At 71.0% G+C, this 164,468-nt stretch carries 146 protein-coding genes, 1 tRNA gene and 5 pseudogenes; 84 read left to right on the plus strand and 68 right to left on the minus strand.

The window, feature by feature from the left end:
* Positions 1–103: 103 nt before the first annotated feature.
* A complete protein-coding gene (gene nagB / locus ACZ5Y0_RS05925; RefSeq protein WP_469127368.1) occupies positions 104–889 on the minus strand; it encodes a glucosamine-6-phosphate deaminase in 786 nt (261 codons plus the stop codon).
* A 986-nt stretch (positions 890–1,875) separates the two neighbouring features.
* On the opposite strand from nagB, the gene ACZ5Y0_RS05930 reads away from it, so the two are divergent.
* Positions 1,876–3,342 carry a sensor histidine kinase gene (locus ACZ5Y0_RS05930; protein WP_469127520.1) on the plus strand — a complete coding sequence of 489 codons (1,467 nt, stop codon included), beginning with the start codon at positions 1,876–1,878 and terminating at the stop codon, positions 3,340–3,342.
* A gap of 169 nt (positions 3,343–3,511) precedes the next feature.
* Here the strand turns inward: ACZ5Y0_RS05930 and ACZ5Y0_RS05935 are convergent, their stop codons facing one another.
* Together ACZ5Y0_RS05935 and ACZ5Y0_RS05940 are read right to left on the minus strand one after the other, a co-directional pair.
* Complete coding sequence (locus ACZ5Y0_RS05935; RefSeq protein ID WP_006142322.1) at positions 3,512–3,769, minus strand: WhiB family transcriptional regulator; 258 nt, start codon at positions 3,767–3,769, stop codon at positions 3,512–3,514.
* Positions 3,770–4,088: 319 nt separating this feature from the next.
* Positions 4,089–5,057, minus strand: coding sequence for a diacylglycerol/lipid kinase family protein (locus ACZ5Y0_RS05940; RefSeq protein WP_469127369.1), 969 nt, complete (start codon positions 5,055–5,057; stop codon positions 4,089–4,091).
* Positions 5,058–5,204: 147 nt separating this feature from the next.
* Here ACZ5Y0_RS05940 and ACZ5Y0_RS05945 point away from each other — a divergent pair, with 147 nt between their 5' ends.
* A complete protein-coding gene (locus ACZ5Y0_RS05945) occupies positions 5,205–5,687 on the plus strand; it encodes a hypothetical protein (protein ID WP_469127370.1) in 483 nt (160 codons plus the stop codon).
* Between the two features lie 40 nt (positions 5,688–5,727).
* Here ACZ5Y0_RS05945 and ACZ5Y0_RS05950 read toward each other — a convergent pair whose 3' ends face one another.
* The 3 genes from ACZ5Y0_RS05950 to ACZ5Y0_RS05960 all read right to left on the minus strand — a co-directional run bounded on the left by ACZ5Y0_RS05950 (position 5,728) and on the right by ACZ5Y0_RS05960 (position 7,802).
* Positions 5,728–6,864, minus strand: a complete 1,137-nt coding sequence (locus tag ACZ5Y0_RS05950; protein ID WP_469127371.1) for an RNA polymerase sigma factor SigF — start codon at positions 6,862–6,864, stop codon at positions 5,728–5,730.
* Entirely contained in the window at positions 6,861–7,274 is a 414-nt protein-coding gene (locus ACZ5Y0_RS05955; RefSeq protein ID WP_073491347.1) for an ATP-binding protein, read from the minus strand. The genes ACZ5Y0_RS05950 and ACZ5Y0_RS05955 overlap by 4 nt, the downstream gene beginning before the upstream one ends.
* Positions 7,275–7,541: 267 nt before the next feature.
* Positions 7,542–7,802: a UBP-type zinc finger domain-containing protein gene (locus tag ACZ5Y0_RS05960; protein WP_469127372.1), complete on the minus strand. Its 261-nt coding sequence runs from the start codon at positions 7,800–7,802 to the stop codon at positions 7,542–7,544.
* Between the two features lie 60 nt (positions 7,803–7,862).
* Between ACZ5Y0_RS05960 and ACZ5Y0_RS05965 the strand changes: the two genes are divergently transcribed.
* Positions 7,863–9,461 (plus strand): Na+/H+ antiporter, encoded by a 1,599-nt coding sequence (locus tag ACZ5Y0_RS05965; protein ID WP_469127373.1) that lies wholly within the window; start codon positions 7,863–7,865, stop codon positions 9,459–9,461.
* Between the two features lie 44 nt (positions 9,462–9,505).
* On the opposite strand, the gene ACZ5Y0_RS05970 is transcribed toward ACZ5Y0_RS05965, so the two are convergent.
* Positions 9,506–10,417, minus strand: a complete 912-nt coding sequence (locus ACZ5Y0_RS05970; RefSeq protein WP_469127374.1) for a 1-aminocyclopropane-1-carboxylate deaminase/D-cysteine desulfhydrase — start codon at positions 10,415–10,417, stop codon at positions 9,506–9,508.
* Between the two features lie 174 nt (positions 10,418–10,591).
* Between ACZ5Y0_RS05970 and ACZ5Y0_RS05975 the strand changes: the two genes are divergently transcribed.
* From ACZ5Y0_RS05975 to ACZ5Y0_RS05990, 4 genes are all read left to right on the plus strand, one after another.
* Positions 10,592–11,998: a family 2B encapsulin nanocompartment shell protein gene (locus tag ACZ5Y0_RS05975; protein WP_469127375.1), complete on the plus strand. Its 1,407-nt coding sequence runs from the start codon at positions 10,592–10,594 to the stop codon at positions 11,996–11,998.
* 112 nt (positions 11,999–12,110) lie between these two features.
* Complete coding sequence (locus ACZ5Y0_RS05980; RefSeq protein WP_469127376.1) at positions 12,111–13,235, plus strand: family 2 encapsulin nanocompartment cargo protein polyprenyl transferase; 1,125 nt, start codon at positions 12,111–12,113, stop codon at positions 13,233–13,235.
* 427 nt (positions 13,236–13,662) lie between these two features.
* Positions 13,663–14,247: a dihydrofolate reductase family protein gene (locus ACZ5Y0_RS05985; protein WP_469127377.1), complete on the plus strand. Its 585-nt coding sequence runs from the start codon at positions 13,663–13,665 to the stop codon at positions 14,245–14,247.
* Between the two features lie 18 nt (positions 14,248–14,265).
* Positions 14,266–14,523, plus strand: a complete 258-nt coding sequence (locus tag ACZ5Y0_RS05990) for a hypothetical protein (RefSeq protein WP_469127378.1) — start codon at positions 14,266–14,268, stop codon at positions 14,521–14,523.
* Between the two features lie 391 nt (positions 14,524–14,914).
* Here the strand turns inward: ACZ5Y0_RS05990 and ACZ5Y0_RS05995 are convergent, their stop codons facing one another.
* The 4 genes from ACZ5Y0_RS05995 to sodN all read right to left on the minus strand — a co-directional run bounded on the left by ACZ5Y0_RS05995 (position 14,915) and on the right by sodN (position 17,120).
* Positions 14,915–15,679, minus strand: a complete 765-nt coding sequence (locus ACZ5Y0_RS05995) for a VOC family protein (RefSeq protein WP_469127379.1) — start codon at positions 15,677–15,679, stop codon at positions 14,915–14,917.
* 43 nt (positions 15,680–15,722) lie between these two features.
* Entirely contained in the window at positions 15,723–16,151 is a 429-nt protein-coding gene (locus ACZ5Y0_RS06000; protein WP_469127380.1) for a VOC family protein, read from the minus strand.
* 10 nt (positions 16,152–16,161) lie between these two features.
* Positions 16,162–16,554, minus strand: a complete 393-nt coding sequence (locus ACZ5Y0_RS06005; protein WP_469127381.1) for a helix-turn-helix transcriptional regulator — start codon at positions 16,552–16,554, stop codon at positions 16,162–16,164.
* A 170-nt stretch (positions 16,555–16,724) separates the two neighbouring features.
* Positions 16,725–17,120: a superoxide dismutase, Ni gene (sodN, locus tag ACZ5Y0_RS06010; RefSeq protein WP_469127382.1), complete on the minus strand. Its 396-nt coding sequence runs from the start codon at positions 17,118–17,120 to the stop codon at positions 16,725–16,727.
* Positions 17,121–17,267: 147 nt separating this feature from the next.
* Between sodN and sodX the strand changes: the two genes are divergently transcribed.
* Positions 17,268–17,699, plus strand: coding sequence for a nickel-type superoxide dismutase maturation protease (sodX, locus tag ACZ5Y0_RS06015; RefSeq protein ID WP_469127383.1), 432 nt, complete (start codon positions 17,268–17,270; stop codon positions 17,697–17,699).
* On the opposite strand, the gene ACZ5Y0_RS06020 is transcribed toward sodX, so the two are convergent.
* Positions 17,582–18,232 (minus strand): CGNR zinc finger domain-containing protein, encoded by a 651-nt coding sequence (locus ACZ5Y0_RS06020; protein ID WP_469127384.1) that lies wholly within the window; start codon positions 18,230–18,232, stop codon positions 17,582–17,584. The two genes, sodX and ACZ5Y0_RS06020, sit on opposite strands and share 118 nt — an antisense overlap.
* A gap of 99 nt (positions 18,233–18,331) precedes the next feature.
* Between ACZ5Y0_RS06020 and ACZ5Y0_RS06025 the strand changes: the two genes are divergently transcribed.
* Entirely contained in the window at positions 18,332–19,093 is a 762-nt protein-coding gene (locus ACZ5Y0_RS06025) for a class I SAM-dependent methyltransferase (protein ID WP_469127385.1), read from the plus strand.
* 57 nt (positions 19,094–19,150) lie between these two features.
* On the opposite strand, the gene ACZ5Y0_RS06030 is transcribed toward ACZ5Y0_RS06025, so the two are convergent.
* Genes ACZ5Y0_RS06030 through ACZ5Y0_RS06040 form a run of 3 tightly spaced genes read right to left on the minus strand, consistent with a single transcriptional unit; the run spans position 19,151 to position 21,866 of the window.
* The gene (locus ACZ5Y0_RS06030) at positions 19,151–19,903 is read right to left on the minus strand and encodes an amino acid ABC transporter ATP-binding protein (RefSeq protein WP_469127521.1); all 753 of its coding nucleotides are present in this window, start codon (positions 19,901–19,903) and stop codon (positions 19,151–19,153) included.
* A 17-nt stretch (positions 19,904–19,920) separates the two neighbouring features.
* Entirely contained in the window at positions 19,921–20,859 is a 939-nt protein-coding gene (locus tag ACZ5Y0_RS06035) for an amino acid ABC transporter permease (protein WP_469127386.1), read from the minus strand.
* Between the two features lie 38 nt (positions 20,860–20,897).
* Positions 20,898–21,866, minus strand: a complete 969-nt coding sequence (locus tag ACZ5Y0_RS06040) for an ABC transporter substrate-binding protein (protein ID WP_469127387.1) — start codon at positions 21,864–21,866, stop codon at positions 20,898–20,900.
* A 604-nt stretch (positions 21,867–22,470) separates the two neighbouring features.
* Here ACZ5Y0_RS06040 and ACZ5Y0_RS06045 point away from each other — a divergent pair.
* The 4 genes from ACZ5Y0_RS06045 (at position 22,471) to ACZ5Y0_RS06060 (ending at position 25,865) form a co-directional block, all read left to right on the plus strand.
* The gene (locus ACZ5Y0_RS06045; protein ID WP_469127388.1) at positions 22,471–23,703 is read left to right on the plus strand and encodes an NAD(P)-dependent malic enzyme; all 1,233 of its coding nucleotides are present in this window, start codon (positions 22,471–22,473) and stop codon (positions 23,701–23,703) included.
* A gap of 279 nt (positions 23,704–23,982) precedes the next feature.
* On the plus strand, positions 23,983–24,948 hold the full coding sequence (locus tag ACZ5Y0_RS06050; protein ID WP_469127389.1) for a zinc-binding dehydrogenase: 966 nt from the start codon (positions 23,983–23,985) through the stop codon (positions 24,946–24,948).
* Positions 24,949–25,074: 126 nt separating this feature from the next.
* Positions 25,075–25,284, plus strand: a complete 210-nt coding sequence (locus ACZ5Y0_RS06055) for a helix-turn-helix domain-containing protein (RefSeq protein ID WP_391981824.1) — start codon at positions 25,075–25,077, stop codon at positions 25,282–25,284.
* A complete protein-coding gene (locus tag ACZ5Y0_RS06060; RefSeq protein ID WP_469127390.1) occupies positions 25,284–25,865 on the plus strand; it encodes a Clp protease N-terminal domain-containing protein in 582 nt (193 codons plus the stop codon). Before ACZ5Y0_RS06055 ends, ACZ5Y0_RS06060 begins: the two co-directional genes overlap by 1 nt.
* Before the next feature lie 117 nt (positions 25,866–25,982).
* Here ACZ5Y0_RS06060 and ACZ5Y0_RS06065 read toward each other — a convergent pair whose 3' ends face one another.
* From ACZ5Y0_RS06065 to ACZ5Y0_RS06095, 7 genes are all read right to left on the minus strand, one after another.
* Positions 25,983–27,095, minus strand: coding sequence for a PadR family transcriptional regulator (locus ACZ5Y0_RS06065; RefSeq protein ID WP_469127391.1), 1,113 nt, complete (start codon positions 27,093–27,095; stop codon positions 25,983–25,985).
* A 1-nt stretch (position 27,096) separates the two neighbouring features.
* Complete coding sequence (locus tag ACZ5Y0_RS06070) at positions 27,097–28,044, minus strand: DUF4097 family beta strand repeat-containing protein (protein ID WP_469127392.1); 948 nt, start codon at positions 28,042–28,044, stop codon at positions 27,097–27,099.
* A 188-nt stretch (positions 28,045–28,232) separates the two neighbouring features.
* A complete protein-coding gene (locus ACZ5Y0_RS06075) occupies positions 28,233–28,412 on the minus strand; it encodes a DUF6104 family protein (RefSeq protein WP_073491365.1) in 180 nt (59 codons plus the stop codon).
* A gap of 84 nt (positions 28,413–28,496) precedes the next feature.
* Positions 28,497–32,294, minus strand: coding sequence for a multifunctional oxoglutarate decarboxylase/oxoglutarate dehydrogenase thiamine pyrophosphate-binding subunit/dihydrolipoyllysine-residue succinyltransferase subunit (locus ACZ5Y0_RS06080; RefSeq protein ID WP_469127393.1), 3,798 nt, complete (start codon positions 32,292–32,294; stop codon positions 28,497–28,499).
* A gap of 302 nt (positions 32,295–32,596) precedes the next feature.
* Positions 32,597–33,700 carry a sensor histidine kinase gene (locus ACZ5Y0_RS06085; protein ID WP_469127394.1) on the minus strand — a complete coding sequence of 368 codons (1,104 nt, stop codon included), beginning with the start codon at positions 33,698–33,700 and terminating at the stop codon, positions 32,597–32,599.
* The gene (locus ACZ5Y0_RS06090) at positions 33,697–34,437 is read right to left on the minus strand and encodes a response regulator transcription factor (protein WP_469127395.1); all 741 of its coding nucleotides are present in this window, start codon (positions 34,435–34,437) and stop codon (positions 33,697–33,699) included. Before ACZ5Y0_RS06090 ends, ACZ5Y0_RS06085 begins: the two co-directional genes overlap by 4 nt.
* A gap of 123 nt (positions 34,438–34,560) precedes the next feature.
* On the minus strand, positions 34,561–35,238 hold the full coding sequence (locus ACZ5Y0_RS06095; protein WP_469127396.1) for a spermidine synthase family protein: 678 nt from the start codon (positions 35,236–35,238) through the stop codon (positions 34,561–34,563).
* A 209-nt stretch (positions 35,239–35,447) separates the two neighbouring features.
* Here ACZ5Y0_RS06095 and ACZ5Y0_RS06100 point away from each other — a divergent pair, with 209 nt between their 5' ends.
* Entirely contained in the window at positions 35,448–36,278 is an 831-nt protein-coding gene (locus ACZ5Y0_RS06100) for a rhomboid-like protein (protein ID WP_469127397.1), read from the plus strand.
* On the opposite strand, the gene ACZ5Y0_RS06105 is transcribed toward ACZ5Y0_RS06100, so the two are convergent.
* Complete coding sequence (locus ACZ5Y0_RS06105) at positions 36,238–36,912, minus strand: GNAT family N-acetyltransferase (protein WP_469127398.1); 675 nt, start codon at positions 36,910–36,912, stop codon at positions 36,238–36,240. The two genes, ACZ5Y0_RS06100 and ACZ5Y0_RS06105, sit on opposite strands and share 41 nt — an antisense overlap.
* Positions 36,913–37,106: 194 nt before the next feature.
* Here ACZ5Y0_RS06105 and lon point away from each other — a divergent pair, with 194 nt between their 5' ends.
* Positions 37,107–39,530, plus strand: a complete 2,424-nt coding sequence (lon, locus tag ACZ5Y0_RS06110) for an endopeptidase La (RefSeq protein WP_469127399.1) — start codon at positions 37,107–37,109, stop codon at positions 39,528–39,530.
* Positions 39,531–40,136: 606 nt separating this feature from the next.
* Positions 40,137–40,628 (plus strand): MarR family winged helix-turn-helix transcriptional regulator, encoded by a 492-nt coding sequence (locus ACZ5Y0_RS06115; RefSeq protein WP_469127400.1) that lies wholly within the window; start codon positions 40,137–40,139, stop codon positions 40,626–40,628.
* A 44-nt stretch (positions 40,629–40,672) separates the two neighbouring features.
* Here ACZ5Y0_RS06115 and ACZ5Y0_RS06120 read toward each other — a convergent pair whose 3' ends face one another.
* Positions 40,673–41,458: a protein phosphatase 2C domain-containing protein gene (locus ACZ5Y0_RS06120; protein ID WP_469127401.1), complete on the minus strand. Its 786-nt coding sequence runs from the start codon at positions 41,456–41,458 to the stop codon at positions 40,673–40,675.
* A gap of 368 nt (positions 41,459–41,826) precedes the next feature.
* Between ACZ5Y0_RS06120 and ACZ5Y0_RS06125 the strand changes: the two genes are divergently transcribed.
* The 6 genes from ACZ5Y0_RS06125 to ACZ5Y0_RS06150 are packed head-to-tail and all read left to right on the plus strand — an operon-like array spanning position 41,827 to position 47,656.
* Entirely contained in the window at positions 41,827–44,553 is a 2,727-nt protein-coding gene (locus ACZ5Y0_RS06125) for a sensor histidine kinase (RefSeq protein ID WP_469127402.1), read from the plus strand.
* A complete protein-coding gene (locus ACZ5Y0_RS06130) occupies positions 44,550–45,053 on the plus strand; it encodes a roadblock/LC7 domain-containing protein (protein ID WP_469127403.1) in 504 nt (167 codons plus the stop codon). The genes ACZ5Y0_RS06125 and ACZ5Y0_RS06130 overlap by 4 nt, the downstream gene beginning before the upstream one ends.
* A complete protein-coding gene (locus tag ACZ5Y0_RS06135) occupies positions 45,050–45,481 on the plus strand; it encodes a DUF742 domain-containing protein (RefSeq protein ID WP_469127404.1) in 432 nt (143 codons plus the stop codon). The genes ACZ5Y0_RS06130 and ACZ5Y0_RS06135 overlap by 4 nt, the downstream gene beginning before the upstream one ends.
* Positions 45,462–46,109 carry a GTP-binding protein gene (locus ACZ5Y0_RS06140; protein ID WP_469127405.1) on the plus strand — a complete coding sequence of 216 codons (648 nt, stop codon included), beginning with the start codon at positions 45,462–45,464 and terminating at the stop codon, positions 46,107–46,109. Before ACZ5Y0_RS06135 ends, ACZ5Y0_RS06140 begins: the two co-directional genes overlap by 20 nt.
* A 13-nt stretch (positions 46,110–46,122) precedes the next feature.
* The gene (locus ACZ5Y0_RS06145) at positions 46,123–47,376 is read left to right on the plus strand and encodes a styrene monooxygenase/indole monooxygenase family protein (protein ID WP_469127406.1); all 1,254 of its coding nucleotides are present in this window, start codon (positions 46,123–46,125) and stop codon (positions 47,374–47,376) included.
* A gap of 58 nt (positions 47,377–47,434) precedes the next feature.
* Positions 47,435–47,656 carry a hypothetical protein gene (locus ACZ5Y0_RS06150; RefSeq protein WP_469127407.1) on the plus strand — a complete coding sequence of 74 codons (222 nt, stop codon included), beginning with the start codon at positions 47,435–47,437 and terminating at the stop codon, positions 47,654–47,656.
* Between the two features lie 28 nt (positions 47,657–47,684).
* On the opposite strand, the gene ACZ5Y0_RS06155 is transcribed toward ACZ5Y0_RS06150, so the two are convergent.
* The 10 genes from ACZ5Y0_RS06155 to ACZ5Y0_RS06200 all read right to left on the minus strand — a co-directional run bounded on the left by ACZ5Y0_RS06155 (position 47,685) and on the right by ACZ5Y0_RS06200 (position 57,758).
* The gene (locus ACZ5Y0_RS06155) at positions 47,685–48,818 is read right to left on the minus strand and encodes a C40 family peptidase (protein ID WP_469127408.1); all 1,134 of its coding nucleotides are present in this window, start codon (positions 48,816–48,818) and stop codon (positions 47,685–47,687) included.
* Positions 48,819–48,921: 103 nt separating this feature from the next.
* Positions 48,922–49,251 carry a hypothetical protein gene (locus ACZ5Y0_RS06160; RefSeq protein ID WP_469127409.1) on the minus strand — a complete coding sequence of 110 codons (330 nt, stop codon included), beginning with the start codon at positions 49,249–49,251 and terminating at the stop codon, positions 48,922–48,924.
* 14 nt (positions 49,252–49,265) lie between these two features.
* Positions 49,266–49,916: a TetR/AcrR family transcriptional regulator gene (locus tag ACZ5Y0_RS06165; RefSeq protein ID WP_469127410.1), complete on the minus strand. Its 651-nt coding sequence runs from the start codon at positions 49,914–49,916 to the stop codon at positions 49,266–49,268.
* Between the two features lie 35 nt (positions 49,917–49,951).
* Entirely contained in the window at positions 49,952–50,890 is a 939-nt protein-coding gene (locus tag ACZ5Y0_RS06170) for an AurF N-oxygenase family protein (RefSeq protein WP_469127411.1), read from the minus strand.
* Between the two features lie 688 nt (positions 50,891–51,578).
* The gene (locus ACZ5Y0_RS06175; RefSeq protein WP_469127412.1) at positions 51,579–53,036 is read right to left on the minus strand and encodes a peptidoglycan D,D-transpeptidase FtsI family protein; all 1,458 of its coding nucleotides are present in this window, start codon (positions 53,034–53,036) and stop codon (positions 51,579–51,581) included.
* A gap of 88 nt (positions 53,037–53,124) precedes the next feature.
* A complete protein-coding gene (locus ACZ5Y0_RS06180; RefSeq protein ID WP_469127413.1) occupies positions 53,125–54,492 on the minus strand; it encodes an FtsW/RodA/SpoVE family cell cycle protein in 1,368 nt (455 codons plus the stop codon).
* A 53-nt stretch (positions 54,493–54,545) separates the two neighbouring features.
* Complete coding sequence (locus ACZ5Y0_RS06185; RefSeq protein WP_469127414.1) at positions 54,546–54,908, minus strand: SH3 domain-containing protein; 363 nt, start codon at positions 54,906–54,908, stop codon at positions 54,546–54,548.
* A 69-nt stretch (positions 54,909–54,977) separates the two neighbouring features.
* The gene (locus tag ACZ5Y0_RS06190; RefSeq protein WP_469127415.1) at positions 54,978–56,327 is read right to left on the minus strand and encodes an ATP-binding protein; all 1,350 of its coding nucleotides are present in this window, start codon (positions 56,325–56,327) and stop codon (positions 54,978–54,980) included.
* Positions 56,324–57,124, minus strand: a complete 801-nt coding sequence (locus ACZ5Y0_RS06195; protein WP_469127416.1) for a hypothetical protein — start codon at positions 57,122–57,124, stop codon at positions 56,324–56,326. The genes ACZ5Y0_RS06190 and ACZ5Y0_RS06195 overlap by 4 nt, the downstream gene beginning before the upstream one ends.
* A 127-nt stretch (positions 57,125–57,251) precedes the next feature.
* Positions 57,252–57,758 (minus strand): protein-tyrosine phosphatase family protein, encoded by a 507-nt coding sequence (locus ACZ5Y0_RS06200; RefSeq protein WP_469127417.1) that lies wholly within the window; start codon positions 57,756–57,758, stop codon positions 57,252–57,254.
* Positions 57,759–57,867: 109 nt separating this feature from the next.
* On the opposite strand from ACZ5Y0_RS06200, the gene ACZ5Y0_RS06205 reads away from it, so the two are divergent.
* Entirely contained in the window at positions 57,868–58,674 is an 807-nt protein-coding gene (locus tag ACZ5Y0_RS06205; protein ID WP_469127418.1) for a nuclease-related domain-containing protein, read from the plus strand.
* A gap of 294 nt (positions 58,675–58,968) precedes the next feature.
* On the opposite strand, the gene ligD is transcribed toward ACZ5Y0_RS06205, so the two are convergent.
* Entirely contained in the window at positions 58,969–59,853 is an 885-nt protein-coding gene (gene ligD, locus ACZ5Y0_RS06210; RefSeq protein WP_469127419.1) for a non-homologous end-joining DNA ligase, read from the minus strand.
* A 76-nt stretch (positions 59,854–59,929) separates the two neighbouring features.
* Between ligD and ku the strand changes: the two genes are divergently transcribed.
* Positions 59,930–60,976 (plus strand): non-homologous end joining protein Ku, encoded by a 1,047-nt coding sequence (ku, locus tag ACZ5Y0_RS06215; RefSeq protein WP_469127420.1) that lies wholly within the window; start codon positions 59,930–59,932, stop codon positions 60,974–60,976.
* A gap of 430 nt (positions 60,977–61,406) precedes the next feature.
* On the opposite strand, the gene ACZ5Y0_RS06220 is transcribed toward ku, so the two are convergent.
* Complete coding sequence (locus ACZ5Y0_RS06220) at positions 61,407–61,733, minus strand: hypothetical protein (RefSeq protein WP_469127421.1); 327 nt, start codon at positions 61,731–61,733, stop codon at positions 61,407–61,409.
* 441 nt (positions 61,734–62,174) lie between these two features.
* Here ACZ5Y0_RS06220 and ACZ5Y0_RS06225 point away from each other — a divergent pair, with 441 nt between their 5' ends.
* From ACZ5Y0_RS06225 to ACZ5Y0_RS06240, 4 genes are all read left to right on the plus strand, one after another.
* Positions 62,175–63,362, plus strand: coding sequence for an MFS transporter (locus tag ACZ5Y0_RS06225; protein WP_469127522.1), 1,188 nt, complete (start codon positions 62,175–62,177; stop codon positions 63,360–63,362).
* A 253-nt stretch (positions 63,363–63,615) separates the two neighbouring features.
* Positions 63,616–65,373 carry a glycoside hydrolase family 35 protein gene (locus tag ACZ5Y0_RS06230; protein WP_469127422.1) on the plus strand — a complete coding sequence of 586 codons (1,758 nt, stop codon included), beginning with the start codon at positions 63,616–63,618 and terminating at the stop codon, positions 65,371–65,373.
* Positions 65,374–65,576: 203 nt separating this feature from the next.
* Positions 65,577–66,656, plus strand: a complete 1,080-nt coding sequence (locus ACZ5Y0_RS06235) for a LacI family DNA-binding transcriptional regulator (RefSeq protein WP_469127423.1) — start codon at positions 65,577–65,579, stop codon at positions 66,654–66,656.
* A gap of 185 nt (positions 66,657–66,841) precedes the next feature.
* A complete protein-coding gene (locus ACZ5Y0_RS06240) occupies positions 66,842–66,964 on the plus strand; it encodes a hypothetical protein (protein WP_469127424.1) in 123 nt (40 codons plus the stop codon).
* Positions 66,965–67,026: 62 nt separating this feature from the next.
* On the opposite strand, the pseudogene ACZ5Y0_RS06245 reads toward ACZ5Y0_RS06240, so the two are convergent.
* Both ACZ5Y0_RS06245 and ACZ5Y0_RS06250 read right to left on the minus strand, forming a co-directional pair.
* A pseudogene (locus ACZ5Y0_RS06245) lies at positions 67,027–67,113 on the minus strand (DNA-binding protein); the annotation flags it as partial.
* Between the two features lie 1,025 nt (positions 67,114–68,138).
* Positions 68,139–68,475 (minus strand): annotated as a pseudogene (locus ACZ5Y0_RS06250) (tyrosine-type recombinase/integrase); the annotation flags it as partial.
* 11 nt (positions 68,476–68,486) lie between these two features.
* Here ACZ5Y0_RS06250 and ACZ5Y0_RS06255 point away from each other — a divergent pair.
* The 3 genes and pseudogenes from ACZ5Y0_RS06255 (at position 68,487) to ACZ5Y0_RS06265 (ending at position 71,040) form a co-directional block, all read left to right on the plus strand.
* Positions 68,487–69,109: pseudogene (locus ACZ5Y0_RS06255) on the plus strand (hypothetical protein).
* Between the two features lie 149 nt (positions 69,110–69,258).
* Entirely contained in the window at positions 69,259–69,681 is a 423-nt protein-coding gene (locus tag ACZ5Y0_RS06260; RefSeq protein ID WP_469127425.1) for a hypothetical protein, read from the plus strand.
* Between the two features lie 597 nt (positions 69,682–70,278).
* Positions 70,279–71,040: a hypothetical protein gene (locus ACZ5Y0_RS06265; protein ID WP_469127426.1), complete on the plus strand. Its 762-nt coding sequence runs from the start codon at positions 70,279–70,281 to the stop codon at positions 71,038–71,040.
* Between the two features lie 59 nt (positions 71,041–71,099).
* Here ACZ5Y0_RS06265 and ACZ5Y0_RS06270 read toward each other — a convergent pair whose 3' ends face one another.
* Positions 71,100–72,326: a DNA cytosine methyltransferase gene (locus ACZ5Y0_RS06270; protein WP_469127427.1), complete on the minus strand. Its 1,227-nt coding sequence runs from the start codon at positions 72,324–72,326 to the stop codon at positions 71,100–71,102.
* 418 nt (positions 72,327–72,744) lie between these two features.
* Positions 72,745–73,559, minus strand: a protein-coding gene (locus ACZ5Y0_RS06275; protein ID WP_469127523.1) for an IS5 family transposase whose coding sequence is annotated in 2 segments (ribosomal slippage) — positions 72,745–73,199 and positions 73,199–73,559 — 816 coding nt in all. Because the reading frame shifts where the segments join, the coding sequence is not laid out codon by codon here.
* A gap of 35 nt (positions 73,560–73,594) precedes the next feature.
* Between ACZ5Y0_RS06275 and ACZ5Y0_RS06280 the strand changes: the two are divergent.
* Together ACZ5Y0_RS06280 and ACZ5Y0_RS06285 are read left to right on the plus strand one after the other, a co-directional pair.
* Positions 73,595–74,699: pseudogene (locus tag ACZ5Y0_RS06280) on the plus strand (tyrosine-type recombinase/integrase); the annotation flags it as partial.
* 171 nt (positions 74,700–74,870) lie between these two features.
* Positions 74,871–75,227, plus strand: a complete 357-nt coding sequence (locus ACZ5Y0_RS06285) for a hypothetical protein (RefSeq protein WP_469127428.1) — start codon at positions 74,871–74,873, stop codon at positions 75,225–75,227.
* A 174-nt stretch (positions 75,228–75,401) separates the two neighbouring features.
* Here ACZ5Y0_RS06285 and ACZ5Y0_RS06290 read toward each other — a convergent pair.
* A tRNA-Arg gene (locus ACZ5Y0_RS06290) sits at positions 75,402–75,473 on the minus strand.
* Positions 75,474–75,585: 112 nt separating this feature from the next.
* Here ACZ5Y0_RS06290 and ACZ5Y0_RS06295 point away from each other — a divergent pair.
* The 26 genes and pseudogenes from ACZ5Y0_RS06295 to ACZ5Y0_RS06420 form a co-directional block, all read left to right on the plus strand.
* Positions 75,586–76,089: pseudogene (locus ACZ5Y0_RS06295) on the plus strand (response regulator); the annotation flags it as partial.
* Between the two features lie 540 nt (positions 76,090–76,629).
* On the plus strand, positions 76,630–77,634 hold the full coding sequence (gene nrtL, locus ACZ5Y0_RS06300; protein WP_469127429.1) for an ArgS-related anticodon-binding protein NrtL: 1,005 nt from the start codon (positions 76,630–76,632) through the stop codon (positions 77,632–77,634).
* A 15-nt stretch (positions 77,635–77,649) separates the two neighbouring features.
* Positions 77,650–79,041 (plus strand): diaminopimelate decarboxylase, encoded by a 1,392-nt coding sequence (lysA, locus tag ACZ5Y0_RS06305; protein ID WP_469127430.1) that lies wholly within the window; start codon positions 77,650–77,652, stop codon positions 79,039–79,041.
* Between the two features lie 144 nt (positions 79,042–79,185).
* Complete coding sequence (locus ACZ5Y0_RS06310) at positions 79,186–80,478, plus strand: homoserine dehydrogenase (RefSeq protein ID WP_469127431.1); 1,293 nt, start codon at positions 79,186–79,188, stop codon at positions 80,476–80,478.
* 6 nt (positions 80,479–80,484) lie between these two features.
* Positions 80,485–81,543, plus strand: a complete 1,059-nt coding sequence (thrC, locus tag ACZ5Y0_RS06315) for a threonine synthase (protein WP_469127432.1) — start codon at positions 80,485–80,487, stop codon at positions 81,541–81,543.
* Positions 81,544–81,938: 395 nt separating this feature from the next.
* The gene (gene thrB, locus ACZ5Y0_RS06320; protein WP_467510427.1) at positions 81,939–82,868 is read left to right on the plus strand and encodes a homoserine kinase; all 930 of its coding nucleotides are present in this window, start codon (positions 81,939–81,941) and stop codon (positions 82,866–82,868) included.
* A 404-nt stretch (positions 82,869–83,272) separates the two neighbouring features.
* Positions 83,273–85,330, plus strand: a complete 2,058-nt coding sequence (gene rho, locus ACZ5Y0_RS06325) for a transcription termination factor Rho (protein WP_469127433.1) — start codon at positions 83,273–83,275, stop codon at positions 85,328–85,330.
* 137 nt (positions 85,331–85,467) lie between these two features.
* The gene (locus ACZ5Y0_RS06330) at positions 85,468–87,243 is read left to right on the plus strand and encodes a trypsin-like serine protease (RefSeq protein WP_469127434.1); all 1,776 of its coding nucleotides are present in this window, start codon (positions 85,468–85,470) and stop codon (positions 87,241–87,243) included.
* Positions 87,244–87,400: 157 nt separating this feature from the next.
* On the plus strand, positions 87,401–88,555 hold the full coding sequence (locus ACZ5Y0_RS06335; RefSeq protein ID WP_469127435.1) for an LCP family protein: 1,155 nt from the start codon (positions 87,401–87,403) through the stop codon (positions 88,553–88,555).
* Positions 88,556–88,913: 358 nt separating this feature from the next.
* Positions 88,914–89,135 (plus strand): 50S ribosomal protein L31, encoded by a 222-nt coding sequence (gene rpmE / locus ACZ5Y0_RS06340; RefSeq protein ID WP_356567605.1) that lies wholly within the window; start codon positions 88,914–88,916, stop codon positions 89,133–89,135.
* A gap of 108 nt (positions 89,136–89,243) precedes the next feature.
* Complete coding sequence (prfA, locus tag ACZ5Y0_RS06345; RefSeq protein ID WP_469127436.1) at positions 89,244–90,320, plus strand: peptide chain release factor 1; 1,077 nt, start codon at positions 89,244–89,246, stop codon at positions 90,318–90,320.
* Positions 90,321–90,401: 81 nt separating this feature from the next.
* Positions 90,402–91,241, plus strand: a complete 840-nt coding sequence (gene prmC / locus ACZ5Y0_RS06350; protein WP_469127524.1) for a peptide chain release factor N(5)-glutamine methyltransferase — start codon at positions 90,402–90,404, stop codon at positions 91,239–91,241.
* Between the two features lie 52 nt (positions 91,242–91,293).
* Complete coding sequence (locus tag ACZ5Y0_RS06355; protein WP_469127437.1) at positions 91,294–91,941, plus strand: L-threonylcarbamoyladenylate synthase; 648 nt, start codon at positions 91,294–91,296, stop codon at positions 91,939–91,941.
* Positions 91,938–92,615, plus strand: a complete 678-nt coding sequence (locus ACZ5Y0_RS06360) for an arsenate reductase/protein-tyrosine-phosphatase family protein (RefSeq protein ID WP_454318757.1) — start codon at positions 91,938–91,940, stop codon at positions 92,613–92,615. The genes ACZ5Y0_RS06355 and ACZ5Y0_RS06360 overlap by 4 nt, the downstream gene beginning before the upstream one ends.
* Positions 92,616–92,700: 85 nt before the next feature.
* Positions 92,701–93,939 (plus strand): serine hydroxymethyltransferase, encoded by a 1,239-nt coding sequence (locus tag ACZ5Y0_RS06365; protein ID WP_469127438.1) that lies wholly within the window; start codon positions 92,701–92,703, stop codon positions 93,937–93,939.
* A 129-nt stretch (positions 93,940–94,068) separates the two neighbouring features.
* Positions 94,069–95,400 carry an MraY family glycosyltransferase gene (locus tag ACZ5Y0_RS06370; protein ID WP_469127439.1) on the plus strand — a complete coding sequence of 444 codons (1,332 nt, stop codon included), beginning with the start codon at positions 94,069–94,071 and terminating at the stop codon, positions 95,398–95,400.
* A 314-nt stretch (positions 95,401–95,714) separates the two neighbouring features.
* On the plus strand, positions 95,715–96,161 hold the full coding sequence (locus ACZ5Y0_RS06375) for a hypothetical protein (RefSeq protein WP_469127440.1): 447 nt from the start codon (positions 95,715–95,717) through the stop codon (positions 96,159–96,161).
* A gap of 210 nt (positions 96,162–96,371) precedes the next feature.
* A complete protein-coding gene (gene atpB, locus ACZ5Y0_RS06380; protein WP_469127441.1) occupies positions 96,372–97,211 on the plus strand; it encodes a F0F1 ATP synthase subunit A in 840 nt (279 codons plus the stop codon).
* A gap of 72 nt (positions 97,212–97,283) precedes the next feature.
* Positions 97,284–97,505 carry an ATP synthase F0 subunit C gene (gene atpE / locus ACZ5Y0_RS06385; RefSeq protein ID WP_004925497.1) on the plus strand — a complete coding sequence of 74 codons (222 nt, stop codon included), beginning with the start codon at positions 97,284–97,286 and terminating at the stop codon, positions 97,503–97,505.
* Between the two features lie 43 nt (positions 97,506–97,548).
* A complete protein-coding gene (locus ACZ5Y0_RS06390) occupies positions 97,549–98,097 on the plus strand; it encodes a F0F1 ATP synthase subunit B (RefSeq protein WP_469127442.1) in 549 nt (182 codons plus the stop codon).
* Positions 98,094–98,909, plus strand: a complete 816-nt coding sequence (locus tag ACZ5Y0_RS06395; RefSeq protein ID WP_469127443.1) for a F0F1 ATP synthase subunit delta — start codon at positions 98,094–98,096, stop codon at positions 98,907–98,909. The genes ACZ5Y0_RS06390 and ACZ5Y0_RS06395 overlap by 4 nt, the downstream gene beginning before the upstream one ends.
* Before the next feature lie 121 nt (positions 98,910–99,030).
* Complete coding sequence (gene atpA / locus ACZ5Y0_RS06400) at positions 99,031–100,620, plus strand: F0F1 ATP synthase subunit alpha (protein ID WP_467510402.1); 1,590 nt, start codon at positions 99,031–99,033, stop codon at positions 100,618–100,620.
* Between the two features lie 20 nt (positions 100,621–100,640).
* Complete coding sequence (locus ACZ5Y0_RS06405; protein WP_469127444.1) at positions 100,641–101,558, plus strand: F0F1 ATP synthase subunit gamma; 918 nt, start codon at positions 100,641–100,643, stop codon at positions 101,556–101,558.
* Positions 101,558–102,994 (plus strand): F0F1 ATP synthase subunit beta, encoded by a 1,437-nt coding sequence (gene atpD / locus ACZ5Y0_RS06410; RefSeq protein WP_469127445.1) that lies wholly within the window; start codon positions 101,558–101,560, stop codon positions 102,992–102,994. Before ACZ5Y0_RS06405 ends, atpD begins: the two co-directional genes overlap by 1 nt.
* 131 nt (positions 102,995–103,125) lie before the next feature.
* Positions 103,126–103,500, plus strand: coding sequence for a F0F1 ATP synthase subunit epsilon (locus tag ACZ5Y0_RS06415; RefSeq protein WP_469127446.1), 375 nt, complete (start codon positions 103,126–103,128; stop codon positions 103,498–103,500).
* Between the two features lie 142 nt (positions 103,501–103,642).
* Entirely contained in the window at positions 103,643–104,089 is a 447-nt protein-coding gene (locus ACZ5Y0_RS06420) for a DUF2550 domain-containing protein (protein ID WP_469127447.1), read from the plus strand.
* Between the two features lie 214 nt (positions 104,090–104,303).
* On the opposite strand, the gene ACZ5Y0_RS06425 is transcribed toward ACZ5Y0_RS06420, so the two are convergent.
* The 3 genes from ACZ5Y0_RS06425 to ACZ5Y0_RS06435 form a co-directional block, all read right to left on the minus strand.
* A complete protein-coding gene (locus ACZ5Y0_RS06425) occupies positions 104,304–106,124 on the minus strand; it encodes a glycosyl hydrolase family 18 protein (protein WP_469127448.1) in 1,821 nt (606 codons plus the stop codon).
* Between the two features lie 108 nt (positions 106,125–106,232).
* Complete coding sequence (locus tag ACZ5Y0_RS06430) at positions 106,233–106,901, minus strand: response regulator (RefSeq protein ID WP_469127449.1); 669 nt, start codon at positions 106,899–106,901, stop codon at positions 106,233–106,235.
* A 31-nt stretch (positions 106,902–106,932) separates the two neighbouring features.
* Positions 106,933–108,108 (minus strand): sensor histidine kinase, encoded by a 1,176-nt coding sequence (locus ACZ5Y0_RS06435; RefSeq protein WP_469127525.1) that lies wholly within the window; start codon positions 108,106–108,108, stop codon positions 106,933–106,935.
* A gap of 152 nt (positions 108,109–108,260) precedes the next feature.
* Here ACZ5Y0_RS06435 and ACZ5Y0_RS06440 point away from each other — a divergent pair, with 152 nt between their 5' ends.
* Entirely contained in the window at positions 108,261–108,863 is a 603-nt protein-coding gene (locus ACZ5Y0_RS06440; protein WP_469127450.1) for a hypothetical protein, read from the plus strand.
* Between the two features lie 7 nt (positions 108,864–108,870).
* Here ACZ5Y0_RS06440 and ACZ5Y0_RS06445 read toward each other — a convergent pair whose 3' ends face one another.
* On the minus strand, positions 108,871–109,443 hold the full coding sequence (locus ACZ5Y0_RS06445; protein ID WP_469127451.1) for a cob(I)yrinic acid a,c-diamide adenosyltransferase: 573 nt from the start codon (positions 109,441–109,443) through the stop codon (positions 108,871–108,873).
* Between the two features lie 445 nt (positions 109,444–109,888).
* Here ACZ5Y0_RS06445 and ACZ5Y0_RS06450 point away from each other — a divergent pair, with 445 nt between their 5' ends.
* Positions 109,889–110,212 carry an STAS domain-containing protein gene (locus tag ACZ5Y0_RS06450; RefSeq protein ID WP_392240937.1) on the plus strand — a complete coding sequence of 108 codons (324 nt, stop codon included), beginning with the start codon at positions 109,889–109,891 and terminating at the stop codon, positions 110,210–110,212.
* A gap of 244 nt (positions 110,213–110,456) precedes the next feature.
* Complete coding sequence (locus tag ACZ5Y0_RS06455) at positions 110,457–112,967, plus strand: ATP-binding protein (RefSeq protein ID WP_469127452.1); 2,511 nt, start codon at positions 110,457–110,459, stop codon at positions 112,965–112,967.
* A 56-nt stretch (positions 112,968–113,023) separates the two neighbouring features.
* Here the strand turns inward: ACZ5Y0_RS06455 and nucS are convergent, their stop codons facing one another.
* Positions 113,024–113,695, minus strand: a complete 672-nt coding sequence (gene nucS, locus ACZ5Y0_RS06460; RefSeq protein ID WP_469127453.1) for an endonuclease NucS — start codon at positions 113,693–113,695, stop codon at positions 113,024–113,026.
* A gap of 308 nt (positions 113,696–114,003) precedes the next feature.
* Between nucS and ACZ5Y0_RS06465 the strand changes: the two genes are divergently transcribed.
* Positions 114,004–114,396: an SCO5389 family protein gene (locus ACZ5Y0_RS06465; protein WP_319260298.1), complete on the plus strand. Its 393-nt coding sequence runs from the start codon at positions 114,004–114,006 to the stop codon at positions 114,394–114,396.
* A 70-nt stretch (positions 114,397–114,466) separates the two neighbouring features.
* Here the strand turns inward: ACZ5Y0_RS06465 and ACZ5Y0_RS06470 are convergent, their stop codons facing one another.
* Complete coding sequence (locus ACZ5Y0_RS06470; protein ID WP_469127454.1) at positions 114,467–115,495, minus strand: LLM class flavin-dependent oxidoreductase; 1,029 nt, start codon at positions 115,493–115,495, stop codon at positions 114,467–114,469.
* Positions 115,496–115,716: 221 nt separating this feature from the next.
* Between ACZ5Y0_RS06470 and ACZ5Y0_RS06475 the strand changes: the two genes are divergently transcribed.
* Entirely contained in the window at positions 115,717–116,049 is a 333-nt protein-coding gene (locus ACZ5Y0_RS06475) for an ATP/GTP-binding protein (RefSeq protein ID WP_469127455.1), read from the plus strand.
* Between the two features lie 6 nt (positions 116,050–116,055).
* Here ACZ5Y0_RS06475 and ACZ5Y0_RS06480 read toward each other — a convergent pair whose 3' ends face one another.
* From ACZ5Y0_RS06480 to mce, 5 genes are all read right to left on the minus strand, one after another.
* Positions 116,056–116,925, minus strand: coding sequence for an ABC transporter permease (locus ACZ5Y0_RS06480; RefSeq protein WP_469127456.1), 870 nt, complete (start codon positions 116,923–116,925; stop codon positions 116,056–116,058).
* Positions 116,922–118,163, minus strand: a complete 1,242-nt coding sequence (locus tag ACZ5Y0_RS06485; protein ID WP_469127457.1) for an ABC transporter ATP-binding protein — start codon at positions 118,161–118,163, stop codon at positions 116,922–116,924. Before ACZ5Y0_RS06485 ends, ACZ5Y0_RS06480 begins: the two co-directional genes overlap by 4 nt.
* A gap of 401 nt (positions 118,164–118,564) precedes the next feature.
* The gene (locus ACZ5Y0_RS06490) at positions 118,565–119,500 is read right to left on the minus strand and encodes a cellulose-binding protein (protein ID WP_469127458.1); all 936 of its coding nucleotides are present in this window, start codon (positions 119,498–119,500) and stop codon (positions 118,565–118,567) included.
* 183 nt (positions 119,501–119,683) lie between these two features.
* Positions 119,684–123,598, minus strand: a complete 3,915-nt coding sequence (scy, locus tag ACZ5Y0_RS06495) for a polarized growth protein Scy (RefSeq protein WP_469127459.1) — start codon at positions 123,596–123,598, stop codon at positions 119,684–119,686.
* 235 nt (positions 123,599–123,833) lie between these two features.
* On the minus strand, positions 123,834–124,274 hold the full coding sequence (gene mce / locus ACZ5Y0_RS06500; protein WP_469127460.1) for a methylmalonyl-CoA epimerase: 441 nt from the start codon (positions 124,272–124,274) through the stop codon (positions 123,834–123,836).
* 150 nt (positions 124,275–124,424) lie between these two features.
* Between mce and ACZ5Y0_RS06505 the strand changes: the two genes are divergently transcribed.
* Both ACZ5Y0_RS06505 and meaB read left to right on the plus strand, forming a co-directional pair.
* The gene (locus tag ACZ5Y0_RS06505; protein ID WP_469127461.1) at positions 124,425–125,627 is read left to right on the plus strand and encodes an acetyl-CoA C-acetyltransferase; all 1,203 of its coding nucleotides are present in this window, start codon (positions 124,425–124,427) and stop codon (positions 125,625–125,627) included.
* A 34-nt stretch (positions 125,628–125,661) separates the two neighbouring features.
* The gene (gene meaB, locus ACZ5Y0_RS06510) at positions 125,662–126,621 is read left to right on the plus strand and encodes a methylmalonyl Co-A mutase-associated GTPase MeaB (protein ID WP_469127462.1); all 960 of its coding nucleotides are present in this window, start codon (positions 125,662–125,664) and stop codon (positions 126,619–126,621) included.
* A gap of 256 nt (positions 126,622–126,877) precedes the next feature.
* Here meaB and ACZ5Y0_RS06515 read toward each other — a convergent pair whose 3' ends face one another.
* Positions 126,878–127,495 carry a PepSY domain-containing protein gene (locus tag ACZ5Y0_RS06515; RefSeq protein ID WP_469127463.1) on the minus strand — a complete coding sequence of 206 codons (618 nt, stop codon included), beginning with the start codon at positions 127,493–127,495 and terminating at the stop codon, positions 126,878–126,880.
* 135 nt (positions 127,496–127,630) lie between these two features.
* On the opposite strand from ACZ5Y0_RS06515, the gene ACZ5Y0_RS06520 reads away from it, so the two are divergent.
* Both ACZ5Y0_RS06520 and ACZ5Y0_RS06525 read left to right on the plus strand, forming a co-directional pair.
* Positions 127,631–128,308: a response regulator transcription factor gene (locus ACZ5Y0_RS06520; RefSeq protein ID WP_469127464.1), complete on the plus strand. Its 678-nt coding sequence runs from the start codon at positions 127,631–127,633 to the stop codon at positions 128,306–128,308.
* A 104-nt stretch (positions 128,309–128,412) separates the two neighbouring features.
* Complete coding sequence (locus tag ACZ5Y0_RS06525) at positions 128,413–129,825, plus strand: sensor histidine kinase (RefSeq protein ID WP_469127465.1); 1,413 nt, start codon at positions 128,413–128,415, stop codon at positions 129,823–129,825.
* A 59-nt stretch (positions 129,826–129,884) separates the two neighbouring features.
* Here ACZ5Y0_RS06525 and ACZ5Y0_RS06530 read toward each other — a convergent pair whose 3' ends face one another.
* The 4 genes from ACZ5Y0_RS06530 to ACZ5Y0_RS06545 form a co-directional block, all read right to left on the minus strand.
* Positions 129,885–130,361 carry a MarR family winged helix-turn-helix transcriptional regulator gene (locus ACZ5Y0_RS06530; protein ID WP_469127466.1) on the minus strand — a complete coding sequence of 159 codons (477 nt, stop codon included), beginning with the start codon at positions 130,359–130,361 and terminating at the stop codon, positions 129,885–129,887.
* Between the two features lie 92 nt (positions 130,362–130,453).
* The gene (locus tag ACZ5Y0_RS06535; protein WP_469127526.1) at positions 130,454–131,206 is read right to left on the minus strand and encodes an AIM24 family protein; all 753 of its coding nucleotides are present in this window, start codon (positions 131,204–131,206) and stop codon (positions 130,454–130,456) included.
* 38 nt (positions 131,207–131,244) lie between these two features.
* Positions 131,245–131,895 carry an AIM24 family protein gene (locus ACZ5Y0_RS06540; RefSeq protein ID WP_469127467.1) on the minus strand — a complete coding sequence of 217 codons (651 nt, stop codon included), beginning with the start codon at positions 131,893–131,895 and terminating at the stop codon, positions 131,245–131,247.
* 1 nt (position 131,896) lies between these two features.
* Positions 131,897–132,529 (minus strand): AIM24 family protein, encoded by a 633-nt coding sequence (locus tag ACZ5Y0_RS06545; RefSeq protein WP_469127527.1) that lies wholly within the window; start codon positions 132,527–132,529, stop codon positions 131,897–131,899.
* A gap of 240 nt (positions 132,530–132,769) precedes the next feature.
* Here ACZ5Y0_RS06545 and ACZ5Y0_RS06550 point away from each other — a divergent pair, with 240 nt between their 5' ends.
* The 6 genes from ACZ5Y0_RS06550 (at position 132,770) to ACZ5Y0_RS06575 (ending at position 137,683) form a co-directional block, all read left to right on the plus strand.
* On the plus strand, positions 132,770–133,117 hold the full coding sequence (locus ACZ5Y0_RS06550; RefSeq protein ID WP_469127468.1) for a DUF3817 domain-containing protein: 348 nt from the start codon (positions 132,770–132,772) through the stop codon (positions 133,115–133,117).
* Positions 133,114–133,416 carry an MTH1187 family thiamine-binding protein gene (locus ACZ5Y0_RS06555; protein ID WP_469127469.1) on the plus strand — a complete coding sequence of 101 codons (303 nt, stop codon included), beginning with the start codon at positions 133,114–133,116 and terminating at the stop codon, positions 133,414–133,416. The genes ACZ5Y0_RS06550 and ACZ5Y0_RS06555 overlap by 4 nt, the downstream gene beginning before the upstream one ends.
* Positions 133,417–133,820: 404 nt before the next feature.
* Positions 133,821–134,873, plus strand: a complete 1,053-nt coding sequence (locus ACZ5Y0_RS06560) for a matrixin family metalloprotease (protein WP_469127470.1) — start codon at positions 133,821–133,823, stop codon at positions 134,871–134,873.
* 94 nt (positions 134,874–134,967) lie between these two features.
* Positions 134,968–135,477: a MarR family winged helix-turn-helix transcriptional regulator gene (locus tag ACZ5Y0_RS06565; RefSeq protein ID WP_469127471.1), complete on the plus strand. Its 510-nt coding sequence runs from the start codon at positions 134,968–134,970 to the stop codon at positions 135,475–135,477.
* Positions 135,478–135,568: 91 nt separating this feature from the next.
* Positions 135,569–135,907 carry a DUF3817 domain-containing protein gene (locus ACZ5Y0_RS06570; RefSeq protein WP_469127472.1) on the plus strand — a complete coding sequence of 113 codons (339 nt, stop codon included), beginning with the start codon at positions 135,569–135,571 and terminating at the stop codon, positions 135,905–135,907.
* Between the two features lie 75 nt (positions 135,908–135,982).
* Positions 135,983–137,683 carry an acyl-CoA mutase large subunit family protein gene (locus ACZ5Y0_RS06575; RefSeq protein ID WP_469127473.1) on the plus strand — a complete coding sequence of 567 codons (1,701 nt, stop codon included), beginning with the start codon at positions 135,983–135,985 and terminating at the stop codon, positions 137,681–137,683.
* A 128-nt stretch (positions 137,684–137,811) separates the two neighbouring features.
* Here the strand turns inward: ACZ5Y0_RS06575 and ACZ5Y0_RS06580 are convergent, their stop codons facing one another.
* Positions 137,812–138,474, minus strand: coding sequence for a TetR/AcrR family transcriptional regulator (locus tag ACZ5Y0_RS06580; protein WP_469127474.1), 663 nt, complete (start codon positions 138,472–138,474; stop codon positions 137,812–137,814).
* Positions 138,475–138,686: 212 nt separating this feature from the next.
* Between ACZ5Y0_RS06580 and ACZ5Y0_RS06585 the strand changes: the two genes are divergently transcribed.
* From ACZ5Y0_RS06585 to ACZ5Y0_RS06600, 4 genes are all read left to right on the plus strand, one after another.
* Positions 138,687–139,661 carry a tetratricopeptide repeat protein gene (locus ACZ5Y0_RS06585; protein WP_469127475.1) on the plus strand — a complete coding sequence of 325 codons (975 nt, stop codon included), beginning with the start codon at positions 138,687–138,689 and terminating at the stop codon, positions 139,659–139,661.
* Between the two features lie 646 nt (positions 139,662–140,307).
* Positions 140,308–140,940 (plus strand): DUF6230 family protein, encoded by a 633-nt coding sequence (locus ACZ5Y0_RS06590; protein ID WP_467510333.1) that lies wholly within the window; start codon positions 140,308–140,310, stop codon positions 140,938–140,940.
* A gap of 146 nt (positions 140,941–141,086) precedes the next feature.
* Positions 141,087–141,704 (plus strand): DUF6114 domain-containing protein, encoded by a 618-nt coding sequence (locus ACZ5Y0_RS06595; protein ID WP_469127476.1) that lies wholly within the window; start codon positions 141,087–141,089, stop codon positions 141,702–141,704.
* Positions 141,694–143,130, plus strand: coding sequence for a hypothetical protein (locus ACZ5Y0_RS06600; protein ID WP_469127477.1), 1,437 nt, complete (start codon positions 141,694–141,696; stop codon positions 143,128–143,130). Before ACZ5Y0_RS06595 ends, ACZ5Y0_RS06600 begins: the two co-directional genes overlap by 11 nt.
* A 100-nt stretch (positions 143,131–143,230) precedes the next feature.
* Here ACZ5Y0_RS06600 and pyk read toward each other — a convergent pair whose 3' ends face one another.
* The 3 genes from pyk to pta form a co-directional block, all read right to left on the minus strand.
* Entirely contained in the window at positions 143,231–144,661 is a 1,431-nt protein-coding gene (gene pyk, locus ACZ5Y0_RS06605; protein ID WP_469127478.1) for a pyruvate kinase, read from the minus strand.
* 72 nt (positions 144,662–144,733) lie between these two features.
* Positions 144,734–145,981, minus strand: a complete 1,248-nt coding sequence (locus ACZ5Y0_RS06610; protein WP_469127479.1) for an acetate kinase — start codon at positions 145,979–145,981, stop codon at positions 144,734–144,736.
* Positions 145,978–148,068 (minus strand): phosphate acetyltransferase, encoded by a 2,091-nt coding sequence (gene pta / locus ACZ5Y0_RS06615; RefSeq protein WP_469127480.1) that lies wholly within the window; start codon positions 148,066–148,068, stop codon positions 145,978–145,980. Before pta ends, ACZ5Y0_RS06610 begins: the two co-directional genes overlap by 4 nt.
* 187 nt (positions 148,069–148,255) lie before the next feature.
* Between pta and ACZ5Y0_RS06620 the strand changes: the two genes are divergently transcribed.
* Positions 148,256–149,281 (plus strand): ATP-dependent 6-phosphofructokinase, encoded by a 1,026-nt coding sequence (locus ACZ5Y0_RS06620; protein WP_467510321.1) that lies wholly within the window; start codon positions 148,256–148,258, stop codon positions 149,279–149,281.
* Between the two features lie 39 nt (positions 149,282–149,320).
* Here ACZ5Y0_RS06620 and ACZ5Y0_RS06625 read toward each other — a convergent pair whose 3' ends face one another.
* From ACZ5Y0_RS06625 to ACZ5Y0_RS06635, 3 genes are read right to left on the minus strand one after another with little or no spacing between them, the layout of a single operon-like run.
* Positions 149,321–149,443, minus strand: a complete 123-nt coding sequence (locus ACZ5Y0_RS06625) for a hypothetical protein (protein WP_469127481.1) — start codon at positions 149,441–149,443, stop codon at positions 149,321–149,323.
* Positions 149,444–149,492: 49 nt separating this feature from the next.
* On the minus strand, positions 149,493–150,200 hold the full coding sequence (locus tag ACZ5Y0_RS06630; protein WP_469127482.1) for a response regulator: 708 nt from the start codon (positions 150,198–150,200) through the stop codon (positions 149,493–149,495).
* Positions 150,197–151,867 (minus strand): sensor histidine kinase, encoded by a 1,671-nt coding sequence (locus tag ACZ5Y0_RS06635; RefSeq protein WP_469127483.1) that lies wholly within the window; start codon positions 151,865–151,867, stop codon positions 150,197–150,199. Before ACZ5Y0_RS06635 ends, ACZ5Y0_RS06630 begins: the two co-directional genes overlap by 4 nt.
* 151 nt (positions 151,868–152,018) lie before the next feature.
* On the opposite strand from ACZ5Y0_RS06635, the gene ACZ5Y0_RS06640 reads away from it, so the two are divergent.
* Positions 152,019–153,419, plus strand: coding sequence for a cation:dicarboxylate symporter family transporter (locus tag ACZ5Y0_RS06640; protein WP_469127484.1), 1,401 nt, complete (start codon positions 152,019–152,021; stop codon positions 153,417–153,419).
* 290 nt (positions 153,420–153,709) lie between these two features.
* Here ACZ5Y0_RS06640 and ACZ5Y0_RS06645 read toward each other — a convergent pair whose 3' ends face one another.
* A complete protein-coding gene (locus ACZ5Y0_RS06645; RefSeq protein WP_469127485.1) occupies positions 153,710–154,333 on the minus strand; it encodes a TetR/AcrR family transcriptional regulator in 624 nt (207 codons plus the stop codon).
* A gap of 125 nt (positions 154,334–154,458) precedes the next feature.
* Here ACZ5Y0_RS06645 and ACZ5Y0_RS06650 point away from each other — a divergent pair, with 125 nt between their 5' ends.
* The 4 genes from ACZ5Y0_RS06650 (at position 154,459) to ACZ5Y0_RS06665 (ending at position 159,611) form a co-directional block, all read left to right on the plus strand.
* Positions 154,459–156,147: an MFS transporter gene (locus ACZ5Y0_RS06650; RefSeq protein WP_469127486.1), complete on the plus strand. Its 1,689-nt coding sequence runs from the start codon at positions 154,459–154,461 to the stop codon at positions 156,145–156,147.
* Between the two features lie 197 nt (positions 156,148–156,344).
* Positions 156,345–156,773 carry a MerR family transcriptional regulator gene (locus tag ACZ5Y0_RS06655; protein WP_469127487.1) on the plus strand — a complete coding sequence of 143 codons (429 nt, stop codon included), beginning with the start codon at positions 156,345–156,347 and terminating at the stop codon, positions 156,771–156,773.
* Complete coding sequence (locus ACZ5Y0_RS06660) at positions 156,770–157,102, plus strand: thioredoxin family protein (protein WP_469127488.1); 333 nt, start codon at positions 156,770–156,772, stop codon at positions 157,100–157,102. Before ACZ5Y0_RS06655 ends, ACZ5Y0_RS06660 begins: the two co-directional genes overlap by 4 nt.
* A gap of 265 nt (positions 157,103–157,367) precedes the next feature.
* Positions 157,368–159,611, plus strand: coding sequence for a HelD family protein (locus ACZ5Y0_RS06665; RefSeq protein ID WP_469127528.1), 2,244 nt, complete (start codon positions 157,368–157,370; stop codon positions 159,609–159,611).
* A gap of 173 nt (positions 159,612–159,784) precedes the next feature.
* On the opposite strand, the gene glgB is transcribed toward ACZ5Y0_RS06665, so the two are convergent.
* The 3 genes from glgB to ACZ5Y0_RS06680 all read right to left on the minus strand — a co-directional run.
* Positions 159,785–162,301, minus strand: coding sequence for a 1,4-alpha-glucan branching enzyme (gene glgB, locus ACZ5Y0_RS06670; protein WP_469127489.1), 2,517 nt, complete (start codon positions 162,299–162,301; stop codon positions 159,785–159,787).
* A gap of 13 nt (positions 162,302–162,314) precedes the next feature.
* Positions 162,315–163,694, minus strand: a complete 1,380-nt coding sequence (locus ACZ5Y0_RS06675; protein ID WP_469127490.1) for a maltokinase N-terminal cap-like domain-containing protein — start codon at positions 163,692–163,694, stop codon at positions 162,315–162,317.
* Positions 163,695–163,781: 87 nt separating this feature from the next.
* A partial coding sequence (locus ACZ5Y0_RS06680; RefSeq protein WP_469127491.1) for an alpha-glucosidase C-terminal domain-containing protein occupies positions 163,782–164,468 on the minus strand: 687 nt, incomplete at its 5' end.

The raw sequence follows: 164,468 nt of genomic DNA on the forward strand, positions 1-164,468 counted from the left end.
CCCTATACGCCGCCCCCCCCCCCCCCCCACCCCCCCTCCCCCCCCCTCCCCTCCCCCCCCCCCCCCCCCGTCTCGTCGTGAGCGGCGTCGCAGGGAGCAGGTCTCAGATCCCCTGCCACTCCGGCTTGGCGGCGTAGGTGTGCCGGAAGTAGTCCGCGAGCTTCAGCTTGGACGCCGCGCCCTCGTCGACGACGACCGTCGCGTGCGGGTGCAGTTGGAGCGCCGAGGCGGGACAGACGGCCGCCACCGGCCCCTCGACGGTCGCGGCGACGGCGTCGGCCTTGCCCTCACCCGTGGCGAGCAGCACCAGGTGCCGTGCCTCCAGGATGGTGCCGATGCCCTGCGTGATGACGTGGTGCGGGACCTGCTCGATGTCCCCGTCGAAGAAGCGCGCGTTGTCGATCCGGGTCTGCTCGGTGAGCGTCTTGATGCGTGTCCGGGAGGCCAGCGAGGAGCAGGGTTCGTTGAACCCGATGTGCCCGTCGGTCCCGATCCCGAGCAGTTGGAGGTCCACGCCGCCGGCCGCGGACAGCGCCTGGTCGTAGGCCTCGCAGGCGGCCTGTACGTCCTCGGCGGTGCCGTCCGGCCCGAGGAAGGCGTCCATGCCGATGCCGAGCGGCTCCAGCACCTCCCGGCGCAGCACCGAGCGGTAGGACTCGGGGTGCTCGGCGGGCAGGCCCACGTACTCGTCGAGCTGGGCGATCCGGGCCCGCGAGGTGTCCACGGCACCGGAGCGCACCTGGGCCGTCAACGCCTGGTAGACCGGCAGCGGGGTGGAACCGGTGGCCACGCCGAGCAGGGCGTCGGGCTTGCGCCGCAGGAGCTGTGCGATGGCCTCGGCGATGAGTTCGCCGCCCGACCTGGCGTCCGGAACGATGACAACTTCCACGCTGGCCTGCCGTTCTGAAGAAGGGACTCGAGGGACCCGGAAGGGCTGTGTGGTTTAGACCAATCTAACAGAGTCGGGCCGGCCGGCCCAGGTGGGAGGAGCGGGCCCGAGGGGGTGCGTCGCGGCGCGGGGCGAGCGGGGGACGTCCCCCTCGTCGGCTCATGTCGGCGAACCCCCGTCCCCGCTCGGCGAGCGGTCCGCGGGCGGGGCGAGCCCCGGCGCGGCGACCCTGGCCGGCCCGTCGCCCGTCGCGCGCGGGGGGTGAAGGGCACCACGTCGGCGATGTCCGCCGGAGTGCCCACGCGCCCGAGGGCCGCACGTCCGGCGTTGCGCGCGAGGCGCGGTGGGCACTCCGGCGGCGGCCTTCTCCGGCGGCTCCCCGCCACGTCTCCTCGCCCGGGCGAGGACAGGTGGCGGTGGTGTCGATGCCGGTGTCGACGCCGCGGGGGGCGCGACGGAGTCACGGTGATCCCCGTCGGGCCGAGCGCCTTCGCAGGGTCCCAGGGTGAGGACGTCCGGGCGGGTCGCAACGGGCGCGCGAGGGGGCGGGCCGGGAGGGGCCGGAGGGTGTCGCGGAAAATTGCCATGCCCGTCTGGCCCCGCACAGGAACCCACACGGGCTAGGCTGCGTTGTGGATGCTAGGGCGTCCGAATACCTGTCCCGTTGAAAAAACGCACAAGCTCCGACACATGGACAGTCCGAAGTGGTCTAGTCCACAATGGCGGGGTGATACAGCAGACTTCCGTCTTCCCCGCACAGGAAGGCGGACCGAGGACCCGGAGCTCTCTGCCCTGACTGCCCCGGATCCTCACCCTCGGCCGGCGGGACCGCACACCCCGCGGCCGATATTGCTCCGGGCTGCGGTGCCGGGAGGGCTGAGGGTCCCTCTCAGGCGCCGCGGCCCGCGGGTGTCTCCGGGGCGGTGGTCGTCGACGGTTTTTAGGCCCCGCACATACCCCCAGGTACGCTCGCAGACGTGCCCTCCATGAACGAACTCGTACGCCAGCACACCGCACTCGGGGACTCCGACCTCGAGTGGCTGCACCTGCTGGTCTCGGAGTGGCAGTTGCTCTCCGACCTCTCCTTCGCCGACCTGGTCCTGTGGGTCCCCACGCGGGACGGCACCCGCTATGTCTCCGTCGCCCAGATGCGCCCCAACACCGGCCCCACCTCCTACCAGGACGACATGGTCGGCCACCTCGTCCCGCGCGGCCGCCGACCTCTGCTGGACGCCGCCCTCGACGAGGGCCGGATCGTGCGCGAAGGCGACCCGGAGTGGCGTGAGGAGGTCCCCGTCCGGGTCGAGTCGATCCCCGTACGGCGCGAGGGCCGAGTCCTCGGTGTGATCGCCCGCAACACCAATCTCCTCACCGTGCGGACCCCGAGCCGCCTGGAGCTGACCTACCTCCAGAGCGCCTCCGACCTCGCGCAGATGATCGCGGCAGGCTCCTTCCCGTTCCCCGACCAGCAGATGGACATGGACGCGGCCCCGCGCGTCGGCGACGGCCTCATCCGCCTCGATGCCGACGGGGTCGTCCAGTACGCCTCCCCCAACGCGCTCTCCGCATACCACCGCATGGGCCTCGCCTCCGACCTGGTGGGCCACAACCTCGGCCTGACGACCGCCGAACTCGCCCCCACGCGAGGGCCGGTGGACGAGGCCCTCGCCAAGGTCGCCAGCGGCTGGGCACCCCGCGAGTTCGAGGTCGAGGCGCACGACGGCGTCATCCAGTTCCGGGCCATCCCGCTCAAGCCCAAGGGCACCCGCATCGGTTCGCTCGTCCTCCTCCGGGACGTCACCGAACTGCGGCGCCGCGAGCGTGAGTTGATCACCAAGGACGCGACCATCCGGGAGATCCACCACCGGGTGAAGAACAACCTCCAGACCGTGGCCGCCCTGTTGCGGCTCCAGGCCCGCCGGATCGAGTCCGAGCGGGGCAGGGAGGCCCTGGAGGAGGCGGTCCGGCGCGTCGGCTCCATCGCCATCGTCCATGAGACGCTGTCTCAGAACCTGGACGAGCGCGTCGAGTTCGACGAGATCGCCGACCGGGTCCTGGCGATGGTGGCGGAGATCTCGCCGGGCAAGGTGGCCGGACGGCGCACCGGGCGCTTCGGCATCCTCGACGCGGAGGTCGCCACCCCCCTGTCCATGGTGCTCACCGAAATCCTCCAGAACGCCCTGGAGCACGGCTTCCGTGAGGGTGACACCGGCACGGTCGAGGTCTCGGCGGTCCGCGGCGGCACCACCAAGGAGGCCCGACTGCTGGTCACCGTCCAGGACGACGGCGTCGGCCTGCCCGAGGGATTCGACCCGCACACCTCGGGCAACCTCGGCCTTCAGATCGTGCGGACGCTGGTCGAGGGGGAGTTGGGGGGATCCTTCGACATGGTCCCGGCGCCGGAGCGGGGTACGCAGGTGATCCTGGACATTCCGGTGCGGGCGCAGAAGTGACTCCAGGCCGGGGACAGCAAGAAGCCCCGGACCGTTCAGGGGTCCGGGGCTCGAATGCTCGTTGCCAGCGTGTGCTGCGCATCGGGGGTACTGCGCGCTGCGGCTCGGGGGCGGGAGATGCGTACACGCTGTACGCGCCGCCAAGCTCAGGCTCGCGGGGCGGGTGTTGTCAGGCGGAGGCCTGACGGGCCCGGTTGCGGGCGGCGCGGCGCTTCATCGCGCGGCGCTCGTCCTCGCTGAGGCCACCCCAGACGCCGGAGTCCTGACCGGACTCGAGCGCCCACTGCAGACACTGATCCATAACGGGGCAGCGGCGGCAGACGGCCTTGGCTTCCTCGATCTGCAGCAGCGCAGGACCGGTGTTGCCGATGGGGAAGAAGAGCTCGGGGTCTTCCTCGCGGCAAACGGCGTTGTGACGCCAGTCCATGGCTGCTACCTCTCCTTGGTATTACATGCACGTTGCTTGTGAATGTGAACGCTTTCACGAATCCCTCAACAAGTGAAGGGCCACGTGCCAGGTTCCCTGGCGCGGTCCTGTGAATTGAAGAGGGGTTCTGGTGATCAGTGGAGGCTGGTTCTGCGGGCCGTCCCGATCGCCACCTAGAGACTCGCAAACCTCAGCGACGGATACAACCCCTTCCGGAAAGTTTTTTTTGATTCCTCGGTGTCGACTAGGTCACAGCCGTACTTCCATGGGGTGGATCCTGGTCTAAACGTTCGAGTGAAAGGACTTCAGCCCTTTCTGCTCACACAATCACACGCAGTGCACGGCGTACGCCTGTGAACGTCACGCTGGTACGCAGCCCTAGGTGGTCACCGTCCATCTGGAGGGGCAACGGGGCCTTCGAATGCAAGGTGAACTGGTCCAGATCGTGCAAGGACACGGCATGCTTTCCATGGGGTCCCCGCTCGGGGGACGAAGTGAGCAACTGGGTCCCATACCGGACAACCGAAGCCGTCGACAGACGGCTGAGACCCAACACGTCGAGCCCGGTATCGAACGAGGCCTTAGGTGAGGCGTACACCGGGCGATTGCCCAGATAGGTCCACGGAGCGGTGTTGCAGACGATGGACAGCACCAAATCGGTCACGGGCTCCGCGCCCGGCCGCTCCAGGGTGATCGAACCGTGCCGGCGCTGAGGCTCGCCGAGGAGTTGGCGCACGGCCTGGCGGACGTAGAGCGCGTGGGTCGATCTCCTGCCGCGCTCACGCTGCTGTTCGACCCGGCCGACCACTCCGGCGTCGAAACCGAGCCCGGCGTTGAAGGTGAACCAGCGCGCCGGCACCGCCTCGTCCTCCGTGCCCGGTGTGCCGGAGGTCAGCCCCAGCCCGACCGTACGCTCCCGGCCCTCGCGCAGGGCGTCCAGCAGGGCGCCGGTCGCCTCCACGGGGTCGTTGGGCAGGCCGAGGGCGCGGGCGAAGACGTTGGTGGAGCCGCCGGGGACGACGGCGATGCCGGGCAGTTTCTCGGGGTCGGGACCGGCGTGCAGCAGCCCGTTCACCACTTCGTTGATGGTGCCGTCGCCGCCGAGGGCGACGACCATGTCTATGTCGTCGCTCAGCGCGGCCTGCCGACCGAGGTCCCGTGCGTGCCCGCGGTACTCGGTGGTGACCGCCTCCAGCTTCATCTCGCTGGCGAGCGCGTGGATGAGGACGTCGCGCGTCCGTGCACTGGTAGTGGTTGCCGCCGGATTGACCACGAGAAGTGCACGCATGGATGGCAGCGTACCTACTGGGTGGTACCGGGGCACAAGGCCGAACGGGGATCGGCCCGGACCCCACGGCGTGAGCCGTGACACCACGGGACGCGTGGGGCCGGAGGGGACGGAGCCGGGCAGCGGAGCGGCGGTTACCCTGCTGGGGTGAGCAGCGAGCGGAATCCCGCCACCCCGAACGAGAACGCCGGAGACGCGGCGGGCACGGAACCCGCGGGCCCCCGCCCCCGCCGCCTGACGTACGCCGCGGCGCTCGTCGCCCTGGAGGGGCTGGCTCTGGTCGTCGGCGGGCTCTGGATCCTCGTGCTCGGCATCGCCGGTGACCCCGAGGACCGGCGGCAGGCCGTCACCGGCGGGGTGACCCTGGTGGTCCTCGCTCTTCTGCCCCTGCTCGCCGCTCGCGGACTGCTGGGCCGCCGGAGCTGGAGCCGAGGGCCTGCCGTCATCACCCAGATCATGGCGCTGCCCGTCGCCTACAACCTGCTCCAGGCCGACAGCGTGGCGATCCCGGCGGGCATCGCGCTCGCGGTCGTCGCCGTCGCCGCGCTGGTCCTGATCGTCAACGGCGAGACGACCCGGGCCCTGGGGATCCGGGGGCCCGGCAACGCCGACAGCGGCGCCGAGAAGTAGCGGCGGCCGTCGCGGCTCTGCCGACGGACCGGAGGAGGGGTCACTCCTCGACGAGCAGCTTCTCCCGGAGCTGGGCCAGTGTGCGCGCCAGCAGGCGGGAGACGTGCATCTGGGAGATGCCGACCTCCTGCGCGATCTGCGACTGCGTCATGTTGCCGAAGAAGCGAAGCAGCAGGATCCGCTTCTCGCGCGGCGGAAGGTCCTCGAGGAGCGGCTTGAGCGACTCGCGGTACTCGACGCCCTCCAGCGCCTCGTCCTCGGCTCCGAGGGTGTCGGCGACCGCCGGGGACTCGTCGTCGGTGTCGGGGACGTCCAGCGACAGGGTCGAGTACGCGTTGGCCGACTCCAGACCCTCCAGGACCTCTTCCTCCGAGATCGCCAGCTTCTCGGCCAGCTCGTGCACGGTCGGCGAGCGGCCGTGCAGCTGAGACAGCTCGGCCGTGGCCGTCGTGAGGGACAGCCGCAGCTCCTGGAGCCTGCGCGGCACCCGCACCGCCCAGCCCTTGTCCCGGAAATGCCGCTTGATCTCACCGACGACCGTCGGCGTCGCATACGTCGAGAACTCCACGCCGCGGTCCGGGTCGAAGCGGTCGACCGACTTGATCAGACCGATGGTGGCGACCTGGGTGAGATCGTCCAGCGGCTCCCCGCGGTTGCGGAAGCGGCGCGCGAGGTGCTCGACGAGCGGCAGGTGCATGCGGACCAGCTGGTTGCGCAGCTCCGCGTACTCCGGGCTGCCCTCGCTCAGCGCGCGCAGCTCGACGAACTTCGCGCGTGCCCCGCTGCGGTCCTGGGGTTCGCGCGCCTGCGGAACCGGCTGCCGGGGCGCGGGTTGCCGGGGTTCGTGCCGCGTGCCCGGCACGCCGTGTTCGTCGTCTCGCTCGTGCTCGCTCATCGTCCCGCCCGTCGCCCTCTGTCGAGCCTCTTCCTCGGCCCGGCCGGGGGTACCCCCGATCCGCCTCTCCCGAGGCGGCTGCCGCTCGGCACTCTCCGGGGAGCCGGTCCCCGCGGCGGCCGGATCGTCCTCCGGATGCGGCCGGGCCTGCTCGGGAATGCCGTCGATGCCGTCCGCCATGCGTCGGGAACCGCCCGGAGAGAGTGCCGTCCCGGCGCTCTCCGCCGGCAGTTCCCGTGTGCCGCGCTCCTCGTCCCGCACCGGCCCGTCCCCGTTCCTCACGCCGGCCCGGGTCCCGCGCCGCGCTGTTTGTAGAGGCTGATCGAAACGGTTCTGTCCTCGTCCACGGCGGAGGAGACCTTGCCCGCGAGGGCGGACAGCACCGTCCAGGCGAAGGTGTCGCGCGCGGGCGCGTGCCCGTCGGTGGTCGGTGCCGAGACGGTGACCTCCAGCGAGTCGTCGACCAGGCGGAAGACACAACTGAGGACCGAACCGGGCACGGCCTGCTGGAGCAGGATCGCGCAGGCCTCGTCCACCGCGATGCGCAGGTCCTCGATCTCGTCCAGGGTGAAGTCCAAACGGGCCGCGAGGCCGGCCGTGGCCGTCCGCAGCACCGACAGGTAGGCACCCGCAGCCGGCAGCCGGACTTCCACGAAGTCCTGGGTCGCGGGCTCGCCTGCGATCTGGGACACCCTCACCTCCAAGGTGGTACAAGCTTTTCGGGGCCGAGGGTCACCCCCCGGGTAACGCGTGTGTGGTGTAGCGGTGACGCTATCGCGCTCTCATCCGTCCTGTCCCCGGGACCCCAACCCCTGTCGTCACTCACAGTAAAGCTGTGAACACGCTCCGTGTCTAGGGGTCTGTCGGCCCAAAAGGGAAGAGGGTGCGCCGGGTTGACGTACCCAGGCGTCAGATGCTCGAACCGTACCCGGTCGACGGACGGGCCGTCTCGGAGCGGCTCACACGAGAACGTGGTCGACGAAGCACCATCGCCAGTTCTCACCGGGTTCGAAGGTCCGCATGATCGGATGGCCCGAGTCCTTGTGGTGTTCCGTGGCGTGGCGGCCCGGCGACGAGTCGCAGCAGCCCACGTGGCCGCACGTCAGGCACAGCCGCAGCTGCACCGGGTGGGTGCCGTCCCGCAGGCACTCCGGACACGTCTCACCGAGCGGGACGGGGTCGGGGTGCGGCAGCGCGTCGGCGTGCGTGCACTGTTTCATGATTGCCAGGTTACGACGGTCGTGCCGACGACCGCGCGGAAAGACGAGGGCGGGCGAAACATGGACGTGATGCCAATGCTGTTGCTGGTGGCGGGCAGCGCGGCGATCGCCGCGGCGGCCCGGCGCACGCCGGTGCCGGCGCCGCTGCTGCTGGTCGCCGTCGGTCTGGCCGTGTCGTACGTCCCCGGGGTCCCCGACTACACCCTCGACCCCGAGGTCGTCCTGCCGCTCCTGCTGCCCCCCCTGCTGTACACCTCCGCCACCGACAGCTCCTATCTCGACCTGCGCGCCCAGTTGCGGGCCGTGGCACTGCTGTCGGTCGGGTACGTCCTCTTCGCGACGCTCGCCGTCGGCTGGGTCGCTCATCTGATCATCCCCGGACTGCCGCTGACCGCGGCACTGGTGCTGGGCGCGGTGGTGGCGCCGCCCGACGCCGTCGCGGCGACGGCGGTGGCGCGCAGGGTGGGCCTGCCGTCGAGGGTGACCACGATCCTCCAGGGCGAGTCCCTGCTGAACGACGCCACCGCGATCACCGCCTTCAAGGTGGCCCTCGCGGTCGTCGTCGGAGAGGGCGCGTCCTGGGCCGGCGGGATCGAGGAGTTCCTGGTGGCGGCGGTCGGCGGCACCGCTGTCGGCCTGATCCTGATGGCCCCCCTGCACTGGCTGCGGACCCACCTGAAGGAGCCGCTCCTACAGAACACCCTCTCCCTCCTCATCCCGTTCGTCGCGTACGCCTCCGCCGAGCAGTTCCACGCCTCCGGCGTCATCGCCGTGGTCGTCGTCGCCCTCTACCTCGGCCACCGCGCGTGGGAGGTCGACTTCGCCACCCGGCTCCAGGAGGGCGCGGTGTGGAAGATGGTCGCCTTCGTCCTGGAGTCGGCGGTCTTCGCCCTCATCGGCCTGCAACTACAGGTCATCCTGAAAGGCCTCGGCGACTACGAGGGCCTGGACGCCGCCTGGTACGCCGTCGTCCTCTTCCTCGTGGTCGTCGCGGTCCGCTTCCTGTGGGTGTGTCCGGCGACCTTCCTGCCCCGGCTGCTGTCGGCACGCGTCCGCGCGCGCGAGGAGAACCCGACCTGGCGGGCGCCCATCGTCATCGGCTGGGCCGGCATGCGTGGCGTCGTCTCGCTCGCCATCGCCTTCTCCATCCCCGTCACCGTGGACCACGGCGAGGGGCCCTTCCCGCAGCGCAACCTGATCCTCTTCCTGACCTTCACCACGGTCATCGGGACCCTCGTCGTGCAGGGCCTGACCCTTCCCCCACTGATCCGTTTGCTGAAGTTCCCCGGACCCGACCCGCAGGCCGCGACCCTCGCCGAGGCCAACGCCCAGGCACAGGCCTCCCGGATTGCCGAACGGCGGCTGGAGGAAATGCTGTCCGACGAGCGCAACACCCTGCCCCCGCCCCTCGTCGACCGCCTGCGCAATGTCCTCGAACGCCGCCGCAACGCCGTCTGGGAACGCCTCGGCCAGGTCAACCCGGTCACCGGCGAAACCGCCGACGAGACGTACCGCCGCCTGTCCCGAGAGATGATCAGCGCCGAGCGCGAGGTCTTCGTGCGCCTGCGCGACGGTCGCCACATCGACGACGAGATGCTGCGGACACTGCTGCGCAGACTGGACCTGGAGGAGGCCGCGGCGTACCGCGAGGCCGAATAGCGGCACCTCGGCGGCCGTTCCGGAGCACCGGGCGCGCGGGTCGCTCAAGAGGCGAACGGCGCTCCCGTCACCACTGCCGCGAGCCGCGTCCCGCGCGGGAACGCGCCCTCCTCGACGAGAGCGACGAGCCCGTACAGCGACTTGGCGACATAGAGACGCTCGACCGGCAGGCCGTGCCGCTGCTCGAAGTCCTCGGCGAAGGCTTCGAGGGCGGGCGTGGTGCGGGCGTACCCGCCGAAGTGGAAACGCTCGTCCAGCTGCCAGTCGCCCACCCGGCCGCCGAAGGCCTCCGCCTGGAGTGCCCGTATCCCGTCGCCGAGGAAGCCGCCCTTGAGGACCGGTATGCCGAGCGCCCGCCGGCCGGGGCCCAGGCCGGCGGCGAGGCCCGCGAGAGTGCCGCCGGTGCCGCAGGCGAGGGCCACGACGTCGGCGTGGTCGCGCAGCTCCTCGCCGAGGGCCCGGCAGCCGCGGACGGCGGCCGCGTTGCTGCCGCCCTCGGGCACGACGTAGGCGTCCTCCGTACCCGCCGCGCGCAGGACGGCCGCCAGGATGGTGGGGTCGGTCTTGCGGCGGTAGGTCGCCCGGTCGACGAAGTGCAGCCGCATCCCGTCGGCCGCGCAGCGGGCCAGGGAGGGGTTGAGGGGGCGGTCCGCCAGCTCGTCGCCGCGAACCACCCCGACCGTGGTGAGGCCCAGCAGGCGGCCGGCAGCGGCCGTGGCCCGCAGGTGGTTGGAGTACGCGCCCCCGAACGTCACGACCGGCCGCCCGGCCGCCGCCTCCAGGTTCGGTACGAGCTTGCGCCACTTGTTGCCGATCAGCTCGGGGTGGATCAGGTCGTCCCGTTTGAGCAGCAGCCGTACGCCGTGCCGCGCGAACCGCTCGTCGGGCACCTCCTCCAGCGGCGAGGGCAGCCTGGGGCGCAGGGTGCCGGAGTCGAACGGAACGGGCGTCGTCACCCCGCCATTGTCGAACACCGTTCGTGCGAAAACTCGTCGTGCCCAAACCGGCGTTGATCCATTCCCGCTCTTTCGGGTAATGGCACGAACACAATGAGTGATGGAAGGCTTGTCTGCGAGAACAGTGCGGCGGCGCAGAACGGCGCCGGTGCATCACTGGGAGGGCAATTTCCTATGTCGGTAGGCGAAGAAGTCCGCGCTGAGCAGGACAAGCCGCAGCAGAGCCTCGGCACCGCGGCCGCGCGGAACCTGGCCACCACCACCAAGTCCGTGCCGCAGATGCAGGAGATCAGCTCCCGCTGGCTGTTGCGGAATCTGCCGTGGGTCGACGTCCAGGGCGGTACGTACCGCGTGAACCGGCGCCTGACGTACGCCGTCGGCGACGGCCGGGTCACCTTCGTCAAGACCGGCGACCGCGTCGAGGTCATCCCCGCGGAGCTGGGCGAACTTCCCGCACTGCGGTCGTACGAGGACGAGGAGGTGTTGTCGGAGCTGGCCTCGCGCTGCCGACAGCACGAGTACGCGCCGGGCGAGGTCGTCGCCTCCTTCGGCAGCCGCACCGACGAGGTCTACCTCCTCGCGCACGGCAGGGTCGAGAAGGTCGGCACCGGCCCCTACGGCGACGACCAGGTGCTCGGAGTCCTCGCCGACGGCGCCTACTTCGGCGACCAGGCGCTGCTCGACCCGGAAGCCATCTGGGAGTACACCGCACGGGCGGACACCGCCTGCACCGTGCTGATCCTGTCCCGTCAGGACTTCGAGCAGGTCGCCCAGCGTGCCGACTCGCTGACCGAGCATCTGCGGAGTCTGCGCTCGATCCCCGCGCAGGCGACCAACCGCTACGGCGAGAAGGCCGTCGACCTGGCCGCGGGCCACGCCGGCGAGCCGGACATCCCACACACCTTCGTGGACTACGACGCCCGGCCGCGCGAGTACGAACTGAGCATCGCCCAGACCGTCCTGCGCATCCACTCGCGCGTGGCCGACCTGTACAACCAGCCGATGAACCAGACCGAGCAGCAGCTGCGGCTGACGGTGGAGGCGTTGAAGGAGCGCCAGGAGCACGAGCTGGTCAACAACCGCGAGTTCGGCCTGCTCCACAACTGCGAGTACGACCAGCGGATCCAGCCGTACGACGGCGTCCCCGGCCCGGACGACCTGGACGAGCTGCTCAGCCGCCGTCGCGGCACCAAGATGCTTCTCGCCCACCCGCGCGCGATCGCCGCGATCGGCCGCGAACTCAACAGGCGGGGGCTCGTCCCCGAGACGATCGACGTCGCCGGCAACCGGATCCCCACCTGGCGGGGGGTGCCGATCTACCCGTGCAACAAGATCCCGGTGACCGAGGCCCGAACCACCTCGATCATCGCGATGCGCCTCGGCCAGGAGGACCAGGGCGTCATCGGCCTGCGCCAGTCCGGCATCCCGGACGAGATCGAGCCGAGTCTGTCGGTGCGTTTCATGGGCATCAACGAACAGGCCATCATCAAGTACCTGGTCACGGCCTACTACTCGGCGGCGGTGCTGGTACCGGACGCGCTGGGGGTCCTGGAGAACGTCGAGATCGGTCGCTGGCAGTGACCTCGCCCGTGCGGACGCCGTGTCCCCGGTCATCCGGGCCGGTGCGCCCAGGGGGTGCGTACCCGGTGGCAGCACGTCCGGCGCCGTGCGCGGGCCCGGCGAGGGGGACTCGATGACCGAGTACGTGACGCGGGCCGGGCCGCGCCCCGACGAGACACGGGAGAGGGGACGGGTCATCCCGAGTCAGGCCGACGGCGGCTCAGGGGCGCTCGACGGGCACGAGGCGGCGGCGATCCTCGAGGAGACCCGAGGATCGGTCGACCCGGCGCTCCGAGGGGCACTCGACTCGCTCCCCGGCTCCTTGCGGCGGGTCTCGCTCTACCACTTCGGCTGGGAGCACGCGGACGGCACACCGGCCGCGGGCAACGCGGGCAAGGCGATCCGGCCGGCGCTGGTACTCGCCGCGGCCGCCGCCCTCGGCGGCCCGGCGGCGCGGACGGCGGCCGTCCCGGCGGCCGCCGCCGTCGAGCTGGTCCACAACTTCACGCTGTTGCACGACGACGTGATGGACCGGGACGCCACCCGTCGGCACCGCCCCACCGCCTGGACCGTGTTCGGCGACGCCGGCGCGATCCTCGCCGGGGACGCGCTCCAGGCGCTCGCCCTCGGGATGCTCGCCGCGGACCCGCATCCGGCGTCCTCGGCCGCTGCCGCCCGCCTCGCGGGCTGTGTCGTCGAGCTGTGTGCCGGCCAGCACTCGGACACCGCCATGGAGGCGCTGGGCCCGGCCGAGGTCACCCTCGACGAGGTCCTCGCCATGGCCGAGGCCAAGACCGGCGCGCTGCTCGGCTGCGCCTGCGCCCTCGGAGCGCTGTACGCGGGGGCGGCAGAGGAGGATGTCGAGGCACTGGACGCGTTCGGCCGTGGGGCGGGGCTCGCCTTCCAGCTCATCGACGACGTGATCGGCATATGGGGAGACCCGCGGCACACCGGCAAACCGGCCGGTGCCGACCTGGTCGCCCGCAAGAAGTCCCTGCCGGTGGTCGCCGCGCTCGGCTCCGGCACCCCGGCCGCCGCGGAACTCGCCGAGCTGTACGCCGTCCCCCATGAGCACGGGGACGACCTGGAGCGCATGACGCTGGCCGTCGAGCGGGCCGGCGGCCGGGAATGGGCACAGGAACAGGCGGCCGACCGCATGGCCCGGGCGATGTCCGAGCTGGCCCGCGCCGTCCCGGACCCGGAGTCGGCGGGTGGCCTGCTGTCCCTGGCGGAGTTCGTGACTCGCCGCAGCATGTGAGGAGGGGGTCACCGAAGCGGTTCTGAAAGTCCCCGGACCTCCGGGATCGTGCGGCTCCTTACTCCGTACGGACCCGAGGGGACCGGCCCGGCGGGTTCCGCACATCCCCACGGCGTGCGGGACCCGCCTCTTCGCGCGCCCCCGTGGACGTCCAGAGATCCGGCCGCGTCAGCCCACGGGCACGACCCCGCGCGCCGGGCAGGCGATGGGTGGCCTCCGGGGCGCGCCCCTGGATCCGGGGCGCGCACCTGCATTCCTCGATCCGGCGGCCGCCAGGGCCGCTCGGCGTTCCGGACCCCCGTTCATACGGAACCCCTCCTACCACTTGTCCAGGTTCCCGGGAAGCCTCCGGAAATTCCTTGCAATAACTACGGGTGAAGTACTACAACTGGAGTTGTTCGAGATCAGCCCAAGAGAAGAGACCGGCTTGCGAAAACTCACCTACTACGTCGCCTGCTCCATCGACGGCTTCATCGGGGACCCTCAGGGCGACGCCTCGTCGATGTTCGCGTTCCTGGACGAGGAGTTCCTCGGCTATCTGGCCTCCACGTATCCCGACACCATCGCGGCCCAGGGCCGTGAGCCGATGGGCCTGAAGGACGCCGAGAACCCGAACTTCGACAGCGTGATCCAGGGCCGGGCCAGCTACCAGCTGGCGCTCGACGCCGGCATCACCAGCCCCTACGGGCACCTGCGTGAGTTCGTCGCCTCCCGGACCCTCGGTGCCTCGCCCGACCCGAACGTCGAGATCATCGACGGCGACCTGGTCGCCCGGGTCCGCGAGCTCAAGGCCGAGGACGGCGGGCTCGGCATCTGGCTCTGCGGCGGCTCGCGCATCGCCGGCGAACTGCTCGACGAGATCGACGAACTCGTCATCAAGACCTACCCGCAGGTCTACGGCTCCGGCATGCCGATGTTCGGCGCGGACTTCTCGGTGACCGACTTCAGTCTGGAGTCCGTGCGCACCTTCTCCAACGGAGTGCTCGTGCGTACCTACGCACGGAAGCGATGACCGGCCTACCCTGAGGAAATGGACAGGAAAAAGCATCTTTGTCCCACCTGTGGGCAGACCGTGGACACGGTGGTCCGGCGCCACAAGACGCTGGGCGCGTGGGTACCGAGCTGGGTCGCGGGCCCGTGCCACAACCCCGACTGCGGCGCGTACGTCGAGCCCGGCGCCGAACAGCACGGCCACACCGCGGACACCGGGCACGCCGAACAGCACGGCCGCGCCGAGTCGCCGGAGCATGCCGACGAACCCGGCGCCCCGACCGCCCCCGCCTCCTGACGCCGGCCCGGCCGGGCCGGCGTGGTGACCGAACGGGGGCGGCCGTGACGGATGCCCGAGGGCGCCGTCGCAGAGCCCGGCGGCGAGCCGTCGTCGTACGGCCGCTGACGGCTGGGGCCGGAGGCGTTGACGCCGTGGTTGCAGGACGCGCCCAGGCCGTCGCAACCGGCCGCCCGGCACAGGGCGCCCACGCCGCCGCCGGAGACGGACGCGGACGACTTACCGGGGTGCGCGACGCCGGCAGCGGCGGCCGGTGAGCCCACGGTCGTGGTGTCCGCACGCCGAAGCCGGGCGCGTTTCGAAAGTAGCGTCGCCGCCCGCACGGAGGGCTCGACGACGCGGCGAGCGCCCGCGCAGGCGTCGCCGGGCAGGCGGGACTTCCGCACACCTCCTAGGCCCCCGGCAGCCCGCCCGTCTCCGCGTCGCGGCCCGTCAGGCAGTACGGGGCACCCGCCGGGTCGCGCAGGACCGTCCAGTGAGGGTGGGCGGCGACGAACCGCGCGCCGAGCCGCTCGTGCCGGGCGCGGACCGCGTCGATGTCCGGGCCGCACGCGAGGTCGAGGTGGGCGGAGACGGGCCGCTCCTCGCCCAGGCGCTGGAGCAGGAGCCGTAGGGGGAGTCCGGGCGGCGGCGTCAGAACGTGGAACTCCGGCAGCGAGCCCGGCCGGGACGTCCAGTCGGGCAGGAGCCGGCTCCAGAAGGCCACTTCGGCGTCGTACGCGGACGGTGGGATGTCGAGGCCGACCTGGTCCAGGCGGCTGCCGGTCACCACGGGCGGACGTACGGACTCGCCGTGCCAGGGCACCGCGCAGAACGACTGACCGGCGGGGGAGCGCAGTACGGCCCACCCGTCGTGGGTGGCGACCGTGTGCGCGCCGGAGTCCAGCGCCACGGCGACGAACCCCTCGACGTCCTCGACGCAGAAGTCCGGATGGGCACCGCCCGTGTCGTCGTCGACCGCCTGGACCTTCACGCAGGCGTCGGCCCCCTCCGGAAGCAGGGTGGCGAACTCGCCCTTGTCACCCCGGAGTTCGGACAGGCCCGTGTCCGTGACGGCGGCCCAGAAGGCGCACGCCCGATCGAAGTGCTCGGCGGGCCGGTCGATGAAGGCATGTGTCCAGCGGACGTGGGCGCGGGTAGCGGTGCGGGGACTCATGCGGCGATCGTAGGCAGGTGCACCCGCGGGACCGCCCCGGTTTTCAGGCGCCCGTGGTGTCGTCCGCGCGTTCCATGAACCGCAGCAGGTTCCCCGCCGGGTCCCTGAACGCGCAGTCCCGCACGCCGTAGGGCTGGTCCATCGGCTCCTGGAGGACCTCGGCGCCGGCCTCCCGCACGCGCTCGTGCAGCGCGTCGCAGTCGGCCGTGGTGAAGATGACCCCGCGCAGCATGCCCTTGGCCAGCAGCCGGGCCATCTGCTCCCGGTCGGCGGGGGAGGCGTCCGGACTCGCCCCCGGCGGCTCCAGGACGATCTCCACGTCCGGCTGGAGCGGCGAGCCGACCGTCAGCCACCGCATCCCCTCGAAGGAGACGTCGTTGCGGACCTCCAGGCCGAGGATGTCGCGGTAGAAGTACAGGGCCTTGTCGTGGTCGTCGACGGCCAGGAAGCACTGGCGGAGTTTGAGATCCATGGCGAGCACCCTACGTACGCCGGGGGCGCGTGTACGTCCGTGCGACGCATGGCGGGATCACGGCGCTCGTCTCGTGCGATCGTGCCCGGTAGGCACTCGGCGTCTCGCCCACCAGCTCGGTGAACCGGGCGCTGAACGAGCCGAGCGAGGTACAGCCGACCTCCATGCAGACCTCCGTGACCGTGAGATCGCCGCGCCGCAGCAGGGTCTTGGCCCGCTCGATCCGGCGGGTCATGAGGTAGCCGTACGGAGTCTCGCCGTAGACCTCGCGGAAGCTGCGCTGGAAGTGACCGGGGGACATCAGGGCCGTGCGGGCCAGCGCGGCGACGTCGAGGCGCTCGGCGTACTCACGGTCCATCCGGTCTCGCGCCTGCCGCAGCCGGACCAGGTCCTCAAGGGTCACAGGGCCAGGATCGCACGGGGCGCCGCCGAACGTGCCGCGGTCGCGCGAGGTCGCGCCGACCCCGCCCGGGCATGCCGCAGGGGCCCGGTCGTATGCCGACCGGGCCCCTGCGGCGTCCCTCGTCCCGCGGTGGTGCACCTACCGCCGGCGCCAGGGAACGGACCCGTGTGTCAGGCCTTCTTGGTCTCCCAGAAGATCTTGTCGATCTCGGCGATGAGTTCCAGCGCCTTCTCGCCCGTCTTCGGGTCGGTCGACGCCTTCGCGGCCGAGAGGGCCTTGAGGGTGTCGTTGACCAGCTGGTGCAGCTGGGGGTACTTCTCGAAGTGCGGGGGCTTGAAGTAGTCGCTCCACAGCACGGAGACGTGGTGCTTCGCGAGCTCGGCGCGCTGCTCCTTGATGATGGTCGCGCGCGTCTGGAAGTGCGGGTCGTCGTTGGCGGCCATCTTCTCCTGCACGGCCTTCACCGACTCCGCCTCGATGCGGGCCTGGGCCGGGTCGTACACACCGCAGGGCAGGTCGCAGTGGGCGCTGACCGTGACCTTGGGGGCAAACAGGCGGGAAAGCATGGAGCGTTCCTTCCTCGTGATCGTCTTCTCAGGTGGGACATTACTCCCTGGGGGAACGGTTTTCGCGAGTGCCCCCATGGGCTTAGGACAAAAGTCCGGGGTCACACTGGGACTGGTGGAGGAACTGGACCAGGGGAGGTGCAGGCGATGCCGGAGCCGTCGCAGGACGCCGGGCGCGGGGCCACCGTGCCGTTCGGACTGGCCGAGGTGACCGGCCCGTCCATGGTCCCCACTCTGCACCACGGCGACCAGCTGCTGGTGCGGTACGGGGCTCGGGTGCGGCCGGGGGACGTGGTCGTGCTGCGGCACCCCTTCCAGCAGGACCTGCTCGTCGTCAAGCGGGCCGTCGAGCGCCGCGAGGGCGGCTGGTGGGTGCTCGGCGACAACGCGTTCGCCGGAGGTGACAGCACCGACTACGGCACGGTGCCCGACGAGCTGATCCTCGGGAAGGTGCGGTTCCGCTACCGCCCCCCGGAGCGGGGTCGGCGTTCGCCGCTGGCCGCGCTGCGCTGGGCGCTCTGCGCGGCCAGGCCCGTGCTGGCCGACCGGTCGGCCTCCAGGCGCTTGCGGGCGCGGTAGGCGGCCACGTTGGCGCGGGTGGCGCAGCGGTCGGAGCAGTAGCGCCGGGAGCGGTTCGTGGAGGTGTCCAGGTAGGCGTTGCGGCACGGGCTCGCCTCGCACAGGCCCAGCCGGTCGACGCCGTACTCCGTCAGGTGGAAGGCCAGGCCCATCGCGGCGATGGCCGCGTAGCCGGCGGTGGCGTTGGACGGGTGGTCGGCGAGGTGCATGTGCCACAGCGGCCGGCCGTCCTCGTCGCGGTGGTCGTGCCCGGAGATCTGCGGGCTGACCGGGAACTCCAGCAGCAGGGAGTTCAGCAGGTCGACCGCGAGGGTCTCGTCGCCGCTGTCGGCCGCCTCGAAGACCGCGCGCAGACGGGCTCGGACCGAGCGGAACCGGGTGACGTCCGCCTCGGTGGCACGGCGGGCCGCCGACGCGTTGCCGCCGAACAGGTCGCGGACGGCCTCGACCGAGGTCAGCGAGTCCTTGCCCCGGGCCGGTTCCTCGCTGTTGACGAGTCGAACGGCGTAGTCCGAGTAATAGACCAGTTCCACTTGTAGTCCTTACGGAGGGGCTCTATGGTCGACGATGCGGTCGGGTAACAGCTGATCGTGCTTCCAGGGTATTACGCGGGTGAGGAGAAGAGGGTTCCCATGACCACGACGAGCAGCGGAACCGACTGGCGGACCTGGCAGGAGAGCTGGGACCGGCAGCAGGAGTGGTACATGCCCGACCGGGAGGAACGCTTCCGGATCATGCTCGACATGGTGGAGGCGCTCGTCGGCGCCACCCCCCGCGTCCTCGACCTCGCCTGCGGCACCGGCACCATCACCGCCCGGCTGCTCGCCCGCCTCCCCGGCGCGACCAGCACCGGCGTCGACCTCGACCCGGCGCTCCTCACCATCGCCGAGGGCACCTTCGCCGGCGACGAACGGGTCACCCTGGTGACCGCCGACCTCGAGGACCCCGACTGGCCGGCCAGGCTGCCGTACGACTCGTACGACGCCGTCCTGACCGCCACGGCCCTGCACTGGCTGCACAGCGAACCCCTCGCGGCCCTCTACGGTCAGGTCGCGGAACTGGTCCGCGACGGCGGTGTCTTCATGAACGCGGACCATATGATCGACGACTCCACGCCCCGGATCAACGCGGCCGAACGCGCCCAGCGCCACGCCCGCATGGATCAGGCCAAGGCCGGCGGCGCCCTCGACTGGGCCCAGTGGTGGCAGCTCGCCGCCCAGGACCCCGCCCTGGCCGGTCCGACCGCCCGCCGCTTCGAGATCTACGGTGACCACGCCGACGGAGACATGCCGTCGCCGTCCTGGCACGCGCGCGTGCTGCGCGAGAAGGGGTTCGGGGAGGCGAGGCCGGTGTGGTGCTCGCCCTCGGACACGCTGCTGCTGGCGCTGAAGTGACGAGAGGGGCGGTACGGAGGATCTCCGTACCGCCCCTTCACCGTGCGCGGTGTCCCGTCAGAGGACCTTGGACAGGAACGCCTGGGTCCGCTCGTGCTGCGGGTTGTTCAGCACGTCACGCGGGTTGCCGGACTCGACCACCACACCGTCGTCCATGAAGACCAGGCTGTCGCCGACCTCGCGGGCGAAACCCATCTCGTGCGTGACGACGACCATCGTCATGCCGGACTCCGCCAGGTCGCGCATGACGTCGAGGACGTCACCCACCAGCTCCGGGTCCAGCGCCGAGGTCGGCTCGTCGAACAGCATCAGCTTCGGGTCCATGGCCAGGGCGCGGGCGATGGCGACGCGCTGCTGCTGACCGCCGGAGAGCTGTGAGGGGTAGTTGCCGGCCTTGTCGCCGAGGCCGACGCGCTCCAGGAGCTGCATGGCGCGCTCCCTGGCCTGGCCCCTGTTCTGGCCCTTGACCTGGACCGGGGCCTCCATGATGTTCTCGACCGCGGTCATGTGCGGGAAGAGGTTGAACCGCTGGAACACCATGCCGATGTCCCGGCGCTTGAGCGCGACCTCGCTGTCCCTCAGCTCGTACAGCTTGTCGCCCTTCTGGCGGTAGCCGACGAGGTCGCCGTCGACGTACAGCCGGCCGGCGTTGATCTTCTCCAGGTGGTTGATGCACCTCAGGAAGGTCGACTTGCCTGAGCCGGACGGGCCGATGAGGCAGAACACCTCGCCGGAGTCCACCTGGAGGTCGATGCCCTTGAGGACTTCCACGGGGCCGAAGGACTTGTGGACGCCCTCGGCCTTCACCATGGGGTGGGAGGGCTGCGTCATGCCGAGACTCCCTTCGGGCGGCGCGCGGGCAGGAAGGCGGCCTTGACGCGCTGGAGCGGCGTCGGCGGCAGGCTGCGGCTGGAGCCACGGGCGTAGTACCGCTCGACGTAGTACTGCCCGACGCTCAGGATCGAGGTCATGATCAGGTACCAGGCGGCGGCGAGGAAGTACATCTCCACCGTGGAGCCCGCGTTCTGACCGATGTCCTGTGCCTCCTTGAAGAGGTCGGCGAACTGCACGGCCGAGACGAGCGAGGTCGTCTTCAGCATGTTGATGACCTCGTTGCCCGTCGGCGGCACGATCACCCGCATCGCCTGCGGGATGACGATCCGGCGGAGCGTCCTGGTGTGGCTCATGCCGAGCGCGTGCGACGCCTCGGTCTGCCCCTCGTCGACCGAGAGCAGACCGGCACGGCAGATCTCGGCCATGTACGCGGCCTCGTTGAGGCCCAGGCCCAGCAGCGCCGTCAGCAGCGGCGTCATGAACGACGACCAGTAGTCCTTGTAGATCGGACCCAGGTTGATGTACTCGAAGACCAGGCCCAGGTTGAACCAGACGAACAACTGGACCAGGACCGGGGTGCCGCGGAAGAACCAGATGTAGAACCACGCGATCGACGAGGTCACGGGGTTCTTCGACAGACGCATCACGGCGAGCAGGATGCCGCCGGCGATGCCGATCACCATGGAGAGCACGGTGAGCAGCAGGGTGTTCCAGACACCGTGGAGGATGCGGTCGTCGAAGAAGTAGTCGGGGATCGCGCCCCAGTTGATATTGCCTTGCGCGAAGGCGTAGACGACCGAGCCCAGCAGGGCCAGCGCGACGACCGCCGAAACGTATCGCCCCGGGTGCCGGACCGGGATGGCCTTGATGGCCTCCGGCCCGGCGGGGGGCGTCGCGTCGGGACCGTCCGTCTTGTTGACGTCAACAGTCACGGGTGGAGCCTTTCAGAGCCGAGTCGAACCGAGGCGGTTCAGGAACCGCCGTTGATCTTGGACTCGGTGACCGCGCCGTCCGCGACACCCCACTTCTCGACGATCTTCTTGTACTCGCCGTTGTCGATGATCGCCTGGACGGCCGCCTGGAGCGCGTCCCGCAGCTGGGTGTTGTCCTTGGCGACGGCGATTCCGTACGGGCCGGCCTCGACCTGGTCGCCGACGATCTCGAAGTACTTGCCGCCCCCCGCGTTCTTCACGGAGTAGGCGGCGATCGGGAAGTCCGCGGAGACGACGTCGGCGCCCTTGGAACGCATCCGGGTCTCGGCCTCGGGGTTGGTGGCGAAGTCCTCGATCTTGAGGGCCGCCTTGCCGTCCTTCTTGCACTTCGCCGCCTGGTCCTTGGCGAGGTCGTGGGAGAAGGTGTTGCGCTGCACGGCCATCGTCTTGCCGCACAGGTCGTCCCAGGTCTTGATGCCCTGGGTGTCGCCCTTGTTGGTGTAGAGGGAGACGCCCGCCGTGAAGTAGTCGACGAAGTCGACGCCCGAGCCGACCTTCTTGCCGGTGTCGCCGTCGATGCCTTCCTGGCGGTCCTTGGTGTCGGTCATGGCCGACATGGCGATGTCGTAGCGCTTGGACGCCAGACCACCGACGAGGGTGTCGAACGTGGCGTTCTGGAACTCGAACTTCACGCCGAGCTGCTCGCCCATGGCGGCCGCGATGTCCGGGTCGATGCCGGCGGTCTTGCCGGAGCTGTCCTTGAACTCGACCGGCGCGTACGCGATGTCGGAACCGACCCTGATGACGCCCTTGTCACGGATGGCCTGGGGCAGCTTGCCGGCCAGCGGGGCCGTGCTGGTCGAGGCGGTGTCGCTGCTCCCGGAGTCGTTGTCCTTGGTCTGGTCACCGCAGGCGGTGAGCAGCAGGGCGCCCGTGACCGCGAGGGTTCCGACCGCGGCGAGCCGGGTGCGCGCGGCGGTGGTACAGCGGATGGAGCGTGCGGTCATGGTGAGTGCCTCCGGCGGATGGATGGAGATGCCGATGGGTCGACGAGAACACACACCTTCGGGTGTCGCGACCTCGTGTGATGACGGCATCTTGCCATTCGGACTACGCCATTCAGGGGGCCAGCCATGTCAAAATCGGATAACGGGCGACACCCGAATCCCATCAGTCCGGTACATCACGACCGGACGGGGCCGGATCATCTGCGGGAATCCCTGCTTCCGGCCGGAATATCTTCGGCCTATCTCGCCATGTGGACGAACACGCTCCGTCACAAGCTTGTGCCTCTCCATTTTGTCAAGGTTTTGGCCCGGCCCTGTCCGCGTCGCGCGCATGAGTCATCTCACTGGCGTACGACGGCGCAGGTGAGGTGTGGGAGTCCTGCGAACAGCGGCATGTGACCTTGCACCGAATGGACTCGTCGCCGGTGGTGTCCGTCCGGTATGAAGGTTCTTTACACCCCTCACCCGGGGCTCAGGGCGCGTGTGCGGCGCGCCCGACGTGCAGGTGCCCGTACGTATCACCGCTGGGTCCTGCGCGGTGCCCGCCCACTTCTCAACCAGGAGTGGCCACCCTCATCCATGAACACCTAAGGGGTACGACACAGTGGCAGCGGAGATCGTCAATCCTCGCAGCGAGAGCGAAGCGGACCATACGGGCCAGGAGGGCGGTGCGGAGCCCCTCGACTCGTTCGACCCGGCCTTCGCGCTGCACCGGGGCGGAAAGATGGCCGTGCAGGCCACCGTTCCGATCCGCGACAAGGACGACCTGTCCCTCGCCTACACACCCGGCGTGGCGCGGGTGTGCACCGCGATCGCGGAACAGCCGGACCTGGTGAACGACTACACGTGGAAGTCGTCCGTCGTCGCCGTCGTCACCGACGGTACGGCCGTCCTCGGCCTCGGGGACATCGGACCGGAGGCCTCCCTTCCGGTGATGGAAGGCAAGGCCATCCTCTTCAAGCAGTTCGGCGGGGTCGACGCGGTGCCGATCGCGCTCGCCTGCACGGACGTGGACGAGATCATCGAGACCGTGGTGCGCCTCGCGCCCTCGTTCGGCGGTGTGAACCTGGAGGACATCTCGGCGCCGCGGTGCTTCGAGATCGAGCGCCGGCTCCAGGAGCGGCTCGACATCCCGGTCTTCCACGACGACCAGCACGGTACGGCGGTCGTGACGCTGGCGGCGCTGCGGAACGCGGCCAGGCTGAGCGGGCGCTCGATCGCGGACCTGCGGGCCGTCATCTCGGGCGCCGGCGCGGCCGGTGTCGCCATCGCCAGGATGCTGGTCGAGGCCGGTGTCGGAGACGTCGCGGTCACCGACCGCAAGGGCATCGTCTCGGCGGACCGCGACGACCTGACCGACGTCAAGCGCGAGCTGGCCGGGTTCACCAACAAGGCCGGCCTCACCGGCTCCCTCGAGGACGCGTTGTCCGGCGCGGACGTCTTCATCGGCGTCTCCGGCGGTACGGTCCCGGAGGCCGCGGTCGCCTCGATGGCGGAGGGCGCCTTCGTGTTCGCGATGGCCAACCCCACCCCGGAGATCCACCCCGAGGTCGCCCACAAGTACGCGGCGGTCGTCGCGACCGGGCGGTCGGACTTCCCCAACCAGATCAACAACGTGCTGGCGTTCCCGGGCATCTTCGCCGGCGCGCTCCAGGTGCGGGCCTCCCGGATCACCGAGGGGATGAAGATCGCGGCGGCCGAGGCACTGGCGGGCGTCGTGGGTGACGACCTCGCGGCGGACTATGTCATTCCCTCGCCGTTCGACGAGCGGGTCGCCCCCGCGGTCACCGCGGCGGTAGCCGCGGCTGCCCGCGCCGAAGGGGTCGCCCGTCGCTGACCTGCGGCAGAGACGGCCCCGCCCGTTCCTCGGGCGGGGCCGCTTCTTTCGCCCACGCGCCCGACCGTCCGTCCGGGTGCATCGAGGGGGGTGGGCCTCGCCCGCGAGGGTGACGGTGCGCGGTGGCCGGGCCGTCTCGGGCCGGGCGCGCGGTTCCCCGCACCGCGGCGGGGCCCTCCGCCCACGTCCGACGTCCGGTGTCGTCCGGTCGCGCAAGAGGGCATGTCTCACAGTGCCCCCCGGTTTCGCCGGGGGCCGGGGGACCCTATCGTCGGGGGCATGTTCGCCGTCTACGCCGCTCGAATCGACCGCGACCAGCCGCTTTCCGGACTGGAGTTGGGGGAGCGACCAGCCCCCGAAGCCCGCCCCGGCTGGAGCACCGTCACCGTCCGGGCCGCCTCCCTCAACCATCACGACCTCTGGTCCCTGCGGGGCGTCGGCCTCCCGCAGGACAAGCTGCCGATGATCCTCGGCTGTGACGCCGCCGGCGTCGACGAGGACGGCAACGAGGTCGTGCTGCACTCCGTCATCGGCCAGACCGGCCACGGGGTCGGCCCCCGCGAGCCACGGTCCATTCTCACCGAGCACTACCAGGGCACTTTCGCCGAGCGGGTCGCCGTGCCGACCTGGAACATCCTGCCGAAGCCGAAGGAGCTGTCCTTCGAGGAGGCGGCCTGTCTGCCGACCGCCTGGCTGACGGCCTACCGCATGCTGTTCACCAACGCGGGGGTACGGCCCGGCGACTCGGTGCTCGTGCAGGGCGCCGGTGGCGGTGTCGCCACGGCCGCGATCGTGCTCGGCAAGGCGGCCGGGCTGCGGGTCTTCGCGACCAGCCGGGACGAGGCCAAGCGGAAGCGGGCGCTGGAGCTGGGGGCCGTGGAGGCCGTCGAACCGGGGGCGCGCCTGCCCCGGCGCGTGGACGCCGTCATCGAGACGGTCGGCGCCGCCACCTGGTCCCACTCGGTGAAGTCGCTGCGGCCCGGCGGCACGCTCGTCATCTCCGGCGCGACCAGCGGCGACCGTCCCTCGCATGCCGAACTGACCCGGATCTTCTTCCTCGAGCTGAAGGTCGTCGGCTCCACGATGGGCACCAAGGACGAGCTGGAGGACCTGCTCGCCTTCTGCGCCGCGACCGGGGTCCGTCCCGTCATCGACGAGGTGCTCCCGATGGACCGTGCCCGGGAGGGGTTCGAACGGCTTGCGTCGGGCGACCAGTTCGGCAAGATCGTCCTGACGAACTCCTGACGGTTCCCCGCTCCTGACGGTTCTCCGCGCTGCTGACGGCGGGTCCGGATTCCGGGCCCGCCTTTCGCGTACCCGGCATGTCAATCGAGGTTGACATGGCGGCGGTTGTCAACATAAGTTGACGTCATGACCGAAGCAACGGATCTGGCCGAGCGTGCGGGCGACCGTGATCCACGGATCGGACTGCGCGCCGTCGCCGCTCTGCGACGGCTGCTGGAGCAGCTGGAGGCGGTGCAGGTGCGCAGTGCGCGCCATCAGGGGTGGTCATGGCAGGAGATCGCCGCGGAACTCGGGGTCAGCAGGCAGGCCGTGCACAAGAAGTACGGGAGGCAGTGATGTTCGAGCGGTTCACGAAGGACGCCCGGGAGGTGGTGCGCGGCGCGTTCGCGCAGTGCGGGAACACGGGCGGGGGGACCGTGGGCCCCGAGCACCTGCTGCTCGCCCTGCTGGACCGTGAGGCGAGCCGCGGCTCCTTCGCGCTGGCCGCCCTCGGCCTCCCGGTGGAGGGCAGGGGGCCGGTCCGTGAGGCACTGGAGGAGGCGCGCCGGCGGGCGGGTCTCTCCCGGGCGGACGCCGAAGCCCTCGCCGACCTCGGTATCGACGTGTCCGAGATCGTCTCCCGGGTCGAGGAGGTGCACGGGGTCGGTGCGCTGTCCGGCGACCGGCGGGGCACGGGCCGGCGCGTCGGCCTCCCCGGTTCCGGCCGGCCCGGCTTCGGACGGGGCGCCAAGGAGGTCCTGGAGAACTCCCTGCGCATCGCGCTGGCACACCGTGACCGGCACATCGGCGACGAGCACCTCCTCCTCGCCCTGACCGCCCGTCCCGGCCCACCTGCCGAGGTCCTCGCCGACCACGGCATCACCCACACCTCCCTGACCGGCGTCCTGTACGCCGGGGGAGGGGCCCAGGCGGGCTGAGGCCGGAGACGGTGGACTCCGGCGGGCGGCGGGCGGTGATGGGCGGTGGCGGTGACGGTGGGCGGCGCGCCGGGCGCCGGCGCTCCGCCCGGTGCCTGACGCGCCGGGCGCCGCCGCTCAGCCCTTGCCCGTCCGCAGCATGGCCCCGATGTGGGCCGCCGCCGTCGACAGATGGCGGCGGGCCTCGCGGACCTGGTCGGCGCTGACGCCGTGGTCGCGGGCCGCGTCCCGGATGTCGTCGCGGAAGCGGTCCAGCAGTCGCTCCAGGTCGCGGGCCGGGTCGTCGCCGGGCGCCGCGTGGGCCCAGGACGGCTCGAAGCCGGCCGGGAAGGTGGCGGGGGTGTCGGTGTAGACCGGGCCCTCCGCCGCGGCACCCGCGGCGTCCGTCGACTCCGTCGATCCCGCACCCGCCTGCGGACCCCCGGTCTTCCCGGCTCCCCCCGGGTTCCCGGCGCCACCCGGGCCGAAGCCGAAGTCCTTGCCGAAACCCTTTCCGAACTCGCCGAACTCCTTGGCCAGTTCGGTCAGGCCCTCACGGACGCCCGTCGGCCAGTCGCCCCGCGCGAAGTGCTCCTGGACCTGCTGCTGGACCCGTCGTGCTATGCGCTGGACCTCCTCCTGAGCCTGGGCCGCGGCCCGGTCCTGGGCCTCCTTGGCCTGGCGACGGGCTCGCTGGGCCTCCTCGCGTGCCCGGCGGCTCTCGTCCTTGGCCCGGCGCGCCTGCTCCCTCCACTCCTGCTTGACGCGCCGCATCTCCTCCCTGGCGACCCGCCATGACTCCTTGTCGCCGTACTCACCGTCGTCCCCGGCGCTCGTACCGGCGCCGCTCGGCCCGGCGCCCTGGCGGGCCTCGGAGGCCGCCGCCCGCATCTCGCGCCGCAGTTCGCCCGCCGCTCCGCGCACATCGGCCCGGATCTCCGCGGCCAGCTCGGCGACCGACTCGCGGATCTCCAGCTCCAGGTCGGCGAGTTCACCGCTGCGGTCGGCCAGCTCGGCCCGGCCCGCGTCGGTGATGGCGTACACCTTGCGGCCGCCCTCGCTGGTGTGGGTGACCAGGCCCTCGGTCTCGAGCTTCGCCAGCCGGGGATAGACGGTGCCCGCCGACGGCGCGTACAACCCCTGGAAGCGCTCCTCCAGGAGGCGGATCACCTCATAGCCGTGACGCGGGGCCTCGTCCAGGAGCTTCAGCAGGTACAGGCGCAGGCGGCCGTGGGCGAAGACGGGAGGCATGTCAGAACACCTTCTTGTCGGTCGTGCTGTCGTCCGTGCCGGACGGGGAACCGTCCCCCGGGCCGGCGTGCTCGCCGTCGGCCGGAGCGGTCCGCGCCTCCCCGCCGTCGGCCGGGGCGGTCTCCGCCGACCATGGCCCGTCCTCCAGAGGAGGTCGGCGCAGCAGCGCGATGGAACCGGAGACCGTCGTGGCCTTGAGGCTGCCGCTGCCCGTCCCGAGACGGCCGGTGATGCGTTTGGCGCCCCACTGGCCGCTGACCCGGAGGTCCTCGAAGGCGTTGGAGACCGAGCCGCTCGCCGTGTTCGCCTCCACGCGTGCGTCCGCCGGATGGGGAAGCCGGATGGCGATCTCGCCCGAGACGCTGGTCAGGCGGATGTCGGCCGGGCGGCCCACCGGGTCGAGGTCGACGATCATCGAGCCGCTCACGGAATCGGCCTTGACGCGGGAGCCCGCCTCGACGACGGTCAGGTCCCCGGAGACGGAGTTGAAGCGCAGGTCGCCGGTGAGGGCCTGTGCCTCGACGTTCCCCGAGACGGTGTCCGTGCGGACCGGTCCCGCCAGGCCCACGAGGGTCGTGTCGCCGGAGACGCCCCTCACCTCGGCGCGCCCGTCGATGCCGGAGACCACCGCGCCGGCGCTCACCACGCCCACCTCGACGCGGGTGCCGGCCGGGACGGCGAGCGAGACGACGGCGCTGCGCCGCCGGCCCTTGCGGTCGAGCCACTTGAGGAAGCCCTTCCAGGGCAGGTCCTCGTACGCCACCGTCAGCGCTCCGTCCCGGTGGGTCACGACGAGAGGGGGGCCCTCGATCCGGGAGACCTCCAGGTGGGCGGAACCCTCGTCGGTGCCCACCACGTTGACCGTTCCGTCGACGATGCGGACGTGCAGCTCGCTCACCGGCTCGTCGAAGGAGAGCTTCCCCGGCTCGGCGACGGACCACTCGGACATGGTGATGACCTCCTCGACGACACGACACGCCATATCGCGTCTTACGGAATTCACGATATATCGCGGTCCTCGAAAGTCAAGGCGCCGCGATTCCGGCGACCGGACGTCATCCGCCCCCGGGGCACGAGAAAGGGGCGCCCCTCGAGGCGCCCCCTACGCGATCGGCGTGACGTCGTCGGACCTGCTCGCTACTCGTCGTCCTCGTCGTCCAGCCGGGCCAGCCAGGTCGCCAGCCGCTCCACCGGGACCTCGAAGTCCGGGTTCAGGTCGACGAAGGTCCGCAGCTGCTCGGCGAGCCACTCGAAGGTGACCTCCTCCGCGCCGCGCCTCTTCTCCAGCTCTTCGATGCCACGGTCCGTGAAGTACATGAGTCAAGGATAAGTGGGCGCAAACGGCCGGGCCGCACCCCGTGGAAGGGGTGCGGCCCGGCCGCTGTCCGATGGCCGAGGAACCTACGCCTCGAACACCTCACGCACCAGTTGCTCCTGCTCGGCCTGGTGGCGCTTGGCCGAGCCGACCGCCGGGGACGAGCCGTGCGGCCGCGAGATGCGGCGCAGGCGCTCGCCGTGCGGCACGTCCGCACCGACGGCCAGGTCCAGGTGGTCGATCAGGTTCAGGGCGATGAACGGCCAGGCGCCCTGGTTGGCCGGCTCCTCCTGGGCCCACAGGTACTTCTCGGCGTTCGGGTACTTGGCGATCTCCGCCTGGAGCTCGGCACCCGGCAGCGGGTACAGGCGCTCGATGCGGATGATCGCCGTGTCCGTGATGCCGCGCTTGTGACGCTCGGCCTCCAGGTCGTAGTAGACCTTGCCGGCGCAGAAGACGACCTTCTTGACGGCGGCCGGATCGACCGAGGCGTCACCGATGACCGGACGGAACCGGCCCGTCGTGAACTCCTCCGCCTTCGACGCGGCGGCCTTGAGGCGCAGCATCGACTTCGGGGTGAAGACGACCAGCGGCTTGTGGTGCGGGTTGTGCACCTGCCACCGCAGGAGGTGGAAGTAGTTCGACGGCAGGGTCGGCATGGCGACCGTCATGTTGTTCTGGGCGCACATCTGGAGGAAGCGCTCCGGGCGCGCGGACGAGTGGTCCGGGCCCTGGCCCTCGTAGCCGTGCGGGAGGAGCAGGGTGACGCCGGAGGTCTGGCCCCACTTCTGCTCCGCCGACGAGATGAACTCGTCCACGACCGTCTGGGCGCCGTTGACGAAGTCGCCGAACTGCGCCTCCCACAGCACGAGCGCGTCGGGCCGGGCCAGCGAGTAGCCGTACTCGAAGCCCATCGCCGCGTACTCGGACAGCAGCGAGTTGTAGACGTTCAGGCGCGCCTGCTCGTCCGAGAGGTACATCAGCGGCGTGAACTCCTCGCCGGTCTCCCGGTCGATGATCACGGCGTGCCGCTGGCCGAACGTACCGCGCTGCGAGTCCTGGCCGGCCAGCCGGACCGGGACGCCCTCCAGGAGGAGGGAGCCGACGGCCAGCGTCTCGCCCATGCCCCAGTCGATCGTGCCGTCCTCGACCATCGCGGCCCGGCGCTGGAGCTGCGGCAGCAGGCGCGGGTGGGCGGTGATGTGGTCGGGGATGTTGACCTGGGACTCGGCGATGCGCTTGACGACCTCCGCCGAGATCGCGGTGTTCACCGCGACCGGGAACCCGTCCTGCGGGTCGGGGGAGGTGCCGGGGATGGGCTGCGCGGTGGCCTCGCGGACCTCCGTGAAGACCTTCTCCAGCTGGCCCTGGTAGTCCTGGAGGGCCTGCTCGGCCTCTTCCAGGGTGATGTCGCCGCGACCGATGAGGGACTCGGTGTAGAGCTTGCGCACCGAGCGCTTCTTGTCGATCAGGTCGTACATCAGCGGCTGCGTGAACGCCGGGTTGTCCGACTCGTTGTGACCGCGGCGGCGGTAGCAGATGAGGTCGATCACCACGTCCTTGTTGAACGCCTGGCGGAACTCGAAGGCCAGTCGCGCGACGCGGACCACGGCCTCGGGGTCGTCGCCGTTCACGTGGAAGATCGGGGCCTCGATCATGCGGGCCACGTCCGTCGCGTACATGGAGGAACGCGAGGACTCGGGAGCCGCGGTGAAGCCGACCTGGTTGTTGATGACGATGTGGACCGTGCCGCCGGTGCGGTAGCCGCGCAGTTGCGACATGTTCAGGGTCTCGGCCACCACGCCCTGGCCCGCGAAGGCCGCGTCGCCGTGCAGGGCCACCGGCAGGACGGTGAAGTCCGTGCCGCCCTTGTTGACGATGTCCTGCTTGGCGCGCGCGACGCCCTCCAGGACCGGGTCCACCGCCTCCAGGTGCGAGGGGTTGGCGACCAGCGAGACCTTGATCTGCTCGCCGTCGAGGCCGGTGAAGGTGCCCTCGGCGCCCAGGTGGTACTTCACGTCGCCGGAGCCGTGCATCGACTTCGGGTCGAGGTTGCCCTCGAACTCGCGGAAGATCTGCGCGTACGACTTGCCGACGATGTTCGCCAGCACGTTCAGCCGGCCGCGGTGGGCCATGCCGATGACGACCTCGTCGAGGCGGGACTCGGCGGCCGAGTCCAGCACCGCGTCGAGCAGCGGGATGACGGACTCGCCGCCCTCCAGCGAGAAGCGCTTCTGGCCGACGTACTTCGTCTGGAGGAAGGTCTCGAAGGCCTCCGCCGCGTTCAGACGGCGCAGGATGCGCAGCTGCTCCTCGCGCTCCGGCTTGGTGTGCGAGCGCTCGATGCGGTCCTGGATCCACTTGCGCTGCTTGGGGTCCTGGATGTGCATGAACTCGACGCCGGTGGTGCGGCAGTACGAGTCGCGCAGCACGCCGAGGATGTCGCGCAGCTTCATCAGGGACTTGCCCGCGAAGCCGCCGACGGCGAACTCGCGCTCCAGGTCCCACAGGGTGAGCCCGTGCTCGGTGATGTCGAGGTCGGGGTGCTTGCGCTGGCGGTACTCCAGCGGGTCGGTGTCGGCCATGACGTGACCGCGGACCCGGTAGGAGTGGATCAGCTCGAAGACGCGGGCGGCCTTGGTGACGTCGTCGTCGTGGCTGGCGTCGATGTCCTTGAGCCAGCGGACCGGCTCGTAGGGGATGCGCAGCGCCTCGAAGATGTCGTCGTAGAAGCCCTGCTCGCCGAGGAGGAGGTTGGCGACGACCCGCAGGAACTCGCCGGAGGCGGCGCCCTGGATGACCCGGTGGTCGTAGGTCGACGTGAGCGTCATGACCTTCGAGATGCCGAGCTTGTTCAGGGTGTCCTGGCTGGTGCCCTGGAACTCCGCCGGGTAGTCCATCGAGCCGACGCCCATGATGACCGACTGGCCGGGCATCAGACGCGGGACGGAGTGGACGGTGCCGAGGCCGCCGGGGTTGGTCAGGGAGACCGTGACGCCGGTGAAGTCGTCCATCGTCAGCTTGCCGTCGCGGGCGCGGCGGACGATGTCCTCGTAGGCCTGCCAGAACTCGAAGAAGTTCAGCGTCTCGGCCTTCTTGATGCCGGCGACGACGAGCTGGCGGTCGCCGTTGGCCTTCACCAGGTCGATGGCCAGGCCGAAGTTGACGTGCGGCGGCTTGACGAGGGTGGGCTTCCCGTCCTTCTCCGCGTAGTGCCAGTTCATCGACGGCATGGCCTTGATGGCCTGCACCATCGCGAAGCCGATCAGGTGCGTGAAGGAGATCTTCCCGCCCCGGGCGCGCTTGAGGTGGTTGTTGATGACGATGCGGTTGTCGAACAGCAGCTTCACCGGGACCGCGCGCACGGACGTGGCCGTGGGCAGCTCCAGCGAGGCGTTCATGTTCTTGGCGACCGCGGCGGACGGGCCGCGCAGCGTCACGAACTCGGGGCCTTCGGGGGCCGCGGCGGGCTCGGCCGCGGCGGCCGGCTTCGGCGCCGGGGCCGCGGCCTTGGCCGGAGCCGAGGAGGCGGCCGCGGGCTTCGGGGCGGCCGCCGGCGGAGCCGGGGCGGCGGGCGCGGCCGGAGCGGCAGGAGCGGCCGGGGCGGGTGGCGCCGCCGGTGCGGCGGGCGCCACGGGCGTGGTGGTCGCTGCGGCCCCCGCGGCCGCAGTACCCGCCGGAGCCGAAGGCGCGGCCGCGCCCGGCTTGTAGTCGGCGAAGAAGTCCCACCAGGCACGGTCTACCGAGTTCGGGTCCTGGAGGTACTGCTGATAGATCTCGTCGACGAGCCACTCGTTCGCTCCGAACGCGGCGGCGGGATTCTTGCCCGCTTGGTCTGCGTCGGTCGAGATGCTCGATGCGTTACTGGGGGACTGTGGCGACACGGCGGCAACCGCCCTCTTCCGCTTCACAAGGTGATGGACAGCGGGAATAAAGGCTACGCCTCCCAGCGGGGGAAGGTCAGGCCGGGCCGCCCCATCGTCGTGTAAGTCACATCTCAAGCGCTGTTTCGGGGGTGGAAATGGCGGGAAACAAACGCGGTTGCGTTGCGAAAGGGGTGCGTTGATACAGGTCGCGCACGCTCGGCGTGCGGACCTGCGCCGACGTCGGTCGGCGGGCTGCCTGATCACACGTGTCCGACTGCGCGAACGCCCGTGGATCTTGGGGATCCGCTGCGAACTTTACGTCAACTTGGGACGGACGAGTCTCCCGGAAGAGTGATAAGAATCCGGCAACCCCGCTCGGATTCGGCCACTCCGATCCGCCCGCCGTGCAGATCGACCGCCCAGCGGGCGATCGCCAGTCCCAGTCCCGTGCCGCCGTCGCTGCCCGGACCGTGCGGCCGGCGTACGGCGCCCCGGTTGAACCGCTCGAAGACGCGGTGCCACTCCGAACGCGGAATGCCGGGCCCCTCGTCCAGGACCTCCAGCTCCAGCGACTCCGGCAGCGGCCCGCGCCGCGCCTTGACCGTCACCCGTCCGTGCGGCGGGCTGTGCTTGACCGCGTTGTCTATGAGGTTGGCGACGACCTGGTGGATGCGCTCCGGGTCCGCGTGCGCCGTCAGCTCCGGAGGGGTCACGTCCAGATGCAGATGGACGTCCGTGCGCGTGTGGCTGCCGCCCGAGCCCGTCGAGGCGCGCGCCGAGGCGACCATGTTGGCCTCCTTCAGCACACCGGACAGGTACGGCCACACCTCGAAGCGCCGCTTGCGCAGCGGTACGACGCCGTTGTCGAGGCGGGACAGGTCCAGCAGGGTCTCCACCAGCCGCCCGAGCCGTTCGGTCTGTTTCAGCGCCGTGCGCATGGTCTCGGGGTCGGCCTCGGCGATCCCGTCCACGACGTTCTCCAGGACGGCGCGCAGACCCGCGATGGGGGTGCGCAGCTCGTGCGAGACGTTGGCCACCAGTTCCTTGCGCTGGCGGTCCTGCGCCTCCAGCTCGTCCGCCATGACGTTGATCGTCTGGGCCAGGTCGCCCAGCTCGTCGCGGCGCTTCTCGCTGACCCGGCGGGTGTAGTCGCCGTGCGAGATGGAGCGGGCGACCGTGTTCATCTCGTCCAGCGGCGCGGTCAGCGAGTGCGCCACGAACTGTGTGATCAGCAGGGTCGCGATCATCGAGAAGACCGTGATGAAGCGCAGCTCGGTCTCGGTGCGCATGGCGATCATCATCAGTCCGGTGGTGATCAGCACCGAGATGACGACCAGCGCGCCCAGCTTGGTCTTGATCGAGAACGGGCGCACACCGCCCCAGGACTCCCCGGAGCCTCTCGGTCCGTCCGGCCCGCGGCTCATGGCGTCGGGGTCTCCAGCGCGTAGCCCACGCCGTGCACGGTGCGGATCCGCTCGGCTCCGATCTTCCGGCGCAGGGCCTTGATGTGACTGTCGACGGTGCGGGTGCCGGAGGCGTCCGCCCAGTCCCACACCTCCGCCAGCAACTGCTCACGGGAGAGCACCGCGCGCGGGGTGTTCGCCAGGCACACCAGCAGGTCGAACTCGGTCGGCGTGAGGTGCACGTCCTCCGAGCGCACCCGGACCCGGCGCTGCGCGTGGTCGATCTCCAGCTCGCCCAGCCGCAGTATCCCGCTGCGCGGCGTCGTGGCCGCGATCGCGGCGCGCTCCACGCGGCGCAGCAGGACGTGCACGCGCGCGGCCAGTTCCCGCATCGAGAACGGCTTGGTCATGTAGTCGTCCGCGCCCACCCCGAGCCCGACCAGCATGTCGGTCTCGTCGTCGCGGGCGGTGAGCATCAGTACCGGCACCGGGCGGGCGGCCTGCACACGACGGCAGACCTCCAGACCGTCGAAGCCGGGCAGCATGATGTCGAGGATCAGCAGATCGGGCTGCCAGGCCTCCGCGGTGTCGACGGCCGCCGGGCCGTCACCCGCCGTTTGCACGAGGAATCCCTCGGCGCGCAGGCGGGCCGCGATGGCGTCGACGATCGTGGGGTCGTCCTCGACCACCAGAACCCGGCGCTGTGGCCCGGGTGTCGCCGTCGTCGTGCCGTTGTGCGCGGTGTGTGTCTGCTCCATCGCCCGCCCCTGAAGTGTGCTTTCCGGAACCAGTGGGGTGATTCCTGTTCTGCGCATGACTGCGGTTGACGCCTTAATCATCGGCGCCAGGGCAGCAGCGTACGGGGAGTCACGGCGGCTTTGCTATCCAGGTCGGACGGCGAGGTGCACGACGTCCGGCACGCCTCGGGCAACCGGGATCTCTTCGGTACGCACCTGTCGGAACCCGGCATTCCCCAAGGTTCCCTCGAATTCGGGAGACGGCTGGGCGGACCAGACAGCGAGTACTCCGCCGGGCCTCAACACCCTTGCGCAGTTTGCGAGTCCGGCCCGCGAGTACAGGCCGTCGTTGCCCTCCGTGACGGTCCATGCGGGCCCGTTGTCGATGTCGAGGCACAGCGCGTCGAACGTGTCGGATGTCTCATTGACGTAGTCGATCAGATCCGCTTCCACGATGGCGGTGCGCGGATCGGCGAGAGCGGTGCGGGAAGCGGCGGCCAGCGGGCCGTCGAGGTGCCAGCCGATGACGGCGCGTTCGCGCTCGACGACGGTGATGCGGCCCCAGCGGGGGTCGGCGGCGGCGTGCGCGAGCGAGAATCCGACACCCAGGCCGCCGATCAGCACGTCCGGCGCGTGGCGGCCGTCCAGCGCGGTGAGCGCGGCGTCCACCAGCAGGCGTTCCGAGCGGCCGTCGGAGGTGTCCATCAGGAAACAGCCGTTGGCGATGATCTGGAGCAGCTCCCCGTGCCGGCGCAGGACCACCTCGCCGTAGGGGCCCTCACGGCGGTCCAGGACCTCGGGGGTGTCGTAGGAGATGGGCATCCGGCCATCTTGGCACCGGCCCTGACGCTTTGTTGAGGAATATCGGCGGGAGGTGTTCGAACAGGGGCGATCGGGGTAGGCGCGGTTGACGTCCGGCGTACGGGCGGGGTCTGCGAGGTCGCTGTGAAGCGGCCGCCGGGTGGCGTGGGTCACAGACAGGGACGTGGCAGGGGGCGAAGGGTGGAGGGGAACGGAAGGAGCGCGTCACGGTGGAACGCACGCTGACCGGCGCGGCGGAATCCGGGCCGACCGGTTCGCCCGCGCCTCTCCCGGACGTCTCCGGCCTCCTGGACGGCGTCCCCCGCCAGCACATCCCCGGCCCCGACCCGCGCGGTCCGTCCGCACGCGAGTTCCGCAGCCCGCCGCGCGCCCGCCCGCGCACGTGGCACCTGCTGCCCACCCCCACCGGCACGCCCTTCACCTTCTTCTACGCCGTCGTCCTCGCCGTCACCTCCTACGTCACCGCCCACGCCGGCACCGCCCTCGTGCAGGCCCTGCACGAGAGCTCCAGTACCGATGTGGCGCATCTGCTGCGTGCCCCGGTGCAGGTGCTGGCGGCCAGCGCGCTGTGGGTGGCCGGCGGGATCACGTCGCCGTTCGTGCTCGGCTTCCTGCTGGTCCTCACCGCGCTGGAGCGGCGCATCGGCGGGGTCCGCACGGCCGGTGTCTTCCTGCTGGGGCATGTGCTGGCCACCCTGGCGACCGAGGTCCCCGTCGGCCTGGCCGTCCTCGTGGGCCATCTCCCCGACAGTTCGCTGCACCGCCTCGACTACGGCATCAGCTTCGGTGTCGCGGCGAGCGTCGGGGCACTGGCCGGACTGCTGACCCCCTGGCTGCGCTGGCCGGTGCTCGCGGTGTCGGGCGGAATGCTCCTCCAGGACCTGCTCGCGCTCACGGACCCCCTGAGCAACTGGGGTCACCTGATAGCCCTGGCGATCGGCGTCGCGACCTGGCCGTGGGTACGGCGGTGGGGGAGCGCCGGTTCGCGCCGTACGTCCGTCACCGGTGCGGCCGGCCGGCGGTCCGGTCCTCGCCCGTGAACGTCGCACTGGTCAGCGGTGCCGTCGTCGTCCACCCCAGTGACTCGTAGAGGGCCCGGCCCTGCGGGGTTCCGGCCAGGACGCCCGTCTCCGCGCCCTCCGCCGCCGCGGTCTCCGTCAGGATCCGCATGACCAGGCTGCCCAGGCCGCGGCGCCGGTGCCCGGGTGCGGTCTCGATCTGGTCGACCACGGCCGTGGCGCCGGTGGCGGCGACCTGGCCGCGGGCCGCGAAGGAGCCGTCGGGCGCGGTGACCACGACGCGGGTGACGCCGCCGCGCGTCCAGCGGCGCAGGCCGTAGCCGTCGGGCACGCGCGTGGGTTCCGTCCGGGTCGGCAGCGGCACCGTCATGAGCCAGCCCGGCTCGGGATCCACCGACCACCCCTGCCCGAGCCAGCCCCCGACCAGCGCCGGGTCCTGGAACACCTTCAGCCATACGCCGGCGCCCCGCACACCGTCCGCGACCTTGCGCACGGTCTCCTCCTCGACGGCGTCACCGACCGCCGCGAGAACGTGCCGCGACACATGCGTGGGATGTCCCACGTCCACGGTGAACCCCCAGGGTTCCCGCATCGGCGGGGCCGCCCCGCGCGACACGACCCAGCCGTCCACCCACGCCCGCACGACGCCGTCCACGGAGCCTCCTGTTGATGGTCCCAGTGATGTAATGGCCTCAGTAGGACAATGACTATTACGGCGACCTTAGGCGGCCGCACCGCGGCGGCGGCAGGTTTGATCGCTGACAGCGAACGGCGACCGGGGCGGGGAACAATCGCGGGCTCACGGGCATTGAGTCGGCATAACTCAACTTGACTGCCTAAGGGGAGATCATGGCTGCTGAGTCCGCAGCGTTCACACCGCTCGCCCTGCCCGTGCTGCCGCTCGACGACGAGGTCGTGCTGCCCGGGATGGTGGTACCGCTCGACCTCAACGACAACGACGTGCGCGCCGCGGTCGAGGCAGCGCAGGCCGCCGCCCGGTCCGAGCCCGGCAAGCCCCGGGTCCTCCTGGTGCCGCGCATCGACGGGTCGTACGCGAGCACCGGCGTGCTGGGCACGGTCGAGCAGGTCGGCCGGCTGGCCGACGGTGACCCGGGTGCCCTGATCCGCGGCCGCGGCCGCGTGAAGATCGGCGCCGGCACCACCGGCCCCGGCGCGGCGCTGTGGGTCGAGGGGACCAGGATCGACGAGAGCGCACCCGATCCGCTGCCCGGTCACGTCACCGAGCTGGTCAAGGAGTACAAGGCCCTCGCCACCGCCTGGCTGCGCAAGCGCGGCGCCTGGCAGGTCGTCGACCGGGTCCAGGCCATCGAGGACGTCTCCGCCCTCGCCGACAACTCCGGCTACTCGCCCTTCCTGACCACCGAGCAGAAGGTGGAACTGCTGGAGACCACCGACCCGGTCGCCCGGCTCAAGGTCGCCACCCGCCAGCTGCGCGACCACCTCGCCGAGCAGGACGTCGCCGAGACCATCGCCAAGGACGTCCAGGAAGGCGTCGACAAGCAGCAGCGCGAGTTCCTGCTCCGCCGCCAGCTGGAAGCCGTCCGCAAGGAACTGCGCGAGCTGAACGGCGAGCAGGAGGGCGAGGAGTCCGACGACTACCGTGCGCGCGTCGAGGCCGCCGACCTGCCCGAGAAGGTGCGGGAGGCCGCTCTCAAGGAGGTCGACAAGCTGGAGCGGTCCAGCGACCAGTCCCCCGAGGGATCCTGGATCCGCACCTGGCTGGACACCGTCCTCGAACTGCCGTGGAACGAGCGCACCGACGACGTCTACGACATCCGGGGCGCCAAGGCGGTCCTGGACGCCGAGCACGCCGGCCTGGAGGACGTGAAGGAGCGGATCACCGAGTACCTCGCGGTGCGCAAGCGCCGCAGCGACCGGGGTCTCGGCGTCGTCGGCGGGCGGCGCGGAGGTGCCGTGCTCGCGCTCGTCGGCCCGCCCGGCGTCGGCAAGACCAGCCTCGGCGAGTCCGTCGCCCACGCCATGGGCCGCAAGTTCGTCCGTGTCGCCCTCGGCGGCGTGCGCGACGAGGCCGAGATCCGCGGCCACCGCCGTACGTACGTCGGCGCGCTGCCCGGCCGGATCGTGCGGGCGATCAAGGAAGCCGGGTCCATGAACCCGGTGGTCCTGCTCGACGAGATCGACAAGGTCGGCTCGGACTTCCGCGGTGACCCTGCGGCGGCCCTGCTGGAAGTGCTGGACCCGGCGCAGAACCACACCTTCCGGGACCACTACCTGGAGGTGGAACTGGACCTGAGCGACGTCGTCTTCCTCGCCACCGCCAACGTCCTGGAGTCCATCCCCGAGGCCCTGCTCGACCGCATGGAGCTGGTCCGCCTCGACGGCTACACCGAGGACGAGAAGGTCGTCATCGCCCGTGACCACCTGCTCCCGCGCCAACTGGAGCGGGCGGGGCTCGCCAAGGACGAGGTGACCCTGGACGAGGGCGCGCTGCGCAAGCTGGCCGGCGAGTACACGCGCGAGGCCGGTGTACGCACCCTGGAGCGGTCCATCGCCCGGCTGCTGCGCAAGGTCGCGGCCCAGCACGAACTGGGCGAGCGGAAGTTGCCGTTCACCGTCCGCGACGAGGACCTGCGCGCTCTGATCGGCCGGCCGCACCACGTGCCCGAGTCCGCGCAGGACCCGGCCGAGCGGCGCACGGCGGTACCGGGTGTCGCGACCGGGCTCGCGGTCACCGGCGCCGGCGGTGACGTCCTCTTCGTCGAGGCGTCCCTGGCCGACCCCGAGACGGGTGCCGCGGGTCTGACCCTGACCGGCCAGCTCGGGGACGTGATGAAGGAGTCGGCGCAGATCGCGCTGAGCTTCCTGCGCTCCCACGGCGCCGAACTGGAACTGCCGGTGGCCGACCTGAAGGACCGGGGCGTGCACATCCACTTCCCGGCTGGCGCGGTCCCCAAGGACGGCCCGAGCGCGGGCGTCACGATGACGACGGCCCTGGCGTCGCTGCTGAGCGGACGGCTCGTCCGCACCGACGTGGCGATGACCGGCGAGGTCTCCCTCACCGGCCGCGTCCTGCCCATCGGCGGGGTGAAGCAGAAGCTGCTCGCCGCGCACCGGGCGGGCGTGACGACCGTCGTCATCCCCAAGCGCAACGAGCCCGACCTGGACGACGTCCCCGCGGAGGTGCTGGACAAGCTCGACGTCCACGCCGTCACGGACGTCCGCCAGGTCCTGGAGCTGGCGCTGACCCCGGCGACGAACGGGGCCACTGCGGAGGTTCCGGTAGCGGCGTGACGGACGCCGCCGGATGAAGGGAAGGCCCGGATCCTCGTGCGGAGGCTCCGGGCCTTCGCCCTGTGGCGGGTCAGGTGTTCCGGCCGTCGGCCGGTGCTACCGCCCGGTCGAGCGCACCGTTGGACTGCCGTGGTCGCCGGCCGTCGGGTGTGACGACGTGCACTGCCACATCGTGAAGGGTCGCGGAGGCCGCCCGCGCGGCACTCGCGGACGCCGACGCCGACGCGGACGCCGGCCCCGGCTCGCGGGCAGGGTGCCCGTGCCGGAGGCGTACCGGGTGATCCGCGGTCGTGGCGCCCACGGTCGCGTCCAGCGGGTCGCTCGCGCCGATGCCGGCGTGGTCGCCGGTGCACCGGGGCCGCCAGGTGCCGACTGTCCGGTCACCGCGTCCCGGTCGGTGCGGGCGAACGGAGACGCGGTGAAGCAGTGAGCCCGCGACCTCCCAATGTCGTGAGCATGTCGATACGGGTTCCGGTGGAAGCCGCCCACGGAGAACCGGGGGGCGGGGAAGGGGGCCGGAAGCTGCCGGAGGTCGGAGCCTGCGAAATACTTGAGGAGCTGCGGCAATGGCGGAAAAGCGCGGGAAACCGGATCAGGAGTGCTGACGTGCACGAGGACGGAAGCGGCGACGGACGCGGGAGCGCATCCCAGGCGTCGCCGAATGGTGTGGACCAGGAGTTCCTCTCCCTGGAGCGGGAACTGACGGTGCTGCTGCGCCGTGCCCGCGCCAACCAGGGCGAGATGGCCCGTGAGGTCCACCCCGACCTCGAGTCCGCCGCCTACGGTCTCCTCGTCCGGCTGGAGGAACTGGGCCGGCAGCGCGCGACCGAACTGGCCGCCTACATCGGCGTCGGCAAGGCGACCATGTCCCGCCAGCTGCGCGCCCTGGAACAGCTCGGACTCATCGTCCGCGCGCCCGACCCGGCCGACGGGCGGGCCTGGCTGGTCGACCTGACCGAGGAGGGCCGTGTCCGGGTCGGCCGTGTCCGCGAGGCGCGCCGCGCGCGGTACGTCAGCCAGCTCGCCCACTGGGACCGCGGCGCGGTCGCCGAACTGGCCCGGCTGCTCCACGAGTTGAATCAGGGCATGGCCAAGTAGCCCCCGGGGGGGGCGAGGAGGGCGCCAGAGGGAGCGCGAAGGGCTCACAGCTCCACATACACGGCCGTGGCGTCGTCGTGCGTCTTGGCCCGCCCGAGGAACACCCGTTCGGCGTCCGCCCGTTCCAGCTCCCGCACCCGCTCCACCACGGCCTGCGCGCCCTGCTTGACGACGAAGGCGAACAGGTCCGACCAGTCACCCTCGCGGAACGTCTCCACCCAGCGGGTCACCCCGTCGCTCAGGGCGGCGAGGGCGGCCACACCCTCGCGCGGGACGGAGCCGGTCACCGCGCGGGCGGCCACCGAGGGATCCGCGGCGGCCGTGAAGAAACCGCCCTCCCTGTTGCGGGCGCGTGCGTCGCAGATCTCCGCGCTGGCCAGCAGGGCCCGCGGCACCCGGTCCAGACGGTCGTCGCGGACGGCCGTGACCTTGCCGTCGGGGGACGCCAGCAGGAGGGCCGAGTCGGACAGCACCAGGTAGTCGACCGTCTCCGGCGACCAGCGCGCCACGACCACGGTTGCCTGCGGAGTGCGCGGGTGAGAAAGGTCACAGGTTCCGGCGTGCGTCTCGGCGGTACGCGTGAGGGCCCGGCGCAGCGCCTCGGCCAGGGGAACATCCGGGAGGGAAACGGTCAGTTCGGTCAGAGCGCCGCCCAGCCGCGCCGTGAACCACGGAACCGAATGCAGACAGCCCGAGCTGCCCGCGGGCGGCGTCACCCCGTCCAGGAGGACCAGCGAACCGCCCTGTCCGGAGGCGGGAAGCCCGACACTCGCGAAGTCCTCGTTGGGCCGGCCGTGGTCCCCGGGCTCCGACACAAGTTCCGTACGCATCCAGCCAGTCTGCACGAGCCCTTCACGCCCTCCGCGAAAGGCTGGCAACACGCCTTCGGTGGGCGTACCCGCGCAGGTCAGACGCCGGTTTTGGGTGGGAATGAAGCGCTCCGGGAAGACGTGGCGGCGAATACTGCCAAAGGCTGCGGCTCACGTCCAACCGGCCTGCCGGGCGGGGCCGTCGCACGCGCCAGAGGAACTTGCCCGCCAACTCCCCTCCGATGTTCACTCCTTCGGGTGGCGGGGCAGGCGATGCGCGAACCCTGCCCACCGGCACTGGGAGGGTCGGGAACCGTACCGGACAGGACGCGTCAGTCGACGGTGTGTCATCCGGCCCATGGGTAAACGAGTCAGGAATGCGAGCACCGGTGCAGAAGACGCGGCCTCGGCGCCCAGGCAGCAGGACGGCCTCCGAGCAGGGCGCGGAACGCACCCCTGTCGGCAAGGGCCGCCCCACCCACGTACGTAACCGGCTGATCGTCGCGGTGGCGGTCGTCGCCGCCACCATCGCCGGAGCGGGCGCGCCCTCCGTCCTCGACGCGTCCGGGCAGTTGAAGGACTCCCAGGACCTGGTCACGCTGGCCGAGCGGACCCAGGACGCGCTCGCGCTCGCCCAGGCGCTCGCCGACGAACGCGACGAGGTCACCGTCTACGTCGCGGCCGGCCGGACCAAGTCCAAGGCGCCCTCGCCGGAGGGCAGCGCCCGCGTGGACCGGCAGGTGCGCGAGCTGACCGCCGACACCGACACGCCCGCCGCGCTCCGCAAGGACCTCGACGGCATCGCGACCGTGCGCCAGGAGGCCCTCACCGGCCGGAGCACCGCGCTCCAGGCCCACCAGGCGTACTCCGAGGCCATCACCGCGCTGCACGGCCTGACCGAGCTGCTCGCCGAGCAGATGCCGCCCCGCGCGGGTTCCGGCGCTTACGCCCTCGCCGAGCTGGACGCCGCCGTCCAGCAGGCCGCCGCGACCCGCGGGCTGCTGCTCGCCGCACTGAACGTGCCGGCGTCCACCGAGAGCGTCTACGACCCGGTCACCGGCCGGACCTCCACCGAGAAGGTCTCCTCCGACGCCGACGGCGAGCGGCGCGACGCGCTGACGGCCGCCGCCCAGCAGGCCCGCCTGCGCTCCGACGCGTCCCTCGGCGCCTTCCGGGAGAGCGCGCCCGAAGAAACCGTCGACGCCTACGACTCCACGGTCACCGGCGGAGACGTCGAGGCCGCCGAGAAGTACCTGGCGTCCCTCACCGACCAGCCGGAACTGAGCGACGACGACCTCGACACCAGCACCAAGAAGCTCGACGCCGCGCTCGCCGCACGCGTCGAGCTGATGCGTGGCACCGAGTCCGCTCTCTACGACCGCCGCACCAAGGACCTCACCCGGCTGCGCGACGACGACGTCACCGCGCTGGAGATCCGCATCGCCCTGCTCGGCGCGCTGATCCTGCTGGCCATCGGCGTGGCCACCGCCATGGCCCGCAGCCTCACCCGCCCGCTGGCCGTCCTGCGCATCGGCTCCGCCCGGCTGGCCGACGCGGAGAACCCGGCGGCCGAGGAGCCCGTCCGGTTCACCGGACGCAACGACGAGTTCGCCCAGGTCGTCCGCTCCGTCAACGCCCTGCACGAGCGCGCCGCGGCTCTGCACGAGCGCGTCAACACCCTGGAGTCCGACCGCAAGCACCTCGTCGGACAGCGCCAGCGCATGGCCGACGCCCGCGAGGAACTGCGCGCGGAACTCGCCGACTCCGCCGCCCAGCTGGAACGGCTGCGCGGCAGCATCGGCGGCACCTTCGTCAACCTCTCGCTGCGCACCCTCGGCCTCGTCGAGCGCCAACTCGCGGTCATCGAGGGCCTGGAGGAGCGTGAGCAGGACCCCGACCGGCTGGCCACCCTCTTCAAGCTCGACCACTTCGCCACCGTCATGCGCCGGCACAGCGAGAACCTCCTGGTCCTCGCCGGCACGGAACACGTCCAGCAGCACGCCGGCCCCATTCCGCTGGTGGACGTCGTCCGCGCCGCCGTCAGCGAGATCGAGCGCTACGAACGCGTACGCATCTCCGCGCTGCCGCCGCACGCGCACGTGGCCGGCTTCGCCGCGGACGACCTGAGTCACCTCCTGGCCGAACTCCTGGAGAACGCCACCTCGTTCTCCCCGCCGGACCTGCCCGTCGAGGTCTCCGGCTGGCTCCTGGAGAACGGCGAGGTCATGCTCTCCGTCCAGGACGAGGGCATCGGCATGACCGAGGAGCGCCTGACCCGCCTGAACGCCCGCCTCGCGGAGTTCGCCCCGGACACCCCGTACGAGCAGGAGGGCGAGGAGGGTCTCGGCCTCGGCCTGTACGTCGTCGCGCGGCTCGCCCACCGGCACGGGGTGCGTGTGCAGCTGCGTGAGCAGAAGCAGGGCGGGATCGCGGCCGTCGTCGTCCTTCCGACGTCCCTGCTCGCCACCTCGCCCGCCGCGGTCCCCGCGTCCGCCCCGGCCTCCGGCACGCACACCTTCTCCCTCCCCGGCGCGAACGCGGAGGCCAACTCCAACGTCCTGCCCGGCCGCCCGAAGCCCGGCGGTGACCCGCTGGTCGAGGCCGCCGAGAGGGCCGTGCAGGCGGCGGAGCCGGAGACCCCGGCCGAGACGACGATGGAGCTGCTGATTCCGGCGGAGTCGGACGCGGAGCCGGACGCGGACGCGGAGCAGGAGACGGCGGCCACCGAACCACAGGCCGCCCCCGCCCCCGAGCCCGCCGCCGGCCCCGCCACTGCGGCCGGACCCGACCCCGGGGCCGCCGACAGCGAGGACGAGTCCGAGCACACCCGGACCCCCGACGCCTCGGAAGACATCGTCACCGACAAGGGTCTGCCCAAGCGGACTCCCAAACTGACCTCACCCACCCCGGCCCCCCGCCAGCGGAGCGGATCCGTGGACGCCGACGCCCTCCGCCGCCGCCTCGGCGGCTTCCGCCGGGGGGCGGAGGCCGGCTATCGCGATGTGGAGGCGGAGATCACCGAACAGACGGCTCAGAACAAGGTCCCGTCACCTCAGGAAGCACACGCACACGCCGCAGAAGACACGGGGGGCACAGCCGAGGAGGCAAGCAGTTGACCGCGCCCAGTACCTTCGGACTGAGCAGTGAAGCCCGTAACCTGCACTGGCTGCTGACGAACCTCGTGGAGGAAGTGCCAGGTATCCAGTCCGTCGCCGTCGTCTCCTCCGACGGTCTGCTCCTGCTCTCCTCGGACCCGGGCCGCAACGACGCGGCACGCCAGTCCCAGGGAGCCAGACCCACCGGCCCGCGCGGTTCCGCCGCCGACCTGGCCACCATCGTGTCCGGCATCGGCAGCCTCACCATCGGCGCCGCCAAGCTCATGGAGTTCGGCGGTGTGAAGCACACGATGGTCGCCATGGACGAGGGCAGCCTCTTCGTGATGTCGATCAGCGACGGCTCGTTGCTCGGTGTCCACGGCTCCGCCGACTGCGACATGAACGTGGTGGCGTACCACATGGCGCTGTTCGTGGGCCGGGCCGGACACGTCCTGACCCCCGAGCTCCGCAGCGAGCTGCGCAAATCCCTGGAGTCGGAGACGGCGGGGAGCGGCCGATGAGCACGACGCCGAAGAACCGCGGGCAGAAGCTCCCCGTCCGGGGCGGCGACCGCAAGCCGGCCCGCGTCCGCCCCTACTCGCTGACCGGCGGCCGTACCCGCTTCGGTCATGTCCTCCTCGTCGAGACGTTCGTGGCGACCACGGCCGAGCTCGAGGCGCCCGAGGAGCGCAAGGAACTGACGAACGGATCCCTCACCACCCGGGTGATGCCGGAACTGCGGGCCATCGTCGAACTGTGCCGCCGGATGCGCACGGTGGCCGAGATCGCCGCGCTGCTGAAGATGCCGCTCGGCGTGGTCCGGGTGCTCCTCAGCGACCTCGCGGACCAGGGAAAGATCCGTGTGTACGGCACCGGGACCGGTCACGGTACGGGCCGTCCCGACCGCGCTCTGCTGGAAAGGGTGCTGAGTGGACTCCGTCGTCTCTGACGCCGACACCCCGTTCGGTGCGTCCCCGCTCCTCGACGAATCGGGGGAGGAGCTGAAGTCCTGGCAGACGGACCGCACCCGGGCCCCCGTCGCCACGAAGATCGTGGTGGCCGGCGGGTTCGGCGTCGGCAAGACCACCCTGGTCGGCACCGTCTCGGAGATCACGCCTCTCCAGACGGAGGCGCTGATGACCGAGGCCAGCGAGGAGACCGACGACCTCACCGGCACCCCGGACAAGGTCACCACCACGGTGGCCATGGACTACGGCCGCATCACGCTCGACGACGACCTGGTGCTCTACCTGTTCGGCACGCCCGGTCAGCAGCGGTTCTGGTTCATGTGGGACGACCTGGTGCGCGGCGCGATCGGCGCCGTCGTCCTCGCCGACACCCGCCGACTGAAGGACTGCTTCCCCGCGCTCGACTACTTCGAGAGCTGCGGGCTGCCGTACGTCGTGGCCGTCAACCACTTCGACGACAGCGAGCTGTTCGAGCCGGAGGACGTACGGGAGGCGCTGACCATCCCGAAGCACATACCTGTCATGATCATGGATGCGCGTCGCCGGATCTCCGTGATCGAGACCCTCCTGGCCCTGGTGGGCCACGCGCTCGACGAAACCCCCGAGTAGGAGACAGCCCCGCATGCGGAAGATACTCGTCGTCGGAGCCGGCCAGTCCGGTCTCCAGCTCGCCCTCGGCCTCCAGTCGCACGGGTACGAGGTCACCCTGATGTCCAACCGGACCGCGGACGAGATCCGCGCCGGCCGGGTGATGTCGACGCAGTGCATGTTCCACACGGCCCTTCAGCACGAGCGCGACCTCCAGCTGAACTTCTGGGAGCAGCAGGCCCCCAAGATCCAGGGGCTCGGGGTCTCGGTGGCGGCGCCCGGCTCGCACGACCCCGGCCCGACCCAGCGCGCCATCGACTGGGTGGGCCGGCTCGACGGCTACGCGCAGTCCGTCGACCAGCGCGTGAAGATGGCCGGCTGGATGGAGACGTTCGCGCAGCGCGGCGGCCAGCTGGTGATCCACGGTGCGGCGGTCTCCGACCTCGACTACTTCTCCCGCGCCTACGACCTCGTCCTCGTCTCCGCGGGCAAGGGCGAGCTGGTGCAGATGTTCGGCCGCGACGCCTCCCGCTCCCCGTACAGCGAGCCGCAGCGCGCGCTGGCGGTGGCCTACGTGCACGGCCTGGGCCCGCGTCCGGAGCACCCGGACATGGAGGCGGTCCGCTGCAACCTGGTGCCCGGCGTCGGCGAGATGTTCATCATGCCGACGTTCACCACCTCGGGCCGCGCCGACATCCTGTTCTGGGAGGGCGTACCCGGTGGCCCGCTGGACGTCTTCAACGGCGTCAAGGACCCGTCGGAGCACCTGGCGCTGACGCTGGAACTCATGGAGAAGTTCCTCCCCTGGGAGTACGCGCGGGCCACCAAGGTCGAGCTGACCGACGCCGGCGGCACGCTCGCGGGGCGCTACGCCCCCACCGTCCGCAACCCGATCGGCCGCCTCCCCGGCGGAGGCCTGGTGCTGGGCGTCGCCGACGTCGTCGTCGCCAACGACCCGATCACCGGCCAGGGCTCCAACTCCGCGTCCAAGTGCGCGGCCTCCTACCTCGCCTCGATCCTCGACCAGGGCGAGAAGGAGTTCGACGAGGCGTGGATGCGGGCGACGTTCGACCGGTACTGGGACACGGCCCGGCACGTCACCAAGTGGACGAACGCGATGCTGGCCCCGCCGCCGGAGCACATCCTCAACCTCATCGGTGCCGCCGGCCAGCTCCAGCCGGTCGCCGACCGCTTCGCCAACGGCTTCGACAACCCCGCCGACTTCGAGAACTTCTTCTACGAGCCGGAGAAGACGGCGGCGTACCTGGAGTCGGTCGCCGGGGCCTGAGAGCGTCCTTACCGGGAATCACCGGGGCAGCCGTCCGGAGCGGTGGCATACTCGCGCGATGCCCTATCTCAGAGATCGGCTCACAGGCCTGCGCCGCACCGGCATACGTTCCTTCCACGAGACCGAGCGCGACCTCGTGGGAGTGAACGGCCCGGACGTGCTGCCCCTGCGCCGCTGGTCCGGTGAGGTGCCGCGGCTCGTCCGTGCCGTCCGGCCGCCCGCTCCACCGCTTCCCCTGATGGGCGTGGACACCTACTGCGCCGCCCTCCTGGCCTCCTGAGCCCCGGATGGCTCCTCGCCGTCGGCCGCTAGCGGGCGGTCGTGGCGTCGTTGCCCACGTCCGAACCGTGCGTCGCGGTGTCCGGGAGGGCGGGCGGCTCGTACGTGGTCCGGGGCCGCTCCTCAGGATCCGGGCGTACGGCGCCCAGCACCGGGTTGGCCGCGATCGGGGACACCTTCACCGCCGCCCCCGGTCGCGGAGCGTGGACCACCCTGCCCTCGCCCAGGTAGATCGCCACGTGGGTGGCCTCGGGGAAGTAGACGACCAGGTCGCCGGGGCGCAGCTCGGCCAGGGGGATGTGGGTGAGTTCGGCCCACTGTTCCTGACTGGTGCGGGGGATGGGGGAGCCGGCGGCCCGCCAGGCCTCGGAGGTCAGGCCCGAGCAGTCGTAGGACCTCGGGCCCTCCGCGCCCCACTCGTACGGTTTGCCGAGCTGGCGTACGGCGTAGCGCACCGCCCGGTCGCCCTCCTTCGACGGGTTGCGGTCGTCGCTCAGCGCGCCCGAGGTCATGATCTTGTCCTGGGCCTTGGCGACGCCGTCGCGTTCGAGGCGGGCGAGGGCGGTGAGCTGGTCGGCGGAGAGGGAGGCGAGGAGTTCCTCCACGTCGGCCAGCCGACGGCGTACCGCGTCGCGTTCCTTCCTTCGGCGCTCGGTGAGGGTGAGCTGCTCGTCGAGGGCGGCACGGGCTCGGCGGGCCAGGCCGTCGGCCTTGCGTTCGCTCCCCTCCAGCCGGCCCACCGTCTCCACGCGCTCCCGTGCCAACCGGCCGACCACATGGCCCTGGTCGAGAGCGTGCTGCGGGTCCCGGGCGAGCAGCAGCCGTACGTACGGCGAGATGTCGGTGCTGGTCTGGTACTGCTGGCGGGCCAGCCGGCCGGCCGCGCCCCGGCTCTCCTGGAGGGACAGGCGGGTCCTGGCCAGGGCCGCGGTGAGGCGATCGGCCTCGGTCCGGCGTTCCTTGAGTCTCTCCTCGGTGGCGTTGTAGTCCTCCGTGGCCCGCTCGGCCTGCCGGTACAGCTTCTGAAGATCCGTCAGCAGCTCGGCCACCGACCGCTCGCCGGGCTCCGGCGGTTCCGGTACGGCCGCGGCGACCCCGGGGGTCAGCAGCACCTGCGCGGCCAGCGCCGTCGTACAGACCAGACGCAGCAGCCTTCCTGACACATCATCACCTCCGCCGCGGGGCGGCCCCTCCGCCCCGCACGGTGAGCATCAGGGGCGCGTGCGGTCCGCGCGCGCCGGGTGTGAGCGGTTCGGCCCAACGGCGTCACCCGTCGGCGTCGTCCCGGTTGCCCTCCGGCGTGGCGTCCGGCTTCGACCCTCGCGGCCTGCCGTCCGGCTTCGACCACGGCCACTTCAGCCGGTTGTCCTTCTTGCCCTCGGGGTCGTACTCGTACTTCCAGCCGCGGGGCAGGCCGAGCTTCCCGCCGTGGCCGCGCGGGACGCGCCGGTAGACGAGGACGGCCGGCGGGCCGCCGGCCGCGTCAGGCACCGGGATGCGGTACGTCTTGGGCGGGTGCCCGGTCGGGCCCAGCAGTACGGGGAGGACGCGGCCGTCCATGGGGCCCCCCTCGAAGGGGGTGTCTTCGCTCTTCACGCCACCAGTGTCGATCAGGTGTCCGCCGCGAGCGCACCACGGAGCAGTTCGGCGGTCTGGGCGTCCCGCGCCGCGGTCACGGCGAGGGCGGCGACGAACTGGTCCACCAGCCAGTCCCGCAGCTCGTCGGCGGGCGGCTGCTTGCCCTCGTCGAGCCAGATCAGCGAGGCCGCCTCGACCGCGGTGATCCACATCCGGACGGTCATCCGCAGCCGGGGTCCGGGTTCGGCCACGTCCAGGTGGCTGTAGAGGTGCTCGGCCGCGGCCCGTCGTACGCCGTCCACGATGGCGGTCGTGCGGGAGGTCTCGACGACGCTGCCGCCCTGGAGGAGGGCGCTGAAGCCGGCGTCGTGCCGGCCGACGAAGGTGAGGTAGCGGTCCAGGGCGCGGGCGAGCCGGGGGAGCAGGGGGCCCTCGTGGGGCTCGTCGAAGCAGTGCCGGAGTTCGTCGGCGGCGGTGCGCAGCGCGGCCTCGTACAGCTGCTGCTTCCCGCCGGGGAAGTACCGGTACACGAGGGGCCGGGAGACCCCGGCGGCCTCGGCCACGTCGTCCAGCGAGACGTCCTCGGGGACGCGGAGCGCGAACAGCGACAGGGCGGCCTCCAGCAGCTGACTGCGGCGCTCCTCGACGCTGAGGCGACGGTAGGCGGGGGCGGCGGGGCTCATGACGTGCAGCGTAATCGCCCGCCCCCGCGGTGCGCCTACGCCAGCAGGCCGGAAGACTTCCACAGCCGCCGTCCCACCCCGCGCAGCACGCCGATGTCGTCGAGGAAGTCCGTCAGGCGCTTCGAGCCGGTCTGCATGACCTCGCGGCGGTGGCCGCTGGCCTTGACCTGGGCGAGCGCCTCGCGCTTGTCCAGGCCGACGTTCGTGTAGACGTCGGGGTTCACGAAGGCCACGGAGAACACCCGGGCGAACTCGCCGGAGGTCACCCGCGTGAACTCCTGCGACCACCTGGGCGCGGTCACCATCTGCCGGCGCAGCTCCTCACGGGCGTACCGCACGTGCCGGGCCTCCTCCACCACGTGGATGCGGGTGACGCCCCGGATCAGGGTCTGGACCCGCTCGTCGGGGAAGGTCAGCCGCTGCATCCAGTCGAGGACCTCCTCGCCGAGCAGGGTGGCCGTGAACGAGCCGGGCGTGGTGGAGACCGTCTTGAACAGCCGGCCGAGGTGCTGGTGGGCGCGGCTCACCGGATACCAGGGGGTGCCGCCCTGCGCGATCAGCCGGGCGAACATCTTCGAGTGCCGGCACTCGTCCTCGATCTCGGTGAGCGCGTACCGCACGTGCGCACTCGTCGCCGCCTTGTCGTAGATGTGCCGGCACAGCAGTTGCATCAGGATGATCTCGAACCAGATGCCGAGCGAGGCGAGCGCGGCGGCCTCGTGCTGGGACAGCAGGATCCGCTGCTCCTCGCCCATCCTCTTCCACAGCGGGGTGTCGTACAGCGACACCAGCTCCGGCGGCCAGAACCACTTGCCCTCCTCGAAGGGCGCGTCCCAGTCGAGTTCCCGGTCGGGGTCGAAGGAGTGCTTGGCGGAAGAGGCGAGCAGCCGCTCGGCCACCTGCTCCCGGTCCTTGAGCAGCCCGAGCGCGTCGCGCAGGCCGTCCAGCGCGTCGGCTTCCGTCAGGGTCGTCATGGCTGATCCACCTCGTCGTGCGGGGGCGTGTCCGGAGTCGTGCGGGTAGTGCGCCGGGCGCCGCGGACCGCGGGCCACCGGAGATCATCCGGTGGCCCGCGCTCACGCTGCGCCGGCCTTCACCTGCCGTGCGGTCGGCGGGTGCGCGGTCATGGGGACCCGGCGGTGCACTGTCCTGCGCCTCTTATGAGACTGCTTGTCAGCAAGCTCGTCAATCCCCGTGCGCCAACTGTTCGTTCGCGACCGATCGAGAGAGCGGCCGAGCGTCGGTCGCGCAGGGGGAGGCCGGTCCTGTCCGCCGGGCTTGCGGTAGGGGAGGGATCGTGAGCGCCGCACGGACACGGAGCCGGACGACGCGAGCCCGGTTCTGGTGAGTCCGCGGACCCGCGTCGCACCCGCGCCCCTCGCGCCTGCCGGAGCGTGTACCCGCGCCCTTGGGGGGAAGCCGGCACCGACGACGGCCGACGCCGCCCCCTGGCCGGCGCGGTGTTCGGCGGTGCTCCGCGCTGACCGCCTACCCCACCCCGCGCCCGGGGGCCGAGTCCACGAAGTCCCTCAACTCCGTTGAGTCCAAGGGAAACTGAGGCGGGCGAGGTTGACCTGGGCGGGTTCGAAGGTGGGCGACACGGCGGCTGCGTCAGTCATGGGCGCACGGTAGGACGCGCCTCACGGCCCGGGATCCCCCGTCTCAGGGGGTGAGCACCGCCTCCATGACCGACCGCGCGATCGGCGCCGCCAACCCGCCCCCGGTGATGTCCCGCCGCCTCGCCGCCGAGTCCTCCACCACCACCGCGACCGCCACGGTCGGCTCCATGTCGCGGTCGCCCTGCGCCCAGGACACGAACCAGGCGTACGGCGTCCCGGCGTTGCCGATGCCGTGCTGGGCGGTACCGGTCTTGCCGCCGACGGTCGCGCCCCGGATCGCGGCGTTCCTGCCGGTCCCCTCACTCACCACGTCCGTCATCAGCTCCCGCAGCCGCCGCGCGGTCGACGGCCGCACCACGTGCCGCGCCGGGCGCGAACCGGCCGAGGCGACGGTCGCCCCGCCGCTCCGCGTCGTCCGCTCCACCAGGTACGGCGTCCGCAACAGCCCGCCGTTGGCGACGGCCGCCGACACCATCGCCATCTGGAGCGGCGTGGCCCGCGTGTTGTACTGCCCGATCGAGGACAGGGCCAGCTGCGCCCGGTCGAGCGAGGTGTCGAAGGTGCTCTGCGCCACGGTGAACGGGATCCGGACGTCCGCCGCGTTGAACCCGAACGCCCCCGCCGTGCGGGCCATATCGGCGAGCCCCACATCCACGCCGAGTTTCGCGAAGACCGTGTTGCACGACCACATGAACGCCTCCCGCAGTGGAGCGTCCTGGCAGCCCTCGCCGCCGTTCGCCAGAAGCGTCGTCGTGCCCGGCAGCCGGTACGGCGCCGGTGACCGGGTCGGCGCGTCCAGATCCCTGATCACGCCGGTGTCCAGCGCCGCCGCCGCCGTGACCACCTTGAACGTGGACCCCGGCGGGTAGGTCTGCCGCACCGCCCGGTTCAGCATCGGCCGGTCCGGATCGGAGTTCAGCCGCGCCCACTCCCGCTCGACCCGCGGCCCGTTGCCGGACAGCGCGGCCGGGTCGTACGACGGCGCCGACACCAGCGCCAGGATCCGTCCCGTCGACGGTTCCACCGCCGCCACCGCGCCCTTGCGGCCGGCCAACCCCTCGTACGCCGCCCGCTGGGCCCGCGGATCGAGCGTCGTCAACACGTTCCCGCCGGCGGGCAGGGACCGGGTGAGGTCGTTCCACAGCGGCAACGGCGACAGCCGGGGGTCCGTGCCGGAGAGGACGCCGTCGTGTGCCTGCTCCAGGAACGTGGTCCCGTACAGCTGCGAGGCGAAACCCGTGACCGGCGCGTACAACGGGCCGTCGAGGTACGTCCTTTCGTAGCGCAACTGCTCCCTGGTGTCCCGCGAGCCGGTGACCGCCACGTCCTCGACGAGGATGTTCCCGCGGGGCTGGCCGTAGCGGGCGATGGCGGCGCGCCGGTTGGCCGGGTTGTCGTCGTAGGTGCCGGACCGGACCACCTGGACACGGGCGGCGTTGACGAGCAGGGCCAGCAGGAGAAGGGCGCAGAAGACGGCGGCGTGCCGGATGTGCCTGGTCATCACGGGGTCACCTCGGACCGCCAACGGCGCCCGGCCACTCCGCCGAGCCGGGACTCCTCGCCCCGCACATCCGTCTCCCCGGTTCCGTTCACGGCGCGGCCTTCCCGTCGTACTGGCGGCGTGCGGAACTGCTGATCCGGATGAGCAGCGCCACGATCGCCCAGTTCGTGACGACCGACGATCCGCCCTGTGCCAGGAACGGCATCGCCATGCCGGTCAGCGGGATCAGGCCGGTCACCCCACCCGCGATCACGAACACCTGGAGCGCCCAGATCGAGGCGAGCCCGACCGCGAGCAGCCGGCCGAAGGGGTCGCGCAGGGCCAGCCCGGCCCGGTAACCGCGCTCCACCAGCAGCGCGTAGAGCAGGAACAGCGCGCTCAGCCCCGCCAGGCCCAGTTCCTCACCGGCCGTCGCGAGGATGAAGTCCGACTTGACGGCGAAGCCGATCAGGACGGAGTGGCCGAGCCCGAGACCGGTGCCGAAGGTGCCGCCGGCCGCGAAGGAGAACAGGGACTGCGCGAGCTGGTTGGGACCCTCGCCCGCGTCGATCGACGCGAACGGGTGCAGCCAGTCCTGCACCCGGCTGTGGACGTGCGGCTCCAGCCGACCGACGGCGACCGCGCCCAGCGAGGCCAGCAGCAGCCCGACCGCGGTCCAGTCGATACGGCCGGTCGCCACGTACAGCATCACCACGAAGAGGCCGAAGAAGAGCAGCGAGGTGCCGAGGTCGCGTTCGAGGACCAGGACGCCGACGCCCAGCAGCCAGATCGCGACGACCGGCCCGAGGACCCGGCCGGTCGGCAGCCGCGTGAACCAGACCCGGCGGCCCGCGTGGGTGAGCGCCGTGCGGTTGGCCGCGAGGTACGCCGCGAAGAACACCGCGAGCAGCACCTTCGCGAACTCGCCCGGCTGGATGGAGAAGCCGGCGATCCTGACCCAGATCCGGGCGCCGTTGACGGCCGGGAAGAAGATCGGCAGCGTCAGCAGGGCCAACGCGGCGGCGACGCACACGTACGCGTATCGCTGAAGCACCCGGTGGTCGCGCAGCGCGGCCACGACGAAGACGAACAGGGCCACGCCCAGCGTCGACCACACCAGTTGGGTGGGCGCCGCGCGGTCGCCGGGCGTCTCCAGGTCCAGCCGGTAGATCAGCACCAGTCCGATCCCGTTGAGCAGCACCCCGATGGGCAGCAGCAGCGGATCGGCGTCCGGTGCGCGCAGCCGGACCGTCAGATGCGCCAGCAGCGCGAGCACGCCGAGCCCGGCGCCGTAGCCGGCGGCGCCGGGCGGGACGGTGCCGTTCCTGGCGAGCCCGACGGCGCAGTAGCCGTACACGGACAGCAGGACGGCCACGACGATGAGGGAGAGTTCGACGCCGCGGCGCCTGGGCAGGCGCGCCACCGTGACCGGCGCGTCCGCCGTCGGGGCGATGACTTCGGCTCCGGCTTGCATCATGTCCGGAACTTACCCAAATGGGGCTCCTTGTGAGCCTTGATCAGTCTGCGGTGTCAGCAGCGGCGCGGCGTCGGCCCGAGGTCGCGGATGTAGCGCGCCGCGCCGTAGGCCCAGGCTCCGTCCATGAGGAGGTACCACTGGGAGTTGCCATCGATCTTCTGGCCGGTGGTCCGGCAGTAGACGGTGACGACGTCGTTGCGGAAGGCGACGCGTACCACCTTGCCGCCGCGGTTCGGCGCGCTGCGCAGCAGCAGCTGGCTCGCGGTGACGACGCCCTTGTACAGGCGCGGGGCCTGGCGGTGAGTGCTGCCCTGACCGCCCTCGCTCGCGGCGGCGGGGGTGACGGCGGCCGCGACGGCGAGGGTGCCGGCGGCGCCGGCTATGGCGAACCGGGTGAGGGCGGAGCGCAGGGACATGGAGTACCTCCGAGATGGGGGTAGAACTGACTTACCGCCACATTAGGAGGGCTCGCGTCCGGCCGCCCGTCACGCTGCGCCATCGGGGAGGCCGTCGCCGCCGGAAGACGTGGTGCCGTCGGGGGGAACGGCCCTCGCGGGCGGGGTGCGAGGGAGCGTCAGGGTGGCGACGGCGCCGCCGTCCGGGGCGTTGGTGAACGTCAGCCGGGCGCCCAGCACCTCCGCCTGACCGGCCGCGATCGTCAGCCCGAGGCCGTGCCCCTTCGCGCCCCCCTCGGTACGGAACCGCTGCGGCCCGTGGGCCATCAGGTACTCCGGATAGCCGTCCCCGTGGTCCCGCACGGTCACCACCGGCCCGTTCACCGTGAGCACCACCGGCGCCCGCCCGTGCAGACGGGCGTTGGTGACGAGGTTTCCGAGGACCCGCTCCAGCCGGCGCCGATCGGTCTCGACACGCGTGTCCCGTACGACCCTGATCTCGACCTCGGACTCGGCGGCGACGCCGGGCGTGGCCCCCGAGGAGGCGGCCGCCGCCCGCACCACCCGGCGGGCCACCGCCCCGAGTTCCTCGGTGTCCGGCTCCGGCCGCTCGCGGCCGGTGTCCAGGCGGGAGATCTCCAGCAGGTCCTCGGTGAGCGTGCGCAGGGCCGCCACCCGGTCGCGCACCAGCTCCGTCGGCCGGCCCGGCGGCAGCAGCTCGGCCGCCGCGTGCAGCCCGGTCAGCGGGGTGCGCAGCTCGTGCGCCACGTCGGCGGTGAAGCGCTGCTCGCTCAGCAGCTTGCCCTGGAGCGAGGACGCCATCGAGTCCAGCGCCACGGCGACCGCGGCGACCTCGTCCTGCGGGCGGGTCGGATCCTTCGCCCGCGGATCGTCCACGCGCGCGTCCAGATCGCCCCCGCTGATCCGCCGGGCCACCCGGGCGGTGGCGTGCAGCCGCCGGGTCACCCGGGTCACCGCGAAGGTGCCGACCAGCAGGGTGGCCCCGATCGCCAGCACCGACGACCCCAGGATCGCGTTGTCCAGGGCCTCGATGGTGCGGGCGCTCTGCGAGTAGTCGACGGCGACGGCGAGGGCCCGCTCGCCGTCGGCGGGCCCGGCCGCCCACATCGTCGGCCGTCCGCGGTACTCGGCGACGGTCGTGCCGCGCTCGCCGGCCACCGCCAGCCTCCGAAGCGCCGCGGGCAGCCCCGGCGGGTCCACGCTCGCGCCGAAGCCGAGCGTGTCCCCCGCCTCGAAGGCCGTCGTCGCGTCCTCCAGCCGGGACAGCGCGAGTTCGCGGGCCTCGCCGACGGTCTGGTGCGTCACCGACACGTGCACGAGGACGCCGAGCAGCGCGGCGAGCGCGCAGCACATCACCGTGATGAACGCGGCGGCCTTCACGGCGAGCGTGCCGGACCACCGGGGGAGCGCGAGCCTCATCGGCCGCTCGCGGAGGGGGCGGGGGAGGCCTCCGAGGTGTGCGGGGCGGTGGAGGTGGGCCGAGGCGTATGGGGCCGCCCCCGGGTCCGCACCATCTCGTCGCGCGTGAGCAGCATCGCCTTCTGGTCCGGGTCCCACGTCCACTGGAGGCGGTACTCGTAGCCGGCGACCTCGGAGGGCGAGCGGATGATCACCGACCGCCCGGCGAGTTCGACCGCGCTCACGGCGTCCTCCCACCCCATGACCTGCACCAGTCGGTGCTTGTCCACCTGGTAGACGCGGACGGCCGTCAGGTCGCCCGGCAGTTGCCGGAAGCCCAGCGTCAGCTCGTCCCGCCCGTCGCCGGTCAGGTCGCGGTAGTACGGCCGCAGGACCGGGCACGGCTGCCGTCCGGCGCCGGTCTCGTCACAGTCGGCCATCCGCCGGGACGTCTCGCGGTACGGCGCCTCGGAACCGTCGTAGTCACCGGGATGCGCGGTGATCTCACGGCGTACGACCTCCACCGGGTCCACCCGGTGGATGTCGTCGCCGGGAACGTCGACACCCTTGACGACCTCGATGTTCACCTCGTCGATGTCGAACGCCGGACTCGACGCCGCCGGCAGGTCCGGCCACAGTTTCTCCGGGCTGACGGCGGTCGGTGTCGCCCCCGCGCCCTTCAGCCCACCGGCGTCGCCGCAGGCCGCGGTCGCCGACGCCAGCAGGGCGACGGACGCCAGCGCGAGGGCGATACGGGTGGGGCGGGGGTGTGTCACGGGGCTCCTGTGATCACGGTGACGGTCGGCCCCGTACACCATATTCGTAGGGAAATCCTTTTTGTGCACCGGACGGGTGCCGCTCGGGCCGGTCGGCAGGCCGGGAGGACGGTCGGGACGAGGGCGCCCGGAGGGTGGCGGCGGTGCGCCGGGGCGGTGGGAGAAACGATTACTCGGCCAGCTCCTCCAGCAGTCGGGCCGTCGACAGCCCCGCCCGCAGGTACTCGACGAACAGCTCGTTGTGCAGGGCCCAGGGCGAGCGCCGCGACCGTATCAGCCCGATCGCGTCGTCGGGCGAGTGGCCCCGGCGCACCAGCGCGTGGGCGACGACCAGGCCCGAGCGGTTGTACCCGTGCCAGCAGCGGACCAGCACCGAACGGCCCTCGTCGAGGGCCTCACCGGCCGCCTGCGCCAGCCGCATCACCCCGGCGAGCTGGGTGCCGTCCAGCGGCCCGTCGGGTATCGGCCACACATGATGCGGAACGCCCCGGTCGGGCCCGTGGCCGGGCAGCCGCAACAGGGTCTGGACGAGATCGAACTCGTCCCGTACCACCGCGAACTCCCGCTGTCCGCCCGGCCCGCGGAACTCGTGTCCGCCCATCCACAGGCCGGGCACGATCTCGTTCCACGCGCTGTCCGGAGCCGGTACGTCGGGTTGCTTCCTGCGGGTCCGCAACGGCGCCTCCCCAACCGCGTCCCTACGGCATGCCCACCTCCCTCCAAAGGTAATCGCCTTCTTGCCCCGCGGGACCCCGCCTGTTCCCATGGTCGTGGGGTGATGGTGCATGAACGGACTGCGCGTCGTACCGACCTGGCGCCACGGCCGGCAGCGGCTGTACGTCTGCCTGAAGGACGGCAGGAACATCGCCTGGTACGACAGGGAGGCCGGCCGGGTCAGCATCCTCAGCGACGATCGCAGAGCGGACGTACTGGAGGTGCTCGGACCCTTCCTGACCGGCTCCGTCACAGTGGGCCCGCCCCCCGTCCCCACCCCCGCCGAGCTGGCCCGTCTCGCCCTCCACCCCGACGACGACCTGGCGCCCAACCGCCCCGGCGAGGCCCTGCTGATCGCCCTGGACCGCGACCCCGGCCCCGCCCGCCGGCTGCGGCCCGACCCGCGCCGCCGCGCCCTGGAGGCCGAGCAGATCGTCGGCGATGCCCTGGACCGGCTGGACGGCGCCGGCTGGCACACGCTGCACTCCGTCCCGCTGCCCGGTGGCGACCGCGTCCACCACCTGGCGATCGGCCCGGCCGGACTCTTCGCCGTGCACACCGTGTACGCCCGCAAGCAGCGGGTCCTCGTCGCCGACCCGGCGGTCACCGTGGGCCGCCGCGACCCGTGCCCCCTGCTGCGTCGCGTCCGCGCCGACGCCGACCGCGTCTCCCACACGCTGACCGCCGAGGTCCGCCCGGTCCTCGCCCTGGTCGGCCCGGCCGACGTGCGCATGGTCGCCGCCCCGCGCGAGATACGGGTCCTGCGGGACACGGAACTCGCGGGCCTGGCCCGGCTGGGCGGCGTACTGAAACCGGCGGACGTGGAAGCGCTGCACGCGATGGCACGGGACAGGGGGACGTGGGCCTGCGGCGGTTGACCGGGATCGGATCGGACCGGCGCGTGGGCCTGCGGTGTGACCGGGATCCGGTCGGACCGGCGCGTGGGCCTGCGGTGTGACCGGGATCGGGTCGGGCCGGCGCGGGTCGGCCTCGGTGACCGTGTCTGGGGGCGGCGCTCCCGGACCCCCCCTTTGGCCTGGACGGCTTCGTCCCCGATCGCCCGTCGCGGACGGCCGGGGGAGCCGGGCGTCGGTCGAGAAGCCGGGCGCCGGTCGGGGGGTCGGCCGTCGTTCGAGAAGCCGGGCGTGGCCGGGCGGGTCGTGGCCGGAGCGTCAGTCGGGGAGTCGGCCGGCACCGTCGGCGTCGTACAACGGCGCGAGCAGATCGCCCCGCTCCCGTACCCGCCCCGCGACGGCCTCCGCCCCGAACGCCAGCTCCTCCGGTGCGCCGCAGGCCTCCACCTCCTCCCAGGTGACGGGGGCCGACACGGTCGGTTCCGGGCGGGCCCGCAGGGTGTAGGGAGTGGCGGTGGTCTTGCGGGCGGCGTTCTGGCTCCAGTCGACGAACACCTTGCCCGGCCGAAGGCTGCGGGTCATCCGGTGCAGGGCCAGCCGTGGCAGGGTCCGCTCCGCCTCCACGGCCAGCCGCTTGGCGTACTCGCTGACCCGTTCGGAGGACGATCCACGCACGGCCGCCAGCAGATGCAGCCCCTTCGACCCGGAGGTCTTCGCGTACGTCTCGATCCCGTCGGCCGCCAGCCGCTCCCGCAGCCACAGCGCGACCTCGCAGCACTCGACGACCGTCGCGGGCGCACCGGGATCGAGGTCGAACACGATCCGGTCGGCCTCCTCGGGCTCCTGGATCACCCACTGGGGCGTATGGAACTCGGTGACGAGATTCGCCGCCCACATCAGGCTCGGCATGTCCTGCACCAGCATCATCCGGGCCGGCCCCTCCGCCCGCGGCACCTCCGCGGTGGTGACCCAGTCGGGGGTACCCGGGGGCACGTTCTTGGCGAAGAAGACCTGTCCGCCGGGTCCGTCCGGGTAGCGCAGGAAGGAAAGCGGCCGGTCACGCAGATGGGGCAGCAGGGCACCGGCGACGGTCGCGTAGTAGTGCAACACCTCGCCCTTCGTGAAGCCGGTGGCCGGGTACAGCACCTTCTCCAGATTGCTGAGCGCGAGCCGTCGCCCCTCCACCTCTGTGATGGGCGTCATACGATGAGAATCACACGGTTGGTGCGTATATGTCTGCTATGCGACTTTCATCGGCAACGTCAGGAGGGTGCTGCACGTGCGATCCATCTGGAACGGCGCCATCTCGTTCGGCCTCGTCAGCATCCCCATCAAGCTCGTGAACGCCACCGAGAGCCACTCGATCTCGTTCCGCCAGATCCACACCGAGGACGGCGGCCGCATCCGCTACCGCAAGGTCTGTGAGCTGGAGGACCGCGAGGTGAGCCAGTCGGAGATCGGCAAGGGCTACGAGGACGCCGACGGCACGATCATCCCGATCACCGAGGAGGACCTGTCTCATCTGCCGCTCCCCACGGCGAAGACGATCGAGATCGTGGCCTTCGTGCCGGCCGACCGGATCGACCCCCTCCAGATGGACGCCGCGTACTACCTCCAGGCGGGCGGAGCCCCCGCCGCCAAGCCGTACACACTGCTGCGGGAGGCGCTGAAGCGCAGCAACAAGGTCGCCATCACCAAGTACGCGCTGCGCGGCCGGGAACGCCTGGGCATGCTCCGCGTGGTCGGCGACGCGATCGCCATGCACGGCCTGCTCTGGCCCGACGAGGTCCGCGCCCCCGAGGGTGTGGCCCCCGAGACCGACGTCACGGTCCGCGACAAGGAACTCGACCTCGCGGACGCCCTGATGGACACCCTCGGCGAGGTCGACCTGGAGGACCTCCACGACGAGTACCGCGAGGCCGTCGAGGAGGTCGTCGCCGCGAAGGCGGCCGGGGAGGCACCCCCCGAGGCTCCGAGCGCCGCACCCAGCGGCAAGGTCCTGGACCTGATGGCGGCCCTGGAGAACAGCGTCCGCGCCGCGAAGGAGTCCCGCGGCGAGCCGACCCAGCGCGAAGAGGCCGAGGTCAGACACCTCCCCGAACGCAAGACGGCCCGCACGGCCCCAAAACAGACCGGCGGCAAGAAGTCCACCTCGACGGCGAAGAAGACGGCGGCGTCCGCGAAGAAGGCGACGAAGTCCGCCCAGCCGGCGAAGAAGACGGCGTCGACGGGCAAGAGTGCGGCGAAGAAGACGGCGGCGACAGCGAAGAGCACGACGAAGAAGACGGCGGCGAAGAAGACGACGGCCCGCAAACGGTCGGCTTGAGGGGTCGGGGGCTTCTTCCCCGTGCAGGCGTCCCGGTCTCACGCGGCCTTTGCCCGTGCGGGCGTCCCGGTTTGGCGGCTTCCTCCGGCGCCCGCTGAGCGCGCGCGGCGCACCCGCCCTCACCGCTCCCGCCGGCCTCTACCGGCCGCCGGCTCGAGCCAGCCGTGCTCGGCCGGCCGGGCCCCTCACGCGCGGTCCCTCCCAGCCCGCCGCCCCCACCACGCCAGACAGCCCCACCGCGCCGAGGCCCCTACGGCAAGGGCGACGATCACCGCGCCCGAGTCGATGACATGCGGCAGTCCCGGGAAGAAGGCGAAGAAGGCGAGGGACGCAACGAGGCCACAGAGAAAGGCGACGATCCCGATCCGCCTACGCCGCGCTACGCGGGAAGCGCTGCGCCCTGGCTGATGCTGCTCGACCATGCCGGAACTCACTTCGTGATGTGGTGACACTGACTGGCGCGCTGAACCCCATTGACGAAAAGCCGGGCGCAGGCCTTGCCATAACGGGGCAACGTCCCCGGAGAGTTGCTGCGCATCGGGTCGATCTTGCACTCACTGTGCGTCCTGCCGCGTGAGGTTCGGTAGGTCCGGTTACCTGTGTCGGCGTACGTGAAGTCGATACGCCAGTTGCAGAATCCGCTGCTGAGCGCACCGACGAAGGCACAGTCCACGCCGGCGTTCTGGTAAGTGATCTTCCTGCCGCTGCCACGGATGATGTGCGTGAACATGCAACCGGTAGGAACCTTCATCGTCATGCCGCCCACGCTGTACTCGAACGTCTGGACGGGCGTGGAACCGGCCGCTCCGGCGTGCGCGTGAGGGGAGCCGGATAAGAGGACCACCGCGACCGTCGTGAGAGCAGTGACAACGCGCGACGCATACCTGAGGGACAAGACGAACTCCTCTGCCGATCTTCGGTGACACCGGATCAACAGGCTTTTCCGGCTTGGGGTTGCCGAGTTCGCCGGGCTTCACTGCGATGAGTGACCACAGCGCGCGGGCGATGACCAGCAGAAACGTTTACGGGCGCGGGCGGCGTCCCGCAACAGGGCATGCCGGCCGACTTCTCACCTCCCGCCCCGCCCCCGTGAATCTCTTGACCTATGGGCGAATGTTACCGGTAACATCACCACCCGTCGGAGTCACCGCACACAAGCCACCGCCTCTGGGGAGTCCGCGTGACCGATCAGCCCACGATGCGTATCCCGCCACCCCGCCACGGGCCCGGCCCCGTGTTCACGCCCGCAGCCACAGCCGCCTCCTGTCTCGGCTTCGTCCTGATCGGTGCTCTCCAGGCCCTCTACGGCCCCGCGATCCCCGCCCTTCGCCGGGACTTCGGCCTGTCGCCCTCCACGGCCGGACTGGCACTCAGCGCCCACTTCGTGGGTGGCGTGGCGGGCGTCCTCCTCTTCGACCGGCTCTACGGCCGGATCGGCAACAGGCGGATCCTCGCCGCCTCGTACCTCCTCATGGCCACCGGCGCCGCAGGCTTCGCGCTCGCGCCGAACTGGCCGACGGCCCTCGCCGCCGCGCTCGTGGCGGGACTCGGCTTCGGCGGCATCGACTACGGCCTCAACCAACTCTTCGCCGTGGGCTTCGGCCACCGTTCCGCCGCGATGCTGAACATCCTCAACGCCCACTTCGGCATCGGCGCGATCCTCGGCCCGGCCCTGATCGGCGCGGCCGGCGCCGACGGCCACTCCACGATCTTCCTGGCCTTCGCCCTGGCCAACCTCCCCCTGCTCCTCTGCCTGAAGGGCGTGCGCGACAAGGCGCCACAGCCCACCGACGCCTCCGTCACCCCCACCGGCGCGACACCCCTCACGCGCAGCCTGGTCTCCATCCTGACCGTCTTCGTGGCCCTGTACGTCCTGCACGTCGGCATCGAGGCCGGCGTGGGCGGCTGGGAACCCACTCACCTGGAGACCGTCGGCCACGGCGCGGGCGTCGCCGCGACGGCCACCTCCGTCTACTGGCTGATGTTGACGATCGGCCGCTTCCTGGTCGCCCCCCTCGCCCTGCGCTTCTCGGCCCCGACGATCATCACCGTCTCCTGCGCCGGCATGACCGCCTGCCTGCTCCTGGCCGCCGTACCGGCATCGGCGCCGTACGCCTACGCCGGCGTGGGCCTCTTCATCGCCCCGATCTTCCCCACCGGCCTGCCCTGGCTGCACCAGGCCGCCCCCGGCGCCGCCCGAGCGGGCGCTCTCGTCATCGCCGCCTCGATGGTCGGTGGTGTGGCCGCGGGCCCCTCCCTGGGCAAGGTCATCGAGTGGTCCGGCATCAGAGCCGTACCCCTCCTCCTGGCCGCGGTCTCCGCGGCCTGCCTGGCAGCCACCCGCTGGCTGATCCGGGCGACCCGCACGGCAGGGGGCAGTGCATGACAGGTGGGGACGCGCCCGCAGTCGCCGTACCGGGGGAGCGGGTCGTTGGCGCTGCCGCGGCCGTACTGCCTCAGCCGGTCGCGCCCGCAGGCGCCGTACCAGGGAAGTAGGGCCACACCCCCGACGCACCACGGCCCGCCGACGCCTGTCGGCCACCCGTACCACCCGCGCCGAACCACCCACCCACAGTCACCGCTCCCGCTACGCACCGCATCCGCGAGTCACCGCCCCCATCCCCCCGAAGGGAACCCGCATGTCCGCCCTGACCACCACGCCCGACGGCTTCCTCCTCAACGGCGCCCCCCTGAGGATCATTTCCGGTGCCCTCCACTACTTCCGGGTTCACCCGGACCACTGGCCCGACCGCCTCCACAAGGCCCGCCTGATGGGGCTGAACACGGTGGAGACGTACATCCCCTGGAACCTCCACCAGCCCGAACCAGGCACCCTCGTCCTCGACGGCCTTCTCGACCTGCCCCGTTTCCTGCGCCTCGCCGCAGCGGAGGGCCTGAACGTCCTGCTGCGCCCCGGCCCGTACATCTGCGCGGAGTGGGACGGCGGCGGCCTGCCCCACTGGCTCACCGCGGACCCCGACATCCGACTGCGCAGCAGCGATCCCCGCTTCACGGACGCCGTGGACCGCTACCTCGACCTCCTCCTCCCGCCGCTCCTCCCACACATGGCCGCGTCCGGCGGCCCGGTCATCGCCGTACAGGTGGAGAACGAGTACGGGGCCTACGGCGACGACACCGCGTACCTCAAACACCTGGAGGCCGCCCTGCGCACCCGCGGCGTGGAGGAACTCCTCTTCACCTGCGACCAGGCCGACCCCGAACACCTCGCCAAGGGCAGCCTGCCCGGCGTCCTCGCGACCGGCACCTTCGGCGGCCGTGTCGACCGCTCGCTGGAGCGCCTGCGCGAGCACCAGCCCCAAGCCCCGCTGATGTGCGCCGAGTTCTGGATCGGATGGTTCGACCACTGGGGCGGCCCGCACCACGGCCGGGACGCGGCCGACGCCGCCGCCGACCTGGACCGACTGCTCTCGGCGGGAGCCTCGGTCAACATCTACATGTTCCACGGGGGAACCAACTTCGGCTTCACCAACGGCGCCAACCACCACCACACGTACGCCCCCACCGTCACCTCCTACGACTACGACGCCCCCCTCACCGAGCACGGTGACCCCGGCCCGAAGTACCAGGCCTTCCGCGAGGTCATCGCCCGCCACGCCCCGGTACCGGACGAGCCCGTCCCGTCCGCGGCGCGCAAACTCCCGCCGACCACCGTGGAGTTGACCCACCGCAGGCCCTTCCTTCCGACGGCCGCCGCGACGTCCGGCCCCGCGTCCACGGACCCGCTCTCCGCCGACGCCCTCGGCCAGCGGGCCGGATACGTCCTGTACCGCACGACACTCCCCACCGAGGGACTCGGCCTACTCCACTTCCCCGGCGGAGTGGGCGACCGCGCCCAGGTCTTCGTGGACGGCGCCCCCGTCGGCGTACTCGAACGCGAGCGCCAGGACGAGACGCTGCCGGTCCACGTGCCGCGAGCCGGAGCCGAACTCGGCGTCCTCGTCGAGAACATGGGACGGGTCAACTACGGCCCCCGCATCGGCACCCCCAAGGGCCTCCTGGGACCGGTCACCTTCGACGGCACACCCCTGCACGGCTGGGACTGCCACCCCCTGCCCCTGGACGTCCCGCCCCCGCTGCCCTTCGAACCGGCCCCCACCCCCGTCTCCGCGGAACCGGCCTTCCACCACGGCACCTTCGAGGTGAGGACCCCGGCGGACACATTCCTCTCACTGCCCGGCTGGACCAAGGGCCAGGCCTGGATCAACGGCTTCCACCTCGGCCGCTACTGGAACCGGGGCCCCCAGCGCACGCTGTACGTCCCGGCCCCCGTCCTGCGCCCCGGCACCAACGACCTGGTGCTCCTGGAACTCCAGGCCACCACCGCCACCCGAGCCCACCTCACCGACACACCGGACCTCGGTCCGACGGAGCGCTGACCCCCCGGGAACCGCCGACCCGCTCCCGCCCCTGACCACGGACCTCCGGCACCGACCGGCCTATCCTGTGGACGGCGGGAGCGGCACACCACCCCGCCACCCCACCCCCACCACACCACCCGAGCCACCCTCCGTACCGCACTACCGCATCCCCCTCCACCCCCGGACCTGACCCGGCTGAAGGACAGAAGAGGGCACCCACGATGACCCCAGGCGCCTCCGACGGCCCGGCGACCAAGGGAAGCCGCAGCCGCCGCAACTTCGCGGGCGCACGCCCGGTGATGGCCGACGTGGCGCAACTGGCCGGTGTCTCCAAGCAGACGGTCTCGCGGGTGCTGAACGACCACCCTGCCGTACGCCCCGATACCCGCGAGGCGGTCCTCGCGGCGATGCGCACCCTCGGTTACCGCCCCAGCCGCAGCGCCCGCTCGCTGGCCAGCGGCCGGACCCGGATGCTCGGGGTGATCTCGTTCGACGCGGCCCGCTACGGCCCGGCCTCCACCCTGACCGCCATCAACACCGCCGCACAGGAGGCCGGTTACCTGGTCAGCTCCATCGCCCTGGACACCGCCGACCGCGACACGGTGGTCCGGGCGGCGGACCGCCTGTCGGCGGAGGGCGCGGACGGCGTGATCGCGATCGCCCCGCAGCTGCGGGTGGCGAAGGCGCTGGCGCAGGCCCGCCTGGACACCCCGCTGGTGGTCCTGGACAACGACCTCGGCGACGGCACCCCCGTGGTCACCTCGGACGCCCGCACCGGCGCCCGTAAAGCCACCGAGCACCTGCTGTCCCTCGGCCACGCGACCGTCTGGCATGTGGCGGGCCCGAGGGGCTGGACATCGGCGGACCGCAGGGCGGAAAGCTGGCGGTCCACCCTGAAGACGGCCGGCGCCCCGGTCCCCGCCCCCCTCCACGGCGACTGGAGCGCCGACTCCGGCTACGACCTCGGCCGCGAACTGGCGCGAAAGCCCCAGATCACGGCGGTCTTCGTGTCGAACGACCAGATGGCCCTGGGCGTCCTGCGTGCCCTGCACGAGGCGGGCCGCCGCGTCCCCGACGACGTCAGCGTGGTCGGCTACGACGACATCCCCGAGGCGGCCCACTTCCTCCCCCCGCTGACCACCGTCCGCACGGACTTCACGGACATCGGCACCCGCGCCCTCCACGTCCTCCTGGAACGCATCGACGCCCCGACGACGGCCCCGCCACCCCTGACGGTCACCCCGGTGGACCTACGGATCCGCGACAGCACGTCGCCCCCCGCCGGGGAAGGCCGATCCTAGGCGCTGGGGCTCCCCGACTTCGATCCCTGGCCAAGCTGTCGGCCTCGCTGGACGGCGAATCAGAACGGGAGACCGCCGTTCGACTCCTCTATGTGGGAGACGATCGTGGAGCACTCCCGGCGTCCCGACATGGCAGTACCTTCCCACTCTCCAGTACGTCCGTCCCCTGGGGCGATCGCACCGCGGTGCAGGCCCTGACGGACGCGCTCGACCAAGTCCACGGTTTGGACGCGGCGGACGATCCGGTGCGGGCGTTCGCTCTCACCTACGGCGGCAGCGTGAACGGCGACTACGTCAACCACGACTGACCGTGCCCGGCCACCTTTGCTTGCCGCGCCCCGATCCGGACTCGGGCGCTCAACGCACGCCGTCAGATCTTGATCACTGTGATACGCCCGCCGCACAGCGCTGCGATGTCCTCAGGATCGGATGTGAGGACCGTGACAGGACCGGGCGCGCGTGCGTCCTGTACGCCGCGATGCTCCCCGCCTGATTCGTCGGACTCCGGCTGAGCGACTGCCATCTGCCTGAGCCGCCTCGGTACGTCGTGAGCCTCGTAAAGGGCTTCACGCAGCCCCGGGGGCAATAGGGGACGACGCTGACGCTGCGGGAGACACGGCCAATCTCGGGCAAGCAAGGGACCGACTTGCGGGAGCGCCACGACAAGCGAGGACTGAAGTCACGGGAGCCTGGTGCGGACAGGCCGGTCCCGATCCCGCCCGTACTGGTGGCGATGCTCCGGGAGGACGTGGAGGAGTTCGGGAACAGCCACGGACGCCGGCTGTTCCCGAACGAGCGTGGGGGACCGCTCGGCACCTCCAGCTACTGGCGGGTGTGGCAGGAAGCCCGACCGTTCGTGCTCACTCCGGCTCCGCGCTGGCCTCCCCGTGGCCGAGGTAGCCCGGCGCGCGGGCAACTCCCAAAGGATGTCCACCGCCGCTACGCCCGTCATCGACAACAGCGAGGAGGTGAACAACAGGAAGATCGAGCAGGCGATGGGCTGAACTGGCGGCGCCTGACGGACCGGAGCTCGACTGCGTCGCATGAGCTACCTGAGATGCAGCGACGTAGGCACTCCAACTGACAGCGGTGGACGCTACGTTGCTGCTCCACACTCGAATGAAGGATCACCGTGTCAGAGCAAGTTTTCGCACTTACGGGAACGCCACGATCGTCGGGCTGATGACGCTGGCGCCCGCTACTGCTACTGGCCGGAGTGCCAGACGCCGACTATGCGGATGGTTGACGGGTCTCCGGTATTGAACGTCGATATCGCCCACATCCGTGCGGCTGGTCCGAATGGGCCGCGCTTCGACCCCGAGCTCTCAAAGCAGGAGCGAGACGAGTAGAGCGGGAGTCAGTGAGACTGACTCCCGCTCGGTGATGGCGCCCCTGGACTTCGGTCCGGGGGCCTCGTCGACTCCGGGGTCTACCTGCGGTTCTACGTCCTGCGGCCTGGCCGCGGGCTCCGACATACGGCCGCTCCCCCGAGTCGGTCCACTGCTTGCCGACGGACGGACGGGTCCGGTGGAGCAGCGCCGACCCCCAGCCATGCTCGGGAAGGTTTCAGATCCGTCTGGGCAAGGCCGACCGCTTCCGCCGGCCGGAGGCCACCGAAGTACATGGCGGCGAACAGACCCACGAGCCGACGACCACGGGCTCGCCGGTAGCCGCCCACGTAGGAAACCGCCGCCAGTAGGTTCCGCGCTTGCTCCGGGTTGGCGACGACCCGCGGATCGACCTGGATGGACACCTTTGGCTTCTGCCAGCGGACAGCCGTGATGGGGTTCTCACGCAGCTCCTCCAGATCGACGGCGTAGAGGGGGCGTTGTGGAGCTGCACGTCACGCGCTGGAAGCGGTACGGGCATGATCGTCTGTACGCCGACCTGCCTGATGGCACCGCGGTCGGTTGGGCGGACATCACGACGGGGGGCATCACGGTCTTGCGGGCCGAGTGTCGTGACGACGTGATCGCCGTGCTCACGAAGCACTTACAGAACCTCACCGAGCCTGTCCCGCCAGACAGGGCGCCGGATGTTCAGGACCGTCCGATGCTGCCGCCTCTGACGCCGGCCGACGACCTGGCCGTCAACCCTCCCGGGCAGGCGTTGCGTGATCTGCTCGCCGAATCCGGCCCGGGGCTGATGGAGCGAGTCGTTTCACGGATTCTTCGGCGATCCTCAGAATGGGACTCCTGGCGAAAGGGATTGGCGGGGGAGCGGCGAGTGGGAGCCGAGTTGAACCGCTTGGGCCGCCACGGCTGGCGTGTCCTGCACCGGTGCTCGTCTTCGTGGGTATCACCGAGCTGGTGGTCGCTACGCAGCTCGATGTCCGGGTGTACCAGGAGCGCCAGGTGTCCGCACTCGCTCCGCTCTCAGGCGTTCTCACGGCCGACCAGGTGGAGCACGTGTACGACGTTGCTCGCCATCGCCAGGCTTGGAGTCTGGCCTGAGCCGGTGCGTCTCAGCGAGTTGCCGGCCTTCCCTGCGGGGCCTGTGGGTGGTTTACACGGTATGACCGTCGTCGGGGCGGGGTGCCCTGTCAGTGCCGTCTCTTACGCTCCGCTCTTGAACAAGCAGTTCGAGTGGAGAGGGGACGCGGATGGGTGGCAACGCATGGACGCACACGGGCCCGTATCAGCGTGATCTGGCGGCCGCGTTCCGGCAGGAGCAGGAAGACGAGCTGGCGCGGGACAACCACGGCTTCGAGGGGCGGTCCGTCGACGAACTGTGGCGCGACCCGGAGTGGCATGAGTACATCTTCACCGGCGGCACGGGCTCCGTGCTGGACTTCCCTTGCATGATCGAGGCCGCGGACACCGATGACGGTCCGTTCATGCGGCCGCTGACCGATGACGAGGTGCGCGCGTGGGCTCCTCACGGCCGGCCCACTTACGAGGAGTGGGACGCCGCGCTCGACTCCGAGCAGTTGGACTTCCCAGGCCGCGCCCAGGGGAACTGCACAGTGCTCTACCGCGACGGTAGGCCCGCGCAGATCGCCTACTGGGGTGTCACCGCAGACTAGGGGGAGTGGGCACCCTTGCGATGTGGCCCCCATACCTGTCCCGAGTCCGGGGCCACATCGTTTTACGGGCTCACCTGGGAGAACGCTCGAAGATCTCCTCCACGCCTCGTCCACAGACCTCGACATAGAGCCGCTTCGGCCCGCATGCGCCTGCACATACGTGAAGACCCCGTCCTCAGCGAAACCGCTGATGGCGGGGTCTTTGGGCACCTCATCCAAGGTGCCCTCGGCAGGATTCGAACCTGCGCACACGGCTCCGGAGGCCGCTTGAGTGAGGGGAAGAAGGCCTGGTTGCGTACCTGCTCAGGAGCTGATGGTGCCGCTCCGTCCACAAATGGTCCATGGCCCTGCGGTGGTGGACGTAGTCCCGAGGTGACAGACGTCGGCACCGCTGGTCGTCGGAGTTGTGGTCGGGCACGGCTACGGCAGACAGGATGGAGCAATGCCTAGCAGTAATTGACCCGTTCCGGCCACTTATTGGCAGAAATGTCGGCTGAGACCGTTGGATGCCAATGTAGGTGACTGAACGAACTAGTTGACAGCATTCAAGGCCAGATGATCACATGGCCCCCCACTGGTGTTACGTGAGGGGTTGAAGTGACGCTGGAGCGTTTGGTGGCGCAAGCGCAACTCTTGGACAGTGCGCAGCTGGAAATGCTCGGGGAGATGGCCGAGGCTTTGCAGCAGCCCTGTGATGTCCGAGTTGATCCTTCTTCTGATCTGGCTAGCAGTGAATTTAGCGACTATTTTTTGAATCGCCTGAAGATTCACCATGCAACATCGGAAGAGAAGTTCAAGAAGGCTTCGTTTGAATACGCCTTCATTGCTGCAGCTAGATACGCGGGTGTCTCGGCAAGTAAAACGAAATCGCAAACCTTCCAAGGTGCTGATGCCACAATTGACGGGGTGCGCTGGTCGCTGAAGACTGAGGCGTCGGCGAAAATAAGTAAATTCAATATTGTGGTCTCCAAGTTTTCTGAGGCTCGCTGGATTCGCGATTGTGAGACGCCCGGCGATTTTATGCGTGAATGCGTTCCCAGGTTTCTTGCGCACCTAGGCGAGTATGACAGAATTGCCACACTGCGCGCCTTTTCGGTGGGGCGCGAACTTGTGCGCTATGAGCTCATAGAGATACCGAAAAGCCTCTTGATGTGCGCGGCCAATCTTACTGAAGGTGACTTCACGCCGCGAACGAGGAACGGAGGCAGCTCTGCACTCGTCGGAGACTCCAGTGGGATTGCTTTTAAGCTGGTCCTCGACGGCAGCGTGGAAAAGGTCACCCTAAGTCGACTTCCGGTCCAGCGCTGCTGGACTCATGCGAGTTGGACGGTGCCTACTATTCCTGAAACTGAGGAATAGTCGGGATGAATGAGGCGGCGGAGCGCAATCTAAATGAATGGCGCTCCGCGGCGCTGGCATCAAACTGCGACGAGATCCAGCTGCACCGGCTGGTTCGAGGGCACGATGTCATCCGCTCGCAGGCTTGTGCCAGGGAGTACGACGCTTTCCAGTTCGGGCCGTGTTCCTGTCAACATCCACTCGGCAACGTGTGCCAGCTGGTACGAAATGAGTGGCGGTACCGCGTCGCCGATGTGGCGGTACATGTTTGAGACCGCCCGTGCCTTGAAGATGAAGTTCTCCGGAAAGCCCGACAGAAGACCAAGCTCGCGCACGGTGCAAAGTCGGTCTTGTTCGGGATGCGAATACCTTCCGTTGCCGAAGTGTGAGCACTCCCGCTTGATGGTGGGTGAAGGCCTATCCCACCACAAACGCCCGTAGATATCGGGGTAGGAACCGAACTTGCCAGCGGCGATCGTCCTTTTCATGGCTGGCGTCAACACGATGTCAGCGTCAGGGTGTTCTCGCATATCGATCCACGATCCGCCATCACGAGGGGTGGCCTGAAGGCGCCTGAGCGTGGCGTCTGCGCCGATTGAAGGCGAGACATGCATGGGATCGGCTGAATGACGTTCGCCTGCCGCCACTTGAGGTAGATGGCTGATCGCCCGCCGTACGGAGATGGATTCCGGCTTCACCGTTGAATCGCCCCACAGCTCTTCAAGGGTATGGAGCTGCTTGTCCTCACGGACAGCTATGACCAAGGCGCGCTCACGCTGCTGCGGTAGTCCGAACCGCGTGAGCATGTGAGTGCTGGCGTGGACGCTATAGCGCATGTCCTTCAAGTCTGCACGGAGCTGCTCGAAATGATGTCGGAAGTTTCCCTGAAGCATCTCCCGTGCGTTCTCCATCACCAAAATGGAGGGCATCAATTCTGCGACAAACTCTGCCGTCTTTGCGATCAGTGAGTTTCGAGAATCGTCCTCGATGTGATTCTTCGGGTTGGCTCGAGACAAACCCGTGCAAGGTGGGCAAGCGCTGAGTACGTCGAGCTCTCGGCCCTGAAGTCGCAAGTCCAGTAGCGACCGAAGCTTTGATCCAGAAAGTGCAGCGATGTCTTCTTCGAACGGCTGAATATGCATATTGGCTGCGTAAGTGTCATTGCACTCCAGCGTCCCTCTGCCGCTGCTGGGCTTGCCCAGCTGGGCGTCAACGGCCCCGACCAGCTCAAAGTTGCCATGCGCATGAAACCCATAGCTCATTCCGCCTGCGCCGCTGAAAAGGTCGGCGAACGTCCATCGTTGCATCCAGCTGTCCCTTCCTCGGCGACTGCAGCAGTCGCGCGCTGCGATCCTAGCGACCTCGTCAACGCTCGATGGGCTTCCCGTGAGCACACCTATTGTGGCGGGAGCCACTGACATCACGGCGAGCGCTGTCCCCTCATCCGTCCGCAGCGATGGTCGAAGGAGCAAGACACGCCAGTGCTAGCTGGCGACAGATCTTTTGCGGAGTCTACGTTGTGTTGCTGCTTGGGTTGGTTGCCCCGGCAGGCCAAGCGTCCACACAGGTCGGCGGAGCGGCTTTGGGCTGGAGCTGCTTTGGGGCGAGTGATCATGGCCCCGTAAGCTTCCGGCGCGCGGGCAGTCTGTGGACCTGCCCGTTAAGCACGACGTTGGGGCCATGATCTTAGAGGCTCGCCCCAAAGTGGCTGCCTAAGACGTCGTTTCACTTGGTGAGTCGGCGGTAGTTGATGAGGCTGGTGGCGATGGCTGTGAAGGCGAGGAAGTGCTCGGGCTTGCGGTCGTAGCGGCGGTGGAGCCGACGGCAGCCGGCCAACCAGGACATGGTCCGTTCGACGACCCACCGGTGGCGTCCAAGTCGCTGGGAGGTCTCGATCCCCCGGCGGGCGATCCGAGGGGAGATGCCGCGAGAGCGGAGCCATCGCCGCAGGTAGGGGTAGTCGTAGCCCTTGTCGCCGTGGAGCTTGTCGGGCCGTCGGCGGCGGGGACCGCGACGGCTGCGGATCGGCGGTATCGACGCGACGAGCGGCTGCAGAGCGAGACTGTCGTGGGTGTTGGCCGCGGAGATGGCGACCGCGACGGGCAGACGGAACCGGTCGGGGACGAGGTGGATCTTCGATCCCTTCTTGCCGCGATCGGTCGGATTCGGTCCGGTCAAAAGCCCCCTTTGAGAGCCCGGACACTCACCGAGTCGATGGCGAACCGCGACCAGTCCAGCTCTCCCCGGGCGCCGAGTTCGTCAAGGATGACCCGGTGCAGACGGCCCCATACCCGTTCCTTGCTCCAGCGGGCGAAACGCCGGTAGACCGTCGGCCAGGCCGGCCCGAACAGTGGCGGCACCTGCCGCCACGTGCATCCCGACGTGGCCACGAACACGATCGCGGCCAGACATTCACGATCCCCGGCCCGTCGGCGGCCACCTCCCTGCGGACGTATCACCACCGTTTCGGGCACCACCCTGCGGAACAACTCCCACAACTCATCCGGCACCAGCCGCTCGGCAAGACTCGTCATGCCCAGCACAACGAGCCAACCGGCCAAAGGAAACGATGTCTTACGCGGCTCCGAACTCTCGGGACAGCCTGAATGAGACGCTGACGCTCGTCACGACGCAGCTCCTTGGTGACCGCCCCGGCCGTCCGGCAGATGATGTGTTGCGGCGTGCTCTGCGTGGCTGGGCCTTCGTCGTCCAAGCCGAGAACGAGGATGCTCCGCCGGTGGACATCGCGAATGCCCTCCGCTGGGTGGCCAAGGCGTCGCTGCCGTTGTCGACCCTCAAGAATCCGGCGGACACCCGCCGCGTCCTCGACTCGCTCAAACTCACGCTCTCCGGGACTTCTGCCGCCGCTGAGACGGTGCGGCGCAAGCGGGCCGTCCTTTTCAACGCCTTAGCCTACGCAGTCGAGCTGGGGGAGCTTCCTGAGAACCCGGTCCCGCTCGTGAAGTGGAAGCTGCCGAAGGTCACCAAGGAAGTGGACCGCCGGGTCGTGGTGAACCCTCGGCAGGCTGCCGAACTTCTTGCCGCGGTTCTCGTACGTCGGCGGGTACCGCCGGGCTCGTGGGCGCCGTCTCGTCGCTCTCTTCGCCTGCATGTACTTCGGTGGGCTGCGGCCGCCGGAGGCTGTGGCCCTGCGTCATCCGGACTGCACGCTGCCGGACACCGGATGGGGCTCGCTGATCTTGGAGAAGAGCCGTCCCACCGTCGGTAAGCGTTGGACCGGAACGGGGAGGTGCACGACAACCGCGGGCTCAAGAACCGCCCTGCGCATGAGACCCGCGTCGTTCCGATTCCGCCGCGCCTCGTGCGCATGCTCCGAACCCACATCGAAGAATTCGGTACGGCCAAGGACGGCCGGCTGTTCTCCAATGAGCGTGGGGGAGTGGTCGCCTCGACGACGTACTGCCGTCTGGGACGAGGCGCGGCACCTGGCGCTCACCCCTGAGCAGGTGGTCTCTCCGCTCGCCGCTCGGCCGTGCGACCTGCGGCACGCGGCGCTCTCCTCCTGGCTCAACGCCGGCGTAAACCCCACCGAGGTTGCCGAACGGGCGGGCAACAGCGTCGAGGTGCTGCTGAGCCGGTACGCCAAGTGCCTCGACGGCCGACAGGATGTCGCCAATCGTCGGATCGCTGAGTTGCTGGACGACACTCTGGAAGGCTGAGGCATCGGAGCACCTGAGCCCAACCTACTCGCGTGAGTAGGTTGGGCTTCTTTGCATTGAATAGGAGGCGCCGGCGGAACCAGGGCACAGGTGCCTAGCCATGCCCCGAGTGCAGCGCGCAGATGCAGCAACGTCCTCCTGGGCGCCGCCCCGAACTGACAGACTCTGGACATGTCGGAAGCGATCATTGGAGGCCTGATCGGCGGCCCTCTCGGTGCCGTAACCGCCCTGCTGGGCAACTACTTCGTCATTCGAGACACTCGATGGGGTCGTGCGGCAGCTGAGGAGCAGAAGGCCGCAGTCGCACTCCTCGCAATCATGCGCACACTCCATTACGAGGGACGCAATGACATCCGGGACTGTCTGGAGGCCAGGTTGGACCGCAAGCGGCTACCCAAGCCTTCGGATGACTGGCGCCGGGCAGACAAGTCTCTTGATGAGTTCATGGAAGGGGCTCAGGACGAGATGGAGCATGCTCTGATCGCCTTCGAGGTAGAGCAAGAAGCAGCCGATCCGCCTGGCGTGTAGCTCTTCACGGCTTAGCGGAAGTTTGACCGGCAGATTCCTGCCCCGCGGCCAGTCCACGCATAGTCCACAGCGCCCGACATACGGCCGCTTCGAGCGGCACACGCCTGCACATACGCCAAGACCCCGGCCTCAGCGTTTCCGCTGGTGACGGGGTCTTTGGGCACCTCATGAGGGTGCCCCCGGCAGGATTCGAACCTGCGCACACGGCTCCGGAGGCCGTTGCTCTATCCCCTGAGCTACGGGGGCGTGTCGGTCGCGTTGCTCGCGGCGACGGACAGAACACTACCAGCTCCCTCGGGGTGATCAGGAACGGGTTTGCGGGGGTCAAGGAGGGGTGGGGGTCCCGCAGGGGGTGGAAGTGGGGAAAACCCGGACGCGGTGGTCGGTGCGGACCTACTCTCGAGTTGTGTCAGGCGCTTCGGGACGGGTGCTTGTTGTGGACGACAACAAGGTCATCCGGCAGCTGATCAGGGTCAATCTCGAGCTGGAGGGCCTCGAGGTCGTGACCGCGTCCGATGGTGCCGAGTGTCTGGATGTCGTGCATCAGGTACGGCCGGATCTCGTGACCCTCGATGTCGTCATGCCGCGGCTGGACGGTCTCCGGACCGCCGCGCGACTGCGTGCCGATCCCCGCACCCGTGACCTTCCCCTCGCCATCATCAGCGCCTGTACGCCCTACGAGGTGGAAACAGGCCTCGGAGCGGGCGTCGACGCCTTCCTCGCCAAGCCCTTCGATCCCGCGGACCTCGTCAGCCTCGTCCGCAGGCTGCTCGAGGGGAATCGGGGAGAGGGGACAGGCGGCAGTGGCCGTGGTGGTAGTGGCGGGGGGGAGAAGAGGGCCGGTGGTGATCTCCCTGGAGGCCCTGCGAAAGTCGAGGGGGGAGTCGTACGGCTCGGGGCCTCCCTTGGTGCGGGCCCCGGTTTCACTTCCGATACCGGCCCTGGTCTCGCTCTCGGTACGGTCCCCGATCTCGCTCTGGGTACCGGCCCTGCTCCCGCCCGCGGCACAAGCCCCGGTACCGCCCGCACCGTGAGCCACGAACTCGCCCTCAGCCACGCAGGCGAAGGCGTCGGCATGCGCAACGAGCACGAACACGGGCTCGGAAGCGAGCACGGGCACGCAAGCGGTTCCGAGCACGGGCTCATCGGCATCCGCAACGAACACGAGCACGGGCACAGAAGCGGGCACGCACACGCAAGCGGTCCCGAGCACGCCACCGGCGGCAGCCCCATGGCCGAGCCCGTCGCCGACTGAGGCCGCCGACCCGTCGCCCGAAGAGGCCCCGGACGGTCACCGAAAAGGGTCACCGACTGACCCACCCCCTTCCCCCTTACCCGTCCACATCCCGGACACCTCGAACCGGATCGCGTACCCACCCCCCTCCTCCCCTAGGCTTGTCCCGTGACCCCCGTCGAGTTGTCCCGCACCGTGCTGCACGCGGTGCGGTCTGCCGTCGATGACGGGGAGCTGAGGGTGGTCGTTCCCTCGCGGGTGGTTGTCGGGCCGCCCGGGCCGGGGGGGTGCGGGGACTACGCCACCAACGTCGCCCTCCAGCTCGCCCGCCCCGCCGGGGAGCCCCCGTTGCGGGTCGCCGCGCTGCTCCGGCCGTACCTCGCCCGCGCCGCCGGCGTCACGGACGTGGAGATCACCGGGCCGGGGTTCCTCAACATCAGTCTCGACCGGGCCGTCACGTCCAACGCCCTGGTCCGGCGGATCCTGCGCGAGGGGACGCGCTACGGCCATGGCGACGCGCTCGCCGGTCAGGTGTTCGCGCTGTGCGTCCCGTACGAGGTGCGTGCCGAGGTTCTGGCCGACGTGCTCGCGCGGATCGTCGGCTCGCAGGGCGGGCGGGTCGAGATCGCGCACGGCGCGGGGGTGAACCTGCGGCCCGTTCCGGCGCCGGAGGACCCCGCTCCCCTCGGCCCGGACGCCGCCCGCTGGGCCCTGCTGCACCCCGCCCCGCACGACCGTCCCCGCATCACCGCCGATCACCTGGTCCAGCGCGCGAGCAACCCCCTCTTCCGGGTCCGTTACGCCCACGCCCGCACCCGCGCCGTCAGCCGCAACGCCGCCGACCTGGGCTTCACCGCCACCGGGCCGGAGACGCCCATGGACGCGGCGGGGGACGCCGCGGACCTGTCGGCCCTCCTCGCGGACTACCCCCGCATCCTCACCACGGCCGACGCGCTTCCCCACCCCGACGCCCACGCCGCCCCCTCCCGCCTCACCCGTCACCTCCTCGCCCTCGCCGACGCGACGCTCACTCACCTGCCCGCCGTTCTGCCCCGTGGGGACGAGAAACCCTCGGCCGCCCACCGGTCCCGGCTCGCCCTCGCCGAAGCCGCCGGGACGGTGCTGGCCGGTGGCCTGTCCCTGCTCGGCATCGACGCACCCGATCACCTCTGAGAGAGCACGCCCACGATGAGCCGTTCCGCACACCCCGCCGGGCCCCGTCACGCCGATGTCCTGCCCGAGGGGCACTACTCGGGGCCGCCTGCCGACCTCAACTCCCTCGACCCCAAGGTGTGGTCGCGGACCGTCACCCGTGACGCCCTCGGGGTCGTCACCGTCGGCGGGATCGACGTGAAGACGCTCGCCGAGGAGTACGGCACCCCCGCCTACGTCCTCGACGAGGACGACTTCCGGGACCGGGCCCGCGCCTGGCGTACCGCCTTCGGGACCGACGCCGACGTCTTCTACGCCGGAAAGGCGTTTCTGTCGCGCGCGGTCGTGCGCTGGCTTCACGAGGAGGGACTCAACCTCGACGTCTGCTCCGGCGGCGAGCTGACCACCGCGCTCTCCGCCGGCATGCCCGCCGACCGCATCGCCTTCCACGGCAACAACAAGTCCACGGAGGAGATCGAGAGGGCCGTCGGCGCCGGTGTCGGCCGGATCGTCCTCGACTCCTTCCAGGAGATCGTCCGCGTCGCGCACATCGCCCAGTCCCTCGGCAAGCGGCAGCGCGTGCAGATCCGTATCACCGTCGGCGTCGAGGCGCACACGCACGAGTTCATCGCCACCGCCCACGAGGACCAGAAGTTCGGGATCCCGCTGGCCGGGGGACAGGCGGCGGAGGCCGTGCGGCGGGCCCTCCAGCTCGACGGCCTCGAGCTGATCGGGATCCACTCGCACATCGGGTCGCAGATCTTCGACATGTCCGGCTTCGAGGTCGCCGCGCACCGGGTCGTCGGGCTGCTCAGGGACATCCGCGACGAGCACGGCGTCGAGCTGCCCGAGATCGACCTCGGCGGCGGGCTCGGCATCGCGTACACGAGTGACGACGATCCGCGCGAGCCGCACGAGATCGCCAAGGCGTTGACCGAGATCGTCACCCGCGAGTGTGAGTCGGCCAGGCTCCGCACGCCCCGTATCTCCGTCGAGCCCGGCCGTGCCATCGTCGGACCCACGGCCTTCACGCTGTACGAGGTCGGCACCGTCAAGCCGCTCGACGGGTTGCGGACGTACGTCTCCGTCGACGGCGGCATGTCGGACAACATCCGCACCGCGCTGTACGACGCCGAGTACAGCGTGGCGCTCGTCTCCCGCGTCTCCGACGCCGAGCCGATGCTCGCGCGTGTCGTGGGCAAGCACTGCGAGAGCGGGGACATCGTGGTCAAGGACGCGTTCCTGCCGTCCGACCTGGCACCGGGTGACCTGATCGCGGTCCCCGCCACGGGTGCGTACTGCCGGTCCATGGCCAGCAACTACAACCACGTGCTACGGCCGCCGGTCGTCGCCGTGCGTGAGGGTGAGGCCCGCGTCATCGTCCGGCGCGAGACGGAGGAGGACCTCCTGCGGCTCGACGTCGGATAGGCACAGCCCGGCCGGGTGGAAGATCTCCTGTCCGCCGCCCCGGAAAAATGAAATAGATGTCTCACGATCCGGACCAGGGACAGAAACCCCGGTCCGGTGAGTGAGACTGGTCGAACCGTAGACGGTAAGAGGAAACGAGGTCGGATGATGCGTACGCGTCCGCTGAAGGTGGCGCTGCTGGGCTGTGGAGTGGTCGGCTCAGAGGTGGCGCGCATCATGACGACGCACGCCGACGACCTCGCCGCCAGGATCGGGGCCCCGGTGGAGCTGGCGGGGGTGGCCGTGCGGCGGCCCTCCAGGGTGCGCGAGGGCATCGACCCGGCACTGGTGACCACCGACGCCACCGCGCTGGTCAAACGCGGTGACATCGACGTCGTCGTCGAGGTCATCGGCGGTATCGAGCCGGCCCGCACCCTCATCACCACCGCGTTCGAGTACGGCGCGTCCGTCGTCTCCGCCAACAAGGCGCTGCTCGCCCAGGACGGCGCCGCCCTGCACGCCGCTGCCGACGCACACGGCGAGGACCTCTACTACGAGGCCGCCGTCGCCGGCGCCATCCCGCTGATCCGCCCGCTGCGCGAGTCCCTCGCCGGCGACAAGATCAACCGCGTCATGGGCATCGTCAACGGGACGACCAACTTCATCCTCGACAAGATGGACTCCACCGGGGCCGGCTACCAGGAGGCCCTCGACGAGGCCACCGCCCTGGGGTACGCCGAGGCCGACCCGACCGCCGACGTGGAGGGCTTCGACGCCGCCGCCAAGGCCGCCATCCTCGCCGGGATCGCCTTCCACACACGCGTGCGCCTCGACGACGTCTACCGCGAGGGCATGGCCGAGGTGACGGCCGCCGACTTCGCCTCCGCCAAGGAGATGGGCTGCACCATCAAGCTGCTCGCCATCTGCGAGCGGGCCGCCGACGGCGGATCCGTCACCGCGCGCGTGCACCCGGCGATGATTCCGTTGACCCACCCGCTCTCCTCCGTGCGCGGCGCCTACAACGCCGTGTTCGTCGAGTCGGACGCGGCCGGTCAGCTCATGTTCTACGGCCCCGGCGCCGGCGGTGCACCCACCGCCTCCGCCGTGCTCGGCGACCTCGTCGCCGTATGCCGCAACCGGCTCAGCGGGGCGACGGGGCCCGGCGAGTCGGCGTACGCCGCCCTGCCGGTGTCGCCGATGGGTGACGTCGTCACCCGGTACCACATCAGCCTCGACGTCGCCGACAAACCGGGCGTTCTGGCGCAGGTGGCCACCGTGTTCGCTGAGCACGGGGTGTCCATCGATACGGTTCGGCAGCAGGGAAAGGACGGCGAGGCCTCCCTCGTCGTCGTCACCCACCGCGCGTCCGACGCCTCCCTCACCGGGACCGTCGAGGCGCTGCGCAAGCTCGACACCGTGCGGGGTGTCGCCAGCATCATGCGGGTTGAAGGAGAGTAACCAGCAATGACCCACCAGTGGCGCGGAATCATCGAGGAGTACCGGGACCGGCTGCCGGTTTCCGACAGCACGCCGGTCGTGACGCTCCGCGAGGGCGGCACGCCCCTCGTGCCCGCGCAGGTGCTCTCCGAGCGCACCGGCTGCGAGGTCCACCTCAAGGTCGAGGGCGCGAACCCCACCGGATCCTTCAAGGACCGCGGAATGACCATGGCGATCACCCGTGCGAAGGAGGAGGGCGCCAAGGCGGTCATCTGCGCCTCCACCGGCAACACGTCGGCGAGCGCCGCCGCGTACGCCGTGCGGGCGGGCATGGTCTGCGCGGTCCTCGTCCCCCAGGGCAAGATCGCGCTCGGCAAGATGGGGCAGGCCCTCGTCCACGGCGCGAAGATCCTCCAGGTGGACGGCAACTTCGACGACTGCCTCACGCTGGCCCGCTCGCTGAGCGACAACTACCCGGTCGCGTTGGTCAATTCGGTCAATCCGGTGCGTATCGAGGGCCAGAAGACGGCCGCCTTCGAAATCGTGGACATGCTCGGGGACGCCCCCGACGTCCACGTCCTGCCGGTCGGCAACGCGGGCAACATCACGGCGTACTGGAAGGGCTACAAGGAGTACGCCGCCGACGGGATCGCGCGGCGGACCCCGCGCATGTGGGGCTTCCAGGCCTCCGGCAGTGCGCCGATCGTGCGCGGCGAGGTCGTCAAGGACCCGTCGACGATCGCCACCGCGATCCGCATCGGCAACCCCGCGTCCTGGCAGTACGCGCTCGCCGCGCGGGACGAGTCCGGTGGATTCATCGACGAGGTGACGGACCGTGAGATCCTGCGCGCGTACCGGCTGTTGGCCGCGCAGGAGGGCGTCTTCGTGGAGCCCGCGTCCGCCGCGTCCGTGGCCGGTCTGCTGAAGGCCGCGGAGCAGGGCCGGGTCGACCCCGGCCAGACGATCGTGTGCACCGTCACGGGCAACGGTCTGAAGGACCCCGACTGGGCCGTGGCCGGCGCGCCTCAGCCGGTGACCGTCCCCGTCGACGCGGTGACCGCGGCAGAGCGCCTGGGGCTCGCGTGAGCGGACCGCGGCGGTGACCGCGGCCGGGTTAGAGCGCCTCGGGCTCGCGTGAGCGGCCCTCCCAGGAGGCCGGGGCGCCCCCCGAAGACGTAGGCGCCCCTCCGGACGTCTGCCGGGGGGGCAGGCGCAGGGGACCTCACCTGGGGAAGTCGCCGCACAGAGGGCCACCCCCGTCGGGGGTGCACAGGGGGCTCGCGACACGCATCGTGCGCCTCCTGTGCGCCCTATGTCGCGGCAGAACCTTCCTTCGATAGGCTGTACCGAACCCACCTACCGCATATGCCCGCGCATCTCGCGCGGGCATGCGCGCCGGGGCGTCTTCAGCGGCCCGAGGGTCTTCGTACGTCATCGAATGTCATTCGACCATCACGCAGCTCAAGGAGAGTCAACGAGCGATGGCCGGTCCAGCGTTCCGCGCCGCCGCCGTCCGGGTGCGCGTCCCCGCCACCAGCGCCAATCTCGGTCCGGGCTTCGACGCCCTGGGCCTCGCGCTGGGGCTCTACGACGACGTCGTCGTCCGGGTGGCCGACTCAGGGCTGCACATCGACATCGCGGGTGAGGGCAGCGAGACGCTGCCGCGCGACGAGAAACACCTCCTCGTCCGCTCCCTGCGCACCGCCTTCGACGTCCTGGGCGGCCAGCCGCGCGGCCTTGAGATCGTCTGCGCCAACCGCATCCCGCACGGTCGCGGCCTCGGCTCCTCCTCCGCCGCCATCTGCGCCGGGATCGTCGCCGCGCGCGCGGTGACCATAGGTGGCGAGGCCCGCCTCGACGATGCCGCCCTGCTCGAGCTGGCGACCGAGATCGAGGGGCACCCCGACAACGTCGCGGCCTGTCTGCTCGGCGGTTTCACGCTCTCCTGGATGGAGGCGGGCGCCGCACGGGCGATCAGGATGGAGCCTTCCGATTCCATCGTTCCGGTGGTTTTCGTGCCCGGGAAGCCGGTCCTGACGGAGACGGCGCGCGGACTGCTCCCGCGCACGGTGCCGCATGTCGACGCCGCCACCAACGCGGGCCGGGCCGCCCTGCTCGTGGAGGCCCTGACCAGGCGCCCCGAGCTGCTGCTGCCCGCCACCGAGGACCGTCTCCACCAGGAATACCGCGCTCCCGCGATGCCGGAGAGCGCCGCGCTGGTGGAGCGGCTGCGCGCCGACGGGGTCCCCGCGGTGATCTCCGGGGCCGGACCCACCGTGATGGCCCTGGCCGACGCGGAGTCGGCCGACAAGGTCGAGCAACTGGCCGGTGCGGAATGGGCCGCCAACCGGCTGAGCCTGGACCTCAAGGGGGCCAGCGTGCTGCCGCTCGCGCCCTCCGGCGACTTGTGAAAGCACACGGTTGCCGGATTTCGAGAGGGGGAATGTTTGTTGGATCCGGTAGTGTTAATCTCAAGTCTGCACCCGACCTCACCATGGCGAGGTGCTTCATGTCCCCCTCCGGGACAGACATTCTTCCGGGAGCTCCCCACGCCGCACTGCGTTCCGTACGTCGTACCTGGGCAGTACGCCGTGCAGCGATGCTGAGCGGTTTGACGGGCACGCTCCGGAATCGGTGCGACCACGCCACGTGACACTGGGTGTCACGGATCGTCGCGGAAGCGCCATCACCAGAAATCTCTTCCGCCGCTTTGGCGGACCACCGCCCCGGCTTCGCCACAGCAAGGCCGAAGCCGGACAGCACAACCGGTCGCCGAGCCAGACAGGCCGACGTCCGCTCCAGGGAAGGACCCTTCGTGAGCGACACCACCGATCTGATGGGCGCACGTGTCGAGGAGACCGCTGCCGCGCCCTCCACGGACGCCTCCGCGCCTGCCGCCGGTGCCGGCTCCCGGCGGCGCCGCGGTACCGGCCTCGAGGGCATGGTGCTGGCAGAGTTGCAGCAGGTCGCATCCGGCCTCGGTATCAGGGGCACCGCGCGTATGCGCAAGAGCCAGCTGATCGAGGTCATCAAGGAGGCACAGTCGGGTGGGGGTGCCCCCTCCGGGGCAGGCGCGCCGGCCGCGAAGGCCGCGACGTCCCCCGCCGGCGACGCCTCCGAGACCAAGCCCAGGCGCCGTGCCACCTCCAAGGCCCGCACGGGCGATGACGCCGTCGAGAAGAAGGCGGACGCCGTCCCGGCCGAGGCTCCCGCCGAGAAGGCCGTGGCCCAGCAGCAGATCGAGATCCCCGGCCAGCCGGCCGGAGGGAACGACGCCCCCGTCGAGCGCCGTCGTCGCCGCGCGACCGCCGACGCGGGCAGCCCCGAGACCGTCACGGCGGAGGCCAGGAGCGCCTCCAAGGCCGAGACCGCCGTCGCCACGCAGACCGAGCAGGCCCAGCCGCAGGGCGACGCCCGGAGCGACGCCGACGGCGCCGAGGGCCGCCGCCGCGACCGCCGTGAGCGCGGCCGCGACCGTGACCGCGACCGCCGTGGCAAGGGCGACGACCAGCAGGGCCAGGGCGGTCAGCGCCAGCAGCAGGGCCAGCAGAGCGGTGGCCGCCAGGACCGTCAGGACCGTCCGGACCGCCAGGACCGCCAGCGGGACAACGGCCCCCAGGACGACGACGACTTCGAGGGCGGCCGCCGCGGCCGCCGCGGCCGCTACCGGGACCGCCGCGGCCGTCGTGGCCGTGACGAGATCGGCACCGCCGAGCCGCAGGTCGCCGACGACGACGTCCTGATCCCCGTCGCGGGCATCCTGGACATCCTCGACAACTACGCCTTCATCCGTACGTCGGGCTACCTGCCGGGTCCCAACGACGTGTACGTCTCCCTCGCCCAGGTCCGCAAGAACGGCCTGCGCAAGGGCGACCACGTCACCGGCGCGGTCCGTCAGCCGAAGGACGGCGAGCGCCGGGAGAAGTTCAACGCGCTCGTGCGTCTCGACTCCGTCAACGGCATGGCGCCCGAACACGGCCGTGGCCGCCCGGAGTTCAACAAGCTCACCCCGCTGTACCCGCAGGACCGCCTCCGTCTGGAGACGGACCCGGGCGTCCTCACCACCCGCATCATCGACCTCGTGTCGCCGATCGGTAAGGGCCAGCGCGGTCTGATCGTGGCCCCGCCGAAGACCGGCAAGACCATGATCATGCAGGCGATCGCCAACGCGATCACCCACAACAACCCCGAGTGCCACCTGATGGTCGTCCTGGTCGACGAGCGTCCGGAAGAGGTCACCGACATGCAGCGGTCGGTCAAGGGCGAGGTCATCTCCTCGACCTTCGACCGCCCGGCCGAGGACCACACCACGGTCGCCGAGCTGGCCATCGAGCGTGCCAAGCGCCTGGTGGAACTGGGCCACGACGTCGTCGTACTGCTCGACTCCATCACGCGTCTGGGCCGTGCGTACAACCTCGCCGCCCCGGCCTCCGGCCGCATCCTGTCCGGTGGTGTCGACTCGACGGCCCTGTACCCCCCGAAGCGCTTCTTCGGCGCCGCGCGCAACATCGAGGACGGTGGCTCGCTCACCATCCTGGCGACCGCGCTCGTCGACACCGGGTCCCGCATGGACGAGGTGATCTTCGAGGAGTTCAAGGGGACGGGCAACGCGGAGCTGAAGCTCGACCGCAAGCTCGCCGACAAGCGCATCTTCCCGGCGGTGGACGTGGACGCGTCCGGCACCCGTAAGGAAGAGATCCTGCTGGCCCCCGACGAGCTGGGCATCGTCTGGAAGCTGCGCCGGGTGCTGCACGCCCTCGACCAGCAGCAGGCGGTCGAGCTGCTTCTCGACAAGATGAAGCAGACGAAGTCGAACGCCGAGTTCCTGATGCAGATCCAGAAGACGACGCCGACGCCGGGCAACGGCGACTGACGCAGGTCTTCGACCAAAGGGCCGTCTCCTTCCGGGGGGCGGCCCTTTTCGCTGTTCAGGGGCGGGATACCATCACGCCCTTCGGTCTTCTGGCCGACCAAGATCTTGCTGAATCCCAGATCCCAGGGGGGACTTGAGTGGGTACACCCGCGTCCGGCGGCGGACGGCACAGACGCCGGATCCGCATCGCCCTGCCCGTCATCGCGGCCGGTGTCGCCACCGCCGTGGCCGGCGCGCTGTTCATGTCGAGCGCGGAGGCCACCGAGGCGCCGCCGTCGCCCGCCCGCAGCGGCACGTCGGCCAAGGAACTCCAGCAGCGCCTCGCGTACGCCGTCGCCGGTGACGACCTCCCCGGACGGACCGCGAAGGCGCCCCTGAGCGCGAGCACCGCCACCACCGTCGATCCGAAGATCATCGGTGGCACGACGACGACGGTCACCACCGCACCCTGGATGGCCCAGCTCTGGTACGGCGACGGCCGGGGGACCGCCACCACCAGCGACGACATCGGGTTCTTCTGCGGCGGCGCCGTCGTCGCGCCGACGAAGATCCTCACCGCGGCGCACTGCGTCAAGGGCTACAACTGGTACGCCCACGGCACCGTCATCACCGGCGCCACCCAACTCGCGACCACCACCGACCTGCACGGCGGCACGGCGACGGGCGTCCGGCGGCAGTGGAACCACCCGTCGTACAGCGCGGCGACCGTCGACAACGACATCGCCGTCCTCACCCTGGAGAATCCGGTCAGGGCCACGCCGATCCGGATGACGACGGCCGCCGACACCGTGTCGTACAAGGCCGGCACGGCCGCGCAGCTCTACGGCTGGGGGCGCACCACCTCCACCACCCAGGACATCTCCACCACGCTGAAGACGGCCACGCTGCCTGTCCAGTCCGACACGACCTGCGCGGACGCCTACGGCGCCGACTTCGTCAAGGGCCACATGGTGTGCGCGGGGACCCCCGCCACCGGTGGTGACGAGGGCACCACCTCCGCCTGCAACGGCGACTCCGGCGGGCCGCTCGTGGTGAACGACCGGATCGTCGGCGTCGTCTCCTGGGGCGTGAAGGACTGCGTGGAGAGCGGCGCCTACAGCGTCTTCAGCAAGGTCTCCACATACGTCGGCGCCACCTACCCGCGCGTCGACGACACCAATCTCAGCGGTGACCACTACGCCGACCTGTGGATGCGCAACGCCGCCGACAGGACCGGCTACGAGCGCGACTCCAAGGGCACCTCACTCGGCGCGCCCGAGTCCTGGGGCACCTGGAGCGGCGTCGACGTCGTCCTCCAGACCGACCTCGACCGGGACGGCTCCCAGGACCTGCTGGTGCGCCGTGCCTCCGACGGCGACGTCTTCTGGAAGCACTACGTGCCCTCCAGCGGCACCTGGGCCACCAAGCTGGTCGGCGACAACTGGAAGACGCGGCTGAGCGTCGTCGCCCCCGGTGACGTCACCGGGGACCACCTGCCCGACCTGGTCTCCGTCGACTCCGGTGGCGCGCTGTGGGTCTACCCGGGCAAGGGCAACGGCTCCTTCGCCTCCCGCGTCAAGGCGGGCGTCGGCTGGAACTCGTTCAACGCCGTGCGCGGCCACGGCGACTTCAACGGCGACGGTCTGGCCGACCTGATCGCCCGCAAGAAGACCGGCGGCGCGGTCTACCTGTACAAGGGCCGCGGCAACGGCACCTTCGCGTCCGGCGTGAAGGTCGCCACCTGGACCAGCACGACGTACAACGCCCTCGCCACCGTCGGTGACGTCAACGGCGACGGCAGGGCCGACCTGCTGGCCCGCACCCCGGCCGGCACGCTCTACCTGTACCGGGGCACCGGAAGCGCCGGGAATGTGATCTTCTCCGCACGGATCTCGCTCGGGACGACCTTCAAGCAGTACGACATCTTCGCCTGACCTCGCAGGTGAGCGGGGCACACCGCCGCTCATCCGGTGACGCTCCGTGCCCGACCGCTGCCAGGTCGGGCACGGAACCCTGTGCAACCCTGTGCCGGGTTTCTCCGTCTGACGTGGCGGAGGACGATGGTGAGGTCGACACGAGACAGAGGAGCACATGTCCCCCGAGAGCACGCCGGAGCCCGGCATACCGGGAGCGGCCGGTACACCGGACGAGTCCGGCAGCAGTGGCCCCCGCCGGCGGTCCAGGGCCGGGCGCCGCAAGCCGCACGCCCGGCGCAGAGGCCTGGTGATCGCGGCATGGACCGCGGCGGGAGTCGTCGTCCTCGGCGGTAGCGGCCTGGGGTACGTGTACGTCAAGCTCAACGGCAACATCAAGAGCGTGGACATCGACCAGGCCCTCGGCACCGACCGGCCGACGAAGGCCGACAACGGCTCGGAGAACATCCTCGTCCTCGGCTCCGACACCCGCGCCGGCGCCAACAAGAGGCTCGGCGGCGGCACCGACGACGGCAGCGCCCGTTCCGACACGGCGATGATCATCCACGTGTACGAGGGCCACAAGAAGGCCAGCGTGGTCTCCATCCCGCGCGACACCCTCATCGACCGCCCCGAGTGCACCGACCCCCGGGGCGGCACGCACGACGCCGCGACCGGCGTGATGTTCAACTCGGCATACACGACGGGCGGTGCCGCCTGCGCGGTCAAGACCGTCGAGTCGATCAGCGGCATCCGCATGGACCACTATGTGGAGGTCGACTTCTCCGGCTTCGAGAAGCTGATCGACGAGCTGGGCGGGGTCGAGGTGACGACGACCAAGGACATCAAGGACCCCGACAGTCACTTGAACCTGAAGGCCGGCACGCACACCCTCGACGGCGAACAGGCACTCGGTCTGGTCCGCACCCGGCACGGCGTCGGCGACGGCTCCGACCTCGGCCGCATCCAGCTCCAGCAGGCCTTCATCAAGGCCCTGGTCAACCAGGTCAGGGACGTCGGCCTCCTCACCAGCGGCACGAAGCTGTACGACCTCGCCGACACCGCCACCAAGGCCGTCACCACCGACTCCGACCTCGGCTCCCTGAACTCCCTGATGTCGTTCGCGGGCGGCCTCAAGGGCATCAGCGCGGCCAACATGAACATGGTCACGATGCCGGTCCGCTACGATCCCGCGGATCCCAACCGCGTCATCGTGGAGAAGGCGAAGGCCCAGCAGGTCTGGACGGCCCTGCGCAACGACCTCCCGATCCCGAAGGCCGCCACCGAGGGCAACGCCACGGGCGAGGCGGCGGGCGTCGTGTCCTCGTCCTGACCGGCCGAGGTCCGAGCGCCGGGGGGCCGGTCGTGAGAGCGGCAACCGCAAGCGCCGGGGGGCCGGTCGCGGGAGCGACACCCGCAAGCGCCGGGAGGCCGGGCAGCCGCAACCGCCGCGAGGCCGGTCGCGGGAGCGGCACCCGCAATAGCCGCGGCGGCGGGCAGCCCCCACCGCCGCCGAACCCGCCGCGAGAAGGGCTTCGGAGACCGTCGCGGGACCCGTGGGGAATAGATCGCCCCACCCCCCGGTTTTGGGGGATGCGGCCAGTCCTGGCAGACTGGTACGTCGGCTCCGGTTCACGCTTCCGCATCCCGTGGACGGCGACCCGGCGCCCTCCCGAAACCTAGGAGACACCTTGAAGCGCGACATCCACCCCGAGTACGTCGAGACGCAGGTCAGCTGCACCTGTGGCGCGTCGTTCACCACCCGCAGCACCATCGAGTCCGGTGCCATCCGTGCCGACGTGTGCTCCGAGTGCCACCCGTTCTACACGGGCAAGCAGAAGATCCTCGACACCGGTGGCCGTGTGGCCCGCTTCGAGGCCCGCTTCGGCAAGGCCGCCGGCTCCCAGAAGTAGCGAGCCCCATTTCGCCGGTCCACGGCCGTGCCCCCGCCCGGGGCGCGCGCCGGGACCGGCGTTTTTGGTCGTCTGCCTTCCCTTTCGTTCGCAGTACAGGAGCCAGAGATGTTCGAGGCCGTCGAGGAACTCCTCGGTGAACACGCCGACCTGGAGAAGAAGCTCGCCGACCCGTCGGTCCACTCCGACCAGGCCAACGCGCGCAAGCTGAACAAGCGCTACGCTGAGCTGACCCCGATCGTCGCCACGTACCGCTCCTGGAAGCAGACCGGCGACGACATCGAGACCGGGCGTGAGTACGCCGCCGTCGACCCCGATTTCGCCGCCGAGGTCAAGGACCTGGAGAAGCAGCGCGAGGAGCTGACGGAGAAGCTGCGGCTGCTGCTCGTCCCGCGTGACCCGAGCGACGACAAGGACGTCCTGCTGGAGATCAAGGCGGGTGCGGGCGGCGACGAGTCCGCGCTGTTCGCCGGCGACCTGCTGCGCATGTACCTGCGCTACGCGGAGCGCGTCGGCTGGAAGACCGAGATCATCGACGCGACCGAGTCCGAGCTGGGCGGCTACAAGGACGTCCAGGTCGCGGTGAAGACCAAGGGCGGCCAGGGCGCGACCGAGCCCGGTCAGGGCGTGTGGGCCCGACTGAAGTACGAGGGCGGCGTGCACCGCGTGCAGCGCGTCCCGGCGACCGAGTCCCAGGGCCGTATCCACACCTCCGCGGCCGGTGTCCTCGTCACGCCCGAGGCGGAGGAGGTCGACGTGGAGATCAACCCCAACGACCTCCGCATCGACGTCTACCGCTCCTCCGGGCCGGGCGGGCAGTCCGTCAACACCACCGACTCCGCGGTGCGCATCACCCACGTTCCCACCGGAGTCGTCGCCTCCTGCCAGAACGAGAAGAGCCAGCTCCAGAACAAGGAGCAGGCGATGCGTATCCTGCGCTCCAGGCTGCTCGCCGCGGCGCAGGAGGAGGCGGAGCGGGAAGCCGCCGACGCCCGCCGCAGCCAGGTCCGCACCGTCGACCGCTCCGAGAAGATCCGCACCTACAACTACCCGGAGAACCGCATCTCGGACCACCGGGTCGGCTTCAAGGCGTACAACCTGGACCAGGTCCTGGACGGCGACCTCGACGCGGTGATCCAGGCCTGCGTCGACGCGGACTCGGCAGCGAAGCTGGCAGCCGCGTAAGGCACGTACGCACGACCGAGGACGACACGGAGGACTTGCGTGCAGCGATCATTTGGGGGACGTTCCCCGAGCCCCCGCAGTCTGCTGCTCGCTGAGGTAGCTCAGGCCACCCAGCGGCTGGCCGACGCCGGCGTGCCCTCGCCGCGCAATGACGCGGAGGAGCTGGCCGCGTTCGTGCACGGGGTGAAGCGGGGCGAACTCCACTCCGTGAAGGACTCCGACTTCGACGCCCGGTACTGGGAGGTCATCGCCCGGCGCGAGCAGCGCGAGCCCCTCCAGCACATCACCGGGCGCGCCTACTTCCGGTACCTGGAACTCCAGGTCGGGCCCGGCGTCTTCGTGCCGCGCCCCGAGACCGAGTCGGTGGTCGGCTGGGCGATAGACGCCGTACGCGCCATGGACGTGGTCGAGCCGCTGATCGTCGACCTGTGCACCGGCTCCGGCGCCATCGCGCTCGCCCTCGCCCAGGAGGTCCCGCGCTCGCGCGTGCACGCCGTGGAGCTGTCCGAGGACGCCCTGGTGTGGACCCGCAAGAACGTGCTCGGGTCCCGGGTGGACCTGCGGCAGGGCAACGCCCTGGACGCCTTCCCCGACCTCGACGGCCAGGTCGATCTGGTCGTCTCCAACCCGCCGTACATCCCCCTCACCGAGTGGGAGTACGTCGCCCCCGAGGCCCGCGACTACGACCCCGAACTGGCCCTGTTCTCCGGCGAGGACGGCCTGGACCTGATCCGGGGCATCGAACGCACCGCGCACCGCCTGCTGCGGCCCGGCGGTGTCGTCGTCATCGAGCACGCCGACACCCAGGGCGGCCAGGTGCCGTGGATCTTCACCGAGGAACGGGGCTGGGCCGACGCGGCCGACCACCCCGACCTCAACAACCGGCCGCGCTTCGCCACCGCGCGCAAGGCGCTGCCGTGATCGTCCCCCCGACTTCATTCGAGCAGTACGCGCACGAGGAGGCCCGCTAGACATGGCACGGCGATACGACACCAATGACGCGACCGACCGCGTGACGGGTCTGCGCGAGGCCGCGTCCGCCGTCCGCCGTGGCGAGCTGGTCGTCCTCCCGACCGACACGGTGTACGGCATCGGCGCCGACGCGTTCTCCAAGGAGGCCGTCGCCGACCTGCTGGACGCCAAGGGCCGGGGCCGCAACATGCCCACGCCCGTCCTCATCGGCTCCCCGAACACGCTGCACGGCCTCGTCACGGACTTCTCCGAGCTGGCCTGGGAGCTGGTCGACGCCTTCTGGCCGGGTGCGCTCACCCTCGTCGCCAAGCACCAGCCCTCCCTCCAGTGGGACCTGGGGGACACCCGTGGCACGGTCGCCGTCCGGATGCCGCTGCACCCGGTCGCCATCGAGCTGCTGACCGAGGTCGGGCCCATGGCGGTCTCCTCCGCCAACCTCACCGGCCACCCGGCGCCGGAGAACTGCGACTACGCCCAGGAGATGCTCGGCGACTCCGTCTCCGTCTACCTGGACGGCGGCCCCACCCCCGGCAACGTCCCGTCGTCGATCGTCGACGTCAGTCGTGAGGTGCCGTTGCTGCTGCGGGCGGGCGCGATCTCGGCGGAAGAACTGCGCAGGGTCGTACCCGACCTCGAGGTGGCGAATTGACAGCCCCTGACGCGGGGCGTGGCATAGGCACCGGGGAACGTGCCGCGGAACAGACGACGACGTTCGGGTTTCCGCGCGACACCTTCCGCATCCTCCACGTCAGCACCGGCAACGTCTGCCGCTCGCCGATCACCGAGCGGCTGACCCGGCATTTCGTGTCGCAGCGACTCGGGGTGCTCGGCGGCGGGCTGATCGTGGAGAGCGCGGGCACCTGGGGTCACGAGGGCGCGCCCATGGAGGCCAACGCGGAGACCGTGCTGGCCGACTTCGGCGCGGACGCCTCCGGGTTCACCGGCCGGGAGCTGCTCGACGAGCACGTCATCATGGCCGACCTGGTGCTGACGGCCACCCGTGACCACCGCGCCCAGGTCATCTCCATGGGCCACTCGGCGGGGCTGCGCACCTTCACGCTGAAGGAGTTCACCCGCCTGGTCAACGCCATCGACCCGGCCACCCTCCCCCCGCTGGAGGAGGGCGTGGTGATGCGCGCCCGTGCCCTGGTCCGCGCCGCCGCCGCCCTCCGCGGCTGGCTCCTGGCCCCCACCGCGGAGGCGGACGAGGTCTACGACCCCTACGGCGCGCCCCTCCCGTTCTTCCGCTCGATCGGCGACGAGATACATCAAGCGCTGGACCCCGTGGTGACGGCCCTGACGGGGGTCGCGGCGCGGGCTTGAGGTGTGTCGGGTGCGGCGGCCGGGCGGCTGGGGCGGGTGCGGCCTACATTGGACGTACGTCACCGTCGACGCCCCGGAGTCCATCATGCCGGTCACCCATGCCATCGAGGCCGACGTCCTGCGGCGGCAGGACCCCGCGCTCGCCGAGATCCTGCTCGGAGAGCGTGAGCGGCAGGCGTCGTCCCTCCAGCTGATCGCGGCCGAGAACTTCACGTCGCCCGCCGTGCTGGCCGCGCTCGGCTCACCGCTGGCCAACAAGTACGCCGAGGGCTATCCGGGCGCCCGTCACCACGGCGGCTGCGAGATCGTGGACATGGCCGAGCGGCTCGCCGCGGAACGGGCCAAGGAGCTGTTCGGGGCCGATCACGCCAACGTCCAGCCCCACTCCGGTTCCTCGGCCGTCCTCGCGGCCTACGCCGCCCTCCTGCGCCCCGGTGACACCGTCCTGGCCCTCGGCCTGCCCCACGGCGGCCACCTCACGCACGGGTCCCCGACGAACTTCTCCGGCCGCTGGTTCGACTTCGTGCCGTACGGCGTGGACGCGGAGACCGGGCTCATCGACTACGAGCAGGTCCGTACGCTGGCCCGCAGCCACCGACCCAAGGCGATCGTCTGCGGCTCCATCGCCTACCCCCGGCACATCGACTACGCCTTCTTCCGAGAGGTGGCCGACGAGACCGGCGCCCATCTCATCGCCGACGCCGCCCACCCCATCGGTCTGGTCGCCGGGGGAGCGGCCCCGAACCCGGTGCCGTACGCCGATGTCGTGTGCGCCACCACGCACAAGGTGCTGCGCGGGCCGCGCGGCGGCATGATCCTGTGCGGCGCCGAGCTGGCCGAACGGGTGGACCGGGCCGTGTTCCCGTTCACGCAGGGCGGCGCCCAGATGCACACCATCGCCGCGAAGGCGGTCGCGTTCGGCGAGGCGGCGACACCGGCGTTCGCCCGGTACGCCCATCAGGTGGTCGCCAACGCGAGGGTGCTGGCGGCCCGGCTGGAGGCGGAGGGGATGGCCGTCACCACCGGCGGCACGGACACCCACCTCATCACCGCCGATCCGGCGCCCCTCGGTGTCGACGGGCGTACCGCCCGCGGCCGGCTCGCGGCGGCCGGAATGATCCTGGACTGCTGCGCCCTGCCCCACGCCGACCTGCGAGGCCTGCGTCTGGGCACGGCCGCGGTGACCACGCAGGGCATGGGGGAGACGGAGATGGCGCGGATCGCCAAGCTGATGGCGGGCGTGCTCCGGGGCGAGGCCGAGGCCAGGCGGGTTCGTGAAGAAGTGCGGGAGCTGGCCGGGGGATTTCCGCCCTGTCCCGGCTGAACAGAGGTGTGCGCAGATCCGTGCACAGCCGCACGTGCAACCATCGTCGCTACCCGGAAGTCCCCAACCATATGCGCGCATCGCTAGGGTGTGGGGCTGAGATGGCCAGCGAGACCTGTGGGGAAGCCCGTGCGTGAATACCTGCTGACGCTCTGCGTGACGGCCGCGGTGACGTATCTGCTGACAGGGCCGGTGCGCAAGTTCGCGATCGTCGCGGGGGCGATGCCGGAGATCCGGGCACGTGACGTGCACCGGGAACCCACTCCGCGCCTCGGCGGGATCGCCATGTTCTTCGGCCTGTGCGCGGGGCTGCTGGTCGCCGACCACCTGACCAACCTCAACCAGGTCTTCGAGAAGTCCAACGAGCCGCGCGCCCTGCTCTCGGGGGCGGCGCTGATCTGGCTGATCGGTGTCCTGGACGACAAGTTCGAGATCGACGCCCTGATCAAGCTGGGCGGTCAGATGATCGCCGCCGGTGTGATGGTCATGCAGGGTCTGACGATCCTGTGGCTGCCGGTCCCGGGCGTCGGCACGGTCGCGCTGACCCCGTGGCAGGGCACCCTGCTGACGGTCGCGCTGGTCGTCATCACCATCAACGCGGTCAACTTCGTCGACGGCCTGGACGGCCTCGCCGCCGGCATGGTGTGCATCGCCTCCGCCGCGTTCTTCATGTACGCCTACCGCATCTGGTACTCGTACGGCATCGAGGCCGCCGCCCCGGCCACCCTGTTCGCGGCGATCCTGATGGGCATGTGCCTGGGCTTCCTGCCGCACAACATGCATCCCGCGCGCATCTTCATGGGCGACTCCGGCTCGATGCTGATCGGGCTGGTGCTGGCGGCGGGTGCGATCTCCATCACGGGTCAGGTCGACCCGGACGTGATGAACCTGTTCTCGGGTTCGGAGCGCGCCACGGTCCACCAGACCGTCCCTGTCTACATCCCGCTGCTGCTCCCGCTGACCATCATCGCGATCCCGGCCGCCGACCTGATCCTGGCGATCGTGCGCCGCACCTGGCGCGGCCAGTCGCCGTTCGCGGCGGACCGGGGGCACCTGCACCACCGGCTGCTGGAGATCGGCCACTCGCACAGCCGCGCGGTGCTGATCATGTACTTCTGGTCGGCGCTGATCGCCTTCGGCGCCCTGACCTACTCCGTCAACTCCGCGTCCATGTGGATCGTCCTCGGTGTCGTGATCCTCAGCGCGATCGGCCTGGGACTGCTGCTGCTGCCGCGCTTCACGCCGCGCGCCCCGCGCTGGGCCGAGTCCTTCGTGCCGCCGCGCTACCGGCGTCGCAAGGTCCTGCCGGAGTCGGCGCAGGCACCGGCGACGGCGGCCGGGGAGGAGCCCGCGGGCGGAGACCAGGACGAGGAGCGGGAGCCTCGCACGCCGGTGGCCGTGGGCGTCTCGGGGGCCAACGGGGCGACCGCCGTCGGTCCTCGCTCGCGTGCGGCAAGGTAAGAATCTGACTAGAGCATTGCCAAGTCGTGGGGAAACCGCGGGTGGGCAAAGATGCGCAATACCAGACAAGTGGTCGCTGTTCCTGCACAGACGTGCAGTCTCACTCTCATGTGTGACACCAAGCACACCATTCAGGTAAAGACCTCATCAAATAGTTTGTGATACGGTTCACGAGAACCCCGGATAGACCCGAAGGACCGTAGTGCGACGGTCCATCGGTCGCGAGGTCGGCGGGCGGTCTTTCGCCCCTCGGACGGGGACTACGCTCGTCCATGACGACACCCCTGCCCCCCTTTGAAAGCGGAGTTGCCGCCATGCCGTCCAACGACGTCCGGATCCTGGCTCAGGCCGCCGTGCCCACGGTCGCCGTCGGCGCGGTTGCCGCCGTCGTCAGCGGCGTGGTCGCGGGCGGCAAGGGTGCGATCGGGGCCGGTGTCGCGACGGTGGTGGTCGTCCTCTTCATGGGGCTCGGTCTCTACGTCCTCCAGCGCACCGCCAAATCGCTTCCGCACCTGTTCCAGGCCATGGGTCTGATGCTCTACGCGGCCCAGATCCTGCTGCTGTTCATCTTCATGGCCGCGTTCAAGAACACGACGTTGTTCAACCCCAAGGCGTTCGCGGTCTCCCTGGTCGCCGGCACCCTGGCGTGGATCGGTGCCCAGACGTGGGCCCACATGAAGTCCAAGATCCTTTACGTCGAGCCCGAGCCGAGCACTCCCGCCAAGGACGAGCAGTCCCACAAATCGGGGCACTCGTCGTGAGGGGTAGGGCCGGGATAAAGACGCCTGGGAGATCCTGCTATCGTCCGGTGCCAACTGCGGCATCGCGGGCGCGGGCACTCGAGCTGACGCCTGCTCAATCGCGAGGCGAGATGCCCCCAAGCCGCCCCCACATCCGTAACACCAGTCCCGTGCCGAACCGCGGCCCCGCGCCGCGCCGACACAACGAGGTTGCCGTACCTATGCGCCACGATGAAGGAGCCCGCGGTGAGTGCTGACCCGACGCAGGTGCTCGCCTTCGAGACCGACTGCCACCTCTTCGACGGTTGTGGCTTCCCGGCTCCCGGCCTGCACTCGTTCCTCTTCGAGCCGCTCTGGGGTGACGCAGACGGCAACGGCATGTACTTCAACAAGCCGATGCTGCTGGCGCTGCTCGGTTCCATCATTGTGGTGGGCTTCTTCTGGGCGGCTTTCCGTAAGCCCAAGGTCGTCCCGGGCAAGCTCCAGATGGTCGCCGAGGCCGGCTACGACTTCGTCCGCCGGGGCATCGTCTACGAGACGATCGGCAAGAAGGAGGGCGAGAAGTACGTTCCGCTCGCCGTCTCGCTGTTCTTCTTCATCTGGATGATGAACATCTGGTCGATCGTCCCGGTCGCCTCGTTCCCGGTGACCTCGATCATCGCCTACCCGGCGGTTCTCGCGGCCATCGTCTACATCACCTGGGTCTCGCTGACGTTCAAGCGGCACGGCTTCGTCGGCGCCTTCAAGAACTTCACCGGCTACGACAAGTCGCTGGGCCCGGTGCTCCCGCTGGCCATGACCATCGAGTTCTTCTCGAACCTGCTGGTCCGCCCGTTCACGCATGCCGTACGACTGTTCGCGAACATGTTCGCCGGTCACACCCTGCTGCTGCTCTTCACGATCGCCAGCTGGTACATGCTCAACGGCATCGGCATCGCGTACTCGGGTGTCTCGTTCGTGATGGTCATCGTGATGACCGCCTTCGAGCTCTTCATCCAGGCCGTCCAGGCGTACGTCTTCGTCCTGCTGACGTGCACCTTCATCCAGGGCGCGCTCGCCGAGCACCACTGAGCACCGCCCCCAACGTCCAAAGTCGTCCGGTGGCCAACACCCACCGGTCCGTTAAGAGAAGGAAGAACTGGCATGTCCAACCTCGCTGCTGTCACCGGTGACCTCGGCTCCGTCGGTTACGGTCTCGCCGCCATCGGTCCCGGCGTCGGCGTCGGCATCATCTTCGGTAACGGCACCCAGGCTCTGGCCCGTCAGCCCGAGGCTGCCGGTCTGATCCGTGCCAACCAGATCCTGGGCTTCGCCTTCTGTGAGGCACTCGCCCTCATCGGTCTGGTCATGCCGTTCGTCTACTAAGACGAACTCCTACGACCAGCCGTATTAGACGAAAGGCACTGATGTGAACCCCCTGGTTCAGCTGGCGGCCGAGGCGGAGAAGGAGAACCCCCTCATTCCGCCGTGGCCGGAGCTCGTCATCGGCCTGATCGCCTTCGTCATCGTCTTCGGCTTCCTCGCCAAGAAGCTCCTCCCGACCATCAACAAGGTTCTGGAAGAGCGCCGCGAGGCCATCGAGGGCGGTATCGAAAAGGCCGAGGCCGCGCAGACCGAGGCCCAGAGCGTGCTTGAGCAGTACAAGGCTCAGCTCGCCGAGGCCCGGCACGAGGCCGCGCGTCTGCGCCAGGAGGCGCAGGAGCAGGGCGCGACCCTCATCGCGGAGATGCGCGCCGAGGGCCAGCGGCAGCGCGAGGAGATCGTCGCCGCCGGTCACTCCCAGATCGAGGCCGACCGCAAGGCCGCGGCGTCCGCGCTGCGTCAGGACGTCGGCAAGCTCGCCACCGTCCTGGCCGGCAAGCTCGTCGGGGAGTCCCTCGAGGACCACGCCCGCCAGAGCCGCGTCATCGACCGCTTCCTCGACGAGCTCGAGGAGAAGGCCGAGGCGTCGCGATGAACGGAGCGAGCCGCGAGGCCCTGGCAGCCGCCCGCGAGCGTCTCGACGCGCTGACGGACAACACGTCCGTGGACGCGGCGCAGCTCGCCGCCGAGCTGGCGGCCGTCACCGCGCTGCTCGACCGCGAGGTGTCGCTGCGTCGGGTCCTCACCGACCCGGCGCAGCCCGGCGAGGCCAAGGCCGAGCTGGCCCAGCGCCTGCTCGGCAGCCAGATCAGCGGCACCGTCGCCGACCTGGTCGCCGGCCTGGTGCGTTCCCGCTGGTCGCAGTCCCGCGACCTGGTGGACGCGCTGGAGCAGCTGGCGGACGCCGCGGACCTCACCGCCGCGCAGCGGGCCGGCACCCTCGACGACGTCGAGGACGAGCTGTTCCGCTTCGGGCGGATCGTCACCTCGAACGTGGAGCTGCGCGCCGCACTGACCAACCGGAAGGCCACCGCGTCGGCCAAGAGCGAGCTGCTGCGCAGCCTGCTCGGCGGTCGTGCGGACGCGGCCACCGAGCGTCTGGTGACGCGCCTTGTGACCGCGCCGCGAGGCCGTAGCCTGGAAGCGGGACTCGAGTCCCTGTCCAAGCTCGCCGCCGCGCGCCGGGACCGCACGGTGGCCGTCGTCACCTCGGCGGTGCCGCTGAGCGACCCGCAGAAGCAGCGCCTGGGCGCCGCCCTCGCGAAGCTCTACGGCCGCACGATGCACCTCAACCTCGACGTGGACCCCGAGGTCCTCGGCGGGATCCGGGTGCAGGTCGGTGACGAGGTGATCAACGGCTCGCTCGCGGACCGTATCGAGGACGCCGCCCGCCGCATGGCGAGCTAGCAGCAACTCAACACACGCAGTAGTGCTTACGGCCCTGGTTGGGCCGTGCAGAGGATTCCTGGGGGTCGCCCCCAGACCCCCAAAGAAACTTCGGGCCCAACAAGGAGAGCAGGGAACCCAGATGGCGGAGCTCACGATCCGGCCGGAGGAGATCCGGGACGCACTGGAGAACTTCGTCCAGTCGTACAAGCCGGACGCGGCCTCGCGCGAGGAGGTCGGTACGGTCAGCCTTGCCGGCGACGGCATCGCGAAGGTCGAGGGCCTGCCCTCGGCCATGGCCAACGAACTGCTGAAGTTCGAGGACGGCACCCTCGGTCTCGCCCTCAACCTCGAGGAGCGCGAGATCGGCTGCGTCGTCCTCGGCGAGTTCAGCGGCATCGAGGAGGGTCAGCCGGTCACGCGTACCGGTGAGGTCCTCTCGGTCGCGGTGGGCGAGGGCTACCTCGGCCGCGTCGTCGACCCGCTCGGCAACCCGATCGACGGCCTCGGCGAGATCGAGACGTCCGGCCGGCGCGCCCTGGAGCTCCAGGCTCCGGGCGTCATGGCCCGTAAGTCGGTGCACGAGCCGATGGAGACCGGCTACAAGGCCGTCGACGCGATGACCCCGATCGGCCGTGGTCAGCGTCAGCTGATCATCGGTGACCGCCAGACCGGCAAGACCGCCCTGGCCGTCGACACGATCATCAACCAGCGCGACAACTGGCGCACCGGCGACGTGAACAAGCAGGTTCGCTGCATCTACGTCGCCATCGGCCAGAAGGGCTCGACCATCGCGTCGGTCCGCCGCGCGCTGGAGGAGAACGGCGCGCTGGAGTACACGACCATCGTCGCCGCCCCGGCGTCCGACCCGGCCGGCTTCAAGTACCTGGCGCCGTACACCGGTTCGGCCATCGGTCAGCAGTGGATGTACGAGGGCAAGCACGTCCTCATCATCTTCGACGACCTGTCGAAGCAGGCCGACGCCTACCGCGCCGTGTCGCTGCTGCTGCGCCGCCCGCCGGGCCGCGAGGCCTACCCGGGTGACGTCTTCTACCTGCACTCGCGTCTCCTGGAGCGCTGCGCGAAGCTCTCCGACGAGATGGGTGCCGGTTCGATGACCGGTCTGCCGATCGTCGAGACGAAGGCCAACGACGTCTCGGCGTTCATCCCGACCAACGTCATCTCCATCACCGACGGCCAGTGCTTCCTGGAGTCGGACCTGTTCAACGCCGGTCAGCGCCCCGCGCTGAACGTGGGTATCTCCGTCTCCCGAGTCGGTGGTTCCGCGCAGCACAAGGCGATGCGACAGGTCTCCGGCCGTCTCCGCGTCGACCTGGCCCAGTTCCGTGAGCTGGAGGCGTTCGCCGCCTTCGGTTCCGACCTGGACGCCGCGTCGAAGGCGCAGCTGGAGCGTGGTCAGCGCATGGTCGAGCTGCTCAAGCAGTCTCAGTACCAGCCGATGGCCACCGAGGACCAGGTCGTCTCCATCTGGGCCGGCACCACCGGCAAGATGGACGAGGTGCCGGTCAACGACGTGCGCCGCTTCGAGAAGGAGCTGCTCGAGTACCTGCACCGCAAGGAGCAGGGCCTCATGACCTCCATCCGTGAGGGCGCCAAGATGTCGGACGACACCCTGACCGCCATCGCGGACGCCATCGCCGAGTTCAAGAAGCAGTTCGAGACCTCGGACGGCAAGCTGCTCGGCGAGGACGCCCCGTCCGCCGCCAAGTGACGTAGGAAGGGACCTGACTCATGGGAGCCCAGCTCCGGGTCTACAAGCGTCGCATCCGATCCGTCACCGCGACCAAGAAGATCACCAAGGCGATGGAGATGATCGCCGCCTCGCGCGTCGTCAAGGCGCAGCGCAAGGTGGCGGCCTCCACGCCGTACGCGACCGAGCTGACCCGCGCGGTCACGGCGGTCGGTACCGGCTCGAACACGCGGCACCCGCTGACCACGCAGGCCGAGACGGTCGTGCGGTCCGCGGTGCTGCTCCTGACGAGCGACCGTGGTCTCGCGGGCGCCTTCAACTCCAACGCCATCAAGGCCGCGGAGCAGCTGACGGCGCGCCTCGAGGCCGAGGGCAAGCAGGTCGAGACGTACATCGTCGGCCGGCGTGGTCTCGCCCACTACAACTTCCGTGAGCGCAAGGTCGCGGAGTCGTGGACGGGCTTCACCGACGAGCCGACGTACGCGGACGCCAAGAAGGTCGCGGCCCCCCTGATCGAGGCCATCGAGAAGGAGACGGCGGACGGCGGTGTGGACGAGATCCACATCGTGTTCACCGAGTTCGTGTCGATGATGACGCAGACGGCGCTCGGCGACCGTCTGCTGCCGCTCAGCCTCGACGAGGTGGCCCAGGAGTCGAAGGCGAAGGACGAGATCCTTCCGCTGTACGACTTCGAGCCGTCGGCGGAGGACGTCCTCGACGCCCTGCTGCCGCGCTATGTGGAGAGCCGCGTGTACAACGCGCTTCTCCAGTCGGCCGCTTCGAAGCACGCCGCCACGCGGCGCGCGATGAAGTCGGCCACCGACAACGCCGGAGAGCTGATCGAGACGCTCTCCCGGCTTGCCAACGCGGCCCGCCAGGCCGAAATCACCCAGGAAATCAGCGAGATCGTCGGTGGCGCCAGCGCCCTGGCCGACGCGACCGCGGGGAGTGACCGCTAATGACCACCACTGTTGGGACCGCGACGGCCACGGGCCGCGTCGCCCGGGTCATCGGCCCGGTCGTCGACGTGGAGTTCCCCGTCGACGCGATGCCGGAGATCTACAACGCCCTCCACGTCGAGGTCGCCGACCCGGCGAACGCGGGCGAGAGGAAGATCCTGACCCTGGAGGTCGCCCAGCACCTGGGTGACGGCCTGGTCCGTACCATCTCCATGCAGCCGACCGACGGCCTGGTCCGTCAGGCCGCCGTCACCGACACCGGAACGGGCATCACCGTCCCGGTCGGTGACTTCACCAAGGGCAAGGTGTTCAACACCCTCGGTGAGGTGCTGAACGTCGACGAGACCTACGACGGCGAGCGTTGGACCATCCACCGCAAGGCGCCGAACTTCGACGAGCTCGAGTCGAAGACCGAGATGTTCGAGACCGGCGTCAAGGTCATCGACCTTCTCACCCCGTACGTCAAGGGTGGAAAGATCGGTCTGTTCGGTGGTGCCGGCGTCGGCAAGACGGTGCTCATCCAGGAGATGATCTACCGCGTCGCCAACAACCACGACGGTGTCTCCGTGTTCGCCGGTGTCGGCGAGCGCACCCGTGAGGGCAACGACCTCATCGAGGAGATGTCGGACTCGGGCGTCATCGACAAGACCGCCCTTGTCTTCGGCCAGATGGACGAGCCCCCGGGCACCCGTCTGCGCGTGGCCCTGGCCGGTCTGACCATGGCGGAGTACTTCCGCGATGTGCAGAAGCAGGACGTGCTGTTCTTCATCGACAACATCTTCCGCTTCACGCAGGCCGGTTCCGAGGTGTCGACCCTGCTCGGCCGTATGCCCTCCGCGGTGGGTTACCAGCCGAACCTGGCCGACGAGATGGGTCTCCTCCAGGAGCGCATCACCTCGACCCGTGGTCACTCGATCACCTCGATGCAGGCGATCTACGTCCCCGCGGACGACCTGACCGACCCGGCCCCGGCCACCACCTTCGCCCACCTCGACGCGACGACGGTTCTGTCCCGTCCGATCTCCGAGAAGGGCATCTACCCGGCCGTGGACCCGCTGGACTCCACGTCCCGCATCCTGGACCCGCGCTACATCGCGCAGGATCACTACGACTGCGCCATGCGCGTCAAGACGATCCTCCAGAAGTACAAGGACCTCCAGGACATCATCGCGATCCTCGGTATCGACGAGCTGGGCGAAGAGGACAAGCTCGTCGTCCACCGTGCCCGTCGCGTGGAGCGCTTCCTGTCCCAGAACACCCACGTCGCCAAGCAGTTCACCGGCGTCGACGGGTCGGACGTGCCGCTGGAGGAGTCCATCCGGGCCTTCAACGCGATCTGCGACGGCGAGTACGACCACTTCCCGGAGCAGGCGTTCTTCATGTGCGGTGGTCTTGAGGACCTCAAGAAGAACGCGAAGGAGCTGGGCGTCTCCTGAACTCGGGACCAGTGAGTCCTGAGCTGTGAGTTCGTGTGAGGGGGCGGGGTCGTCCCGCCCCCTCTTCCACGCCTACTAGACTTGTAACCAACACCCGGCAGACCCGCCGGGTGGTGACCCGAGGAGCCACCTTGGCTGCTGAGCTGCACGTCGCGCTGGTCGCGGCCGACCGAGAGGTCTGGTCCGGCGAGGCCACCCTGGTCGTCGCGCGCACCACGTCCGGCGACATCGGCGTCATGCCCGGTCACCAGCCGCTGCTCGGTGTGCTGGAGTCGGGCCCGGTGACCATCCGTACGAGTGATGGTGGAACGGTCGTCGCCGCGGTGCACGGCGGTTTCATCTCGTTCGCGGACAACAAGCTGTCGCTGCTGGCCGAGATCGCCGAGCTGTCGGACGAGATCGACGTCCAGCGCGCGGAGCGGGAGCTGGAGCGCGCGAAGGCGGAGGGTGACGCCCCCGCCGAGCGCCGCGCGGACGTACGACTGCGCGCGGCGGCGGCGAGCTGAGGCAGCTCGCCGTGTGATGACGTCACTCAGCCGCGGTTGGCACCGGAGCGATCCGGAGCCGACCGCGGCTGAGGCAGATCTGGATGTTTTTTCCGTTCCGTTACCTGTTTTCGGTACCTAGGAGACGAGGAGGTCGGTGTCGATGGTCCTCGCTCTGACTGTGTGTGGAATCGTCGTGGCCCTGGTGGTGCTGGGGTTGTTCGTCTTCGGCCTGCGCCGCAGACTCATCCAGCGGTCCGGCGGCACCTTCGACTGTTCCCTGCGCTGGGACGTCCCCGAGAAATCGGACACGAGCGGAAAAGGCTGGACCTACGGGGTCGCGCGGTACAACGGCGATCGCGTCGAGTGGTACCGCGTCTTCTCCTACGCCTACCGTCCGCGCCGCGTCCTGGAGCGGGCGTCCATCGAGGTGGCCGGCCGCCGGCTGCCCGAGGGCGAGGAGGAGCTGGCGCTGCTGTCCGACTCGGTCATCCTCACCTGTGTGCACCGGGGCACGCGTCTCGAACTCGCGATGAGCGAGGACGCGCTGACCGGTTTTCTGGCGTGGCTCGAGGCGGCTCCGCCCGGACAGCGAGTGAATGTGGCCTAGGCACGCCGGTACGGCCCAGGGGGTGCTGGTACCGCCGTGGCTGACCGACCGGGCGCCGGTGCTGTCGAGTGGGGGCGCGGTGCGCGTGCGCGGGGCACCGGGCGGCGGGCGGCGGTGCGCATGCGCCGGGCACGGGGCACGGGGCGTGCGAAACGCCGCGGGCAGGCCCTGGGGCCCACCCGCGGCGTCGCAGCGGGGAGATGCCGGGATGGTTCTACAGGTTGCTGTTGATGGCGCTCACCAGCTCACCGTTCGCGGTGTCGCCGCTGAACTCCCAGAAGAACGCGCCGCCCAGGCCCTGGTTCTTGGCCCAGGTCATCTTTCCGGCGATCGTCGACGGGGTGTCGTAGGACCACCAGTTGGTGCCGCAGTGCGCGTAGGCCGTGCCGGCGATGGTGCCGGTGGCGGGGCAGGAGGTCTTGAGGACCTTGTAGTCCTCGATGCCCGCCTCGTAGGTGCCGGGGGCCGCTCCGGTCGCCGTGCCGCCGGGCGCGGACTGGGTGACGCCGGTCCAGCCGCGGCCGTAGAAGCCGATGCCGAGCAGCAGCTTGGCGGAGGGGACGCCCTTCGCCTTCAGCTTGGCGATCGCGTCGGCGGAGTTGAAGCCCGCCGTCGGGATACCGGAGTACGAGGTGAGCGGCGAGTGCGGAGCGGTCGGTCCGGTGCCGGCCCAGGCGCCGAAGTAGTCGTACGTCATCACGTTGTACCAGTCGAGGTACTGGGCGGCGCCGCCGTAGTCGGCCGCGTCGATCTTGCCGCCGGCGGAGCCGTCGGCGGTGATGGCCGCGGTGATCAGGTAGTTCGAGCCGAACTCGGTGCGCAGCGCCTGGCTGAGGTTCCTGAACGCGGCGGGGCCGGAGGTGTCGCAGGTCAGGCCGCAGGCGTTCGGGTACTCCCAGTCGATGTCGATGCCGTCGAAGACGTCGGCCCAGCGGGGGTCCTCCACGACGGCCTTGCAGGACTTGGCGAAGGCGGCGGGGTTGGCCGCGGCCTGGCCGAAGCCGCCGGAGTAGGTCCAGCCGCCGAAGGAGTACAGCACCTTGATGTGCGGGTACTTCGCCTTGAGCTGGCGGAGCTGGTTGAAGTTGCCGCGCAGCGGCTGGTCCCAGGTGTCGGCGGTGCCGCTGACGGACTGGTCGGCGGTGTAGGCCTTCTCGTACGCGGCGAAGGTGTCGTCGACGGTGCACTGGCCGTTCTTGACGTTGCCGAACGCGTAGTTGATGTGGGTGATCTTCGCGGCGGAACCGGACGTCACCAGGTTCTTGACGTGGTAGTTGCGGCCGTAGACGCCCCACTCGGTGAAGTAGCCGAGCTTGACCTTGCCGCCGGTGGGCGGGGGCTCGGTGGTGCCGCCGGTGGTACGTACGGCGCGGGCGCCGCTGACCGGGCCGGTCTGGTCGGCGGTGTCACGGGCCTGCACCGTGTAGGAGTAGTCGGTGCCGGCGGTGAGGCCGGTGTCGGTGTACGAGGTGGTCGTCACCGTGGCGACCTTGGCGCCGTCGCGCAGGACGTCGTAGTTCTTGACGCCCTTGTCGTCGGTGGCCGCGCTCCAGGCCAGTTTCACCGAGGTGTCGGTGACGCCGGAGGCGGTGGGGGTGCCCGGCGCGGAGGGGGCGGCGTCGCCGGGGACCGAGGTGCCGTCGCAACTGCCGCCGTTGAGCTTGCAGTTGGACGGGGAGCCGGTGCCCGCGCCGTTGAAGCCGAAGGAGACGGAGGCGCCGGGGGCCAGGGAGCCGTTCCAGGACTTGTTCTTGGCGGTCCAGTGGGTGCCGGCGGAGGTGACGTCGGCGTCCCAGGCGGAGGTGACGGACGTGCCGGAGGGGAAGTCCCACTCGACCGTCCAGGAGTTGATGGTCGTGGTGCCGGTGTTCTTCACCGTCCACTTGCCCTCGAAGCCGGCGCCCCAGTCGGAGGGCTTGGCGTAGGTGGCGGTGGCGGACGTCGCGGCCTGGGCCGGGCCGGCGAGGCCGACCAGAGCGGCCAGCGGGAGCAGCAGGGTCGCGAGACCTGCCACGGCTCTGTGTCTGAAGCGCATGCAGCGCCTCCTCTGTGAAAGAGCGGGAGGGGGGTGTGACTGAGCCTTCACACCCACGGTGCCGCGAGAATAGAAAGGTCTGGACCACGGGTCAATAGGTCTGGACCACTATGGGGCGACGCCTCCGGATCCTTTCCGGATCCCCAACTCCTGCGCGAGCACCGCCGCTTGCACCCGGCTGCGCAGCTCCAGCTTGCCCAGCAGGCGGCTGACGTGCGTCTTCACCGTCGCCTCGGCCATGTCCAGGCGCTCCGCGATCCCCGCGTTGGACAGCCCCTCGCCCAGGCAGACCAGTACCTCGCGTTCGCGCCGGGTCAGCGAATCCAGCACCGCCGGATCGGCCTTCGGTCCCGGCTCCGGGCTCGCGGCGAACTCCGCGATGAGACGGCGGGTGACGGCCGGCGCCACGACGCCCTCGCCGCGCGCGACGGTACGGACCGCGTCGATCAGGTCGCTCGCCTCGGTGTTCTTCAGCAGGAACCCGGCCGCTCCCGCCCGCAGCGCCCCGAACACGTACTCGTCGAGGTCGAAGGTGGTCAGCACCAGCACGTCCGCGAGCCCCTCCTCGACCACCTTCCGGGTCGCCGACACCCCGTCGAGCCGCGGCATCTGTACGTCCATCAGCACCAGGTCCGGCCGCAACTCCCGAGCCAGCGCCACCGCCCGCTCCCCGTCGGCCGCCTCACCGACCACCTCCACGTCGGGGGCGCTGCGCAGAATGAGGACCAGACCGGCCCGGACGGCGGACTGGTCCTCGGCGACGAGGACGCGGATCATGCGGGTTCTCCTTCGGCGACGGGCAGGGGGGTCATCGCGCAGGCTCGCCCCCGCTCACGGGCAGCGAGGCGCGGACGGCCCACAGGGTGTCCTCGGGACCGGCCGTGAAGGTACCGCCCAGCAGCGCCGCCCGCTCCCGCATCCCGACCAGTCCGGCCCCGGAGCCGGGGGCCCGGGGGGCGTCCCGGTGGCCGTACGGACTGGTCACCCGCACGTCGAGTACCCCCTCCCGCCGGTCGAGCGTGACGGCGACCGGGCCCGGCGAGGCGTGCTTGAGGGCGTTGGTCAGGGATTCCTGGACGATGCGGTAGGCGGCCAGTTCGACCGGTGTGGGCACCTTGCCGTGGTCGGCGCGCAGGGTGACGTGAAGGCCGTTGGCGCGGGCGCTCTCCACCAGGCCGCCCAGTCCGCCGAGGGTGGGGGCGGCGGCCGGTTCACGTTCCCCGCTGCCGTCCCGCAGGATGCCGATCAGCCGCCGCATCTCGGCCAGTCCCGCCACGCTGTTCTCCCGGATCACCGCCAGCGCTTCCTTCGAGGTGTCCGGGTCGTCCAGGGAGAGCGCGGCCGTGGAGTGGATGGCGATCGCCGACAGGTGGTTGGCGACCATGTCGTGCAGTTCGCGGGCCATCCGCGCGCGTTCGGCGGTGACCGCCTGGGTGCGGTCCATCTCGGCGAGCAGCGCGGTCTGTTCGGCGCGCAGCCGGGCGGACAGGGCGGCGTCGCGGTGGTTGCGGACGATCAGACCGGTGGAGGCGGGCGCGAACGACACGACCCCCACGGCGACCCCGATCAGCAGGGCCTCGGGCACTCGCCAGAGCGCGAACGGCACCACCGTCGCCGCCACCGTGAGCAGCCCGGTGACCCGCGGGACGCGCCGGGCCGAGGCGGGCGTGCCGTACAGCACGGCCGCGTAGACGACGTCGGTGAACATGATCAGTGTGACGACGTTGCCCCGGGTCACCGTGTCCAGGGTCAGGGCGGCCGTGCCGGTGAGCAGCGCGGTGCGCGGGGCGGCCCGGCGCAGCAGCTCGCAGCCGGTCATCGCCAGGAGCGGCACCAGGACCGGCCAGCGGCCGTCGAACAGCACGATCGGCTCGTTGGCCGGGCGGGTGCCCAGGCCGATTCCCCACAGCAGCACGCCGCCGAGCATCCCGGCGGCGGCGACGACGACGTCGAAGCGGTGCGGGCGGGGGAGTCGGACGGCCATGGATCCATCCAACACGGCCCGCGGGCCGCCCGCCTGCTCCCGGAGAACGGTCCGGGACTGCATCCTTCGATGTACCGCGAGTTCGTCGTCGCCGACGACGAACTCGGCGGTCACGGACGCCAGCCTGGAGGGGTGAGCGAGAGGAGCGAACCGTGATCGTCTGGTTGATCGCCGCCTGTGAGATCGGCTTCTGGGTGCTGCTGGCCCTCGGACTGGCCGTCCGCTACCTGCTCGGGTGGCGGCGGACCAGCGTGGTGCTGCTGCTGTGCGAGCCGGTCCTGGAACTGGTCCTCTTCGCCGTCACGGCGGTCGACCTGCGCGACGGCGCCGAACCCGGCTGGGAGCACGGCCTGGCGGCGCTGTACCTCGGCTGCACCGTCGCCTACGGCCACCACACGATCCGCTGGCTCGACGGCCACGCCGCCCACCGCCTCGGTGGCGGCCCGCCCCCGCCCCGGCCGCCCCGCTACGGCCGCGCCCGCGCCCGCCACGAGGCGAAGCTGTGGCTGCGGGCCCTGTTCGGCGGAGCCGTCGCCCTGGCCCTGCTCCAGTGCGCCGTCTGGTACGTCGGCGACTCCGGCGATGTCAGCTCGCTGCGCGGGTTCCAGTGGACGACCGTGCGCGCGGTCGGCATCTACGGCCTGATCGCCCTGTCGTACACGGTCTGGCCCCGCAAGGCCCCGACGGGCGGCGAGGCGGAGGGCGACGCGTCCGGGAAGGACCGGACGGCGCGCACCTCCGCCGGAAACCGCTAGCGGACGCTCAGCGCTCCCCGCCCGGCACCCACAGCACGTCGCCGACCTCCTTGTTGGCCGACCGGGCCAGGATGAACAGCAGGTCCGACAGGCGGTTGAGGTAGGTCGCGGTGAGGGGGTTCATCACCTCGCCGTGCGCCTCCAGCGCGGCCCAGGTCGAGCGCTCGGCGCGGCGGACCACCGTGCACGCCTGGTGCAGCAGGGCCGCGCCGGGCGTGCCACCGGGGAGGATGAAGGAACGCAGCTTCTCCAACTCCGCGTTGAAACGGTCGCAGTCGGCCTCCAGCTTGTCGATGTAGAACTGCTCGACCCGCAGCGGGGGGAAGTCCGGGTTCTCCACCACCGGTGTCGACAGGTCCGCACCCACGTCGAACAGGTCGTTCTGCACGCGGGTGAGCACCTTGACGATGCTCTCGTCGAGCCCGCCCAGTGCGATCGCCGTACCGATGACCGCGTTCGCCTCGTTCGCGTCCGCGTACGCCGCGATGCGCAGGTCGGTCTTGGCGACCCGGCTCATGTCGCCGAGAGCGGTGGTGCCCTGGTCGCCGGTCCTGGTGTAGATGCGCGTCAGATTGACCATGCCGCCAATCTAGACCGTCCCCGGCGCGGCGGACCGTGCCGCCCGTCATGGCTGCCGGACGTCGCCCAGGGGGGCCAATCGGCGCGAATCCGGCACGAATTGACGACGTGACCGGCGTCTCACGCCCTGAGACGTGAAACGCGTTACTAACCGGTCACACAGCGACTCACGCCCGCTAGTGTCCCGCCGAGAGCCATGTGGAGGGGAGTTCGCTCCGCCGGTGCGGAATGCGCCGGATGGTTGACGCCGGTGACATCGGACGCCAGAGCGGGCAGGGCTTCTGCAAGCACTGATACCGCACAGGCCCCATGGGCCTCACCCGTGTGGGTGAATTCGGTATCGGTTCGCTCACAGACGGCAACCTCTGACCGCTTCACGCAGTCAGACGATGCAACACCGGACATTCACCACCGCGGAGCACGAGACGCACGCTTAGGGGAGCGCTATGCACATCAGGGGCGACCACGTCGAGCTGGTCGTCGGGGGCCGCCTCGACGTCCGCAGCGCGGCGGACGCCCGTACGGTCCTGCACACCGCGGTCGACGACGGCGTCGGCGACCTGGTGCTCGACCTGTCCGAACTCGACTCCTGGGACGCCACCGGACTCGGCGTCATCATGGGCGTCCACCGCCGGGCGGGCCGCTGCGGCCGCCGCCTGGTGCTGCGGGGCGTACCACCCCAGATGCAGCGCCTCCTGGTGGCCACCCGACTGCACCGGATCCTCGCCATCGAGGGCGGTATCGGAGTGGAGTCCCTCCCGCGCGTGTGAGACACCTCCGCGGTGGACACCCGAGACGCGCGGACCTTCCCTCCGCGACGCGCGCAATCCTCACCGGACCGTGACGTCTCGGGCGGCGCGGCACCCCGGGCTGTCGTGGATACTGTGCGAAGGTTTACGGTTCGTCTGCCCGCGCCCGCAGCCCTCGAGCGGGCACCGGACCAGAAGCGACAGCGCAGTGTGCAGCGAGGCCGGGAGGGGCTGTCTCCACACCACGCTTTTGGGGGCTTGACCTATGGACCCGACGTACCGGGGACCCGAGGAGTACGGCCGCGACGGCGACGGCCACGCGCCGCGCCAGCGCCCCTCCAGGGACCCCCTCACACCCGACTTCGGACAGCACGGGCCGGCTCTCGCCCGCACCGTGCGACTCGTCGCCGGCGAGCACCTGCTCACCGTCAACCCGGTCGACGGCAGTGAGATCGAACTCTCCCCGCCCACCGAGCGGCCCGAACGCCCCGTCAAGCGCACCCCCGAGGAGCGCGCCGAGGCCGACCAGGCGGCCCGGCCCCCCGCTCCGGCCGGACCCGCCCAGCCCGAACGGCCCCTCCTCGGCCGCCAGGAGGAGCGCGAACAGCTGGTCCGGCTGCTGGCCCGCGGTCGCTCCGTCCGCCTCACCGGACCCGCCGGCTCCGGCCGCACCAGCCTGCTCGACCTCGTCGCCGAGGACTGCGAGGACCTCGCGCCCGACGGCGTGGTGCGTCTCACCGGTCGCCGCCGCACCACCGCGGACCTCCTCCACGACCTCTTCCACACCGTCTACGACGCCCCGCTGCACCGCCCCGACGACGCGGAACTGCGCGCCCTGGTCCGCGAGGTCGGCGCGGTCGTCGTGGTCGACGACCTGGAGTTCGGCGGCGCCGAACTCGACGGGCTGCTGGACGCCACCCCCGAGTGCGCCTTCCTCCTCGGCGCGACCCCCGACACCCCGCCGCCCACCGCCGACTCGGCCGTCGCGGAGGTCACCCTGAGCGGCCTCGACCGCGCGGGCGGCGTCGAGGTGATCGAACGGGCCGTCGGCCGCGTCCTCACCGAGGGGGAGGCCAACTGGGCCGGCGACCTCTGGTTCGAGTCCGAGGGCCTGCCGCTGCGGTTCGTCCAGGCCGGCGCCCTGCTGCGGCAGCGCGACCGACTGCGGGCCGACGCCGCCGCGGTCGACGAGTTCGGGGTGTTCGACGACGCCCGCCCGTCCACCGCGCCCGCCGAAGCCCCCGCCGAGGAGGCCGAGCAGATACCCCTGCCCTCGCTGGGCGAGGCCGCCGCGCCCGCCCCGCTGCTCGCCGCCCGCCTCAGCGACTCCGCGCGTGCCGCCCTGCGCTTCGCCGTCGCCCTCGGCGGCGAGGTCCCGCACCAGGCCCATCTGCCCGCCCTGGTCGGCGACACCCACGCCGACGCCGCCCTCGGTGAACTGGTCGCCTGCGGGCTCGTCTCCCCGGTCGGCGCCCGCTACCGCCTCGCCGCCGGCGTGCGGGCCCAGCTGGAGGCCGCCGGATACGCCGACGACGTCACCGCCCACGCCCGCACCGCCGCCCGGCACTACGCCTGGTGGGCCGGACACCCCTCGGTCACCGCCGCGCGGGTGTGCGCGGAGTCCGACGCCGTGCTCGCCGCCCTCGCCGTGACCGTCCCGGCGACCGAGCGGCCCTCCGAGGGCGAGCGGGCCGCCGAGGGCGAGCGGGCCATCGCGGTCGAGCTGGCCCGCACCGCGGCCCCCGCCTTCGCCGCCGGACTGCACTGGGCCGCCTGGGAGCAGGCGCTGCACGAGGGTGCCGAAGCGGCCCGCCTCGCCGGGGAGTCCGCCGACCGCGCCTACTTCCACCACGAACTGGGCGTCCTCGCCCTCTGCACCGGACAGCTCGACCGGGCCCGCTCCGAGCTGGAGGCCTCCATCGGCCTGCGCGGCTCCCTCGCCGACAAGCGGGGCACCACGGCCGGCCGGCGCGCCCTCGCCCTGGTCGCCGACCGCTCGGGCGACATCCCCGGCCTGGTCGTGGCCACCTCCGGCGAGGAGGTGCCCGACGCCCCCCGCGAGGAGCCGGTGTCCCCGCCGCGCGGCATCACCGCGGCCCTCCCTTCGGCGCCGCCCGCCGGCCCCGCCCTCGTCACCGGCCGGCCCGCCGCCACACCCGCGACCCACCGCGGCCGGGGTGGCCTGCGCGGTCTGGCCAGGCGCAACCTCGTCGCGGCCGGCGCGGGCGCCCTGCTCGTCGCCGTCCTCGGCACGGTGGTGACCCTCGGCGCCACCTCCGGCAACGACCCGAACGCCCCCTCCGACACGGTGGGCGTCAATCCCACCGTCGGCACCGACGCCGGTGGCGACGACCCCGGCGCCGAGACCCCCGGCGGTGACACGGGCGCCGGGGACACGGGGGACGTGACCGCCGCGCCCACCGATCCGGGGCCGGACGGGACGATGGGAACGTCGGACGATCCGACCCCGACGGGGACGGCGGATCCCTCGCCGGACGCGAGCAGCTCGCACGGTGGTGGTGAGCCCTCCGGCTCGGCGAAGCCGTCCCCGAGCAGCTCGCCCTCGGGGACGCCGAGCACGTCACCGTCGCCCACCGGGGGCACCGGCTCCGGCTCGCCCTCGCCGTCGGCGTCCACGACACCGTCTTCCAGCCCGAGCCCGTCGTCCTCGTCCTCGGAGTCCGCCACCGACACCGCGTCGGCCACCGCCCCGACCGGCATGATCAGCTCCTCGACCATTTCGGAGTCGTCGGGCCCGTCGGATCCTCTGATCTGACCCGGGCAAGCCGAGGGGCGGGTCCCGGAAGGACCCGCCCCGTCGTCGTCCCCGCCTCAGAACAGCCGCAGCTTGTCGTCCTCGATGCCGCGCATCGCGTTGTAGTCGAGGACCTGGCAGCCGATGCCGCGGTCCGTGGCCAGGACACGGGCCTGCGGCTTGATCTCCTGCGCGGCGAACACGCCCCGCACCGGCGCCAGATGGGGGTCGCGGTTCAACAGCTCCAGATAGCGGGTGAGTTGCTCGACGCCGTCGATCTCGCCGCGCCGCTTGATCTCGACCGCGACGGTCTGGCCCTCGGCGTCGCGGCAGAGGATGTCGACCGGGCCGATGGCCGTCATGTACTCGCGGCGGATCAGGGTGTAGCCCTCACCGAGGATCTCGATGCGGTCCGCGAGGAGCTCCTGGAGGTGTGCTTCCACGCCGTCCTTGATCAGGCCGGGATCGACGCCGAGTTCGTGCGAGGAGTCGTGCAGGATCTCCTCCATCGTGATGATCAGCTTCTCGCCCGCTTTGTTGACGACGGTCCAGACGCCTTCCTCCGCGCCCGTGCCCTCCTTCAGCGTGCAGGGCGGCGACATCCAGTTGAGGGGCTTGTAGGCCCGGTCGTCCGCGTGGATCGAGACGCTGCCGTCCGCCTTCACCAGGATCAGACGGGGGGCGGAGGGGAGGTGGGCGGTGAGCCGGCCCGCGTAGTCCACGGAGCACCGGGCGATGACGAGACGCATGGTCGGCAACGCTACTCGACACCTCACGCGCCACGCGATCCGCCCACCCTTCTCCCCTCACCACCGGTCACGCCGGTCACGGGAGCGGCACGATTTCACCTGGAAAACGCACGTTCCACGGTGGCCGATACTGCGCCCCATCGCGGCTCCCTATGTGCCCATTCTCCTGGTGCGGTCACGGTCCGTTGCCTAACGTAGAGAACGGGAGGTCGCGCTGCGTGTACTCAGCGTGCTCGGTGCCTGTGCATGGCGAACTCCCCATCCCTGTCCGGCAACCCCTGCGCCTCGGGGGTGCGAGAGGAGTACCCATGTCGCTCGACGTCTCACCGGCCCTACTCGAACAGGCCGAGCGAGGCGAGGTCGACGAAGCAGAATTCGTCGACTGCGTCCGGACCTCCCTGCCCTACGCATGGGAGATGATCAGTTCTCTGGTGGCCCAGCTGAAGGTGGACGGCGGAAGGTTCGCCGACAACCAGACGCCCCCGCCGGACGAGCAGGCACGCGGGCAGTTGCTGCGAGCGCTGGCGAGTGACGCGATACGCGGCGCCCTACAGCGGCACTTCGGTGTACGGCTGGCCTTCCAGAACTGCCACCGGGTGGCGGTGTTCCCGTTGGACACATCGGTCGACGAGTCGCTGTCCCGCTTCACGTCGGTCCGCAGCCAGGTGCTCAACCAGTCCCCGGAGTTCCGGGACTGCTGAGGCTCTCGCTTGCCGCTCCTGACACGGGGGGACCGGCAGGGAGCGGCAAGCTTCTCGGCGGCGGGGCCGCTCACCGGAGGTGGGGGAGGACCTCCGAGCCCAGCCGCCGTACGTTCTCCTCCGTGGCCGCCAGGTCCCCGGAGCCCTCGACGAGCAGGGCGAAACGCGAGATGCCGGTTCGCTCACTGGTCGCCGCGAGGCGGTCGACGCACAGCCGCGGGGCGCCCACCGGGTGCAGCCCGCACAGGAGTTCCGTGTACGCCACCGGGTCCCGCATGCCGCGGGCCCGGCCGTCCACCGTCACATGGGCGTCGAGGCCCTGCTTCAGCCAGCCAGGCATCGCCTTCACCAGCGTCTCCACCGCGTCGGAGCGGCGGTCCGCGATCTGGCAGACGCCCGCCGAGACATGGCCGGCGCCCCGGATCTCGGCCGTGGGCCGCCCGGCAGCGCGTGCGTGCTGCCGCCACAGGGCGACCATCTCGGCCTTCTCCTCGTCACCGATGTGCATGCCGAGCAGCATCGGCAGGCCCCGCTCGGCGGCCAGCCGCACACTCGCCGGGGAGGTGCACGCGACGACCACCTCCGGGCCCGCCGTCTCCGTCAGGGCCTCCGCGGGCCGCGGTACGACGGGCACCTCGCGGAAGCGGAAACGCTCGCCGTCCGCCCCGACGGACGGTTCGCGCAGCCAGCGCACCAGCAGATCGAGCGATTCCGGAAACCCCGACTCGTACGCCTCCAGGCCCGAGCCGAACACCTCCAGGTCGACCCAGGGGCCGCCGCGTCCCACGCCCAGCGAGAAGCGGCCGCCGCTCGTCAGATGGAGCAGCGCGGCCTGCTCGCCGAGGGCGACGGGATGCACGGTGGGCAGCACGCTCACGGCCGTACCCACCCGGATGCGCCGGGTGCGGCCCAGCAGCAGGGCTGCCAGGGTGACCGCGGACGGGCAGGTGCCGTACGGCACGAAGTGGTGCTCGGCCAGCCAGACCGAGTCCAGACCCGACTCCTCGGCGACCTCCGCGGAGCGGACTGCGCGGTGCAGCGCCTCCCCCTGGCCCTGCCCCGGGAACTGGGCCGCCAACACGAAACTTCCAACACGCATGGGACTTTCCTGCTTCCTCGGCTCCGACACGGAGCTCCCCACCCGGCATAACCGTCTGACACGTGCCGAGGACACGGTTCGGTGGGGAGATTTGCGGATTGTCCGGAGAATGGGCCGTCGGGGAGGGCGGCTCCGGGGACCGGTTCGCCACGGGGACCCCTGTCGGCTCCGCGTAGGCTGGTCCGCAATCCTGCACCCTGTATAGCCCCGTGAGGTGTCCCTTGTCTCCGCGTCGCAACCGCCCCAAGGGCGACGACTCCTCCGGCCGCAGCGCCGAGGACGACCGTGCGAGAAGGTACGGCGGCTGGCAGTCCGGCGTCAGCTGGGCGGGCGAGGAGTGGAGCGTGCGGCACGTGGCGGGCGCGAGCGCCGAGGGCAAGACGTACCGCTGTCCCGGTTGCGACCAGCTGATCCCCGGCGGAATGCCGCACGTCGTCGCCTGGCCCGAGCACTCGGGGGTCGACGAACGCCGGCACTGGCACAAGGCGTGCTGGAACGCACGGGACCGCCGCACCCCCGGGGTGCGGCGGTCCCGTAACGCGCCGAGGTTCTAGCCCGGCTCAGACGTCCCGCTTCTCCAGCAGGGCGAAGGCGCCTCCGAGGGCCGCGGCCGTGACGCCCAGGGCGATCCACAGCGGGTCCCAGCCGGCCGGTCCGGTGTCCGTCAGCGAGGTGGAGTAGAAGACGCTGAGCTGGTTCGGGATCGAGTACTCGAACAGGGCCTGGCGCAGGTCCTCCAGCGAGGACGAGAACATGAACAGGGCGATCACCAGCGGCGCCAGGACGAGGCCGATCATGATGGTGATGGCGCCCGCCGAGTGCCGGATGACCGAGCCCATCGCGAGCGAGAGCAGGCCCAGCAGCGCGATGTAGAGGGACACGCCGACGGTGCCCTTCAGCCATTCGCCGGTGGAGGGGTCCCTGGCGTCCGTCAGCAGGGCCACGTCCACGAGAGCGACGAACAGGGACGACACCAGCGTCACCACGAAGGCGACCAGGAAGAACACGACGGCCTTCGCGGCCAGCACGCGGCCGCGTGACGGGCAGGCCACCATCGTGGTCCGGATCATGCCGGTGCCGTACTCCGAGGCGGTTGTCAGCACGCCGAGCGTGATGATGCAGATGCTGCCCAGAAGCAGCCCGAAGAAGCCGAACGACAACGGGTTCTCACCCGCCACGTCACCCTCGGAGGTGTTCGCGGAGACGACCGCGGCGGTCAGCAGCCCGATGCCGACGACCAGCAGGACGAACACGCCCAGCGTCCACATCGTGGAGCGCACCGACCGGATCTTCGTCCACTCCGAGGCGACGGCATGCCCGAGATGCGTGCGCACGACGGGGATCGGCGAGGTGTAGCCGGGGTACGAGGGGCCGGGCGCCGCCTGCCAGGCGGGCGCGGCCTGCGGGGCCGGGGTCTGGGGCGTGCTCATCGGGCGTCCTCGGTCGTGGTCGGGGCGGATGCCTTCGGCTCGACGGCGGGCTGCTCCGAGGCCTGCGGAGCGGCGGCCGGGGCCGCGGGGGGCTGTGCGGGGGCGACGGGCGCCGGGGCGGGGGCCGCCGGCACGCCCGGCTGGGCGTACGGGTTGGGCGTGCCCGGCGCGGCGCCGTACGGCCCCGGCGCGGGCTGCGGGGGCGCGTACCCCTGCTGCGGGGGCGGCGGGGCGTACCAGCCGGGCTGGCCGTGGCCGGGCACCGGCATCGGCGGCTGCGCGCCCGGCGGCAGCGGCTGCTGGAGTCCGGCCTTCTGGTCGGTGGTCGACCGGTAGTCGACGGCCCCCTGCGTCATCCGCATGTAGGCCTCCTCCAGCGAGGCCTGGTGCGGCGACAGCTCCCACAGACGTACGTCCGTGTCGTGGGCGATGTCGCTGATGCGGGGGAGCGGCAGGCCCATGACGCGCAGGGCGCCGTCCTGCTCGGGCAGGACGTGGCCGCCCGCCTCGGTGAGCGCGCCGGCGAGCTTCTCGCGCAGCTGCGGCTCGGTGTGCGGGGTGCGCACGCGCGCGAAGTCCGCCGAGTTGGCCGAGATGAAGTCGGTGACGCTCATGTCGGAGAGGAGCTGTCCGCGCCCGATGACGATCAGGTGGTCCGCGGTCAGCGCCATCTCGCTCATGAGGTGCGAGGAGACGAACACGGTCCGCCCCTCCGCGGCGAGGGACTTCATCAGGTTGCGCACCCAGAGGATGCCCTCGGGGTCGAGGCCGTTGACCGGCTCGTCGAACAGCAGCACCTGCGGGTCGCCGAGGAGCGCGGCGGCGATGCCCAGCCGCTGGCCCATGCCGAGGGAGAAGCCCTGGGACCGCTTCTTCGCCACGTCCTGGAGGCCGACCACGCCGAGCACCTCGTCCACCCGCCGGGCCGGGATGCCCGACAGCTGGGCCAGGCTGAGCAGGTGGTTGCGGGCGTGCCGGCCGCCGTGCACCGCCTTGGCGTCCAGCAGGGCGCCGACCTGGCGGGGCGCGTTCGGCAGCTTCCGGTACGGATAGCCGCCGATCGTCACCGATCCCGCGGTCGGGTTGTCCAGGCCCAGAATCATGCGCATCGTCGTCGACTTGCCCGAGCCGTTGGGCCCGAGGAAGCCGGTGACGGCACCGGGCCGCACCTGGAAGGAAAGGTTGTACACAGCGGTCTTGTCACCGTAGCGCTTGGTCAGGCCGACTGCCTCGATCATGCTCCGCACCCATCGACAGGTTCAGGACAGCGGGGCACACGCCCCCCGTAAGGCTTAGGAGGATATCGAGGCGCTGACGGTTCCGCCCAAATCAAAGTAAAGACCAGAGCCTCACGCGTCGCGATCCTTCGGCAACTGGTATCCGCCCGCGACAGCCGCCGCCACCCGGGCCGCCATGATCGCCGACCGCCCCGCGGGCCGTACGGGAGTCGTCGTCGAGCGGCGTGACCACCTGACCGCCGCCACCTTCTCGCCGTACCGTTCGGTCAGGCCTCCCGCTCGATCGGGCGTGCCGGGGGCGATCCGCGGCAGGTGCCGGCCCAGCCGGGCGAGCCGGGGTCGGAGCCCACGTGAAAGGGGCGGCGGGACCACGCCCCACCGCCCCTCACCTCGCTCGGTGACTACCGGGTCTGCTGCGCCGGCACACCACGGGAGATCGGCTCGTCCTCGGTGGGGGAGCCGGCCGCGGCCACCGCGGCGCCCGTGAGGGTGGCGAGCATCTCGCGCACGTTCGTCAGCTGGGCGTTGATCGAGTCGCGGCGGTTGGTGAGAGCCGCCAGCTCGCGCTCCGATTCCGAACGGATGCGGTCCGCCTTGGCGTTCGCGTCGGCCACGATGTCCTCGGCCTGGCGCTGCGCCGTCTCGACGGTCTGACGGGCCCGGCGCTCGGCGTCCGTGCGCAGCTTCTCCGCCTCCAGACGCAGCTGCTCCGCGCGGTGCTCGATCTCCGCGAGGCGCTTCTCCGCCTTCTGCTGACGGGACGCCAGGTCGCGCTCGGACTGCTCGCGGCGCTTGGCGAGGTTCGTCTCGAAGTCGGCGGCGGCCTGCGCGGCCTTGGCGCGGGTCTCCTCGAAGAGGGCGTCGGCCTCCTCGCGCTTGGACTGCGCGTCCTTCTGCGCCTCGGAACGCAGCTGCGCGGCGTCACTCTTCGCCTTCTCGACGACCCGGACGCCCTCGTCCTCGGCCTTGGCCTTGCGCTCCGCGGCGAACGACTCCGCGTCGTTGCGGACCTGCTGGGCCGCCGACTCGGCCAGCTCGCGGTGCTGTTCGGCCGCGCGGCGGGCCTCCTCGCGCAGATCCTTGGCCTCCTCCTCGGCGAGGCGGAGAATCTTCTCGACACGCGCGCCGAGACCGGCGTACGACGGCTCGGCGTCGCTCACCTGGGCCTGGGCGTTCTGTGTCTCGAGGTGAAGCTCCTCGATGCGCTTTTCCAGAGCAGTGATACGGGCCAGAGCGCTGTCACGGTCGGAGACGAGCTTCGAGATGCGTTCGTCCACCTGAGCGCGGTCGTACCCACGCCGCACAAGCTCGAAGCCGTAGGGGGAAGTGTCGCTCATGGGGTTCCTGTCGAATGAGACCGGTGAGGTGATAGGTGGAATCCTAGGGGCCGAAGCGGTGTGTCATCGAGCGGATGCGCGTTTGATACGGAGAATCAGACCCCTTTTGGGTGGCTAAGCGTCAGAGTGCTTGCCAAAAACTTGGGCAAAGGCCCCAGACTCCGACGGACCGCCCCCGCCCGGCTAGCGGTCCGAGGACTTGCCACCCGATCGTGGAGCGCCCACCGTCGCCCCCGCCTTGACGCCGCCGTCCTTGTTCCCCGGCGGGGCCTCGAAGGACTCCAGCGCCTCCAGCACGTCCTGGACGCGCGAGATCTCGGCGTTGATGTCCTCGCGGCGCCGCACCAGGACCTCCAGCTCGCGCTTGCCCTCCTCGACCGTGCGCCGGGCCTCGCGGATCGCCTCGGCCTTCAGCTCCTCGGCCTCGCGGATCAGCGTGGCCTTCTTCTGCTCGGCCTCCTTGAGGAGCCCCTCGGCCTTCTTCACGGCGGCGATCCGGACCTTGCCCGCCTCCGAGTTGGCCTCCGACACCAGCTCCTTGGCCTTCGCCTGCGCCTTGCCGAGCTGCTCCTCGGCCGCCTTGATGAGCGCGTCGCAGCGGTCGCCGGTCGACCTCATCGTCTCGGCGGCCTCGCGGCGGGCCCGCTCGTGCAGCTCCTCGATCTCGGAGGTGATGCGGTCGCGCAGCTCCTCCGCCCGCTCCCTGATGGCGGTCGCGTCCCGCCGGGCGCCGACGAGCAGCTCGTCCGCGTCCGTACGGGCCTTCTCCACCCGCGAGTTGCCCTCGACCGTCGCCTCGGCGACCAGCCGCTCGGCCTCGGTACGGGCCGCGCCGACCATCGTGTCGGCCTGCGCCTCCGCCTCCGCGGTGGTCTTCAGCGCCTGCTGCTGCGCCTCGGTGAGCAGCTTGTCCGCCTCGGCGGCGGTCTCCGTGATGAGGGTGTCGACCTGCTCGGCGGCCTCGGAGCGCCGCTTGTTGGCCTCCTTGCGGGCCTCGTCGAGCGTCGAGTCGGCGTCGTCGCGGGCCACGCTCAGCATGCGGTCGGCCTCCGCCGCCGCCTCCCGCTTGACCCGCTCGGCCTCGGTGCGTACCCGCTCGGCGTGCTGCCGCGCGGAGCCCACCGTCTCGGCGGCCTCGGCGCGCAGCCGCTCCGCGTCGCCGGAGGCGTCCCCGATGAGCTTCTCCGCCTTCGCCACCGACTCGACGCGCAGCCGCTCGGCCTCCTCGATCGCCTCGGTACGGACCCGCTCGGCCTCCGCGATCGACTCCGACTGGAGCCGCTCCGCCTCGGCGATGGTCTCCGACTGGAGCCGCTCCGCCTCGGAACGCGCCTCCGTGATGAGGGTGTCGGCCTGCGTCGCCGCGTCCGACCGGATGCGGTTGGCGTCGTCGCGGGCGTCGGCCCGGGTGCGCGACGCGTCCTGCTCGGCCTGCGCGATGGTGTCCGAGGCCTCCGTGCGCACCCGCTGGGCGTGCGCGGACGCCTCGGAACGCAGCCGCTCCGCCTCCGCGATCGCCTCGCCGACGGTCCGCTCGGCCAGCGCCCTGGCCGCCTCGGTCTCCTCGCTCGCCTCGCGCCGCAGCCGGCTCGCGTCCTCCGCGGCCCGCTCCCGCTCGGAGTAGGCGTCGGCGCGGACCCGGTCCGCCTCCTCCTCGGCCTCCCGGCGGGTACGGTCCGCCGCGTGCTCGGCGGCGGAACGCAGCCCGGTGATCTCCTCCTGCGCCTGCTCGTGCAGCCCGGCCACGGAGTCGCGTACCTGCTGCGCGTGCTGCTCGGCCGCCGACACCATCTCGGTGGCCCGCCGGTCCGCCTCCTCCACCAGCCGTACGGCCTCGGCCTGGGCGTCCTCCACGCGCTTGCGCGCCGACGCCAGCAGTTCCTCGCTCTGCTCGCGGGCCCGCTCACGCTCCTGGTCGGCCTCCTGGCGGGCCGCGCCGAGGTAGTCCTCGGCCTCGCGGCGGCGCCGGCCGGCCTCCTCCTGTGCGGCGGCCAGGGTCTCGGACGCCTCGGCGGCCAGCCGTTCGGCGGCGGCCTGCGCCTCCGCGCGCATCCGGTCGGCGGTGTCCTGCGCCTCGGTCCGCAGCCGCTCCGCCTCCGCGGCGGCCTCCGACCGCAGCCGTACGGCGACGGACTCGCCTTCGGCGCGCGAGGCGGACGCGTCCGCGGCGGCCTCGGTGCGCAGCCGCTCGGCCTCGGTCTCGGCCTGCTGCTGGAGCGTACGGATCCGCTCGGCGGCCTCGCCGCGCAGCCGCTCGGTCTCCTCGGCGGCCTCGCGGCGGATCCGCTCGGCCTCCTCCCGGGCGTCGGTGAGCGCCTGCTCGGCGGCGGCGAGCCGGGTCTCCGCCTCGGTGTGCAGCCGGGTCAGCTCCTCGGCGGCCTCCGCCTGCCGCGCCTCGACGGCGCGCTCGGCCTCCTCGCGCACGGCGAGCGCGGCCCGCTCGGCGTCCGCCGTGATGCCCTCGGCGTGCTCGACGGCCTCGGCGCGGTGGCGCTCGGCCTCCTTGCGGGTGCGTTCCAGGGTCTCCTCGGCCTGCCGGCGCAGCGTGGTGGCCCGCTCGATGGCCTCGGTGCGGACCTTCTCGCTGTCCGCGGTGGCCTTCTGGCGCAGCTCGTCGGCGTCCTGACGGGCCTTCGCCAGCAGTTCCTCGGCGGTCTTGGCCGCTTCCTCGATCTGCTGGACGGCCTCCTTGCGGGCCTCCGCGCGGATCTTCTCGCCCTCGGCGACCGCGTCGGCGCGCAGCTGCTCGGCCTCGCCGCGCAGCCGGCGGGCCTCCTCCTGGAGCTCGACCGTCCTGGCCCGGTACTCCTTGGTGTCGTCCTTCGCCGCGCCCTTGAGCTCCTCGGCGATGTCGTGCGCCTCGGCGCGCAGCCGGTCGGCCTCGGTCTCCGCCTCCCGGCGGATCCGCTCGGCCTCCTCGGCGGCGGCCTTCGTGGTGCGCTGCGCGTCCTCCTGCGCCTTGGTGAGGACGTCCTCGGCGGTCTTGGCCGCCTTCGACAGCTGGGTGGCGCTCTCCTCGGCGGTGAGCGTGCGGGCCTTCTCGGCGGCCTCGGCGAGGAGCTTCTCGGCCTCGGCGCGGGCGTCGGCGACGAGCTGCTCGGCGTCCGCCTTGGTGGCCTCGGCCTCCTTCGTGGCCTCGCTGACCAACCGTGCGACCTGCTCCTTGGCCGTACGGGTGCGCTGCTCGTTGGCGGACTCGGCGCCGGCCAGGGCCTTCTCGGCGGCGGCCTTGGCCTCCGCGACGACCTTCTCGGCCTCGGACTGCGCCTTGCGCAGCGCCTCCTCCGCCTCGGCCAGGCGCTGCTCGGCGGTCCGGCTCAGCTCGGTCGCCTGGCGGCGGGCCGCGTCGGACTCGGTGGCCGTGGAGCTGCGCAGCGCCTCGGCGTGCTCGGTGGCCTCCTGGGCCTGGGTGGAGGCGGCGTTCAGCAAGCGCTCGGCGTCCGTGCGGGCGCGGCGCAGCAGCTGCTCGGCCTCGGCGCGGGCCGTCTCGGCCTCGCTCTGGAGCCGCTGCCGGGCCTCCGCGGTGACCCGTTCGGCCTCGGCGCGGGCGGCCGCCAGGGCCTGCTCGGCCTCGGCGCGCGACTCCTCCAGGAGGCGGCGGGCCTGGGCCTCGGTCCGGGCGCGCAACTGCTCGGCCCACGCCACGTTCTCGTTGACGTGCGACTCGACGGTCTGCCGGCGCTCGGCCAGCTCCTGGTCGAGTTGCTGGCGGCGGGTGACCGCCTCCTGGTGGAGTTCCGCCTGGAGCCGGGCCGCCTGTTCGGCGTGCTCCTGGAGGATGCGCTGGGTCTGCGAGCGGGCCTGGCTCAGCTCCCGCTCGGCGTCCGCGCGGAGCTGGTCGGCCTGCATCTGCGCGTTGCGCAGCAACTGTTCGGCCTGGTAGCCGAGGTCCCCGCCGTCGAAGGAGGGCCGGGACATGATGGTGCGCCGCGCCTCGTGCAACTTGGCGCGCAGCACCTCGACCTGGTAGCCGAGGTCCTCGGCGTGCTGGATCGCCTTTTCCCGCTCGGTCTTCAGCCGCTTCATCTCGGCTTCGAACCGAGTGAGGTGGTCGACGTCAGCCGCCGGCTCCCGCTCCTGGCTCTCGTAGCCCCGCACTGCGCGGTCCCATCCGTCCCCTGGTCGCAACCTTCTCCGTACGAGCTCCGTCCGTCCGCCGAACGGGGCCCCCGGGGAATGGTGTCAGATCAACGGCGGAGCACGGGCTGTCGCCCCGACGCTCGTCCCCCGAAACCCGGACCCCGGATGGTCCTGCCGACATGACGGCAGGACGCCGGTCGCCCTGGCTGGAGCGGCGACCGACCCCAACCCTACCGGCCCATATGTACGAGGGTCAGTGCTCAGGTGACTCAACAGGCGCCGAAGTGACCAGTTCTGTCAGTACTCCGTGGCAATCCTTCGGGTGAAGGAAGGTGATCCGTGACCCCATGGAGCCACGTCGAGGCTCTTCGTACAGCACGCGCACGCCCTTGCCGCGGATGTCCGCGGATTCGGCGTCGACGTCCGCCGTGCCGAAGGCGATGTGGTGGACGCCCTCGCCGTTCTTCGCGAGCCACTTGGCGACGGTGGAGTCCTCGCGGGTCGGTTCCAGGAGCTGGAGGTACGAGGCGCCGCCGTCGGACGTATCGTTGATCTTGAGCATGGCCTCGCGCACGCCCTGCTCCTCGTTGACTTCCGAGTGGAACACCTCGAAGCCGTACGTGGCCCGGTAGAACTCGACGGTGGCGTCGAGGTCGTGGCAGGCGATCCCGATGTGGTCGATTCGCGTCAGCATGGTGTCAGTGCAGCGCGACGGAGGTGGTTACGCAACGTGCGCGCGATCACACCGACGGCCCGATGACGGGTGAAGTACCGGTCAGTACATTCGAAGTAAACCCTCGTTCACTCCTCGGCCCGTGCAAGGCCGGTAAGGGGATCGCAGCTCATGACTGGAACCAACAGCACGACCTCGGTGATCGTCGCGGGCGCCCGGACGCCCATGGGACGGTTGCTGGGCTCGCTGAAGTCCTTCTCCGGAGCCGACCTCGGCGGCTTCGCCATCAAGGCCGCCCTGGACCGTGCGGGGATCGGCGGCGACCAGGTGCAGTACGTGATCATGGGCCAGGTGCTCCAGGCCGGCGCGGGTCAGATCCCGGCCCGGCAGGCCGCGGTCAAGGCCGGCATCCCGATGAACGTCCCGGCGCTCACCGTCAACAAGGTGTGTCTGTCGGGTCTCGACGCGATCGCGCTGGCCGACCAGCTGATCCGCGCGGGCGAGTTCGACATCGTCGTGGCGGGCGGTCAGGAGTCCATGACCAACGCCCCCCACCTGCTGCCGAAGTCCCGCGAGGGCTACAAGTACGGCGCCATCGAGATGCTCGACGCGATGGCGTACGACGGGCTGACCGACGCCTTCGAGAACATCGCCATGGGCGAGTCCACCGAGAAGCACAACACGCGCCTCGGCATCGCCCGCCCGGAGCAGGACGAGATCGCCGCGCTGTCCCACCAGCGGGCCGCCGCCGCGCAGAAGAACGGCCTGTTCGACGCGGAGATCACGCCGGTGGAGATCCCGCAGCGCAAGGGTGAGCCGGTCGTCTTCGGCAAGGACGAGGGCATCCGCCCCGAGACCACCGCCGAGTCGCTCGGCAAGCTCCGTCCGGCCTTCGCCAAGGACGGCACGATCACCGCCGGTTCGGCCTCGCAGATCTCCGACGGCGCCGCGGCCGTGGTCGTGATGAGCAAGGCCAAGGCGCAGGAGCTGGGCCTGGAGTGGATCGCCGAGATCGGCGCCCACGGCAATGTGGCGGGCCCGGACAACTCGCTCCAGTCGCAGCCGTCCAACGCCATCCTGCACGCCCTGAAGAAGGACGGCCTGGAGGTCTCCGACCTCGACCTCATCGAGATCAACGAGGCCTTCGCCGCCGTGGCGGTGCAGTCAATGAAGGACCTCGGGGTGTCGACGGAAAAGGTGAACGTCAACGGTGGGGCCATCGCCCTGGGCCACCCCATCGGCATGTCCGGCGCCCGGCTCGTGCTGCACCTGGCCCTGGAGCTGAAGCGGCGGGGCGGCGGCATCGGCGCGGCCGCGCTGTGCGGCGGCGGCGGCCAGGGGGACGCGCTGATCGTGCGGGTTCCCAAGGCCTGAGTTCCCTGTACGTCATTACCTGAACGGAGCTGTGATGCAGGACGTCTCCTCGCTGGTCGCCCAGGCCAGGGAAGGCCGGCCCCGGGCCGTGGCCCGGCTGATCTCCCTGGTGGAGGGGGCGTCGCCGCAGCTCAGGGAGGTCATGGCGGCGCTGGCCCCGCTGACCGGCAACGCCTATGTGGTGGGCCTGACCGGTTCGCCCGGCGTCGGCAAGTCGACATCCACCTCCGCGCTGGTCACGGCGTACCGCAAGCAGGGCAGGCGGGTCGGCGTCCTGGCCGTCGACCCGTCCTCGCCGTTCTCCGGGGGCGCCCTGCTCGGCGACCGGGTGAGGATGTCGGAGCACGCCTCCGACCCCGGCGTCTACATCCGCTCCATGGCCACCCGCGGCCACCTCGGCGGCCTGGCCTGGGCGGCCCCGCAGGCCATCCGTGTCCTCGACGCGGCGGGCTGCGACGTGATCCTGGTCGAGACGGTCGGCGTCGGCCAGTCCGAGGTCGAGATCGCCTCCCAGGCCGACACCAGCGTGGTCCTCCTCGCCCCCGGCATGGGCGACGGCATCCAGGCCGCCAAGGCCGGAATCCTGGAGATCGGCGACGTGTACGTCGTCAACAAGGCCGACCGGGACGGCGCCGACGCCACCGCCCGCGAGCTGAACCACATGCTGGGCCTCGGCGAGTCCCGCGCCCCCGGCGACTGGCGCCCGCCGATCGTGAAGACGGTCGCCGCGCGAGCCGAGGGCATCGACGAGGTCGTGGAGGCGCTGGAGAAGCACCGCGCGTGGATGGAGGAGCACGGCGTCCTCGCCGAGCGCCGCCGGGCCCGCGCGGCCCGCGAGGTGGAGACGATCGCCGTGACCGCCCTGCGCGAACGCATCGGCGACCTGCACGGCGACCGCCGTCTGAGCACGCTCGCGGAGAAGATCGTCGCGGGCGAGCTGGACCCGTACCGGGCGGCGGACGAACTGGTGACAGGTCTGACCGGGTCGGAGTGAGGCGCACGTCGTCAACTCGGCTGCGCCGCTGATACCCCGACTCCGTGGTCTCTTCTTCGCGTGCGGCACACCCCTTGGCGTAGGGGACACCCCGCCACGGACCGGCCGGCCGCACCGGCGGCCGTGGCTCTCAGGGCGGGTGGTCGACCGGCGGAAGCCCTCGCCGGGAGACCGAGCGGGCCGACCGCCACGGCGGCCGGCCGCGCGGATCCGACGGAACGGTCGACCCCTGGCACGGCGGCCGTCACGGCAGGCGTCAGTCGTCGTCGCCGGCGGCGTCCGCGCCGCCCTTGCCGCCCTTGCCGTCGTCGTGGCGGTCCGCCGTGATCCCGCCGTCGGTCAGGGCGACCTTCCAGTGGTGCTCCTCGGCCGACGAGCCGGCGGTCTCCACCTCCCAGGCGCCCGCGCCGTCGTCGTCCAGGTCGACGGAGGTGACGAAGCCCTTCGTGGCGGCGGTCCCCGCGGCCTCGGCGGCGGTGACGCCGGCGCCCTTGAGCAGGGCACGGGCCTCGCGGACGTCGTCGGCGTCGTCGTCGGCGGTGGGCGTCCCGAGGACGCGGCCCGTCGCCGGGTCGACGAGGACGTCGTACGACGTCGTGCCGGTGCCCAGGATCTCGACCTCCCAGCCGTGGTCGTCGTCCCCGGTCTCCGTGTCGAGGTCTGCGGAGACGGCCGTGCCCGGCCGGGACTTCAGCGCCGCCGCGATGGCCTCGGCCGCGCTCACCTCGGTGCCACCCGGTGTCCCGGCCGCCTGCCGCGTGGTCCGTACGTCCGCCGTCGTCCGCCCTGCGTCGTCGTCCGCGAAGGCGGCCGCGGTGCCTGCGCCGATCGCGACGGACGCGACGACGGCGGCGATGACGAGCTTGCGCTTCATGGGTTTCCTCCCGGTGCGGTGCTGCTTCGGTCCCGTGGGTCGGGTTCGACGGGGACCACGCTGCCCGAGCCGACCTGAAGGCACGCTGAAGCAACCTGAAGATCGGTTCAGCTTCGGTTTGCGACCCTGGTCCGCATGCGCCTGTTGATCGTCGAGGACGAGAAGCGCCTCGCCCTATCCCTCGCCAAGGGTCTGACCGCCGAGGGCTTCGCCGTGGACGTCGTGCACGACGGCCTGGAGGGGCTGTACCGCGCGAGTGAGTCGCCGTACGACCTGCTCCTCCTCGACATCATGCTGCCCGGCATGAACGGCTACCGGGTCTGTTCCGCCCTGCGCGCCGCCGGGAACGACGTCCCGATCCTCATGCTCACCGCAAAGGACGGCGAGTACGACGAGGCGGAGGGCTTGGACACCGGCGCGGACGACTACCTCACCAAGCCGTTCTCGTACGTCGTCCTGGTGGCGCGCGTGAAGGCCCTGCTGCGGCGCCGCGGACAGGGCGCCGGGTCCTCCCCGGTGCATGTGCTCGGCGAGCTGAGGGTGGACACCGCAGCCCGCCGGGTCTTCCTGCGCGGCGACGAGGCGGCGCTCACCGCCAAGGAGTTCGCCGTCCTGGAGCAGCTGGTGGTGCGGGCCGGCGAGGTGGTGTCGAAGGCCGACATCCTCGAGCACGTCTGGGACTTCGCCTACGACGGCGACCCCAACATCGTCGAGGTCTACGTCAGCGCGCTGCGCCGCAAACTGGGCGCCGGACTCATCCGCACGGTCCGCGGCGCCGGGTACCGGCTGGAACGGGCGGAGGCGGACCGATGAACCTACCGGCCGGCGGGCGCGGAGGCGGACCGATGAACCTACCGGCCGGCGGGCGCGGAGGCGGACCGGTGGACGCAGGGGCTGGAACGGGCGGAGGCGGACGGATGAGACGCCGGCTCGGGTCCGTCCGGGCCCGCGCCACCGTGGGCACCACACTCGTCGTCGCCGTGGCGCTGCTCGCGGCCGGGACGGCCGTCCTGCTGTCGCTGTGGACCAACCTGAGCGGTCAGGCGGCCGCCCGGGCGGAGCGCACCGCGCGCGAGGTCGCCGCCGAACTCGCCGCCGGACAGCCCTACGGCGAACTGTCCCTGGACGACGACGACCGGCCCGTGCAGGTCGTCGCCGAGGACGGAACCCTGGTCGCGGTCAGCGAGCACCTGGAGCGGATCAGCGGGACGGGGTCGGACGCGGTGCGCCCGGCGACCGCCCGCGCCGTCGCTCGGGGGGGCGACGAGGACGCGGACGACGACGCCGGGGTCTTGGCTCTCCGGCCCGGCGAGATCGCCGAGCACCCCTCCTACAGCGACGGCTCCGCCACCGTGGACGGAGACGGCGCCGACTACCGCTTCGCCGCCGTGGAGGTCGAGACGCAGGACCGCGGCACCCTCACCGTGTACGCGGGCGCGCCCCTGTCCACCGAGCGCGCCGCCGTCCGCACCGCGCTCACCGTCATGCTGATCGGCCTTCCGCTGCTGCTGGCCGTGGTCGCCGGCGTGACCTGGCTGATGACCCGGCGGGCACTGCGCCCGGTCGAGGGCATCCGGCGGGAGATGGCCGCGATCACCGCGTCCGCGGACCTCGCCCGCCGGGTGCCCGAGCCGGACACCCACGACGAGGTCGCCCGGCTCGCCCGCACCACGAACGAGACGCTGGCCGCGCTGGAGACCGCCGTGGAACGACAGCGCCGTTTCGTCGCCGACGCCTCGCACGAACTGCGCAGCCCCATCGCCTCGCTGCGCACCCAGCTCGAAGTGGGCGCCGCGCATCCGGAGCTGCTGGACGTGCCGGGCGCCGTCGAGGACACCGTGCGACTCCAGCGGCTGGCCGCCGACCTGTTGCTGCTGGCCCGACTGGACGCCGGGGAGCGACCGGCGGACGCGCGGGTGGACCTGGCGGCGCTGGCGCGCGAGGAGTCGGGCGGCCGGAGCCGGGTGACCGTGGACGCGGAGCCGGCGGAAGTGTCCGGATCCAGGGGGCAGTTGCGACGGGTGTTGGCCAACCTGCTCGACAACGCGGAGCGGCACGCCCGCGAGGCGGTCACGGTGACCGTACGGAGGCAGGGTGAGAGGGCTGTCGTCACGGTCGCCGACGACGGGGACGGCGTGCCGGAGGCGGACCGGGAGCGGGTCTTCGAGCGGTTCGTCCGGCTCGACGCGGCCCGCAGCCGCGACGACGGCGGGGCGGGGCTCGGCCTGGCCATCGCCCGCGACGTGGCCGTACGACACGGCGGCAGCCTCACGGTCCGTGCGACGCCGGAAGGCGGAGCCCTGTTCGAGCTCCGCCTTCCGGCGCTCTGACGGCTTCGGACGGGTCGCGTCGGTTCAGCCGCGTCGGTTCAGCCGCTTCGGCTCACCGCTCACGGGCGTCCCCGCTGCTCGCGGAGGTGGTCCGCGATCGGTGTCAGGGCCTTGTCGAGTTCCGCCAGGGCCTCGGGGGAGAGGAGATCGATGAAGTGCTGACGCACGGACGCCACATGATGGGGCGCGACCTTGCGCATCGTCTCCATGCCGTGCTCGGTGAGGACCGCGTACAGACCGCGGCGGTCGGACTCGCAGTTCTCCCGGCGCACCAGATGGGCGTTCTCCATGCGGGTGATCTGGTGGGAGAGCCGGCTCTTGGACTGGAGGGTGGCGGACGCGAGGTCGCTCATCCGCATCCGGACGTCCTCCGACTCGGAGAGGTTCACCAGAATCTCGTAGTCGTTCATGGTCAGCCCGAACGGCTGAAGATCCTTTTCGAGCTGGTACGTCAACAGCCTGTTGACCTCCAGATGGGTGCGCCAGGCGCACTGCTCCGCTTCGGTCAGCCAGCGCGTGGCCGTTTCGGTCTCCATAAGTGAAGTCTACCTAAAATGTTGAAAGGCGAACTAGTCAGGGTGGTGTGACAGTGCGCACGCGTTCGACGTCACACTCCGCAGACTACCGCTCACAGCCCGAAGCGACGCTGGAGGTCTCCCAGCTGTCCGGGAAGGCGCGGTGCGCCCGCTTGACCTCCGACGCCCCCCGGCCCGCCACCACCGGGTACCCCCGGCTCGTGCGGAACGGCCCCCGTGGCCTGCTCGGCCATGAGGGTCTCGGTGGACTGGAGCAGCACCGTGCCGGCGCCCACGAACTCGAACTGGTGCTCCTCCCCGGAAGCCCCGCCGAGGCCCGTCAGCGCACGTAGGCCGCCCATCACGCCCGTCATGTACCCGTGGTCGTAGTGATGGCACGGAGACGGGCAGTCGGCCCAGCCGACGAGCGCCTGCGGGTCCACCCGGATCGGGGGTTCCATGAACACCACCGGGCCGTTAGATGCGGCGACGAACTTGCCGGTTCCGATCAGGGTCAGAAAACCCGGAACGATCGACTGCTTCAGTGCGAGAGTTGGCTGAAAAGCGAGCAGATTGCCCGAGCGAATGGTCAGATTGCCGTCTTCGAGGTCGTACGAGTTCACATCGAAGGCCCGGTCGGCGAGGAGCATCTTGCCCGAGCCCTCCGCCACGACCCAGTCGCTCGCGTGCAGAGGCGAATGGAACGACGTGCGCACCAGACGGTCCAGCCGGCCGTGCCCGATGCCGTTGAAGTCGATCGAGCCGTAGTAGGCGACCATCTTCCCCTTCTGGAGGAACCACTGGCTCCCCTTCAGCTCCACACAGAAGGTGTACGCGTTCACGTTGTCGTCGACCGGCAGGGTCATCGGGTCGAACACGGTGGGGCCGGTGCCCGGGTAGGTGGTCACAGCTTCTCCTCCGACGCCTGGACGTACACCGTGCCGCTGCCGCTCAGCTCCAGCTGGAACGCCTCGCCGGAGCCGCGCCCCACCATGTCCCGCCAGCCCAGGGCCGTGGACAGCTTGTTGCGGACGTCGCCGTGGTGGGCGACGTAGGCCTGCGGGTCGACATGGACCGGGCGCTGGGGGGTGATGGGGACCTCGAAGACGCCGCCGTGGGCCATCACGGCGACCGAGCCGTGGCCCTTGAGTGTCGTGGTGAACAGGCCCTGGCCGCTGATCTGGCCGCGGACCATGCCCATGACGCCGCCCTGGGAGCCCATGAACATGGTGCCCTGCTGGAGGGTGCCCTCGAAGGCGAGGAGACGGTCCGCCTCGACGCAGAGAGTCTCGCCGGTGAGGTCGATGATCTGGACGTGGTGGCCGCCGTGCCCGAACAGGACCGTGCCGCTGCCCTCGACGGACATCAGGGGCGTGTCCTCGTTCGCCAGCCGGCGGCCGATCATGGACATCACACCGCCCTGGCCGCCCTGCGTGTTCGGGGTGAAGGACACCTCGCCCGTGTAGGCGAGCATCGCGCCGCGCTGGCTGAACAGGCGCCGGCCGGGCAGCACGGTCGCCTCGACCATCTTGGAGTTGATCTCCCGGAAGGGCATGTCACACGTCTCCCGCGATCGTGTTCCGCTCGCTGGGCTGGACGTACACGAGGCCGTTCCCCTCGAACCGGATCTGGAAGGCCTCGCCGCCGCCCTCGCCCATCAGCGTGCGGAACGTCACACCGGACTGGAAGGACTGCCGGACATCGCCCTGGTGGGCGACGTACGCCCCCGGGTCCACGGTCAGCGGGAACTGCGGGCTCACCCGGAGCACCACCGCCGGACCGTCGGAGGTGATCGCCGCCTGGCCGTGTCCCTCGACGGTCGTGGTGAACAGCCCGTTGCCCTGCGAGGCGCCGCGCAGGCCGGTGAACGACGTGCCCGTCCTCAGTCCCGCGTCCGTCGCGAGCAGATTGCTCGACTCCACGTACAGCTTGTCCCCCTGGAGACTCACGAGGTTGATCTCGGAGGCGCGGTCCGCGAACCAGCAGGTCCCCTGCCCCCTCACCTCCATCACGGTCATCTGCTCGCCGGTGAGTCGCCGGGTCACCATGCCCCGCAGTCCCTCACCGCCGCCGCTCATCTTCTTGAAGGCCATCTGCCCGTCGTACGCGACCATCGAGCCGTTCTTCGCCTTGACGGCGTCTCCGGTCATGTCGACGGCGAGCACCTTGCTGCCTTGGAGTCGAAACATCGCCACGCTGCGAAGGTAGCCTTTGGGGCGCCGTGCCGACAGGGCTACCGGGTGGAGATCGTCCCTGAATGTTCCCCTAGGGCCTCTCCGCTCCGGCCGGGCGCCGCCCGGCACCGGCCCCCGCCCGCCCCGCACCCCGGCCCGCTCCCCGCGCCGCCCGTTTGCCACAATGGACGAACGCTTGTGCGTGCGTTCACAAACGGACCGGATCAGTAACGCATCTCCCACCGAAGGTGACCCGTGGACCTCAAGACAGCCTCCGCCCTCCGCCGCCTCCGCCTGGTCTCCGCCCCCGAGGCGGTCTCGTTCCTGCTGCTGCTCGTCTGCTCGGTGCTCAAGCGCACCACGGACTTCAACGCGGTGCCGGTGATGGGCATGGTCCACGGCGTGCTGTTCGTGCTGTACGTCATCTTCTGGGCGGACGCCTGGAACCGCACCAGGTGGTCACTGCGGACCGCGGCCCTCTACTTCGTCCTCTCGGTCCTGCCGACCGGCGGCTTCTTCGCCGAGCGCGGGCTCCGCCGGGAGGCCGAGGACGCGGTCATCGCCTCCCGCGCCCGGCGCGAGGGCGTGGTGGGGGCGTCGTGATCGTCGCCTTCTCCGTCACCCCGCTCGGCGTCGGCGAGGACGTCGGGGAGTACGTCGCCGACGCGGTCCGCGTGGTCCGCGAGTCGGGCCTGCCGAACCGCACCGACGCCATGTTCACCTCCGTCGAGGGCGAGTGGGACGAGGTCATGGACGTCGTCAAGCGGGCCGTCGCCGCCGTCGAGGCGCGGGCCCCACGCGTCTCCCTGGTCCTCAAGGCGGACATCCGCCCCGGCGTGACGGACGGCCTGACGTCGAAGGTGGAGACGGTGGAGCGGCATCTGACGACGCGGGGGGAGTGACCGAGCGGGACGGCCTCCGTGCCAGGGGGCGAGGCGCCCGGTCGGAGGGGTCGAGGGGCCCGGGCCGGCGGTCCGAGCGGCCGGTCGGAGAGGACGAGGCGGGTGCGGCCGGCGGTGTGAGGCGCGGACCGACGGTGCAGGCACCCGGTGGGGTCGCTCACCGCCGCCCCGACGCCCGCCGCGGTCACTGCCGCACCGCCCGCTGGGCCACCGGTCCCCTTCCTCCGGCGCGCCCACGGAAAACGCGCTTGGGCGATCGCTCGATCGGGCGATCCCGGAAAGGGTTACGGCCCGCGACGGACGGCTAACCTCTTCCGGGAATCGATCAGGCCCCGTCCGGCGGGCGGCATTCACGCGGAGGCGAAGTGGCAGCGCGGCGCGGGCCGGTGCGGGTGGGTGAAGCGATGGCCACGGCCGTGCGGAAGGTGCTCGTGGCGGCGGTGACGGTCCTGTCGCTGGCCGCTTCGGGTGGCGGTACGGCGCCCCCGCGCGCGGATGCGGGCCACTGCGCGCTCGCCCCCGGCGCACTGACGCTCGACGACCTGCCGGCCGGGTCCTCCGTGCTCGACTGCGCGGCCGTCGGCCGCCTCGTCACCCACGCCGGAGCCGGCGTCACCGTCCCCGGCCCCGGCATGAAGGTGAGCGTCGAGGCCCTCACGGTGGACGGCTCCCCGCACGGCTTCACCCTGGCGGTCGCCGCCGACGGCACCGTCTCCTACGACCTGACCGACACCGCAACGCACACGATCGTCCCCGGCCGGGCCCGTGCGTCGGCCGGCGTCCCGGACCACGCCCGTGCGTCGGCCACCGCCCCCGACCACGCCCGTCATTCGGCCACCCTCCCCGGCCGGGCCCGCGCCGCGTGCGCCGACGGCGCCTACGCCACCGCCGACCACAAGGAGTACGACACCTACGGGTGGTTCCTCGGTGACGGCACCCTGCCCGCGAACCTCGCCCCCGTCGACGCCCGCCAGGCCTTCGAGGACGCCATCGGCACCATCACGGCCAGCCGCAACGACTGCGGCTTCGACGACACGGTCACCGCGAAGGCCCGGTTCCTGTCCCGGACCGGCAACGAGGCCGACATCGACCGCGAGGCCCGCTGCACGGCACGCGACGGCATGAGCGTCTGGGACGCCGGGGACCTCGGCGCCGGAGTCGTCGCGACGACCTGCTCCTGGAGCCGGGACCTGTCGGGCGGACCCGACGAGCTGCGCGAGGCCGACGTCCGCTTCAACACCCACGACCACGCCTTCACCGACCGTCCCACCGGCGCCTGCTCCCACGTGTACGACCTCCGCAGCGTCGCCACCCACGAGGCAGGGCACGTCTTCGGTCTGGCCCACGTGGGCCAGGGCCATGAGAGCCAGACCATGTTCACCAACTCCGTCGCCTGCTCCACCGCTGCCCGCACCCTGGGCCGCGGCGACGTGCTCGGCCTGCGCGCCCTGTACTGAGGGGACGGCACCGCCGGGCGGGCCGGAAGCCCCGGGCGACCGAAAGCCGAGACGAGGCTGACCGCGATATGACCGACGGGTAGGGTCTGGTGCCGTGCCGAAGCCGCTCAGCCTTCCGTTCGACCCCATCGCCCGCGCCGACGAACTCTGGAAGCGGCGCTGGGGAAACGTGCCGTCCATGGCCGCGATCACCTCGATCATGCGCGCCCACCAGATCCTCCTCGCCGAGGTCGACGCGGTGGTCAAGCCCTACGGGCTGACCTTCGCGCGCTACGAGGCCCTGGTGCTGCTCACCTTCTCCAAGGAGGGGGAACTGACCATGTCGAAGATCGGCGAGCGGCTCCAGGTGCACCCCACCTCCGTGACGAACACCGTCGACCGCCTGGTGAAGTCGGGTCTCGTCGCCAAGCGCCCCAACCCCAACGACGGCCGCGGCACCCTCGCCACCATCACCGACAAGGGCCGGGAGGTCGTCGAGGCGGCCACCCGCGACCTGATGGCCATGGACTTCGGCCTCGGCGTGTACGACGCGGAGGAGTGCTCGGAGATCTTCGCCATGCTGCGCCCGCTGCGGGTGGCGGCCCACGACTTCGACGAGGAGTGAGCCGGGAGCGGTCCGGGGAGGGAATCGGGGAGCGATCCGAGGAGCCACCCTGGGGCAAGATCGCCCGGAACGCCTGGTTACGCTCGACGGCATGAAGAAGAGCGTGCTGACCCGCTACCGCGTCATGGCCTACGTCACCGGTGTGCTCCTGGTCCTGCTGTGCCTGTGCATGATCGGCAAGTACGTGCTGGACCTGAGCGGTGCCGCGGACGCCACCCGTGCCGTCTCCATCGCGCACGGCTGGCTCTACGTCGTCTACCTCGTCTTCGCCTTCGATCTGGGCTCCAAGGCCAGGTGGCCGGTCCGCAAGCAGCTCTGGGTGCTGCTGGCCGGGACCGTCCCCACGGCCGCCTTCTTCGTCGAGCGGAACGTCACGCGCGAGCTGGGGACCAGGGTCGCCGAGGAAGCGCCGGCGGTCGCCAAGGCCTGACCCCGCACCGCCGTACGCATGCGTACGGCGGTCTCCCATCGACATTTACTTGGACGTCCTAGTAAATTCGGGGGTATGGACGCTGACGCCATCGAGGAAGGCCGCCGACGCTGGCAGGCCCGGTACGACGCCGCGCGCAAGCGCGACGCAGACTTCACCACGCTCTCCGGCGATCCCGTGGAGCCGGTGTACGGGCCCCGGCCCGGCGACACCTACGAGGGCTTCGAGCGGATCGGCTGGCCCGGCGAGTACCCCTACACCCGCGGGCTGTACCCGACCGGCTACCGGGGGCGCACCTGGACCATCCGGCAGTTCGCCGGGTTCGGGAACGCCGAGCAGACCAACGAGCGCTACAAGATGATCCTCGCCAACGGCGGCGGGGGCCTCTCCGTCGCCTTCGACATGCCGACCCTGATGGGCCGCGACTCCGACGACCCGCGCTCGCTCGGCGAGGTCGGGCACTGCGGGGTCGCCATCGACTCGGCCGCCGACATGGAGGTCCTCTTCAAGGACATCCCCCTCGGCGACGTGACGACCTCGATGACCATCAGCGGACCGGCCGTGCCGGTCTTCTGCATGTACCTCGTCGCCGCCGAACGGCAGGGCGTGGACCCGGCCGTCCTCAACGGCACCCTCCAGACCGACATCTTCAAGGAGTACATCGCCCAGAAGGAGTGGCTCTTCCAGCCCGAGCCCCACCTGCGCCTCATCGGCGACCTGATGGAGTACTGCGCCGCCGGCATCCCCGCGTACAAGCCGCTCTCCGTCTCCGGATACCACATCCGCGAGGCCGGCTCGACGGCCGCGCAGGAACTGGCCTACACCCTCGCCGACGGCTTCGGGTACGTGGAACTCGGCCTGTCCCGCGGACTGGACGTCGACGTCTTCGCCCCCGGCCTGTCCTTCTTCTTCGACGCGCACCTCGACTTCTTCGAGGAGATCGCCAAATTCCGTGCCGCGCGCCGGATCTGGGCCCGGTGGATGCGGGACGTCTACGGGGCCAAGTCCGAGAAGGCGCAGTGGCTGCGCTTCCACACGCAGACCGCCGGCGTCTCCCTGACCGCCCAGCAGCCGTACAACAACGTGGTGCGTACGGCCGTGGAGGCGCTCGCCGCCGTGCTCGGCGGGACCAACTCGCTGCACACCAACGCGCTGGACGAGACCCTCGCGCTGCCCTCCGAGCAGGCCGCCGAGATCGCGCTGCGCACGCAGCAGGTGCTGATGGAGGAGACCGGGGTCGCCAACGTCGCCGACCCGCTGGGTGGTTCCTGGTACGTCGAGCAGCTGACCGACCGCATCGAGGCCGACGCCGAGAAGATCTTCGAGCAGATCAAGGAGCGGGGGCTGCGGGCGCATCCCGACGGGCGGCACCCCATCGGGCCCGTCACGTCCGGCATCCTGCGGGGCATCGAGGACGGATGGTTCACCGGGGAGATCGCCGAGTCCGCGTTCCGGTACCAGCAGTCGCTGGAGAAGGGCGAGAAGCGGGTCGTCGGCCTCAACGTGCACACCGGGTCGGTGACCGGGGACCTGGAGATCCTGCGGGTCTCCCACGAGGTGGAGCGGGAGCAGGTGCGGGAGTTGGGCGCCCGGCGGGCGGTCCGCGACGAGTCGGCCGTGCGGGCGGCACTGGACGCCATGCTGGCCGCCGCCCGGGACGGGTCCAACATGATCGGGCCGATGGTGGAGGCGGTGCGGGCCGAGGCGACGCTGGGCGAGATCTGCGGGGTGCTGCGGGAGGAGTGGGGGGTCTACACGGAGCCGGCGGGGTTCTAGGTGACGGGCGGCCGGGGTGTTCTTCGCCTCCGGCCGCCCTTCCCGTCCTTCGCCTCCGGCCGCCCGTCCCGTTCGCTGGGCGGCCGTGCCCCAGGGGTCGCCGTCTTCCGGCCAGGACGGCCGCTGTCTCACCCGCCGGACGGGCCGCTGCTGCCGCCGGACGGGCCGGCGCCGGCTGAGGCTCCCGCCAGGCCGTGCAGCAGGACCCGGGTGAAGTCCCGTACCCACTCCTCGTCGGCCGGTTCCGCGCTGACCAGGGTGCGGTGGACCACCGCGCCCGCGACCATGTCGAAGATCAGGTCCACCGTGCGGGCCGCTTCGGTCGGAGCCGCCTCCGGGGGGAGTTCGCCCCGGACCTGGGCACGGGCCCGGCCCTCCAGGACCAGGTCCTTCTGGGGGTCGACGATGGACGCGCGGATGCGTGCGCGCAGGGCGTCGTCGCGGGTGGATTCCGCGACCACCGCCATCAGGCCGCTCCTGGCCTCCGGACGGGCGAGGATCGCCGCGAACTGGAGGACCACGCCCTCGATGTCGGCGGCCAGGCTGCCCCGGTCGGGGAGCTCGAGTTCGTCGAAGAGTTCCGCGACCGCGTCCACGACCAGTTCGTTCTTGCCCGACCAGCGACGGTAGAGCGTCGTCTTGGCCACACCCGCCCGGGTCGCCACGTCCCCCAGCGTCAGCTTGGACCAGCCCAGCTCGACCAGCGCCTGGCGGGTCGCGGACAGGATCGCGGTGTCAGCGGCGGCGCTGCGCGGGCGTCCGCCACGGCTGGCAGGGGTGCGGCTCTGCATCCTCCGACGATAACCGGCCGGATCCGCGCGGTCGTGAGGGAGATCACCGGGGTGGGGCGGCGGAGAAGGTCTCCGCAGTATTACGCTACGACTCGTAGCGAAAGCTCGTGAACGGACGTACACGAGTCGCGACCGGACGGTGCGGGGTGGGGACCCGGCGCTCTTTTCGGATCGCTTTTCACGCACACGCGCGGACGGGGGAGGATAGACGCATGCAGCCACGGAACATGTCCATGAGCGGGGTCGTCGACCTCGCCGCGGTGAAGGCGGCCCAGGAGGCCAAGGCGAAGGCGGAGCAGGCTCGGGCGGAAGCCGCCCGGCAGGGCGGGACGGGGGCGGTGTCGCCCTCGGACCTGGTCATCGACGTAGATGAGGCCGGGTTCGAGCGGGACGTCATCCAGCGGTCCGCCGAGGTGCCGGTCGTCATCGACTTCTGGGCCGAGTGGTGCCAGCCCTGCAAGCAGCTCAGCCCGGTGCTGGAGCGGCTCGCTGTCGAGTACGACGGGCGGTTCCTGCTCGCCAAGATCGACGTCGACGCCAACCAGATGCTGATGCAGCAGTTCGGGGTGCAGGGCATCCCGGCCGTCTTCGCCGTCGTCGCCGGGCAGGCGCTGCCGCTCTTCCAGGGGGCCGCCGGCGAGACGCAGATCCGTCAGACCCTCGACCAGTTGGTGCAGGTCGCCGAGCAGCGCTTCGGCCTCACCGGCCTCACCGTCGACCCCGAGGCGGAGCCCGGTGAGCGTGCCGAGGCCGCCGAGGCGCCGGTCGGCCCGTACGACGCCTTGCTGGAGGCGGCCGTACGGGCGCTGGACGCGGGGGACTTCGGCGGGGCGGTGCGCGCGTACCAGAACGTGCTGACCGACGACCCCGGCAACACGGAGGCCAAACTCGGCTTGGCGCAGGCCGAGTTGCTGCACCGGGTGCAGGACATGGATCCGCAGCGGGTGCGCAAGGAAGCCGCCGACAGGCCCGGTGACGCGCGGGCGCAGATCGCCGCCGCCGACCTCGATCTGGTGGGCGGGCACGTCGAGGACGCCTTCGGGCGGCTCATCGACACCGTGGCCCGTACGGCCGGTGACGAGCGCGACGCCGCACGGCTGCGGCTGCTCGAACTGTTCGAGGTGGTCGGGCCCGACGACCCGCGGGTGACCGCGGCGCGCCGGGCGTTGGCGCGCGCCCTGTTCTAGTCGGGTGCTGGCCCCGGTTCTGACCAGTCGTTAAACGTCGGGGCCGGTGGTGTCCGAGGGAAAGTTGTGCCGAGACGGTTCCGCAGCGGCCGCGTTTTACCAAATCTTGGTAATCGCGGCCGCTGTTACTTGCAGTAAGTCCAGGCCGTTGTTCTGTCGGTTTCTGTCCAACGATCAATAGTTTTGTCCTGGCCGTAGTTGCCACCGAGCGTCGCCGGTCGAGACCTATGGGTCGTTGTTCGGTTATCCGGCCGTTACTAGCGAGTAACGAACCCCCTTGTGCGGGCGACGAGAATGCACCACGATCGGCCACGCTCGGTCCATTCCCGTACCCCGACAGCCGGTTGGGTCAACGGGTCTTCCTGGGTCCCCACCGAGCAGAGACGACGGCAGTGGCGTCGGCTCTTGGGCAGGGGGGTCTTCGCCACGGCGAAGCCTGTCCAGCAAGGTTGTGCGTGATGCGTGTCAGGCGCGACCAGTGGTTGTCGCTCGGGGGTGATCGCCGGTGATTCGGGCGCGGTTCGCGCCTCCGAGTGCAGGCGCTCCCCTTCCCGAGGACGTAGCACTTCTCCCATCCCTGCCCGGCTGAGCCGCCGTTCCGGAGGCTAGTCAGGGCCAGGAGATGTACGTCCGAGAAGGAGGAAATATGGAGTCCCAGGTGCGTGGCGGGACCAGATGGAAGCGGTTCGCTGTGGTCATGGTGCCCAGCGTCGCCGCCACGGCGTGTATAGGTGTCGCCCTCGCGCAGGGTGCGCTCGCCGCGTCGTTCAGCGTTTCGGGTCAGTCGTTCAAGGTCACCGCGGACAAGCTCGTCGGTACGGGCTTCTCGCAGTACGGCGCGATCGACTCGGGCTACACCCTCGACGGCAAGAAGACGGCTCACCCCGTCGCCGTCTCCGGGTTCAAGAGCGCGTCGATCACGAACATGTGCCAGTCCGTGGTCACGCCGAACATCCCGCTGCTCGGCTCGGTCAGCCTCACGCTGAAGGCCGGCGGTGGCAACACCCCGGTCCAGGCCGAGAACCTCTTCATCGACGTCGAGGACCTCGCGGCCGACGCGACGTTCAAGAACATCGACATCGGTGTTGCCGCCAAGGACCTGAAGAAGGGTCCGGGCATCAAGGACGGCGACACCGCGAACCCGTTCGGGTTCGCGCAGGAGGCCGAGTCGGCCACCCTGACCGACGTGAAGCAGACGGCGTGGGCCACCACCGCCGGAACCTTCAAGCTCAGCGGCCTGAAGATGTCGCTGTCGACGGGTGTCAAGGAGTGCTACTAAGCACTCCCTGACGGGCGGGGGAGCCGGTGGCGCCCCCGCCCGTCCAGTCTCACCTGTCCGGACCTGAGCGCCCGCCCAGCAGTGAGCGCCGGTCCCCGCAAGCAGGACAACCACCACAGCAACGCCGCACCAGGGAGCTGTTTTCCATGAGCGCCGAGACCCCTGTCGCCCCCGGCCAGTTCGACCACCGGAGGCAGCAGTTCCGCGCCTGGCGGGGCACGAGGCCGTTCTGGGCCGGCCTGTTCGTTCTGATCAGCGGGCTCCCCATCGCCTACTTCCCGTACGCGCACCTCCAGATCGGTCATCTGACGCTGGCGATGGCGACCACCGCCGGCGCCGGCTCACTGATCATCGGCGGGCTGCTGGTGGTGCTGGGCGTCAGCCTGTGGTTCCAGAAGCACGTACGGGTCTTCGCGGGCGTCGCGGCGATCCTGCTGGGACTCGTCTCCATCCCGGTGTCCAACCTCGGCGGCTTCCTCGTCGGCTTCCTCCTGGCCCTGATCGGCGGAGCGATGGCCGTGTCCTGGGCGCCGGGAGCGCCGCCGGCGGAGCAGGTGCCGGGGAACGGCCCGGGCACGGGCACCACCCCCGCCGCCGGCTACCCGGAGCACCCGGGAGCCGCCCCGGCGGGTGGGCCCACCCAGAACCCGTACAGCACGGGTCCGGCCTTCACCAAGGACGACGTCGGCGGCACGGACGAGCCGAACGAACTGTCAGGAACGAGCCCGGCCAACGGGGCGAACGGGAGGCACAGTGCCGGCTGACGAGGTGTCCACCGGGAGCGGTGTGGACGCTGCCCGCGTGAGAACCGGGCCCCGACACGCGGCACCCAAGAAGCCGCTGTTCACCAGGCTCCACATGCCGGCCGGCAAGGCGATAGCCCTGGCGGCCATGCCGACGGCGGTCCTCATGGGCATGGGGTTCACGCCGACCCTCGCCAACGCCGAGGACCAGCCGGCGTCCAAGAGCCTGACCATCGACGAGTACAAGGACTGCGTCGCGGCCCTGGAGGACTCCGAGAGCGCCTCCGCGTCGCCCACCCCGTCCGCCTCGGAGAGCGCGAGCGACTCCGCGGACGACGCGAAGGACGACTCGGCCTCCGGTTCCCAGGACGACTCCAAGGACGACTCCAAGGACGAGGGAACCGGCGGTACGTCGGACTCCTCCGGCGGTTCGGGCGGCTCCACTTCGCCGGATTCAGGTTCCGGCGAAGCGGTCGAGCCCGCCCCCGCGGCCTCGTCGGCGGCGTCCGAGCCGCAGAAGTCCGAGACCTCCGGCGACACTCCGACGACCACCCCGTCGTCGTCCGAGACCGGCAAGAACCTGCTGGACACGATCGGCGACACGATCACCGATCTGTTCGACGGCAAGGACGCCGGGAAGACGGCCACCGCGAGCCCGACCCCGTCGGCCTCCGAGTCCGCCTCGACGGGCACCGGCGGCGACACCTCGACGGACACCGGCACGGGCGACTCCGGGAAGGGCGACTCCGGGAAGGGCGACTCCGGCACGGGCGACTCCGGGAAGGGCGGCTCCGGGCAGGGCGACTCCGGCGACGCGGCCGGTGACGCCCGCGGTGACGCCGTGAAGGACACCGCCGGCGAGGCGGGCGACACGGTGGAGGACACCGGGGAGAAGGCGGAGGAGACGGCCACGGACGGCGCGGACGCCACGGCCTCGCCGAGCCCGTCCGAGAGCGCCACGACCGACGTCGACGACTGCCCGGTCGCCACCGAGGACGAGAGCGGCATCGACAACACGACACCGCTGCCGGACGACCCGTGGTACCTCAACGCCAGCTCGCTGCTCCTCAAGGGCGCCGACTACCAGGGCATCGTCGAGGTGAAGACGGCCAACGGGACCAAGAAGAAGGTCCTGAAGTACGTCGTCTCCCAGGGCACCGACATCGGTGACCTGCACCAGACGGTCAGCGACAAGCAGGCGGGCGTGACGTACCACGTCCAGGCCGGCTCGGGCACGACGTCGACCATCCGCAACGGCGACACGATCATGTACACCGAGAGCATCTCGGGGAACCTGTTCGGTCTGATCCCGGTGACGTTCGACCCGGAGAACCCGCCTCCGCTGAACATCCCGCTGATCTACTTCACCAAGGTGAAGGTCGTCCAGGCCGGCCAGTTCGGCGGCGACCTCCACATACCGGGGATGCACCTCTACAACACCAAGTAGGCATCCCCCCGCAGTCCCGTCCGGGAGCCGCACAAGGCCTGAGGGCGCCCCCTTCCACAGGGGGCGCCCTCAGTGCCGTTCAGCGGTCCGCCGGCGCGGCTCAGCCGCGACCTTCCTCGCCCAGGTGGTGGACGCGGACCATGTTGGTGGTGCCGGGGACGCCGGGAGGCGAACCGGCGGTGATGACCACGATCTCGCCCGGGTTGAAGCGGTTGAGCTTGATGATCTCCTGGTCCACCAGGTCGACCATCTCGTCGGTGCTGTTCACGAACGGCACGACGTGCGACTCGACGCCCCAGCTGAGCGCCAGCTGGTTGCGGGTGCCCTCGTCGGTGGTGAAGGCGATGATCGGCTGGGTCGCGCGGTAGCGCGAGAGACGACGGGCGGTGTCGCCGGACTGGGTGAACGCCACCAGGCCCCGGCCGCCGAGGAAGTCGGCGATCTCGCACGCGGCGCGGGCGATCGAACCGCCCTGCGTCCGCGGCTTCTTGCCCGGCACCAGCGGCTGGAGGCCCTTGGAGAGCAGCTCCGTCTCGGCCGCGGCGACGATCTTCGACATCGTCTTCACGGTCTCGATCGGGTACGCGCCCACGCTCGACTCGGCGGACAGCATGACCGCGTCGGCGCCGTCCAGGATCGCGTTGGCCACGTCGGAGGCCTCGGCGCGGGTCGGACGGGAGTTGGTGATCATCGACTCCATCATCTGGGTCGCCACGATCACCGGCTTGGCGTTGCGGCGGCACAGCTCGATGAGCCGCTTCTGCACCATGGGGACCCTCTCGAGGGGGTACTCGACGGCCAGGTCGCCACGGGCGACCATCACGCCGTCGAACGCCATCACGACGTCCTCCATGTTCTCCACCGCCTGCGGCTTCTCCACCTTGGCGATGACGGGGACGCGGCGGCCCTCCTCGTCCATGACGCGGTGCACGTCCTGGACGTCCTTGGCGTCGCGGACGAAGGACAGCGCGACCAGGTCGGCGCCCATGCGCAGCGCGAACCGGAGGTCGTCGATGTCCTTCTCGCTCAGCGCGGGCACGTTGACGGCGGTGCCGGGCAGGTTGATGCCCTTGTGGTCGGAGATGACACCGCCCTCGATGACGATCGTCTTCACCCGCGGGCCCTCGACGTCCAGGACCTTCAGCTCGACGTTGCCGTCGTTGATGAGGATCTGGTCGCCGCGCGAGACGTCGCCGGGCAGGCCCTTGTAGGTCGTGCCGCAGATCGTCTTGTCGCCGGGCACGTCGTCGGTGGTGATGGTGAACTCGTCACCGCGTACCAGCTCGACCGGACCCTCGGCGAAGGTCTCGAGGCGGATCTTCGGGCCCTGGAGGTCGGCGAGGACACCGATGGCCCGGCCGGTCTCCTTGGCCGCGGCCCGGACGCGGTCGTACCGGCCCTGGTGCTCGGCGTGCGAGCCGTGGCTGAAGTTGAAGCGGGCCACGTTCATGCCGGCCTCGATCAGCGACACGAGCATTTCGTGGGAGTCGACCGCGGGGCCGAGAGTACAGACGATTTTCGAACGGCGCATGGGGCGATCCTATCGGTTTGTTTCGCTACGGATATTCCGTCTGGTGGAAGGTACAAATGGGCGGGAAGGCGCTCAGTTGCTTTCCTGCTCAGTTGCCACGTGGCCAGCCGCATATCCATTCCGCTCGACCAGCGCGTAGGTCTGCGTGGCGATCTCCAGTTCCTCGTCCGTCGGCACCACGGCGACCCTCACCCGCGCACCCGCGGGCGAGATCAGCCGCGGCTCGTCACTCCGTACGGCGTTCAGCGCGTCATCCACCGCCAGGCCCAGGGTCTCCAGGCCCGCGACGGCCGCCGCGCGCACCGGCGCCGCGTTCTCGCCGACCCCGGCGGTGAAGGCCACCGCGTCCACCCGGCCGAGGACGGCGTAATAGGCGCCGATGTACTTCTTCAGACGGTGAATGTAGATGTCGAAGGCGAGCTTCGCCTGTTCGTCACCCTCACCGATCCGCCGCTCGATCTCCCGCATGTCGTTGTCGCCGCAGAGGCCGATCAGGCCGCTCTTCTTGTTGAGAAGAGTGTCGATTTCGTCGATGGACATTCCGCCAACTCGTGCCAAATGGAAGATGACGGCCGGGTCCGCGTCCCCGGAGCGGGTCCCCATGACGAGGCCTTCGAGGGGCGTGAGCCCCATCGAGGTGTCGACGCACTTCCCGCCCCGTACGGCGGAGGCGGACGCCCCGTTGCCGAGGTGCAGCACGATGACGTTCACCTCGTCGGGGGCCTTGCCCAGCAGCTTCGCGGTCGCCCGGGAGACGTAGGCGTGGGAGGTGCCGTGGAAGCCGTAGCGCCGGATGCGGTGCTCGTCGGCGGTCCTCACGTCGATCGCGTAGCGCGCCGCCGACTCCGGCATCGTGGTGTGGAAGGCGGTGTCGAAGACGGCTACCTGCGGCAGGTCCGGGCGCAGCGCCCGCGCCGTGCGGATCCCGGTCAGGTTGGCCGGGTTGTGCAGCGGCGCCACCGGGATCAGCCGCTCGATCTCCGCGAGCACCGCCTCGTCGACCACGGTCGGTTCGGTGAAGTGCTTGCCGCCGTGCACCACCCGGTGCCCGATCGCCGCCAACTCCGGGGAGTCCAGGCCCAGTCCGTCCTTGGCGAGTTCTTCGGCGACGGACTCGAGGGCCGCGTCGTGATCGGGGATGGGCCCGCTCCACTCGCGGGACTCGCCCGTCGCGAGCGGGGTGTGCCTGAGCCGCGAGGCCTGCTCGCCGATGCGCTCGACGAGCCCCTGCGCCAGCCGGCTGCCGTCGCTCATGTCGAGCAGCTGGTACTTCACCGACGAGGAGCCGGAGTTCAGAACGAGGACGCGGGTGCCGGTCACTGCTGGGGAACCTTCTGGTCGAGGGTCTGGGCCTGGATCGCCGTGATGGCGACGGTGGTGACGATGTCCTGCACGAGGGCGCCTCGGGACAGGTCGTTGACCGGCTTGCGCAGCCCCTGGAGCACCGGGCCGACCGCGATCGCGCCGGCCGAACGCTGCACGGCCTTGTAGGTGTTGTTGCCGGTGTTGAGGTCGGGGAAGATCAGCACGCTGGCCTGGCCCGCGACTTCGGAGCCCGGCAACTTGGTCGCGGCGACGGTCGGCTCCACTGCCGCGTCGTACTGGATCGGCCCCTCGATCCGCAGGTCGGGGCGCCGCTGCCGGACCAGTTCGGTGGCCTCGCGCACCTTGTCGACGTCGGCGCCCGAACCGGACGTACCCGTCGAGTACGACAGCATCGCGATCCGTGGCTCCACGCCGAACTGCGCGGCGGTCGCGGCCGACTGGATGGCGATGTCGGCGAGCTGCTCGGCGTCCGGATCGGGGTTCACCGCGCAGTCGCCGTAGACGAGGACCTTGTCGGCGAGGCACATGAAGAACACCGACGAGACGATGTCGGCGTCCGGCTTCGTCTTGATGATCTCGAAGGCGGGCCGGATCGTGGCGGCCGTGGAGTGGACGGAACCCGACACCATCCCGTCGGCGAGCCCCTCCTGGACCATCAGCGTGCCGAAGTAGTTCACGTCGGAGACGACGTCGTACGCCAGCTCCACCGTGACGCCCTTGTGGGCGCGCAGCCGCGCGTACTTCTCGGCGAAGGAGTCGCGCAGCTCGCTGGTGGCGGGGTCGATCAACTGGCACTCGCCCAGGTCGATGCCGAGATCCGCGGCCTTCTTGCGGATCTGGTCGGCCGGGCCGAGCAGGGTCAGGTCGCAGACCCCGCGGCGCAGCAGGACCTCGGCCGCGTGCAGCACCCGTTCCTCGGTGCCCTCGGGGAGGACGACCCGGCGGCGGTCGGAGCGGGCCTGTTCCAGCAGCTTGTGCTCGAACATCATCGGTGTGACGCGGTCGTTGCTCGGCGCGGACACCCGCTTGAGCAGGTCGGCGGTGTCGACATGCCGCTCGAAGAGGCCGAGCGCGGTCTCCGCCTTGCGCGGGGTGGCCGCGTTGAGCTTGCCCTCCAGGGAGAACAACTGCTCGGCGGTGGGGAAGCTGTTTCCGGCCACGGACAGCACGGGCGTGCCGGGCGCGAGGCGGGCGGCGAGCGTGAGGACCTCCTGGCTCGGTACCTCGCCCAGGGTGAGCAGGACGCCGGCTATCGGCGGGGTGCCCGCGCTGTGCGCGGCCAGCGAGCCGACGACCAGGTCGGCCCGGTCGCCGGGGGTGACGACGAGGGCGCCGGGCGTCAGGGCGTGGAGGAAGTTCGGCAGCATCGCGCCGCCGAAGACGAAGCCGAGGGCGTCGCGGGCCAGGCCCGAGTCGTCGCCGAGCAGCACCCTCGCCCCCAGGGCGGTGCTGACCTGCGCGACCGTCGGCGCCGACAGGGCGGGCTCGTCGGGCAGGACGTAGCAGGGCACCGGCAGCCGGGAGCCGAGCTGTCCGGCGATCTCCTCGCGGTCCTCGCGGGCGACCCGGTTGGCGATCATGGCGAGGACGTCGCAGCCCAGGCCCTCGTAGGCGCGGTAGGCGTTGCGGGTCTCGGCGAGCACCGACTCGGCGGTCTGCCCGCGACCGCCGACGACGGGGATCACGGAGGCGCCGAACTCGTTCGCCAGGCGCGCGTTCAGGGACAGCTCGTCCGGGAACTGCGTGTCGGCGTAGTCGGTGCCGAGGACCAGGACGACGTCGTAGTCGCGGGCCACCCGGTGGAAACGGTCGACGAGCGTGGAGACCAGCTCGTCGGCGCCCCGCTCGGCCTGGAGCGCGGACGCCTCGTGGTAGTCCATGCCGTAGACGGTGCCGGGGTCCTGCGACAGCCGGTAACGGGCACGCAGCAGGTCGAACAGGCGGTCGGGCCCGTCGTGGACGAGGGGGCGGAAGACGCCCACCCGGTCGACCTGGCGGGTCAGGAGTTCCATGACCCCCAGCTCGACGACCTGGCGGCCGTCGCCGCGGTCGATCCCGGTCACGTACACGCTGCGCGTCACGCGTGCTCTCCGTTCCGTCTGGGTGGCTTCCGCCCGCTCATAAAAATCGCCCACCGAGGTGAGCAGAACCCTCTTGACAATACCCCCGACCGCGGATAAGGCGCCCGTCAAGCGACAGTCCCCGCGGGGGCATGAAAGAATCGGCACTGGCTCACCGGTACCCACAGCGAGCAGGAGACACAGCAGGATGCGCATCGGAGTCCTCACCGCAGGCGGCGACTGCCCCGGCCTGAACGCCGTGATCCGGTCGGTCGTGCACCGCGCGGTCGACAACTACGGCGACGAGGTGATCGGCTTCGAGGACGGATACGCCGGTCTCCTCGACGGCCACTACCGCACCCTCGACCTGAACGCCGTGAGCGGTATCCTCGCCCGCGGCGGCACGATCCTCGGCTCCTCCCGGCTGGAGCGCAACCGCCTGCGCGAAGCCTGCGACAACGCCTCGGACATGATCCACGAGTTCGGCATCGACGCGCTGATCCCGATCGGCGGCGAGGGCACGCTGACGGCGGCCCGCATGCTGTCCGACGCGGGCCTGCCGGTCGTCGGCGTCCCCAAGACCATCGACAACGACATCTCCGCCACGGACCGCACCTTCGGCTTCGACACGGCCGTCGGCGTCGCCACCGAGGCCATGGACCGTCTGAAGACGACGGCGGAGTCCCACCAGCGCGTGATGGTCGTCGAGGTCATGGGCCGGCACGCCGGCTGGATCGCCCTGGAGTCCGGCATGGCGGCCGGCGCCCACGGCATCTGCCTGCCCGAGCGCCCCTTCGACCCGGCCGACCTCGTGAAGCTGGTCGAGGAGCGGTTCGCGCGCGGCAAGAAGTTCGCGGTGATCTGCGTGGCCGAGGGCGCCCACCCCGCCGACGGCACCATGGACTACAGCAAGGGCGCGATCGACCAGTTCGGCCACGAGCGCTTCCAGGGCATCGGCACGGCGCTGGCCTACGAGCTGGAGAAGCGGCTCGGCAAGGAGGCCCGCCCGGTCATCCTCGGCCACGTCCAGCGCGGGGGCGTACCGACGGCGTACGACCGTGTCCTCGCGACCCGCTTCGGCTGGCACGCGGTGGAGGCGGCGCACCGCGGCGAGTTCGGCATGATGACCGCGCTGCGCGGCACCGACGTGAAGATGGTGCCGCTCGCGGAGGCGGTGACCGAGCTGAAGACGGTCCCCAAGCACCGGATCGACGAGGCGGAGTCGGTCTTCTAGACCGCCGGCCACCCGGCCCCGACAGCCCTGCGGACTGCCTCAGCCGGACTCCTCCCCGACGGCCGTCCGGAAGTGGTCGGTGATCCGGTCGAGGACGTCCCGGCCGCCGTCGCGCGCGGCACCGGCCGCGCCGCCGCCGCTCCAGCTCGGCGTGGCGGTCATCCGCCCCTGCCGGGACGCGGGCATGCCGACGCCGCCGCTCGCGGCCCTCTCACCGGCCGGCCGGGACCCACCGGTACACCAGCTCGGGCCGTCCCACCTGCCCGTACAGCGGCTTGCGCTCCGCCCTGCCCGCCTCCACCAGGTGTTCCAGGTAGCGACGGGCGGTGATGCGGGAGATCCCCACCGCCTCGGCCACTCCCGCCGCGGTCAGTCCCTCCGCCGCCTCCCGCACGGCCCCCGTCACCCGTTCCAGGGTCGGGCCGCTCAGTCCCTTGGGCAGCGCGACGGGTCCCGGCGCGCGCAGGGCGGCCAGGGCGCGGTCGACCTCGTCCTGGCCGCTCGCCTCGCCGGCCGCCCCCCGGAACTCGGCGTACCGCACGAGGCGGTCGCGCAGGGTGGCGAAGGTGAACGGTTTCAGCACGTACTGGACGACGCCCAGCGACACGCCCTCCCGGACCACCGTCAGGTCACGCGCGGACGTGACCGCTATCACATCCGCGTGATACCCCGCCGCCCGCAGCGAACGCGCCAGCTGGAGCCCGTGCCCGTCCGGCAGATGCAGGTCGAGCAGGAGCAGGTCCACCGGCGTACGGTCCAGCAGGCGCCGCGCCTCCGCGCCGGTGTGCGCCTTGCCCACCGCGACGAACCCCGGTACCCGGCCCACGTACAGGACGTGCGCGTCGGCGGCGACGGGGTCGTCCTCGACCACCAGCACCCGGATCGGCCCTTCGCCCGGAACACCCGCGACGCCTGTCATCGTTCGCCTCCCGACACGGGCACGGCGGCAACCGTCGTGCGCAGGGGCAGCCGTACCACGAACTCCGCTCCGCCCCCCTCGGCCTCCGCCACCGACAGCGCCCCGTCGTGACGGTGCACGGCCTGCCGGACGAGCGCCAGACCGAGGCCACGGCCCCCGGGTCCGGACGGTTTCGTGGAGAAGCCCCGCTCGAAGACCTGCTCGGCGTGTGCCGGGTCCACCCCGGCTCCGGTGTCCGTGACCCGCAGCACCAGCTCGCCCCCGCCCCCCGCGCGGCGCTCGGAGCCGGCCCCCGCCCGGTCCTCGGTGCACACGGTCACCGTGACCCGGGCCCGCACGCTGCCCTGTGCCGCGTCCACGGCGTTGTCGATGAGGTTGCCCAGGATGGTGACCAGGTCCCGGGCGGGCAGCGACTCCGGGAGCAGCCCGTCGTCGAGGCCGCTCCCCTGTGACACCACCAGCTCCACGCCCCGCTCGTTGGCCTGCGCGGTCTTGCCCAGCAGCAGTGCCGCCAGCACCGGCTCGCTCACCGCGGCCACCACCTGGTCGGTCAGGGCCTGGGCCAGTTCCAGCTCGGCGGTGGCGAAGTCCACGGCCTCGTCGGCGCGGCCCAGTTCGATGAGCGAGACGACGGTGTGCAGGCGGTTCGCCGCCTCGTGGGCCTGCGAGCGCAGGGCCTGCGTGAAACCGCGTTCCGAGTCCAACTCGCCCATCAGGGACTGGAGTTCGGTGACGTCGCGGAGGGTCACCACGGTGCCCCGGCGCTCTCCGCCGGACACCGGCGAGGTGTTCACCGCCACCACCCGGTCCGCCGTCAGGTGCACCTCGTCCACGCGAGGCTCGGAGGACAGCAGGGCGCCCGTCAGCGGGGCGGGCAGACCGAGGCCGGCGACCGACCGGCCCACCACGTCCCCCGAGACGCCCAGCAGTTCGCGACCGCCGTCGTTGATCAGCGCCACCCGGTACTGGCCGTCCAGCATCAGCAGTCCCTCGCGCACCGCGTGCAGCGCCGCCTGGTGGTAGTCGTGCATCCGGCTCAGCTCGGCCGCGTTCATACCGTGCGTGTGGCGGCGCAGCCGGGCGTTGACGACGTACGTGCCGACCGCGCCCAGCGCGAGCGCGCCGGCCGCGACGCCGAACAGCGCCGTCACCTGGTCCTGCACCCGCTTGGTGATCGCCTCGACCTTGATGCCGGCGCTGACCAGCCCGATGATCCGGCCGTCGTCGTCCGCCACGGGAGTGACCGCGCGGACGGACGGGCCGAGGGTGCCGGTGTACGTCTCCGTGAAGGTCTCGCCCTTGAGGGCCCGCGCCGTGTTGCCCCGGAAGTGCAGACCGATCTGCTTCTCGTCCGGGTGGGTCCAGCGGATCCCCGCCGGATTCATGATCGTGACGAAGTCGACCTCGGTGTCGTGCATGATCCGCAGCGCGTACGGCTGGAGCTGCGCCGTGGGATCCGGGGTGCCGATCGCCTCGCGCACGGAAGGGGAATCGGCGACCGAGCGGGCCACCGCCGAGGCCTGCCGGCTCGCGGCCTCCTCGGCCTGGCCGCGGTCGCTGACGTAGGTGAACAGCGCGTAGCCCGCCACGACCACCGCGATGAGGACGGCCTGCATGGCGAACAGCTGACCGGCCAGGCTGCGGGGTCTCGGGACGGGGATGCGCATGCCGTCAGTGTGCCCCGCGCCTCAGGCGTGAACTAAATGAACGGAAGGGTGACCGCGCTCACAGCGCGGGGGGATAGTCACGGCATCCCCCATACCCCCGGACGTGAGCCGCACGCCGGTGATGCCGACGAAGACGTCAAGGAGGGCAGCCGTGGCCGCCAGCACCCCCGATACGGCATCCGCCGTACCCGCCGCCAAGCGGGACCGCACGCACTATCTGTACATCGCGGTGATCGTCGCGGTCGCCATCGGTATCGCCGTGGGTCTGATCGCTCCGGACTTCGCGGTCGAGCTGAAGCCCATCGGTACCGGCTTCGTGAACCTGATCAAGATGATGATCTCGCCGATCATCTTCTGCACGATCGTGCTCGGCATCGGATCGGTCCGTAAGGCCGCCAAGGTCGGCGCCGTGGGCGGTATCGCTCTCGGCTACTTCATGGTCATGTCGCTGGTCGCCCTCGGCATCGGTCTCGTCGTCGGCAACATCCTGGAGCCGGGCACCGGCCTCGCGCTCACCGACGCGGTCAAGGAGACCGGTCAGGCGCAGGTGTCGGCGGAGGCCAAGGACACCACCGAGTTCCTGCTCGGCATCATCCCGACCACGATCGTCTCCGCGTTCACCGGCGGCGAGGTGCTCCAGACGCTGCTCGTCGCGTTGCTCGCGGGCTTCGCCCTCCAGGCCATGGGCCCGGCCGGCCAGCCGATCCTGCGCGGTGTCGAGCACATCCAGCGGCTCGTCTTCCGCATCCTCGGCATGGTGATGTGGGCCGCCCCGATCGGTGCCTTCGGTGCCATCGCCGCGGTCACCGGCTCGGCCGGCGTGGACGCCCTCAAGAGCCTCGCCGTCCTGATGCTCGGCTTCTACGTCACCTGTTTCCTCTTCGTCTTCATCGTGCTCGGCACGCTGCTGCGGGTCGTCTCGGGGCTGAACATCTTCGTCCTGTTCAAGTACCTCTTCCGCGAGTTCCTGCTGATCCTGTCCACCTCCTCCTCCGAGTCCGCGCTGCCGCGGCTCATCGCGAAGATGGAGCACCTGGGCGTCAGCAAGCCCGTCGTCGGCATCACCGTCCCGACCGGCTACTCCTTCAACCTCGACGGCACCATGATCTACATGACCATGGCCTCGCTGTACATCGCCGACGCCATGGGTACGCCGATGTCGGTCGGCGAGCAGATCCCGCTGCTGCTGTTCCTGCTGGTCGCCTCCAAGGGCGCCGCCGGTGTCACCGGCGCCGGCCTGGCGACCCTGGCGGGCGGCCTCCAGTCGCACAAGCCGGCCCTGGTGGACGGCATCGGCCTCATCGTCGGCATCGACCGCTTCATGAGCGAGGCCCGTGCCCTGACGAACTTCGCGGGCAACGCCGTCGCCACGGTCCTGATCGGCACCTGGACCAAGGAGATCGACAGGGAGCGCGTGGGACGCGTGCTCGCCGGTGAGCTGCCCTTCGACGAGAAGACCCTCCTCGACGACGCCCACGGCGGCCAGGTCGCCCCGGCGGCGGACCTGCCCGAGCAGCGCGAGGAGGGCGAGAAGGAACTCGCCAAGGCCTGACGCCCGTCGAGAGGCGCCAGACAGGCGCCGACAGGCGTCGAGAGGCGCCGAGAAGTGTCGGGAGACGCTTCTCCTCACACTCCGGGTGCCCGGCCCCGCCTGAACCGGGGCCGGGCACCCGGAACCCGCTCCACCCGCCGCCGGCCTCCCGCTCCGGCGGTGTCCGCCCCCCCACGCCGGGCGGCTGAGCGCTCCCCCGTAGCTCAGCCGCCCGGTCTCCGTTGCTCCCGCAGGTCCTCGGCGTCCCCTGGCCGAGGGCCCGCGGCGTTTCAGGCGACGGTCGCCGTAGGTCAGCCGGACCCGCTCACCCTCGTCACCAGCGCGGTGGCCAGGGTGGCGGGCACGCCCGCGGCGGTCAGCGTCGTGACGGCGGCCGAGTGGCCCGCCTCGTGCGTGCTCAGCAACTCGTCGTTCACGGCTTCCATCAGCGCGAACACGATCTGCTCGTGCACGTACGCCAGCGCCGGCGCCGGCAGGGGTGAGACGAACGTCCCCGAGTCCAGACCCCGCTGGAGCAGCCGGGTCGTGTCCCGGCGCACCGGGGCCAGCCGCTCCCGGATGCCCTGCATGGTGACCGTGCGCTGGGCCAGCGCGACCAGCAGGCGGTAGCGGTCGGCGATGTGCCACACGGCCAGCACGGACCGGGCCAGCTCCTCCGCCGGGTCCCCGGCGGCCTCGCGTTCCGGTTCCTGGGCGGCCGCCAGCGCCGCCACCGCCTCGTCGACCAGCGTGCTGATCAGCGCCTCACGGCTGGGGAAGTGCCCGTACACCGTGCGCCGTACGACACCGGCGGCGCGCGCGATCTGGTCCATCGACGCGTCCGGGTCGCGCAGCAGCTCGGCGAGGGCCACATCGAGGATGCGGCGTCGGTTTGCCTCGGCGCGACTGCTGTTACCCGTGGTCATGGCGGCCATTGTGCCTGTCTTCCGTGGATGGCTCATTCCGCGCCCTGGATTTGCACAGTACTGTGCAGTGGACGTATATTGCACATCGTTGTGCAATTGTAGCCGCGTACGTCCTGAGGAAGGCGACCCCTGCCATGCGACTCGTCATGAACGAACCGGTCGAACGGATGGAGGGCCCCTACCGCCGACGCTGGTGGGCGCTCCTCGTCCTCTGTCTGAGCCTGCTGATCATCGTGATGGCGAACACCGCCCTCACGGTCGCCGCGCCCGCGATGACCGAGGACCTCGGCCTCTCCAGCGCCGACCTCCAGTGGGTCATCGACGGCTACACCGTGCCGTACGCGGCGCTGATGCTGCTGCTCGGCGCGATCGGCGACAAGTACAGCCGGCGCGGGGCGCTCGTCCTCGGACTCGTGGTGTTCGCCGGCGGCGCGGTCTCCGGCTACCTCGCCGACAGCTCCACCGCCGTGATCGCGGCCCGTGCCGTGATGGGCGTGGGCGCGGCGCTCATCATGCCCGCGACGCTGTCGCTGCTCGCCGCGACCTTCCCGCGCGCGGAACGCGCCAAGGCGATCACCCTGTGGACCGCGACCGCCGGCCTCGCCATCGCGGCCGGTCCGCTCGTCGCCGGCGCGCTGCTGGAGAACCACGGCTGGTCCTCGACGTTCCTGATCAACGTGCCCGTCGCCGTCCTCGCGATCGTCGGCGCGCTCGTCGTCGTCCCGCCGTCCAAGGCCGGGCACCACGACCGCATCGACTACGTCGGCGGACTGCTGTCGGTGGTCTGGATCGGCGCGCTCGTCTACATGATCATCGAAGGGCCGCACTTCGGCTGGGGCCCCAAGGCGATCGGCGCGGCGGTCGTCGCCGCCGCGGCCCTGCTCGCGTTCGTGCTGTGGGAGCTGCGCCACCCGCGCCCGGTGCTGGACGTGCGGCGCTTCACCGACCGGCGCTTCGCCGGGTCCAACCTCGCCGTCGCCCTGTTCTTCCTGGCCGTCTTCGGCGCGTTCTACTACCTCACGCAGCACCTCCAGTTCGTCCTCGGCTACGACGCGCTCGACACCGGCCTGCGCATGCTGCCCCTGGCCGGCGCGGTGTTCGTCGGCTCCGCGCTGACCGCCTACCTCACCCCGCGCGTCGGCATGAAGTGGACGGTCACCGCGGGCATGGTCGGCGGCACGGCGGCCCTCGCCCTTCTCACCCAGGTCGACGCCACGTCCTCGTACGGCGACTTCGTGGCGCCCCTCGTCGTCCTCGGCGTGGCGATCGGGCTCGCCCTGTCGCCCTGCACGGACGCCATCATGGGGGCGTTCCCCGAGTCCGAACTGGGCGTCGGCGGCGCCGTGAACGACACCTCGCTGGAGCTGGGCGGCTCCCTCGGCATCGCGATCCTCGGCTCGCTGCTGGGCACGTCCTACTCCGACCACCTCGGGGACGCCGCGTCCGGCAGCGGCCTCCCGGCCGGCACCCTCGCCACCGCCCAGGACTCGGTCGGCGCCGGGTACGCCGTCGCGCAGGGCGTCGCCGACAAGGCGCGGCAGCTCGGTGAGCAGGCGACCCGGTCGACCGACCCGCAGCAGGCCGCGCAGCTCAAGGCGCAGGCGGCCCAACTCGCCGAGAACGCGCGGCACATGGCCGACTCGGTCGGCTCCTCGTTCGCGGACGCGGTGGCCCACACCAGCCTGGTCGGCGCGGTGGTCCTCGGCGTCGGGACCGTAGCGGTGGCGGCGCTGCTGCCGGGCAAGGAGAAGCCGGTGCCGGCCGAGGAGGCGAAGGCGGCGGGCGCCAAGGAGAAGGAGCGGGAGTCCAGCGGGGCGCGCTGAGCCTCGTCCGGTGCCGCCGACGCGCCTCGGCGAGTCGGCGGCACCGGACGTCGTCCGAGCCGGCGGTGGGACCACCACGTCGATCGTGCCGTCCTCCCGGTGGACCGGAGACCGCTCCGGCCGCCGGAGTGAGGGTTCCGCCTCGGTGAGGGCAGGGCCTTGCCTTGACGTCGGCGTCAAGCCGTACGTTCGTAGGCATGCGAATCGGCGAGCTGGCCGCACGGGCCGGGACCACGACGCGGACGCTGCGGTACTACGAGTCGCGGGGGCTGCTGCCCGCGCGGCGCGACGAACTGGGGCACCGGGCCTACGACGAGGGCGACCTGCGGGCGTTGCGGCAGATCAGGACGTTGCGGGACTTCGGGTTCGAGCTGGAGGAGACCCGGCCCTTCGTGGAGTGTCTGCGGTCCGGGCACCCGGAGGGCGACTCGTGCCCGGCCTCGCTCGCGGTGTACCGGCGCAAGCTGGACGAGCTGGACGCGCTCGTCGGGGAGCTGACAGCGGTCCGCGAGAAGGTCGCCGGGCAGCTGGCGCGGGCCGAGCAGGCACGTGACGAGCTGGCCGCCGGGGCGCTGGTTCCGGGGGGCCCGGAGCCCGTGTGCGAACTGGGAGGGCAGGAGCGGTGACCAAGGTGGCCGGAGTGGACGAGGTGACCGACGCGGACTTCGGGTCGGAGGTGCTCGCGGCGGATCTGCCGGTGTTGGTGGAGTTCACCGCCGACTGGTGCCCGCCGTGCCGGCAGATGGCGCCGGTGCTCAAGGCGCTCGCCGAGGAGGAGGGTGAGCGGCTGAAGGTGGTGCAGCTGAACGTGGACCGGAATCCGCGGACGACCAATCGGTACAAGGTGCTGTCGATGCCGACGTTCGTGGTCTTCCGGGCCGGTGAGCCGGTGAAGGCGATGGTGGGGGCGCGAGCGAAGCGGCGCCTGCTGGAGGAACTGTCGGACGTCCTCTGAGCCCGTCACCGCCAACCGCGGACCCGTACGAGAAAACCCCCGGACAATTGCGTCCGGGGGTTTTCTCGGCGTATATTCGACGATTCGCGACTTCAGGAAAATGAATCGCGGAGAAGTCCAGTGAACGCAGTATATCCGGGCGGGAGCGGAATTGTCAAACACCGACGCGAGCACCGATGCAGGTACCGATGCGAGCACCTCTACGGACACCGACGTGAACACCTCTACGGACACCGACGTGAACACCGAATTCGCAGACGGGGAAATGCGCGGTGAACAGGAATTCATCGACGGTCTGTACGCGCGCGTGGACGCCCTGCGCGGTGTCACCGAGGCCGCCGTCACCGACGCCCTCGCCCAGGGCAACACCCCCATGCAAGCCCGCCTGGAGCGGGACATCCTCGTCGCCGAACGCTCCGGACTCCTCGCCGCGCTGAACGCCGTGGACGGCTCGCTCTGCTTCGGCCGGATCGACCTGTCCTCCGGCACCAGCCACCACATCGGCCGGATCGGTCTGCGCCGGGACGATCCCGAGCGCACCCCCGTCCTCGTCGACTGGCGGGCCGACGTCGCCCGTCCCTTCTACCTGGCCACCGGCCACACCCCGATGGGCCTGCGCCGCCGTCGGCACATCTCCACCGACGGCCGCCGGGTCACCGCCCTGCACGACGAGTTCCTCGACCTCGGCGACGCCACCCGCACCGGCCACGAGGACCCCGCAGGCGACGCCGTCCTGCTCGCCGCCCTCAACTCCGCCCGCACCGGCCGCATGCACGACATCGTGCAGACCATCCAGGCCGAGCAGGACGAGATCATCCGCGCACCCCACCGCGGGGTGCTGGTCGTCGAGGGCGGTCCCGGCACCGGCAAGACGGCCGTCGCCCTGCACCGCGCCGCCTACCTCCTCTACGAGCACCGCGAACTGCTCGCCAAGCGGGCCGTGCTGATCGTCGGCCCGAACCCCGCCTTCCTCGGCTACATCGGCGAGGTGCTCCCCTCGCTCGGTGAGACCGGCGTCCTCCTGGCGACGGTCGGCGAGCTGTACCCGGGCGTGAGGGCGACGGCCGCCGACACCTCCGAGGCGGCCGCCGTGAAGGGCCGCGCCGACATGGCCGACGTCCTGGCCGCCGTCGTACGCGACCGGCAGGCGTTGCCCGACCCGGTGATCGCGATCGAGCACGACCGGGAGGTGCTGATGCTCGACGAGGGGCTGGTGGGCGTCGCCCGCGAACGCGCCCGGGCCGCGAAGCTGCCGCACAACGCCGCCCGCGAACACTTCGAGGGCCACATCCTCAACACCCTCACCGAGCTGTACGCCGAACGCGTCGGCACCGACCCCTACGACGGCTCCAGCCTCCTCGACCCCAGCGACGTCACCCAGATCCGCGACGAGCTGGCCGAGAACCCCGAGGTGTGGGCGGCCGTCGACCAGCTGTGGCCGGTGCTCACCCCGCGGCAGGTGGTCGCCGACTTCCTCGCCGACCCCGAGGGGTACGTCCCCGACGAGGACGCCGCCGCCATCCGCCGCCCGGTCACCCGGGCCTGGACGGTCGCGGACGTCCCGCTGCTCGACGAGGCCGCCGAACTCCTCGGCGAGGACGACCGGGAGGCACGGGAGCGCGCCGAACGCGAGCGGGAACGGCAGGTCGCCTACGCGCAGGGCGTGCTGGACGTCTCGTACGCCTCCCGGACGTACGAGTTCGAGGACAAGGAGGACAGCGACCCGGATGCCAGCGAGGTCCTGTCGGCCCACCACATCATCGACGCCGAACGTTTCGCCGAACGCCACGAGGAGGACGACCACCGCAGCGCCGCCGAGCGCGCGGCGGCCGACCGGACCTGGGCGTTCGGGCACATCATCGTCGACGAGGCGCAGGAGCTGTCGCCGATGGCCTGGCGGCTGCTGATGCGGCGCGTCCCGACCCGGTCCATGACCCTGGTCGGCGATCCGGCGCAGACCGCGGAGGCGGCCGGCGTCGGCTCCTGGTCGGGCATCCTCGAACCGTATGTCGGGGACCGCTGGGAACACACCCGGCTGGGCGTCAACTACCGCACCCCCGCGGAGATCATGGACGTCGCCGCGGCCGTCGTCCGCGCCGAGCAGCCGGACTTCGTGCCGCCCAGTTCGGTACGGTCCACCGGCGTACGGCCCTGGGCGCGCGCCACCGACGACCTGCCCGGCGCGGTCGCCGAGGCGGTGGACGAGCTGACCCCCCCGGAGGGGCGGCTCGCGGTGATCGCCCCGCGTGATCTGCACCGGCGGCTGGCGGCCCGCCTCGACGGAGTCACCGCGGACGCCGAGCCGGACCTCACCCACAAGGTCGTCCTCCTGGACCCCCGCCAGTCCAAGGGCCTGGAATTCGATTCGGTCCTGGTGGTGGAACCGTCCCGCTACGGCACGAGCGACCTGTACGTCGCCCTGACCCGGGCGACCCAGCGGCTGGGCGTCCTGCACACGGGGAGCCTGCCGAAGCCGTTGGCGGAAACCCTCGGGTGGGCCGGCCCCTGAGGTTCCGCCCCCGGCCCGCGCCCGCCCGCTCCCGGCTCGGCCGGCGTACCAGCCCGTCCGCGGACCCTGTGGGGGAGGCCGAGGACGGTGACGTACAGCCCGGAGGCGGGGGGCGGGGGCGGCTCGGCTCCCCCGGTTCGGGCCGGGGCAGGGCGGCTGGGGCGACGGAACGACTACGCCGGGCGCAGCCACACCGTCGACAGTGGGGGCAGCGTCAGCCGGACGGACGCCGGGTGGCCATGCCACGGCTGGGGTTCCGGCTTCACCGGGTCGGGCTGGAACACGTCACTGCCCCCGTACTGCCCGGCGTCCGTGTTGAGCACCTCGTACCACGCGGGTACGTCGTCCGGCACCCCCAGCCGGTAGTCGTGGCGGACGACGGGCGAGAAGTGGGACACCGCCAACAGCGGCGTACCGTCCGCGTCGAGGCGCAGGAAGGCGAGGACGTTGTCGTCGGCGGCGTCCCCCACCACCCACCGGAAGCCGTCCGCGGCGGTGTCCCGCTCCCACAGCGCGGGCGTCGACCGGTAGACGGAGTTCAGATCACGGACCAGCTCCCGCACACCACGATGGTCGGCCTCCGCACCGTACGCGGGGTCGAGCAACCACCAGTCGGGCCCGTGCTCCTCCGACCACTCCGCCCCCTGGGCGAACTCCTGTCCCATGAAGAGGAGCTGCTTGCCGGGGTGGGCCCACATGTACGCCAGGTAGGCACGCAGGTTGGCACGCTGCTGCCACCAGTCGCCGGGCATCTTCGACACGAGCGACTTCTTGCCGTGCACGACCTCGTCGTGGGAGATGGGCAGGACGTAGTTCTCGCTGTAGGCGTACACCATGGAGAAGGTCATCTCGCCGTGGTGGTACTTGCGGTACACGGGTTCGTGGCTCATGTACTGGAGCGAGTCGTGCATCCACCCCATGTTCCACTTCAGCCCGAAGCCGAGGCCGCCGAAGCCGCTCGGCCCCCGGTGGTGGGTGGCGCGGGTGACGCCGTCCCAGGCCGTGGACTCCTCCGCGATGGTCACGACACCGGGGACGCGCCGGTACAGCGTGGCGTTCATCTCCTGGAGGAAGGCCACCGCGTCGAGGTTCTCCCGGCCGCCGTGCTCGTTCGGCGTCCACTGGCCGGGTTCGCGCGAGTAGTCGAGGTAGAGCATGGAGGCGACGGCGTCCACCCGGAGCCCGTCGATGTGGAACTCCTCGCACCAGTACACCGCGTTGGCGACGAGGAAGTTGCGCACCTCGCGCCGCCCGTAGTCGAACTCCAGCGTCCCCCAGTCGGGATGGGCGGCCCGCAGCGGATCCCCGTGCTCGTAGAGGGGCCGCCCGTCGAACTCGGCCAGCGCCCAGTCGTCCCGCGGGAAGTGCGCCGGCACCCAGTCCATGAGGACGCCGATGCCCGCCCGGTGCAGCGCGTCCACGAGGAACCGGAAGTCGTCGGGCGTGCCGAGGCGGGCCGTGGGCGCGTAGAAGCCGGTGACCTGATAGCCCCAGGAGCCGCCGAAGGGGTGTTCGGCGATCGGCATCAGCTCGACGTGCGTGAAGCCCAGCTCCTTCACGTACGCGGGCAGCTGCTCGGCCAGTTGACGGTACGTCAGGCCCGGTCGCCAGGACGGCAGATGGACCTCGTAGATCGAGAGCGGCGCCTCGTGGGCCGGACGTTCCCCCCGACTCGCCAGCCACTCCTCGTCGCCCCACTCGTAGTGCGAGGCCTCCACCACCGAGGAGGTGGCCGGCGGGGTCTCCGTGCGTCGGGCCATCGGATCGGCGCGCTGGGTACGGGACCCGTCGGGCCGGGTGATGTCGAACTTGTACAGCTCACCCTCGCCGATCCCCGGCACGAACAGCTCCCACACCCCGGAGGAGCCCAGTGACCGCATGGGATGGCCGATGCCGTCCCAGAAGTTGAAGGTGCCCGCGAGCCGCACCGCGCGCGCGTTGGGCGCCCACACCGAGAAGCGGGTGCCGCTCACGTCCTCGTGGGTCATCGGGTGCGCGCCGAGCACCGTCCACAGTTCCTCGTGCCGGCCCTCGCCGATCAGATGCAGGTCCAGGTCGCCCAGTGTGGGCAGGAAGCGGTACGGGTCCTCGGTCTCCTGGACCGTCCCCTCGTACGCGACGACGAGACGGTAGGCCCGTACCTCCCGCAGGGGGAGCAGGCCGGAGAAGAAGCCGTCGCCGTCGTCGTGCAGCTCCGCGCGCACCTCGCCCGTGACGACGGTGACGGAGAGGGCGTGGGGTCGGAAGGCGCGGACGACGACCCCGCCGGGGGCCGGGTGCGCGCCGAGCACGGCGTGCGGGTTGTGGTGCGTGCCGTGCAGCAGCCGCTCACGGTCATCGGCGTCCAGCGCGGGGGAGAGGGCGACCTCCAGGGACCCGGCCGAGGCCGCGACGGGAGGGTTCTTCTCGGCGCTCCCGCGCGGAGCGGCCTTCTTCGCCACGGCTTTCCTGGTCACGGCTTTCTTGGTCACGGCCTTCGCCGTGACGGCCTTCTTCGTGACGGCCTTCCGCGCCGAGGCCTCCCCGGCGGCGGCCTTCTTCGCGGAGGCCTTCCCGGCAGCCGCCACCTTCTTGCCCGCCGCCTTCTGGGCCACCGTCTTCTTGGCCACCGTCTTCTCGACCGGGGCCTTCTTCGGGTCCTTCGGGTTCTTCGGGTCAGAGCCGTGGGGGGACGGGGGGCTGGGAGTCACGGGGCAAGCCTCCTCAGGACGGGTCGGATGCGGCGAGCCGACGTATCGCGGACAGCGGGACGGAGAGCCAGTCGGGGCGGTGCCGGGCCTCGTAGACGACCTCGTAGACCGCCTTGTCCGTCTCGTAGGCCCGGAGCAGTACGGGGTCGGTGCGGGGGTCGGCGCCGGACACCTCGGCGTAGCCGGTGCAGTACGCGGCCCGGCACACCTCGGCCCACCCGGGGGCCGGCGGGTCGTTGGACAGGGCGGCGTAGTCGAAGGAGCGCAGCATGCCCGCCACGTCCCGGACGGCCGGCTGGGGCATTCTGCGCTCGGCCAGCGGGCGGGCCGGCTCGCCCTCGAAGTCGATCAGCGACCACTTTCCGGAGGGGGCGCGCAGGCACTGTCCGAGGTGCAGGTCGCCGTGGACACGCTGGGCGGTCCAGGTCCGGCCCTCGGCCGCGAGGTCGGCCAGCGCCGAGAAGGCGGTACGCAGGCCGGGCGCGTAGGGGCGCAGCGCGGGCACCGCCTGGGCGGCCGCGTCGAGACGCTCGGTCATGCCGTGGACGAGCGATCCGAGCTGGGCGTGGCCGAGGGTCGCGGTGGGCAGCGCGCGGGCCAGAGCCAGGTGCACCTCGGCGGTGGCCCGGCCCAGCGCCCGTGCCTCGGCGGCGAAGTCCTCGCCCTTGGCCAGCTCCCGCAGGGCCAGCTCCCAGCCGTCCGTCGCGCCCTGCACGTACGGCTGGAGCACCCCGAGGACGTACGTCTCGCCGGCGCCGTCCTCCAGGTCCGCGTGCAGCCACGCGGTCGGCGCGGGCACGCGGGAGGAGCCTTCGCGGGCCAGTGCCAGCGGTAGCTCCAGGTCGGGGTTGACGCCGGGGACGACCCGGCGCAGCAGCTTCAGGATGAACGTATCTCCAAAGACGACCGACGAATTCGACTGCTCCGCGGTCAGCCGCCGGGGCGCGAGACCGGCGCGTATCTCCTGCGCGGGGTCCCGCTCGCAGCGCAGGACGCCGATCCGGGCCTCGGTGCGCAGCGCCTCCAGGACGACGTCGGCCGCCCGGGGGTCGTACAGGGCGTCGTAGACGGTCCGGCCGCCGAGCGGTCCGTCCGGCACATGCCCGATCATCGCGGGCGCCAGCCGCGGCGGCAGCGCCTCGCGCGCGCCGATCAGCAGCTGGTAGCAGTCGCCGGGTCCGGCTCCCTGGTGGGCGCGGACCAGCAGGTGGTAGAGGCCCAGCCTGGACGCGGCGGGCACCAGCTCGGTGCCCGCCACCAGCGAGAATCCCGTGACCGCAGTCCCCTTGCCGGCGAACCAGCGCTGCCGCGGCAGCCACTCACGCAGCAGGGGGGCCAGGGACGCGAGAAGCCCGGGGCTGGTCGTGCCGGAGAGTATGACCGTTTCCGCCATGGCGTCACGTCCTTTCCCCGCGGGGGTCGGGGTGTTACTGATGCGTGCCCCGGGCGGGGCGGGGGAAACCGCCCCGCCGCGGGGGTTCTAGACGGTCTCCCTGCGCAATCGGAACCAGTAGAAACCGTGTCCCCCGAGAGTGAGCAAGTAAGGCAGCTCGCCCACGGCCGGAAAACGGACTCCACCGAACAGCTCCACGGGGTGGCGGCCGCCGAACCGGCTCAGGTCCAGCTCGGTGGGCTGGGCGAAGCGGGAGAAGTTGTGGACGCACAGGACCAGGTCGTCCTCGTACTCGCGCAGGAAGGCGAGGACGGCCGGGTTGGAGGACGGCAGCTCGGTGTAGGAGCCGAGGCCGAAGGCGGGGTTCTGCTTGCGGATCTCGATCATGCGGCGGGTCCAGTGCAGCAGCGAGGAGGGCGACGCCATCGACGCCTCGACGTTGGTGACCTGGTAGCCGTAGACGGGGTCCATGATCGTGGGCAGGTACAGGCGCCCCGGATCGGAGGAGGAGAAGCCCGCGTTGCGGTCCGGTGTCCACTGCATGGGGGTGCGGACGGCGTCCCGGTCGCCGAGCCAGATGTTGTCGCCCATGCCGATCTCGTCGCCGTAGTACAGGATCGGTGAGCCCGGCAGGGAGAGCAGCAGAGCGGTGAAGAGTTCGATCTGGTTGCGGTCGTTCTCCAGGAGGGGGGCCAGGCGGCGGCGGATGCCGATGTTGGCGCGCATGCGCGGGTCCTTGGCGTACTCCGCGTACATGTAGTCGCGCTCCTCGTC

This window comes from Streptomyces sp. NPDC033216, assembly GCF_055577115.1.

Coding starts and splice junctions, on each gene's coding strand:
- ACZ5Y0_RS06365 (WP_469127438.1), top strand. CDS start 92,701: ATGCCGGTCACCCATGCCATCGAGGCCGACGTCCTGCGGCGGCAGGAC.
- ACZ5Y0_RS06060 (WP_469127390.1), top strand. CDS start 25,284: ATGTTCGAGCGGTTCACGAAGGACGCCCGGGAGGTGGTGCGCGGCGCG.
- ACZ5Y0_RS06525 (WP_469127465.1), top strand. CDS start 128,413: ATGAGACGCCGGCTCGGGTCCGTCCGGGCCCGCGCCACCGTGGGCACC.
- ACZ5Y0_RS06190 (WP_469127415.1), bottom strand. CDS start 56,327: ATGAGGCTCGCGCTCCCCCGGTGGTCCGGCACGCTCGCCGTGAAGGCC.
- ACZ5Y0_RS06065 (WP_469127391.1), bottom strand. CDS start 27,095: ATGCCTCCCGTCTTCGCCCACGGCCGCCTGCGCCTGTACCTGCTGAAG.
- ACZ5Y0_RS06395 (WP_469127443.1), top strand. CDS start 98,094: ATGAACGGAGCGAGCCGCGAGGCCCTGGCAGCCGCCCGCGAGCGTCTC.
- ACZ5Y0_RS06205 (WP_469127418.1), top strand. CDS start 57,868: ATGAACGGACTGCGCGTCGTACCGACCTGGCGCCACGGCCGGCAGCGG.
- ACZ5Y0_RS06450 (WP_392240937.1), top strand. CDS start 109,889: ATGCACATCAGGGGCGACCACGTCGAGCTGGTCGTCGGGGGCCGCCTC.
- ACZ5Y0_RS06665 (WP_469127528.1), top strand. CDS start 157,368: ATGCGCGGTGAACAGGAATTCATCGACGGTCTGTACGCGCGCGTGGAC.
- atpA (WP_467510402.1), top strand. CDS start 99,031: ATGGCGGAGCTCACGATCCGGCCGGAGGAGATCCGGGACGCACTGGAG.
- sodX (WP_469127383.1), top strand. CDS start 17,268: ATGCCGGAGCCGTCGCAGGACGCCGGGCGCGGGGCCACCGTGCCGTTC.
- ACZ5Y0_RS05995 (WP_469127379.1), bottom strand. CDS start 15,679: ATGAGTCCCCGCACCGCTACCCGCGCCCACGTCCGCTGGACACATGCC.
- atpD (WP_469127445.1), top strand. CDS start 101,558: ATGACCACCACTGTTGGGACCGCGACGGCCACGGGCCGCGTCGCCCGG.
- ACZ5Y0_RS06520 (WP_469127464.1), top strand. CDS start 127,631: ATGCGCCTGTTGATCGTCGAGGACGAGAAGCGCCTCGCCCTATCCCTC.
- ACZ5Y0_RS06180 (WP_469127413.1), bottom strand. CDS start 54,492: ATGATGCAAGCCGGAGCCGAAGTCATCGCCCCGACGGCGGACGCGCCG.
- ACZ5Y0_RS06220 (WP_469127421.1), bottom strand. CDS start 61,733: ATGACGATGAAGGTTCCTACCGGTTGCATGTTCACGCACATCATCCGT.
- ACZ5Y0_RS06485 (WP_469127457.1), bottom strand. CDS start 118,163: ATGATCGAGGCAGTCGGCCTGACCAAGCGCTACGGTGACAAGACCGCT.
- ACZ5Y0_RS06445 (WP_469127451.1), bottom strand. CDS start 109,443: ATGGTCAATCTGACGCGCATCTACACCAGGACCGGCGACCAGGGCACC.
- ACZ5Y0_RS06090 (WP_469127395.1), bottom strand. CDS start 34,437: ATGGAGCAGACACACACCGCGCACAACGGCACGACGACGGCGACACCC.
- ACZ5Y0_RS06030 (WP_469127521.1), bottom strand. CDS start 19,903: ATGGTGAAGGCCGAGGGCGTCCACAAGTCCTTCGGCCCCGTGGAAGTC.
- ACZ5Y0_RS06150 (WP_469127407.1), top strand. CDS start 47,435: ATGCCCTATCTCAGAGATCGGCTCACAGGCCTGCGCCGCACCGGCATA.
- ACZ5Y0_RS06285 (WP_469127428.1), top strand. CDS start 74,871: ATGTCGGAAGCGATCATTGGAGGCCTGATCGGCGGCCCTCTCGGTGCC.
- ACZ5Y0_RS06050 (WP_469127389.1), top strand. CDS start 23,983: ATGTTCGCCGTCTACGCCGCTCGAATCGACCGCGACCAGCCGCTTTCC.
- atpE (WP_004925497.1), top strand. CDS start 97,284: ATGTCCAACCTCGCTGCTGTCACCGGTGACCTCGGCTCCGTCGGTTAC.
- ACZ5Y0_RS06185 (WP_469127414.1), bottom strand. CDS start 54,908: ATGTCCCTGCGCTCCGCCCTCACCCGGTTCGCCATAGCCGGCGCCGCC.
- ACZ5Y0_RS06530 (WP_469127466.1), bottom strand. CDS start 130,361: ATGGAGACCGAAACGGCCACGCGCTGGCTGACCGAAGCGGAGCAGTGC.
- ACZ5Y0_RS06025 (WP_469127385.1), top strand. CDS start 18,332: ATGACCACGACGAGCAGCGGAACCGACTGGCGGACCTGGCAGGAGAGC.
- ACZ5Y0_RS06135 (WP_469127404.1), top strand. CDS start 45,050: ATGAGCACGACGCCGAAGAACCGCGGGCAGAAGCTCCCCGTCCGGGGC.
- ACZ5Y0_RS06580 (WP_469127474.1), bottom strand. CDS start 138,474: ATGCAGAGCCGCACCCCTGCCAGCCGTGGCGGACGCCCGCGCAGCGCC.
- ACZ5Y0_RS06545 (WP_469127527.1), bottom strand. CDS start 132,529: ATGTTTCGACTCCAAGGCAGCAAGGTGCTCGCCGTCGACATGACCGGA.
- ACZ5Y0_RS06310 (WP_469127431.1), top strand. CDS start 79,186: ATGATGCGTACGCGTCCGCTGAAGGTGGCGCTGCTGGGCTGTGGAGTG.
- ACZ5Y0_RS06455 (WP_469127452.1), top strand. CDS start 110,457: ATGGACCCGACGTACCGGGGACCCGAGGAGTACGGCCGCGACGGCGAC.
- lon (WP_469127399.1), top strand. CDS start 37,107: ATGGCTGCTGAGTCCGCAGCGTTCACACCGCTCGCCCTGCCCGTGCTG.
- ACZ5Y0_RS06195 (WP_469127416.1), bottom strand. CDS start 57,124: ATGGTGTACGGGGCCGACCGTCACCGTGATCACAGGAGCCCCGTGACA.
- ACZ5Y0_RS06040 (WP_469127387.1), bottom strand. CDS start 21,866: ATGACCGCACGCTCCATCCGCTGTACCACCGCCGCGCGCACCCGGCTC.
- ACZ5Y0_RS06260 (WP_469127425.1), top strand. CDS start 69,259: ATGGGTGGCAACGCATGGACGCACACGGGCCCGTATCAGCGTGATCTG.
- ACZ5Y0_RS06535 (WP_469127526.1), bottom strand. CDS start 131,206: ATGACCCTGCCGGTCGACGACAACGTGAACGCGTACACCTTCTGTGTG.
- ACZ5Y0_RS06635 (WP_469127483.1), bottom strand. CDS start 151,867: ATGCGCATCCCCGTCCCGAGACCCCGCAGCCTGGCCGGTCAGCTGTTC.
- ACZ5Y0_RS06170 (WP_469127411.1), bottom strand. CDS start 50,890: ATGACGACCCTGACGGAAGCCGACGCGCTGGACGGCCTGCGCGACGCG.
- thrC (WP_469127432.1), top strand. CDS start 80,485: ATGACCCACCAGTGGCGCGGAATCATCGAGGAGTACCGGGACCGGCTG.
- ACZ5Y0_RS06355 (WP_469127437.1), top strand. CDS start 91,294: ATGGCACGGCGATACGACACCAATGACGCGACCGACCGCGTGACGGGT.
- ACZ5Y0_RS05980 (WP_469127376.1), top strand. CDS start 12,111: ATGACCGAGTACGTGACGCGGGCCGGGCCGCGCCCCGACGAGACACGG.
- ACZ5Y0_RS06575 (WP_469127473.1), top strand. CDS start 135,983: ATGGACGCTGACGCCATCGAGGAAGGCCGCCGACGCTGGCAGGCCCGG.
- ACZ5Y0_RS05965 (WP_469127373.1), top strand. CDS start 7,863: ATGGACGTGATGCCAATGCTGTTGCTGGTGGCGGGCAGCGCGGCGATC.
- ACZ5Y0_RS05935 (WP_006142322.1), bottom strand. CDS start 3,769: ATGGACTGGCGTCACAACGCCGTTTGCCGCGAGGAAGACCCCGAGCTC.
- ACZ5Y0_RS06435 (WP_469127525.1), bottom strand. CDS start 108,108: ATGGCCGTCCGACTCCCCCGCCCGCACCGCTTCGACGTCGTCGTCGCC.
- ACZ5Y0_RS06095 (WP_469127396.1), bottom strand. CDS start 35,238: ATGCCCATCTCCTACGACACCCCCGAGGTCCTGGACCGCCGTGAGGGC.
- nucS (WP_469127453.1), bottom strand. CDS start 113,695: ATGCGTCTCGTCATCGCCCGGTGCTCCGTGGACTACGCGGGCCGGCTC.
- ACZ5Y0_RS06405 (WP_469127444.1), top strand. CDS start 100,641: ATGGGAGCCCAGCTCCGGGTCTACAAGCGTCGCATCCGATCCGTCACC.
- meaB (WP_469127462.1), top strand. CDS start 125,662: ATGCAGGACGTCTCCTCGCTGGTCGCCCAGGCCAGGGAAGGCCGGCCC.
- atpB (WP_469127441.1), top strand. CDS start 96,372: ATGAAGGAGCCCGCGGTGAGTGCTGACCCGACGCAGGTGCTCGCCTTC.
- ACZ5Y0_RS06075 (WP_073491365.1), bottom strand. CDS start 28,412: ATGTACTTCACGGACCGTGGCATCGAAGAGCTGGAGAAGAGGCGCGGC.
- ACZ5Y0_RS05960 (WP_469127372.1), bottom strand. CDS start 7,802: ATGAAACAGTGCACGCACGCCGACGCGCTGCCGCACCCCGACCCCGTC.
- ACZ5Y0_RS05940 (WP_469127369.1), bottom strand. CDS start 5,057: ATGCGTGCACTTCTCGTGGTCAATCCGGCGGCAACCACTACCAGTGCA.
- ACZ5Y0_RS06590 (WP_467510333.1), top strand. CDS start 140,308: ATGGAGTCCCAGGTGCGTGGCGGGACCAGATGGAAGCGGTTCGCTGTG.
- ACZ5Y0_RS06570 (WP_469127472.1), top strand. CDS start 135,569: ATGAAGAAGAGCGTGCTGACCCGCTACCGCGTCATGGCCTACGTCACC.
- ACZ5Y0_RS05990 (WP_469127378.1), top strand. CDS start 14,266: ATGGACAGGAAAAAGCATCTTTGTCCCACCTGTGGGCAGACCGTGGAC.
- ACZ5Y0_RS06070 (WP_469127392.1), bottom strand. CDS start 28,044: ATGTCCGAGTGGTCCGTCGCCGAGCCGGGGAAGCTCTCCTTCGACGAG.
- ACZ5Y0_RS06270 (WP_469127427.1), bottom strand. CDS start 72,326: ATGCAACGATGGACGTTCGCCGACCTTTTCAGCGGCGCAGGCGGAATG.
- ligD (WP_469127419.1), bottom strand. CDS start 59,853: ATGACGCCCATCACAGAGGTGGAGGGGCGACGGCTCGCGCTCAGCAAT.
- ACZ5Y0_RS06470 (WP_469127454.1), bottom strand. CDS start 115,495: ATGCGTGTTGGAAGTTTCGTGTTGGCGGCCCAGTTCCCGGGGCAGGGC.
- ACZ5Y0_RS06175 (WP_469127412.1), bottom strand. CDS start 53,036: ATGACCAGGCACATCCGGCACGCCGCCGTCTTCTGCGCCCTTCTCCTG.
- ACZ5Y0_RS06560 (WP_469127470.1), top strand. CDS start 133,821: ATGGCCACGGCCGTGCGGAAGGTGCTCGTGGCGGCGGTGACGGTCCTG.
- ACZ5Y0_RS06625 (WP_469127481.1), bottom strand. CDS start 149,443: ATGACCGCCACGCCGAGCTGGAGCGGCGGCGGCGCGGCCGGTGCCGCG.
- ACZ5Y0_RS06120 (WP_469127401.1), bottom strand. CDS start 41,458: ATGCGTACGGAACTTGTGTCGGAGCCCGGGGACCACGGCCGGCCCAAC.
- ACZ5Y0_RS06375 (WP_469127440.1), top strand. CDS start 95,715: ATGCCGTCCAACGACGTCCGGATCCTGGCTCAGGCCGCCGTGCCCACG.
- ACZ5Y0_RS06620 (WP_467510321.1), top strand. CDS start 148,256: ATGCGCATCGGAGTCCTCACCGCAGGCGGCGACTGCCCCGGCCTGAAC.
- ACZ5Y0_RS06000 (WP_469127380.1), bottom strand. CDS start 16,151: ATGGATCTCAAACTCCGCCAGTGCTTCCTGGCCGTCGACGACCACGAC.
- mce (WP_469127460.1), bottom strand. CDS start 124,274: ATGCTGACGCGAATCGACCACATCGGGATCGCCTGCCACGACCTCGAC.
- ACZ5Y0_RS05930 (WP_469127520.1), top strand. CDS start 1,876: ATGAACGAACTCGTACGCCAGCACACCGCACTCGGGGACTCCGACCTC.
- ACZ5Y0_RS06540 (WP_469127467.1), bottom strand. CDS start 131,895: ATGCCCTTCCGGGAGATCAACTCCAAGATGGTCGAGGCGACCGTGCTG.
- ACZ5Y0_RS06335 (WP_469127435.1), top strand. CDS start 87,401: ATGTCCCCCGAGAGCACGCCGGAGCCCGGCATACCGGGAGCGGCCGGT.
- thrB (WP_467510427.1), top strand. CDS start 81,939: ATGGCCGGTCCAGCGTTCCGCGCCGCCGCCGTCCGGGTGCGCGTCCCC.
- ACZ5Y0_RS06165 (WP_469127410.1), bottom strand. CDS start 49,916: ATGAGCCCCGCCGCCCCCGCCTACCGTCGCCTCAGCGTCGAGGAGCGC.
- ACZ5Y0_RS06235 (WP_469127423.1), top strand. CDS start 65,577: ATGACCCCAGGCGCCTCCGACGGCCCGGCGACCAAGGGAAGCCGCAGC.
- ACZ5Y0_RS05975 (WP_469127375.1), top strand. CDS start 10,592: ATGTCGGTAGGCGAAGAAGTCCGCGCTGAGCAGGACAAGCCGCAGCAG.
- ACZ5Y0_RS06420 (WP_469127447.1), top strand. CDS start 103,643: ATGGTCCTCGCTCTGACTGTGTGTGGAATCGTCGTGGCCCTGGTGGTG.
- ACZ5Y0_RS06085 (WP_469127394.1), bottom strand. CDS start 33,700: ATGAGCCGCGGGCCGGACGGACCGAGAGGCTCCGGGGAGTCCTGGGGC.
- ACZ5Y0_RS06490 (WP_469127458.1), bottom strand. CDS start 119,500: ATGAGCGACACTTCCCCCTACGGCTTCGAGCTTGTGCGGCGTGGGTAC.
- ACZ5Y0_RS06595 (WP_469127476.1), top strand. CDS start 141,087: ATGAGCGCCGAGACCCCTGTCGCCCCCGGCCAGTTCGACCACCGGAGG.
- ACZ5Y0_RS06225 (WP_469127522.1), top strand. CDS start 62,175: ATGCGTATCCCGCCACCCCGCCACGGGCCCGGCCCCGTGTTCACGCCC.
- sodN (WP_469127382.1), bottom strand. CDS start 17,120: ATGCTTTCCCGCCTGTTTGCCCCCAAGGTCACGGTCAGCGCCCACTGC.
- ACZ5Y0_RS06630 (WP_469127482.1), bottom strand. CDS start 150,200: ATGACAGGCGTCGCGGGTGTTCCGGGCGAAGGGCCGATCCGGGTGCTG.
- ACZ5Y0_RS06145 (WP_469127406.1), top strand. CDS start 46,123: ATGCGGAAGATACTCGTCGTCGGAGCCGGCCAGTCCGGTCTCCAGCTC.
- ACZ5Y0_RS06430 (WP_469127449.1), bottom strand. CDS start 106,901: ATGATCCGCGTCCTCGTCGCCGAGGACCAGTCCGCCGTCCGGGCCGGT.
- ACZ5Y0_RS06650 (WP_469127486.1), top strand. CDS start 154,459: ATGCGACTCGTCATGAACGAACCGGTCGAACGGATGGAGGGCCCCTAC.
- ACZ5Y0_RS06465 (WP_319260298.1), top strand. CDS start 114,004: ATGTCGCTCGACGTCTCACCGGCCCTACTCGAACAGGCCGAGCGAGGC.
- ACZ5Y0_RS06425 (WP_469127448.1), bottom strand. CDS start 106,124: ATGCGCTTCAGACACAGAGCCGTGGCAGGTCTCGCGACCCTGCTGCTC.
- lysA (WP_469127430.1), top strand. CDS start 77,650: ATGAGCCGTTCCGCACACCCCGCCGGGCCCCGTCACGCCGATGTCCTG.
- ACZ5Y0_RS06055 (WP_391981824.1), top strand. CDS start 25,075: ATGACCGAAGCAACGGATCTGGCCGAGCGTGCGGGCGACCGTGATCCA.
- ACZ5Y0_RS06515 (WP_469127463.1), bottom strand. CDS start 127,495: ATGAAGCGCAAGCTCGTCATCGCCGCCGTCGTCGCGTCCGTCGCGATC.
- prfA (WP_469127436.1), top strand. CDS start 89,244: ATGTTCGAGGCCGTCGAGGAACTCCTCGGTGAACACGCCGACCTGGAG.
- pyk (WP_469127478.1), bottom strand. CDS start 144,661: ATGCGCCGTTCGAAAATCGTCTGTACTCTCGGCCCCGCGGTCGACTCC.
- ACZ5Y0_RS06480 (WP_469127456.1), bottom strand. CDS start 116,925: ATGAGCACGCCCCAGACCCCGGCCCCGCAGGCCGCGCCCGCCTGGCAG.
- ACZ5Y0_RS06655 (WP_469127487.1), top strand. CDS start 156,345: ATGCGAATCGGCGAGCTGGCCGCACGGGCCGGGACCACGACGCGGACG.
- ACZ5Y0_RS06585 (WP_469127475.1), top strand. CDS start 138,687: ATGCAGCCACGGAACATGTCCATGAGCGGGGTCGTCGACCTCGCCGCG.
- ACZ5Y0_RS06230 (WP_469127422.1), top strand. CDS start 63,616: ATGTCCGCCCTGACCACCACGCCCGACGGCTTCCTCCTCAACGGCGCC.
- ACZ5Y0_RS06505 (WP_469127461.1), top strand. CDS start 124,425: ATGACTGGAACCAACAGCACGACCTCGGTGATCGTCGCGGGCGCCCGG.
- ACZ5Y0_RS06675 (WP_469127490.1), bottom strand. CDS start 163,694: ATGGCGGAAACGGTCATACTCTCCGGCACGACCAGCCCCGGGCTTCTC.
- ACZ5Y0_RS06645 (WP_469127485.1), bottom strand. CDS start 154,333: ATGGCCGCCATGACCACGGGTAACAGCAGTCGCGCCGAGGCAAACCGA.